At 41.7% G+C, this 220,594-nt stretch carries 181 protein-coding genes, 1 tRNA gene, 5 pseudogenes and 2 riboswitches; of the genes and pseudogenes, 153 read left to right on the forward strand and 34 right to left on the reverse strand.

Annotated features, from left to right (window positions below; translation table 11 throughout):
• The 6 genes from BM195_RS18325 to BM195_RS09590 all read left to right on the forward strand — a co-directional run.
• A partial coding sequence (locus tag BM195_RS18325) for a hypothetical protein (RefSeq protein ID WP_211772921.1) occupies positions 1 to 195 on the forward strand: 195 nt, incomplete at its 5' end.
• A gap of 77 nt (positions 196 to 272) precedes the next feature.
• Positions 273 to 1,943 carry a hypothetical protein gene (locus BM195_RS09570; protein WP_090237105.1) on the forward strand — a complete coding sequence of 557 codons (1,671 nt, stop codon included), beginning with the start codon at positions 273 to 275 and terminating at the stop codon, positions 1,941 to 1,943.
• 14 nt (positions 1,944 to 1,957) lie between these two features.
• Positions 1,958 to 2,536 carry a class D sortase gene (locus tag BM195_RS09575; protein ID WP_211772922.1) on the forward strand — a complete coding sequence of 193 codons (579 nt, stop codon included), beginning with the start codon at positions 1,958 to 1,960 and terminating at the stop codon, positions 2,534 to 2,536.
• A gap of 1,472 nt (positions 2,537 to 4,008) precedes the next feature.
• Complete coding sequence (locus BM195_RS09580) at positions 4,009 to 4,359, forward strand: MerR family transcriptional regulator (RefSeq protein ID WP_090237107.1); 351 nt, start codon at positions 4,009 to 4,011, stop codon at positions 4,357 to 4,359.
• 165 nt (positions 4,360 to 4,524) lie between these two features.
• On the forward strand, positions 4,525 to 4,650 hold the full coding sequence (gene sda, locus BM195_RS09585; protein WP_090237110.1) for a sporulation histidine kinase inhibitor Sda: 126 nt from the start codon (positions 4,525 to 4,527) through the stop codon (positions 4,648 to 4,650).
• A gap of 145 nt (positions 4,651 to 4,795) precedes the next feature.
• Positions 4,796 to 5,869: an N-acetylmuramoyl-L-alanine amidase family protein gene (locus BM195_RS09590; RefSeq protein ID WP_244535731.1), complete on the forward strand. Its 1,074-nt coding sequence runs from the start codon at positions 4,796 to 4,798 to the stop codon at positions 5,867 to 5,869.
• 566 nt (positions 5,870 to 6,435) lie between these two features.
• On the opposite strand, the gene BM195_RS09595 is transcribed toward BM195_RS09590, so the two are convergent.
• Together BM195_RS09595 and BM195_RS09600 are read right to left on the reverse strand one after the other, a co-directional pair.
• Positions 6,436 to 7,323, reverse strand: coding sequence for a fructose bisphosphate aldolase (locus BM195_RS09595; protein WP_090237115.1), 888 nt, complete (start codon positions 7,321 to 7,323; stop codon positions 6,436 to 6,438).
• 296 nt (positions 7,324 to 7,619) lie between these two features.
• Positions 7,620 to 8,210, reverse strand: a complete 591-nt coding sequence (locus tag BM195_RS09600) for a Uma2 family endonuclease (protein WP_090237119.1) — start codon at positions 8,208 to 8,210, stop codon at positions 7,620 to 7,622.
• A gap of 190 nt (positions 8,211 to 8,400) precedes the next feature.
• On the opposite strand from BM195_RS09600, the gene BM195_RS09605 reads away from it, so the two are divergent.
• From BM195_RS09605 to BM195_RS09640, 7 genes are all read left to right on the forward strand, one after another.
• Complete coding sequence (locus BM195_RS09605; RefSeq protein ID WP_090237121.1) at positions 8,401 to 9,132, forward strand: aspartate/glutamate racemase family protein; 732 nt, start codon at positions 8,401 to 8,403, stop codon at positions 9,130 to 9,132.
• A gap of 333 nt (positions 9,133 to 9,465) precedes the next feature.
• Positions 9,466 to 10,356, forward strand: coding sequence for a DMT family transporter (locus BM195_RS09610; protein WP_090237124.1), 891 nt, complete (start codon positions 9,466 to 9,468; stop codon positions 10,354 to 10,356).
• An 821-nt stretch (positions 10,357 to 11,177) separates the two neighbouring features.
• Positions 11,178 to 12,305, forward strand: coding sequence for a type 2 periplasmic-binding domain-containing protein (locus BM195_RS09620; RefSeq protein ID WP_090237130.1), 1,128 nt, complete (start codon positions 11,178 to 11,180; stop codon positions 12,303 to 12,305).
• Between the two features lie 44 nt (positions 12,306 to 12,349).
• A complete protein-coding gene (locus tag BM195_RS09625) occupies positions 12,350 to 13,828 on the forward strand; it encodes a tripartite tricarboxylate transporter permease (protein WP_090237132.1) in 1,479 nt (492 codons plus the stop codon).
• Positions 13,829 to 13,840: 12 nt separating this feature from the next.
• Entirely contained in the window at positions 13,841 to 14,293 is a 453-nt protein-coding gene (locus tag BM195_RS09630) for a tripartite tricarboxylate transporter TctB family protein (RefSeq protein ID WP_090237134.1), read from the forward strand.
• A gap of 13 nt (positions 14,294 to 14,306) precedes the next feature.
• Positions 14,307 to 15,695 carry an MmgE/PrpD family protein gene (locus tag BM195_RS09635; protein WP_170848216.1) on the forward strand — a complete coding sequence of 463 codons (1,389 nt, stop codon included), beginning with the start codon at positions 14,307 to 14,309 and terminating at the stop codon, positions 15,693 to 15,695.
• 6 nt (positions 15,696 to 15,701) lie between these two features.
• Positions 15,702 to 16,880, forward strand: coding sequence for a 2-methylaconitate cis-trans isomerase PrpF family protein (locus BM195_RS09640; RefSeq protein ID WP_090237141.1), 1,179 nt, complete (start codon positions 15,702 to 15,704; stop codon positions 16,878 to 16,880).
• 35 nt (positions 16,881 to 16,915) lie between these two features.
• Here BM195_RS09640 and BM195_RS09645 read toward each other — a convergent pair whose 3' ends face one another.
• A complete protein-coding gene (locus BM195_RS09645) occupies positions 16,916 to 17,776 on the reverse strand; it encodes a LysR family transcriptional regulator (protein ID WP_090237144.1) in 861 nt (286 codons plus the stop codon).
• Positions 17,777 to 18,050: 274 nt separating this feature from the next.
• Here BM195_RS09645 and tcuA point away from each other — a divergent pair, with 274 nt between their 5' ends.
• On the forward strand, positions 18,051 to 19,559 hold the full coding sequence (gene tcuA, locus BM195_RS09650) for an FAD-dependent tricarballylate dehydrogenase TcuA (RefSeq protein ID WP_090237147.1): 1,509 nt from the start codon (positions 18,051 to 18,053) through the stop codon (positions 19,557 to 19,559).
• Between the two features lie 699 nt (positions 19,560 to 20,258).
• Here tcuA and BM195_RS09655 read toward each other — a convergent pair.
• Together BM195_RS09655 and BM195_RS09660 are read right to left on the reverse strand one after the other, a co-directional pair.
• A complete protein-coding gene (locus tag BM195_RS09655) occupies positions 20,259 to 20,489 on the reverse strand; it encodes a hypothetical protein (RefSeq protein WP_090237150.1) in 231 nt (76 codons plus the stop codon).
• Positions 20,490 to 21,539: 1,050 nt separating this feature from the next.
• Positions 21,540 to 22,703, reverse strand: coding sequence for a M20 family metallopeptidase (locus BM195_RS09660; protein WP_090237154.1), 1,164 nt, complete (start codon positions 22,701 to 22,703; stop codon positions 21,540 to 21,542).
• Between the two features lie 272 nt (positions 22,704 to 22,975).
• Here BM195_RS09660 and BM195_RS09665 point away from each other — a divergent pair, with 272 nt between their 5' ends.
• The 13 genes from BM195_RS09665 to BM195_RS09725 all read left to right on the forward strand — a co-directional run bounded on the left by BM195_RS09665 (position 22,976) and on the right by BM195_RS09725 (position 39,775).
• Positions 22,976 to 24,367 (forward strand): M20/M25/M40 family metallo-hydrolase, encoded by a 1,392-nt coding sequence (locus BM195_RS09665; RefSeq protein WP_090237157.1) that lies wholly within the window; start codon positions 22,976 to 22,978, stop codon positions 24,365 to 24,367.
• Entirely contained in the window at positions 24,348 to 25,577 is a 1,230-nt protein-coding gene (locus tag BM195_RS09670; protein WP_090237159.1) for a M20 metallopeptidase family protein, read from the forward strand. Before BM195_RS09665 ends, BM195_RS09670 begins: the two co-directional genes overlap by 20 nt.
• A complete protein-coding gene (locus BM195_RS09675) occupies positions 25,577 to 27,136 on the forward strand; it encodes an ABC transporter substrate-binding protein (RefSeq protein ID WP_090237162.1) in 1,560 nt (519 codons plus the stop codon). The genes BM195_RS09670 and BM195_RS09675 overlap by 1 nt, the downstream gene beginning before the upstream one ends.
• Positions 27,137 to 27,182: 46 nt before the next feature.
• On the forward strand, positions 27,183 to 28,097 hold the full coding sequence (locus BM195_RS09680; RefSeq protein ID WP_090237165.1) for an ABC transporter permease: 915 nt from the start codon (positions 27,183 to 27,185) through the stop codon (positions 28,095 to 28,097).
• 35 nt (positions 28,098 to 28,132) lie between these two features.
• Complete coding sequence (locus BM195_RS09685; RefSeq protein ID WP_425283913.1) at positions 28,133 to 29,014, forward strand: ABC transporter permease; 882 nt, start codon at positions 28,133 to 28,135, stop codon at positions 29,012 to 29,014.
• 15 nt (positions 29,015 to 29,029) lie between these two features.
• A complete protein-coding gene (locus BM195_RS09690) occupies positions 29,030 to 29,992 on the forward strand; it encodes an ABC transporter ATP-binding protein (protein ID WP_090237169.1) in 963 nt (320 codons plus the stop codon).
• A gap of 12 nt (positions 29,993 to 30,004) precedes the next feature.
• The gene (locus BM195_RS09695; protein ID WP_090237171.1) at positions 30,005 to 31,051 is read left to right on the forward strand and encodes an ABC transporter ATP-binding protein; all 1,047 of its coding nucleotides are present in this window, start codon (positions 30,005 to 30,007) and stop codon (positions 31,049 to 31,051) included.
• 85 nt (positions 31,052 to 31,136) lie between these two features.
• Positions 31,137 to 32,399, forward strand: coding sequence for a M20/M25/M40 family metallo-hydrolase (locus BM195_RS09700; protein ID WP_090237174.1), 1,263 nt, complete (start codon positions 31,137 to 31,139; stop codon positions 32,397 to 32,399).
• Between the two features lie 408 nt (positions 32,400 to 32,807).
• Positions 32,808 to 34,124 carry a hypothetical protein gene (locus BM195_RS09705; protein ID WP_090237177.1) on the forward strand — a complete coding sequence of 439 codons (1,317 nt, stop codon included), beginning with the start codon at positions 32,808 to 32,810 and terminating at the stop codon, positions 34,122 to 34,124.
• A gap of 70 nt (positions 34,125 to 34,194) precedes the next feature.
• A complete protein-coding gene (locus BM195_RS09710) occupies positions 34,195 to 35,448 on the forward strand; it encodes a M20 family metallo-hydrolase (protein WP_090237180.1) in 1,254 nt (417 codons plus the stop codon).
• Between the two features lie 21 nt (positions 35,449 to 35,469).
• Positions 35,470 to 36,900 (forward strand): M20 family metallopeptidase, encoded by a 1,431-nt coding sequence (locus tag BM195_RS09715; RefSeq protein WP_090237182.1) that lies wholly within the window; start codon positions 35,470 to 35,472, stop codon positions 36,898 to 36,900.
• Positions 36,901 to 36,955: 55 nt separating this feature from the next.
• On the forward strand, positions 36,956 to 38,467 hold the full coding sequence (locus BM195_RS09720) for an AbgT family transporter (protein ID WP_170848217.1): 1,512 nt from the start codon (positions 36,956 to 36,958) through the stop codon (positions 38,465 to 38,467).
• A 21-nt stretch (positions 38,468 to 38,488) separates the two neighbouring features.
• Complete coding sequence (locus tag BM195_RS09725) at positions 38,489 to 39,775, forward strand: amidohydrolase (RefSeq protein WP_090237190.1); 1,287 nt, start codon at positions 38,489 to 38,491, stop codon at positions 39,773 to 39,775.
• 259 nt (positions 39,776 to 40,034) lie between these two features.
• Here BM195_RS09725 and BM195_RS09730 read toward each other — a convergent pair whose 3' ends face one another.
• Positions 40,035 to 42,536: a PIG-L family deacetylase gene (locus tag BM195_RS09730; protein WP_090237193.1), complete on the reverse strand. Its 2,502-nt coding sequence runs from the start codon at positions 42,534 to 42,536 to the stop codon at positions 40,035 to 40,037.
• Between the two features lie 327 nt (positions 42,537 to 42,863).
• On the opposite strand from BM195_RS09730, the gene BM195_RS09735 reads away from it, so the two are divergent.
• The 6 genes from BM195_RS09735 to BM195_RS09760 all read left to right on the forward strand — a co-directional run bounded on the left by BM195_RS09735 (position 42,864) and on the right by BM195_RS09760 (position 50,790).
• Complete coding sequence (locus BM195_RS09735) at positions 42,864 to 44,027, forward strand: ROK family transcriptional regulator (protein WP_090237197.1); 1,164 nt, start codon at positions 42,864 to 42,866, stop codon at positions 44,025 to 44,027.
• Positions 44,028 to 44,046: 19 nt separating this feature from the next.
• On the forward strand, positions 44,047 to 45,147 hold the full coding sequence (locus BM195_RS09740; RefSeq protein WP_090237200.1) for an extracellular solute-binding protein: 1,101 nt from the start codon (positions 44,047 to 44,049) through the stop codon (positions 45,145 to 45,147).
• Between the two features lie 37 nt (positions 45,148 to 45,184).
• Positions 45,185 to 46,288 (forward strand): ABC transporter ATP-binding protein, encoded by a 1,104-nt coding sequence (locus BM195_RS09745; RefSeq protein WP_090237203.1) that lies wholly within the window; start codon positions 45,185 to 45,187, stop codon positions 46,286 to 46,288.
• Positions 46,289 to 47,974 carry an ABC transporter permease gene (locus tag BM195_RS09750; RefSeq protein WP_090237206.1) on the forward strand — a complete coding sequence of 562 codons (1,686 nt, stop codon included), beginning with the start codon at positions 46,289 to 46,291 and terminating at the stop codon, positions 47,972 to 47,974.
• Positions 47,975 to 48,018: 44 nt separating this feature from the next.
• Positions 48,019 to 49,437 (forward strand): argininosuccinate lyase, encoded by a 1,419-nt coding sequence (gene argH, locus BM195_RS09755; protein ID WP_090237209.1) that lies wholly within the window; start codon positions 48,019 to 48,021, stop codon positions 49,435 to 49,437.
• 504 nt (positions 49,438 to 49,941) lie between these two features.
• Positions 49,942 to 50,790, forward strand: coding sequence for a glycerophosphodiester phosphodiesterase (locus BM195_RS09760; RefSeq protein WP_425283909.1), 849 nt, complete (start codon positions 49,942 to 49,944; stop codon positions 50,788 to 50,790).
• 185 nt (positions 50,791 to 50,975) lie between these two features.
• Here BM195_RS09760 and BM195_RS09765 read toward each other — a convergent pair.
• A pseudogene (locus BM195_RS09765) lies at positions 50,976 to 52,522 on the reverse strand (multicopper oxidase family protein).
• Between the two features lie 388 nt (positions 52,523 to 52,910).
• On the opposite strand from BM195_RS09765, the gene BM195_RS09770 reads away from it, so the two are divergent.
• The 3 genes from BM195_RS09770 (at position 52,911) to BM195_RS09780 (ending at position 56,936) form a co-directional block, all read left to right on the forward strand.
• A complete protein-coding gene (locus tag BM195_RS09770; protein ID WP_244535723.1) occupies positions 52,911 to 54,389 on the forward strand; it encodes a sodium:solute symporter family protein in 1,479 nt (492 codons plus the stop codon).
• A 30-nt stretch (positions 54,390 to 54,419) separates the two neighbouring features.
• On the forward strand, positions 54,420 to 55,661 hold the full coding sequence (locus BM195_RS09775; protein WP_342028029.1) for a Zn-dependent hydrolase: 1,242 nt from the start codon (positions 54,420 to 54,422) through the stop codon (positions 55,659 to 55,661).
• Between the two features lie 174 nt (positions 55,662 to 55,835).
• Positions 55,836 to 56,936, forward strand: coding sequence for a class II histone deacetylase (locus BM195_RS09780; protein WP_342028030.1), 1,101 nt, complete (start codon positions 55,836 to 55,838; stop codon positions 56,934 to 56,936).
• A 525-nt stretch (positions 56,937 to 57,461) separates the two neighbouring features.
• Here the strand turns inward: BM195_RS09780 and BM195_RS09785 are convergent.
• A complete protein-coding gene (locus BM195_RS09785; protein ID WP_170848218.1) occupies positions 57,462 to 59,030 on the reverse strand; it encodes a phosphodiester glycosidase family protein in 1,569 nt (522 codons plus the stop codon).
• A gap of 652 nt (positions 59,031 to 59,682) precedes the next feature.
• Here BM195_RS09785 and BM195_RS09790 point away from each other — a divergent pair.
• The 10 genes from BM195_RS09790 to BM195_RS09835 all read left to right on the forward strand — a co-directional run bounded on the left by BM195_RS09790 (position 59,683) and on the right by BM195_RS09835 (position 70,763).
• Positions 59,683 to 60,669: a tripartite tricarboxylate transporter substrate binding protein gene (locus tag BM195_RS09790; RefSeq protein ID WP_090237226.1), complete on the forward strand. Its 987-nt coding sequence runs from the start codon at positions 59,683 to 59,685 to the stop codon at positions 60,667 to 60,669.
• A gap of 15 nt (positions 60,670 to 60,684) precedes the next feature.
• Positions 60,685 to 61,164, forward strand: a complete 480-nt coding sequence (locus BM195_RS09795; RefSeq protein ID WP_090237229.1) for a tripartite tricarboxylate transporter TctB family protein — start codon at positions 60,685 to 60,687, stop codon at positions 61,162 to 61,164.
• Positions 61,165 to 61,179: 15 nt separating this feature from the next.
• Entirely contained in the window at positions 61,180 to 62,667 is a 1,488-nt protein-coding gene (locus BM195_RS09800) for a tripartite tricarboxylate transporter permease (RefSeq protein WP_090237231.1), read from the forward strand.
• 385 nt (positions 62,668 to 63,052) lie between these two features.
• A complete protein-coding gene (locus tag BM195_RS09805; RefSeq protein WP_090237234.1) occupies positions 63,053 to 63,982 on the forward strand; it encodes an LCP family glycopolymer transferase in 930 nt (309 codons plus the stop codon).
• A gap of 10 nt (positions 63,983 to 63,992) precedes the next feature.
• Positions 63,993 to 64,181: a hypothetical protein gene (locus BM195_RS09810; RefSeq protein ID WP_090237237.1), complete on the forward strand. Its 189-nt coding sequence runs from the start codon at positions 63,993 to 63,995 to the stop codon at positions 64,179 to 64,181.
• A 496-nt stretch (positions 64,182 to 64,677) separates the two neighbouring features.
• Positions 64,678 to 65,418, forward strand: coding sequence for an SDR family NAD(P)-dependent oxidoreductase (locus BM195_RS09815; protein ID WP_090237240.1), 741 nt, complete (start codon positions 64,678 to 64,680; stop codon positions 65,416 to 65,418).
• 285 nt (positions 65,419 to 65,703) lie between these two features.
• A complete protein-coding gene (locus tag BM195_RS09820; RefSeq protein ID WP_090237242.1) occupies positions 65,704 to 66,558 on the forward strand; it encodes an ROK family protein in 855 nt (284 codons plus the stop codon).
• A gap of 185 nt (positions 66,559 to 66,743) precedes the next feature.
• The gene (locus tag BM195_RS09825) at positions 66,744 to 67,766 is read left to right on the forward strand and encodes a BglG family transcription antiterminator (RefSeq protein WP_170848219.1); all 1,023 of its coding nucleotides are present in this window, start codon (positions 66,744 to 66,746) and stop codon (positions 67,764 to 67,766) included.
• On the forward strand, positions 67,699 to 68,667 hold the full coding sequence (locus BM195_RS09830; protein WP_090237248.1) for a BglG family transcription antiterminator: 969 nt from the start codon (positions 67,699 to 67,701) through the stop codon (positions 68,665 to 68,667). Before BM195_RS09825 ends, BM195_RS09830 begins: the two co-directional genes overlap by 68 nt.
• Positions 68,668 to 68,765: 98 nt before the next feature.
• On the forward strand, positions 68,766 to 70,763 hold the full coding sequence (locus tag BM195_RS09835) for a PTS fructose transporter subunit IIABC (RefSeq protein WP_090237576.1): 1,998 nt from the start codon (positions 68,766 to 68,768) through the stop codon (positions 70,761 to 70,763).
• Positions 70,764 to 71,028: 265 nt separating this feature from the next.
• On the opposite strand, the gene BM195_RS09840 is transcribed toward BM195_RS09835, so the two are convergent.
• On the reverse strand, positions 71,029 to 71,565 hold the full coding sequence (locus BM195_RS09840) for a GNAT family N-acetyltransferase (protein WP_090237250.1): 537 nt from the start codon (positions 71,563 to 71,565) through the stop codon (positions 71,029 to 71,031).
• 134 nt (positions 71,566 to 71,699) lie between these two features.
• Between BM195_RS09840 and manA the strand changes: the two genes are divergently transcribed.
• From manA to BM195_RS09875, 7 genes and pseudogenes are all read left to right on the forward strand, one after another.
• Positions 71,700 to 72,656, forward strand: a complete 957-nt coding sequence (gene manA / locus BM195_RS09845; RefSeq protein WP_090237253.1) for a mannose-6-phosphate isomerase, class I — start codon at positions 71,700 to 71,702, stop codon at positions 72,654 to 72,656.
• A gap of 217 nt (positions 72,657 to 72,873) precedes the next feature.
• On the forward strand, positions 72,874 to 73,182 hold the full coding sequence (locus tag BM195_RS09850) for a PTS sugar transporter subunit IIB (protein WP_090237256.1): 309 nt from the start codon (positions 72,874 to 72,876) through the stop codon (positions 73,180 to 73,182).
• A gap of 24 nt (positions 73,183 to 73,206) precedes the next feature.
• Entirely contained in the window at positions 73,207 to 74,502 is a 1,296-nt protein-coding gene (gene celB, locus BM195_RS09855; RefSeq protein WP_090237259.1) for a PTS cellobiose transporter subunit IIC, read from the forward strand.
• A 206-nt stretch (positions 74,503 to 74,708) separates the two neighbouring features.
• Entirely contained in the window at positions 74,709 to 75,020 is a 312-nt protein-coding gene (locus tag BM195_RS09860) for a PTS lactose/cellobiose transporter subunit IIA (protein ID WP_280141257.1), read from the forward strand.
• Between the two features lie 15 nt (positions 75,021 to 75,035).
• Positions 75,036 to 76,424, forward strand: coding sequence for a glycoside hydrolase family 1 protein (locus BM195_RS09865; RefSeq protein ID WP_090237261.1), 1,389 nt, complete (start codon positions 75,036 to 75,038; stop codon positions 76,422 to 76,424).
• A gap of 321 nt (positions 76,425 to 76,745) precedes the next feature.
• Positions 76,746 to 77,297: pseudogene (locus BM195_RS19155) on the forward strand (family 4 glycosyl hydrolase).
• An 11-nt stretch (positions 77,298 to 77,308) separates the two neighbouring features.
• Positions 77,309 to 79,249 (forward strand): BglG family transcription antiterminator, encoded by a 1,941-nt coding sequence (locus BM195_RS09875; RefSeq protein WP_342028031.1) that lies wholly within the window; start codon positions 77,309 to 77,311, stop codon positions 79,247 to 79,249.
• A gap of 195 nt (positions 79,250 to 79,444) precedes the next feature.
• On the opposite strand, the gene BM195_RS09880 is transcribed toward BM195_RS09875, so the two are convergent.
• A complete protein-coding gene (locus tag BM195_RS09880; RefSeq protein WP_090237265.1) occupies positions 79,445 to 80,233 on the reverse strand; it encodes an ABC transporter ATP-binding protein in 789 nt (262 codons plus the stop codon).
• 22 nt (positions 80,234 to 80,255) lie between these two features.
• Entirely contained in the window at positions 80,256 to 81,431 is a 1,176-nt protein-coding gene (locus BM195_RS09885; protein WP_090237268.1) for a pyridoxal phosphate-dependent aminotransferase, read from the reverse strand.
• 396 nt (positions 81,432 to 81,827) lie between these two features.
• On the opposite strand from BM195_RS09885, the gene BM195_RS09895 reads away from it, so the two are divergent.
• From BM195_RS09895 to BM195_RS18575, 3 genes are all read left to right on the forward strand, one after another.
• Entirely contained in the window at positions 81,828 to 82,160 is a 333-nt protein-coding gene (locus tag BM195_RS09895) for a HipA domain-containing protein (protein WP_090237274.1), read from the forward strand.
• Between the two features lie 368 nt (positions 82,161 to 82,528).
• Entirely contained in the window at positions 82,529 to 82,660 is a 132-nt protein-coding gene (locus tag BM195_RS18855; protein ID WP_280141258.1) for a hypothetical protein, read from the forward strand.
• Positions 82,660 to 82,896, forward strand: coding sequence for a hypothetical protein (locus BM195_RS18575; RefSeq protein ID WP_244535734.1), 237 nt, complete (start codon positions 82,660 to 82,662; stop codon positions 82,894 to 82,896). Before BM195_RS18855 ends, BM195_RS18575 begins: the two co-directional genes overlap by 1 nt.
• Positions 82,897 to 83,213: 317 nt before the next feature.
• Here the strand turns inward: BM195_RS18575 and BM195_RS09905 are convergent, their stop codons facing one another.
• Both BM195_RS09905 and BM195_RS09910 read right to left on the reverse strand, forming a co-directional pair.
• Complete coding sequence (locus tag BM195_RS09905) at positions 83,214 to 84,686, reverse strand: alanine/glycine:cation symporter family protein (protein ID WP_090237277.1); 1,473 nt, start codon at positions 84,684 to 84,686, stop codon at positions 83,214 to 83,216.
• A 36-nt stretch (positions 84,687 to 84,722) separates the two neighbouring features.
• The gene (locus BM195_RS09910) at positions 84,723 to 86,318 is read right to left on the reverse strand and encodes an amidohydrolase (protein ID WP_090237281.1); all 1,596 of its coding nucleotides are present in this window, start codon (positions 86,316 to 86,318) and stop codon (positions 84,723 to 84,725) included.
• A 415-nt stretch (positions 86,319 to 86,733) separates the two neighbouring features.
• On the opposite strand from BM195_RS09910, the gene BM195_RS09915 reads away from it, so the two are divergent.
• From BM195_RS09915 to BM195_RS09935, 6 genes are all read left to right on the forward strand, one after another.
• Positions 86,734 to 87,483: a DeoR/GlpR family DNA-binding transcription regulator gene (locus BM195_RS09915; RefSeq protein WP_090237284.1), complete on the forward strand. Its 750-nt coding sequence runs from the start codon at positions 86,734 to 86,736 to the stop codon at positions 87,481 to 87,483.
• Positions 87,480 to 88,415, forward strand: a complete 936-nt coding sequence (gene pfkB, locus BM195_RS09920; protein WP_090237287.1) for a 1-phosphofructokinase — start codon at positions 87,480 to 87,482, stop codon at positions 88,413 to 88,415. The genes BM195_RS09915 and pfkB overlap by 4 nt, the downstream gene beginning before the upstream one ends.
• On the forward strand, positions 88,405 to 90,291 hold the full coding sequence (locus BM195_RS09925; protein ID WP_090237290.1) for a PTS fructose transporter subunit IIABC: 1,887 nt from the start codon (positions 88,405 to 88,407) through the stop codon (positions 90,289 to 90,291). Before pfkB ends, BM195_RS09925 begins: the two co-directional genes overlap by 11 nt.
• Before the next feature lie 1,133 nt (positions 90,292 to 91,424).
• On the forward strand, positions 91,425 to 91,556 hold the full coding sequence (locus tag BM195_RS19010; protein WP_342028034.1) for a sortase family protein: 132 nt from the start codon (positions 91,425 to 91,427) through the stop codon (positions 91,554 to 91,556).
• Between the two features lies 1 nt (position 91,557).
• Positions 91,558 to 91,734 (forward strand): sortase domain-containing protein, encoded by a 177-nt coding sequence (locus BM195_RS19015; RefSeq protein WP_425283914.1) that lies wholly within the window; start codon positions 91,558 to 91,560, stop codon positions 91,732 to 91,734.
• Positions 91,735 to 91,916: 182 nt separating this feature from the next.
• The gene (locus tag BM195_RS09935) at positions 91,917 to 96,857 is read left to right on the forward strand and encodes a 5'-nucleotidase C-terminal domain-containing protein (RefSeq protein ID WP_090237292.1); all 4,941 of its coding nucleotides are present in this window, start codon (positions 91,917 to 91,919) and stop codon (positions 96,855 to 96,857) included.
• Positions 96,858 to 97,734: 877 nt separating this feature from the next.
• On the opposite strand, the pseudogene BM195_RS09940 reads toward BM195_RS09935, so the two are convergent.
• Positions 97,735 to 98,582, reverse strand: a pseudogene (locus BM195_RS09940) (MerR family transcriptional regulator).
• 76 nt (positions 98,583 to 98,658) lie between these two features.
• Here BM195_RS09940 and BM195_RS09945 point away from each other — a divergent pair.
• From BM195_RS09945 to BM195_RS09960, 4 genes are all read left to right on the forward strand, one after another.
• Positions 98,659 to 99,870, forward strand: a complete 1,212-nt coding sequence (locus BM195_RS09945) for an MFS transporter (protein ID WP_090237294.1) — start codon at positions 98,659 to 98,661, stop codon at positions 99,868 to 99,870.
• A gap of 497 nt (positions 99,871 to 100,367) precedes the next feature.
• Positions 100,368 to 101,000: a class I SAM-dependent methyltransferase gene (locus BM195_RS09950; RefSeq protein ID WP_090237297.1), complete on the forward strand. Its 633-nt coding sequence runs from the start codon at positions 100,368 to 100,370 to the stop codon at positions 100,998 to 101,000.
• A gap of 375 nt (positions 101,001 to 101,375) precedes the next feature.
• On the forward strand, positions 101,376 to 102,602 hold the full coding sequence (gene hmpA / locus BM195_RS09955; protein ID WP_090237299.1) for an NO-inducible flavohemoprotein: 1,227 nt from the start codon (positions 101,376 to 101,378) through the stop codon (positions 102,600 to 102,602).
• 129 nt (positions 102,603 to 102,731) lie between these two features.
• The gene (locus BM195_RS09960; protein ID WP_090237302.1) at positions 102,732 to 102,926 is read left to right on the forward strand and encodes a hypothetical protein; all 195 of its coding nucleotides are present in this window, start codon (positions 102,732 to 102,734) and stop codon (positions 102,924 to 102,926) included.
• Positions 102,927 to 103,122: 196 nt separating this feature from the next.
• Here BM195_RS09960 and htpX read toward each other — a convergent pair whose 3' ends face one another.
• Complete coding sequence (htpX, locus tag BM195_RS09965; protein WP_090237305.1) at positions 103,123 to 104,040, reverse strand: protease HtpX; 918 nt, start codon at positions 104,038 to 104,040, stop codon at positions 103,123 to 103,125.
• Positions 104,041 to 104,222: 182 nt separating this feature from the next.
• Between htpX and BM195_RS09970 the strand changes: the two genes are divergently transcribed.
• Complete coding sequence (locus BM195_RS09970) at positions 104,223 to 105,134, forward strand: DMT family transporter (RefSeq protein ID WP_090237308.1); 912 nt, start codon at positions 104,223 to 104,225, stop codon at positions 105,132 to 105,134.
• Between the two features lie 216 nt (positions 105,135 to 105,350).
• Positions 105,351 to 106,712, forward strand: a complete 1,362-nt coding sequence (locus tag BM195_RS09975) for an alkaline phosphatase (protein ID WP_244535725.1) — start codon at positions 105,351 to 105,353, stop codon at positions 106,710 to 106,712.
• Positions 106,713 to 106,772: 60 nt separating this feature from the next.
• On the opposite strand, the gene BM195_RS09980 is transcribed toward BM195_RS09975, so the two are convergent.
• Both BM195_RS09980 and BM195_RS09985 read right to left on the reverse strand, forming a co-directional pair.
• Complete coding sequence (locus BM195_RS09980; RefSeq protein ID WP_090237312.1) at positions 106,773 to 108,689, reverse strand: vWA domain-containing protein; 1,917 nt, start codon at positions 108,687 to 108,689, stop codon at positions 106,773 to 106,775.
• Positions 108,690 to 108,746: 57 nt separating this feature from the next.
• Positions 108,747 to 109,628 (reverse strand): ATP-binding protein, encoded by an 882-nt coding sequence (locus tag BM195_RS09985; RefSeq protein ID WP_090237315.1) that lies wholly within the window; start codon positions 109,626 to 109,628, stop codon positions 108,747 to 108,749.
• Positions 109,629 to 109,718: 90 nt separating this feature from the next.
• Between BM195_RS09985 and BM195_RS18330 the strand changes: the two genes are divergently transcribed.
• Complete coding sequence (locus BM195_RS18330; protein WP_170848220.1) at positions 109,719 to 109,871, forward strand: hypothetical protein; 153 nt, start codon at positions 109,719 to 109,721, stop codon at positions 109,869 to 109,871.
• Positions 109,872 to 109,928: 57 nt separating this feature from the next.
• Here BM195_RS18330 and nhaC read toward each other — a convergent pair whose 3' ends face one another.
• Together nhaC and BM195_RS09995 are read right to left on the reverse strand one after the other, a co-directional pair.
• Positions 109,929 to 111,383, reverse strand: coding sequence for a Na+/H+ antiporter NhaC (gene nhaC, locus BM195_RS09990; protein ID WP_280141260.1), 1,455 nt, complete (start codon positions 111,381 to 111,383; stop codon positions 109,929 to 109,931).
• A 214-nt stretch (positions 111,384 to 111,597) separates the two neighbouring features.
• The gene (locus BM195_RS09995; protein WP_090237321.1) at positions 111,598 to 112,947 is read right to left on the reverse strand and encodes an alanine/glycine:cation symporter family protein; all 1,350 of its coding nucleotides are present in this window, start codon (positions 112,945 to 112,947) and stop codon (positions 111,598 to 111,600) included.
• Positions 112,948 to 113,116: 169 nt separating this feature from the next.
• On the opposite strand from BM195_RS09995, the gene BM195_RS18335 reads away from it, so the two are divergent.
• The gene (locus BM195_RS18335) at positions 113,117 to 113,269 is read left to right on the forward strand and encodes a hypothetical protein (protein WP_170848221.1); all 153 of its coding nucleotides are present in this window, start codon (positions 113,117 to 113,119) and stop codon (positions 113,267 to 113,269) included.
• Positions 113,270 to 113,555: 286 nt separating this feature from the next.
• Here the strand turns inward: BM195_RS18335 and BM195_RS10000 are convergent, their stop codons facing one another.
• Positions 113,556 to 114,086, reverse strand: a complete 531-nt coding sequence (locus BM195_RS10000) for a GNAT family N-acetyltransferase (RefSeq protein WP_090237324.1) — start codon at positions 114,084 to 114,086, stop codon at positions 113,556 to 113,558.
• A gap of 214 nt (positions 114,087 to 114,300) precedes the next feature.
• Here BM195_RS10000 and BM195_RS10005 point away from each other — a divergent pair, with 214 nt between their 5' ends.
• From BM195_RS10005 to BM195_RS10020, 4 genes are all read left to right on the forward strand, one after another.
• Complete coding sequence (locus BM195_RS10005; protein WP_090237327.1) at positions 114,301 to 115,314, forward strand: proline dehydrogenase family protein; 1,014 nt, start codon at positions 114,301 to 114,303, stop codon at positions 115,312 to 115,314.
• A gap of 265 nt (positions 115,315 to 115,579) precedes the next feature.
• Positions 115,580 to 116,257, forward strand: a complete 678-nt coding sequence (locus BM195_RS10010) for an HAD family hydrolase (protein ID WP_170848222.1) — start codon at positions 115,580 to 115,582, stop codon at positions 116,255 to 116,257.
• A 55-nt stretch (positions 116,258 to 116,312) separates the two neighbouring features.
• A complete protein-coding gene (locus BM195_RS10015) occupies positions 116,313 to 117,374 on the forward strand; it encodes a dipeptide epimerase (protein ID WP_090237330.1) in 1,062 nt (353 codons plus the stop codon).
• Positions 117,375 to 117,468: 94 nt separating this feature from the next.
• Positions 117,469 to 118,122, forward strand: coding sequence for a ribonuclease H family protein (locus tag BM195_RS10020; RefSeq protein WP_090237334.1), 654 nt, complete (start codon positions 117,469 to 117,471; stop codon positions 118,120 to 118,122).
• A gap of 129 nt (positions 118,123 to 118,251) precedes the next feature.
• Here the strand turns inward: BM195_RS10020 and BM195_RS10025 are convergent, their stop codons facing one another.
• Together BM195_RS10025 and BM195_RS10030 are read right to left on the reverse strand one after the other, a co-directional pair.
• The gene (locus BM195_RS10025; protein WP_090237336.1) at positions 118,252 to 119,247 is read right to left on the reverse strand and encodes a FecCD family ABC transporter permease; all 996 of its coding nucleotides are present in this window, start codon (positions 119,245 to 119,247) and stop codon (positions 118,252 to 118,254) included.
• A complete protein-coding gene (locus tag BM195_RS10030) occupies positions 119,247 to 120,281 on the reverse strand; it encodes a FecCD family ABC transporter permease (RefSeq protein ID WP_090237339.1) in 1,035 nt (344 codons plus the stop codon). The genes BM195_RS10025 and BM195_RS10030 overlap by 1 nt, the downstream gene beginning before the upstream one ends.
• A gap of 183 nt (positions 120,282 to 120,464) precedes the next feature.
• On the opposite strand from BM195_RS10030, the gene BM195_RS10035 reads away from it, so the two are divergent.
• The 3 genes from BM195_RS10035 to BM195_RS10045 all read left to right on the forward strand — a co-directional run bounded on the left by BM195_RS10035 (position 120,465) and on the right by BM195_RS10045 (position 123,113).
• Positions 120,465 to 121,463, forward strand: coding sequence for an ABC transporter substrate-binding protein (locus tag BM195_RS10035; RefSeq protein ID WP_090237341.1), 999 nt, complete (start codon positions 120,465 to 120,467; stop codon positions 121,461 to 121,463).
• 239 nt (positions 121,464 to 121,702) lie between these two features.
• A riboswitch (PreQ1 riboswitch) is annotated at positions 121,703 to 121,749 on the forward strand.
• 76 nt (positions 121,750 to 121,825) lie between these two features.
• Positions 121,826 to 122,314, forward strand: coding sequence for a preQ(1) synthase (gene queF, locus BM195_RS10040; protein WP_090237344.1), 489 nt, complete (start codon positions 121,826 to 121,828; stop codon positions 122,312 to 122,314).
• 205 nt (positions 122,315 to 122,519) lie between these two features.
• Positions 122,520 to 123,113 (forward strand): queuosine precursor transporter, encoded by a 594-nt coding sequence (locus tag BM195_RS10045; protein WP_090237347.1) that lies wholly within the window; start codon positions 122,520 to 122,522, stop codon positions 123,111 to 123,113.
• 59 nt (positions 123,114 to 123,172) lie between these two features.
• Here the strand turns inward: BM195_RS10045 and BM195_RS10050 are convergent, their stop codons facing one another.
• Positions 123,173 to 124,279: a branched-chain amino acid aminotransferase gene (locus tag BM195_RS10050; protein WP_090237350.1), complete on the reverse strand. Its 1,107-nt coding sequence runs from the start codon at positions 124,277 to 124,279 to the stop codon at positions 123,173 to 123,175.
• 187 nt (positions 124,280 to 124,466) lie between these two features.
• Between BM195_RS10050 and BM195_RS10055 the strand changes: the two genes are divergently transcribed.
• From BM195_RS10055 to BM195_RS10120, 14 genes are all read left to right on the forward strand, one after another.
• Positions 124,467 to 125,435, forward strand: a complete 969-nt coding sequence (locus tag BM195_RS10055; RefSeq protein ID WP_090237352.1) for a bile acid:sodium symporter family protein — start codon at positions 124,467 to 124,469, stop codon at positions 125,433 to 125,435.
• 188 nt (positions 125,436 to 125,623) lie between these two features.
• Entirely contained in the window at positions 125,624 to 127,345 is a 1,722-nt protein-coding gene (gene ilvD, locus BM195_RS10060) for a dihydroxy-acid dehydratase (RefSeq protein ID WP_090237355.1), read from the forward strand.
• 840 nt (positions 127,346 to 128,185) lie between these two features.
• Positions 128,186 to 129,913 (forward strand): biosynthetic-type acetolactate synthase large subunit, encoded by a 1,728-nt coding sequence (gene ilvB, locus BM195_RS10065; RefSeq protein WP_090237359.1) that lies wholly within the window; start codon positions 128,186 to 128,188, stop codon positions 129,911 to 129,913.
• Positions 129,910 to 130,428 (forward strand): acetolactate synthase small subunit, encoded by a 519-nt coding sequence (gene ilvN / locus BM195_RS10070; RefSeq protein WP_090237362.1) that lies wholly within the window; start codon positions 129,910 to 129,912, stop codon positions 130,426 to 130,428. The genes ilvB and ilvN overlap by 4 nt, the downstream gene beginning before the upstream one ends.
• Before the next feature lie 65 nt (positions 130,429 to 130,493).
• Positions 130,494 to 131,540 carry a ketol-acid reductoisomerase gene (gene ilvC, locus BM195_RS10075; RefSeq protein ID WP_090237365.1) on the forward strand — a complete coding sequence of 349 codons (1,047 nt, stop codon included), beginning with the start codon at positions 130,494 to 130,496 and terminating at the stop codon, positions 131,538 to 131,540.
• The gene (locus BM195_RS10080) at positions 131,527 to 133,074 is read left to right on the forward strand and encodes a 2-isopropylmalate synthase (protein ID WP_090237368.1); all 1,548 of its coding nucleotides are present in this window, start codon (positions 131,527 to 131,529) and stop codon (positions 133,072 to 133,074) included. The genes ilvC and BM195_RS10080 overlap by 14 nt, the downstream gene beginning before the upstream one ends.
• Positions 133,075 to 133,168: 94 nt before the next feature.
• Positions 133,169 to 134,275 carry a 3-isopropylmalate dehydrogenase gene (gene leuB, locus BM195_RS10085; protein ID WP_090237371.1) on the forward strand — a complete coding sequence of 369 codons (1,107 nt, stop codon included), beginning with the start codon at positions 133,169 to 133,171 and terminating at the stop codon, positions 134,273 to 134,275.
• A 17-nt stretch (positions 134,276 to 134,292) separates the two neighbouring features.
• Positions 134,293 to 135,705, forward strand: coding sequence for a 3-isopropylmalate dehydratase large subunit (leuC, locus tag BM195_RS10090; RefSeq protein WP_090237374.1), 1,413 nt, complete (start codon positions 134,293 to 134,295; stop codon positions 135,703 to 135,705).
• Between the two features lie 51 nt (positions 135,706 to 135,756).
• Positions 135,757 to 136,335 carry a 3-isopropylmalate dehydratase small subunit gene (gene leuD / locus BM195_RS10095; RefSeq protein WP_090237376.1) on the forward strand — a complete coding sequence of 193 codons (579 nt, stop codon included), beginning with the start codon at positions 135,757 to 135,759 and terminating at the stop codon, positions 136,333 to 136,335.
• A 27-nt stretch (positions 136,336 to 136,362) separates the two neighbouring features.
• Positions 136,363 to 137,376, forward strand: coding sequence for a threonine ammonia-lyase (gene ilvA / locus BM195_RS10100; RefSeq protein ID WP_090237379.1), 1,014 nt, complete (start codon positions 136,363 to 136,365; stop codon positions 137,374 to 137,376).
• Positions 137,377 to 137,550: 174 nt separating this feature from the next.
• Positions 137,551 to 137,943: an aspartate 1-decarboxylase gene (gene panD / locus BM195_RS10105; protein WP_090237382.1), complete on the forward strand. Its 393-nt coding sequence runs from the start codon at positions 137,551 to 137,553 to the stop codon at positions 137,941 to 137,943.
• A 212-nt stretch (positions 137,944 to 138,155) separates the two neighbouring features.
• The gene (locus BM195_RS10110; protein ID WP_280141262.1) at positions 138,156 to 138,464 is read left to right on the forward strand and encodes a nucleotidyltransferase family protein; all 309 of its coding nucleotides are present in this window, start codon (positions 138,156 to 138,158) and stop codon (positions 138,462 to 138,464) included.
• A 347-nt stretch (positions 138,465 to 138,811) separates the two neighbouring features.
• Complete coding sequence (locus tag BM195_RS10115) at positions 138,812 to 139,813, forward strand: TAXI family TRAP transporter solute-binding subunit (RefSeq protein WP_090237385.1); 1,002 nt, start codon at positions 138,812 to 138,814, stop codon at positions 139,811 to 139,813.
• 127 nt (positions 139,814 to 139,940) lie between these two features.
• Complete coding sequence (locus BM195_RS10120) at positions 139,941 to 141,899, forward strand: TRAP transporter permease (protein ID WP_090237388.1); 1,959 nt, start codon at positions 139,941 to 139,943, stop codon at positions 141,897 to 141,899.
• A 380-nt stretch (positions 141,900 to 142,279) separates the two neighbouring features.
• Here the strand turns inward: BM195_RS10120 and BM195_RS10125 are convergent, their stop codons facing one another.
• On the reverse strand, positions 142,280 to 142,792 hold the full coding sequence (locus tag BM195_RS10125) for an SRPBCC domain-containing protein (protein ID WP_090237391.1): 513 nt from the start codon (positions 142,790 to 142,792) through the stop codon (positions 142,280 to 142,282).
• A gap of 12 nt (positions 142,793 to 142,804) precedes the next feature.
• Positions 142,805 to 143,161: an ArsR/SmtB family transcription factor gene (locus BM195_RS10130; protein WP_090237393.1), complete on the reverse strand. Its 357-nt coding sequence runs from the start codon at positions 143,159 to 143,161 to the stop codon at positions 142,805 to 142,807.
• A 372-nt stretch (positions 143,162 to 143,533) separates the two neighbouring features.
• Between BM195_RS10130 and BM195_RS10135 the strand changes: the two genes are divergently transcribed.
• On the forward strand, positions 143,534 to 144,034 hold the full coding sequence (locus tag BM195_RS10135; RefSeq protein WP_090237396.1) for a transposase: 501 nt from the start codon (positions 143,534 to 143,536) through the stop codon (positions 144,032 to 144,034).
• Positions 144,035 to 144,358: 324 nt separating this feature from the next.
• On the opposite strand, the gene BM195_RS10140 is transcribed toward BM195_RS10135, so the two are convergent.
• Positions 144,359 to 144,925 (reverse strand): nitroreductase family protein, encoded by a 567-nt coding sequence (locus BM195_RS10140; protein WP_090237400.1) that lies wholly within the window; start codon positions 144,923 to 144,925, stop codon positions 144,359 to 144,361.
• A gap of 160 nt (positions 144,926 to 145,085) precedes the next feature.
• Positions 145,086 to 145,158: transfer RNA gene (locus tag BM195_RS10145), tRNA-Ala, on the reverse strand.
• A gap of 629 nt (positions 145,159 to 145,787) precedes the next feature.
• Here BM195_RS10145 and BM195_RS10150 point away from each other — a divergent pair.
• From BM195_RS10150 to lhgO, 22 genes are all read left to right on the forward strand, one after another.
• Complete coding sequence (locus BM195_RS10150; RefSeq protein ID WP_090237401.1) at positions 145,788 to 147,215, forward strand: sodium:solute symporter family protein; 1,428 nt, start codon at positions 145,788 to 145,790, stop codon at positions 147,213 to 147,215.
• Positions 147,216 to 147,245: 30 nt separating this feature from the next.
• Entirely contained in the window at positions 147,246 to 148,895 is a 1,650-nt protein-coding gene (locus tag BM195_RS10155) for an amidohydrolase (protein WP_244535727.1), read from the forward strand.
• Positions 148,896 to 149,013: 118 nt separating this feature from the next.
• Positions 149,014 to 149,769: an alpha/beta hydrolase gene (locus BM195_RS10160; protein ID WP_090237403.1), complete on the forward strand. Its 756-nt coding sequence runs from the start codon at positions 149,014 to 149,016 to the stop codon at positions 149,767 to 149,769.
• Between the two features lie 230 nt (positions 149,770 to 149,999).
• The gene (locus tag BM195_RS10165) at positions 150,000 to 150,998 is read left to right on the forward strand and encodes a LacI family DNA-binding transcriptional regulator (protein WP_090237407.1); all 999 of its coding nucleotides are present in this window, start codon (positions 150,000 to 150,002) and stop codon (positions 150,996 to 150,998) included.
• Between the two features lie 43 nt (positions 150,999 to 151,041).
• Positions 151,042 to 151,638 (forward strand): KpsF/GutQ family sugar-phosphate isomerase, encoded by a 597-nt coding sequence (locus tag BM195_RS10170; protein WP_090237411.1) that lies wholly within the window; start codon positions 151,042 to 151,044, stop codon positions 151,636 to 151,638.
• A 14-nt stretch (positions 151,639 to 151,652) separates the two neighbouring features.
• Positions 151,653 to 152,585, forward strand: a complete 933-nt coding sequence (gene rbsK, locus BM195_RS10175; RefSeq protein ID WP_090237413.1) for a ribokinase — start codon at positions 151,653 to 151,655, stop codon at positions 152,583 to 152,585.
• A gap of 83 nt (positions 152,586 to 152,668) precedes the next feature.
• The gene (locus BM195_RS10180) at positions 152,669 to 153,937 is read left to right on the forward strand and encodes an ABC transporter substrate-binding protein (protein ID WP_090237415.1); all 1,269 of its coding nucleotides are present in this window, start codon (positions 152,669 to 152,671) and stop codon (positions 153,935 to 153,937) included.
• A 77-nt stretch (positions 153,938 to 154,014) separates the two neighbouring features.
• Positions 154,015 to 154,908, forward strand: a complete 894-nt coding sequence (locus BM195_RS10185) for a carbohydrate ABC transporter permease (RefSeq protein ID WP_170848223.1) — start codon at positions 154,015 to 154,017, stop codon at positions 154,906 to 154,908.
• A gap of 3 nt (positions 154,909 to 154,911) precedes the next feature.
• Positions 154,912 to 155,721 carry a carbohydrate ABC transporter permease gene (locus BM195_RS10190; protein WP_090237417.1) on the forward strand — a complete coding sequence of 270 codons (810 nt, stop codon included), beginning with the start codon at positions 154,912 to 154,914 and terminating at the stop codon, positions 155,719 to 155,721.
• Positions 155,722 to 155,751: 30 nt separating this feature from the next.
• The gene (locus BM195_RS10195; protein WP_090237419.1) at positions 155,752 to 156,849 is read left to right on the forward strand and encodes a glycoside hydrolase family 172 protein; all 1,098 of its coding nucleotides are present in this window, start codon (positions 155,752 to 155,754) and stop codon (positions 156,847 to 156,849) included.
• A 79-nt stretch (positions 156,850 to 156,928) separates the two neighbouring features.
• Positions 156,929 to 158,938 carry a glycoside hydrolase family 183 protein gene (locus BM195_RS10200; protein ID WP_090237422.1) on the forward strand — a complete coding sequence of 670 codons (2,010 nt, stop codon included), beginning with the start codon at positions 156,929 to 156,931 and terminating at the stop codon, positions 158,936 to 158,938.
• 22 nt (positions 158,939 to 158,960) lie between these two features.
• Complete coding sequence (locus BM195_RS10205; RefSeq protein WP_090237425.1) at positions 158,961 to 160,214, forward strand: ABC transporter substrate-binding protein; 1,254 nt, start codon at positions 158,961 to 158,963, stop codon at positions 160,212 to 160,214.
• A 402-nt stretch (positions 160,215 to 160,616) separates the two neighbouring features.
• Positions 160,617 to 161,822 carry an acyl-CoA dehydrogenase gene (locus BM195_RS10215; RefSeq protein WP_090237430.1) on the forward strand — a complete coding sequence of 402 codons (1,206 nt, stop codon included), beginning with the start codon at positions 160,617 to 160,619 and terminating at the stop codon, positions 161,820 to 161,822.
• A 27-nt stretch (positions 161,823 to 161,849) separates the two neighbouring features.
• Positions 161,850 to 162,623 (forward strand): SDR family oxidoreductase, encoded by a 774-nt coding sequence (locus BM195_RS10220; RefSeq protein ID WP_090237433.1) that lies wholly within the window; start codon positions 161,850 to 161,852, stop codon positions 162,621 to 162,623.
• Between the two features lie 177 nt (positions 162,624 to 162,800).
• On the forward strand, positions 162,801 to 163,373 hold the full coding sequence (locus BM195_RS10225) for a TetR/AcrR family transcriptional regulator (protein ID WP_090237436.1): 573 nt from the start codon (positions 162,801 to 162,803) through the stop codon (positions 163,371 to 163,373).
• Between the two features lie 73 nt (positions 163,374 to 163,446).
• A complete protein-coding gene (locus BM195_RS10230; RefSeq protein WP_280141259.1) occupies positions 163,447 to 163,872 on the forward strand; it encodes an acyl-CoA thioesterase in 426 nt (141 codons plus the stop codon).
• A 23-nt stretch (positions 163,873 to 163,895) separates the two neighbouring features.
• Entirely contained in the window at positions 163,896 to 164,963 is a 1,068-nt protein-coding gene (locus BM195_RS10235; protein ID WP_090237440.1) for a phosphotransferase family protein, read from the forward strand.
• Between the two features lie 5 nt (positions 164,964 to 164,968).
• A complete protein-coding gene (locus BM195_RS10240; protein ID WP_090237442.1) occupies positions 164,969 to 165,754 on the forward strand; it encodes a 2-phosphosulfolactate phosphatase in 786 nt (261 codons plus the stop codon).
• The gene (locus BM195_RS10245; protein ID WP_090237444.1) at positions 165,751 to 166,725 is read left to right on the forward strand and encodes a quinone oxidoreductase family protein; all 975 of its coding nucleotides are present in this window, start codon (positions 165,751 to 165,753) and stop codon (positions 166,723 to 166,725) included. Before BM195_RS10240 ends, BM195_RS10245 begins: the two co-directional genes overlap by 4 nt.
• Positions 166,726 to 166,990: 265 nt before the next feature.
• A complete protein-coding gene (locus tag BM195_RS10250; RefSeq protein WP_090237446.1) occupies positions 166,991 to 168,592 on the forward strand; it encodes a long-chain-fatty-acid--CoA ligase in 1,602 nt (533 codons plus the stop codon).
• 299 nt (positions 168,593 to 168,891) lie between these two features.
• On the forward strand, positions 168,892 to 169,680 hold the full coding sequence (locus BM195_RS10255; RefSeq protein WP_090237449.1) for an enoyl-CoA hydratase/isomerase family protein: 789 nt from the start codon (positions 168,892 to 168,894) through the stop codon (positions 169,678 to 169,680).
• 107 nt (positions 169,681 to 169,787) lie between these two features.
• Positions 169,788 to 170,969: an L-2-hydroxyglutarate oxidase gene (gene lhgO, locus BM195_RS10260; protein WP_090237452.1), complete on the forward strand. Its 1,182-nt coding sequence runs from the start codon at positions 169,788 to 169,790 to the stop codon at positions 170,967 to 170,969.
• Here the strand turns inward: lhgO and BM195_RS10265 are convergent.
• Positions 170,963 to 172,021 carry a DctP family TRAP transporter solute-binding subunit gene (locus BM195_RS10265; RefSeq protein WP_244535728.1) on the reverse strand — a complete coding sequence of 353 codons (1,059 nt, stop codon included), beginning with the start codon at positions 172,019 to 172,021 and terminating at the stop codon, positions 170,963 to 170,965. The genes lhgO and BM195_RS10265 overlap by 7 nt on opposite strands.
• A gap of 91 nt (positions 172,022 to 172,112) precedes the next feature.
• Here BM195_RS10265 and BM195_RS10270 point away from each other — a divergent pair, with 91 nt between their 5' ends.
• The 17 genes from BM195_RS10270 to BM195_RS10350 all read left to right on the forward strand — a co-directional run bounded on the left by BM195_RS10270 (position 172,113) and on the right by BM195_RS10350 (position 191,595).
• Positions 172,113 to 173,729: an ATP-binding protein gene (locus tag BM195_RS10270; RefSeq protein ID WP_090237455.1), complete on the forward strand. Its 1,617-nt coding sequence runs from the start codon at positions 172,113 to 172,115 to the stop codon at positions 173,727 to 173,729.
• Entirely contained in the window at positions 173,713 to 174,399 is a 687-nt protein-coding gene (locus BM195_RS10275) for a response regulator (RefSeq protein WP_090237458.1), read from the forward strand. The genes BM195_RS10270 and BM195_RS10275 overlap by 17 nt, the downstream gene beginning before the upstream one ends.
• A gap of 105 nt (positions 174,400 to 174,504) precedes the next feature.
• Complete coding sequence (locus BM195_RS10280; RefSeq protein ID WP_090237461.1) at positions 174,505 to 175,506, forward strand: TAXI family TRAP transporter solute-binding subunit; 1,002 nt, start codon at positions 174,505 to 174,507, stop codon at positions 175,504 to 175,506.
• Between the two features lie 3 nt (positions 175,507 to 175,509).
• Entirely contained in the window at positions 175,510 to 176,001 is a 492-nt protein-coding gene (locus BM195_RS10285) for a DUF1850 domain-containing protein (RefSeq protein ID WP_244535729.1), read from the forward strand.
• A gap of 4 nt (positions 176,002 to 176,005) precedes the next feature.
• Positions 176,006 to 178,159: a TRAP transporter permease gene (locus BM195_RS10290; protein ID WP_090237463.1), complete on the forward strand. Its 2,154-nt coding sequence runs from the start codon at positions 176,006 to 176,008 to the stop codon at positions 178,157 to 178,159.
• A gap of 44 nt (positions 178,160 to 178,203) precedes the next feature.
• The gene (locus BM195_RS10295; protein WP_090237467.1) at positions 178,204 to 178,995 is read left to right on the forward strand and encodes an SDR family oxidoreductase; all 792 of its coding nucleotides are present in this window, start codon (positions 178,204 to 178,206) and stop codon (positions 178,993 to 178,995) included.
• A 493-nt stretch (positions 178,996 to 179,488) separates the two neighbouring features.
• Positions 179,489 to 180,466, forward strand: a complete 978-nt coding sequence (locus BM195_RS10300) for a LacI family DNA-binding transcriptional regulator (protein ID WP_090237470.1) — start codon at positions 179,489 to 179,491, stop codon at positions 180,464 to 180,466.
• A 13-nt stretch (positions 180,467 to 180,479) separates the two neighbouring features.
• Positions 180,480 to 181,376, forward strand: coding sequence for a ribokinase (gene rbsK, locus BM195_RS10305; protein WP_090237471.1), 897 nt, complete (start codon positions 180,480 to 180,482; stop codon positions 181,374 to 181,376).
• On the forward strand, positions 181,373 to 181,768 hold the full coding sequence (gene rbsD, locus BM195_RS10310) for a D-ribose pyranase (RefSeq protein ID WP_090237474.1): 396 nt from the start codon (positions 181,373 to 181,375) through the stop codon (positions 181,766 to 181,768). Before rbsK (BM195_RS10305) ends, rbsD begins: the two co-directional genes overlap by 4 nt.
• A 20-nt stretch (positions 181,769 to 181,788) precedes the next feature.
• The gene (locus BM195_RS10315) at positions 181,789 to 183,288 is read left to right on the forward strand and encodes a sugar ABC transporter ATP-binding protein (RefSeq protein ID WP_090237477.1); all 1,500 of its coding nucleotides are present in this window, start codon (positions 181,789 to 181,791) and stop codon (positions 183,286 to 183,288) included.
• Position 183,289: 1 nt separating this feature from the next.
• Positions 183,290 to 184,231, forward strand: a complete 942-nt coding sequence (locus BM195_RS10320; RefSeq protein WP_090237480.1) for an ABC transporter permease subunit — start codon at positions 183,290 to 183,292, stop codon at positions 184,229 to 184,231.
• A 23-nt stretch (positions 184,232 to 184,254) separates the two neighbouring features.
• Positions 184,255 to 185,199, forward strand: coding sequence for a ribose ABC transporter substrate-binding protein RbsB (rbsB, locus tag BM195_RS10325; RefSeq protein WP_090237483.1), 945 nt, complete (start codon positions 184,255 to 184,257; stop codon positions 185,197 to 185,199).
• 215 nt (positions 185,200 to 185,414) lie between these two features.
• Positions 185,415 to 185,723, forward strand: coding sequence for a hypothetical protein (locus tag BM195_RS10330; protein ID WP_139223995.1), 309 nt, complete (start codon positions 185,415 to 185,417; stop codon positions 185,721 to 185,723).
• A 363-nt stretch (positions 185,724 to 186,086) separates the two neighbouring features.
• Entirely contained in the window at positions 186,087 to 186,254 is a 168-nt protein-coding gene (locus BM195_RS18340; protein ID WP_170848225.1) for a hypothetical protein, read from the forward strand.
• Positions 186,255 to 186,639: 385 nt separating this feature from the next.
• Complete coding sequence (gene pruA, locus BM195_RS10335) at positions 186,640 to 188,187, forward strand: L-glutamate gamma-semialdehyde dehydrogenase (RefSeq protein ID WP_090237489.1); 1,548 nt, start codon at positions 186,640 to 186,642, stop codon at positions 188,185 to 188,187.
• Positions 188,188 to 188,517: 330 nt separating this feature from the next.
• Positions 188,518 to 188,691, forward strand: a riboswitch (Lysine riboswitch).
• A gap of 261 nt (positions 188,692 to 188,952) precedes the next feature.
• Entirely contained in the window at positions 188,953 to 190,344 is a 1,392-nt protein-coding gene (locus BM195_RS10345) for a YfcC family protein (protein ID WP_090237495.1), read from the forward strand.
• Between the two features lie 51 nt (positions 190,345 to 190,395).
• On the forward strand, positions 190,396 to 191,595 hold the full coding sequence (locus BM195_RS10350) for a M20 metallopeptidase family protein (RefSeq protein ID WP_090237498.1): 1,200 nt from the start codon (positions 190,396 to 190,398) through the stop codon (positions 191,593 to 191,595).
• 183 nt (positions 191,596 to 191,778) lie between these two features.
• Here the strand turns inward: BM195_RS10350 and BM195_RS10355 are convergent, their stop codons facing one another.
• The 5 genes from BM195_RS10355 to BM195_RS10375 all read right to left on the reverse strand — a co-directional run bounded on the left by BM195_RS10355 (position 191,779) and on the right by BM195_RS10375 (position 197,498).
• Entirely contained in the window at positions 191,779 to 192,771 is a 993-nt protein-coding gene (locus BM195_RS10355) for an aliphatic sulfonate ABC transporter substrate-binding protein (RefSeq protein WP_425283911.1), read from the reverse strand.
• 19 nt (positions 192,772 to 192,790) lie between these two features.
• The gene (locus tag BM195_RS10360; RefSeq protein ID WP_090237501.1) at positions 192,791 to 193,552 is read right to left on the reverse strand and encodes an ABC transporter permease; all 762 of its coding nucleotides are present in this window, start codon (positions 193,550 to 193,552) and stop codon (positions 192,791 to 192,793) included.
• Positions 193,536 to 194,318: an ABC transporter ATP-binding protein gene (locus BM195_RS10365; RefSeq protein WP_090237503.1), complete on the reverse strand. Its 783-nt coding sequence runs from the start codon at positions 194,316 to 194,318 to the stop codon at positions 193,536 to 193,538. Before BM195_RS10365 ends, BM195_RS10360 begins: the two co-directional genes overlap by 17 nt.
• A gap of 298 nt (positions 194,319 to 194,616) precedes the next feature.
• Positions 194,617 to 195,666, reverse strand: coding sequence for a dipeptidase (locus BM195_RS10370; RefSeq protein ID WP_090237506.1), 1,050 nt, complete (start codon positions 195,664 to 195,666; stop codon positions 194,617 to 194,619).
• A gap of 551 nt (positions 195,667 to 196,217) precedes the next feature.
• Positions 196,218 to 197,498 carry a serine hydrolase gene (locus tag BM195_RS10375; RefSeq protein WP_090237509.1) on the reverse strand — a complete coding sequence of 427 codons (1,281 nt, stop codon included), beginning with the start codon at positions 197,496 to 197,498 and terminating at the stop codon, positions 196,218 to 196,220.
• Between the two features lie 170 nt (positions 197,499 to 197,668).
• On the opposite strand from BM195_RS10375, the gene yhfZ reads away from it, so the two are divergent.
• The 21 genes and pseudogenes from yhfZ (at position 197,669) to BM195_RS10480 (ending at position 217,581) form a co-directional block, all read left to right on the forward strand.
• Entirely contained in the window at positions 197,669 to 198,601 is a 933-nt protein-coding gene (gene yhfZ, locus BM195_RS10380; RefSeq protein ID WP_090237512.1) for a GntR family transcriptional regulator YhfZ, read from the forward strand.
• A gap of 21 nt (positions 198,602 to 198,622) precedes the next feature.
• Positions 198,623 to 199,360, forward strand: a complete 738-nt coding sequence (locus BM195_RS18860; RefSeq protein ID WP_090237514.1) for a DUF2620 domain-containing protein — start codon at positions 198,623 to 198,625, stop codon at positions 199,358 to 199,360.
• Positions 199,361 to 199,378: 18 nt separating this feature from the next.
• Positions 199,379 to 200,671 (forward strand): YhfT family protein, encoded by a 1,293-nt coding sequence (locus BM195_RS10390; protein WP_090237517.1) that lies wholly within the window; start codon positions 199,379 to 199,381, stop codon positions 200,669 to 200,671.
• A 19-nt stretch (positions 200,672 to 200,690) separates the two neighbouring features.
• Complete coding sequence (locus BM195_RS10395) at positions 200,691 to 201,602, forward strand: phosphotriesterase family protein (RefSeq protein ID WP_090237520.1); 912 nt, start codon at positions 200,691 to 200,693, stop codon at positions 201,600 to 201,602.
• A gap of 5 nt (positions 201,603 to 201,607) precedes the next feature.
• Entirely contained in the window at positions 201,608 to 202,738 is a 1,131-nt protein-coding gene (locus tag BM195_RS10400) for an aminotransferase class V-fold PLP-dependent enzyme (RefSeq protein WP_090237525.1), read from the forward strand.
• Positions 202,739 to 202,758: 20 nt separating this feature from the next.
• Positions 202,759 to 203,919 (forward strand): YhfX family PLP-dependent enzyme, encoded by a 1,161-nt coding sequence (locus BM195_RS10405; RefSeq protein WP_090237528.1) that lies wholly within the window; start codon positions 202,759 to 202,761, stop codon positions 203,917 to 203,919.
• 5 nt (positions 203,920 to 203,924) lie between these two features.
• Positions 203,925 to 205,115: a phosphopentomutase gene (locus BM195_RS10410; RefSeq protein ID WP_090237531.1), complete on the forward strand. Its 1,191-nt coding sequence runs from the start codon at positions 203,925 to 203,927 to the stop codon at positions 205,113 to 205,115.
• A gap of 323 nt (positions 205,116 to 205,438) precedes the next feature.
• A pseudogene (locus BM195_RS10415) lies at positions 205,439 to 205,621 on the forward strand (IS5/IS1182 family transposase); the annotation flags it as partial.
• Positions 205,622 to 206,026: 405 nt separating this feature from the next.
• Positions 206,027 to 206,743, forward strand: coding sequence for a GntR family transcriptional regulator (locus BM195_RS10420; RefSeq protein WP_244535730.1), 717 nt, complete (start codon positions 206,027 to 206,029; stop codon positions 206,741 to 206,743).
• Between the two features lie 135 nt (positions 206,744 to 206,878).
• Positions 206,879 to 208,039 (forward strand): SIS domain-containing protein, encoded by a 1,161-nt coding sequence (locus BM195_RS10425; RefSeq protein WP_090237534.1) that lies wholly within the window; start codon positions 206,879 to 206,881, stop codon positions 208,037 to 208,039.
• A gap of 43 nt (positions 208,040 to 208,082) precedes the next feature.
• Positions 208,083 to 208,562, forward strand: a complete 480-nt coding sequence (gene agaV / locus BM195_RS10430) for a PTS N-acetylgalactosamine transporter subunit IIB (RefSeq protein WP_090237536.1) — start codon at positions 208,083 to 208,085, stop codon at positions 208,560 to 208,562.
• Between the two features lie 31 nt (positions 208,563 to 208,593).
• The gene (agaW, locus tag BM195_RS10435) at positions 208,594 to 209,370 is read left to right on the forward strand and encodes a PTS N-acetylgalactosamine transporter subunit IIC (protein WP_090237539.1); all 777 of its coding nucleotides are present in this window, start codon (positions 208,594 to 208,596) and stop codon (positions 209,368 to 209,370) included.
• 1 nt (position 209,371) lies between these two features.
• Positions 209,372 to 210,170: pseudogene (locus tag BM195_RS10440) on the forward strand (PTS system mannose/fructose/sorbose family transporter subunit IID).
• A 70-nt stretch (positions 210,171 to 210,240) separates the two neighbouring features.
• The gene (locus BM195_RS10445) at positions 210,241 to 210,657 is read left to right on the forward strand and encodes a PTS sugar transporter subunit IIA (protein ID WP_090237542.1); all 417 of its coding nucleotides are present in this window, start codon (positions 210,241 to 210,243) and stop codon (positions 210,655 to 210,657) included.
• A gap of 147 nt (positions 210,658 to 210,804) precedes the next feature.
• Positions 210,805 to 211,743, forward strand: a complete 939-nt coding sequence (locus tag BM195_RS10450) for a hexose kinase (RefSeq protein ID WP_090237545.1) — start codon at positions 210,805 to 210,807, stop codon at positions 211,741 to 211,743.
• 17 nt (positions 211,744 to 211,760) lie between these two features.
• Positions 211,761 to 212,753: a tagatose 1,6-diphosphate aldolase gene (locus BM195_RS10455; RefSeq protein WP_170848226.1), complete on the forward strand. Its 993-nt coding sequence runs from the start codon at positions 211,761 to 211,763 to the stop codon at positions 212,751 to 212,753.
• Positions 212,754 to 213,360: 607 nt separating this feature from the next.
• Entirely contained in the window at positions 213,361 to 213,963 is a 603-nt protein-coding gene (locus BM195_RS10460) for an ECF transporter S component (protein WP_090237550.1), read from the forward strand.
• A gap of 12 nt (positions 213,964 to 213,975) precedes the next feature.
• The gene (locus BM195_RS10465; protein ID WP_090237552.1) at positions 213,976 to 214,743 is read left to right on the forward strand and encodes an energy-coupling factor transporter transmembrane component T family protein; all 768 of its coding nucleotides are present in this window, start codon (positions 213,976 to 213,978) and stop codon (positions 214,741 to 214,743) included.
• A complete protein-coding gene (locus BM195_RS10470; RefSeq protein WP_090237555.1) occupies positions 214,740 to 215,582 on the forward strand; it encodes an energy-coupling factor ABC transporter ATP-binding protein in 843 nt (280 codons plus the stop codon). The genes BM195_RS10465 and BM195_RS10470 overlap by 4 nt, the downstream gene beginning before the upstream one ends.
• Positions 215,579 to 216,388: an energy-coupling factor ABC transporter ATP-binding protein gene (locus BM195_RS10475; protein WP_090237558.1), complete on the forward strand. Its 810-nt coding sequence runs from the start codon at positions 215,579 to 215,581 to the stop codon at positions 216,386 to 216,388. The genes BM195_RS10470 and BM195_RS10475 overlap by 4 nt, the downstream gene beginning before the upstream one ends.
• A 200-nt stretch (positions 216,389 to 216,588) precedes the next feature.
• Entirely contained in the window at positions 216,589 to 217,581 is a 993-nt protein-coding gene (locus BM195_RS10480; RefSeq protein ID WP_090237561.1) for a sodium:calcium antiporter, read from the forward strand.
• Between the two features lie 259 nt (positions 217,582 to 217,840).
• Here BM195_RS10480 and BM195_RS10485 read toward each other — a convergent pair whose 3' ends face one another.
• Positions 217,841 to 218,287, reverse strand: a complete 447-nt coding sequence (locus BM195_RS10485) for a flavodoxin domain-containing protein (RefSeq protein ID WP_090237564.1) — start codon at positions 218,285 to 218,287, stop codon at positions 217,841 to 217,843.
• Positions 218,288 to 218,575: 288 nt separating this feature from the next.
• Between BM195_RS10485 and BM195_RS10490 the strand changes: the two genes are divergently transcribed.
• A complete protein-coding gene (locus tag BM195_RS10490) occupies positions 218,576 to 220,498 on the forward strand; it encodes a BglG family transcription antiterminator (protein WP_090237567.1) in 1,923 nt (640 codons plus the stop codon).
• Positions 220,499 to 220,594: the final 96 nt, after the last annotated feature.

Consider the following 220,594-nt stretch of genomic DNA (forward strand, 5'->3'; position numbering starts at 1 on the left):
ACCGATCCGCTTGATCCGAATGATCCGGGACAAGAAGGAACAGGCAGTGATGGAGACGGCCTGACAGATGACAAATCATCTAGTGGAGGATCGAAACTCCCTGACACTGCAACTATGATTTGGACTGCTGGTCTTGCTGGGGTTGGTTCAATCTTGGCCGGTATTGCAGCCCGCTTGTTTGGCCGCAGACAGTAGACCATAATGTATTTGGTAAGAAACGAATGCGATGCCATTTGTTTCTTACCAATCTTTTTCAAATGGAGGTTCCAATGATGTCATTTTCACGGCAACTTATCAACAATACACAAGCCTTTCAGGAAAAGGCAGACATATTATATGACTTCATTAAATCAAAAAATGATTTTAAAAAATTCATAAAAAAAACTGCCGTTCATCTATTTTGTTCTCTAGGATATCAGCATCGCCGTGCTATTGTCGTCCACGCCAGTAAAATTGGATTTGATGAAGCCTGGCGATCACTCATGAAAAAAATTGAAAAACAATCACATGAAGTGCCTTCCTACATAAAAATAGATATCGTTACAAATAAAAAACCAGTCAACATACTGTCCTTTATTAATTTAATGACAAAGACAAAGAAGAACTATCTCAGATTTGGCATCAGTTTTGATAAAGATTTCAACTATGCTTTTTTAGAGCAGGAAATCAATGGAAATGCCATGATTCAATTCGACAAAGATAAGAAACGAGGGTATTTAAAAGAAGAAAACATCCAAAATTATATAAAGAGGCATCGCCCAGATATGAAACAAATTGATTTTCGCAAGGTGACAAATGTTCAGTTATTCTCAACAAAAGGCTATTTTTATGATGGCGATCAATGTTATAAGTTAAAAGAAGGAACCTTGGATAATGGAAGAAGAGACACACCTCTTGAGGCAGAGGAGATTCGTTATATGGTGACCTCTGGACAGACGTATTTGAATGCTTTGAACCAATATAGCGGTAAATTTAATTACGGCTATTTCTCATGTTTTGACAAAGAAATTAAACTTTACGATATGCTTCGGCATGCCAGTACGGTTTATGCTTTAATCGAATCGTACGAATTTGCTCCGACTGATGAAACAAAGAAAGTTATCGAAAGGTCACTGTATTTTTTAGAAACTGACGGCATCTATTATGATGGCAATACACGAGCATACATGATTGATGGTGTTGATCCTGCAAAATATGAAATTAAACTTAGCGCTAATGCTGCAGCTATTTTAGCACTTACCAAATATACAGAAGTGTTCCATGATGACAAATATTTGCCTCTTGCTCAAGCACTTGCCAACGGAATAGTTTCACTGCAAAAAAACGATGGAAGTTTCGTACATGTCCTCCATTATCCTTCAATGGACCTTAAAGAAAATTTTCGGACCGTGCACTATGACGGTAAAACGGCATTTGCCCTGATGCGACTTTATAAACTGGATGGGGATATTGAATGGCTGACAACAGTGGAAAAAGCTTTTGAATATTTTATTGGTCATGACTATTGGAAGCATCACGATCATTGGCTAAGCTATTGCGCAAACGAACTAACATATTATCGGTCGCTTGAGAAGTATTTCAAGTTCGGACTGGAAAACACAAAAGGAAAACTATCATTTGTTTATAATCACGAAACAACATATCCTACATTTTTGGAATTGAAGCTTGCAACATATCACATGATTGCTCGAATCCGAGAAACTGGGCATACCCACTTATTGGAGTCGTTTAACGAAGATCAGCTGTTGGACGTTATCCATAGACGGGCGGAATATCAGCGTAATGGTTTTTTCTATCCTGAATTAGCCATATACTATAAAAACCCGGCAAGAATCGTGGGAAGCTTTTTCATCAGGCATCATTCATTTCGCAGCCGAATTGATGACGTAGAGCATAATCTATCAGGCTACATTGCCTACTATAACACTTTTTGTAGATCTTAAAGGGGGGCAGTCTTTTGAAGAAAATCGCAAACATCCTGATTATAACAGGCATTGTCCTCATCAGTTATTTTTGCTATCAATATCTTGCAATGGAAAAAGCGCAGAATCAGTCGTTGACAGAAGCCAAGGAACGCATAGAAAACTCAGAAAGATTAAAGGATGGTCAGTCTGAGAGCGGTCAGCTAACCTTTACGGCTGAACATATGGAAGCGTTTGGTACATTGGAAATACCAAAATTGGAAAAAACAATCGGCATTGTTGAAGGTGCGGATGAAGATGCTTTGGAAAAAGGCGTTGGTCATATGTCGCAGACCGTCTTTCCTGGACAGGGTGACCAAATCGTTTTATCCGGTCATAGGGATACTGTATTCCGTAACTTTGATAAATTGGGGATAGGCGATCAATTTATCGTCAACATGCCGTATGGTGATTATGCCTACGAAATACGTGAAACGGAAATCGTTCCGGAAGATGACACCTCTGTCGTCAGAAAAATGGGGGAAGAAGTCCTGGTCGTCTCAACCTGTTATCCGTTTCATTTTGTCGGAAATGCTCCTGAACGCTTTGTAGCTTATGCCTATCCTTCAAATTAAGATTCTTAGTGAACAAAATCATTATCATTAATTCATTGGAAATATGTATGATATAACAGCCATAACAGGATAAGTCTTAAAAAAAAGCGAATGTTGACATCACGTATTATCATTTATCGTCGTTTATGATCTCAATGATGTACTCACCTTATCTTCAACCATGAACCAAATACCATTTTTTATAGCAGATCGACTCTGAACTGTTGTACATGTTAAAGTATGATCACGACATCTATAGTATTCATGAAGGCATTATGTTTTGTGAGGCAGGGACATAACTAAAACGTTCCACGCTAAAGACGAACGATTACAGGGCAAGAAGTGCAGCATTTCACTTTTTCAGCGGTCACATCCTTATGCATAGTTGATAACGACTGCGAACGAATGAAAATTTGTCTTGGCGTAGCCTTCCTTCCATTCTGATTTTTGCTGGGTGTTTGCATGCGCTGCGGCAAGATACTGCGCTTTCCATGGGCACGGCCTCAGCCTCCTCAACAAGCAAAGATCGCTTGTCTGCGGGGTCTTCGGACACGCTGGTCCCGTAGGAGTCTTCGTATCTTGCCTTCACTTTTCTTAGTGTTCTGATTATGGAAAAAATTTGATTCATGAGAATAAATTTCTATGGCTATCCACTTTCAAAAGATAGAACATTATTATTAGCGAAGGCAGAATCGGCGACTCCTCATGACGAGTGAGAGCTGAAGATCCACTTGGTGAAGCGGTTTTCTTCACCAAGTTAGCTGAAGCCGAGCCCATGGAAAGCGACGTATTCTGCCGGAGCGCTTCCCCACACTCATCAAAATTCAGCACGAAAGAAAGCAAATCCTCGTCAAAGTTATTTCGCAGTTTATGGATAATCTCAGAAAAAATCCGAACGATTCCAATAATGATGGAGTCATTGTTCGGATTTATCTTTGGCTAAGATACTTTTGTCCCGGCCTCATCTTCTTCTGAACCATCAACCTATAATATCTTCAGTACTCAACCACTGTTTTTCCTAATTTGACAATTCAAGTGCAGCATTTCCTTAAAGTTAACTTTAAGGAAAAATAAAAGAAATTCCGCTCCTGGACACTAATATCCATCGTTCTGAAGATGATATAGGGTTCTTTATGCCTATATTCACTTGATTTAATAGTCATAACGCATCAGTGAAAAATTTGAGAATCATTATAATAGGCCTGATTATTTTACCAAATATTGCCTTGAAGTTAACTTGAAGCTGTATATTTGAGAATAATATTAGAATTTGTTGATAATTGCCAATTAATGAGGAGAAACCTCATTTAATGTGCTGAAAGAAATAAAAGGGTAGGAGGTGAATGGTAACGGGTTCCTTATAAATGGGTGCCCTTTCTTGATTTTATTACATGATTGTTTCTGAGTGTAATTTCTTCTATGAAACTGCCATCTTGTTTCGAAAATGGGAAGTATAGAACAAAAAATAGTAAAAATGAGGAGACAGAGAAAATATGTTGACTATTAAAGAGGTTGCAGAAAGAGCATCAATTTCACCTTCTACAATCCGTTATTATGATGATCAAGGCTTACTTCCTTTTGTTCAACGAGACAAAAATGGTTATCGTCTTTTTAAAGAAGAAGCGCTATTCTGGCTAGAGTTTATCGGGATTATGCGCTCAGTTGGAATGTCGGTGAAAACTTTGCAGCGTTTTACTCAATTACAAATGAAAGGAGATGAAACTTTAGATGAACGAATGCAGATTTTTAATGAACATCAAGAGAAATTGCGAACACAAAAAAATGAGATAGAAGTAGCTCTTGGGAAATTGGAAGTGATCATAAAAGTATTCAAATTCTTATAATGCCATTTGATTTACAATGCTTTTAAGTTCCAATTAAAACGTTTTTCCGGTTCATTTTAATATATCGTCAAAAACATCCTGTGGATATTTATTTTATTTGTAATATGTACAGATTTGGTTGAAAAGGTTGCAGACTCACTATAAGAAAGGATATTATTAAATAATATGGAAAACATTTCTGACGAGTTGCTCATTGAGATTTATCAGAAGGCTATAGAATTGAATCTTAATTATGAATTTGTCATTATTTTAAGACATGAACTGTCACGGAGGTCTCTAAAAATCCATTGACGATATAAGGTTAAAATGCGAATAGACTGCTAGTGTTTAACATCTACGCACAAAAAATGACACAAAAGCTGGGGGATTATCCAGTGGTAAAAGTGGGATATACAATATATTAAAATAGTAAAAGGAGGGGCTTGATTTGAAGAAAATGCGATATGGCATGATTGTTTTTTGGACTTTATTGTTATCATTTATGTTTATTCCTTCTGTGGAAGCTGATAGCGGCCAATTGTATGAGGTTGGCGCTGATGCTGTAAATGTTAGAATTGCACCGAATCATAATGCTGAAATTATTGGTCAGATAGGATCCGGCGATCAACTTGTTGTATTTCAAGAACAATATGGCTGGGTTCAGACTTATTATGATGGTGAGAAGGCATGGGTCGCATCACAATTTTTGTTAGACCACAAGGAAAAATCCGCAGCAAAAGATACCTCTTACAGCACCGTTACTATCACCGCTAATAACGTTCGGCTAAGAAACGGACCGGGTACAGATAATGATATTATCGGCCATACATTTGAGGGGAATACATATGAAGTGATTGAAACAGCTGGTCGATGGCATAAACTTTTGCTTGATAACGGTTCGGCTGCATGGGTTGCATCGTGGCTGACAGATCACCCCCAGCAACAGCAATCATCCAGTGGTGAAGAGACATCCGGTACGACAGTGGTCCCCCTTGACGGATACAATATTGTGCTGGATCCTGGCCATGGTGGAAGGGATCCAGGTGCTTCAGGAATCAGTCATGAACAAGAAAAAAACTTCACACTGACTGTGGCTAAGGTCGTTGCTCAAAAATTGCGAAATGCTGGTGCAACTGTCATATTGACCAGATCTGATGATACTTATGTTTCTCTTGAGGAACGTGTTAATATTAGTCAAGCTTACAGGACAGATGCTTTTATTAGTCTGCATTACAACGCCTTTCCGATAACGACGATCAATGGGACAAGTGCACACTATTATCAAATGGGCAAGGAATACAAACTGGCTCAAAACATTCAATCTGCACTGGACAAGCATACTGAATTAAACAGCCGGGGCGTTAAGCAGGATGCCTATCATGTACTGCGTGAAAACGAGGATGTATCTGTGCTTGTGGAGCTGGGTTATATTACAAGTCCATATGATTTACCTGTCATTCAAACTGAAAATCACCAATCAAATGTTGCGGATGCGATTGTTGAAGGTGTTCAGAATTACTTTCATAATTGATGACGGCTTTTCATATTAAATCACTAATACGATGATCTAATAGATAATTGCAAAAATAATCATGAGTATCATACGATTAAGAGGATGGGACACAATTAAAACTTTCCACGCTAAAGACGAACGATTACAGGGCAGGAAGTGCAGCATTTTACTTTTTCAACAGTCACATCCTTATTCATCGTTGATAACGACTGCGAACGAGTGAGAATTTGTCTTGGTGCAGCCTTCCTTCCATTCTGATGTTAGTTGCGTGCGATTATTCGCTCCGGCAGCATACTGCGTTTTCCATAGGCACGGCCTCAGCCTCCTCGGAAAGGGTGTATTTTTCCGCAGCGACAATCATGCACTCACCAACAAAAGCATGGAAAAAAGCAAATCTAAGACCAAGTGACTTCTCAGTTGATGGATCATGCGCAACAAATTTTCAAAAATACCTCAAAAGATAAATCCGAACTGTTCCAATCATAGTGGAATCATCGTTCGGATTTATCTTTGGCTAATATACTTTTGTCCCAGCCTCTTTTAGAAATGATAACTGTTTTTTTCGTTTACTTTGAACACTATGCTCACGTAATCGAAGCCTGGTAAATGGATTCTACCGCTTTTCCAAGTGCGTCATTGAATTCTTCATCTGTCTGGTTGACGTTCAAATCCTGGGTCAGCGCACGGGAGAAGCTGGCGATGAGGCCATTATTTTCCTTCAGCTTTTCATTCGCCTCGTCTCTGTCGTAACCGCCAGAAAGTGCGACGATACGCACCACTTTCGGATGCTCAATCAGTTCTTTGTACGTGTTGGCAGCAGTTGGAATCGTAAGCTTCAGCATCACATGCTCGTCTTGGCCTAACTTATCAAGATGGCTGCGAATTTCAGCTTTTAATAATTCCTCGCATTTTTCTTTTTCCGGACTGTTGATATCCACTTCTGGCTCAATGATTGGAACCAGGCCGGCATCGATGATTTTTTTACCAATTTCGAATTGCTGATCGACGACTGCTTTGATGTCTTCCTGGTTGGCTTCTTTGATGACAGAGCGCATTTTGGTTCCAAAGATATGGCGCTCATTCGCGCGTTTAAGTTTGTCATCGATGTCATCGATCGGTTTCATCAGCTGCACGCCGTTTGATTCTTCGGCAAGGCCTTTATCCACTTTCAAAAACGGAACAACACCTTTTTTCTCAGCCAAATAATCACCTGTGTACATCCCTTCAATTTCGCGATCCATCGTTTGTTCAAAAAGAATAGCACCCAAAATTTGACTGGAATCAAAAGCAGGGGAGGTGATAATCCGTGTCCGCATCTCGTGAACTAGGTCAAACATTTCTTCCGTGTTGTGATATTCATCTTCTGAAATGCCGTATAGTGCTAGTGCTTTTGGCGTACTGCCACCACTTTGATCCAGTGCTGCGATAAACCCATCGCTGTTTTTCATTTTTTCAAATTGACGCTGTTGCATGGTTTCGACTCCTTTATCTTGAAAAATTACTTTTCCGCTTGGGGTAAAGTATGTATTAGAGTAAAAAACAACCTCGTTTATATTATATCATTAAAGTAGGAAAGGTTACAGCTTCGAGTATTGATAATAAACATTTGTGATGGTTTCCCGTCCAGACAGGACGTTATTTGATTTGAACATTCAATAACCTGTTCCCTTTTCACCTGTTCCAATTATTGGTTTTAAAAGCATGGAACTTTTCTCACCTCAATTACGGAAAACTTTCTAATCAATCATTTTTGCTGGAAAACACATTTTTAATCCAAACGCGGAATGTTGCCCATCACATGTTTCATGCTAAAGGATATACAGGCAATGTTTGGGGATGTGATTGGTTCATGGTCCTGGAATATATTCGTAAGCTTGTATCGTTCTTTTGTCAAAATATATTGCTCAAGCGCCTCGAGGTTGGGATCAACAATCCAGTATTCGGGGATTTTGAAATGGGCGTATGTTGTCAGCTTGTCAATTTTATCCCGCTTCAAAGAGGAAGGTGAAATAATTTCAGCAACCAGATCCGGGGCTCCTTCTATTCCGCGATTTGTCAGGATGTCCATTCGTTTTTGGCTGACCAGTGCTATGTCAGGCTGGCGCACTTCTTGTACGGAAAGGATAACATCAATCGGAGCGTAAAAAATATAGTAGTCCGTTTTGCAGCTGCGGGCAATTTGTTCATAAATTTCCGAGCTTACCAGTTGATGGGTTGTCGATGGGGAAGGACTCATTAATTCCAGCTTCCCGCCTGCCAATTCGTAGCGGTTACCATCATCCTGTGAGGCATAGTCATCGTAAGTAAGGTTATATTCTTTGATGACGTTTTTATCCTTTTCTGATTTTTTATGGCTCATTCATCATGCTTCCTTTCTGTTTGAATTGTCTATAGTGTACCAATTGTATTGTACCGTGAACAATAAAAAGATGTAAACGAAAGATACACCATTTTGTTTGGAACTTACGGAAAAGACATCGTTATGGAAACTGGAATGATAATTTGTCTGGAGGTGATACTAAAGTTACGTTAACGAAAGGTGGTGTGTTATGCTTTATCAAGCAAACATGGGACAAGCCTATTATGGTCATACAATTGGAATTTTAATACTTGATACGTTTGTTCCAAGAATTCCTGGTGATCTAGGCAATGCTTCAACATATACATATCCTGTTCTTTATCGAACGTTAAACGATATCACGGCCAATAAGATCACGGCCAATGATCCAAGTGTGCTTCCGGAGCTGATCTCCAAAGGCAACGAACTCGTTCAAAATGGTGCAAAAACGATTACCGCAGATTGCGGTTTTTTGCTCTACTACCAGGAAGAATTGCGAAAATCGTTGAATATCCCTGTTTTTTTATCAAGTTTGCTTCAGCTGCCATTCATACTACTTATGCTGAATAGAGAGGAAAAGGTGGGGGTTATAACAGCTGATTCCAAGTTGTTTGATGTAAAGCTGCTGCAGGAAATGAGCCCTGTAGATACGCAACGTGTGGCTATTAGCGGTCTGGAAAACACACAATATTTTTATGATGCTTGTATTGCTGAGAGCGGCACGTTAGATAAAGAAAAAATCGAACAGGAAGTTATTTACATTACTTTGAATATGGTTAAGCAAGATCCAAGTATTAAAGCCGTTTTGCTTGAGTGCAGTTTTCTTCCGCCTTATGCCAAGGCGCTTCAGGATGCCGTTAAACTGCCTGTTTTTGACTATAAGACCATGATTGATTTCGTTCATTCATCATTTTGGAAGCAAACGTATAACGGTAACCTTTAAATATGTTGTGTTGGGTGTCTTGTAAAGAAAAACATTACTGACCATTATTCAATATGCGTCAACGAAGAATCATCTTACCTGTTCATCATACAGGCAGAGATTTCGGGCATCTGGGCAAGTTTAAAGTAACAAACTATATTTCAACTCAAATCTTCCATCGACTTTTTAGCATCTTCTGCGTAATGACTTGCAAGCATGATAGGGGGGAGAGACATACCGCTCCGTTAAAAGATCCCTCTGTCCCTGTTAAACAAATTCCTTTCCATTCTAATGGTTTTGTATTAGGATAGGCTAAGTGATTTGAGTTAAGTTTTAGCAACAGGAGGACCACTGATGTCTGATCGTAATAAAGGAATTATATTATTGCTGGTATCCGCATTGGGCTTTTCACTCATGGGAGCTTTTGTGAAGCTTTCAGGCGATTTGCCCACTACACAAAAAGCATTTTTTCGCAATATTATAGCTGCTATCATAACATTAGGTTTTGTTTTCCATCATAAAGAACGGTTATTCGGGAAAAAAGAGAATCAGAAATTGCTGCTGTCCCGTTCGGCGCTCGGGGCGGTTGGGATTGTGTTGAACTTTTATGCTATTGATCATCTTGTTTTATCCGATGCAGAAATGCTGAATAAACTCAGTCCGTTCATTCTCATTATTTTTTGTGCGATTTTCTTAAAAGAAAAGGCTCGACGGTTTCAGGTGATCGCTGTGATAGTTGCGTTTGCTGGTGCATTATTCATCATCCAGCCTGAATTTTCCGTAGACGTTTTCCCTTACATTGTCGGGGTGCTTGGTGCGGTGTTTGCGGCCGGTGCTTATACACTTCTCCGGGTATTGGGAAACAAGGAAAAACATTACACAGTCGTCTTTTATTTTTCGTCTTTCACAACAGTGTTACTGCTGCCATTCACAATACTTTTATATGAACCGATGAGCTTACAGCAATGGGTATACCTTATTCTGGCAGGGGCGTGTGCAACGATCGGTCAATTTGGCGTGACACTTGCTTATAAGTTTGCACCGGCAAGTGAAATATCGATTTTCTTTTATTCAACCGTTGTTTATTCGGCGTTGCTCAGCATCGTACTATTCGGCCAGATTCCGACGCTTATCAGTGTCATAGGCTATATCATTATATTTGGTTCATCATTCTACATGTTCTTGAAAAACAACCTGCTGGATAGTCAGGGGACAAAGCAGAAACGATATTTGAAATCCTCGTAATTAAAGTCGATGCCATGATAATGTTTATACTGATGTGGGTCTGTGAGTAATCCCCCGACTTGAGTCACATGCTCAGGCGGGGGTTTTTATAATCTAAAAAATAAAAATTATAGTTGTCTTTATTAGAAATGAAGGCTTTCACTGACTTGAAGAAGCCTTCGTTTTTCTAATATCCGAATCACAATGCGACGATGGCAATGCTTATTGACACCGGTGACAAATATATGCCGCTTTGATGAACATAATCGCCCCCTATAATCGAAATGAATCCGGAAAAAAAGTGGCATCTTAGTCATCATGCTTATGCCAGATAAAATCCATCAGAAGAATTGGGGAGAACTTACGAACTGTTTCATAAGTTAGTTTCAAAACCTATTCCGTATATATAAAATAAATTTAATTGATATCCCATCAATAGGATTGGCATTTTTGGTTGTGATGGTGATTGGCGTCATGATTCTGTCAATTCATGCTCCCGCATCTTTTTTTGCCTTTGAAAAGGGAATTTTTGATAAAAAGAACAATATACGATTGGAATCGCCTCTAGTATTTTGTCATGGTGATGGCAATTCTAGCAGCGCTTTACTACTGGTAGATTCCCATTGGACAACTATCATGATCCCCCTCAATGGACATAACTAATAAGTCAAAAGTCTTATGGTCACTAAATGGCATAAAAAATATTTATGTGGAATTATAGGAATAATCTATTTTTATTATTTGAAACGGTGTATTATAATCTAAATCATCAGCAAATTCAAACAAGATTTGTTTAATATTAAATGTTATTTGAAAGCGTATACAAATGGGAGGTATTTTATATGAAAAGTTTATTCAAAAAGTCTTTTTTGAAGGCAAGTTTAGCTCTGGCATTATTAGTTTCTATGACACTTGCTGGCTGCGCGGAGGGAGCTACAGGTGGTGGAGGATCATCAGATGGTTCATTTTATGAAGGTGAATCAATGGAATTACTCGTTCCGTTTGGCACTGGTGGAGGCACTGATAGTTTCGCACGATTTGTTGCACCGTTCTTAAATGAAAGTGTAGAGGGTAATCCTAGTATGCAAACGGTGAACGTACCAGGTGGAGGCAGTATTAATGGTGCAAATGAATTCGTTGAAGTAAGGGAACATAATGGGCTTAACGCATTAGTTACAAGTGCTTCCACTCACATGCCCTATTTTCTCGGAGATCCATCTGTTAAATATGAGTTTAAAGATATGAAACCGGTTATGGGTCTTCCAACTGGTGGTGTCGTATATGTTAATCCTGAAACAGGAATTGAAGGGGCGAAAGATATCCAAAGCCCTAAACAGGATCTGGTATATGCAGGGATTAGTGCAACAGGGCTAGATTTGGTTACGTTATTGGCATTTGAAGTGTTGGATATGGATGTTGAAACAATTCTGGGATATGACGGCCGGGGTCCTTCCCGTGTCGCTTTTGAATCTGGTGAGTCGAATATTGATTATCAAACATCTACTGCTTTTTTAACAAATGTACAACCACTAGTCGAAGAAGGTTCAGCTAATCCATTATTTGCTTTTGGTCATTTAGACGAAAATGGGGAGGTTGTTCGTGACCCTGCATTTCCGGATATGCCATCGTTAAAGGAATTTTATGTCGAAGCATATGGTGAAGAGCCATCTGGAGAGGCCTGGGAAGCATATAAAGCATTCTTAGGGTCCTCTTTTACCGTTCAAAAAGTAATTTGGCTGCATGATGATGTACCCGAAGAAGCCGTTTCTGCCTTATCAGCTGGTGCAGAGAAAGTAGCTGAAAGCGAAGCGTTCAAAGAAGAGGGAGAAGAAGTGTTAGGTGGCTATACACCATATGTAGGGGACCAGCTGGATAGAGTAGTCTCTAATATGCTTGACACAGACGAAGAAGTAATGAACTGGGTAAAAGATTTTCTTAACGAAGATTATGGTATAGACAGGTTTCAATAAAAAAGGAAGGTTAAGCTTCCTTTTTTAACTTAGGGGGTATTACATTGATAGAATCAGCATTTGAGGCATTATCGATTGTATTAGATCCTGGGAGAATACCATTTATGTTCCTTGGTATTTCTATAGGCCTTTTAATAGGTCTGTTGCCTGGGTTAAGTGGAACTGTAGGGATGGCAATTTTGCTCCCGTTTGTATATGGAATGGATCCGCATACTGGAATGGCAATGTTGATAGGTATGGCAGCGGTGCTGCACACAGGTGATACATTCCCGTCTATTTTACTTGGTGTACCAGGTTCCTCAGGATCACAGGCAACAATAATGGATGGATACCCGTTAGCTAAACAAGGTGGAGCTGGCAGAGCCCTAGGGGCAGCATTTTTCTGTTCCATGATTGGCGGTATTATTGGTGGAGTTGTTCTGTTTATATCAATACCGTTGGCAAAGCCGCTAGTATTGGCGTTCGGCTCTCCTGAACTATTTATGCTGGCCATTTTAGGTTTGAGTATGGTCGGTATCTTATCAGGAAACACACCTTTAAGAGGTTTATTAGTAGGAATGATCGGATTAATGCTAGGTGCAGTTGGGGGGGCTCCAGCTGTTGCAGAATACCGTTACACGTTTGAATGGGTATATCTGTTTAACGGACTTCCATTAGCTGTAGTGGCTCTCGGGCTTTTTGCTTTTCCAGAAATGATTGAGTTACTTGCAAAAAAACAAAGTATAGCAAAAACAGAAGAATTAAAAGGCAGTTGGATGCAAGGAATTAAAGATTCGATTAAAAATAAATGGCTCATTTTGCGAAGTGCAAGTATGGGTTCCCTGATGGGTTTTGTACCAGGTGTGGGAGGCAGTGTGGTTGACTGGATCACCTATGGTATTACCAAACAAATGACGAAAGATAGCGAAAGCTTCGGTAAAGGTGATATTAGGGGCGTCATTGGTCCTGAAAGTGCAAACAACGCAAAAGAAGGCGGTGCACTCATTCCGACCCTTTTGTTTAGTATTCCCGGCAGCGGTACAACAGCTATCTTACTTGGTGGACTTTCGTTATTAGGTTTACAGGCAGGTCCGAGATTGGTTAATGAAGATATCTCAATTACGTTATCGATTGTATGGACATTGGTTTTAGCAAATATATTTGGTGCGGCTGCTTGTATTTTGTTAAGTAAATATATTGCAAAATTAAGTTTAATTCCCGCCACAAAATTAGTGCCATTTTTGCTTGTTGTTCTAATGGTAGCTTCTTATCAAAGCTCAAGACAATTTGGCGATATCTTTTTATTTGCAGGTATTGGATTGCTGGGATTGATTATGAAAAGGCTCGATTGGCCGAGGGCACCTTTACTCATTGGTTTTGTATTATCGCAAGCTACCGAAAGATATTTATGGATCTCTATGGAAAGGTATGGCTTTTCATGGCTGCTCCAGCCGGGAGTAATTATACTGGGTGTAATTATCATAGCTCTTATAGCAGGGGGTTACTACCTAAAACGTACCAGTGAGAAATCTAATTTTGCATAGGGAGGAGTAAAAATGTCCAAAGAAGTGAAATCAATTCTATTTACAGCGTTTCTATTTATCTTATTTTGCCTAATGGCTTTGGAGGCAAATACATTTACGGATAAAGCAAAGTTTTTCCCATTCTTTGTGGCTATTGGCGCTGCTTTTATTGCGTTTGTATCAGTCATTCTGCAAACCTTTGAACATGTTAAAAAAACGAAGGAGGAAGAAGAAGAAGCTGTAGAAATGAAGAAAATGCTGAAATACATTTTTTGGTTTGTGGGTTATGGCGTTTTGATTTATGTATTAGGTTTTATGCCAGCAACAATTCTATTCTTGTTGGTGTTTTTATTGGTTGAATCAAAATTCCGTGTTATGACGACCATTTTATCAACAGCACTGGTTGTTGGTGTGCTTATATTATTTGCAAATGTAATGAATTTATATTGGCCTGCAGGTGTATTAGGTATAACACTATTTAGTTGAAGGGAGTGGGATGATGACGATTACGGAAACGTTAGCGGATTATTATGTTGATTTGGATTACGCATCGTTACCCGAAAATGTCATTCAGGAAGCTAAATTATGTTTGTTAGATTCATTAGGGTGTATGTTAGCTGGAGCTCAGACTGAAGAAATCAGGAATTTGTCAGTTGAAATGGGTCAATCAACAGACGATCACCTTGTGTCATTAATTGGTTTAAATCAAAAGAGTTCTCTATTATATGCTGCTATCATCAACGGATCCATGGCACACGCCCAGGAAATGGATGATGTTCATAAGGAAGCGAAGTCACATGCAGGTGCTGTTGTCGTCCCAACTGTATTGACTTATGGCGATTATTTGAGAAGTACCGGAAAGGATATTCTCACGTCAATAATAGTTGGTTATGATACGATGCTAAGAATCGGCAAAGGAATTAATGCGACAAAACATAGGATGAAGGGATGGCACGCAACAGGTACATGTGGCACATTTGGGGCAGCAGCAAGTATTGCGAAGCTCTCTGGTTTAACTAAACAACAAATGGTTGATGCCTTAGGTTTAGCTGGAACACAGTCATCTGCTTTGTGGGCATTTACTTCCAACGGGGCTAATTCAAAAATGTTTCATGCTGGTTCTGCTTCCGCAAGTGGTTTGTTAGCTACTCTGCTTGTCAATGGTGGGTTAACAGGGGCAAATCAAATAATAGAAGCGGAAGATGGAGGGTTTTATAGGAGCAGCTCCGAGGATTACTCATACGATACTGTTGTAAAAGACCTTGGAGAAGACTTACTGATTGATAATATTACTCGAAAACCGTTTTCATGCTGCAGAAGCATGCATCCATCCATTGATGCAGCTCTGAAATTACGTCAATCAATAGACCCAAATGACATAGAGTCGATTAAAGTGTACACATATGAAGTTGCTAAAGTGCAATGTGGTTTTACCAATACACCAAAGAATACATCGGATGCCAAGTTTAGCATTCCGTATGGTGTCGCAGTTGCACTAATTGATGGGCAGGCGTTAATGAGTCAGTTCACCCCAGAAAGAATCACAGACGAAGAAACGCTCTGCCTTGCACAAAAAGTGGAAATTATTGTTGATGAAGAATTTGAAAACGTTTATCCGCAAAACTGGGGATGCAGATTGGAGATCAAAACGTCAAATGAATCGTATTCTGAAGTGATCCAGGACGCAAAAGGGGATCCTGCAAATCCTTTAACTCAAGATGAAATAGAGAAAAAGTTTATCTATCTTTCCAAAGGTTTAATTGGAGAATCGAATACGTTAGAAATCATTCAGAAGATCAATCATTTAGAAAAACTGGATGATATTTCTAAACTAGTAGAACTTTGCCTATCTTGTCATACCAAACAAAATAATTTGGTGGGAGGTTAAAAGGAAATGGAAACCATAACGAAAGTTCCTTGTGTGTTAATGAGAGGTGGTACGAGTAAGGGGTTAGTAATCAATAAGAGGGATTTACCAGGACAGGGGGAATATAGAAATAAGGCAATCTTAAGAATATATGGAAGTCCGGATTCCAGACAAATAGATGGAATTGGTGGAGGAAATCCTTTAACGAGCAAAGTAGCACTAATCGAAGAATCGGATGACGAAAATATTGATATCATTTATACGTTTGGTCAGGTAAGTATCTCTGAGGAAAAAATCGATTATCAACCAACTTGTGGAAATATGTCAGCAGCAGTAGGGTTATATGCCGTAGAGGAAGGACTTTGTGAAGTGGTTAACCCACATACAAATGTCAGAATATTCAATACAAACACAAACAAGATAATAGAAGTAGAAGTTCCGTCAAGTAATGATGGCGTTGTTTATGAGGGTGATTATGCTATTGATGGCGTACCAGGAACTGCCCCCAGGATAAATGTTAATTTCCTGGATTCAGGTGGGTCTATTACAGGAAAATTACTGCCAACAGGAAATGTAAGGGATATTATTCAACTGGATTCAGGTGAGGCCTATAAAGTCAGTGTGGTGGACTCCGCCAATACATTGGTATTTGTTACAGCCGATCAACTTAATATAAAAGGTACAGAAATAGGAGATACCTTCAATCGGAAATCGTTGTTAGATAAATTGGAAGAAATAAGGGTAAAAGTTGGTGTGCAAATAGGGTTAATTGATGATGCAACTAAAACAAGTCCATCTACACATGCTTTGCCTAAGATTGCCGTAGTTTCTAAGCCAAATAATTATGTGAATAGTGCAGGGAACAACGTTGATTCAGAGGATATTGATATTACAGGCAGATATGTTGCGATGGGCGTTCTCCACCAGGCATTTGCAGTAAGCGGGGCTATTGCGATTGCAACAGCTAGTCAAATTCCAGGTACAGTCGTTACAGATGTCCTGTCAAGTAAAAAAGAAGGTCGTGTGAAAATAGGTCACCCATCCGGTATTATTGAAGTGGAAGCAAGTGTTGAGCAAATTAAAGGTAAGTATGTAGTAAGTCGGGCGGCAATAGGCAGAACAGCACGAAGAATTATGGAAGGAAGCAGCGTTATTTTATCAAAATTATATGGCGAAAATGAAACGTCAGTCATGACGAACAAATAATAAAGCTGGCAAATCCAGCTTTATTATTTGTTCCATTAAAGCTGATAATAGTCGTTTATAAATGTCACAAAGGCATTGATCACGTTTAAGTCCAGCAATTCCTTACGATATAAAAGCCAGGTTTCTCTTAAAATTTTTTTATTGTCTATCGTTAAGTCCATCGTATGCAGGTTATCTTCCTTTTTTAAGGATATACTGGGAAAAAGAGCGTAACCGAGGCCTTTTTTAACCAGTTCTTTACAAGTTTCGATTCGGTCAACTTCCATTGTGACGTTAGGTGGTACATTAAACCTGCTCTGCCACCATTCATCAAAGGTGTTTTTTAAATGGAAATCTGTTTGGTATCGGATTAAGTTTAAGTTTGGTAGATCATCCAGTCCTATTCTTTCTCTGGAGGCGACACATAGGGTTTCTCGTTTTAATACCAATTGTTCTCCAATCCAGTTATGGTCTCCTCTTATTATTGCGACATGTATTTCTTCGCTTTGCAATTTGTTTAAAATATTTGTACTCCAACCTGTTGTCAGACTTATTTCTACGTTCGGGTATTTAGATAGAAAGCCTTCCAATAATAAAGGCAGCTGGTATAGAGCAAAGTTACTAGAGATGCCGATACGCAGAATTCCTTGCACATTTTCTTTCATATTTTTCAAATTATCTTCCGTTTTGCGCAGTTCATTTATCATCTTTCTTGCGTAACTTACTAAATATTCACCTTCATTTGTAAAAATGACACCTTTATTCCCTCTGTGTATTATTTTTACATGAAACGTTTTTTCAATCTGATTAATTCTATAGGTTAACGCCGGTTGGGAGATGTATAATTTTTGGGCAGTTTTTGTAATGGTGCCTTTATCGTACAATGTTAGCAGTAGTTCCCAATCTTTTTCGTTCATGACAAAACTCCTTCTATATTTTGGAATTACACAGTTGTGATCCTTAGTGCTAACTTTAGGACAACGATTCAATATGGAGGATGATCATTGTTGTAGGGTGATGCATATTATACCAAATGTGCTATTTTTGAAGTATTCGCCATTAAAAATATTTATATAGAAGCATAAAATTTCAATATTTTACTTATGCTCCTTTCTATTTTAACCTATTGATAAATAATTTGAAAAGCTATAAAAGAAAAAGAGATACAAAATAATTACTCGAGGTGTTTATATGTCGCTTACAAGTGAGTTAAACTATGATGTTGTAGTAGTTGGAGCCGGGAATGCTGCACTTTGTGCCGCGATTGCTTCCCGCGAAAGCGGTGCCAATGTACTCGTGTTAGAAAAGGGTCCTAAACATAAACGTGGGGGAAACTCTTATTTTACAGATGGTGCTATTCGCTTTGCCTTTAAAGGCCTTAACGATTTGAGAGAAGTCATCCCTGACATTACTGATGAAGAGGCGAACAAAATTAACATGCCACCTTACACAGCAGAAAAATATCTCAACGACCTTATGGGGGCTACGGGCGGTAAATCAGACCCAGAACTAGCTGAACACCTTGTAACGCAATCATATGAAACAATTAAATGGATGCATAAACATAAAGTTGATTTTGATTTAATTTATGATAATCAATCCTTTGAAAAAGATGGTATTTACCATTTTTGGGGTGGATTGCCAGTTAAAACAAGAGGGAGAGGTGTCGGTTTAATTGAACAGTTGAATGATCGAGCGGAACAGCTAGGTATAGATGTTTGGTACGAATCACCAGCTTTTAAAATTAATAAGGGTAATAACCAGGTTTCTTCTATTGTGGTAAACAAATACGGCGAAGAAGTAACTGTCCATACGAAAAGTATTATTTTAGCATGTGGCAGTTTTGAAGCTAATAAAAAGCTTCGCACCGAAAATCTAGGAAAGCATTGGGCTGATATCATTGTGAGAGGTACAGAATATAACACTGGTGATGGTTTGTCAATGGCAATTGAGGCAGGAGCTCAGCCTTATGGTGAATGGAATGGTGGGCATGCAATTGGGACAGATGCCAATGCTCCTAGGGTAGGTGACTTTACAAAACCAGGTGATATTTATAAGAAGCACTCGTATCCGCTTGGTATTATGATCAATAAAGATGGTCACCGATTTGTAGATGAAGGGGCGGATTTCAGAAATTATACTTATGCTAAGTATGGTCGTGAAATACTGAAACAACCAGATCAAATTGCTTATCAAATATATGATACCCAAGTAAGGCCTATGCTTCGTGATGAATATGACAGGGAAGAGGCGACTTGCTACAAAGCTGATACAATAGAAGAGCTGGCAGAACAATTAGATGTGGATAAACAACAATTTGTTCAAACCGTTGAACAATATAATAATGCGGTTCAGAAGGGTCAGTATGAACCATCCGAAAAAGATGGAAAAGGTACAAAAGGTATCACGTTACCTAAATCTAATTGGGCGTTAAAGATTGAGAAAGGCCCTTTCTATGCTTTCCCTGTTACGTGTGGAATTACATTCTGTTTCGGGGGAGTAAAAGCCAATAAACACGGTGAGGTACTGGATAGTTATTATGAACCTATTAAAGGGCTATATGCATCAGGTGAAATGATTGGCGGCATCTTCTATCAAAACTACCCTGGTGGATCAGGTTTAATGTCTGGGGCAGTTTTTGGAAAAACCGCAGGTACATCGGCTGGAAAGTATGTAAAAGAACAATTCGTTTATGATTAAAATTAGGGCAGGGAGCCGTTGGTGGTTCTCAGCTTTGTTTAAGGTTTTAGAGTAATTGTTTCCTAGCCATTTAATGTTTATGCTAGTGTTTCATAAGCTTTTCACTCAGGAAACATTGGGAGCCAAGGCTATATGAATAATTTTGAGGGAGAAGCATAAAGTATTAGTACTGATCTGAGTCAAATATAAGTTTTTGTCACGATACAACATATTATGTAATTAGCCCGGTATTCACTTTAAACACAAAGCCTGCCCGACCGTTTCAAAGATGATACCTTGCATTACAGGTATTCTTGGCATATAATGAAACTGAAAAGCATAAAATACTAAAAAGAACCCTGACAGTTTACTTGTCAGAGTTCTTCTGAGCTACGCCGCAAGAAGTTGCGGTGGACCGACTGAGTAATTCCCAACCTGTTCCGTTTTACAGGGTGGGGATTATTTTTTTATCAGAACAATTGATACCAAGACAGCAAAGCCCAAAGCTGATTCTAAGCATAATGCTTTGATACAAAGGATCATTTGGGATATCACCTATTCTCTCGTTTTGACATTTCCTTGTCAAGTGACGAGCAGCAAAGGCGCTACCGCCCCATCCTGCTTATACAGCTCGATATTCTGTTAACAGAATTTTTAAATCTAGCTGAATTTTAAAAGTCAAGGGGGTTGATCGCTGGTCCTATGCATTCCTAATAAGGGCTATTCTTTCTTGGTCTTCATGAGGCGATACTTATGGAATCGCTGTTCAATGAGTCCTTTTTCTTTTAAGTTTTCCATATTACTTTCAAACAGGCTATACTCATCTTCCCTCGGTTCCAGTTCTTCGATTGAAACGGTCTGCGGGTACTTTTTCTCAAGGTCATATAGTATACATTGTTCAATCAAATTAAGATTGTACTTTTGGGCAACCTTATGTATGATGTCCTTCATGCTTAAACCCTCTCAATAAGGTATGATTAATATTTTTCATACTCATTTAATTTTAAAAGAATTTTTTTCCATTGGCAATTAATATATCATTTTCCCAGATAAGAACATCATGTTTCCGTTATATGATTATGCTATTGTCGTACTACAGCTTCCCAGAAGTCGGTATGGAAAACACTTGATTTTATGCTGGCAAATCAACATCCGATACGATAGTAACGACAAAAGGTGCATGCTAAAATATAACTTTTTAGAATAGCTGTTTAACTTTTAAAGAGAAGGGGGAAGGGAGAGGAGAACTGATTCAGTATACCCTAACATGGAGACTCCACTGGAACAAATCAGTGAGGCTATGAGGTGACAGTTGTTGAGGGCACAATCACAAAAAGAGGTGGCAACGATTCCATGCTCCTTGATAACGGCACTGAGTATTCATTCGAACGACTAGTTACGTGATCATGTAACTCTTTGGACAACCATTCAAATAGAAGATGGCATTGTTTTGATTATGGAGTCAGGGGAGGAAACAGGTAAACAATAAGCGCATAAATTTACCTTCAGAATCATTTAAAATGGGCTGTCAAAAATTCATTATTAGGTTATCTTTTGGTGTCAGCCCACTTGTATAGAGTAAATCATTACTTATTAGTTACTAATTCAACCGCCACCAACTACTAATAGTGTTTTGTGAGTAATGTTAATATAAATGATCTTTAATCCAGCAAGTATCCAATACTTACTCAAGTGAAAAGGAACCGGATTTTCGTTAATTACTTCTAAGTATAGTTTAATGCGCTCTTTCTAATTTTCCCTTGGAATTAAACCTGTAGGACTAAAAATATCATTTTTTCCATTGGCATCGGTTCCTTACTCTTCAATTAAAATATATTATAAAGTGAATTTTAAGATGTTCTCTCGACTGCTTTCTTTGTAAGGACCAGCTCTGTTAATCCTCGCGCAATAGTTGATAAATAGGAAGGCGGTGGAGTCGCAATGTTTTGATTTACCATAGTTTAGTTATTGGTTTTGTTATCGCTCTTTGGGACAATATACTTATTCTGTTACGATCCTTCGCTCCTTTTCAAGAGAATATTGTAAGCACATTTCTGCGACTAGTGAACAACGATCAACAAACATATCGAAGCGAATATTTTCATGTCTTGCGTGTGGACCATCCCCAGGGATGCCAAGTCCATCCAGTGTTGGCACACCAATCGAAGAGGTGAAATTTCCATCACTTCCACCACCGACACTTGTTGCTTGTAACTTAATTCCAACTCTCTGACTTGCTTTTTCTGCAATTGTATACAAAGATTGATTAGCATTGTTCCTTTCTAAAGGTGGTCGATTTAAATCCCCTTCTATTCGAAGTTCAATCCGCTTATCTTCGGGTGTTAAAGTTTCAATAACCGTTTTAATCCGATCACCCTCATCTGCTGTTTTGAAACGTAAATCAACATCAATTTCAGCGGTATCCGGTACGACGTTGGTAACACTGCCACCACGGATTGTACCGACGTTCACGGTTGTACCACATTCATAATCGGTTAAGCTTTCCAGTTTTTGTACGATTTTGGCCATTTCTAAGATCGCATTAACACCATCTTCATGATGATTACCGGCATGGGCACTAACGCCTTTTGCACTAACGTGAAAAATTCCCACGCCTTTACGTTCTGTTTTTAGGGCATTGGAGTTAGCTTCAGGTGGTTCCATAATAAAGACAGCATCACAGGATTTGGCTACATCCTCAATAATTGGCCTTGATGTCAGACTTCCGATTTCTTCATCAGATGTAAATAAAAATACCGGTGAAATAGGTAGTTCATTTTCTGTTTGCGTTAGTGAATATATAGCCCAAATGGAAGAGAGTAACCCGGCTTTCATATCAAAAACTCCTGGTCCATATATGCGATCTCCTTGTTCGATTACTTCTAGTTCCCCGATTTTCCAGACAGTATCAAAGTGACTTAAAAACAGAATTCGTGGTTTCGTAGAATCAATTATTTCATATTGGATATGAGGACGTCCATCTACATTGTGTTCTGTGAGTGTAAACATTTCCTGAAACTTCTCTTGGAATAGATCCTTCAAAACGTTTGCACATGTATGAGTTGCCCTTAAATCGTTACTTGGTGATTCCACTTGAGTAAGTTTTAGTAATTCAGCTTTAATTTGACTTTGATTATTTTCCAAAAAGGAATGATTTTTAATCATAGTAAGCACCTCATATTATATGTTGATATTTAAATATTCCCAGTAAACTATTACTCAACAACTATTTGAAAAATCCATTGTGGTAGGCACTTTATATTAATTTTACATGTTATATCCGTATTATGGAAGTGATAATAGTATGAAGTTTGGCTAATATCTAAATTGTAAAAAAATACTATTGACTTTAATATGGCGAGTCGTTATTATTAGATAAAATATTCTAAAAAAATTATTAATAGATCAATCAGAATACTAAAAGGGAGGATGTCCTAGTGCAAAATATAAAAGCTTACATCGAAGAGAATCGTGAATACTACATTAATTGGTTGAAAGAATTTTGTGAGATTCCAAGTGTTGCTGCTCAGAACAGAGGGATGACGGAAAGTGTAACTTATCTCAAGGAATTGTTTAATGAAGCATTTGACCAGTCTCCAGAAGTATTAGAAACAAAGGGTTATCCAGTCGTATTTTCTCATTTAAAAGGAACAGAAGATATGACATTAAGTTTTTATAACCACTATGATGTCCAGCCTGAAGACCCGGTAGAATTGTGGGACACTCCGCCTTTTGAACCCACTATAATTGGCGAGCAAATGTATGCTCGAGGTATTGCAGACAACAAAGGGAATTTAATTGCTAGACTTGCTGCAATACATGCCATTAAAAATGTTACAGGTGAACTTCCCATTAATATTAAATTCATATTCGAAGGTGAAGAGGAAATTGGCAGCGTAAGCTTACCTGAATTTTCAGATAGATATGCGGATAAAATTCAGGCTGATGGTTGTGTATGGGAGTTTGGCTATAGAGACGGGGACCATCGGTTACAACTATCGTTAGGTGTAAAAGGAATGCTCTATGTGGAGTTGTTCTCAAGAGGAGCCAATACCGATTTGCATTCCGCACAAGCTTCAATTGTCGAAAGCCCGGTTTGGCGACTCGTATGGGCTTTAAATTTATTAAAGGATGAAAACGAAAAAATCTTAATTCCCGGTTTTTATGATGATATTATCCCGCTTACAGAAGAAGATCAAGAAATGATTGAACACTACTGCCTAAATGAAGATTTCTTGCTTGATCATTTAGATATCTCAAATTTTGTAAACGGGCTTGAAGGTGAAAAATTAAAAGTTAAACACATATTTGAACCAACATGTAATATTTGCGGTATACAAAGTGGTTATACTGGTGAAGGTTCGAAAACAGTGCTTCCTTCAAAAGCTTTTGCAAAGGTAGATTTTCGGTTAGTACCAGGTCAAGATCCTGAAAAAATATTAAGGGATCTTCGTAATTATCTTGATGATCATGGGTTTACAGATATAGGTATTCGTAGTTTTACAAAAGAGGAAGCAGCAAGAACATCTCCTAATGAACAAATTACAATAGCTGCAATTAATACAATTCAGGCCAGTACAAACGAGATGCCCAATGTCATACCAAATACACCCGGGACAGGTCCAATGTTTGAACTATGTCAGAAACATGGAATACCAGCTGTTTCGTTTGGAGTAGGTCATTTCGCATCTAACAATCATGCGCCCAATGAAAATATATTTATTGAGGACTTTTTAGAAGGCATTAAAATGATGGCTTCATTTGTATTTCATTTTAAAGACGAAATGGAGAAACGAGAGGAAGAATCCTATGACAAAGCTAAAAGATAATGATGTTTTTCACAAATTGAAAGGGCTCGATCCGGTTCTACATGATACAGTATTGTCAATTTATGAAGAACTTGTTCAAATCAGAAGAGACTTTAGAAAACATCCGGAATTATCTTTTCAAGAATATCGTACCGCCTCTATCGTGGGTGATTATTTAAGAAGATGGGGGTATGACGTGGAGGAAGAAGTTGGAGATACTGGGGTAATTGGCTTACTTCAGGGAGAGGAGGAAGGTAAGGTATTTGGTTTAAGAGCTGATATGGATGCCCTTCCGATGAACGATGAAATTGAGCAAGATTATAAGAGTATAAATGAAGGGGCAGCACATACCTGTGGTCATGATATGCATATGGCAAATTTGCTTGGGGTTGCAAAAGTTTTCTCTATTTTGGGGTTGAAGAAAGGAACATTAAAGTTAATTTTTCAACCTGCAGAAGAAATTGGTGTTGGTGCAAAAAGAATGATTGATCAGGGAGCACTTGAAAATCCAAAGATGGATATGATGGCGGGTTTACATGTTCACCCGACAGTAGGAGTAGGTAAATTTTCCATATCCGCTTCAACGTATAGTGGTGCTGCTGCTGACTTTTTCCAGCTAGACGTACACGGTAAAGGGGGGCACGCGGCCTATCCACATTTGACAGTAGATCCAGTGACTATTACTTCTCAAATTTTAGTAGCCTTCCAACAAATCGTGAGCAGGAAGGTAAATCCAATAGACTCGGCGGTAATAAGTGTCGGCAATATTAATGGCGGGACAAAAAATAATATCATTCCAGAGAAGGTAACTGTTAAAGGAACGGTCAGGACTCTTGATCCGGAAGTAAGAGAATTAGTTTCGAGTCATATGAAAAAGATTGCGTCTTCGATTGCTGAATCATATGGAGGGAGCTGCGATTTGCAATATAATTATGGACCTCCATCTATTAAGATAGATGAGGATGCAAAACAGCTATTTATTGAATCTGCAATTGAGTTATTCGGAAAAGAAACGATTAAATATTCTCAACCTTCAATGGGCGGTGAAGATTTCTCCAGTTTTTCTCAAGAGGTTCCATCGTTTTTTTTCAGGTTAGGGACAAATTCCGGCAAATCAACGGCATACAGTAACCATAATCCAAAGTTTAATGTTGACGAACGTGCATTGTTATACGGTGTTACTATTTTGACACATTTGACAGATAAATTTTTAAATAAGGAGGCGTTTTAGTGAAGAAGAAAATCCTTTGGCCAATATTAGTGGTATTTGTGTTATTAATTGCAGGGTGTTCAAATGAAAGCGGGGGTGAGAGTGAGTCAGAGGGATCGGGGGATCCGGAAGAGAATAGTGATTCCAAAAGGTTAGTTATTGCTAACGGAACAGATATTGTCTCTTTTGATATTCATGATCACAATAATACTAGTACAGAAGCGGTTCACGTTAATATGTTTAACTATCTTGTTAGGAACGATGCTGAAGAAGGATTTGTTTCTGATCTTGCTGAGAACTGGGAAAACATAGACGAGAATACTTGGACATTCACCTTAGAGGAAGGAGTTACATTCCATAATGGCGAGGAGCTCACAGCTGAGGATGTTAAATATACACTTGAGCGTGTTGCAAATGATGATACATTACTGGAATATGGCTCTTATCAACAAATTGAAGAAGTAGAGATTCTAAATGATTATGAGTTTAACATTCATACTCATGAATCGGAGCCTGCACTGCTGAATAGACTGTCACGTCTTGGGTCAGGTATTCTGCCGAAGGATTATATAGAATCTGAAGGTTGGGATGTGTTTCTCGAAGAGCCAGTTGGTTCAGGACCTTATAAACTAAAGGAATGGAGAAAAGATGACCAACTAGTTCTAGAACCTTTTGAGGATTATTTTGGTGAAGAACCGAAGTGGGAAGAAGTCGTATTTAGAACTATTCCTGAAGATTCAACACGTGTTTCTGAAGTCTTAACCGGTGGGGCCGATATTGCAGTTAATATTCCACCAACAGATATAGAACGTATTGAACAAGAGGACGGAGTATCAATAGTAACTTCACCATCACAACGTGTTATGCTATTTGCACTTCGTACTCAAGGAGATTACCCAACCGCGGATCCAAAAGTTCGTGAGGCCATCGATTTAGCAATTGATAAAGAGGCAATTGTAGATTCACTTCTGGAGGGATATGGGACACCAACCAGAACACGCGTGACGCCAGGTAATGTGGGAGCGAATGAGGATTTGTATGATACGCAAGTCTATGACCCGGAAAAAGCCAAAGAGCTACTCGCTGAAGCTGGCTATGAGAATGGGGTGAATATAACGCTAAGCGCACCTAATGGTCGGTATTTAAAAGATAAAGAATCTGTTGAGTTAATGCAAGCAATGCTTGAAGAAGTCGGTATTACTGCTGAGTTAGAAATGTTGGAATGGAGTGCATTCTCTACAAGATACTCGGATAAAGATTTTGAAGATGTGTTTTTTATTGCATATGGAAACTCCATGTTTGATGCCTCGCTTGCTTTACAACGTTTAACAAAAGAACAAGCAGCTGGAGAGACCGACTACGATAATCCTGAAACAGAGCAACTATTGCAAGATGCTATGTCTAATATGGATCCCGAAGAACGTGTAGAGCAATATCAAAAAGCACAAGAGATCATAGCAGAAGATCGGCCACAAATTTATTTGTATCAAATTGACTCTATTTATGGCGTTAACGATAGAGTGGATTTCACACCGAAATTAAGTGAAATGCTATATGTAGATGAAATTACATTAAAATAGAAGGGGGTAATCCCCCCTTCTATTTTCTAAAGAGGAGGAATACTCTTTGAAATACTTTGCTCAAAGTTTACTAAAAACCATTCCTGTTCTATTCCTCATTACCCTAATTGTTTTTATCCTCGTACGTGTTACAGGTGACCCAGTTTCCTTAATGATATCAGAAACAGCAACTGACGAAGAGCGTAAGGCATTAAGAGAGTCGCTTGGTTATAATGATCCAATCTATATTCAATACTTTGATTATATGGGTGATTTAGTCAAGGGAGATTTCGGTGATTCACATAGATATGAAACAGATGCCCTGAATCTAGTCATTGAACGATTGCCTGCCACCATTGAATTAGCAATTGCCTCCATGGTCATAGCGATTATTATGTCTGTACCATTAGGTATATTATCAGCGATAAAACGTAATAGCTTTTTAGATTTGTTTGTTACAGGCGGGGCAGTTTTGGGAAAGGCAATGCCTAACTTTTGGTTAGGTATTATGCTGATTTTATTTTTAGCTGTCAATATAGAAGTATTTCCTGTGTCTGGGAGAGGGACTTTTTTGCATCTCGTACTGCCTTCGATTGCACTTGGAACAGGCATTGCTGCTGAAATGACAAGATTAATACGCTCCAGTATGCTCGAAATTCTGGGGCAGGATTTTATACGGACTGCAAGAAGTAAAGGACTGCGGGAAGCAATGGTCGTAAACCGGCATGCATTTCGTAACGCATTAATCCCTGTGGTTACGATAATGGCTCTTCAAACATCAACACTAATTGGTGGTACATTGATTACTGAGACTGTGTTTGCTTGGCCTGGTATTGGCCAGTTACTGATCCAGGCTGTCAACTTGCGTGATATGGCTGTTGTACAAGCTGCAGTTTTTATAATTGCAATATTTGTTATTTTAAGTAATCTAACCGCTGATCTAGTTTATAGACTTCTTGATCCAAGAATTAAGTATGACTAAGGAGGGTCGTTATTATGGAAAATCTAACGGAAAGTATGGATGCAGTTCCTGAACGTAAGGAAAGCCTGATTAAAAAAATGGTATACCAATTATTTAAAAGTAAAACAGGTACGATTGGTTTAGTGATTGTTATATTTGTATCATTAGTCGCTGTTTTTGCTCCTGCTCTCGCCATGCATGACCCGGCAGAAACAGATGCAGTCAATCGATTACTCCCTCCTTTTTGGCTGGATGGGGGAAGTACGGAATACCTTTTGGGCACGGATAACTTAGGTCGTGACGTATTGAGCAGAATTATATATGGATCACGCGTTTCCTTATTAGTTGGTATAAGTGCTGTGCTATTAGCGGGTTTGATTGGAATCATTTTTGGACTTATAGCAGGGTATTATGGTAAGACCTGGGATTTTATTATTATGAGAACAGTGGACTCTTTTTTAGCCATTCCGAATATATTATTTATGTTAATTATTTTAGCAGTGTTAGGGCCAAGTCTAGTGACATTAATCCTTGTCCTCGGTGGTACAACGTGGGTAGTCTATGCCAGAATGGTCCGCAGTGAGACCTTAAGTGTGAAGGAAAGAGATTATGTTCGTTCTGCCCGTGCAATAGGGGCCAAAAATTTTAGAATCATAGTCAAGTATGTTTTGCCAAATGTCATTTCTTCTTTTATTGTTATCGCAACATTAAATGTTGCGTCTACGATTATTTTGGAAGCTAGTTTAAGCTTTTTAGGTCTTGGGATACAACCGCCTGATGTATCATGGGGGCTTATGTTAAGTGATGGCAGAGAATATATAGCGACAAGCTGGTGGGTTGCAACCTTTCCGGGATTAGCCATAACACTGACAGTCCTTGGTGTTATATTCCTGGGTGATTGGCTGCGAGATGTACTTGATCCTAAAATTAAAGACTAAAAGTGAGGTGCGGACATGGGAGAGCAACTTTTAGATATACAGGATTTAAAAGTTCGATTCAAAACAGATGATGGGTATGTATCAACGGTTAATGGCGTCACGTTTCACATGGAAGAAGGAGAAACGTTAGCAATAGTGGGGGAGTCAGGCAGTGGAAAAAGTGTGACGTCTTTAGCTTTGATGGGAATACTGCCCCCTAATGGAGAAGTATATGATGGAAATATGACATTTGAAGATAAAAATTTGCGTGAGATTAGTAAAAAAGAATATAGAAAACTGCGTGGTAATGAAATGTCAATGATTTTCCAGGAACCAATGACCGCCTTAAACCCCGTTTTTACAATAGGATTTCAGTTGAGAGAATCATTGATGTTACATTTTAATTTGTCTAAGGATGAAGCGCAAAAAAAAGGAATTGAAATGCTTGACCTTGTAGGTATTCCTGATTCAGAGAAAACGATGAGCCGTTTTCCTCATCAACTTTCAGGAGGAATGCGTCAACGTGTGATGATTGCTATGGCGTTATCATGTAATCCGAAATTGCTAATAGCTGATGAACCAACCACAGCTTTAGATGTAACCATACAATCACAAATATTAAAGCTTATGAGAGACCTTAAAATAGATTCAAATACTAGTATACTCATCATTACACATGATTTGGGAGTAGTCGCTGAAGTGGCTGATCGGGTTGTTGTCATGTATGCTGGTGAAGTTGTAGAGGAAGCACCAGTGTATGAATTATTTGAAAACCCGAAACACCCATATACAAAGGGGTTAATGTCATCTATGCCCAAAGTTCACGAGGTGGTGGATGATTTATATTCAATAGAAGGTACTGTGCCTAATCCTTCAAAAATGCCTGCAGGGTGTAAATTCCACCCAAGATGTCCCCTGGCAGATGAAGAATGTACACTTGTTCATCCAGATTTGGAATACATTAATGAAAGTCATGCAAAAAGGTGTATTAAAGTTTAGGAGGGGAGATAGATGGCAGAAATAAATATAGAAAATAATAGAGTGGAAGAAGAAATTATTTTAGAGGTACAAAATTTAAAAAAGCATTTTGAAATTTCCAAGGGCTTTATTAATAAAGAAGTATCTACTGTACGAGCTGTTGACGGCGTTGATTTTGAAGTATTTAAAGGAGAAACATTAGGTATAGTTGGTGAAAGCGGCTGTGGCAAGTCGACCACAGGGCAACTGGTTTTAGGCTTATTAGAACCTACTGAAGGAAAAATATATTTTCAGGATAATGAAATCTCAGCATTAAATCAAAAGGAACTCAGAGCGGCAAGAAGGAATTTACAAGTAATATTTCAAGACCCATATTCCTCATTAAATCCAAGAATGACTGTAGAAGATATTATTGGGGAACCATTAGTTGTTCATAAATTGGCATCAGGAAAAGAGTTAAGGAAAAAAGTTCTAAGGCTCATGAATTTAGTCGGGTTGCAGGAACACCAAATGAAAAGATACCCGCACGAATTTAGTGGAGGACAGCGTCAGCGTATAGGAATTGCAAGAGCACTTGCACTTGAACCAAAAGTTATTGTTTGTGATGAAGCTGTTTCAGCATTGGATGTTTCTATACAGGCTCAGATATTAAATCTTTTAAAAAAGTTACAAAGACAGCTGGATTTAACTTATATTTTCATAGCTCATGGTTTACCTGCTGTCCGTCATATAAGTAATCGGATAGGTGTTATGTATTTAGGAAGAATGGTAGAGTTAGCTGATAGAAATGCTATATTTGAAAAGCCGCTCCATCCTTATACCTATGCATTATTAGATTCGGTACCTATACCAGACCCCAAGTTACGAAAAGAAAGCCAAGTAATAGAAGGGGAAATACCAAATCCAAGCAACCCGCCATCAGGCTGCCATTTTCACCCAAGATGTCCATTTGCAAATGATGTTTGTAAAAATGAAGTACCTGAGTATAGGGAAATATTTGATGGCCACTATGTTGCCTGTCACTATCCATTGACTGACCATGAAACTCAGGTTATCTCAACCGAAAAGGAGAAATCATAAAGTTTAATATTGCTATGATTACGCGTTAACAAGATTTCAGGAAAGCCCTTAATTCAGTTATTGTTGTTTCAGTAGGAGGCATTTCATGAGTCAACAAATAAAAGAAACCGTTTCACCAATTGTTAGAAGTACCTATGAAAAATTAATGGAAAACAAAACAATTCAAGAGACGTTAAAGTTTATTGAATCGGATCATCGTCGTACGGTGGAGGAGCAGATTGCCATTACAGAAATTCCAGCACCTCCATTCAAAGAGGAAGTACGTGCAAGGAACGTTAAAAAACGATTAGAAGATTTAAGTCTTTCGGATGTTCGTATGGACAAGGAAGGAAACGTATATGGTGTTAAACATGGAACAGGCTACGGACCGAAAATATTTATATCTGCTCATCTGGATACCGTATTTCCAGAAGGTACAGATGTAGGTGTAGCTAAAAAAGGCAGGATTTTATCTGCACCGGGAATTAGTGATGATACAAGAGGGTTAGCAGAATTACTTGCTGCTATTAGAGCAGTAAATCAAACGAATCTTCCTATAATTGGAGACGTTGTTTTTGGTGCAACGGTTGGAGAAGAAGGGGCTGGAGATTTACGAGGGGTAAAGGCGTTTTTTGATGAAAATAAGGATATTGATGGTTTTATTTCCATTGATGGACCGGACGTTAGCAGTATTATTTACTTAGGAACTGGAAGTTATCGTTATACCATTATATTTAAAGGAGATGGGGGACATAGTTTTGGTGCTTTTGGCATTCCGAGTGCAACACATGCATTAGGTAGGGCAATTGCTGCTATTTCAGACTTCAAGACAAAAGAAGATCCCAAAACGACATTTACAGTTGGAGAAGTTTGGGGTGGAACGTCCGTAAATGCGATTGCGGCAGAGGCTGGAATGACTGTTGATTTACGATCAAATGATCAAACGGAACTAAAGCAATTGGAAGAGGAGCTTTTGCGGGTTATTCATGAATCGGTTGAGGCAGAGAATGCAAGATGGGAGAGTAATAGATTAACAGTGGAAATCAATAGGTTTGGAAATCGTCCACCAGCAAGTCAACCATCAGAGGCACCTATTGTAGAAGCTGCATTTGGAGCAATTGAAAAAATTGTTGGCAAACCATCTTTAGTAGGTGCGGTTAGCACAGATGCCAACCACCCTATGAGTTTAGGGATTCCCTCAATAACAATTGGGTTAGGAGGTAAATCGGGGGGAACTCACACTCTTGATGAATGGTATGATCCTACAGAAGCTTATATTGGTATCCAAAAAAACTTTCTGACCATACTGGGATTAGTAGGTGTAGAGGGCGTTTGTGAACCATTGTTAGGCAGACGAGAGGATACATGATTGAACTTCATAAATAATTGGGGGGAAGCTCTAAAGGGGATTAGAAAGATAGTCTTAATTCAATAAGGTTGCCGTGTCATCTTAAAGGTGGTACGGCAACAATTATTTTTGTTCATTGTTTAAAGGTGGAGTTAAAAATTTGCAAAATAAACTTCTGTGTATACCCCCTTATTTATTTTTCAAAAATCATAGACAAAATTCTCAAAGTTTAGTATTATTCTATTTAAGCAAATTAAGGAAAAATAAAGGATAATTTCCTTAAATATTTGAAGATATTGGTTGTTACAAAACGAAAAAAATCGGGAGGGAGAAGTGAAAAATATCTTTGTTGATCATATATAGATAGCTGATTCTTAACGAATGACTAAATCCAGAAACGATTATTGAGTTTTTAAAAGGTGAATATGCATGCAAATTTTAATTGGAGTCATTGGACCAAAGGAATCGATTGAACGAATTTTAAAAGTTTCTGAAGAATTCAATGAGATAGAGCTCATCCCATTTGTTTATGAAAATTTGAGTGAAATAGAAGATATTATTAATCAAAACAAGTCTTTTATAGATCAGTGGCTGTTTTCAGGGATCATGAATTATACCTTTGCTATGGACAGAAAGTTAATTCAATCACATCAAGGATCATACCCCCCATTACATGGTTCAAGTTTTTTTGGGATATTAATGGAAGCCCAATTAAATGAAAAACAAATCTTTCAACGGATTAGTATTGATACGGTAACCGATATAGAAATATCTAAAATATTATCTTATTACCATTTGGATTCTTTAAACTACTATAGTGCGCCGTATAAAGGATACAACAAATTATCTGAAATAGCTGACTTCCATCGTTCGTTATTTCAGAAAAATCATACAGAGATAGCGATAACGTCAATTAAGTCTATCTATGAACAATTAAAAAAGGACGGCGTGTTGGTATACAGGCTAACCCCATCATATTTGGCCATTAAACTGACAATTGAATTATTAGTGAAAAGAGCACAAACAACTCGGTTTGAGAACTTGCAAATGGCTATTATAGGTTGCAGCGTGATTCACAATGTTGATGATAATAATGAATTTTACGCGCTATTCAAATGGAGACATCATGAATTAGATGTAAAGAAATCATTATTGAAATTGACGCAAAAAATGAATGGTTCATTTGTAAGTCTGGGGGACGGTTTTTATTTTATTTTTACGACTAAAGGGGAAATAGATGGATCTGAACATGAGTTATTCAAGTTTATGAGTGCGTATATAACGCAGGAAACATTCTCCCTAAGAATGGCAATCGGCTATGGAGAAACTGTTACCCAGGCGGAACAAAATGTCAGGTATGGCCTAAGCCAGATTCAACATGAAAAGGAGCCATCATTACTAATAATTGACAAAAATTATTCCGTTACTATGAAAACTCCTGATCAAAAAAATTCATTGTTGAGTTCAAAGTTAATCAAAGAAGATATCATTTCAAAATTTGGTAAAGATGCCCCGATTAATCATAAAGATGTTCTGCGAATAGCCACATATTCCTATAAATATAATAAAAATGAATTTACTTCTCAGGATGTATCAAGGTGGTTGCAAAGTACTGAACGCAATGCAAGAAGAATTTTAACTGAATTGGAAAGTGCCGGTATATTAATAAAGTGTGGAAGTGTAAGTTTGAAACAGCGGGGGAGACCAAAAATAGTATATCAATTTGCAGAAAATTTTTTATACTAGCAATAACTAAAATTTCCAATATGAAACGCAGCTTATATTACACTGAATCATACTTAAATGAGGTATTAAAATGACTGAATTGAGAGAATGGTTAGAGGATACGTTTTATGCGTTAAATTTAACCGATAAAGAAAATATTCATAAAGGTTTTTCACGTTTAGGCTATACGAAGGAGGAAGCTGCTGCACACAATCAATTTCTGAAAATTGCAGACGGACTGGGGCTCAATACTTACCGTGATGAAATTGGCAATCAGTGGGCTGTATGGGAGGTTGATAAAAGCAAAAAAACCATTGCGATGGGTTCACATCTTGATACAGTTTACAATGGCGGCGGTTATGATGGGGTTGCAGGTATATTATGTGCTTTAGCATCAATTAAAATGTTAATGGATAAAAAAGTCAAGCCGAATAGAAATGTAGCCATTATATGTTTTGCTTCAGAAGAATCTGCCCGGTTTGGGATTTCAACAATCGGCAGTAAAGGTATCACTGGCCAACTTGACAAGGATAAGATAGCTGATATTGGCGATAAAGACGAAATGACCATAAAACAAGCAATAGAAGAATTTGGTTTAAGTTGGAACGATATTGAGAATGCAGAACTGCCAACTGATAAAATTGAAAGCTTTTTGGAGTTACACATTGAACAAGGGAACATTTTACAAGAAAAACACGCCGATATTGGTATCGTAAACGGAGTAGCTCGTCCCATCAGGTTTGTTGTTAAGGTAAGGGGACAGGCAAATCATACAGGTACAACACCAATGAATAAACGGCGGGATGCACTCGTTGAAGCTGCACCGCTAATAAGTTTTATCAATAATGAGGCTCAAAAGGTTTATGAATCTTCTTCATTGGTTGCTACAGTAAGTACTTTAAAACTGACCCCGAACGCAATGAATATCATTCCTGGGGAAGTAGAATTAGGCATCGATATTCGAAGTGTTAAGGACCAGGTGAAACATGATTTTGCCGCAAAATTTAAGGCGTTTTGTTCAGAAACAGAGAAAGAAAACAATGTAACGATCGATATTCATACATTAGTCGATGATCAGTCGATAACGCTGGACAATAAGCTTCAAAATAAATTATTAAAAGCAGCTCAAAAAGAGGGGCTAAAAACGTTAAAAATGGATAGTGGAGCAGGACATGATGTGATGAACATGGCTCAGAAATGGCCATCAGGATTAATATTTATTCCGTGCAAAGATGGGATTAGTCATCATCCTGAAGAGTACACTTCACTCGATCATTTAGTGAAAGGGAGTCAAGTTTTGCAGAGGTTTCTGGAAGAAGAGTTAAATCATAATCCTATTAAATAAGGATGAAACGGAGGACTAACAATGAAAAAGTTTGTGGAAGATTACATCATTGAGCATAAAAAATGGTTTGAACAAGTTAGTGAATATATTTATCAACATCCTGAAACCAGATTTGAAGAGTATGAGTCCGCTGAGTACTTAGCCAAAGTATGTGAAGAGCAGGGTTTTATAGTTGAACGCAATGTTGCGGGAATTGAAACAGCATTTACAGCTACTTATGGTACGGGTGATCCGGTAATAGCCTTCCTGGGTGAATTTGATGCACTGTCAGGTTTGAGCCAAGAACCCAATGCAGTAAGTTATCAGCCTATGGAGCGGGATATTGGACATGGATGTGGCCACAATTTATTAGGGACCGGCGCTTTTGCAGCAGCATGCGCCACAAAAGCATACCTCGAAAAGCATCATATTCCTGGCACCGTTAAGTTTTTCGGTTGTCCGGGTGAGGAAGGTGGATCCGGAAAGACGTTTATGGTAAGAGAAGGAGCTTTTGAGGGTATAGATGCGGCTTTAACTTGGCATCCCTCTCCTTCCAATTCGATTATGAGTTTATCGAGTTTAGCGAATTATCAAGTATATTTCAAATTCAGAGGGGTCTCAGCACATGCTGCCAACACCCCCCATTTGGGAAGAAGCGCTTTAGATGCAGTGGAACTTATGAATATCGGTGTCAATTATTTGCGTGAACACATTATGCAAGAAGCGCGTCTGCACTATGCTGTAACGAACACTGGCGGGATATCACCGAATGTTGTTCAGGCAAATGCTGAAGTCCTTTATTTAATACGTGCACCGAAAGTTAATCAAGTCGATGATATTTTTAATCGGGTCAAGAAAATAGCTGAAGGTGCGGCATTAATGACAGAAACTGAGTTGACGATTGAATTTGACAAAGCATGTTCGAATTATATCCCGAATCGTAATTTGGAGCAGTTATTATATAAGAATTTTAAAGAAGCAGGTGTTGAAGAGCCTGCCCCTGAGGAAATTAAATACGCCAAGGAACTTTGGTCTACGTTTAGTAAATCCGAACAGGAAAATTATTTAGATCCCATGAAAGGCTTTGGTTATATGGGAGACGGAAGTGAATTTTCCGGCAAGTACTTGTCTGACTCTATTTCTGACTATTATCCTTCTAAGGATATCTTAGCCGGATCGACAGATGTTGCTGATGTTAGCTGGGTTGTACCGACTGCACAATTAACGTCATCTACGTCTGCACTCGGAACGGCACTTCATACGTGGCAAATGACTGCACAAGGGCTCAGTAATTATGCCAATAGAGGAATGTTCCGCTCAGCTGAAACAATGGCGTTGACAGCACTTCAGTTATTTACGAATGAGGAAAATCTTAAGGAAGTACAACATGAGTTTGCTGTATTTAGAGAAAAGAATGAATACACGAACCCTATCCCAAGTGATGTGACACCTTCAAAACTTAATGAACGATAAGCTATAAGTCCAGGTATATGAAGGAATCAAAAGTCTAGTAGAAATGGAGGATATTATGAAAAATAAAAAAGGCTTGTTTCAAAGATTCCTGGATCTGGTTGAAAAAGTAGGGAATAAACTGCCGGATCCATTTATCTTATTCATCGGATTAGCTATTCTAATGATACTTGTTTCGTATATTTTCAATCTGTTTAACGCTTCCGTCGTTCACCCCGGGACCGGGGAAGAACTGAATGTCAAAAATTTATTATCGAGTGAAGGCTTACAATTTATCCTGACATCAATGCTTGAGAATTTTACTGGGTTTGCGCCATTGGGATTGGTATTAGTCATGATGCTGGGTATAGGTCTTGCTGATAAAATAGGATTGCTAGATTATACGATTCGAAAGACGATATTAAATTCTCCTTCATATTTAATAACTTATACAGTCGTGTTTGTAGGTATGTTAGGCAATTTGGCTTCAGACGCCGCAGTTGTTCTTATACCTCCGCTTGCTGCATTGGTTTTCTACAAACTTGGCCGTCACCCCCTTGCAGGGTTGGTAGCAGGCTTCGCTGGTGCAGGAGCTGGTTTTACGGCGAACTTATTTATTGCTGGTACTGATGCTTTGCTGTCAGGTATATCGACCGAAGCGGCTGCCATCATTAATGATTCAATCGTAGTTACACCAATCGATAATTGGTATTTCAATATTATCTCTGTATTTGTGCTGACAATTGTTGGTGGTCTTATTACATCCAGGTTTATTGAACCACGGTTAGGAAAATATGAAGGCGATGCAGTTGAAGAAGAAGATACGGAAGAGCTGCCGAATGGGGCTAAAGGTTTTCGAAATGCTATTATTGCAGGAGGGTTATATATTGCAATAATCGTTTTGCTCATTCTGATACCAAATAGCCCATTAACAGGTGAAGATGGCAGCATTGTTCCATCACCATTTCTGGATGGGATCGTACCGATTATTTTAATCTTTTTTGTCATCGTAGGGGTAACGTTTGGTATAACTGTCGGAAAAATCAAATCAGGAAAAGATGTCAGTGACTATATGGCTGAATCTATGAAGGATATGGCTAGCTATATTGTTTTGGTGTTTGCAATTGCACAGTTTATCGCCTACTTTAATTGGTCTAATCTGGGGACATGGGTTGCTGTAAATGGTGCCGAATTTTTAAAGGACATTGAATTCACTGGTGTTGGGTTAATCCTGGGGTATATTATATTTACAGCTTTAATGAACTTTTTAATAACGTCGGGTTCAGCAAAATGGGCAATAGAAGCTCCGGTTTTTATACCTATGTTCATGCAGCTTGGGTATAATCCGGCCTTTACCCAAGTAGCTTACCGTATTGCTGATTCGTCCACGAACATTGTTACACCCTTGTTTCCCTATATGGTCATTATCTTGGCATTTATGAAACGGTATGATAAAAATGCCAGCATAGGAACTTACATTTCACTCATGCTGCCTTATAGTCTTGCATTTTTGGGTGTGTGGATTATATTACTTTTGATATTTTTCTATGCAGGTATTCCATTCGGTCCTGGGGTCACCCCATTTCTGTAATATATGATTGGAGGTAAAAACATGAGAACACAAAATTTATCTGAAAAGCTGATTCAATGGCGACGTGACTTTCACAGCTATCCTGAGACGGGTTTTCTAGAAATGCGAACAGCTTCGAAAGTTGCAGCCATATTAGGTCAGTTAGGTTTTAAGCTGCAGTTGGGTAAGGAAGTCATGTCCGAACATCATTGTATGGGAAAACCTAATGGAAACATGACAAAGAAGCACTATCATTGGGCGATAGAAAATGGCGCTAATAAGGAATATATTCAGAACTTTGCTGACGGTTATACCGGAATCGTTGGAACGTTGGATACGCAAAAGGAAGGTCCTACCATCGCATTCCGTTTTGACATGGATGCATTGGACATAAACGAATCAACAATAGAGGAGCATTATCCGGCCAGAGAAGGTTTCAATTCATCAATTTCTGATAAGATGCATGCATGCGGACATGATGCACATACTTCGATAGGGCTGGGCCTGGCATCTTTAGTTGCTTCTAATAAAGAAAAGTTAAGTGGTAAAATCAAATTGATCTTTCAGCCTGCTGAGGAAGGAACACGTGGGGCTAAGTCAATGGTAAAAGCGGATGTCGTCAGTGATGTGGATTATTTTATTGCTTCCCATATAGGCACCGGCGTTCCTCACAACCATTTTGTTGCAGCTAATAATGGGTTTTTAGCTACATCAAAAATGGATATTGAATTTAATGGCGTTGCCTCTCATGCTGGCGGCAACCCAGAAGAAGGAAAAAATGCACTATTAGCTGCGGCAAACGCTTCTTTGAATATATACGCCATTCCCAGGCATTCAGAAGGCGCGACAAGAATAAATGTAGGAGAGCTTCATGCGGGCTCCGGAAGAAATATTATTGCTGATAAGGCATACTTGAAAATTGAGAGCCGTGGTGAAGACTCTTCTATAAACGAGTATGTCAAAAAGCAAGTGGAATCAATCGTCTCGGGTGCTGCAGCGATGTACCAAGTAGACTATCATATTGAGACTGTAGGTGAAGCATTAAGTTGTGAGTGTTCAAATGACTTAGCAGCGGTGTTAAATGCGTGTGCACAGGATCATCCAACAATTGAGCAGACTTGTTTAGCAAGCGATGCAAGTGCTGGTTCAGAGGATGCAACCTACTTTATAGATGCAGTACAGAAAAAGGGTGGTTTGGCTACGTACTGTGTCTTTGGAACTGAATTAGCCGCGGGACATCACAATGAGCTATTCGATATTAACGAAGATACCTTGCTGCCATCTGTTGAAATTTTATATGCGTCTATTATGAGATTGAATGCATCATAGATTTTTAAAAGGATTACAAAAACAGCCCCCTAGCTGAGCAGGAGGGCTGTTTTTGTGCTTGGGATATGACTGACGTAATAACTACTATGATTTATGCGTGAATATAGAAGATTATATAAGGCTCTAACTATCGTATAAACGGTATATAGATTAACATAAAGAAATTGAGTCATAAAAAGGACAACTTCCTTTCTTAGAAAAGAAGTTGCCATTTAATACTCCGAACACTGTAAAGTTTTAAATTGTTTTGGATTTCAAATCAATTAACTATTCCATAACTCAACAGATTTGTGAAAATACGATAGCCTCCTGGGACCTGATTATCAATTTGACGATAGAATACGAGATTTGTATAAAGATATGTCCCTTCCCCATATCCTGCCATCAAAATTCCTCCGTTGAATGGATCCTCATTGGGGTCAGCCATGGAAACAAAGGTTTCGTAGCGATCATCCCAATTCATCGGAAAGTATAGTCCACGCTCCTGAACCCAGTCTTCCCAATCGTTTTCTGTGATATTATTTGGGTAATTAAACAGTCTATGCTCTGGTTTCAAAACAGTAACAGGGGCATTTTCATCTGTGACTCGCCATTCGATTGATGGCTGACCGATTTCAAGAGGATAGGGTGCAGTTGTATTCGTATCCCAGTTATCCCATGGTTTATGATACTGGACAACAACATGGCCGCCATTTTCCGCATATTCAAGCAAACGCGCATTGTGCTCGATTAAATCTTCTCTGGCCAATCTTGCCCTAATCCCTGTAACGATAGTGTCATACTGGCTCAGGTCTGCAGACGCAAGATCTTCTTCTGTTAGCTTGGTGACATCAAATCCAGCATTCTGAAAAGCGTCCGCAATTGTGTCAAAGCCGCTCTCCACATAGCCAATTTTTAGTTCATCTGGCTTCAGCAGTTCAAAAGCGGTCCCATTTACCTGTGCTGAATACTGATAGTACGCATCATTGATGTGATCATAGCTTATTTCCTGTATAGTTGAATCAAAACGCTCACCATTTGATTCTGCAACAGCAGTTATGGTGAAATCTCCTTCTTCGATATCATCCGGTGGTTGAATGGTAATGCTTGCCTTTTGTTCATCCCCTCGATCTTTTAGTGAAACGGGTACCTGCTCCTCACTGCTTTCCCAGCCTTCAGGAAGCTCGAGAGATACAGATGCTTGGCTACTTTCTTTTGCATAATTTTTGACGTTAACATCGATTGTTATTTCATCTTGAACTTCTGCAGTATTTACAATAACATCTTCTGGTGTTGTAGTCACACTTAGTTCAGGCAGCACGGTAATTGTGTCATCCAATTCTGAGACCATTGCGGTTTTTTCTCCATTTTTCTTAAAACTGACACTGGACTGAATCAAATGTTCGTCGTATGGATGGGGATAGTCTGCATCGGCAGGCACTGTTCCATTAAAAGTGATAGAAGTTGATTCACCTGCTTGTAATTTTTTAATCGTTTTATCTCCTGTAAAGTTCCAGTCGGCAGGTGCTTTTAAGCTGGTATTTATATGTTTAATTGCCTGGTTACCATCATTGGTTATTTCCATTTGTACGGAAATGTTTTCTCCTTTCGTCACAACTTGTGACGAAATATCCGTCTGTACTGAAAGGTTCGCTGCTGTAAAGCTTACTTGTTGCAGTTGTTCTTCTTTCAACTCCAGTTTTTGCTGAAGATTATTCTTCATCTCTTCATTTAGATTGCTTGTTTCTAGCTTATTCAAGATATTTCTTACATCTCTCAATGCTTTTTGGGAAGGTGATAAAATTGCATCACGGTCTGGATATAAATCTACAATGTGATTAAGATCTTTTTGCAGTTTTTGCAGCTGATTGCTGAGGCTATTATTGGCAACTTTGTCTGCCCAGTCGTAAAAATCATATGGAATGCCGGCAAATAGTTCATCGTTTTCGGAAGCTGTTGATTCTTTCCAAAGTTCCAGGTGAAATTGTCTGGGTTCCACCGGAATATCATTGCCCATTCCCTGGCTTTTATGCATATACCTTGATTCTTCGCCCAATTGTGGATAGGACATCCCATATATTGGATCATAGTCTCCAATTTCAATGGAAGTAGTAGCTGTATCCTTAGATGCTGCTGGAAGGTATAGTTTTTTGACCTGCCAAGTGGAAAGGCCTTCATCAAGCTGTTCCGGAAATACATTAGGATCAGCGGCATCTTTAAATGCCCTACCGCTCAAAAGCGTCATCGCTCGGTGATGTCCATGCTGACTGTCAACGTCCCTGAAAGAAGGCATGACCACGTCTGGCTGGTAAGTACGTATGAACCTAATTAATCTTCTATATGTTTCTTCTTCCCCCCATTTTTCCAGTGTTTCTTCTGGCGATTTAGAGAAACCAAAATCGTAAATCGTATCGGAGGTCGTTTTACTTAAATGATATGCCTTTACGCCAGTGATTTTCGCAGCTTCAATCATTTCATTGGTCCGAATTATTCCCAGGGCGTTCCCCAATTCCTTACCGATTTCGTTTTGCCCACCTTCACCCCGGTTGGCAATTAAACTGGACGTTTTAACACCCAGTCCTCTGGATAAATAAGCAAGCAAATCACTTCGCTCATCATCCGGGTGTGCCCCTGTATTCAGAAAGGTTACTGTCGTATTTAAAGGATTGACTGCATTCCACAGATCCTCGTCATGTTCTGAATCCTCTTGAGCGATCCCGCTAAGGGGGAACAGGGAAACCATGAGCAAGATAGTTAAAACGATCGAATAAAACTTTTTCATGCATGTAACCCCTTTCAAAATTTTAACTTGAATTCCTCTAGTTAGTAAAGATTACTAACTAACTCTACTCACCACCTTTCTTAGTAGAAAAATAATATCACCTCCATAAAATTATGTAAATAGTACGAAAAAACTATAATTTTTGGTGAGCATTTTTACTCTTATGAGAACATAGTCTCTAAGGTAAGAGAAAATTATATGAAATTTTCAAAATCATATTTACTTTGTAAGGGGTTTCACTTATACTTACCAATAAGTTGATTAGTAAGTAAACTTTACTAACCTAAAACTGATATATAATCATAATTCGAATTAAGGAGTTAGCCCATGCAAAAAGGAAATGCAGCTTATATTAAAACAGTCAACAAACGTCTAATTCTGAAATGTGTCGTAGAAGAAGCTGCTGTAACACGAGCTGCCATCGCAAAGAAACTGTCATTGAGTAAACCGACTGTATCTGCACTTGTAAATGATTTAATTGAAGACGAATGGCTTGTGGAAACAGGAAACATAGCCGCTTCAAAAGATGGTGGAAGAAAGCCGGTAAGTCTGACCTTTAATGCTAAGCGATCATATATTGCTGGTATTGATATTGGAGGTACAAATGTGGAGCTTGGGATTACGGATCTTAGCGGAAAAGTATGTGCCTTTCGTGAATTCCCCACACAGCAACATCTGGATCATAATTTATTTGAAGAAATTAAACGACATGTGGAATCGATGAAGGACCAGCTTCGCATTAAATATTCGGATATCCTTGGGATTGGTGCAGGAGTTCCGGGTGTTACTAATATAAATGAAGGAGTTGTTATTGAGGCACCTGCATTAAAATGGAAAGACTATCCAATACGGGAACTTCTGATCCAAACATTTCATCTGCCGGTGTTTGTAGATAATGATGTTAACATCAATGTCCTTGGAGAGCACTGGAAAGGTGTGGGGAAAAACAAACAAAACATTGTATATATAGCTATAGGTACCGGCGTTGGAAGTGGATTGATGGTTAATGGTCAGCTTTACCGCGGTTCAAATTATAGTGCAGGAGAAATTGGCTATCTCGTAACGGACAAAAATGAGGGAAATGAATATCACCCTGTCCATAAAGGTTATGGTTATCTGGAAAGTGTTGCAAGCGGTTCGTCCATTAGTATGCAAATGTCAGAGCGCCTGCATGAGAATATTACGGCCCAAAAAGCGTTTGAATTGTATATAGAAGGTCATGAAGAAGCTATTGAAATTATTGATCAAGCACTGGCAAATCTGGCTATTGGGATCACTAACTATGTATCATTATTTGATCCGGAATTAGTTATTTTAGGAGGTGGTGTCAGCGGATCGTTTTCCATAATTCACAAGAAAGTGATGGATGTCATGAAAAGGTACACTCCTCAGCAATGTGAAATTGTACGAACATCATTTGGTAAGGAAGGGGGCGTTATAGGGGCAGCTGCACTATTTTTTAATGAATATGAAGGGTTATTTAAGATTTGAATGAAAGGGGTTTATTTTAATGAAAAAACGTTGGCTATTATGTTTTGCTGTTATGTTGAGTTTGGTTCTTACAGGCTGTATGGCAGGTGGAGATGAAGAAGCTAGCAATGGGGCTGAAAATGAAGGGTCTGGTGATGGATCTAATGAAGACTTGGAAGACAAGGTTGTTGTCTATTCACCGCACGGCAAGGATATTTTAAGTGACTTTGAAAAACAATTTGAACAAGAATACGATGTTGATATGGAATTTTTGGACATGGGGTCTCAAGAGATACTTGACCGTGTCCGTTCTGAAAAAAATAATCCGCAGGCAGACGTCTGGTGGGGGGCGCCACAGGTAAACTTTGATCAGGCAAAAGAAGAAGGACTGCTGGCAGAATATAAGCCATCTTATGCAGATGCGCTTGATGAAATGTATCATGATGAAGACTGGATGTGGTCCGGAACGTCGATTACCCCGGAAGTGATTCTCTATAATTCAAAGGAAATATCTGAAGAGGAGGCCCCAAAGGATTGGGATGATCTACTGGATCCGAAGTGGGAGGATGAAATAGTCATTCGCTACCCACTCGCTTCAGGAACAATGAGAACGATTTATTCATCAATTATTTACAGAACTTATAAGGATACAGAAGATCCGCAAGAAGGTTATGATTGGCTGCAGAAACTAGATGAAAACACAAAAGAATACGCAGCAAATCCAGAGATTATGTACAACCAGGTAGCAAAAGGTGTCGGCTCGTTATCTGTCTGGAACATGCCAGACACGGTTATGCTTGCTGAGGAAAAGGGCTATCCGTTTGACTATGTTATCCCGGAAAGCGGTACTCCTGTACTGACTGAGGGGATTGCTATGATTAAAGATGCTCAGAACCCAAAAGCGGCTGAAGCATTTTATGAATTTGTTAATACGCCCGAAGCAGCGAAACTGTTAGCGGAAACTTATTATCGTATCCCAACAAGAGATGACGTAGAAGATTTACCGGATTGGATTACAGAAACTGATATTAATCCAATGGATATCGATTGGGCTTTGTTCCAGGAGAAATCAGAGGAATGGATGGAATATTGGGATAACCAGATCAAAAATACGGAGAAAGACAAAAGTAATGAGGAATAAATAACATGTAAGGTTTTGTGCAGAGGAGTTGTTTTTCGTGTCAACAGTGAACTTGTCAGATATTACAAAGCAATTTGGTAACGTGACAGCTGTCAAGGGATTAGATTTGGTGATCAATGAGGGAGAATTTTTCACTTTTTTGGGTCCGAGTGGGTGTGGAAAAACAACAACCCTCCGAATGATTGCCGGGTTTTATTTTCCAAGTATAGGAAAAGTTAAATTCAATAACCAAGATATGACGTCAGTTTCACCGGAAAAGAGAAATACAGGCATGGTTTTCCAAAACTATGCCTTATTCCCCCATATGACCGTGTTTGAAAATGTTGCATTTGGTTTAAAAGTGCGAAAACTGAAGAAAACTGACGTTAAACGAAGAGTAGAAGACGTACTGAAAAAGGTACGTCTTGAACCATTCATTGATCGGCAGGTCAGTCAGCTGAGTGGCGGCCAACAGCAACGGGTTGCCTTGGCTCGTGCACTTGTTATTGAACCGGATATTCTTCTTCTGGATGAACCGTTAAGTAACCTGGATGCCAGATTAAGAGATGAAATGCGTTCAGAAATCTTGCGGCTTCAGCGGGAGTATGATATTACAACAATCTATGTCACCCATGATCAAGTGGAAGCATTGACGATGAGTGACAGAATTGCTGTATTTAATCTTGGAGAGTGCCATCAAGTGGGAACACCTACAGAAATTTATAATCAGCCGGTCAATGATTTTGTGGCAGAATTTATTGGAGAAACCAATTTACTACCGATCGAAAGGCATAAAGAGGAAGGGATCACTTTTATTTATAACAGTAACGATTTGAATAAATCTATTTATGTCACCAATTCAGAACAGAATATTGCTTCATATGACGGCGCCGATCAATTATATATGTCAGTTCGCCCAGAAGCAGTACAAGTCGATGTAGAGCCTATGGAAGGAAATAATGTTCTTTCCGGAACAGTAGAGCTTGTACAGTTTACCGGAGAATCTGTGCATACCATTGTGAAAATCACCGAGAATGTAACACTCAAATCGACAGAACTTAACCGTGGACCAAGTACATACATGAAAAAGGGAGCAGAGGTTTATGTTTATCTTCCTGAAACACAGATCAGGATTATTCCGGCGGCAAAGGGTGAAGTATAAATGATAAATGCTAAAAAAAGAAAAACGATATTACTGCTTATCCCGGTTGTTGTCATCCTAGTGGGTTATGTACTCTATCCATCTATTTCAACGATAATTGAAAGTTTTAAACAGAATGGAGAATTTTCTCTTAGAAACTACACTGATTTCTTTGGTTCTAAAGCTGCGGCAAATTTTGAAGCACTTTGGCATTCCGTGTATATTTCCCTTTTATCCGTGCTTCTGAGTGCATTAATCGGTGTTCCGCTTGCCTATATTTTTAACAGATACGACTTTCCTGGAAGACAATTATTCTCCAATATTGCCATTATGCCAATTGTCCTTCCGTCGCTTGTAGGTGTGATGGCATTTATGTTTCTTTACGGAGAAGCGGGACTTGTTCCAAACGCCATAAAGGATCTATTTAACTTATCCGATGTCCCCTTCAAAATAGGCGGTATTTCGGGTATTTTAATTGTCCATGCCTATACGATGTATCCATATTTTTATATGACAACATCTTCTGCATTGAATAACATTGATCCATCATTAGAAGAAGCGGCTTATAATTTAGGATCGAGTAAATTTAAGGTGTTTTGGAAAGTGACTTTTCCGTTGCTTACACCTGGACTTGTCGCTGCATCATTGCTGGTGTTTATGGTATCAATGGCCTCATTCAGTGCACCATTCCTGCTTGCAGGTGGCTACAGGGTATTAAGTTTGCAAATCTATTTTTCAAAAGTTAATGGCGATTTAGAGATGGCGGCCACTCAGTCAGTTATTCTATCCCTTGTTTCTATCTCATTTCTGTTATTTATGCGCTGGTATCAAAGCAGAAAAGATTATCGTATGGCAAGTAAAGGGATAGGGACACATCGCAGTGAAGTGAACAACCCTATTTTGAAAAGTGTGATGGTTACACTTGGTATCTTAGCCATGATCATTTTATTGCTGCCTCATGCAACACTGCTTATTTTGTCGCTTGTACCGGAAGGAGCCTGGACATGGCAGACTTATCCGCAAGCATTCAGTTTGGAGAACTTTCGTTTGTTATTTGACGATCCGAATATTTGGGATCCGGTACGCAACAGTCTGATTATGACTTGTATTGCTTGTATTGGTGTGTTTATTTTTGGACTAATTACGTCATACACTCTTGTCAAACGGAGTTTTATAGGAAAAAATCTGTTGGATATATTGGTTATGATTCCGTGGGCATTGCCTGCGACAGTAGTCGGTATGAACATGATTCTTGCTTTCAACAAACCATCAGTGTTTTCATTCGGTGAAATACTTGTTGGAACGTTTTGGATTTTACCATTAGCATACTTTATTCGTTTTATACCTTTAGTCGTTCGTTCTTCAAATGCGGTACTTGAGCAGATGGATGATTCACTTGAGGAGGCAGCTCAAAATCTCGGAGCAAAATGGTTCTATACATTCCGTCGGATCGTTGTCCCAATCATTTTGCCTGGTGTACTTAGTGGAACATTGCTTGCTTTTGTTCAGGCGGTTGGAGAATTTCCGACCTCGGTTCTCTTGTACACGTTAGATAACCGGCCAATATCCATCGAAATTATGAATCAGCTTCGAATGTTCAATATGGGGCAAGCTGCTGCTTTTGGTATGATTCAAGTCGGCTTAATTGCGATAGTCATGCTTATATCGTATCGATTCTTTGGGGTGAAATCAGAAAACACATTATAGTACAGCCGTCTAGAGATTCAATTCAAAAAAAGTGAGGTGTTTCGATGCAGACACTAAGGGAAAAATTCAAACAAACCGACGGGAAGGAGTTCCCAGGAAAAACTTACATGGAAGAATTGCTAATGCCGGTTTTTTACGATCAACGAGAGTATTTATTTGGTGCCATGTTTTTAATTCATAAGGCTCACACGACTATGTTGGCCGAACAGGATATTCTTACAAAAGAAGAATCAAATAAGATATTGGATGCTGTTTCTCAAGTGGAGAAAATGGACAAGGAAAAGATAGAATACTCTTCTTCATATGAAGATCTCTTTTTTCTAGTTGAATCCCGTATCGGCGAATTGATTGGTGAAGAACTGGCAGGAAAGATGCATATCGCCAAGAGTCGTAATGATATGGGCGAAGCGATGTATCGGATTGTTCTGCGCGATTATCTTAAAGCAACAGTAGAAAATGCCGAAAAATTGGGTAAGGCAATTTTATATCAGGCAGAAAATTATATTACATCAGTTATGCCGGCCCACACCCATACACAGCCGGCTCAGCCGACTACGTTGGGGCATTACTTGACTGCTATTTATGACAATTTACAACGGGACATTACCCGAATGAAACAGGCATATCAAACCGTGAACAAATCACCGATGGGGGCTGCAGCCATTACGACTTCCGGATTTCCGATTGACAGGGAAAGGATGGTGGAACTTCTGGGGTTTGACGGTTTAATAGAGAATTCCTATGATGCCATCGCTGCAGGGGATTATTTGATGGAAGCCGCTCAGTCACTGATCAGTCTGATGACAAATATGGGGCGCTGGCTGCAAGAATTTCTGAGAATGACTTCCAAAGAAGTGGGACTGATTACAGTATCGGATGCATATGTGCAAATCAGCAGTATTATGCCGCAAAAAAGAAATCCAGTATCCATTGAACATTCGCGCGCCATCGCAAGCAGTGCCGCATCAGAGGGTATGGCGGTCATTCACATGATACACAACACACCATACGGGGATATCAACGATACAGAAGACGATCTTCAGCCACATTTATACAGTGGTTTCCGTAAAGCTCTCCGTGTATTGAAACTAATGCATGCTGTTATATTGACCATGGACTTTAATGAAGAACATGCCTATCAGCAGGCTAAGGAAAATATGATTACGATTACTGAACTTGCCGATGTCTTGTCACGCGATTACGGTATCTCCTTTCGTAAAGCACATCACAAAGCCAGTGTGATTGCTAAAAGGGCAGCTGAAGACAGGAAGGAATTATATGAGATCTCTTTGAAAACCATTAATGACTGGTTAAAAGATGTTTCGCTGTCCAAAAAAGATTGGAAAGAAATTACCGACCCATTTTATTTCGTACAAAGGAGAGATCGAATAGGCGGTCCAAATCCTGAAGTTGTAAGAGAGATGATTGAGAAAAGGAAACAGGCAGTAGGAAAATCCTATTAATTAGCATCTATCGTTATACTAGAGGGAATGCATTGCCATTCTCTTTTTTAATCAGAAAAAAATGACTGTTGTGTTAGATACTATGTTATATTACTGCAATAATGTCAATCTTATATTACACGAATCAATAGGTTTTTAGTCGTATGCCCCTTTACAAAAGGAACAATAATCTTGTCCCGTTGCACCACTTTTGTACCATTTTACGGTTGATTCTTCCAATCTTGTTGACGTTACAGTATATTTTTTGCTTAACTTAAATCAACATAATTCATGTTGAGGGAAAAGTATTTGAAGAAACCCCTTTAAACGTTTGATTGCTGTTATACAGCCATCCGTTTTGGCTGGGTTTCTTTTTCTGTTTATCTTGTGTTTGTGCAGCTGATAGATTTTTAGAATATGTCTGGTACTCTGGGCATTTCTAATAAACTCTTCAGAAATTTTGGCATGAAGGAGGCTGACGGATAAGTCTATCTGAAGGGGAAAAATAGCAGGAGGTTCAGTATCATGAAAAAAATGTTTCAACGGGTAACGATTTTATCGATAGCCGCTATGGGTTTTTTCTTTTTGTCACCTATGGAAATAGCATTTGCAGCACAAGATAACAACTATGAAAATACGATCCAATTGATTGCACACAGAGGTTCTTCCGGTCATGCCCCGGAAAATACGATTGCTGCTTATGATTTGGGGTTTGAGCAGAAGGCGGATTATATTGAAATCGACATTCAAATGACAAAAGACGGCGAACTGGTAAGTATCCATGATACAACTATTGACCGTACAACCGATGGTACCGGCAGTGTAGGGGATTACACTTTGGAAGAGTTAAGGAATCTTGATGCGGGCAGTTGGTTTGATCAATCGTTTGCCGGTGAAAAAATTCCGACCTTTGAGGAGATACTGGACCGTTACAGAGGGAAAATTGGCATTCTCATTGAACTGAAGAGTCCGGGGCTCTATCCTGGTGTTGAGCAGAAAGTTGCTAATACTTTAATAGAACGCAATATGGATAAGCCAAATAACCATAAAATCGTTGTTCAATCGTTCAATCATGATTCTGTCAAAAGATTTCATGACTTGTTGCCTTCAATGCCTGTTGGGGTGCTGGTAGGTTATGGGCAAGCCGATGAAGGTAAGATTACCGACGAACATCTGGAGGAATACGCGGAATATGCAGATTATGTCAATCCCAATAAAGAGCTTTTGGATCAGGATACGGTAGACCGCATTCATCAAAATGAATTAAAAACATGGCCATATACAGTGGTTGACCAGGAATGGGTCGATCAGTTAATGGAGTATGGTGTGGATGGGATTATCACGGATTATCCGGAGCTGATGGATTTCCGTTAAAGAGGCAAAGGATAGGTTTAACATCCCAGTGAAAGTCGTCTGCGAATATATTGAATATAACTGAGTAATGGAACAGGGATGTTATGTCAACCCTGTTCCATTTTCATGATTGGGGAAAAAGCGCCTTCAAACTAGGAAAGCAGCATTTGATTGCGGGAGACCAGACTGGATGCGATACGCTTATGCTATTCCCGTTTATCCGCTTCAACAACCTGCATTGGACGCATCATGTCATAATCTTCATGTTCGAGTATATGGCAATGCCATACATAGTCACCAGTGAATGGGCCGAATTTGGCGATAACACGTGTGATTTGCCCCGCTGGTGCTGCCAAGGTATCTTTCCAGCTTTTTTCGTTAGATTTAGGTGGTTCTGCCGGTCCTGTGAAAATAATGTTTCCATCTTTGTTATAACGGTCAAGGTCGAATGGCCTGGCGGTCCAGCACTTGAAATTGAATCAAATGAATATGGATGGGGTGGGCGAAATTAGTCACATTGATAAATGACCAGATTTCGGTCGAGCCCAGCTCAGGTGTTTCTGTTACGGGGGCCATCCACTCTTTGTTATCTAACAATAGCAATGGGCGGCCTAGGTTATCTGTTGAGCCGACGAGTTTCAGGTTTCGGATGCACTGAATGTTGTTTTCGTTGAGCGAAGGAATCCGCGCTAAAATTCGGGGAATTCTGCTCTTGTCCTCTGATGATAAAGGGAGATTCACTCTAAATTGCATGACGTCATCTGTGTCATCGTCAGGATCTGCATTTGGTCCAAGGTCATTTTTTAGTGTGATGGTTTGCCCTTCATGTCTGGAAAAATCAATGATCATATCGACGCGTTCGGCCGGTTCGACTGCTAAATTGTCCAGCTTGACCGTTTTCCGCATCAAGCCGCCGTCTGATCCGATTTGATAAAATGATTGACCGGAATTTAGATAGAGCTGATAGCCTCGTGTGTTGGCTGCATTCAGGATACGGAATCGGTATTTTTGCGGCTCCACTTGTAAATACGGCCATATTTTTCCGTTAACGACGTTTGTTTCGCCATTAAAGACTGGCCGAATGGACGGGTTGGGCCAGTTTTCCTGAAGATCATCCGGCTGCGGTGGATAGAATAGCTCTCCATTATGATGGAACGTTCTGTCCATGATGATAAGCGGGATTTCATAGTCACCTGAAGGAAGTTTTTTCATATGCTTTTCTCGTTCATCACGAATAATATACATGCCGGCAAGACCGGCATAGACGTTTTAATCTTGTGATGCCCATCGCATGGTCATGATACCATAATGTGGCACCACGCTGGTGGTTGGGATAATGATAGACCTCGGTTTTAAATCCCGGCCCTGTTTCCTTGAAGTTTCTCGTATACCATGCTTCAGGATACCCGTCACTTTCCGGTCTAGTCTCACTTCCGTGCAAATGTGTAACAGTGCGGACTTCCGGAAGTTCCGACAGATTATAAAAAGATTTGTCAATCGGCAGGAAATGTTTGTCCGGCAGTTTGTTCTCCCATTTGACACGAATCGACTCCCCGCGATTGACATCGATGACAGGGCCGGGAAATTGCCCGTTGTAGCCCCATAAGCGTGTTGGCCTTAAATCAGGGTGCATTTTTTGGTGGAATTCCGTCATTTGGACTTCATAATAATCCTCGTTGTTTTTTTTGCGCAGTGGTTTCAGTGTTTTCGGTATTGGCAAGGCATCTGCATATTTGCTCAATTTTTTGTTCATGATGTTCAATCCCTTCCATGTGCGTTTATTACAGTAGATGTTTGAATCGGAAAAAATTGCGAATGGTAAACAGCATAAATCCATTTGTGGAATTTTTAAAATATAGTTTAAGAATGGATTAATTGCTATTTTGTCTTAAGTTGAGTTGGTTAAAAAGCTAGATTATGTTATTTATCGGCGTATATTTTTTTGAAATAGTTCATAGATATGACATTGTACCATTCGTTGATTATGAAGGAAAAGCAGTCATAAAGCCTGGTCATACTTACAAACATGAACCCGGTCATTGTACAAGGCTTTGTTGTTGAATATGGCATATTAACAGGATCGCTAATTATGGATGGTCTGTGTAAAAAGGTCCGGTACATAAGGGGATAAAGTTTAAACGGTGACTGATGACCAATTTCACGATGAAAGGAGCATTCTATTGTTTACCGACCAGGAAAGGATCATACTGGGTATTATTGTTGTCGTATATTTTATTTTATTATTTGGATTTTCGCTGTACATTAACTATCGAAAAATTAATAGTTATGATGATTTCAATGTTGCTGGCAGATCAGTTTCACGTTTTCCTTTAATATTGACTTTTGTTGGGACAGCGGTAGGCGGTTCCATATTATTAGGGTTCATGGAAAATGCTTACCGATTTGGAATGGGCCAGCATTGGCTGAACATAAGCATTCTGGTAACTGGTGTCATCACAGCATTTTTCCTGATAAAACGAATCAGACTCATTGGCGAAAAATACAAGATGGTGACCATTGGTGATTTCACCGCCCTAAGGTATGGAGAAGGAGCTAGAATTCCGACTGTAATCAGTGTCCTGCTCGCTTATTGTGCCGTTACGGGTATGCAATTTGTGGCCATTGCAACTATATTGAACCTTACCATTGGCTTAAGCATGACGGTGGGTATTATCATAAGCTGGCTGCTGTTGACGGCGAAGACATATTTTGGCGGATTGAAGTCAGTCGTATGGCAGGACGCCATTCACGGTACGGTGCAGACAGCGGGAACTTTCCTTCTGTTTATCGTTATACTCTGGATTGGAGGGGATTGGGGTGAAATGAAGTCGTTTGCTGGTTCACTTGGAGAATTAGAACTGCTTAGTATCACACATATTTCCACAAGTGAAGTGCTTGTCTATTTTTTCACGATAGGTGGTTATCAGTTTGTCAGGCAGGATCTGTGGCAGCGGTTTTGGGCTGCACGGGATTATAAAACGGCCGTATCAGGGTATTGGATTGCTATTATGCTAGCTTTTTTAATCGGGGTTGCCATCATTGGTTCTGGTGTATTCCTAAGATATGGCATGCAGATGACCGGCATTGACCCAACACTTGTTTATTATGAAGCGATCGGGGCAGTATTTCATTTCCCTTTAGTCGTCATCATGGTAATTGCCCTTATGGCTACCGTTATTTCCTGTGCGGATTCTTTCTTTATGGCTGCTTCGACTTCCATTATCAATGACATCGTTAAACCAAGGATTAAACATGCTTCAGAGACACGAATTCTGCAATACAGTCGTTATTCAGTCATCACAGTGTCTGTTATTTCTGTTTTACTTGCCCTTTACATGCCGCAGCTTGTCGTTCTATGGGTTATCGGAACAGCAATGCTGGTTTCAGGATTATTAGCACCATGTATTTTCGGATTATTCTGGAAAAGTGCAACAAAAGCCGGCGGTATTACAGCCATGTGGCTTGGATTGGGTGTTGCGGTCATTTGGCAGTTAGCAGGTCATCCTTTTGATGTTCATCCGGTATTTGTTGGATTGCCATTATCAACTTTGGCGATAATTGTTGTTTCATTAGCCACTAAGAAGAAGCAGACGACTGATATTTGGTCTGAAGTAATATAGATTCATCGTGAACTTTGGAGGGATTTGCAGTTGAATGAAATAAAAATTGACTTTACGCGCTTGAGGGAAACGATTAAGAAGAGCTCGCAAATAGGGGCAATCCCTAAAAACGGCTTGTGCCGACTGGCTTTATCGCAAAAAGACAAGGCAATGCGGGAGATTTTCAAGGAATGGATGTCAGATGCTGGTCTTAAGGTGAGAGTCGATGATTTTGGAAACATGTATGGCAGAAGAGAGGGGCGAACGGATCTCCCTCCGCTTGTAGCAGGGTCTCATTTGGATACACAGCCTAACGGCGGAAGGTTTGATGGTGTGCTGGGCGTATTGGCCGCCTTAGAAGTCATACGCTGTTTGAATGATCATGAGGTTGAGACATATCGGCCTATTGAGATCATTAACTTTACGAATGAAGAAGGTGCAAGATTCGAACCGCCATTACTGGGTTCAGGCGGGTTAACAGGTGTTTTTGACAAAGAGTATGTTTATACCCGCCAGGATAAAGTTGGCAAGCAGTTTAAAGATGAACTGAAGCAAATAGGGTTCAACGGTGCCATGCATCATCGGTTGCAATTGGCTCATGCTTTTATTGAATTGCATATAGAACAGGGACCGGTTTTGGAAAAGGAAGGTGTGTCTATCGGCGTTGTTGAAGGAATTAAAGGTATGACATGGCTGGAGCTACATATATCGGGTGAGGGAGGACATGCAGGCCCCACACCAATGTTATGCAGGAAAGATGCTCTGATGGCAGCTTCCAGAATGCTCGTCTGTGCGGAAGAGAAAGCACTCAATTTTGATCATGGGTTAAACGTGACGGTTGGCAGAATGAACGTGAAACCCGGAGCTGTTAATTGCATCCCCGAAGCTGTCACTTTTTCATTGGATATTCGACATCTTGAAGATCGAATCCGTGAACAATTCATTGAGGAATTGACTGCTGATTTACAGCTAATGGCTTCTGAATTAGCGGTATCTATGGATATGAATGAACTATGGAAAGTCAAAACGTCTCATTTTCATGATCGCATTATCAGTCAAATTTCCAATAGTTCTGAACGAATGGGGTATTCATATAAGCGATTGTACAGTGGAGCGGGTCATGATGCTAAATATATGAACACATTCACGCCAACAGGCATGATTTTTCTGCCGAGTGTGAATGGCAAAAGTCATGTTGAATCCGAACTCACATTGGATAAGGACATAGAACATGGCACTAATGTGCTATTGGACAGCATGATACAGTTAGCTAATATGAAGGAAGCAATTTGACATAAAGGTATCGTCCCGAACCAGACTTAAGCTGCGGTTCATCGTTTGTTTAAAGTGGAGGCCAATCATGTGCACGTTCCTTTTCCTTGCGGTGAGCTGGTGCAAGGGTAGCCTGCTATCGTTTGTCAGCGGATTCAGCTAATCAGAAAAATTAATTGTTGGAGGTTGATGACCATGAAAACAGGTTTTATTTGGGATGAGAGTTATTTCTGGCACCAAACTGGAAATGGGGCACTGAATATTGATTCCGGTGGCTGGGTCCAGGAGGATATACATGCGGAAAATCCGGAAACAAAACGGCGAGTCAAGAATTTACTGGACAAATCCAAATTTATAAAGCAGCTGCAGGAGATTGAACCACGACCTGCGTCACATCAGGAAGTTGAAAGGAATCACGGGAAAGTATACATCGAGGAAATAAAGCGTTTGAGTGATATGGGAGGTGGCGATGCCGGTGAGCATGCGATCGTCGGGCCAGATTCCTATGAAATCGCCATGTTGTCAGCTGGCGGTGCCGTCACTGCTGTGGACGCTGTTATTCGAGGAGAGGTGATGAATGCTTATGCTCTGACAAGGCCTCCAGGTCATCATGCTGAGAAAAATGAGGGGATGGGTTTTTGCCTTTTTAACAATATTGTGATAGCAGCTAAGTATGCACGCGCTCAGTATTATTTGAACAGGATTGCCATTATTGATTGGGATGTACATCATGGCAATGGAACGGAGAGCGCTTTCTTGAATGACTCGGATGTGCTGTTTATATCTCTTCATCAGGAAAATATTTTCCCAAGAAATCGCGGCAGTATGACTGAAATTGGCAAATCTGAAGGAAAAGGATACAACGTTAACATTGAGCTGCCTGCTGGAACCGGTAATGAAGGATATATGCACGCTTTTGACAAAGTTGCGATACCGATTATTGACCAATTTGAGCCGGAATTGATATTGGTGTCGGCCGGTCAGGATCCGGGCCGGTTCGATCCGTTGGGACGTATGCTTGTGACTGCTGAAGGATTTTATAGGATGGCAGAAAAAGTAAAATCATTGGCGGATGAACATTGCAGCGGTCGTCTTGTTGCCTGTCATGAGGGCGGATACAGCACCGCTTATGTTCCGTTCTGCACGATCCGGATTCTAGAGGCATTCAGCGGAAAACAAAGTGGTGTAAATGACCCGTTTGATCAAGGCTTTCACGAAGGACCAATTTATCAGAATCAGCTGGACTATATCAATCATGCGAAGGAAATACAGTCTGCCTATTGGCGATTAAGCTAAGAGAGACAGGAGGGCTTGCCCATTCGCTCCGCTTCACTGTTCATTTTTTGATGTTTGAAATTTTTATCGAAAAGCCGATCAGACACTTTTTGTATTTGACGATGGATTAAAAGACTTCCGAAAGCAGTTTTTCAAATTATAACAGGGAATCAATTGAGCTTTCACGTATTCAATTTCTATTTTCCCTTAGCACATCATCGTTTATCAGAAATTATAGTCTCCCTCTATAATCGAAACGAATCTGAATAAAGGGGGCATCGCTTTTACAAAAATAAATATTTGAAATCCATACCCCTAAATAGACATTTGTTTCGATATTAGTTATATAGAGAGGGACTGGCAAATATGGTTGAATAATCCATCACAGAGGTGTGGCGGTATAGCTGTTAGCGAAAAAGAGAGCGATACGTTCGGGACGGCAAAAGGCAGTGGAGGCGATAAAACGAAAACAGGAGACTGCTAAATTGCTAAAAAGGAAACGTGCAGTGTAAACCACCAACACGTTTAACTGCACGTTTCAATGATTCATTCTACTATAAAGATGCCATCTGCAACTGCTCTTTGTGCTCCGCCAGATGGATTGTTAGTAACCTCCTGATTGATGGTCATCGTTGTTGAACCGCCGCCATCAAGGTTCATGCCTTCTGTTGCGCCAATGTCTTTTAACAGCTGAGCACTCTCATAGAAACTTAAGCCAATGCTTGTTCCTGGGTTTCTTCCATCTATTGTTACAAATAGAAGATTTCCATTGTCCTTGATACCTGCGAGAGTCCGAGGGTGCCGATACAAGCCAAAATTATAATAAAAATCGCTGCTCCAATGAAATCCTTCTTTGTCAGCTGTTATATCTATTTCGCCGTCTTTTAGCAGCTGTGGCGCTCCATTAATGATGTCTGTTGTATCTTTCAGAGGCTGCGTTTCGCCTTCTACAAGAATATTATTGGACATCGTTACTTCTTCGCCTATGTTGGAATTTGACTGAAGCCAGTCAGCCGCTTCTCCGGTTGCTAGTAGAATGCTGCCGTTTTCAGGGATTGTTGTTCCCTTGCTTTCACCGGCAGAGATTATATTATTCTCTTCATCCAGGACAATTTCATATCCATCGACAGAAGGTGTTGATTCACCAAATACTTCCGTATATTGAATGATCTCATCATTGTCTGTGCATGTGACATCGTGCATCGGAAGGTTAGACGGTTCATCATTTATTCCCCCGCAGCTGCGGATAAGCCCGGGGACACGATTAATACCGTCAATTTCACGCGTCTCATCATTGTCTGTTTCAAGTAAAAGAGCCGTTTTAGCTTTAGCGATCCTGGCCTGATCTTGATTTAAAATCAAACTAGTCCGTTCGCCGACGGATTCACTAAGCAGTGTGCCGTCAAGTACAGATAAACCTGCAGGCGACCCTGGCGTACCGTCCCCGCTGCCAACAACGAAGTATCCGCCATTGACAGCTGCTATAGAATCGGTTCCTTTTGCCATTGAGGACAACGTTTCATTTCCTTGAATCTGGTCGTGACCGATACGGGTTTGCAACTCTCCATCAAATTTATCCGGATTAATTTCCAGAACATTGATTACCCACGGTCCAGTGCTTTTAAGGGTTCCGTTATACTCTGAATAGGCAATACGTGATACCGGGAAACCATGATCTCGCAATTCCTGTGCGCGCTGCTCAGCTTCTTCCATGGCAGAAAACTCTCCTGACTGCAGAACATGACCAATAGTCTTTTCGCCAATGTCTGTATGTTTGAAACCCGGATTTCTAATCGTCTGTATGGACGATTTAAAGCCTTTTTCCCTTAAATCTTTTCTCATCTGTTGAGCGTCCGATTTGTTCTGATAAAAATCGATTTCTGCCGTATAAAATGCTTTGTGCGACTCTATCCCTTTAATGATTTTCGTATGGGTGACACCTGTAGATAGTTCAGTAACTTCCTTTGTTTCCGGCAGGTTTTCAATTCCGATAGACAGATTATTACTGCTGTTTGTGAAGTCTTGGTGGTATTGGGCATTTGCAGCTGTCGGCATAAAAGCTGATGTCAGTAAAAACAACGAGACAACAATAAACATCACGTTTTTACGTTGCAATATGAATCCCTCCATCTCATAATTTATAAAACGCTTATAAAACTTCTATTTCACCTCCTGGAGATCTATTAATTTTAATTCTAGTAACCTCTCAATTATAAATATATGGGTAAATGAGCGTGTTTTCAGCATTGTGAGTATCGTCATAACAAGTCAAATGACTGGCTGCGTGATAATGCAACACTTGGGGCAACCATTCAAATTGAAGATGGTATAGCGCCGATTATGGAGTCAGAAAAGTAATTAAGGAGACCTGTAAGTTAATCTTGTACCCATATGAATTTTTCATGGCAGGTGGGTTTTCTGTTTTAATCATATGCCAATTGCCGGGTTTTGAGAAACATTCCAATCACTATGGATTGTTCGTTGTGCACGTGAAAATCATCACCGGAAAAAAACCGCGAATTTCCTCTTGTTATTCGTAATACGAAGTGAATGCAAAAAGTCCTAAAAATAGTATAAATGTAACCAATTTTAATTATTTAATTAATTTTTGTTCAAAAAACATTGACATCATAATCATTTTTATGTATTTTAATATAAATCGCAATTAAACAAATTATCAAAAATTAGACAACCTGTTAAAATGTGTTTCCGTTTGCGTAAGCAGGTATTTCTTTGATCTAATTTATAAAATCTAGGAGGGGCTTTAATGAAAAGGATTATGCGTGTTTGGTTGATTTGCTTAATGACAGTGGTCGGCTTATCTGCATGCGGCATGGACAGTCAATCAGATGGCGACGCCCAGGCTAATAATTACCCAAATGAGTCGATTCAGATCGTAGTTCCATGGGATGCCGGGGGAGATACAGATGCTATCAATAGGCTGATAGCGGAGGAACTGGAAAAAATCCTTGATGCTGATATTGTCGTTAAAAATGTTGCTGGCGGAAGTGGAGTTGTTGGTGCGCAACAAGTGTTGAACGCTAATAATGATGGCTATACACTTCTTTCAATTCATGATTCGGTTGCAATGTCACAACTTACCGGGCAATCAGACTTCGGATATTTTGACTTTGAACCAATTTCGTTGATGACATCCACATACGATGCAGTTGCAACACATCCAGACAGTCCTTGGGATTCAATGGAAGAAGTCGTAAAAGCGGCTAAGGAAAATCCAGGAGAGATATCTTATGCAGCATCTATTGGCTCCACTTCACAATTGGAACCTGCTTTAATTGAGACTGCAGCCGATATAGATTTTAATATCGTTGGATATGATGGCACTGCCAAAAGAATGAAGGCTGTTGTCGGTAATGATGTTGATCTGGGTGGCGTTTCTGTTATAGCAGGAAAGGATTATCTGGAAAATGATCAGATGAAACTATTAGGTTATACGGGTGAGGAAAGAAGTGAAGTTCTACCAGAGCTTCCAACACTAAAAGAACAAGGCATTGATGCGGTTTCTGCAACAAATAGAGGTCTTGTCGCACCAAGAGATACACCAGATGAAATAATCCAAAAGTTAAGTGATGCACTGGAAGAAGTAGCAAACAGTGAGTCCTTTAAAACAAAAATGGCTGAAATGGGTACAAAAGTTAATTATAAAGGTACAGAAGAGTATGCAGCATTTTTAGAGAAAAACGAGGAAGATATGAAAAATTCTCTGGAAAAAAGCGGGTTGTTAGAGGAATAAGAGAGGAGATTTTGAGTGATAAAGGCAAAGCGTGATCTGTTAAATGCAGCAGCCATTTTAGTCTTTTGTGGTTTTGCTTATTACGGGTCTTCCTTAATAACGGAAAAGAATCTGGGTAAAACAGAAGCTGACCTTTTCCCTAACATTATAATTGGGACTGTTGCTTTTTTAGGTCTATGTTTGTTAGCAAGCAGCGTGTATAGAATGATTCGCGGGGAAGGTTCGAAGCTGAATATTAATCTTCAAAAGTTGTTTCATGAAAATAAAAAAGTGATTTTAACATTTGTGCTCTTTGGTTTGTACGTATTCATTCTGGGATATATTGGTTACTTCCTTTCTTCTGTTTTGTTTTTGATTTCGTTATACTTTGTGCTTGCAGATAATAGGCAAAAACTTTGGGTCGTCTTACTTGGAAGTATCATATTAACTGCAATTTTATACCTGATTTTTCAGTGGGCACTGTCGGTTTTCCTTCCAACAGGCGTCTTGTTCTGAAGGGGGTAACAATTTATGGAGAATATACTACTAAGTGTTGAAACCATTTTAAATATTCAGACAATAACAATCCTTTTAATGGGGGTCATAGCGGGTATCATAGCGGGAAGCATTCCGGGGTTTACCATTACAATGGGGGTCGCATTAACATTGCCTTTTAGTTTTAGTATGGATCCGGTTAATGGCATTGCCCTGATGATGGGGGTTCAAGTAGGTGGCAGTGCCGGTGGGCTTATTACAGCCTCTCTACTCGGTATCCCTGGTACCCCTTCAGCAATGGCGACTACTTTTGATGGGTTCCCGATGGTCAAAAACGGTGAGCCGGGAAAAGCATTGGCGATTGGGTTATGGTCGTCATTTTTTGGTTCTATTTTATCAGGAATCATATTAATTTTCATGGCGCCATTATTAGCCAAGTGGGCACTTGAATTTGGACCATGGGAAATGTTTGCATTGATGCTGTTTGGTGTAAGTGCAATTGCCAGTTTGAGTGAAGGTTCCTTGATAAAAGGGTTAATTGCTGGATTCCTGGGGATAATGTTTTCACTTGTCGGTTCTGATCCACTAATGGGAATACCAAGATTTACGTTTGGTTTTAGTGAGTTACTGGCCGGATTTAACTTTTTGCCTGTACTGATCGGGTTATTTGCTTTTTCTCAATTATTAGAGGATATCAAAAATCCGCCTAAGTCGTTCAAAATTGAAAATACCAAAAACATAACCTATCCAATAGCAAAGGTCATAAAGGATATGTGGAAATCGGCTGTAAATGTAATCAGATCAGGTTTAATCGGAACATTGGTAGGTATATTGCCAGCAGCCGGCGGGAGTATTGCCAATATTTTAAGTTACGATATCGCAAAAAAGTTCTCCAAGAACCCTTCTAAATTCGGTAAAGGAACGAAAGATGGTTTGATTGCAGCCGAATCAGCGAATAACTCATCCGTTGGCGGTGCACTGGTTCCAATGCTGGCGTTTGGTATTCCGGGCGATGCGGTAACTGCCATGATGCTGGGTGCTTTATTGATTCATGGTATTCAGCCTGGCCCATTACTGATGGAAAATCAGCCGGTTTTGGTTAATGGTGTATTCATTTCGTTCTTTTTAGCTGCATTTTTAATGCTAATCGTTCAAAGTTTAGGAATTAAAGTATTTCTGAAAATTAATCAGATCCCATTTCATTATCTGGTCCCCATTGTGCTGCTATTATGTGTACTTGGCAGTTTTGCTGTTAATAACCGTATATTTGATGTGTGGGTTCTCTTATTATTTGGGTTAATCGGATACTGGATGAAAGCTAATAAATTTCCTTTACCTCCGTTTATACTGGGGATCATCCTTGGGCCGATGATTGAATCGAACTTTCGGCAGGCCATTTCATTAGGAGCTGTCTCGACATTTTTTACAAGACCATTATCTGCAGTATTGATTATTCTTGCTGTTTTATCAATGATATATGGCGTATATAGCAATAATAAAAGTAATCAACAGGAAAACTATTAACGTTTATATTACAGGGAATCCCGCTTATTATAAAGTTGCGGTGGATGGATGACTAATCCCTAACTGAGTCTATTCTCTCAGGCGGGGATTATTTTTATTACTGCTATAAGTACAATATGTAATTTTATGCTTCTCCAAGTGATACAAAAAAGCACGCCTCTCTGCACTTATATTCTTGACGATGTAGCGGGCACCTTCTGCTTTTATGGAAACATTCGGATTCGACAGTCTGCACTATTGCTGATAACCACATAATATTATTTTCAAATCACACTTACAAAATCAGTGATATTATGAGATAATATGACAAAGTGTATCATTAGGTATAACGACTCATAATAGAACACAATAAATTATTAGAATGTTTTATTGGGGGAAAGAAATCGTGGAAGAAAAGAGAGTGAATCGCAAAAAATCTAAAAAACGCTGGCTGAAAATAACATTGGCTGTAATTGGTTTACTGATACTTGGAATTGGGCTTTATGGCTTGTCGATTTATGGCAATGCCAGAGATACAGTCAATGAAAAAATGCACGAACAAATTGATTCGATTGATCGTAATTTGACAAAGAAAAAAGTTGAAGCTTCTGAACAGCTGAACGTCCTCTTGCTTGGCGTGGACGAGCGTGAACATGACAGTGGGCGGTCGGACGCGTTGATGGTGTTGTCTCTGGAGCCCAAAAATGAGGAAATGCAGCTGATCAGCATTCCACGGGATACAAGGACAACCATAGTCGGTGAAGGGGTGGAGGATAAAATCAATCATGCTTATGCATTTGGCGGCAGTGATATGTCCGTTGCGACGGTCGAAAATTTTTTAGACATTGAACTGGATTATTACGTCCGTATGAACATGGAAGGGCTCCAGGAACTGGTTGATAGGCTTGGTACGATCACAGTGGATAACGAAATTGCCTGGAATGACGGGGAGTATGATTTTAATGTCGGTCCTATGGAGATGGATGGGGATCAGACAATGGCCTATGTCCGCATGCGCAAACAGGATCCAAATGGTGATTTCGGCCGAACGGAACGCCAGCGTAAAGTCATTCAAGGCATTATTGACCGTGGCGCTTCCGTTGGTTCTGTGACGAAAATCAATGATTACATCGACGTTCTCGGCAATAATATGGCAACAAATATGGATTTTGACGACATGAAGATGCTTTTCAATGGTTATCGTAATACGCGCAAAAACATTGACAGCTATCAAATACAAGGAAACGGAACAAATATTGACGGCACCTATTACCTCATGGTGCCTGACGAAGAAGTGCAGAAAGTGCATGGTATGATCAGTAAGAGTGCATCTTAGGTGTGTTGGATTGGGAGAAGGTATAGATCAGATTCATATAGATGCTGGTACACAATTAAAACTTTCCATGCTAAAGACGAACATTACAGGGCAGGAAGGGCAGCATTTTACTTTTTCAACAGTCGCATCCTTATTCATCATTGATAACGACTGCGAACGCGTGACAATTTGTCTTGGTATAGCCTCCCTTCCATTCTGATGTTAGTTGCGTGCGATCATTCGCTCCGGCAGCATACTGCGCTTTCCATGGGCACGGACTCAGCCTCCTCGGAAAGCAAAGACCTATTTCCTGCGGGTTTTCGGCTCGCGCTGTTCCCCGGAAAGGGCGTATTTTTCCGCAGCGACCATCATGCACTCACCAACAAAAGCATGGAAGCAAGCAAATCTAAGACCAAATGACTTCTCAGTTGATTTGATCATGCGCAACAAATTTTCAAACATATCTCAAAAGATACATCCGAACTGTTCCCATCATAGTGGAATCATCGTTCGGATGTATCTTTGGCTTATATCCTTTTGTCTCGGCCTCGTTTTTTGCACTAAAATAGGTTATATCTGAGAGGGAATCAGATCCTTCAGCCGAAATATAGGGTCAGCTACCTGTCTTCTTATAAGCACATATTTTGGATAGTATACAAACACTGCTATAATAGGATTGTAAAGATTATAACCTTTACAAAGGGAGGGGAAGAGAGATGGAACTTAAAGGTAAAGTCGCAGTTGTCACAGGCGGGGCATCCGGAATCGGGTTGGCCACTGTCAAGGCGTTCACTGCAAAAGGTGCTAAAGTTGTTATTGCGGATTTTGATGAAGATGGCGGGAAGGCCACTGAGAGAGAATTGAAAGATCATGGTGCTGACGTATTTTTTGCCAAAACCGATGTTGCTGTTGAGAACCAGGTGAAAAGTCTTGTTAAACAAACCGTGGATCATTATGGAAAAATTGATATAATGTTCAATAATGCTGGTGTTGGTGTACAAGGCCAAACCCATGAACTTTCTGATGAAGATTATCAAAAAGTAATTTCCATTAACCAAAACGGTGTCTTCTACGGTTCAAAATATGCTGTTCAGGAAATGCTGAAATCCGGCAGTGGTGTTATCGTGAACACATCTTCCATTTTAGGAACTGTGGGCGAACCAAGTGCCTTTGCCTATAATGCATCAAAAGGTGCAGTCAATTTGATGACAAAGTCGCTGGCTCTGCAATATGCGGAGAAGAATATCCGCGTCAATGCCGTTGCGCCAGGATACATCGAGTCAGGTCTGGTCAATAAAGAAAAGCTGGGCGAGTTCTATAATGGACTGGTTGCCAAGCATCCCATGGGGCGGATCGGTAATCCGGATGAAGTTGCCCATACTGTTGTATTTTTATGTGAGAATGATTTTATCACAGGTACTATTGTCCATGTTGATGGCGGGTATACAGCGCAGTGATGTTATTCAGTCATCCTTCCTATTGAGGAGGGATGGCTTTTTTGATAGGGAGAGAAGAGAACCTATCGTATTAAAGCTGTTGGGCCGGGTAAGATCTTTTCCAGTTTAACCCCATAATCATTCAGTATTATATCTTTAACAGATATACGATAAGGAAACGGCATTTAAAATAACAGCTTACTATTGTAAAATAAAGTATAAAACTGGTGGGCAAAGGGTCCCCAAAGGCAGAATCGGGATAGAGTGTCTATCAATTTGTCCCAATGGACGAGGGGGGGAACGTGTATGGTGTTTGGCGGAATTGAAGCGGGCGGCACGAAAATTGTCTGTGCAGTGGGCAATCGTTCCGGGGAGATAACATCTAAGAAGGTTATTCCAACCAGCGCGCCGGAAGAAACGCTCATGGAAGTGAAGGCATTTTTTTCACACTTCGATTTGGAAGCACTGGGTGTCGGAAGTTTTGGGCCGGTTGATTTGAATAAAGAAAGTGATACATATGGAACGATCCTGAATACACCTAAAACGGACTGGAAAAATTTTGATTTACTCGGGCGATTGAAGGGAGATTACCAGATTCCCGTTTACATCGATACGGACGTCAATGCAGCATGCCTGGGTGAATACCGGTATGGTGCCGGAAAATGTGTCAATAGCTGTTTATACATCACGGTAGGGACAGGTATTGGGGCAGGTTTGGTACAGGATGGCTATACGTTTCAGGGGAAAATTCACCCGGAGATGGGGCATGTTATGGTTCCAAGGCATTCGGATGATTCGTTTGCAGGCTGCTGTCCGTATCATGGCAACTGTCTGGAGGGAATGGCTTCTGGTCCGGCAATTGAGAAGCGTCACGGCAATAAGGGGTACCTTCTTAGTCATGATGCCGCCGTATGGGAAATCGAGGCGCACTATCTGGCACATGCCATTGTTAATTACACATTGATATTGTCTCCTGAACGCATTATTTTAGGCGGCGGGGTTATGAAGCAGGAAATATTATATTCCCTGGTTCGGGAAAAGGTTTCGAAGCTCCTGAACAGCTATGTGGATGTGGGCAACTTGAATGATTTTATCAGTGCTCCTGCCCTGGATGATGAACAGGGGGTAAAAGGCGCCATTACTCTGGCTGCTGACAGGTAACGAGGTTTTTATAATTGTATCCCAATCAAAAAATCATTCCGCGGGACAAGTATTTTACTCATGACTTTTGGAGTCGATTGCTGTTAAAAGGAAGAGTACTGGGCACTGTGTCCCACTGATTGTCTTCAGCTGCAATATCCGCTATGATATATGATGGATTGATAGAACTTTGGACGGTGTCTTGGATGAATAACAGGCAAAAAGAACTATTACGCATTTTACTGACTGGCTCATCTGATTTTTTCCATGTACAGGAACTGTCAAATGAATTGGGATGTTCAGAGAAAACAGTACGAAGCGATTTAAACAGAATTGAGACGTTTCTAAAAGAATATCCAGCTGTTGAACTGATCAGGAAACGTGGTACGGGTATACATCTTTCAATACATCATGCTGACAGGGTGAAGCTGTTTCATCATATCTATCAGACCGGAAAGATAGCAGCCGGGCATGAACGTGTGCTTGAAGTAGCATATCAGCTGCTGACAAGTGATAATCCCCTCACGTTGGCAAGTTTGGCTGAAAGCTATTTTACAAATCCGACATCAATGAAACATGAATTGAACAGGATTGCCCATTGGCTTGAAGGTTATCATCTGACATTAATGTCAAAGCAGCGTCTTGGCCATATTGTGAAAGGTCGCGAGCTGGACAAACGCAATGCACTGGCTAATCTGTCTGAATTAATACCGTCTGAGAACCGAGAGAAGGACCGTATCTTGCAACTATTTCCGCAAAATGAAACAGCAACGGTAAGAAAGCTGCTGCGTGGTTTGCAGGTGGATTATCCGATTGATCTGACTGAAGGGGAATTTGAAAGTCTGCTGATTCATGTATTGATTATGATTAAACGAACCCGTCAGCGTTCATCCATCGTGCTGGGCGAAATGGATGCTGGTGCAAATGTGAAGCTGGAAACCTATCATATGACAGCCTGGTTCCTAAAACGGCTGGGCGATGCACTTGGGGTGTCTTTCCCTGAAAATGAATATGTTTATTTTACATGGCATCTGGAAAGCTGCAGGAAAAAGAATGGTCTGACAAACTTAAAAGCTGATGATTTATTGGCTGATGTCGTCCGGCAAATGACGTTACAGCTGCAGCACATGACGATGATCAGATTTCGGGAGGACAAGGTGCTTGGCCGATGGTCTTGTTACGCATCTTGCGTCAGCCTTGCATCGCATCAGGTATGGTCTTACAATTAGAAATCCAATGCTTTCCGACATTAAAAAGAAATATCCTTATATGTTAAGCATGGTGATTCTGGCTGTCGAAAAAGTTAATGAAGCTTATGATCTGGACATCGCAGAAGATGAGGCTGCCTATCTGGTTCTACATTTTCAGGCCTCGATTGAGCGGATGCAACAAGAACGAACGCCGGTTAAACGTGCTGTTATTGTATGTGACCTGGGCGTTGGGATGTCCCATTTGCTTCAGGCGAAATTGGCACAATCTTATAAAAGCATCCATATTTTAGGTTGCATCAGTAAGGCAGCATTGAATGAATTTGTGGAGACTCATGAGATTGACTTAATTATTTCAACAACAGGCATCAACGATTGCGAGATTCCAAAAGTTGAGATTACACCTCTTCTGGAAACTGACGATAAAAAACGGCTGAACCAAGTTTTGCAGTTAATGGAACGTGAATTGGCAGATAGAGGCGAGATGTTTTCAACGATCAAGCAATTGCTGAATGAAGATACAATTTATTTCGATATCGATTTAAAGCATCGTTTTGAAGTTGTCGAAATGCTTGCCAGCAATCTTGTTGGTAAAGGATTCGCTGAGACATCATTTGTACACAGTGCGATGCTGCGGGAACAGACATCTGCTACCGCAATCGGCGGGGGAATAGCTATCCCGCATGCCCATCCGGATCTAGTTAAAAAGTCTGTTGTATCCATAGCTGTTTTGCATGAACCGCTGGAATGGGGGAGTGAGGTGGTCTGGGTGGTGTTTATGCTGTCCATTGCCAAAGCGGATCAGCACATGACAAAATCGCTCATGCAGACCATTGCCTCCATCAGTGAAAAGCCTGCTGCTGTCGAACATCTAAAAAAAGCCAACAGCGTCTCAGATATTCTGACAGTTTTTGATCAATAATTCATTTTTTTCCGGTGTTCCGGTAAAAATGAATTATTTTTATGGCTGAAAATGACTTTATAATGAAAGCAGATATTAATAAAGGGGGACAAATGGATATGAGGATATTAGCTGTAACCGCATGTCCGGTTGGCATTGCCCACACGTATATGGCTGCCGAAAATCTGCAGAAAGCGGCTGATGAGCTGGGTGTGGATATGAAAGTCGAGACACAAGGATCTATTGGTGCTGAAAATGAGCTCACTCAAAAAGATATTGAAGAAGCGGATGGGATTATCATTGCAAGTGATAAAGATATATCCAAAGACCGCTTTGTCGGGAAGAAGCTGCTTGTGGCAGGAGTTCAGGAAGGAATACGTAACCCTGAAGAACTGATCAAACGCGTGCAAACCGGCGATGTGCCGGTTCATGGATCTGAGTTGAAGTCGGCCGGGCAAGTGAAAAAAGAACGCAAAGAAAAAGAGAGTCCCATATACCGGCACCTGATGAATGGTGTTTCGTACATGATTCCTTTTATCGTAGTAGGCGGATTGCTGATTGCGATATCGTTAGCAATCGGAGGAGAGCAGACTCCCGGAGGCATTGTCATACCTGAAGATTCATTCTGGAAGCAAATTGAAAATATAGGTAATGCCTCATTCAGTTTTATGGTACCTATTTTAGCCGGATTTATTGCTGTCAGTATAGCTGACCGTCCGGGCCTGGTGCCGGGTATGATTGGTGGCTATATTGCGACCACTGGAAGTTTTTATGGAAGTGAAGCCGGTGCTGGATTTATCGGCGGTATTATTGCTGGTTTTCTTGCAGGCTATGTTGTGCTTGGTATTAAAAAGATTAAGGTACCTCAAGCGGTACAGCCGGTAATGCCGATTATATTTATCCCAATTATTGCATCGCTGGTTGTTGGTGCATTGTTTATATTTGTAATCGGTGCACCAGTTGCGGGCATTTTCGAATCATTAACGACTTGGCTTGAAGGTATGCAAGGCGCAAGCTCGATTGTCCTGGCGCTTATCCTTGGGGCAATGATTGCAGTCGATATGGGTGGTCCATTTAATAAAGTGGCCTTCCTGTTTGGGTCTGCCATGATCGCTGAAGGCAATTATGAAATTATGGGATCGATTGCGGTTGCGATCTGTATCCCGCCGCTTGGTATGGGACTTGCTACATTTTTGAACAAACGCAAGTATCAGCCGGCTGAAAAAGAAACAGGAAAAGCGTCCTTTACCATGGGATTATTCGGTATTACAGAAGGAGCGATTCCGTTTGCGGCCCAGGATCCGATTCGTGTTATTCCAAGTATTATGACTGGCTCCATGGTTGGTGCGGTTATTGCCATGATCACCAGTGTAGGAGATCGTGTCGCTCACGGTGGTCCAATTGTAGCCGTGTTGGGTGCGGTTGACAATGTCCTGATGTTTTTCATTGCAACGATCATTGGTACCATTGTAACGGCTCTAGTGGTCAACCTTTTGAAGAAAGATGTGACCTCTGCTGCAACGCCTGAGGGGATCGAAGTGGCAGCGAATGAATATGGTGTAGCAGCTGACTCATCAGAACAGACTGATAAGGGTACTCGGACTTATGACGATGTGCATAATGGAGCAGGTCAGGAAGATCCGGAAGATGATGTTGCGATTAATAAACTGACGGATATCCTTAATCGAGATCTGATGACCATGAATGTGTCTGGTTCAACACAGGAAGAAGTGGTTGATGAATTTATTGAAATGCTGGATGCTGATCATTGCATATCTTCGAAAGAAACGGTTAAACAGGCTATTTTCGATCGTGAAAAGGAGAGTTCAACCGGTCTAGGCATGAATATTGCGATCCCGCACGCAAAATCTGCCGCTGTCAAGAAGCCTGCTGTCGTCTTCGGTATCAGCCAGGATGGCATCGACTGGAAAAGTCTTGACGGAACAGATGCGAAATTGATCTTCATGATTGCAATACCTGAAGAAAGAGCAGGCGATGATCACCTGAAGGTCCTGCAAATGCTCTCCCGCAAGCTAATGGACGATTCTTTCAGGGAACAATTGCTGTATGTTGAAACGAAGAAAGAAGCTTACGAACTTCTCGATACGATTCAGTAGGCGGGGAAGAAGCTGGGACAAAAGAACGTTTATAAAACAATAGTCCGAACAAACAAGCCAAGTATACCTCGCTTCGGAAGTATACGCCGGTTTCCACGGACGGCTGGTGAGCCTCCGCGTGCATTCGCGCTGCGGAGGCCTACCCAGGCCTTTTTTTCCGCTGGAGTCTACGTATATTTCCACTGTTAAAACGGACTATTGATTGTCTTTTAAGCGCACTTAGTTTAGTTATGTCCCAGCCTTTTCTGTTGATTAAGGTTCGGTATTAATTTTTGTTAAGTTGATTGAGTATATGATTCCAGGCAAGCTCTTCTCCAGTTGTTTGTGTGACGGGCTTGAAACCAATAGCAAGGTATATATGGATCGCTGTCAGACTGCTTGGCTGCGTTTTTAAATAAGCTTGATCATGATACTGGCTCAGCAATTTGAGGGCTTTTGTAATCAGAGGTCTGCCGAGTTTTTGACCCTGAAATTCAGGTATGATTTCCACCCAATGCAGCCTGCCGATCATGTCGTTATTCCATTTGCCAAACCATGCGGATGCAGTGCCGGCATATCTCCCGTCCGTTGTTTTAAGGAAAATGATGCGTTTTTTTGCTTCACTTAGGTGGGCCGCGAATTCGGTGCTGAATCGCTCGAGAGCCTGGCTTATATCTTGGAATTCACCAGTTGCTGCTGCGATTTCTGCCCAATGTTTTCCTTCTTCTTCACGTTCCAGCAGGCAGAACTCAAATCCGTCTGGAATCGGATGGCTGGAAAGTTGTTTCAGGTCGTGCATCATGTATATTGATGTATGTTCCATAACATTACCTCACTTATTGTGGAATGGTGATGAATGGGGCTATTATATCACAAGTCTATAATAAAAGATTTTGCTATAATCAAAGTGACATAGTTGGTTCATTAATTTAAACATCGTTGTAATGGAGGGTGAGAATGTATAACGAACCGATTTTTTTGCAGCCTGCTTTCCAGGAAAAAATCTGGGGCGGGGATAAGTTAAAAATAGTTTATAATTATGATATTCCATCTGAGCGAACCGGGGAAGCTTGGGTGATTTCGGCACACCCGAATGGTCCAAGTGTTATTGAAAATGGGCCGTTAAAAGGAAAAACATTGGCGGATGCCTGGGAATCTCACGGAGAACTTTTCAATAAAACAGCAGATCATAAAGAAGCATATCCCCTGCTCGTTAAAATGTTGGATGCCAATGATGATCTGTCGGTCCAAGTGCATCCGGATGACCAGTTTGCCCAGAAAGTGGAAAGTGTGCCATATGGGAAAACCGAGTGCTGGTACGTATTGGATGCGGAACCGGAAGCTGAGATTGTTTTCGGTCACCATGCCGAGACAAAGGAACAGTTGACGCGGATGATGAACAATGGTGAATGGGACGAATTACTGCGGCGTGTAAGGGTTCAGTCTGGTGATTTTGTATATGTGCCAAGCGGAACCATTCATGCAATTGGCGGGGGGATCGTCATTCTGGAAACACAGCAGAGTTCGGATACGACCTATCGTGTTTATGACTATGACCGGACAGACGTAGACGGCAACAAGCGGGGGCTGCATCTTGATAAGGCTGCTGCAGTGACAAATGTTCCGCATCAGATGCCCGAATTGAATCAGGAAGAGAGCGTTTCGGGCGGTTTAACGATGACAAAACTCGTTGAAAATGATTACTTTAGAGTCAGTCAATGGACATTGAATGGCGATGCCGAACAGATGATGGAAGCTGATTTTTTGCAGATCAGTGCTATCAAAGGTAACGCTACATTAACCACGAACGGTAAATCATTTGAAATCGAAAAAGGGACAAACTTTATATTACCGCATGGGGTTGGAAAATACGCGTTATCAGGTAAGGCTGAGTTTGTTGTGTCATGGGCTTAGGCAATGAAAGCTTCTTTGTCATACATCTTCAGCGCGAGAGAAGGAACTTCAGCCGGAGAACAGAATATACATTTCAAAAAGCTGCTGGGGATCAAACTGGCGGCTTTTTTATAAAGTAACGATTTCCTGCATTTGACGGAAATTTGTTGCGTCCAAATGAAAGCGCTTTTATCTTATAATGAATATAACTTCAAGAATAACGAGGGGGAAATAGACGATGAAGCAAATTTTGCTGGCATGTTCATCAGGAATGTCTACTAGTCTATTAGTCAAGAAAATGGAGGAGGAAGCGGAAAAAAGGGGGGTTGATGTAAAGATATGGGCTGTTGCTCAGGATAAAGCTGCGAAAGAACTGGAAAATGCAGATGCTCTTCTGATTGGCCCGCAAATGCGATTTATGAAGAAGAAGTATGCCAAAACAGCTGAGGAATTGGGTACATCATTGGATGTCATCGATTCGGTCGCTTATGGTCGTGTGGATGGAAAAGCCGTTCTTAATCATGCCCTTAAGCTGATTGACGGATAATCAAGTTAAAGGGGGAACATAAAAATGAATACGTTTATGGACAAACTTGAGAGCGTTTTAATGCCAATTGCGGATAAATTGAATAACAATCGTTACTTAACCGCACTGCGTGATGGGTTTATGATAGCATTGCCATTAATTATTTTTGGTTCGATTTTTGTCGTACTTGCCAATCTCCCATTTTTGGACCAATTGATTGGTGAAGAAGCCTTTACTACTTACCAGGAAGCATTGGGTCCTGCATCAGCAGCAACGCTAAGTATTATGGGAGCTTTTGTTATCATCGGAATAGGTACAAAACTAACGCAGTCTTATGACATAGAAGGTATATACGGTGGTGTAGCTGCATTTGCGGCATTTTTGATTCTGACGCCACAAACATTGGAAGAAGTATCGGGTGTTATTCCAACTTCAGTGCTTGGGGCAGAAGGCATGTTTGTTGGTATTTTTACAGCATTTATTGCCGCAGAGCTTTATCGATTTTTTGTCCAGAAAAATTTGACCATCAAAATGCCGGCGGGTGTGCCTGAAGCAGTATCACGGTCTTTTAGTGCCCTGATTCCTATTACATTGACGTTAAGTGTATTTTTAATCGTCCGGATCATATTCAGTTATTCGCCATTTGATACAGTACAGAACTTTATTTATACGATTATACAAGAACCGCTAACAGCGCTTGGAAGTGGATTACCGGCTACGCTTGTAGCAGTACTTCTGATCCAGCTTTTTTGGTTTTTTGGACTGCATGGCCAAATTATTATCAATTCAGTGTTTGATCCGATCTGGTACGCCTTAAATGATGAGAATCTGCAGGCGTTTCAAGCGGGCGGCGAATTGCCAAATATTGTTACTAAGCAATTTATTGATACGTTTCTTGTCGGTATGGGTGGATCGGGCATGACGCTAGCTGTCGTCATTGGTATATTCCTGATCGGTCGAAGCAGGCAGCTGAAGGAATTGGGGAAGCTTGGCGGACCACCAGGTGTATTCAATGTCAACGAACCGATTATCTTCGGACTTCCGATTATCATGAATCCGCTGGCACTGATTCCATGGCTATTGGCACCGGTTGTTGTCACAATGATCACTTACTTTGCAATGGCATCGGGGATTGTGCCCAAACCGGCCGGGATTATTGTACCATGGACAACACCAGTTGGATTGAGTGGCTTTTTAGCTACCGGGAATGCCTGGCAAGGAGCAGTTTTACAGTTCTTTAATATGGCGGTCGTGTTCCTGATATGGTGGCCATTCCTGAAAATTCTTGATAAGAGTTACTATGAATCTGAGAAAAAAGGAGAACAAACGCAAGCAAGTTAAATATTATCGTGGCCTTTTTTCCTGCATTAACGGGCAGTTCGACGCCCTCTTCAGGATGTTAATCAAAGACCAGGAGATGAAGGCGGAAGATCAACTGCCCTTAAAGCCCAATTCTGTCCAACTAACCGTCGATGGGCGATAACAATCGCCACTCAGGCTATTATCTTAGTTACGGGAAATCTAACTTCTTTCAGAGGTGAATACATGTGACAACGCAAAATATAACAGAAATCGCATTTCAAATAATCCTATACGCAGGCAATGGGAAGTCCAATGCAATGGAAGCCATACAGGAAGCCAAAGACGGAAATTTTATAAAATCAGATAAACTATTGGAGGCCGCGAGTGAAGAGCTTAATAAGGCACATGATTTTCAAACCCAATTACTGCAAGGGGAAGCAAATGGCGAAGAGTCTCCTTTAAATTTGATGCTGGTTCATTCCCAGGATCACCTTATGACTTCCATGACGGTCCGGGATCTTGCAGCAGAGCTCGTTGAAATTTACCGAAATAAATAGAAAGGCGGCTATCATATGTCACGAACATATCCATTTCCGAAAGGTTTCTGGTGGGGAAGCGCCACATCAGCAACCCAAATTGAAGGTGCTGCATCAGAAGGCGGTAAAGGGGAGAACATTTGGGATCATTGGTATAGAATAGAATCAAATCGTTTTTTTGACAATGTCGGACCTGAAACGACGTCGGACTTTTATCATCGTTATCAAGAAGATATCAAACAAATGAAAGAAATCGGTCATAATACATTCCGTTTTTCAATTTCCTGGGCAAGACTGATGCCAGGCGGTCGAGGTGAAATCAATCCGGAAGCAGCCGTATTTTACAATAATGTGATTGACGAATTGTTAGCTCATGATATTGAACCATTCGTCAATCTCTTCCATTTTGATATGCCGCTGGAATTGCAGGAAGAAGGCGGATGGGAAAGCAGAGACGTTGTCGAAGCGTACACCAGGTATGCAGATGAATGTTTCCGGATATTCGGTGATCGTGTGTCGAAATGGTTCACATTCAATGAACCGATTGTTCCAGTGGAAGGCGGCTATTTATATGATTTTCACTATCCGAATATCGTTGATGCCAAGCGTGCTTTTCAGGTCGCATATAATACCATGATTGCTCACGCAAAAGCTGTAGAAGCTTTTCGGAAGCATAACATAATGGATGGACAGATTGGAATTATCCTTAATCTGACACCATCATATCCGAGAAGTCAGAACCCTGCTGATTTAAGGTCGTCCCAGATAGCAGATTTATTTTTCAATCGGAGTTTTCTGGATCCGGCTGTTTTGGGTGAATACCCGCAGGAACTGATTGATCTATTGCAGGAACATGGGCAGCTGCCTGAAACAGAAAAAGGTGATTCGGACTTATTGAAGGTCAATACGGCGGATATTTTGGGTGTCAATTACTACCAGCCGCGTCGTGTCAAAGCGAAAGAAAGCCTGCCGAATCCATACGGGCTGTTTATGCCGGACTGGTTTTTCGATATGTATGAAATGCCCGGACGGAAAATGAATCCGTATCGCGGCTGGGAAATCTATGAAAAAGGTATCTATGATATTATGATCAATTTAAAAGAGAACTACGGCAATATTCCATCATTCATTTCTGAAAATGGCATGGGTGTGCAGAATGAAGAACGGTTTATGGAGAATGGGGAAATTCAGGATGATTACCGGATTGAATTCATCCGAGAACATTTGAAGTGGCTTCATCAGGCCATTGGAGAAGGATGCAATGCGAAAGGTTATCATCTGTGGTCGTTTATGGATAACTGGTCATGGATGAATGCGTATAAAAATCGTTATGGCTTTTTCTCGGTTAATCTGGAAACAAAAGAACGAACGCCGAAAAAAAGTGCGCATTGGTTCAAGTTTGTATCAGAAAATAACGGGTTTTAATCAAAAGGTGGGGAGTTACATGAATGGCATTAAAATTGGAACGATCGAATTAGGTTCGAGTTATATGCCCGAACTGGTTGAAGGATTCATCAAACTGTCGGGTTAATGTTCAACATTGGTATGCGGATGGGTGTTGCAGAGATGCTTGATGTTAACACCGAACGGGTATAAATTGATTTTGCTGGTTTGAATCATATGGTGTATAGGTGAAATTATACCTGGATGGCGACAATATAATACAGGATGTACTGGATAAATTTGGTGTGTGGTGATGGGCTGACGATGAACAACATTGCTAATCTTGGCTGGGAAAAAGAATTCATGAAGGGATTAGGAGTCTTGTCATGCCCGTATCACGTTATTATAAGTAAAATGCTGGAAAAGGAACACGAGTTCAAGTTGTTCGGCAGCTTGAACAAGACCTGTTTGAACTTTATAAGAATCCGAATTTTTCCGGGAAGCCAAAGCAGCTGGAACAGCGGGGCGGTGCTTATTACAGCAATGACTCCCTGCAATTTGATTCATTCCATTTATAATGACAAGCACGATATACAGCCGGCGAACACCCGGAATAATGGTGCGATTGCAAGCATTCCGGATGACTAAGCGGTTGAAATCAATTGCGTCATTACGAAAGATGGGACAAGACCGAATGCTGCCAGAGGTTTTGTCGAGCAAATTAAGTCATTTGAGCGTGTTAGTGTAGAAACTGCTATTACGGGCGCTTATTATAAGGCGATGCTTGCAATGACCATTAATCCGCTGTTTCATCTAGATGAAATGCTGGAATTCCATCGTGACCATTTGCCCAAATTTTTGATACTGCCATCATATCTTAAGAAAGCACCGGTGGAGTTATTTACCGGCGTATAAGGAGAAGAAGCATGATGCTGAATGACAGGATGAAAAATATATTGCGTGAATTAATGGCTTTAGAAGCACCAATAACCGGGGATTACCTGGCCACTTTCAATCAGGTAACATCACGGACGACACGAAATGATATAAAAAATCTGAACATGGTTATTTCAGAATATGGTGCGCACATTCATACGAAAATGGGAAAAGGCTATCAATTGGAAATGACGAATGATAATACGTTCAGAAATTTTCTCGGATCTGTATTGAATGAAGAAATATCCGATAACCAACTCATACCAAGTCTGCCGGACGAACGTACCGCTTATTTGATCAAACGCTTTTTACTGAGTAATTGCTATTTAAAACTTGACGATTTGGCTGATGAGATTTATGTGAGCAAATCGACCATTCAAAACGATTTGAAAAATGTGAAGAATGTACTGGAGCATTATGATATTTATTTGGAGTCTAGGCCGAACCACGGTATCAAGGCAATTGGTGATGAGCTGAAGCTTCGGTTTTGCATGGCTGAATATGTGTTTGATCGAAGTGAAGAAATAGGCGACAGACTGCTGGATGAACTTTTTTCTTCTTTTAATAAAAAAGATATGGATGCGGTCGTAAACATCATTGTTGAGGAAATTGAGGCCAATAATATTACATTATCGGATATTGCGATTAACAATCTTCTTATTCATATCGTGATTGCCTATAAGCGAATTCGTGAAGGTCATCATGTTTCACTTTATGATGTGGACTTTGAAGAAATTATGGAGCAGAAAGAATTTCAGGTGGCCGAACGAATTGTAAAGAAGGTTGAGCTTACATTTGATGTGACGTTTCCGAAAGAAGAAATTGCCTATGTAGCGATTCATTTACTGGGAACAAAAATGATTTCAAAAACCGGCACGAGCGAGGAAAAAACAACTGGAAATCTGATTGATAAAGACTCGTATCATCTGGTATCAGCCATTCTTAAAAAAATAGAAGAAAAAATGAATTTGAAAATCAACGAGGATCAGGAATTGGTGGTTGCGCTTGCTTTACATCTGAAACCCGCCATCAATCGTTATAAATATGGCATGAATATCCGGAATCCCATGCTGGACGATATCAGGCGAAACTACCCATTGGCATATGAGGCGGGAATTCTAGCTGGACTTGCCATTGAAGAACATACTGGTTCGGAAATTGATGAAAATGAAATTGGTTATTTAGCTTTGCATATCGGTGCGGCGATGGAACGACAAAAACTAGAATCAGAATTGAAACGTTGTCTGATTGTTTGTGCATCCGGTCTTGGGAGTGCACGGCTGCTTTATTACAGGATTAAAGCCAAATTTGAAGGACACCTGGAAGTCGTCGGAACCACCGAATATTATAAATTGAACCAGTATGATTTCAATAAAATTGATCTTATTATCAGTTCCATCCCCATACCGGAAGATATTTCGGTACCGGTTCTTGAAGTGAGCCCCATCCTTGGAAAAAAAGATATTGAGCATATCACATCGTTTATAATGGAAAAGGAACAATCGATTTATGATTATTTTCATCCGGAATTGTTGCATTTGAGGAAGGAATTTAGCACCAAAGAGGCTGTACTGCGTTTTATGTGTGACCAATTGCAGAAACAGGCAATGGTTGATGAGGGATTTTTGGATGCCATCTTTGAACGGGAAAAAGTTGCTACGACGGCTTATGGGAATCTCGTGGCCGTTCCTCATCCCATTTCACCGTATTCGGATGAGACATTTTTGTCTGTTTGTACAGTGGAAAACCCTATTGCTTGGGGAGATCAGTCGGTTCAATTTGTTTGTGTTTTGAGTGTCAAACGAAACAGTACAGAAGATTTGCAGTCGATGTATGAACTGATCGGAAAAATCATTGACAGTCCGACCATTGTGCAGAAATTAATTAAAGCAGAAACATATGATGCGTTTGTTAAAGTGCTGCTGCAATGAGGGATAAAGCAACCTTATGTTTTTGCTGCTAAAAAATTTGGCATTCGTTATTTCATAAAAGTGAATGCCCAAATTTTTATATTACCATCGTGTACTAAACTGGATGCAAATGGCTGGTATAGGGTAGCATTACAGTTTATTCGTGAAGAACGAACTTGATATCGAAAGAAGGATTTGGGCGCCGATTGTCTTCATTCATGAACCGCGCAACGATATCCACGGGCGCTGACTATGCCACTCGACGTGTACCGGCATATCAAATAAACGGGTTAAGTTATCCGTTGTCAGAACGTTTTCCCTCAGTCCTTTAGCAAATACAGCGCCGTTTTGAAGCAGCAGAGCACAGGAGAATTCAGGCAGTATCTCCTCAATATGATGGGTTACAAAAATAATCGTCGGAGCGTTTTCTTGTTTAACCAGCTGTTGGATAGAGGCCAGTAAATCCTCCCTTGCAATGAAATCAAGGCCGCTTGTTGATTCATCCAGCAGCAGTAAATCGGGTGATGCCATCAAACCTCTGGCAATGAGCAGTTTTTGTTTTTCGCCCTGAGAGCATGTCTGGTAAGTTCGTCCGGCCAAATGACGGCATCGCATTTGCTCCATGATTTGGAATGCTTTGTCAAAGTCTTTTTCTTCTGGCTGCTCATACGCTAGCCCGATGGAAGCGTATTTTCCACTGACAACAATATCCTCAGCCCGTTCAGATTCGTTGATCCGTTCCTGGAAGGATGAACTCACCCAACCGATCGATTTCCGAAGCTCGCGAATATCAACTTTGCCAAACGTATGGTTTAAAATTCGTGCATGGCCGGTTGTCGGCCAGGAGTAGCCTGTTACGATGTTTAATAATGATGTTTTTCCGGATCCATTCAGCCCTAGAACGGCCCAGTGTTCACCTTTTTCGACACGCCAGTTTATATCAGATAGGATGTTTTCGTGTTGCCTTTTCCATGAAACATTCTGAAGATCAATAACGCTTGTCAACTCTATCTCCTCCATTATACAATTAAAAAATCCCCAGTCTGCCAATTCTCGCAGCAGCTTCTTCAAGACGTTCAGCTGAATCAAGCAGTCCTGCCCGCACATATCCTTCTCCGTTTTGGCCAAAACCAGTTCCGGGTGCGACCACAACATGAGCTTTTTCCAATAGTAGATTGGTAAATTCCTCGGATGTATAGCCCGCCGGAACTGGAAGCCATGCGAAAAAAGAACCATCAGGCGTGTCAGCGTTCCATCCAATATCATGCAGAGCCTGAATGAAGCGGTCGCGCCGTTCAGTATATGTATGAACAAGCTTCTGAACAGCTCTTTGGTCACCGTTCAGGGCTTCAGCTGCTGCGCTTTGGACAGCGCCAAACAAACTGACATAAAGATGATCCTGAATAAGGTTCAGATGTTGAATAACTGATGGATTTCCCACGGCGAACGCTACCCGCCATCCGGCCATATTATATGTCTTGGATAATGTATAAACCTCGACGCCGACATCCTTCGCGCCACTGGATTGAAGAAAACTTTGCGGTTTTTGGCCGTCAAAACCGAGCGCACCATAGGCAAAATCCTGGATGACACAGATATGATGTTGTTTGGCAAGCTTAACAGTTTCATCGTAAAAAGCTTTGGTAGCGGTTGCGGCTGTGGGATTGTTCGGGTAATTTAAAAACATCAATTTTGTCTGGTCAAGCGTATGTTCCGGAATCGTGCTGTAATCCGGCAAAAAGTGATTTTCCCTTTGCAGCGCCATAAAATTGGGCCGTGCATCTGCCATGGCAATCCCCGACAGATAATCAGGATAGCCGGGGTCAGGCAAAAGTGCTGTGTCATTTGGATTCAGCAGGCACTGGCTAAGTTCAATCAGTCCTGCTTTTGCCCCGAATAAAACAGCAACTTCTTGATACGGATCAATGGAGACATCATATTCGCACTGATAGAAATCGGACACAGCTTGTTTTAAATAGTCAAATCCCTGGAATGGCGAGTATTTGTGGTTGATTGGGTCCTCAGCGGCTGCCTGCAATTTCCGGACTATATGCCCAGGTGTCGGCAAATCGGGATTCCCCTGACCAAGATTGATGACGTCATGTCCTTGCTGTTTAACCTCCTGAGTCCTTGCAACAAGCTTTGCAAAAAACTGCTCAGGCAGCCGTTTGAGCAGATCTGACTGTTCAAATGTCCGCTTCATATGCACTCCCCCAACGAAAATGAATTGTTTTATATGATAGCTGTGATCGGAGGTTTTGTAAAGGGGATAAAATTAGGTTAATGGGCTGCTGTTGTTAATTTCAAAAAGAGGATCCCAGCTTTTTATGTCGAATATATGTAATGAGTTGTTTTTCTGGTGAAATGACATCATACGTCCATTTGTTTATAATTTAAGTTAAAGGAGAGCAAACCTTGATAGATGTTTCTAGTTGGGAAATCGATGTAAAAAGGCAGGCATCGGGTACACGGGCTAAATTTTGGATTATTGAGCCACTGATAAAACCCGCTTTTTGTTCAAAATTCCAAGACAAAATACGCGAGAGCACATTGCTGAATATATTGCGAGTGACTAGGTCAATTTTTGGGATTTAATACGATGAAAGCTCAAATAGCTTCTTATAATAATACGATTGGAACAATTGCTGTAAACTTTGTAGAACAACACGAAGATTTTAATGAGGGTGGCGATTTACTTTTTAGGTTATTTGGACACTTTGATCGCTATAAATTAAAACATTATAACTTTTATAGTATCATGAAGGTATTGTCTGAATATATTATAGAAAAGGAATTTGCTGCTATTCCCATATTTGATGCATTTATTGGAAATCAGGATAGACATTGTGATAATTGGGGTATAATTAGGAGTAATAATAGCTATAAACTTCCCCCATTTATGATAATGGATTGTCTATGGGATTTAATTTAAAAAATGAACGAATTCACAAGATGCTTACAGATGATCGAATGTTTAAAGCATATTGTGACAGAGAATGGTCGTTAATTGGTTTACTTGAAAAAGGAAAGCCTAAGTATTTGATTTATTGGCAGTGTAAATAAATATTTTCCCTCTGAAACAAGGAACAGGATTGAAAAAATAGACCAGATAAGTAAATCTTTAATTATCAAAGTTCTCAATAAAGTTCCAGACGAAATGATGGATACAGTGTATAGAGAATTTGTTTTGAAATTTCAACCAAAATGTTTGCGCCATTTTATCGCCAGGTTCCCGATAAGAGAAGGCCTGATTTTGAAAGTATTCTTCAAGATTTAGGATTGCCACGGGATTATACAGTAATGGATTTATTACGTGCGACTGGCGGGCGTTTAGCAACTGATTCATATGAGTTTGTGCATCCATTATATGTCAATAACAATTTGACTTCGATTTTTATATCGCAGGATGGCGTTACTATGAAGGTGAATTAATTGTCAATCAGTTAAATCCTGGTGATGAAGTTAAGTTTAATTTAGATTATGCAAATCCGAAAGATGATAATGCTGCAGTTGTGTTATCAGGGAATAATGGTTTTAAATTATGCTATATCCCAGTGTATTCAGCAGTTTTATGTTTGAAGCAATTGAAAACAATTGTTCATATTCCGCTAAAGTTGAAAAAATCAATCCGAATGCGGTTCCACAAAGAAAAGTTAACATTTCTGTAGAAGAAAGGTTAAATACTAGTTTTAATTTGAATCATGTCTTTAATAATAATGATAAATTGCAGTTAATTAAACAATAACTTCCTGATTAACTAACGCAGAGTGGATTTAATAATGGATAAAGTGAATTCCAATGCTGTTGCGAATCCCAATAATATCCCGTATCACCATAAAAGTGGTACGGGGTCTTTTATTTCGTTCCGTTTTAACTACCAAAAGTGGGACTTGAAATTTTAGCTGCTCTAGAGTCAGCCCCTATATTGTCCTGAAAATTAAAAAACAGGACAGAGCGTATGAATCTTTGACCAAGGCTATTTATCTTACAAACTCTCTTCTTTTTTTGATGGCGGCTCCTTATCCTCATAGAACAACTTCAAGTTCGGATCAATCTGTCCGATCCCCATGTAACGTGCCCTGTAGTCATGAAGAAGCGCAAAGAATTTTTTGCTTAAAATGAGGATCACGATAACGTTAACGAATGTAGGTATGGCTGATGCGATATCGGCAAAATACCAAACGATTTGCCCTGGAAGTCCGAGAATGACAGCATAAATAACCAGGGCAGTGCCTGGGATAGGGTAAAACAGGCTAAAGAGCGTCAAGAATCTTTGTTTTTGTTTTGCACTTTTGTTTCTGAATAAATGACGGAGAAGGACTTCGTAATAGACATACCAGCCGGTAAGGGTTGTTAAGCCAAACAAGAAAACGGAAATGGTGATAATCATCCGTCCAGTGTCACCGACGCCGACTTCAAAAGCTGATAATGTCAGTTCTGCCCCGGACATACCCGTAGACCATTGACCGGTTATAATAATAACAAATGCCGTGATAGAACTAACAATAATCGTGTCGATAAACACTTCAAAAGCACCCCATATTCCCTGTTTTAACGGATGATTAACCCTTGCAGTGGAGTGAACCATAGGTGAAGTTCCCCATCCTGCCTCATTACTATAGACGGATCTTGCCATCCCCATCTGAATCACCTGGGCAATTGCTGCCCCGGCAAAACCGCCCACTGCAGCTGTTCCTCCGAATGCACCCTGAACAATAGCAGCAAATACATCGCCGATCTGGGTAAAGTTGCTTAGAATAATATAAATACCTGCTAAAATATAAAACAGAACCATAAAAGGGACAAGTTTTGATGCTATTTTGCCGATGTGTTTAATGCCGCCATATATAACGTAATATGTCAGCAGCATGAGTGCTATGGAAACGGGAATCATTCCAATGTCGAAAGTTGTACTGACAGCTTCAGAAATCGTGTAGTTCTGCAGGGTAAAAAAGAACGTTATAAATATCCCAAACCCAAAAAGAACGGCAGGAATCATCCAATACTTAAACTTCTTTTCCTCCCCCAAGCCTTTTTCCATATAGTATGTTGGTCCACCATAAGGATCCCCGTTGCTATCTGTGTTTCGGTAATGGACAGAAAGGGTTACCTCAACAGTTTTGATGATCATGCCAAACAGCGCGCAAAGCCACATCCATAATACAGCTCCGGGACCGCCAACAGCAATTGCTGTAGAGACACCACCAATGTTGGCAACCCCAACTGAACCACCGATTGCTGTACTGACAGCCTGAAATGACGAAATAATGCCCTTTGAGCCATCATCGGTATCCTGTTTTTTAAATATGTTCGTAAACGCTACTTTTAGAATATGCGGCAGATGGATAACCTGAAATAGTCTGCTTTTTACCGTAAAGAATAATCCGGCAATTAAAATCGTAAGAATGAGGGGAAGTCCCCAAAGCAATGCAGCGATCGACTCCAGTATTCCTCCCATGTAAAAATAGCCCCCTTCTAAATTAATTTGAGACTGTCATATTTTTCGGTATTTCACTTCTCCGCCGATGATAGTCATTTTAATGTCGGTATCCAATAATTCATCCGGATCTTCCATCTTGAATGGGTCTTTGGAAAAAACGGTCATGTCACCCAGTTTCCCTCGTGAAATCGTTCCTTTTATTGTTTCTTCATTGGTTGGATAGGCACCAAATTCAGTAAACAGCCGGAACGCTTCTGTCATAGATAGTTTTTCAGGGTTATTCCAGCCGCTGTGTGTTTTCCCGGGTGTTTTTCTTGTTACGGCAGCATGAATACCGAGCAGCGGATCAATCGGTTCAACCGGAGAGTCCGAACCACCTGCACACGTAACACCGGATTCCATTAAGGTCTTCCATGCATACGAAAGTTCGGTGCGCTTTTCCCCCAGGCGTTCTTTTACCCAAGGGAAGTCGCTGGCAACAAACCGTGGCTGAACATCAGCAATTCGTCCCGGTACAGCGAGACGTTTAATCAGTTCCTCACGCAAGATCTGTACATGAATAATTCTGTCCCTGTATGAAGCAGCAGGGTATTTGTCCAGAATATCCAGGATGTTCTCAAGTGCCTGATCCCCGATTGCATGGACGGCAATAGGCATGGATAATTCCCTTGCATCCTGAACCATCCGATACAGTGTCTCCTGATCGAACATGGCTTCACCATGTGCTCCCGGTGCATCATGATAAGGAGCGGACAAAAGGGCCGTTCTTCTGCCCAGCGCACCGTCAGCAAATAGTTTGACAGCGCCAATCTGCAGCGTTTCATTGCCATATCCGGCATACATGCCATTAGCCTTTAGATCATTCAAATATTCATGATCGATTAATAGGTTGCACCTGAGTCCCAGTTCCTCCTGATTCAACAGTTCATCATAAAGCTGATACGTCTGATTGAATCCCCCTAAAAAGCGCGGGTCATTCGTATGAGCACTTGTCAGTCCTTTTGTCATCGCAAATTTAATTGTTTGGCGTAAGGCACGCTTGAGTTCATCATATGACTTTTCCGGTATGTGCCTGGTGATGAGTTCCGATGCCGATTCAAGCAGCAGCCCAGTCGGTTTCCTGTTTTCATCCAGTACAATTGATCCGCCTTCAGGAATGGACATCGATGGGTGATAATGGCTTACCTCCAATGCTTTGCTGTTTACCAGGCATGCATGATTGCATATGCGCGGTATAAATAATGGATGGTGGGGAGCGACGCTGTCCAGTTCATCAATCGTTGGAATCCCGCTGTCTGTAAAAAGATTTTCATCCCAGCCGCGTCCAAGCACCCATTCACCTCTTTTCAATGTTTTGGCATGTGTGCGGACTTTTTCCAACATTTCCTGTTTCGATGTCACACCTGTCACATCCAGGTCAAGAAAGTGATGTGCAATTGCCGAAAGATGAAGGTGGCTGTCGGTTAACCCGGGTGTAACGGCTTTTCCGTATAAATTGATGATCTCACTGTCCGGAGATTCCCAGTATAGCAGCATATGATCAGTTGTACCCATATCAATGAACCGGCCATTTTCAACAACAACCGACTCGGCGGATGGTTTCACCAGATCAAACGTATAAAACTTCCCATTTATGTAGATCTTTCTCATTTTGAAATCACTCCTTAGCAGCAGCTTGTCCTGTAATGTTGCTAATGCTATGACATTCTATTGTAGAATTAAATTTCTTTGTGGACACTCAAGGAATCCTGCAGCACATCAATAAAAAAAGACCAAACATATCGGCAGAGCACTGTTCATACCGCTATAACTGGTCTTAATCCAAGCTTTGCTCTATTTCATCAATAGAGTCAATCAGATTGAGGCAGTTATTATTTTTTGATTATTTAAAATATAACAGAAAGATTCAGCAGCGTCAATTGAATTTATTTAAATATACAGCTAATGCCGGCGTACAAATCATTACCAATGGATTTTTTTATGCATTTTACCTGTTTTGAAAGGGTCTTATGATTGTTTTTGAATGTTTTTGATGGTATTATAATGATGTAGGAGGGTTGATGTCATGTTAACAGAGGAGCGGCATCATGTGATTTTAGATTGGCTGAAACAGGATGGCATTGTCAAATCACAGCATCTGATGGAAGTCATCGGCTGTTCGGAATCGACCATCAGAAGAGATCTGGATCAGTTGGAAGAAGCCGGTGAACTAACTCGCATCCATGGCGGAGCAAAACGGTCTTACCATTTGGATGAAGAACTGACAGCTTCGGAAAAATCATTCAAAAACGTTCAATCCAAAGAATCAATTGGAAAATTGGCTGCACAACTTATTGAAACCAACGATGTCATATTCATCGATGCCGGCACAACAACCCTTGCCATGCTATCGTATTTAAAAGATAAACATATAACGGTTGTAACAAATGGTATTCAGCATGCTTCACTTCTTGCTGATCAGGGGATTGAGACGTTCCTGACGGGTGGAAAGATCAAACCTTCAACAAAAGCTATAATCGGATCGCAAAGTTTGAACGAACTTAAGAATTATCGCTTCGATAAAGCTTTTTTAGGCATGAATGGGGTTGATCTGGCATTTGGCTGTACGACACCGGATCCCGAGGAAGCAGCTTTAAAGCAAATGGGACACCAGCAGGCATCTGTTACCTTTCTTTTAGCAGATCAGACTAAATGGAATAAAGTGACGTTTGCAAAAGTATGTGAACTGGAGGATGCAGCCATTGTCACGGACTATTTACACCCTAATTTCGGACATTACAGGGAAACAACCAACATCATGGAGGCGGCAAAATGATTTATACAATTACCCTTAATCCTTCAATTGATTATGTCATTCATATCAATCAGCTGCATCTTGGGGAATTAAATAAAATGGAAAATGAGATGAAATTCCCGGGAGGTAAAGGGATTAATGTGTCCCGTCTGCTGCATGAATTGAAATATGATACAACCGCCCTTGGATTCCTGGGAGGTTTTACAGGCGATTTTATTGTCGGTGAATTGAATAACAAGGGTATTCGAGCCAAATTCACGCCAATTCACGGTGAAACACGAATCAACATTAAATTGAAGTCGGAAACAGAAACTGAAATTAACGGTCTGGGACCGGAAATTTTGCCGCACGAAGCAGATCATCTGTTGTGTCAGCTTGGAGACTTAACCAGACAGGACATGATTATTTTATCCGGCAGCACTCCGCCATCTTTAAACAATGACTATCTTCAACAATTGATTGAACAAATTGCCAGCTCTGGTGCGTCATTTGTGACTGATACAACAGGAAATGCCCTTAAATCTGTATTGCCCTATCGACCGCTGCTGGTCAAACCAAATATGGAAGAACTGGGTGGATTGTTTGGGGTCACCCTCAGCAGCCTAAATGAAGTCGTGTATTATGGAAAAAAACTACTGGATCTGGGTACTCAATATGCAATTGTTTCGATGGCTGGTGATGGCGCCCTGCTTTTTACTGAAGAAGGTATTTATCAGGGATCAACGCCTGCAGGTCATGTTAAAAACTCGGTCGGTGCCGGTGATTCTATGATTGCGGCTTTTGCTGGCAAATGGAAGGAAACGGGAGATGTGATGGAAGCATTTCGAATGGGTCTGGCATCAGGAAGTGCGACCGCCTTTTCAGATGATTTAGCTAAAGCTGAAGATATTTATCCGTTACTGAACAAGATTGATATCACCCGTATAGAAGGGAAGAAGAAACATGAAGATTAATGATTTATTGCGCAAAGATATCATGGTCATGGATATGCAAGCTCAAAATAAGTCTGCCTCCATTGATGAAATGGTTCAAACCCTTGAAGCAAACAGTGTGATCAATGATGCGGACACATTTAAGGAAGCGATTTTAAAACGAGAAGAACAGACATCCACCGGTTTGGGTGACGGGATTGCCATGCCGCATGCCAAAACAGATGCAGTCAATGAGCCCGCTGTTCTATTCGCTAAAAGTGAGAACGGACTGGATTTTGAGGCATTGGACGGTCAGCCAACATATCTGTTTTTCATGATTGCGGTGCCGGATGGGGCAAATGATACGCATTTGCAGGCACTGGCTGAATTATCCAGGATACTGATTGACCAGGTGTTTGTTACCCAGTTAAAACAGGCTTCCACACCAGAGGAAGTTCAAGCACTTTTTCAGCACACGGAGCAGGAGGAGAGCTCATCTGATAAGAAGGAGACGGATGAGGAAAAAGCGCCCGATGCAGAGAAGGCGTATGAAAAGCCATTTGTAGTTGCGGTCACTGCTTGTCCTACCGGGATTGCACATACGTATATGGCTGAAGATACGTTGAAAAAACAAGCTGCTGAAATGGATGTTGATATCCGTGTGGAAACAAACGGCTCGGATGGTGCTTCAAATGAACTAAGTAAAGAAGAAATTGACAGGGCGTCTAGTGTGATTGTTGCTGCTGATAAAAATGTAGCAATGGCCCGTTTTGATCAGAAACCAGTGCTTGAAAGACCTGTCAGTGATGGGATTAATAAAGCAGAGGAATTGATTACGAAAGCAGTTAACCAGGATGCACCGATTTATCATGCGGATGAAGCGACCGATGAAGATGGTGAAGCAGCGCAGTCCTCGTCTGTCTGGCGGAAAATATATAAAGATTTGATGAATGGTATTTCCCACATGCTGCCATTTGTTGTGGGAGGCGGCATTCTGATGGCCATTTCTTTCTTGCTGGAAGGCTTTCTGGGAAGTGACCACGAGCTGTTTACGTTCTTTAATACCATCGGAAGTAACGCTTTTAGCTTCCTGATCCCGATCCTTGCGGGATATATTGCCATGAGTATTGCCGATCGCCCCGGACTGATGCCTGGTCTTGTCGGCGGTTTTATGGCCGTTGAAAGTAATGCGGGTTTTCTCGGCGGATTAGTTGCCGGCTTTCTGGCCGGTTATCTCGTTCTGTTCGTGAAAAGATGGTTCCGTGGATTACCGCAATCATTGGATGGTTTAAAATCAATATTACTTTATCCGGTCTTTGGTCTTCTCCTGATTGGTTTTTTCATGTATTTTTTAATCGGCCCGATTTTTTCAGCCATTAATACCGGAATGATCAGTTTTCTGGAAAATCTCGGGACGGGCAATATAGTTATTCTTGGCGCTTTACTTGGCGGAATGATGGCCATTGATATGGGCGGTCCGTTTAACAAAGCCGCTTATACGTTTTCGATTGGAATCTTTACCGACACTGGAGATGGCAGTTTGATGGCAGCCGTTATGGTTGGTGGTATGATTCCGCCGATTGCCATTGCGCTGGCGACTACATTCTTTAAAAATAAATTTACGGGGGAGGAGCGTAAATCAGGCAGTACGAACTATGTGATGGGACTTTCATTCATTACGGAAGGGGCCATCCCATTTGCTGCAGCCGATCCGGTTCGTGTTATTGGATCGTCTGTGCTGGGAGCCGTAATTGGCGGCGGTCTGACACAGCTTTGGGCGAGCTCAATACCAGCTCCCCACGGCGGTATTTTCGTCATTCCATTAGCTGAAAACGCACTTCTCTTCCTGGTGGCCCTGGCAATTGGGTCCGTCATTGCATCAATTGTTCTTGGTATCTGGAAGAAGCCTGTACAATAACGGGTTGGGTGGACACAGATGCTTCGTGCCCACTTTTATGACTAACATCTAAAATATGATCCGTCTTGTGGTCGGTCGGAGGTATGTGAAGCTGTCCTTTGTGATGAACGTCATGATTCATCGCATTGGATAGCCCATTTATACAAGCAGTAAATCTCCACTGCCATCGACTGCTGTATAAGATAGCATGATTTATGCTGCAGCTTAAGCCCTCTTTACAACCATTAGCTTATTTTGAAGATAATGGTTATTTTCAGCATAGCCACCCATATTTGCTAGTGGCGATTTTCAGTCTCTGTCCCGATTTTTGGGGAGGGGGGCAGGCCAGCCACTATCCTCGTAATCGCTAGCAGGTTTTAAAACTGTTATATCCTGAATGGTCGAAGTAGATTTCTTTAGGTATTATATACTATCTATCACTAGACTTTTGTCTCAATAATAGTCTGATTTTTTTATGATTTGGTACTTTTCGCATCTAGCAGGCTTTTTCAAAATTATTTATATTAAATGTAACTGAAGTATAGGTTATCTTTTTGGAAAAGATAGGGCAAAGAAAAGATGATCTCGCCGTCAAGCGTGACGAATGATGCTGTCTGCTGACTTCTTACGTGACTACAGCCTTATGCGGATGTAAGAAAAGTGATAATGCCGAATAGAACTATCCTTGTCATTGCAGGATAGCGTTTTAAAAAATCTTCTAACTTTATAATATTTTTACAATCTATTGATAGGAGATTAAAATTCATCCGTTATGATAGACAATACAGGAGAGGAAAGCGAATTCTGTATTTCACATAAGTAGCTGAACATCTATTTTTAAAATAAGCTGGAGGTTGTCGTATGAAATGGGTAAGTTATACGTTCATGTTACTTTGGAGTGGTGTAAATCACGATGTTCAGCCATGAATATATTTCTCATAAACAAACCCAGAATCATTGCAATAGGCTCAACAAGCTATTTCCCAACAGACAGATGGCAACGGTGATGGTTTGAGCTCTGCATTTCCTGTTAACTTTATGGCTTCAGATGGCAACGCTTTCGCTATGCTGGAGATACCTAATTTGGACAAGATGCTGCCTGTGGTCGAAGGAACAAGTCCGAAATCCTTGGAGAAGGGAGTGGGTCATTTAGCATTTCAGCCTATCCGGGACGAAATGGTCAGATTTTTTTTTCTGGGCATCGGGATACCGTTTTTCGCCAATTTGATGGAATTGGGATTGGTGATGAATACAAAGTGACAACCCCTTACGGCACATATACATGAAATCAGACAAACGGAAATTGTTCCAGCTGACGATACATCTGTCATAAGAGAAATGGAGAAGGAAATGATCGTTGTTACTACGTGCGATCCATTTGAGTATATTGGCGATGCGCCGGAACGATTTGTGACATATGCCTATCTGGTTGACGATGGTGAATATCAATTATTCAGTTCGTGAAAGCTTTGTATGGATTGGCATTATTAGGCGGCAATGGCCAAATGCTGCATGTTGATCCTTGTCGTCACCAAAAGGATCTCCAGATTGATAATGATGGCTGTTTTGAACAATGTGGGAAAGCTGACTCTATTAGACTATGAGTAAATGTTTATGGTCAAATTTACAAAAAAGGGGACAGAAGGATGCGTGCAAGGATCAGGAAAAAATATTTCAGTATCATGATGGTTTTTGTACTGATGGTAAGTATGCTTACACCTGCAGCAGGCCCATTGGGTAACGATGCTTTGGCAGCGGACGGGACGTTGACTGTCGGGGAAGCGATTGAACAGGACAATGATGGCAGTGAACAGACCGTTAGAGGGCATGTTGTCGGGTATGTTCTTTCATCTGATAATGTGTCGCAAACTGATTTCAATGATGATTATAATGTTGCGCTGGCAGATGAAGCCGATGAAACCGATCCTGATCAAATGCTGTATGTTCAAGTGACCGACGATTTCCGGTCAGAGTTCGGTCTGAAGACAAACCCTGATAATCTGGGGGAGGAGATTGTTGTCACCGGGACGTTGAACGAATATCACAGCCATAATGGTCTGAAGGAACCGAATGATATGAGATTCGCTTCCGAGGAGCCGGAAGAACCGGATGACCCGCTTGAAATCCAAACAATCGCTGAAGTAAGAGATCAGGCCACAGGTGAAGCCAAAACGAAAGGCGTTGTAACGGCAAAATTAAACAATACAATTCAAATTCAGGATGATACCGCCGCAATTGCTGTGCGTCCGACGTCACTTGATGTGCAAATGGGAGACGAAATCACGGTGATAGGCAGTTTGGACGATTACCGGGGTTTACTCCAATTAAATAATGCAACGATTGGGGATAAGGCAGAAGGTTCAGTGATTCCGGATCCTTTATCGATTACTGGTGGTGAGCTGGAAAACCATCAATCAAAACTGGCGGTGATCGAAAATGTAACGCTCACGGATGTTCATGATGCTGGTGATTGGGCGAATTATACTGCTGAGGATGATGCCGGGAATACATTTGTTGTACGGGATGAGACAGGAGAACTGACACTGAAAACAGATGTCACATATGATGCCATTACCGGGGTTGTGACACAATTTGATTCCGACCAGCAGATTATCCCACGCAGTCAGTCGGATATCGTTGGTGACACATCTGCGGTCCAGCCGGTTACAGCAAGCCCGGAGCCTGGCGTCATTCCGACGGGGACCGATGTGACGCTGGAAACAGCTACAGATGGTGCTGACATTTTGTACACGACAGATGGCAGTGATCCTTCAGAAAATGGAGAACGATATGCGGGCGCTATTACGGTTGATGAGGATGTAACAATTAAAGCCATTGCCGAAAAAGAAGGATTGACAACAAACGAAACAGCTGAATTCAGCTATTCTGTCTATGATTCTGAAAACGGCGTTATGATACACGACATTCAAGGTAAAAGTCACGCATCACCTATGGATGGCAGCACTGTTCAAGACGTTGAAGGTATTGTCACATACGAATATGAAATCAGGGATTCGAACTACTTTCATATGCAGACACCGGAAGAGGATTACGATGGGAATGAAAAAACATCGGAAGGCATCGTTGTCTATACGGGAAATTCGAATGATGTTGAAGTCGGTGATCTTGTCAGTGTTACGGGAGAAGTCGACGAATATCATATTGACGGGTATGAGGATCGAGCTGAGACGGATTTGTCGGTTACAGAACTTGTTGCACTGGATGATCAGGGCGGAGTTGTTGACGTGATGGAAAATGATGTTAATTTACCGTCTGCTGTTGAGATCACTTCAAGCGATATTCCGGAAGAAATTGTTGGTGAAGACGGTTTTGACAGTTTTGAACCAGCTAATTATGCGATTGATTACTGGGAAAGCATTGAAGGCATGCGAGTGGAAGTGGCACCATCCCGGGCAGTCGCACCACAGGAGCATGGTGATCTGGTTGTTGCGACAGAAGAGTTTATGCCGGAAAATAGTACCGAAAATGGCGGAATCCGTTTAACTGATGAAGGACCAAATGCCCAGACGATCCAGTTTAAGCTGCATCCTAACGGGGATGCGAGGGATTTCGCTGTTAAGACAGGGGATAAATTTACTGAAACCGTTGATGGCGTTGTCAATTACGGTTACGGAAATTACAAGGTTTATGCCGATTTGGAGGATGCTGAATCAGTATTTGAAGAAGGGGATACAAAGCCGGAACAAACAAGCATTGTTAAAGATGAGGACAAGTTGACGGTTGCCACATATAATGTGGAAAACTTTTCGGCAAATGATCGTGAGACATCACCACAAAAAGCGGAAAGTATTGCCCGTGCCTTTGTAAGTGATATGAACATTCCGGATATAGTAGGGATTGTTGAAGTCCAGGATAACAATGGACAGGATGAAGGTCCTCAAGATGCGGATGCTTCTGAAAGTTATCAGCGGCTTATTGACGAAATTAAGAATCAGGGCGGACCAGATTATGACTACGCTAATATTGATCCCGCGTACAATCAGGATGGCGGGGCGCCGCATGGTAATATTCGCGTCGGTTTTCTTTACAATCCGGAACGTGTATCACTGATGGATGGTGACGCCGGCACATCAACAGAGGCGACTGACTATGTGGATGAACAATTGACATTGAATCCAGGACGCATTTCGCCTAATGCGGATGCACTCGAGGATACGCGAAAACCATTGGCGGCTCAGTTCAATTTTAATGGTGAAAGTGTTGTCGTAGTAGCGAATCACTTCAACTCCAAGAGCGGTGATGATGGTGCATTCGGCCAGAATCAGCCGCCTGAATTAAAAAGTGAACCGCAGCGTCGCGAACTGGCAAAAATCGTTCATGAATTTGTGACAGATATCAAGGCAGACAATCCGGATGAAAATGTCATGGTGCTGGGGGACATGAATGATTTTGAATTTTCCGAGCCACTGGATATTCTTGAAGGTGAAGAACTGACAAACAAAATCATGTCGGTTCCTGAGGATGAACGGTACACATATGTTTATCAGGGGAACTCACAGGTGCTTGATCATGTTCTCGTATCCGATCACCTGGCTGAAGCCACTGAAGTTGACATTCTGCATGTGAATTCAGATTTCACGGATATGCATGGACGTGCGAGTGATCACGACCCGATCATGACGCAAATTGATTTGCAGGATACTGAAGAGTCAGATACTCCATTTGACTTTTCCATCATGCATATGAACGATACCCACGCTCATGTCGAATCACTGCCGAAAATGATAACAGCCATTAAGGATTTCAGAAAAGAAAATCCGGATTCACTGCTTCTTCATGGCGGGGATGTCTTTTCCGGAACCCTGTACTTCAATGAGTTCAATGGACAAGCTGATTTGGAACTGCTGAACATGATGGAAATGGATGCCATGGTTTTCGGTAATCACGAATTTGATCTTGGCGGTACAGAAGGAGGTCATGAATCGTTATCAAAATTCGTTGAAAATGCTGCGTTTCCGTTCCTTGGCACGAACATTGACTTTTCACAAGATCCGCATATGAAAGAGCTTGAAACCAATCAACCGCTGGTTGATAGTCCGGAAAACGGGCAAATTTACAATAGCATTGTCAAGAATATAGAGGGTGAACAAGTAGGGATCTTCGGCTTAACGACCGAGGATACAGAAAATATTGCAAACCCTGAAGATGTAACCTTTGCAGATTACAAGGAAACGACTGAACAAACGGTGCAAGCCTTTGAAGATGCGGGGATCGATAAGATTGTCGCTCTCAATCACCTCGGTTTTGACAGTGCACCTGAAGTGGGCAACGATCTGCGCCTTGCCGAGGAAGTCGATGGCATTGATGTCATTGTAGGCGGTCATTCCCACTCTGAACTTGACGAACCGGAAATAGTCCCACAGGAGCAAGCGTCATCTCAAGTCGTGATGCAGGATGAGGAAGGGGATGCCAAGGCCCCGACCGTGATTGTACAGGCAGGACAATATGCCGAGCACCTTGGTACACTCGATGTGACGTTTGATGACAATGGTGTGGTTACCGCGTATGAAGGTGAACTGCTTGATGTGGGGGAGTATGCCGAAGATCCCGAAGCCGCAGAGGTGCTCAAACCTTATAAAGAAGCGATTTTTGACAAAATGACTGAAGAAATTGGCGCAGTAGCCAAGCAGGAATTGACAAACCCGCGACAGGATGAGCCGGGCGATGACAGTGTGAGAGCTAACGAAACCGAGCTGGGAAATTTGATTACTGATGCGATGCTTGCCAAAGCACAAGAAAAATATCCTGAAACGGTTATAGCCTTTCAAAATGGCGGCGGAATTCGTGCTCCGATTGATGAAGGGCCGATTACAACCGGAGAAGTCATGAGTGTCCTGCCATTTGGCAACAATCCGGTGATTGCAACATTAACCGGTCAGGAAATCAAAGATATCCTGGAACACAGTGTGCGTCAGGCACCTGCTGAAAATGGCGGGTTCCTCCATGTTTCCGGTATGCGTTTCTATTATGACAGTGAAAAAGAACCAGGAAGTCGTATCGTTCAGATGTATGTTCAAAATGACGGGGAATGGGTAGAGATGCAGCCCGATAAGGAATATCATGTGACAACGAATGGGTTTACCGGTCAGGGCGGTGACGGCTTTGAAACGTTTGCCCAGGCATATGACGAAGGACGCGTGAAAGATATTGGTGAAAGCGACTGGGGACAGTTGGTTGAATATATGGTCGAGGAAGAGTATCTGGATGGCATTGTAGACCCTGAACGAGAAGGACGGATTGTTGATCTGAAGGGTGAAGATTTTACAGGGCTCCCGAACAATCCGGAAGATCCTGGTGAAAACGAGGACCCGGGTGATGACAACGGCAATAACGGGAGTGGAGATGATTCCGGTTCCAATCAGGATGGAATGCTGCCTGGAGAAGATGATGACCCGAGCGGCCATGGCATGATACCAGGTGACCGTTCCGGAGATGGTGCAACATTACCGGATACAGCAACAAACATGTTTACGTTCTTGCTCATTGGTAGTATGTTGCTTGCAGCTGGTGGGATGATTCTCCTTTACAGACGTCGGCATTTCGGAAATACGTCTGATGAAACATAATAGACTTTAACTAGAAGTAAAGACAGAGAGGCTGGGACAAAAGGATATTAGCCAAAGATAAATCCGTACGATGATTCCACTATGATGGGAACAGTTCGGATTTATCTTTTGAGGGATGTTTGAACATTGGTTGCGCATGATCCATCAACGGAGAAGTAACTTGGTCTTAGATTTGCTTGCTTCTATGCTTTTGTTGGTGAATGCATGATTATCGTTGCGGAAAAATACGCCCTTTCCTTGGCACGACCTCAGCTAACTTTGCCAGGAAAACTACTTGGCAAAGTGGATCTTCGGCTCGCGCTGTTCCCCCAGGCGTGTTGCATTTTTCCGCGGTTTAGAATAGTGTTCTCATAAGGTGACAGCAAGTTCAATGAATATTGTTCTATAAGTTCTTTTCTTTCAACCATCAGCACCCCAACATGAGCGGAAGCAGCATACGGAGACTCCTATGGGAACAGCACGAGCCGAAGCCCCCGCAGGAAAGAGGTCTTTGCTTTCCAAGGAGGCTGAGGCCGTGCCCAGGGAAAGCGCAGTATGCTGCCGGAGTGAATGATCGCACGCAACTAACATCAGAATGGAAGGAAGGCTGCACCAAGACAAATTGTCACGCTTTCGCAGTCGTTAACAACGATGAATATGGATGTGACTGTTGAAAAAGTCAAATGCTGCACTTCCTGCCCTGTCATCGTTCGTCTTTAGCGTGGAACGTTTTAACTGTGTTCCAGCCTCGTTTGTAAGTATAGAAAATATAAACTGAGATGTTCAGATCCGAGCGTCCGGCGATTCGTGAGACTTCCCTCGGCTCCGTACGATAAGTCAATATCAATTTGCTTAACAACTCATTGCGTTTCCTTTATATCTTGCAGCTCAGTCCAGGTCATACGTTGCTGAACGGGTATTCTTTGCTTTTCTGAGGATAGACATGAATCATAATTTTAATGATGTATTGTTCCTCACTGTTTTGTACAACGTGTCATAAACAAATTATTCCAAAATATAATCTCCAAGGCTTACTTGTAATTGCGCCATTTCTGCAAAAAGTCGTTTATAAGTACTATGTGAAGTTTTCTCATCTCCTTTATGGTGTCCAATTAGAAAGTAACCTTCCTCCGTTTTAAAATAGGGATAACCTTTATTAGAGTTTGGCTGCAGCATGTACAAGTGGCTATAATTTGTGAATTCCCCTTTTTGTATTTGCTCTCGTTTCGTTAAATTGCCTATATGATAGTCTGTATCTAATTGTGATTCGTACAATTCATCGATAAAATCTACTAATACCTTAAAAAATTCACCATCTGAAATATTCTCGATATTTTTATTTAAATAAAAGGATTGTTTTGGTAACTTTTTAGTGTGATTTGATCGAAATCCAGATCGACTGCTTTATTCATTAATTCAATTTGTGCATGATCATTCGCTCCTTCATTTCAATCGCCATACGCTGTTACACAATCTTTTCTTTCTGATGATGCATGATCGATAAATATTTTTCAGGTGACTTATTTACTACATAATGGCGAATATTATGTAATGACATACCAAGATCCTTTAACAAATCAATCACCATAAAAAGCTCTAATTGATGAATCGAGTAATAGCGATAGCCTTTTTCATTCTTAAATTTAAAGGCCCGACTTGATCGTAGTAAAAAGGAGTCTGTTTATTTACTTTACATAGCTTTGCAAATTCGCCAGTTGTGAAATATTTTATATTCTTTTTCGCTATTTTGGATCGCTCCACGCTTGACTATATACCATAAGATAAATCAGTGTACACTGAAATGAAAGGAAAAAGGAGCAAAATGATGAAACAATCTATCTTTCGTAATCGAACATATATGTTACTGTTAGTTGCAGGTATTTTTGCGATTGTTGGCTTTAGTATGTTTTTGACAACGACTTCCTGGTATATCATTAACGTACTAAATTCACCTGGTGTCTTGGGAATTGCTTTAATTACTGCAACGGTTCCACGTTTAATATTGATCACTTTTGGTGGTGTTTTGGCAGATAAGTACAAAAAAACGACCATTATGTTTGGCACTAACTTGGTTCAGGCATTGGTTCTGTTTTGTATTTATTGGCTTGTGGCAAGTGACACCATGACATTAGCTTTATTATTTGTTACGGTAGGCGTATTTGGTATGCTGGATGCATTTTTGGGGCCTGCCAGCTCTTCTTTGATACCAAAAGTAGTGGAAAAATCGCAACTACAACAAGCAAACGCCTATTTTCAAGGTGTTGATCAAATATCTTTTATTATCGGCCCAATTCTTGCGGGAGTTATCATGGAAACAAGTGATATAGCGACAAGTTATTTGGCTGCAACCATGTTGGTTCTGCTATCTGCAGTGGTCGTTTTCCCACCTTTTATTAAGGAGGGCCCAGTTGAGCGTAATGGCGATCAGAGCACGCTGGAAGACTTACGTGAAGGTATTGCTTATATGAAATCTTCCCGTTTTTTATTAATCGGGATTCTTGTATTGATTACGTTAAACTTTTTTGTTTTTGGTGGACTGCAAATTGCAATGCCATTGTTAGTTGATCTTCTTGGTGGGACTCCTATTAATTTAAGTTTTATGGAGGTCAGCTTAGGAGTTGGCATGGTAATCGGTACCGTGGTTATGAGTTTTGTCAAAGTGAAGCGTAAAGGGTTCACATCGTTAATGGGGCTTGTCGCTTCATTAATTTCATTAATTATCTTTAGCCTTGCTGCAAATTTAACGATCCTGACAGCCATCTTATTCTTAATCGGATTTTCCATTGCATTTGTGTTTGTACCTTTTTTTACAGCGGCTCAGGAAAATACTGAGAATCGAATCATGGGACGTGTGATGAGTATTATTTTCTTGGCTATGAATGGCTTTGATCCGATTGCATATGGTGTTGTCAGTGCGCTGTCTTCAGCAGGAATGGATATCCAATTAATTTTGTTTGCCGCTGGAGTGATTGGTATGGCTATAGCTGTTGGCGTGTGGTTGAAAGGAAAGGCCTTTGTTAGAGCTTATGAATAAACATGTGAATACGGGTTATGAAAATGAAAAAAGCATTATGGATTGACGTTAATCACAATTCATAATGCTTTTTCAAGAATACTTAGTTCCTTTTATCATCAATTACACCCTAAATTAATACGAAAACCTGGGGGTTCCAAAAGTATTTCCTTTATCAGCAGTCTATTTTCCAGATGCTTGACGCTAATTATTTGGAACTATTTTTGATGATAGGACAGTATTAAGTTAACAGGGGAAGGGGTGGGTTCAACAAGACATTCGATAAAATGATCAACGTTTTTGGTTTGAAAATTCAACCATTTATTCAGGATATAATGTTAGTATGGAAATGTGTCGTTTTGACTTAACGTAGCAAATTGATTGAATCAGCGTATATTCATGGCAAATTATCTAGTAAGGGGATTACGGTGCTCCATATTCTTATTCAATCTTTATGCATCCCCAATGAACAAAAAAGCTTATTTCCAGTCTAAATCAGTCCTTTAGGAGGTGACTAAATGAAAAAAGAAAAGCTAATCAAAAAATATGATAAACAGGTAAAAATATATGAAAATCATCGTTCTAATCAAAAGCTTGCTGGATGGAGAAATAAATTGATAAAAAACGCATACGGAAAAGTCTTAGAAGTGGGCGTTGGAGCTGGTGCGAACTTTCCTTACTATAATAGGAATAATATTGAGATTACAGGCGTTGATTTTAGTTCCGAAATGATTAAGAGTGCCAAAAGAACAGCATCGCATTTTCAAGTGAAGGCGGAATTTATACAAGCAGATATTAATGAGCTGGTTTTAGAACACAACTCTTTTGATTGCATCGTATCAACCCTTTCGCTTTGCAGTTATCCCGATCCAATTGCAGCATTAAGTAAATTTAATAATTGGTGCCATCAGGATGGGATTATATTATTAATGGAACATGGTTTGAGCTCAAATATATTGCTTTCCTTTGCCCAAAATGTGATTGATCCACTGCATACTAAAATATCTGGATGTCATTGTAACAGAAACATCAATAAGATCATTGAAAAATCTAATCTTCAGGTAGAATATATTGAAAGTTATTGGTCGGATATCATCTATTTAATTTGGGCAAAACCCTCTAAGGAATCGTTCGATTATAATAAAGCTTAGGGTATTATAGACAAGCTTTTAAACGTGAAAAACAAAAGCGTATATAAGATTAAACTTAATTTTAAAACTACCTAAGTGCAGCAGAGGCCGGGATTAAACGCATTTAAATTGAATCAAACGCATGAAACCTGATTTAAAAATCTTGATTTCATGCGTATTTTATTTTCATGACTTGAATTGAAGATCCGTTATTTGTCACTTATGTCACAGCCTCCGGAGAGACGAAGCTACTAATCGCCCGTGATAACTTTCACACAACTGTCACAGCTAGGTGTGATTTGCATCACATTGTGACCAGCATCACACGATTAACATGATGTATATAGGGTTAACCCTCTGTGAACACAAAACATCAACTTATCTGGAGGGATCGAATTGAGTCTTGATACTGAAAAACTGACCATTGTGAAATCGAGTGCCCCTTTTTTGAAGGAGCACAGCACGGACATTGGTAAACATTTTTATGAACGTTTGTTTGCTAAAGCCCCTGAACTCCGCCACATATTTAACCAGACGAATCAAGAGAGAGGTTTACAGCAGGAAGCGTTGGTCTACTCTGTTTACGCGGCAGGAGAGAACATAGATCGTTTGGAAAATATTCATCAGCTTGTTGACCGAATTGCCGAAAAGCATGTATCTCTCGGTGTCCAGCCTGAGCAATACCCGATCGCCGGCGAGGCACTGATTCAGGCAATCAAGGATGTGCTCGGTGACCAGGCTGCCGATGAGATCATCGATGCATGGCGTGCGGCTTATGACTATATTGCCAATATTTTTATTGAATTGGAACAGAAAAAGTACGAGGAAATAGAACAGCGGAAAGGCGGCTGGCAAGGGTTTCGGAATTTTATTGTTGAAACAAAAATCCAAGAAACACCTGATATCGTTACATTTTGTCTGAAACCTGAAGACGCTCAGCCCATCGCTTCGTATAAGGCGGGGCAATATTTGACACTTAAAGCAGACATCGCAGGCGAGCCTTATACGCATATGCGTCAATACAGTCTGTGCGGACTGCCCGGCAAAGATAATTACAAAATAAGTGTTAAGCGGGAAAAAGGCAATGGCGATCAGCCTGATGGCATCGTTTCCAATTATTTGCATGATCAGGTAACAGAAGGGGATATCTTGTCATTCTCCGCTCCTGCAGGCGATTTTACCATTACGAGTGAAGATGAGCCGCTTGTATTGCTATCTGGCGGGATCGGATTGACTCCACTTGTTGGGATGCTGGATACGATTGCTGAAAAAACGCCCCATCGCCAGGTTACATTCATTCATGCAACGCAAAACAGCTTAACCCATGCCATGAAAGAACATGTTCAACAGATCGCCGCCGAGCATCCGAATATCATCTCGCTTGTCTGTTATGACCGACCGAGTGAAACGGATAGGATAAACCAAAATTATGATAAGGAAGGTTATGTTGATCTTCCATGGCTGCAGTCAATTCTGACATGCGGCAAAGAGGCGGAATTTTTCTGCTGTGGTCCGGCTCCATTCATGAAAGCTATTGACTGTTCTCTTAAGGATTGGGGTGTCCCGGGTGAAAGTAGACATTATGAAGTGTTCAATCCGATCAGTGTTTTAAACGAAGCATAAAACCGTGAATATAACCAAGCAGCTTCGCGAAACAGTAATCGGATTTTTGTAGCGAAATTGTTTACTGGCAATCATTAAAAACCCTCCACTTGCGCAAAATAACAGAAAAGCGCAATGGAGGTTTTTTAAATGAACAATCATAATGATATTACAGGAGCCGACAAAGCGGCAATAAGAGAACAAAGCAGGCGATCAGGGCTTTCTTATAATGAAGCAAAAGAATTCATTGCCAAGACAACAGGCGGTCGTGGTACGAATATTTATAGTGATACCGACGTGGAAGAAGTTAAACGGAGAAATCAGCAATCTGACAAAAATAAATAACAAATTGGAATTGATTGTGCGGGGGCGGATTCAAGACTTGCGTCAGTCGTTTTGTAAAGAGCAGCTAATCAATCTCAGAACTGCTGGTTATAGTCGTTCTTAAAAAACGCCACGGGCATCAAAGGCCTCGTGGCGAATTTTTCATATTAAACAAACGATTGCGTCCCCTTATTAAAATAATGATGTCATTAAATCGTTAACGCTGCTCTAAACGCGCAATTCGATCATCAATAGCGGGGTGGGACGAAAAGAGCGATACCATCCCACGTTTTCCATTAATTTTCATTGTTTGAATAGCTGAGTCGTCGGTTCGATTATTTATCTGGGCAACTCCTGTATGACGTTTTAGTGAACGCAGCGCATGTGACATTTTGTCGCGTCCAGCTAAGTCTGCTCCGCCATAATCCGCCCGGTATTCCCGATGCCGTGAATAGGCACTGACAACAAGGCTTCCAAGTATCGAGAAAAGTATCTGGAAAATAATAATCGCGGCAAAACGGACGACGGTCTGCAGTTCGGCACGTACCAGGCGTGATACAAGAATGGCTGCAATCCTTGATAAAAAGACAACAAATGTGTTGACGATACCTTGCAACAGTGTCATGGTAACCATATCACCATTTGCTACGTGGGCGATTTCATGGGCAATGACACCTTCAATTGCATCATCATCCATTTCATCTACTAACCCCTGTGATACGGCAACGAGTGATCGTTTTTTGGTTGGACCTGTCGCAAATGCATTTACCTCACGAGATTGATAGATGCCAACTTCCGGCATATACATCAGGCCTGCTGCACGGGACAAACGGTGGACCTTTTCCACAACAACGCGTTCATTTGCAGACAACGAACCATTCGGATCCAGTACTTTCACTTTCATCATCTTCTTGGCTACCCAGCGTGAGATCGCCAGTGAGAAAAAAGAGCCTATGAAGCCGACAAGTAAACTGAATATCATTAATGAGCCATAATTGATGCCTTCTAATCCGTCACTTCTATTTGTAAATGAACCGCTAATGCCTGTATATGTTACAATGAAAGACCAGACGATGACGATTGTTGTTAAAACTAGAATGTTAGTCAGTAAAAAAAGAAATAGCCGTTTAGCCATTTGTTTCCTCCTCAAAATCAAAAATATACAATACCAGTATAGCATGATTTCAAGGTAACAGGAAATATAGTATACGAGCTAGTATTTTTAAAGTATTTTCAAGCCTGCAGAGAAGAAAAATGAATCTTGTCCTGATACCATATTAAAATATAGTGCTTGTTAGAAACTAGGTGAATAGATTTATGGTTAAAATTTATAGTCTTTTGTTATTGGTCATGCTCATGTGGGGGCTCAATGTATCGGCGATCAAAGTACTGGTGGATGCGATCGATCCGATGCTATTAACGGCGTTTCGTGTGATGACAGCAGGGGTTGCGGTTTTAGTGATTTGCGCTTTGATGGGGATATTCAGGCTCCCTTATAAACATGAGTGGCTTGTCATTTTTTACATAGCCATTTTTAATGTCATTTTGCATCATTCGTTTGTTGCAGTTGGCCTGGAAGGGACGACAGGTATTAATGGATCGTTAATTTTAGGAATGAATCCGCTTATCACTGTTATGATGGCATTTGTCATTTTGCGACAACGCATGACGTGGCTGAGGGTCATTGGATTTATTTTAGGATTTGTTGGAGTGGTTGTCACGACATTGACTGGAACCGGTGAGCTGACAGGTGTTTCAATGGGTGATCTCATTGTATTCTTAGGGGTTGCTGTACAGGGGTTCAGTTTTGTATTGATCAGTAAACTGAAACCGACATTTGATCCAAGGCTGGCAACCGGTTATATGCTTATACTTGGGTCGGTATTTATCTTTTTGCTGAGCCAGACGTTTGGCTCGGGGATCAGTGAAATCACTCGCTTGATTGATTGGCAGCTCGGCTTTGTCTTTTTGTTCAGTGCTGTGCTGGCAACCGCGTTTGGTCATATGACTTATAATTACGCTATTAAAAAGGTAGGACCGGCTGAATCGGCTATTTTTATCAATTTGAATACCCTGTTTGCCGTCATCGGATCCTCAATATTTTTAAATGAAACCATTACGTTGAACCATGCCATTGGTTTTATCCTGATATTGTGCGGCGTGTTTATTGGAACTGGTGCTTTGGAACATATCATTTGGAAGCGAAAGGAGAAACGTCATACAGGATGACTGTATGTCTTTCGAGGACAACTGAATTTAAATATGCGACCAGTGCTCAAATATGTAGAGATGAACCTGTTTGCCAGTGAGAGTCTAATCAATACACATGAAAAAAGTCATGGTTCCATCGTCTGCTGAAATTTTACTGGATCTTTACTTGCTTTTAAATCTAGTAAAATAATATTCTGTTATGCTTGTACCAGAAAATCCAAAGGAGGGATTAGATTGTTCAGAAAGCTCGTATGGGGTGTTCTGTGTATTGGTATTGTATTTGCTGGTTTGGGTATAGCAGTGGCAGATGCTTCCAAGCATAACAAGGGAGATAAAGGAAATAGTGTTGGCATGGGAAGTGGCAGCAGTCATAAAAAGGTGGAAAACGTGATTTATATGATACCGGATGGGTTCAGTTCCAACTATGCTGCCAACTACCGGGCATACAAAGGGGAAGAGGCTATTTGGGATCAACATTTGAAGGGCATGTTTACGACTCACGCAGCTGGCTCTGACATAACCGACTCTGCAGCTGCCGGTACTGCAATGGCAACCGGATACAAAACGAACAATGGTGTTATTGGCCTTGACCCTAAAGGCAATGAACTGAAAACAATTCTTGAAGCCTCCGAAGAAGAAGGAAGAGCATCCGGGCTGGTTGCGACATCTACAATCACCCATGCAACACCGGCTTCATTTGCTGCACATGTGAATGATCGCAATAATGAAACTGAGATTGCCAGGCAACTTGTGGAGAGCGAAGTGGATGTTTTGCTGGGAGGCGGAAAAAATAACTTCCTGCCAAAATCTGAAAATGGTAATCAGGAAGAAGCTAATCTTATTGAACAGGCTAAAGAGCAAGGACTTAGATTTGTGGAGAATCGTGAGCAATTGATCGACGAAACAGATGTTAACGTTGAAGATGAGGAAGGATTGCTGGGATTGTTTGCTGATGAAGCCCTTTCACCTGAGCTGCATCGCGTCAATACTGAAGAACCAAGCCTGGCTGAGATGACCGAATCGGCTATTGATGTTTTAGAAGAGGATAAGGATGGTTTCTTCCTCGTTGTAGAGGGCAGTCAGATTGATTGGGCAGGACATGACAATGATGCTGCATGGGCTATGTCAGATGTGGCCGCTTTTGAAGCAGCTGTTGAGGAAGCCATTAATTTTGCAAATAAAGATGGAAAGACTTTGGTTGTTGTTGCGGGTGACCATGATACAGGCGGCATGACAACAGGAGCAAACGGATCAATGGAATTAAATGCGGACATCCTGCAAAATGTAACGACTACCGGTGAATACATGGCATCTGAGCTGAATGATGACCGATCGAATGTCAGAAATGTGGTTCAATCATATGCCAATATTGAATTAACGGAAGGGGAAGTTCAAACCATTCGGGAGTCAGATGATGCTGCATCAGCGATTAATACTATTGTAAGTGACAGGGCATCGGTCGGCTGGACAAGTACCAATCACACAGGTGCAGATATCCCGGTTTATGCATATGGTCCGCAAGCGAATCAATTTACCGGATTCCATAATAATACTGAACTTCCTAAAATCATAGCAGATACCATGAAACTGAAATAGGCCTGTACAAGCAAAGGATGCTGAAAGGGACAGGGGGAATGGATGTCAGCCCCTGTCCTTTTACATTGCTTTCAACAACAGTCTCTTCAGGAGCGGGGCAAAATGTTCAGGCAGTTGGCCGACAGATGGAATCATGATGCGTTCTCTGCCATAGATATTGTGCATCAGGTTGTCTTCCTGTTCACTGATCTCATCTTCCGCAAGAAACATGCCGATGACGTCGATACCTTTTTTGCGGGCTTCAGAAACGGCCAGGTTCGTATCAATGATACCATTTTCATGGTAATTAGATGCGGCTGGCTCCCCGTCAGAGAAAACGAGCAAAAATCTGTTCTTCTCGCTCCTTGCTACCAGTTCTTCCGTGGCGACACGGATACTGAAACCGTCCCGGTTGTCTTCCTGTGCTTCCAGCTGCATGATCTTTGCTCCATGATGTTGATACAGTGAATCGCTGAACGAATGAATGACATGGAAATAATTAGGTTTGTACTGGTCTTTTACTGCCGTTGCATCTTCCCAAAACCCGATGATGGAATGGGGAATGTTTAAGTTTTTTAGCACTTCATGAAATAGGACAATCCCTTTTTTGGTTTCTTCCATCTTGTTCAGCATTGAGGCGGAGCAATCCACAAGCAGCGTGAAGGCAGCGTCCATCTCATTGGATGCTTCATTTTTTTTATAAAAAATCCGAGGGTATTCCTCCGTCACAGCACTGATTAATTTTTTCGACAGACGGCCTGCAGTCAGATTGCGGCGAGGTGTTTGCCGCTTATGTTCCAGCATCTTGTCAATCGTTTTGGATAATCTTCGCTGTAACGGAGCAATTTCTTCAGTATATTGCAAGTATTGTGCCTTATCAGAATCGGTCGGTGTTTCGGCGTTTTTGATTACTTTAACAGCGTATTGATTTTCCCGGCCATAAGCGCCGCCTGCAGATTCCTTATTTTGACTGTCTTGCTGTTTGTTCATGGCTTCCATGTCGGAATAGTTGTTTTGCTCACTTTTCCCGGAGGCGCCCTGGATTGATACAAGAGCTTGATCGCCTTCTTCCGTTTCCCGTGTGCCTTCTCCCATCAGGCTTGATCTGGTTCCCTGTTCGAGCTCAAACTGCAGGAAATTCTGCTTTCTGCCAGCATTTTCATTTTCTCCATGCCATGTGGGAAAATTCTGTTCAAATGTGTCGCTATTTTCTTTGCTTACATCTTCTTCCAGGCTGTCGTTGGCCAGCGGGTCGGTACGAGTGATCTCATCAAATACACTTTGTTCTGTATAGTTGGCAAGATCGCTTATTGGAAATATGACATAATCATGGGTCATGTCTGAATAATGGTTTTCCAGCCGCAAGACGATTCGTTCTAAGATTTTTGTCACATCCACTGTGCTGTCTGCTTCAAAAAGCTCGAAAAGAACTGGTTTCAACCCATTCAGCTGATCTGTCTGCCGGTTATTTGCCGTGGAGAAGGAAGGGTCAGGTGAATCGGCTTGGATCAACAGATAAATCAGGCAGTATAACTCATCAAGGGAGAGGCTTCTCGTAACGTTTGCCTCCAGCTGCTGCGTAAAATATTGTCTGAGATAATCCCGTCGAATGGCGAATAAATTTGCTGTACCAGGCCGTTCCCTTTTAACGATTTCTTCCAGCCGGATATTTTCAAACAGTGTGAATAGCTGACCAGCGAATTTTGGGAGTGCCGATTTGGAGATGTGCTCCATAAATGCTTGCATCGTGTGGACGTTGGAATGATGGAGCGTTCCAATCGTTCTAAGCAAGATGTCGGTTTTGAATCCCGCATCCCTCGCTCTGGTGTTACCAATCCCCCAATTGGCGCTGGCTGTTATACGGTTGTTTTTTATATCAATGACTGATCCATAGGCATACTCGAATTTTAAATCAGAGATTCCCGATAAAACAGCGGCAAAGTCCTGTAGCTGCAGGAAAAGGCGGGTGTCGATATTGGTTTCTCGGAAACGAAACATGTTTATTCTCCTAATTGAATCTCATTTATTTTAAAAGGTCTTTATCATGGCATTGTTTCATCCGAATAACGTTTCTGCCATGGTGAGCACTAAATCTTTTTCGTTGCTTTCGTCCAGCTTATCAGCAATTGCACGGCGAATGGCCCGTTTTGGCGGGATCGTTTTGCTTAAGTCACAAGCATCAAGCAATGCACGGATGGATGCGGCATCTTCCGAGAGTTTTCCTTGTTGGACAGCTTGAATCAGATCATTCGACAGACGGACAAACAGATCAATTGTGTGTTCATGATCCAGCAAGCTGTTATCCTGAATCAGCTTTTTCAGCTGCTCACCTTCCAAATATGGGATGTCAATGACAATGAAGCGGTTTTTCAACGCTTCGTTCAGGGGAACTGTGCCAACATAGCCTTCATTGATGGCAGCCACCACACCAAACCCTTCTTTGGCGGTGATGATTTCTTCGGTGAATGGGTTTGTGATGGTCCGGCGATAATCGAGCACCCCGTTGATGAGCGGAAGGGTTTCCGGCTTGGCCATATTGATTTCATCGATGTAAAGGAAAGTTCCGTGTTTCATCGAATTGGTGACAGGACCTGGCACAAATTCGATCATCTGTTTGTCACCTTCATATGCAATTGTTTTAAACCCCATTAAGCTTTCCGCATCCAGATCAACCGAACAATTTACATTGAACATCGGCTGGTTAAACAAGTTAGAAAGTGTTTCGGCAAATCGTGTTTTTCCCGAGCCAGTCGGACCTTTCAGAAGAACATTTTTCCCCATGCTTAAGGCAGTGATTGCATCGGTCAGCAGGTCTTGGTCAGGCGGCACATATCCGCCATTCCGGATTAAATCATTGAATCCATTGCTGCTTATATGGCTGCGGCTATTATCGATTAATTGCCTGATCGTCTCAGGCAGCTGATTGTATTGTGTCATAGCTGTGCTCCTTTCATCAGCTATTGTAACCTTTGTGATGCAGGGAAGAAAGTTTTAGGCATGTGTGATATAGGATAAGTCGATTGCGCGATGGAACAACCTAATTCGCACGGCATTGTCACGATTTCGCGCGATGACCTTATTGAATCGCGCGGGCTTCATATCACACCGCGCGATTCCGCTTTTACGCAACACCTGACAGTAGCATATAAAGGGATTATCGAATCAATCACGACAAAATAAAAGCGCCCGCTCTTTATTCATCGAGACGCTTCTTATGCCAACCTGTTTTGTTTCTGCCTATGTTGTTTGGGTACTTTCCGAATCTTGTTCAGTATACCAAATAAATTTATTGGTATAGCCATAAATAATCACAAGGATAATCGCAGCAAAATTTAGCCACATATACGGCAAATATTGCAGTACGGGAACCCCGAACATAGCAGCCATGAATATACCATTGTCTGACCATGGTACCATCCCTGACGTTAACGTGCCGCCAACTTCGGTATTCCGGGAAAGAATTCGTCTGTCAACTTTTAATCGATCGTAGTTTTTTTCCATAATCTTTGGTGTTAAGATTAACGACACATACATGGCACACCCAAAGATGTTGGATAAAAATCCTGTCATCAGTGTTGAAACGGATAAACGCCCGGTATTTTTAATGAAATTTGTAAAGGATTCAACGAGGACCTGCAATGCGCCAATATAGTTTAATAAACCGCCGAATCCGAGTCCGAGAATAATGACCATGACTGATCCAACCATTCCGGTAATGCCGCCACGGTTCAACAGCTCATCCATAAATTCATTTCCGGATTGCAGACTAAACCCGTCATAAGCAGTATTCAAGGCTGATATGAAGTCCATATTCTGAAAAACAGCAGCCCAGACGGCTCCGAGCAAAGCCCCGAAAGCAATTGTCGGTACAGCTGGTTTTTTCATGGCCAATAATAAAATGACTGCGAGAGCAGGCATCAGCATTATCCAGTTGATATTAAATATACCGTCGATAGCCGTCATAATGGAATCTACCCTGCTTAAGTCCACATTATTTGCTGTATATGTAAAACCTGCAATCGTAAAGGCGGTTCCGCTGATGATTAAAGCCGGAACACTTACGTAAAGTAAAGATTTGATATGCTCAACAATATTAACTTTAGTGATCGAAGCCGTCAACACTGTGCTGTCAGATAACGGTGATAGTTTGTCTCCAAAATAAGCACCTGATAATACGGCACCCACCACCATTGGCAAAGGAATGCCAAGCCCTTCACCAACACCAACCATAGCGATACCTGCTGTGCCCGCTGTTCCCCAGGAAGTTCCTGTTGCCAAAGATGTAATGGCACAGAGTATGACTGTGGCTAATAAAAATATACTGGGATGAATAAACTCCAATCCGTAATAAATGATGCTAGGTACAATACCGCCTGCAATCCACGTGCCAATCAATGCACCAACAGCAATGAGAATCAGCACTGCTTCCAGACCATTGAATATCCCATTTTTAAGCGCTTCCTGCAAATCATTGTATTGGTATCCTAGCCTTAATCCCAAAATAATGACCAAAAATAAAGCGATAAATAAAGCTAATTGAATAGAAAGATCAAAAATGCCAGTAAACGAAAAAGCAATAGCCAGGAATAAAACGAGTAATATAATGACTTCTACAATGGTTGGTTTTCTTTCGCTGTTTTCCTGATTTTCACTCATTTTCATACTCCTCTCTAAAAAATCATCATTTTCAATGATAAAGCTTTACGAAGGTTGATTATAACGTATGATAAAAGTCATACCAACATGTGCTTGATTTTTTTGATTGTGAAGGTGCAGCATGCTTGATGAGGTTTGAATGACGTCTTTTGAGCAAGCTGGAAGGAGATAAGGGTTAACAGGCATGGTTTGATTGGATCTGCGTAAAAAGCGCCCCACTCCACTTATGAACGGGGCACTTTCTTTTATTCTAGGCCGTCTTTTTCTTTTCGGTGGCGCGTAATTCATTAAATCGCTTCGTTTCCTTGACAATAACACCTGACAGGAATAACAGACCGATTAAGTTCGGTATGGCCATTAAGCCATTGAAAATATCTCCTAGATTCCATACCGTTTCCAGTGACAGGGTTGCTCCAGGTATGATCGCCAGTACAAAGATAACCCGATACAGCATGGTTAAGTTGTCACCAACCAGGTATGTAAAACATTTTTCCCCGAAGTAGGCCCAGCCCAAAATAGTCGAAAAGATAAAGGATAATAGTGTCACAGCGACGATTACATCTCCATATCCGGGCAGCAGTGCTTCAAATGACTGAGCTGTGAGTGCAGCACCTTCCGTACCGGTTGCGTATAAATTCGCCATTGTAAGGGTAAGACCTGTAACCGTACAAACGATAATGGTATCGATAAATACTTGTGTCATGGAAATGAGTGCCTGACGAGCAGGTACGTCTGTGCGGGCAGCCGCAGCAGCAATGCCGCCTGTACCCAAACCTGCCTCGTTCGAAAACAGCCCGCGCGCAACCCCCATTTGGATAACGGTTCCGATTGCACCGCCAGCAACGGCCTGTCCAGTAAATGCATCCCTGAAAATTAATCCGAAAGCTTCCGGTACTGCATCGATATTCAGAAAAATAATGATAAAACCAGCAATCAGATAAAAAACGACCATGACAGGAACGATAATACTGGCCGTTCGTCCGATACTTTTGACACCGCCGATAATAACCAGTCCAACGAGAACAGCGAATACCAGACCAGTCACCCAGAGCGGAATATTAAACACATCATTGGCGACGTCTGACGCAGCATTCGCCTGGATCATATTGCCAATCCCGAAAATAGCTGCAAAAACAGCAAAAACAGCAAACAGCATGGCCAGCCATTTCTGTCCCAGGCCCTTTTCAATATAGTACATTGGCCCCCCGGACATTTCACCTTTGGCATTTTTTTGCCGGTATTTGACACCGAGAACCCCCTCGGAATACTTTGTCGCCATCCCGACAAGTGCTGTAATCCACATCCAAAATACTGCACCGGGCCCCCCGGCTACAACAGCCGTCGCCACTCCAACAACGTTACCGGTTCCAACCGTTGCTGCCAAGGCTGTCATCAGTGCCTGGAAGTGGGAAATATCCCCTGTAGATTCCTGATCATGTTTTTTAAAGGTGATTCTTAGCGCGTAAGGCAGCATTCGAAAGGAGAAAAACGCCAACCGTACTGTTAAGTATAAACCTGTTCCAACTAATAGGATGATTAGCGGTAAGCCCCAAATGAAACTGCTTATTTCACCACTTATGTTCGCAAGCCAATCTGCCATATGATTCCTCCTTTGTAAAGCCAGATATAGTATAAAAGGTATATGAATATTTTAAAAATGTCAATAAGTCCGACGAGTGATACCGTCGACTCACATCGGATTTTGTCATAATGTGAGGGAAAGCGGTTAAAATAAACATAAATCAGGCAAGAATAGGAGGGCGGAGCAAATGTCAGAAGAAAATAAGAATCAAAATAAAGATAAGAACACACAAAATAATAAAAACAGGTTTGTTAAGCAAAAACCTGATCCTGATGTAGAGTTGCCTGAAGATCGAGCGTTTCTTAATTTGGATAATAAGCGGAATAAACGGAACCGTTAGAGGGATTGTCGATTTTTGGAATTCGATTGCAGATGACGGGTGGGAGCTGCTGGTTCCATATGACCGGCAGCTTTTCATTTTCTGAAAGGGTGACCTTATGCGGGTGGGAAATTACTAAGGTGCAGGACACCGCTGATTTTCTGTTTTAGTAAAAAGGCGCACCACGATAAGAAAATCAGGTATGCATACTGTCAGGCATACGTCTATTCGACCCTATGTTTTTCCACGCTATGCTGCTTGTTTTGTATGCTAATGATGATCATCTCCCAAGGCTGTTATTTCGGAGTTACTGTTTCAGCATTTTCCAATAGTCCCAATAGTCCCGTTGAAAAAGACTCATCATAACACCATCATGATATTCTCCATTGATAAAGAAGTGTTCAATCATTTCTCCTTCAGCCTTGAAGCCGACTTTTTCATATATGTGACTGGCCTTTTCGTTCACTTTATCGACAACTAAATACAGCTTATGCAAATTAAGAACTGAAAAAGCATAATTCACCGCTAATTTAGTAGCTTTGCTGGCATAGCCATTTCCCTGATGATTAGGATCGATGATAATGGCAAATTCTGCATTACGGTGCCTTTGTTCAATCTCAAACAGGCCGATAAATCCCAAGCTTTCGTTGCCATTGGTTAAAATGAATTCACGATTTCGTGGATTGTCATGATTTTTGTCATAGTTTTCTTTCAGTTTTTCCATGGACATATAAGCTTCACTGAACCAGTAATTCATCACATCGGGATTATTGAACAGGTGGTGTAAAAATGATAAATCATCTTTTTCCAGCGTACGCAGTCGCAGATTAAGGGTCATGGGTGTACTCTCCTTCTGTCTTTTTAATTTAATTTTATCAGAATCCTCGGTGGTAATCATTCTTCATAGATTAATGCACACTATTCATTGCAAATGATAAAAACTGATGTTTTATTTTTCTGTATGTTTTGTAGTATAATAGAATTATACTAGCGTAATTTGATACTGCTTATAGAATACATGGTGTTTAAATGAAGTCGAAGGAGTTTTCAATATGACGAATTTAACAAGGGATTTTTTCATTGGTCTATCAAACAATCAATTTTTAAATAGTCAGGCGAAAAAATGGGGCTTTTTTCTGGGTGCAGACAAATTTGTTGCGGGTACAACTGTTCAAAGTGTTGTGAAAGCGGTTAAGGAATTAAACCAGTATGAGATCAGCTGTACTCTGGATAATCTGGGTGAGTTTGTTTCAGATAAATCAGAAGCCGGTCAGGCAAAGGATAAAATCATCACGCTGCTCGATATGATTGATCAGGAAAATGTCAATTGCCACATATCGGTTAAATTAACCCAGCTTGGACTGGATATCGATCAAAACTATTGTATTGAAAACATGAAAGACATTCTCGATACCGCCAAACAATATAATATTTTCGTTAATATAGATATGGAAGACTACTCGCATTATGAACAGACATTGGAAGTGCTCAACGTTCTCCGTAAGGACTATGACAATGTCGGGACAGTTATTCAGTCGTATCTATATCGCGCAGAAGACGATTTGGCAGACTTGAAAGATGTGCGGATCAGACTTGTCAAAGGTGCTTATAAAGAAAACGAAGAGGTTGCCTATACTGACAAACAGGATATTGACCGTAACTTTCTGAAACTTGCAAAACAAAGGCTGTTGGGCGATACGTTCACATCCATTGCAACCCATGATCATTATATTATTGATGAATTGAAAGCGTTTGTTCAAGAATATCATATTGATAACGATCAATTTGAATTTCAAATGCTTTATGGTTTCCGGAATGATATGCAGCATAAGCTGACAAATGAAGGCTATCATTTCTGCACGTATATTCCGTTTGGCGATGACTGGTTTGGTTATTTCATGCGGCGTCTTGCAGAGCGGCCGCAAAATATGAATCTGATTGTAAAAGATACGCTCTACACAGAGGATAATAAATTGAAAAAAGCTCCAATTGTTGCCGGTGCTGCGGTAGTTTCCGCGTTAGCATTATGGCGGGTTAAGACAAAGCGTAATAGGGAAAATGATTAATTAATGTACAGTGTCGTGAAGTGGGGCGCTGGAAGTGGGCGTATTGAAAATTCGTACGGCAGGTGTACGATTTCGTGCGATGCTTCCTTCAATTTGCACAACATAATGTGATTTTACGCCACGGTGTCCTTCAATTGCGCGATAACTTCTACATTCACGCAATCAATTGTTCAAATTGTGCAGTGGATCAATTGATTCGTTTAATCGTCAAATATAATTTACTGTCTATATAGACTATCTTACAATGAAGCGAAGAGGTGATAACATGGGCGTTGTGACCGTTGACTTTGATGGAACCCTTTATCAGGGCAATTCGTTTAACATGATGTTTCAGGTGGCGAATAAATCGTTTGGTCTGAAGCAATGGACTGTTGTCGGCACAGGCATTGTTAAAGCGGCAGCTGCTGGTCTCGCGAAAGGTAAGAATGCACTCAGGGTGCAATTTTTCAAGACATTTGCCAAATCTTTCAAAGGCATGACACATACAGAATTGAATGACTTTTTTTATAAATTGGTGGAAATGGGCAAGCAGGATGCCCATTATGACTTAATACATAAAATTCGTGAACATGAACGACAGGGTGATCACATTATGGTTTTGTCCGGTGCGCTTAGCCCGTTTTTGAAAGTGTTCACAAAAGAAATGGGATTGGATGTCCATATTATCAGTACCGAATTGCAAGTGGATGAAGATGGAATTTGTACAGGCACAGTCGGTTCTGTTATTAACGGCGATGAAAAGGTAAACAAGGTCCGTGAATGGATCGATCGCCAGAAGCAGCTTGGCAATCTGACTGAAGCTGAGGCGAACGAAACCTGGGCATATGCTGACAGCGAAAGTGATGTTCCATTGTTTCAATTTGTCAAACACCCGGTTGTTGTGAACCCGGATGAGACGATGAAGGAGATAGCAGTAAGGCGGGGATGGATGCTGTTTGGTTAGTGTTATGTCAGCATGTTGAGGTTTAGTTACTGACGTCGTCGGAGGGGGAAACGGTTTGAAAATTACTGAATTACAGACACAAAGATCTTCCATGCCATTGGAAAAAACATTTAAAACGGCTTTGAGAGAAGTAACGGAAATTGAAGTGATTGATGTTATGATTCGACTGGAAAATGGAGAGGCTGGTTTTGGCTCGGCTGCATCCACCTGGCAAATTACCGGTGAATCACTCGCAAGTATTCAGGCAGCTATTGAGGGACCTATTAAATCATTGATTCTCAATCAGGATATCGAGGAATTGGAAGATATTTTGACAAAGGTCGAGAGAAGCTGCGCAGGTAATACGAGTGCTAAGGCTGCGGTTGATATTGCCTTGCATGATGTCTATTGCCGATTGTTCCAATTGCCTCTGCATCAGTATCTCGGCGGTGGTTCAGATTTTCCTGAAACAGATATGACCATTAGCATTAACGCGCCGGATGTGATGCAAACAGATGCCAGACATCGTGTCAAGCAAGGATTTAATGTGCTGAAAATAAAAGTCGGTAACAACGAACAAACTGATATCAGCCGGATACAAAAGATTCGTGAGGCTGTTGGTTCAGATGTGCAGCTAAGGTTGGATGCCAATCAGGGATGGAAGCCTAAACAAGCAGTCAAAATCATCCGTTACCTGGAGGAAAATGCGGGGGTTGAATTAGTCGAACAGCCAGTACCGGCACATGACTTTGAAGGTCTAAAATACATCCGTGAACGTGTTGATACACCGATCATGGCAGATGAAAGTGTCTTTACCCCGTTTGATGCATTTCGTCTGATCAGCATGGGAGCGGTTGATCTGTTGAATATTAAGCTGATGAAAAGCGGTGGTATTCGGAGGGCAAGACAAATCGCTGACACGGCGCAAAGTGCTGGCATTGAATGCATGATTGGCAGTATGATGGAATCCAATTTTTCTATAACCGCTGCTGCCCATCTTGCCTATGCACACCGTAACATCACATATTATGACCTTGATGCAGCTTTATGGCTGAAAGAACAAGCTGCGGATAAAGCCATCACATGGCGTGGGCGTACAGCTGAACTGTCGAATAAACCAGGGCTTGGATTCAGCTGAATGCTGGCGTTTCAATAGCCTGCAATGATATTATGCTGACATAATGGGGACACTGATCAGAAGGAAGTCAAACATATTCAAAGGTGATACGATAATGAATGTCAGGATTGCGTTATCTTATACAACACCCAAAGGGACTGAAACCTCATTCAGCTCAGAGGAAATGTCAGCAGCCAAAGCGCTTTTGCTGGCTGAGGATCTGGAAAAAACAGGCCGTTTAAAATATATCACGTTCATTGATAAACATGAAACGAAATGGACGATGAAGGAACTAACGAAACAACTGGAACAAATTCAGACCGAGCCACATGATGTCATCGTCTATTTTGATGGCGGCTTTGACAGATCAACGAAAAAATCCGGATTGGGCTGTGTGATTTACTATGAGCAGAACAGCAAGTCCTGGCGCCTGCGTAAAAATGCACTGGCCGAGGAACTTGAAACGAACAATGAAGCTGAGTATGCAGCCCTTCATCTTGCTGTTCAGGAATTGGATTTATTGGGTGTGCACCATTTGGCGGTCACTTTGAAGGGTGATTCCCAGGTTGTGATCAATCAGTTAAGGGGTAACTGGCCGTGTTATGAAGCGGAATTGAATCAATGGGCCGATCGGATTGAAAATCATCTTAAAAAGCTAGGAATTGACCCGGCGTATGCACTTGTTCCCCGGAAAGATAATCGGGAAGCGGACTGGCTGGCATCCCAAGCTTTGAACAATATTGATATATCAAGCACAAGTGAAATGTGAGAGAAGATCCTTCTCGATTGATCCTTGTGCTTACTATTTCAATCCGATAAAATCATTCGCCTTATCATATAATAGATGCTCATCCCCTAGTCTATTGTATGGATGACAAATAAACGCATTAACCTATCTTTAAGACTTCATTAAAAGATAGATAAAATAACTTCCGCCTATTAGCGAGACAATTAAACCTACAGGTATTTCAGAAGGTGCGAGTATATTTCGGCCGATTGTATCAGCAGCAAGTAACAGTAGTGCCCCTAACAGAGCAGAAATAATGAGCATGTGCCGATGATTTGCCCCAACTAATTTCCGTGCCAGGTGAGGAATCACGAGACCGAGAAAAGCGATGGCTCCTCCTACAGCTACGCTTGCACCGGCAAGTGCTACCGCAATAAAAAGCAATAATAATCGTTCTTTCTCAACCTGTGTTCCGAGACCTTGGGCTATTTCATCACCAAGGTGTAAGGTGTCTAATGTCCCTGCTTTATAAAATGTAATCGGAAGAAGAATAAGCAGCCACGGTAATAAAGCTAATGTATAAGTCCAATCTGTTCCTGCGATATTACCGGAAAGCCAGACGGTTGCCTGGGTAAAATTATTGGGATCCATTTTCAATTGGTAGACAATAATTAAAGCTGAAAAAGCGGCATTAATACCAATACCTACTAATATCAACCGTATGGGAGATACGCCATTTTTCCAGGAGATCACATAGATTAATATAGCGGCTGTCATAGCTCCTGCAAGTGCAGCTAACGGAAGAATGAATACTTGGGAGGATGTGTTTTCTTGTGTGAAGTATATAAATAATACAACAGCAAACCCTGCCCCGCTATTAATCCCTAAAATACCAGGATCAGCTAGTTCATTATGAGTTACCCCTTGTAAAATACCTCCTGATATCGCCATACCTGCCCCAATTAAAAGCGCAATTATCATCCGAGGCAAGCGGAAGTCAAATAAGACAAGCTGATTCTGGTCACTGCCCTGTCCAATTATCGTTTTCCATACATCTAAGGGGGCAATACGCATTGTGCCCATGTTAAGTGAGATTAATAGAGTTATTATAATTGCAAAAAGGAGTCCAGTCAGCAGCAGTCCGGTTTTTCTTTTTTGTGATACCATTACAACTCTCTCCCTTCACGTCTGGCAAGATAGAGGAAAAAAGGCACGCCAACTAATGCCGTCATGGTACCTACTGGTGTTTCAAATGGAGGATTCACCATGCGGGAAGCTGTATCAGCCAGCACAAGCAATAGAGCACCTAAGACAGCAGCAGCAGGAATGATCCATTGATAATTAACACCTACAAGAAAACGTGTGATGTGTGGAATAACTAATCCGATAAATCCAATTGTTCCTGCTACAGCAACAGCGGCTCCTGTCAATAAGAGTACAACCATTATTGCTATGATTTTTAGGAGGACCGTTTGCTGCCCAAGTCCCTTTGCAACATCTTCGCCTAAGTTTAAAACGATAATGGATTTTGATAATAAAAGCGCGATGATCAAACCCATCATGACGATTGGTGCCAGTAATTGGACGTGTATCCATTGAACACTGGCCACGCCACCTGCGTACCAGAAGCTCATATCCTTTGCAATATTAAAATGAATAGCAATACCTGAAGAAAGTGCGCTTAACATAGATGTCACAGCCGTACCAGCTAATGCTAATTTAACAGGCGTGAGACCACTTTTAGAAATAGATCCTACACCAAAGACAATACCAGCACCTAATCCTGCACCAGCAAATGCCCATACCATCATGCCTAATGATGAAACGTGCGGTGTTATTGCCATTGCCACAGCTACCATAAAACTGGCACCAGCAGTCACTCCCATAATGGAGGGTGATGCCAAGGCGTTTCTGGTCATACCTTGCATAATCGCACCGGATACAGCAAGTGCTGCTCCAATCAGTGCAGCAGCTAATCCACGCGGAAGACGCAAATTGCGGATAATCTGATGCGCCGTTTCATTTGAATCATATTGTGTAAGACTATCCCAAATCGTTGGCAAATCGACTTCTGCTGCTCCATATAAAATGGAGAGCACTAATGAAAGAAGAAGTATGATGAAACCGCCAATAATCACGAAAGAAGCAATCAGTGGTCTTGATTGAGTGGGTGTTCGTTTTTTATTTTTAGCAAATGCCATTGTTGCATACTCCTTAACAAATTGAGAACTATTATCATTCTAGTATAAGAGAAAAAAATAAAGATTGGTAGTATGGTGAATAATATTTTTCGTTTGAAGAATAATTTTTGTAATTGAAAATGAAAATTGTTATCATTTAGAGAGGGAATCGTGCTACATAGTCTAAGGAGGAAATTATAAAAAATGAAGGCATATAGAAAAGGTCTGTTGATATGTTTAGCTGTTGCTTTTCTATTTCTGTTTACAGCGTGTGGCAATGATGAAGATACAGATACAGCAGAATCTTCTGATGATAGCGAAGCAGCAGAGGATCAAAATGCTGACGATACAGGTGCAGAAGATGGAGAAACAAGAACACTAACAGATGCGATGGGTCATGAGGTGACGATTCCAGCAAATCCTGAACGAGTGATTGCATCTTATCTCGAAGATTATTTAGTCGCATTAGGCATTACACCAGTTGCACAATGGTCTGTTCGCGATGGAGAGGATATTCAGGATTATTTACAGGATGAGTTAGAGAATATCCCAACGATCCCGAGTGAATTACCATATGAAGCAGTTGCCTCATTTGAACCGGACTTGTTATTAATGGATTCAGCAGGCATGGTAGAAGATAATAAATATGATCAATATAATAAAATTGCGCCTACTTTTGTTGTTGGAACGGAGCAGAATAATGACTGGCGCGAAGAATTACGAATTATTTCTGAGGTCTTTAATAATGAAGACAAAGTAGAGGAAGTATTAGCATCGTACGAGGCGAAAGCAGAAGATGCAAAAGAGCAAATTCAAGGGGCTATTGGTGACGAATCCGTTGCTGCGTTATGGCTAATTGCAGATACGTTTTACATTGTAAGTGAAAATCTATCCAGTGGGGACTTATTATATAATGATTTAGGTTTGACAGCTCCAAGTGTTGTATCTGAGATCTCGGAAACGACAAATTCGAATTGGACAGAAATCTCACTTGAAAAACTGGCAGAATTAAAAGCGGATCATATCATTTTGGTGAATAGTGATAATGGATCAAGTGTATTAGAAGATCCAATATGGGAAAATATCCCTGCCGTACAAAAAGGTAATATTTATGAATACGGTCAGGAGTCAAGCTGGCTATATACCGGACCAATCGCTAACAGTCAAATGATCGATGACGCCCTGGAAAAACTGGTTGAATAAGGAAGAAACGGCGTGAATCATAGGCAGATTGGATTTAAAATCACTTTGAAAAGCTGGGAATTGACCCGGCGGTATGCATTTGTTACCCGGAAAGATAATCGAGAAGCGGATAAGCTGGCTTTAACCATGATAAGTACATGCGAGATATGAGTTCTTTGATTTTATTTCATTGACTGCCTGCTGTGTTACGCTATATAATAGTGCAAGTGAAATGGATAATTGCATATCCGTTCTTGATGATCGGAGAGGTTCTTAGCTTAAACCCTCTATAAAAAACTAAGGACAGATGATTGAATTGTGAAACCATGTGCCTTAGGCCGTGGTTTTTTTATTGGCTAATTTTTGGCAGAGGAGGTTTGAATATGGAAGGTCGGCGAGATGAAGATTTGCAGGATTTATCGCAACTGGGCAGTCAGGGAACAGCTTATCAGTTTGATTACACACCGGATGTTCTCGAGACATTTGACAATAAGCATCCTGACAGGGATTATTTTGTCAAATTCAATTGCCCTGAATTTACAACTTTATGTCCGAAAACCGGTCAGCCGGACTTTGGTATCGTCTATATCAGCTATATACCGGAACGTAAAATGGTTGAGAGCAAATCGTTAAAATTATATTTGTTCAGTTTCAGAAACCATGGTGATTTTCATGAGGACAGCATGAACATTATTATGAATGATTTAATAGATTTGATGGATCCGCGTTATATTGAAGTGTGGGGAAAGTTTACACCACGCGGTGGTATTTCCATTGATCCTTACTGCAATTACGGTAAGCCTGATACACGGTTTGAGGAGATGGCAGCCCATCGTCTGATGAACCATGATCTGTATCCCGCATATAACTAGCAGTAATCCCCCGCCTGAATTATGAGGACAAATCTAATGAGGCGCAGGGAAACTGCCAGTAAATGTCCGATTGGTTCGTCTAACAATCAGCGGGTAAAATGCCCGCTGATTGAAGATTCACTGTATCCGGAAAAAGTTGATAATCGTTAATAGAGGGTGGCTTTGAATCCTTTCCTTAATGATGAAAGGGAGGGGAGAGGATTGAATGTTTGTTTATTTGAATGCACTATTTGTCGGATTGTTATTAATATCCAATATATTGGGTGTCAAGCTGTTCAGTCTCGGGGAAATTGTACTGCCGGCAGCGGTGATTGTGTATGTCGTGACGTACTTGATCACGGATGTGATCGGTGAAGTCTATGGCAGGGATGCCGCCCGGAAAACAGTTCAGGCAGGGTTTCTGACACAAGTGATTGCACTGTTATTTATTTTTATTGCGATAGAATTGCCTGCTGCACCTGATTTCGGTATGCAGCCAGAATTTGCAGCTATTTTGGGTGGAAGTTTCCGGGTAATGCTAGCGAGTCTAATTTCATATGTTGTGAGCCAAAATCTGGATGTGAGCATTTTTCATCGCCTGAAAGCAAGGCACGGGGAGTCAAAACTTTGGTTGCGTAACAATCTGTCAACGGTGACCAGTCAGCTCGTTGATACAACCGTGTTTATTGCCGTTGCCTTTTGGGGGACTGTCCCGTTCAGTGTGCTAGTGGGGATGATTGTTTCCCAATATTTAGTTAAACTTGGCATCGCACTGCTTGACACACCAATCGTGTATTTGTTCGTGAAATTTGCGAGATAAAGGAAATCGGTTTGTTCATGCTAAAACCCCCGGCACGATAGGTGCACCGGGGGTTATTTTTATCCGGACGCTTTCAGATTGGTTTGCTTTACGTCTTCAATTTTTTCAACCCAGCCGAATGGGTCCTGAATTTTGCCATATTGGATTCCTGTCAGGGTGTCGTAAAGTCGTTTGGCAATGGCACCGGTTTTACCGTCGTTGATTTCAAGGTGGTCGCCCGCTTGTACCAGCTCGCCGATTGGGGAAATGACGGCAGCTGTCCCGGCGCCGAATGCTTCTTCAAGTGAGCCGTTTTTATGGGCTTGGTATACTTCCTCCATGGAAATTTTTCGTTCTTCAATTGGCACATGCCATTGCTTCAGCAGCTGAATGACTGAATTCCTGGTAACCCCTTCCAGAATGCTTCCGTTCAGAGCAGGGGTGATAACGGTGCCGTTAATTTTGAAAAATACATTCATACTGCCGACTTCTTCGATATATTTCCGTTCAACGCCGTCAAGCCATAATACTTGAGCAATTCCCTCTTCGGCGACTTCCTGTGCTTTAAGGCTTGCCGCGTAGTTCCCGCCGGTTTTCGCCTCGCCGGTTCCGCCGGTTACGGTACGGACATATTCGTTTTCAACGGCGATTTTTATCGGATTGATACCTTCTTTGTAATAAGCACCGACCGGCGAAAGGATTATAATAAATTTATAATGGCGTGATGGTGCCACACCGAGATAAGGCTCGGTAGAAATGATAAATGGCCGAATATACAGTGATGTCCCCTCGGCTTTTGGGATCCAGTCTTTTTCCAGTGCGATGAGCTGTTTGACGGCCTTCAGTGCAAAAGTTTCATCAATTGACGGGATGCATAGTCGATTGTTGGAATGATTCATCCGCTGAAAGTTACGCTCGGGACGGAATAATTGCGCATCGCCATCAGGTGTCAGATATGCTTTCATTCCTTCAAACACGGATTGGCCATAATGGAAAACCATTGCTGACGGGTCGACAGTCAGCGGCTCGTAAGGCACAATGCGCGGAGCATGCCATCCTTTTTCGCCCGTGTAATCCATCAAAAACATGTGATCTGTAAATTTTCGTCCGAATTCCAGTTGATCTGCTTGTGGTTTATCCTTGCCTGAAGAACAGGGATCCATTCGAATTGAATGTTCTTCCTCCATGTCGCCATCCCCTTGTGTAAAAAGTTGTATACCATCATAAGATAATTTTTAAATAATAGCAAGCCCAAAATTTGATTTTTTACGCTTTATTAAAATATTTTAAAAATAATCTTCCAATACTTGAACAAGTGTGTTAAAATCTAAATTATCTGAATATTAAAATTCGATGAATGTGGGAGAGGATGGAGTGAAGACATTAGAGAAGATAAGCAGTTATGCGGGCAATACATTCGCGATCTGGGTAATCCTATTTGCTGTTCTAAGTTTAATTTTTCCCGGGGGTTTTGCGTGGATTGCCCCGCACGTATCACTGCTTTTGGGTATCATCATGTTTGGTATGGGACTGACATTGACCCTTGATGATTTTAAAGGCGTGTTCAAGTCGCCAGTTAGTGTTCTTGTCGCCGTTGCGGCACAGTATACGATCATGCCGCTTGTGGCGTTTGGCCTGGCGGTTATTTTTCAGCTTCCGCCGGAGATTGCCGCAGGTGTTATTTTGGTAGGCTGCTGTCCGGGTGGTACGGCATCAAATGTTATGACGTTTCTGGCAAAGGGAAATACAGCATTGTCTGTATCGGTAACAGCTGTCTCAACGATTCTTGCGCCGATTCTGACGCCAGCACTGACACTGCTTTTTGCTAGTCAATGGCTGCCAGTGTCCGCTGCTGATATGTTTATGTCGATTGTGCAAATTGTGCTGATTCCAATTATCTTGGGGATTGTCGTGCGCTTGTTGTTTAGCAGGCAAGTTGATAAAAGTGTTAAAGCATTGCCGCTCGTGTCTGTTGTCGGAATCGTCGCTGTAGCTTCTGCTGTTGTGGCGGTAAACAGGGAGGATATTCTGACAACCGGGCTGCTGATTTTCACGGTCGTTATTTTGCATAATGTACTGGGATTGGCCATTGGTTATGTAATTGGAAAGCTGTTCAAATTTGATTTTGCCGATCAAAAGGCAGTATCGGTTGAGGTCGGCATGCAGAATTCCGGGCTTGGATCGGCCCTGGCACTTGCACATTTTTCGCCCATAGCTGCTGTTCCAAGTGCTTTGTTCAGTGTCTGGCACAATATTTCCGGACCAGTTCTGGCAACATGGTGGGGCAAGAAGAGCAAGAAGAGTGATGATTTACAATCTGATGCGTACGATGAAACAGGCTGAGCGGAAAAAGTGGTTGAATTCTGTGAACAGGTTAGCTTAAACGGACAAATTCAGATACGGGCGAGCGCTGTGGTGATTTGCTGATAGAGTCGTCAAAATTGCTGATAAAACAGTTAGAATTAAAAAAAACGTTGAATTATTTAAAAATGAGTCATATAATGATTCGAAAATGAAAGGTGGACTGCTGGATGGAGAAAGATTTACGCATTAAAAGCCATGTCTTCAGCGATGATACGATGCGGGCACCGAACCGTGCGATGCTGCGGGCAGTCGGTGTATCTGATGATGATTTTCAAAAGCCGATGATCGGTATTGCCAGTACATGGAGTGAGGTAACTCCATGCAATATTCATATCGATGATTTGGCCGTCAATGCAAAGAAAGGGGCGCGAGAGGCAGGTGCCACGCCACTCATTTTCAATACGATCACGGTTTCTGACGGTATTTCCATGGGGACACAGGGAATGCGCTATTCGCTGCCAAGCCGTGATTTAATCGCCGATTCGATTGAGACGGTTGTCGGTGCGGAAAGTTTGGATGGATTTGTGGCGATCGGGGCCTGTGACAAAAACATTCCCGGCTGTATGATTGCGATAGCCAATGCCGATGTGCCAGCTGTCTTTGTCTATGGGGGGACGATTGCACCAGGTTCGCATAATGGTAAAAACATTGATCTTGTGTCTGTTTTTGAAGGAGTCGGCAAGCATAATAACGGAGATATTGATGACGCCGAATTAAAGAATATCGAGTGCAAAGCATGTCCTGGTGCTGGTGCATGCGGTGGCATGTATACTGCGAATACGATGGCATCAGCGGTTGAAGCGATGGGGATGAGCCTGCCGGGAAGCTCGTCGAATCCTGCTGAATCAGAGGAGAAAACCGCAGATTGTGCTGCTGCCGGAGAAGCAGTGTACAAGCTGCTGGAAAAAGGTATTTATCCGAAAGACATTATGACGAAAAAGGCGTTTGAAAATGCCATGACCGTTGTGATGGCACTTGGAGGGTCAACGAATGCCATCCTGCACTTGCTTGGAATGGCGCATGCGGTTGGAACGGATCTGACGATTGACGATTTTAACCGAATTCAGGAAAAGACCCCTCATTTGGCTGACTTGAAGCCAAGCGGGCAGTATGTGATGCAGGACTTGCACCGTGCAGGGGGTGTTCAGGCCGTGATGAAGCTGTTGTATGAGGCTGGTTACCTGCATGGGGATTGTTTGACGGTTACTGGCAAAACAGTTGCTGAAAATCTTGCAGAAGCACCATCTCTGTCAGAAGATCAGCAAGTGATCGCATCGTTGGATAATCCAAAGCGTGCAGATGGTCCGCTTATTGTTTTGAAAGGCAATTTAGCGCCAAGTGGGGCTGTTGCGAAAGTATCAGGTGTCAAGGTGAAACGGCATACGGGGCCTGTCCGTGTATTTAACACCGAGCAGGAGGCAACAGACGCAATCAGGCAAAATAAAATTCAGGAAGGAGATGTCCTGGTCATACGCTATGTCGGACCAAAAGGAGGTCCCGGCATGCCTGAAATGCTGTCTGTTTCCAGCCTGCTGGTCGGAAAGGGCATGGGTGAAAAAGTGGCCTTACTGACTGATGGCAGGTTTTCGGGTGGGACGCATGGTCTTGTTGTCGGACATATCGCACCGGAGGCACAGGGGGGCGGTCCGATAGCATTTTTAGAACAAGGTGATCATGTCACGATTGATTCAGACAAAAAAGAAATAACAGTTGATATTTCTGACGAGGAATTTGAGCGACGCAAACAGGCATGGACAGCACCACCGCTGTACAAAAAAGGTGTGCTTGGTAAATATGCACACAATGTTTCCTGTTCGTCGAAAGGTGCTGTGACAGATTTTCTGGATGCACACGATCAAGATATATCTCCTAATACTCCGGGTGAATAAGCCCGGGGTTATTTTATGGCTTTATAAAGTATATAAGACTTCAGCCCGCGTTATAAGACAACCCCCACTGATTGATTCTGCGCCCAAATTTGACTGTAACAAAAATGAAATATTTTGACTTTTTCTTTGGCGCGCAGTCATTGTAAGCGCATTCAATTATTTCGACTTATCAAAAGTATCAAAAAAATTTAAAAATGCTGTTGACCGTTCAACAAAAACGTTATATGATTATCGGCAATATTAATTTTTAACTTTTCGAAACGTTGATGAAAAAAGCAAATTAATGGACCAATAAATTTAATAAATCAATTCGATGACGGGAAAAAAGGAACATGCCGTGTGCATTCACAGAGATCCGGGGTTGCTGGAAGCCCGGAAGTGCATATTGTTCCGACATCTTCTCTGAGTGCCTTGCTGAACAGTTATCCTTATTAGGCTTGGCCAGGTGCAGGCTCATGTACCTGTTATCAAATCAGCTGGTGAAATTGTCCTGCCTTAACGGGTGTAAGACCCCTGCTTCAAGGTTTCAAACAAACCCATAAAGCTAAATGGGGAGCAGCTGTCCGTAAAAGGTACTAACATTTAGTGTGGAAAGGAAGTAAATCCCCCACTGGGATGAAGTTTCACTTTATCAGCTGGCAAGATAGTATTTGTGAAGATGCTATGAAACTGGGTGGTACCGTGGAAAGATGACTCTTTTCTCCCCAATAATTCTGCGAGAATGCAGTTTTGCGGGCAGAAAAGGGTCTTTTTTATTTTAGTGAGCCATAAAACGTTGGCTTCTCTTCACGGTGAGAAGGCTCAAGTTTTTTAACAAAAAATCAAAGGAGGCGAGCAGCAGTGAGTGTTGAAGCTGAGCAGGAATTGAGTCAAGTGGAAAAAAAGGTGACCGGTGCTGATTTACTGATTCAGACATTGTCAGCCGCCAATGTGGACACCGTCTTCGGCTATCCTGGCGGAGCGGTATTGCCGATTTACGATGCTTTGTACCGCAGTGATGCACCGTTTGAACATGTGCTGACACGACATGAACAGGGGGCGGTTCACGCAGCGGAAGGCTATGCACGCGTTACCGGCAATCCTGGGGTGGTTTTGTCAACATCAGGTCCGGGAGCCACGAATCTGGTGACCGGTATAACAGATGCGATGATGGATTCATTGCCACTGGTGGTGTTTACCGGTCAGGTCGCCAGCACTGTCATCGGGACGGATGCATTTCAAGAGTCGGATGTGATGGGGATTACAACACCTGTCACAAAATACAACTATCAGGTCCGGGATTTGGCGGAATTGCCACGGATTGTCAAAGAGGCTTTTCATATAGCATCGACAGGGCGCCCGGGACCGGTTGTTGTAGATATTCCAAAAGATATTTCATCAAGGGTTTCAAACGTCCCAATGGATGACAGTGCCGACTGCTACTTGCCTGGCTACCAGCCGAATCAAAAACCGAATCCGCTGCAGATCGTTAAATTGGCGGATGCATTAAGCCGCTCCAAAAAGCCGCTCATCCTTGCCGGTGCAGGTGTTTTATTTGCAGAAGCATCGGATGAACTAAAGGCTTTCTCGGAAAAACACCAGATTCCGGTTGTCAATACGCTTCTTGGACTGGGGAGTTTTCCCGGAACACATGCGTTATCACTCGGTATGGGGGGGATGCATGGCAGTTATGCAGCCAACATGGGGATTGTTGAATGTGATTTGCTTATCAATGTCGGGGCACGGTTTGATGACCGGCTGACCGGAAGTCTCAAGCATTTTGCCCCAAATGCTAATGTAGCTCATATTGACATTGATCCGGCAGAAATCGGGAAAAACGTTGAAACGGAAATACCGGTTGTGGCTGATGCAAAAGAAGCACTGCAAGCTTTGCTGAAAGCAGATATCGAGGAAAATGTTTATGACAAATGGCTGGAAAACCTGCACGAGTGGCAAAACGATTACCCTTTTTGGTATGACCGGTCGGAAAAATTCATTTCCCCACAATGGCTGATCAAACAGGTTTACCGTGAATCGGATGGCAAAGCGATTGTGACGACAGACGTCGGGCAGCACCAAATGTGGGCGGCACAACTTTACCCGTTTGATAAGCCGAATCGGTGGGTGACATCAGGTGGGCTCGGAACAATGGGATTTGGCTTCCCGGCAGCAGTTGGCGCACAACTGGCTGCATCGGATGAACTCGTTGTTGCTGTTGTTGGTGATGGAGGTTTTCAGATGACAGCACAGGAACTGTCAGTCGTTAAGGAAAGGGAGCTTTCGGTGAAGGTTGTTATCGTGAACAATCAATCACTCGGGATGGTCCGGCAATGGCAGGAAAGTTTTTACGAAAAAAGATATTCTGAATCCATTTTTCCGGAGAATCCTGATTTTGTAAAATTGGCCGAGTGCTATGGTATACGTGGCATGAAAGCTGAAAAAGAGGCAGAACTGCCCGATGTGCTTGCTGAAGCTTTTGCGTATGATGGTCCTGTTGTAATTGACTGCCGGGTTGTTCAGGCAGAATGCGTCTACCCGATGATCGCACCAGGAAAAGGAATCCATGAAATGATAGGAGTGACAAGATGAAACGTGTTATCACAGCCGATGTTCAGGACCAAAGCGGTGTCCTTAACCGGATTACCGGCATGCTTCATAAACGGCAGTTCAATATAGACAGCATATCAGTCGGCAAATCGGAGCGGGAAGGCATATCTAAAATGACATTCGTTGTAGAAGTGAGCGATGATCAAAAACTGGAGCAATTAACGAAACAGCTGAATAAACAGATTGATGTGCTGAAGGTAAAAGATATCACGGATCAATCGATTGTGGCACGGGAATTGGCTCTGATCAAAGTTGGCGGAAGCGGTCAATTACGTGCTGAAATCCAGGGAGTGATTGCCCCGTTTCGGGCATCCGTGATCGATATCAGCAAGGACAGTCTGACTGTTCAGGTGACAGGAAAACCGGATAAAGTCGAGGCGCTGATTGCATTGCTGAGACCATATGGAATCAAAGAGCTTGCCCGAACAGGTGTCACAGCTTTTCTGCGGGGGCAGCAGCCCAAAGAAATCACTGAAATCAATTCACAATTGGTGTGAAATACGTGTTCGAAAAAGGATAACTTTTTGAACCACTCTTCATAAAAATAAGGAGGACGATGAACATGTCAAAAGTACTCTACGAAAAGGATATTCAAAAAGAGGTATTACAGGCGAAAAAGATTGCGGTTGTCGGCTATGGCTCACAGGGTCATGCACACGCACTCAATCTAAGGGAAAGCGGCTATGACGTCGTAGTCGGCCTGAGACCGGGAAAGTCACAGCAAAAAGCAGAAGAAGATGGTTTTGATGTCGTCCCGGTTGCTGAAGCGGTAACGAAGGCGGATGTTGTGATGGTGCTGCTTCCGGACGAACATCAGACAGTGGTTTATGAGGAAAGCATCAAACCGCATCTTGAGCCGGGCAATGCGATTGCGTTTGCCCACGGATTCAACGTTCATTTTTCCCAAATCGTTCCCCCGCGTGATGTTGATGTGTTCCTGGTTGCACCAAAAGGACCTGGCCATCTGGTGCGGCGCACATTTGAAGACGGTGGCGGTGTTCCGTCACTATACGGGGTATTCCAGGACGTTACCGGTAACGCCAAGGAATTGGCACTTGCTTATGCACAGGGGATCGGTTCAGCCAGGGCTGGTGTTCTGGAAACGAGCTTCCAGGAAGAAACAGAAACTGATCTGTTCGGTGAGCAGGCGGTGTTGTGCGGCGGGCTGACCAGTTTGGTGAAAGCGGGATTCGAAACATTAACAGACGCAGGGTATCAGCCGGAAGTCGCTTACTTTGAATGTCTCCATGAAATGAAATTGATTGTTGACCTGATGTATGAAGGCGGACTCGAAAATGTACGCTATTCGATTTCCGATACCGCTCAATGGGGTGATTTCGTTTCCGGCAAGCGCGTCGTCAATGATGAAACGAAAGCTCGGATGAAAGAGATTTTGCGTGATGTTCAGTCGGGTGAGTTTGCTAAAGGATGGATCCTTGAAAACCAGGCAAACCGGCCACAATTCAATGCGATCAATGCCAAAGAAAATAATCATCCAATTGAACAGGTTGGAAGGGAACTGCGTGAGTTAATGCCTTTTGTCAAACAGCCATTGCAAGGAAAACAAAATGATGAACAAAAGGATGTGAAGGCACATGTCCCAAATTAAAATGTTTGATACGACGCTGAGAGACGGCGAGCAATCCCCTGGTGTCAATCTGAATAAAAAGGAAAAACTTGAGATTGCCAAACAGCTGGAACGGTTAGGTATGGACCGGATGGAGGCAGGATTCCCCGCTTCCTCCCAGGGTGATTTTGAAGCAGTCGAAGCAATTGCAAAAACGATTAAAAACACATCTGTCACTGGGCTGGCCAGAACCACGAAAGCAGATGTCGATACAGCCTGGAAAGCCCTTAAATATGCTGAAGAACCACGTCTGCATCTGTTTCTGGCAACATCGCCGATTCACATGACCTATAAATTGAAACAGACACCTGAGCAGGTGATAGATAACGCTGTCAGTATGGTTCGTTATGCACGGGAGAAGTTTCCACAAGTGGAATGGTCGGCTGAAGATGCCTCCAGATCAGACTTGAACTTTTTGGCTCAGATCATTGAAAAAGTTATTGATGCCGGCGCAACCGTCATTAATCTTCCTGATACCGTCGGCTACACGACACCGGCTGAATATGGTGAGATGTTCCGATTCATCAGAGAAACGGTTCCTAATATTGATCAGGTTGAGCTTTCGTGTCACTGTCATAATGATTTGGGAATGGCCGTTGCTAATTCAATTACCGCTGTTGAAAATGGGGCCACACAGGTGGAAGGAACAATCAATGGCATCGGAGAACGCGCCGGTAATGCATCACTTGAAGAAGTGGCTGTGGCATTGCACGTCCGCTCCGACCACTATCCGTACAGCACCAGCCTGAAAATGGATGAAACAAAACGTACGAGTGACCTGATTGCGAAGCTGACCGGTATGTATGTGCAAGCAAACAAAGCTGTCGTCGGTCGCAATGCTTTTCAGCATGAAGCAGGCATTCATCAGGACGGTGTCTTAAAAAATAAAGAAACCTATGAAATTATGACACCTGAAATGGTTGGTGTCACAGCCAACACTTTATTCCTCGGAAAACATTCTGGACGCCATGCCTTCAAGGATAGAGTCAGCGAACTTGGTGTCGATCTTTCAGATGATAAATTGAAAGAGGCATTTGTGAAGTTCAAACAGCTGACCGATCATAAAAAAGAAGTGACTGATGATGATCTTTATACAATCCTGATGGAAATTCAGACAGACACAGCTGCGGTCAATCAATATCAATTGGAAATGTTCCAGGTGCAATACGGAACGTCCAATATTCCGACAGCTACAGTCTCGCTGACAGCACCGGATGGTAAAACTGTTCAGACAGCTTGCACGGGGAACGGTAGTGTTGAAGCGTTGTATAAGACATTGGACACATTGGTTAAGGAAGAATTGCAATTGACCGATTACCAGCTCAATTCGGTGGGCCGCGGCAAGGATGCGCTTGCTGAATCCCACGTGCAGCTGATTGTCAATGGAATGACGATGAATGGAAGAGGCACTGCCCAGGATGTTCTGGAAGCTTCAGTCAATGCATTTCTGAATGCGGTCAATCGCTATATCATTCATCAGAATACGTCGAAAGATGAACCAGTCGTTAATAAATAAAATCGATTAATTAATGAAATATGTTGCTTCAAGTGATTAACTGCGGCAGAGAAAAACTTCACGAAAGAACCACTAAATAGAGGAGGGAAAATGAATGAATAAGCACATTATTCTGCTTCCGGGTGATGGTGTCGGGAAAGAGATTATGGCATCGGCGAAACATGTGCTGAACGCAACTGCAAGCGAATTTGGCCATAGCTTTACTCTGCAGCAGCAAGCAATCGGGGGTTCAGCCATTGATCAGTACGATACGCCATTGCCGGAAGCTACCATTAAAGCGTGTGGGGAGGCAGATGCCATTTTACTTGGTGCTGTAGGCGGTGAAAAGTGGGATTCACTTCCAGCAGCAAAACGACCTGAAAAAGGCTTGCTGGGTATCCGTAAAGCGCTAGGACTGTTTGCCAATTTGCGGCCAGTCAAAGGATTTCCCTCATTGCTGCATGCTTCCCCTCTGAAGGAGCATATAATCGATGGCAGTGATATCCTGATTATCCGTGAACTGACGGGCGGACTGTATTTTGGCACACCAAGTGAACGGCGTGATCATGGGAATGCTGTTGTTGACACACTGCATTACCATCGGGACGAAATCGAACGAATTGTTGATAAGGCATTTCAAAGTGCCCGTTTGCGGCATCATCATCTGACATCCGTTGACAAGGCGAATGTTTTGGAATCGAGCCGGCTTTGGCGTGAGGTCGTCGATGATAAAAGCAAAGAATATCCCGATGTTGCAGTGGAGCATTTATTGGTTGATGCTGCAGCAATGAAACTGATTACCCAGCCTGATCAATTTGATGTGATGGTTACAGAGAATATGTTTGGAGATATTTTAAGTGACGAGGCTTCGGTCTTAACCGGATCATTGGGGATGCTGCCTTCTGCAAGTGTGCGGTCAGATGGTGTTGGCTTGTATGAACCGGTACACGGGTCAGCTCCGGATATTGCCGGGAAAGGAGTTGCCAATCCATTGGGCATGATTCTTTCAGTGGCATTGATGTTCCGCCACTCGTTCCAAATGGAAACAGAGGCTGCAGCTATTGAACGGGCGGTTCATGAATGTTTGGCACAAGGGTATTATACAGCTGATCTTGATATGAAAGACGGCGAGTCGGTAAGCACCGGTCAAATGACAGAAGCTGTAGTGGAAAATCTGACGGTCAAAAGTGTCTCAGACAGTATTTGCAGTATGTATGTGTGAGAAGTGGAGGTGACGAAATGGGAAAACCTGAAACGATTATAGAGAAGATATGGAAGAAACATGTGGTGCATGAAGAAGCAGGTAAACCGGACTTAATGTATATCGATCTGCATCTGGTGCATGAGGTGACGTCCCCGCAGGCGTTTGAGGGGTTGCGTTTGAGTAATCGAAAGGTACGACGGCCAGATTTGACGTTTGCGACAATGGATCATAACGTTCCGACCAAAAACAGGGATGTCATCGATGATCAAATTTCCAAAAAACAAATGGGAACGTTGAAGAAAAACTGCAAGGACTTTGGTATTACATTGGCTGATATGTTTCATCCAGATCAAGGGATTGTGCACGTGATCGGTCCTCAGCTTGGACTGACACAGCCGGGTAAAACGATTGTATGCGGTGACAGTCATACGTCTACCCACGGAGCATTCGGCGCCTTGGCGTTTGGTATTGGCACCAGTGAGGTGGAGCATGTGCTGGCAACCCAGACGTTATGGCAACAACCGCCGAAAACGTTGAATGTCCATGTGGAGGGCGATCTCGGATCAGGGGTCACCGCGAAGGATTTAATCCTGGCGATCATCTCTAAATTTGGCGTGCGGTTTGGTACCGGATATGTGATGGAATATACGGGTGAAGCAATCCGGAATTTATCGATGGAAGGCCGTATGACTATCTGCAATATGTCGATTGAAGCCGGTGCCAGGGCAGGACTTATTAGCCCGGATGAGACAACGGTGGAATTTCTTCGGGATAAACCGAATGTGCTACAGGGAAATGCATTTGAAGAAAAAGCAGCGGAATGGCTTGCTCTGGCAACAGATGAAGGTGCTGAATACGATGAGACGGTTACAATCAAAGCAGAGGAAATCGAACCGCAAGTATCTTGGGGAACGAACCCTGGCATGTGTGTACCGGTCAGCGGAAGTACACCGGATGTGAGTCAATCTGATGATTCGGATAGCGTAGTACGCGCCCTGGATTATATGGGTCTTGATGAAAATCAGCCGATCACATCAATTGCGATTGATCATGTGTTTATCGGTTCCTGCACAAATTCCCGTATCACTGACTTGCGTAAAGCGGCTGCGATTGTTGAAGGGCATCGAGTAAATGAAGCTGTCAGAGCCATTGTGGTGCCGGGATCATTTGGGACAAAGCTTCAGGCTGAAAAGGAAGGTCTTGATATCATTTTTAAGCAAGCTGGCTTCGAATGGCGTGAAGCAGGATGCAGTATGTGTCTGGCGATGAATGATGATGTTGTTCCGCCGGGCGGTCGCTGTGCATCCACCTCCAACCGGAATTTTGAAGGGAGACAGGGAAATGGCGCCCGCACGCATTTGGTAAGTCCGGAAATGGCGGCAGCGGCAGCAATTGAAGGTCATTTTGTCGATGTCCGGAAGTTTGCAGCAGGTGTCTATTCTGCATAACAGGACTCATTGATTGAAATTTTATGAATGATAAGAAGGGAGGCGTCAGTCATGGAAGCGATTCGGAAACATGAAGGAGTGGCTGTTCCGTTAAATCGGGCAAATGTCGACACGGATCAGATTATTCCGAAACAGTTTTTGAAACGGATTGAACGGAGCGGTTTTGGCCAATTTCTTTTCTATAATTGGCGTTTTGATGATGACGGGAATCAGCGTGACGAATTTGTCCTGAATAAGCCGGCATATCAGAATAGCACAATTCTGCTGGCTGGAGAAAACTTCGGCTGCGGTTCATCGAGAGAACATGCGCCATGGTCGCTTCTGGACTATGGATTCCGCGTGATTATTGCCCCAAGTTTCGCAGATATTTTTTACAATAATGCCTTAAAAAATGGCATTATTCCCGTACAGATGGATGAGGAGCAGGTTCATCAGTGGATGAAACAGGCGGAAAAGCAGGAATTGGTGTTATCGGTCGATTTGGAAAAGCAGGTCATTCGCGGCAACGGCAGTGAAGTGCCTTTTGATATTCCAGCGTACCATAAGGAAAACTTGCTGCACGGACTGGATGATATTGCCCTCACATTGCAGCATGAAGATAAAATTACTGCGTTTGAGGGTGCCAGATAAGCTTAATGAGTGACGACAGTTATTATAATGAAGGAGAGTGGAAGAGTTGGGAATTGCTTAACAGGTGACTTAGTGGCTGCGGCAAGAGATCGTTTGGCAACAGTCACTCACCGTACACCCGTCATGAGGTCTGCAACAACCGATGCGTTAGTCGGAAAACATGTCTATTTTAAAATGGAAAACCAGCAGAAAACTGGGGCATTCAAATTCAGGGGTGCGAGTTTTAAACTGATGCAGCTGTCGGATGAACAATTGAAAAAAGGTGTCATTGCCGCTTCTGCCGGCAATCATGCACAAGGAGTGGCGAATGCGGCCGCAAAATTGAACGTCCGGGCGACCATTTTCATGCCAGAAAAAACACCGGCAGCCAAAGTGAACGCAACACGTGCTTATGGCGCAGAGGTAGTCCTGACTGGTGAGTCGTTCCAGGAAGCATATGATGCCTCGATGAAACGGCAAATGCAGACAGGGGCAGAATATATCCATCCGTTTGACGATTATGATGTGATGGCAGGCCAAGGCACGATTGCAACGGAAATGCTGCAGCAGGAAGACCGGATTGATACGATTGTGGTTCCTGTTGGGGGTGGCGGGCTGATCAGCGGGATTGCCACAGCTGCCAAGCATGTGAGCCGGCGCGTTAAGGTGATTGGCGTTCAGTCGGCGGGAGCATCTGCCATATATCAAAGCTATTATCAAAATCGGATCAAGCATCTTGATCGTGTATCAACCATTGCTGAGGGAATAGCCGTCAAACAGCCTGGGGAGCATACGTTACCGCTGATTAATAAATATGTAGATGATATGGTCACGGTAACTGATGAGGAAATTGCTTCAGCTATTATCTACATGCTTGAACGAAACAAAACATTGCTAGAAGGAGCAGGTGCTGCGGCATTAGCTGCATTGTTCGCCCATGGAAGCCGCATGAAATCGGATCACTGCGGTATCATTGTCAGTGGCGGCAACATGGATATCAGTACACTGCCGATGATCCAGCAACTTGCAAAAAAGCTGCATTACTCGGCATGTATCATCTAGAAAGATAGATTCGAATGGATTGGAAACCTGCACAGAACCAATGAGAGAAGTGCAGGTTTTCTTATGGCTGTTTTTGACAGATTTTCGCAATTACAGAAGGTCATCTTTATTGTATTTTCCATGAATATATTTCATACTAGTATTATAGTAGAAACTCGACAAGGAGGATTTTTCATGCAACGTTTAATGTGCAAGGGAAAGATACATAGGGCGAGGGTTACGGAAGCTGAGCTTGACTATATCGGCAGTGTAACGATTGATGAAAAACTGATGAAAGAAGCAAATATTAAACCATACGAAATGGTGCAGATTGCTAACTTAAAAAATGCGGCCAGATGGAAAACGTATGCTATTCCGGCACCGGAGGGCTCAAACCGGATTTGTCTGAACGGCCCGCCGGCAAATATTTTTTCACCGGGCGATCTTGTTATTATTTTAAGCATGGGACTCATCACTGATGATGAAATAGAAGATCTTCAGCCGCGTGTCGTCTTTGTTGATGAAAATATCGAGATTACCAGTGTAGAAGAACACGATTTACATTGGCCTGAAGGGGTTAAACAATAAATGAAGTGGATCCAACTGGTGATATGTCTGGTTGGATTCATTTTTGGCAGAAAGAAAAGTTTCTGCATAAGGGCTGCTAGGCTTGGTGTTTTAAAGCAACGAAATTCTAAACGCTTATTTGCCGGAGATAAAAGCACTCTACCATAAATTATCGGAGGAAAAATAAAATGTTCGGACTACTGAAACAAGATATGGAATGAATTGTTCAGGCAATCAAAAGCTTTCGAGAAATTGACAGTGCCATTATATACGGAAGCCGTGCTTTAGGCACTTATAAGAAAGGTTCTGACATAGATCTTGTCATTAAAGGTGTACAAGCAAACCGCGATACAGTGGCACGATTAAGCGAATCATTAAACGAAAAGTATCCGCTTCCTTATTTTTTTGACATTGTGCATTATGATTCCATAATGAATGAAAAATTGACAGAGCACATTGACCATAATGGCGTCAAAATCTATGAAAAAGAAGCAGCACTGCACAGAAATCCGCAAAAGTATTATACTGCTTCAGACGACTAACCTCTTGTTTGTCCCCAGTTTATCGCAATATTTTAATCCCTGTTTCAATTACAATCGAATTCTGAAGCTAAAAAGGGGGCATGAGAACAGAAAAAAATGTATGCTCCTTTTTTGCCGTTTCTTTCGATTGCAGTGATGAGCCACCTATTTGTTTGTTGGAGTTTACGACGAAAATGATATCGAAACAATTTGAAAGTTTGGTATTTATTGAAAATAACTGTTGATTATTAAGTGTAAAAGAGCATATAATAAACTCAATCGGCAACGTATATGAAGTGATTTTCTATAATATATGAAACTATTTTGAAAGCGTTGTCACCATGAATAGAAAGGAGAGGGGATACGGAATGCAAAAGAGGCATATGACAGGAATCATTTCGTCATTGTTTGCGTTGACTTTGTTACTCGCTGCATGTGGCGACGGCGGGTCTAATGTCGCAATCGGTCCACCTGCGAGTGAGACAAACTCTGCGTCCCAATTGATTCTTGATGCTTACGGTATCAGTGAGGATGATTACAGTCAGTATCAGGAGGGTTTTGGTGATGCGGCTGATGGCGTCCAGGATGGCAATATCGATGTATCGATCGGTATTTTGGGCATGCCGGCCGGAAGTATTGAAAGTTTGCATGCTTCCAGCGGTGATGTCAAACTGCTCGGGTTGTCGGATGATGCTGTTGCTCAAATTGAGGAAAACAGCGGTTACAACCAATTTACCATTCCGGCAGGCACGTATGATTTTCAGGATTCGGATGTGAATACGGTCGCGGCACGGGCTGTATTAATGGGCAGCATGAAAACGATTGATGAGGAGCTTGGCTATCAGCTGGCAAAAATCATGATTGAAAATGCCGATGAAAATACACATGCTCAGTCCGAACAAATGACCCTTGAAAATGCACTGGATGGATCTGAAGGTTTGCCGATCCATCCCGGAGCAAAACGCTATTATGAAGAACAGGGATTAACGGTCGACAATGAAGTTGCCGAAATATCAGCAGATGAGTCCAGCCGCAAAAGTGAGCTCGTGCTGGGAACGGGCAGTCAGGGGGGCACGTATTACCCACTCGGTGGTGAGATGGCAAATGTCTGGAATAATCATTTGGACGATGTGAATGTTACGAATACAGAAACAGGTGCATCTGTTGAGAATTTATCCAGTATTCGTGACGGCAGCATGGATCTTGGCATGACTGTCAATGTGCCGGCGCTTGATGCCATGAATGGTGAAGGCGATTTTGAAGACGCCCAGGTTGACAATGCTGCTTTTATTGGTCATATTTACCCGGAAATTGTTCAGATCATAACACGTGATGCAACAGGCATTGAAAGTATTGAGGATATAAAATAATGTAAGACAGCTTTACAACTCTGTGGTGCCAACCACCACGTATCCAGCAAGTAAACGGCAATGGAGATGATGGCAATAAAAGGACTTTCATCTCCTTCTTTGAAATTCTCAACAAGATGGTGATGATATGAGCAATCAACCAAATAATCAGACCAAGAATATTTTGGAGAAATATGATCGAGAAAGTCAATCCCGTATTCATCTCGGAAAGTGGATTTGGGTGGTAACGTTTTTGGGGGTCGGGTTAACCCTTTTCCACTTATATACCGGGTATTTTGGTACGCTGCCATCACAGCAACAGGGGGCTATTCATTTAGGGACAGCATTGGGCATTGTTTTCTTGCTATTCCCGGCGAAAAAGGGGTTGCAGAAAAAGCAAAAAAACGTTCCGTGGTATGATGTGATACTGGCGTTTATGGCGATGTATGTCACCTATCATAAAATTATCTTTTTTGAGTCCATTTTGCAGAGCAGGATTTCCGGCTACAGCCTCCTCGATATTGTAATTGCAATCATCGGTGTATTACTTGTTCTGGAAGCAACACGGAGAACAGTCGGCCTTCCAATTGTCATTGTGGCGAGTATCACCCTGTTATACGCGGTGTTTGGAAACTACATTCCGACCGACATTTTATCCCACCCTGGTTTTTCTGTTGATGCAGTGGCAACTGATTTATGGTTTCAGGAGAGTGGTGTATTCGGTACGCCCATTCAGATTTCCTCGAAATTTATTTATCTATTCCTGTTTTTTGGTGTATTGCTGATTCATACGAATATCGGTAAAATTTTTAACGACATGGCGTTCGCGCTTACCGGAAAGTATACAGGTGGAACAGCTAAGGCAGCGGTTGCGGCTAGCGGGATGCAGGGGATGGTATCGGGAAGTTCGGTTGGCAATACCGTTGCATCCGGTTCGTTTACGATTCCGATGATGAAAAAAGCAGGATTCAAACCGGAATTTTCCGCTGCTACGGAAGCCTCAGCCTCTACAGGCGGTCAAATAATGCCACCGTTAATGGGAGCGGCGGCATTCATTATGATGGAATATTTAGGTGTACCATATTCAACCATTATGATGGCTGCGGCGATACCGGCAGTATTGTATTTTACTGGTATCTTTATCGGGACACATTTTGAAGCCAAAAAACTCGGCATACTTGGACTGCCTAAATCGGAACTGCCGGTGTTCAGGACATTATTTTTAACATACGGTTATTTATTGCTTCCATTGTTTCTGATTATCGGAACTATTTTAATCGGATTTACGCCTCAACGTGCAGCATTGTTTGGTGTTGTGTCTGCTTTTTTGGTCAGTTTTATTCGCAAGGAAACCCGCATGTCTTTACGCCAGATTATTCATGTTCTGGAGCAGGGAGCAAGAGTGGCGCTTCCGGTTATTGCAGCGGTGGCCACAGCAGGAATCATTGCCGGGATCATCAGCATTACCGGTCTTGGCTCCAAATTTGCGGCAGGGATCATTGCTTTATCAGGTGGCTTTCTCGTGTTGGCACTGATTTTTACCATGATTGCCTGTATTATACTTGGCATGGGGCTGCCGACAACAGCTAATTATGTTGTGACAGCAACAGTAGCAGCTCCCGCACTGATCAATGAGTTCGGAATTGAACCGATTGCTGCCCATATGTTTGTTTTCTATTTTGGCATTGTTGCCGATATTACCCCGCCTGTCTGTCTGGCTGCATATGCCGGTGCAGGTATTGCCAAGGCTAACCCGTTCAAGTCAGGGATAACGGCTGTCAAATTGGCAATTGCTGCGTTTATCATACCATATATTATCGTCTATAATCCGATTCTTGTACTCGTGGACGTGACTGCGGTGAACATTGTGCTGGCGATCATTACGGCTGTTGTTGGAATGATGGGGGTCAGCAGTGCGATGATCGGCTATTTTATCAGGTCATCACGACTGTGGGAGCGTTTGGCGTTGTTTGCAGGTGGATTATGCCTGATACTCCCTGAATTTATAACGAACTTGATTGGAATAGGGCTTATGGCAACTGTGTGGTTCCTTCAAAAGCAAAGAAAAGATGATGACGTGGGTCGTTTACGGGCGGCGGAAGCATAAGATTTATGGAGATCAAACAAAGATTCACTGGATTAGGTCCGGCAATCACGTACAGGGGATTCGTCATGAAGATGGTTGCACATCACCATGTTAAAAGGGGTATTCGGATTATCGTGTGGAAAACATAAATTATATTCCGTTAAACGAATGGAGAGGTTAGTAAAATAGTTGTCTAAAATAGGTTAAATTACTCTAATAATATTTTATATAGTTTAAGGAATTTGATGGATTGGAAGGAGAGTATTCTTTATCCTTTGGAGGTAGATAACGTCTATACAAGATGTATTATAAAGCGATTAACTATTCTGGTTAACCGCTTTTTGTGATATTTTTTCATCATTTTCAAATTATATTAAATGACCAAAGTATTGTTTCCTATTTTACTTCAAGGTCTCAACTAGTGCATCTAAACTATCCCACGTTTGCGTAATGCCTTCCAGCAATCCCATGTCCAAAACAGCTTGAAGAGAATCTGCTGAATCGAATTCAGAACGGCTGACCAATTTTGTTTGACTACCCAAATCGATGAATTCCATCGTGACCTCTGGAGAAGGCATAGACTCATTGATATTGCCTTCCGCGTCCGAGAAATAGTCGTTATAGACCATCTTTTCTGGCTCAATAATTTCTTTATAAATGGTTTTGTTCCAAGATTCCATTCCATATTCTTCTTGATTCCTATCAACACATTTCATGCAGTAGTGCCATACGCCTCCCGGACGAAAGTCCATGTTGCAAACGGGTAGTTCCCAACCATCCGTACTCCACCAGCGCTTTAAGTGTTTTGGTTCCTTAAACAATTGAAATAATTGATCACGTGGCATATCATAAACTCGTTCTAAAACAATAAACCTTTCATTCTCTACTCTTGAAACCATTTTGTTATTTGGCATAATTTTTCCTCCTTATTTTTCATTCGTCTCTTTTCTTTTGTTTTGGAATTCTTGTACATAATCGTCCAAGCTGTCGAATCTCCTTTCCATATCCTTTTTAAAGGAAGTCGCCCAATATTCTAATGCCTGGAAGGGCTCAGGTCGCAGCTTGTAATATCGACGATTAGCTTCTGGCTTCACTTCTACAATTCCATTGTTACTTAGCACTTTTAAATGCTTTGATGCATGTGGCTGGCTCAGTCCCAGCCGATTAGCAATTTCTCCCACGGTTAGAGGACCATTGCTTAACAGTTCAACGATAGCCATCCGATTTGGTTCAACTAATGCACCCAGCATAGCAACATCCATACCAGAATTTTTACCTGACATGTCGCTCACCTCATTAAATAAATATCTATTTTTATCATCGCATCCCCTTTCTGATAGATGACATATTCATGTGATTCGAATATAACTTAATTGAAATATAACATATATAGAATATAACTGTAAAGTTATATTATGGACTAAATTCATTCTTAAGAAACTATACACTAATGTTGTTATAATCTATACTATAAACCAGTGTTGCAGATGAAATAGGAGTTAATGAAAAGACTGTACGAAATATCTTTAATGACTACGTTACAGAACTTGAAGCACAAACAGATTTCAGAACTCCCAAATGGCTTGGTATTGAAGAAGTCCATTTGCTGAAAAACTATCGTTGCGTCATCACAGATGTTGAAAATAAGTCCGTAATTGACATTTTACGAAAACGAAATAAAGATACGGTTATCAGTTACCTATCAAAATTTCAGGACATTGATAAAAATCGAACTTGTACCAATGGATATGTGGAATCCTTATAAAAGTGCAGTTAGTACAGTGATACCACATGCCAAAATCGTAATCGACAAGTTTCATGTGGTTAAATTAGCCAATGAAGCGTTAGAAAAAATACGAAAGGCTAACCGACAAAATGTGTCAGCCAAAGAACGTAGACAACTTATGAGGGATCGTTATGTGCTACTTACAAGACGAAAAGACCTTAACGACTTCGATGATCAAATAAAGTTGCAAATATGGACTGATAATTTCCCATTACTTGGTCAAGCCTACGAACTTAAAGAGCAATTCTTTGAGATATATGAAGCTAAATCGATTAATGAAGCCTATAAACTTTATCAAAGCTGGCTATCAAATGTACCTAAAGAATTATTGCCTTATTTTGCGGATCTGATAAAAGCAATGAATAATTAGGAAGAAGAAATATTCAATCGTTTAATTAAGACAATCGTGGCTACTCTTTGAAGCCCTCAGAGCAAAAATTTTATTTACACAAGGCTATCGTAAAGTAAAAAAGAAATTCCCAGAAGTTGAAGTTACTTTCGGAAAAATGTTACCTGATCACTTCCCAAATTGGGCACAAACTGGTTATGAATGGGTGTATGAGGAAATCTATGGGGTTGATTTTTCCACACTGATAAAGGTTATGGAAGAGGGTACCTTTTAACCCTCTTTCCACACTATTTTCCGATTACATGTTAAAAGAGCAGCTCACTTTATGTGACCTGCTCCTTATCATTATAAGAATGTCCCTTCAAAAATGGATTCCTTCAGTGGACGGCGGTCAGATGGCTGCTCACGTGGCTGAAGGTCTTCATCGAGCGCTTCTTTCTCACCTTTATATCCGACGGCAACGAGTGCCTGAATATCAAAGTCATCCGGGATGTTTAATATCTCCCGCGCCTGATCCCGATGAAAACCGCCCATCGGATGGGTCACCAGTCCTTGGCGCGCTGCCTCCAGTGAGAGATAGCCCCAGGCAGCCCCTGCATCAAAAGCATGGGTATTGTCTTGTTTATCTGAAATGATTAATGCTAAGACGGGTGCCTTTTCACACCATTTACGGTTTCCTTCTTTAATAAAAGAATAAAATTTTTCCCGATCTTCATTTGTACGGGCAATGATGAAACGCCATGGCTGGAGATTCATGGCAGACGGTGCCCAGCGTGCCGCTTCAAATATACGCACAAGTACATCTTCCGGAATATCCTTTTCCAAAAAGGAACGTGGTGACCATCGATGTAAGAAGACGGGATCGATATCATGATCGGTATGTCGAAATTGCTTTATTTCCGGTTTAATCATGTTCTTACCTCCAAATGAGAATTTTCAATGTGACTTATTATAGTGAAGGAGCGTTATAAAATCAAGCTATATACCTGATGAGAAGTCCTGTTGATACCTAATGGCTAAAGAGCCAAAAAAAGACCGGAATCGCTCCGGCCTGTTTTGGGAAATGATATGATGGAGCATATCGGGCTCGAACCGATGACCTTCGCGCTGCCAGCACGACGCTCTCCCGACTGAGCTAATGCCCCATTTGAATCCGATATTCATTATAGACATTTTTTGAGTAATTTTCAAGAGGGAATTTTAAATATATATGGGTATGGATCGACTCCTCTAACTGTACGTGTGAAGGGGTTTACAATATTAACGAGCGTGAGAGAATATCAAACGAAAACACCATCCAAGAATACAAATATCAGCAGGTGACGCAAATTAACCGATAGCGAAAACATATTAAGCAGCAAAAAGAATATCAGCTTTTGTGCGTATGGGATAAATATTACCCGGGAAATATTTTGTCAAAAGAAGTCAAAAGACCATTTTTAGAGCGAAGACTTTGTAAAAGTGATTACATTCATACAGGAAAGCGTAAAATTGACTAAATTCGTGTGTGTTGTAAAGCGTTTCACAGAACAAATCAATTAGAAAGCACATGAAGGCAGTATGGTTACGATACAAATAAAAATTGACGAGATTTGTTTTGTATAACGTTATTGTTGTGCTACGATATATTATATCTGTTTTTTATGGACTTTACAGGATTAGTAAAGGTTCACTAAAATCCTATTTTAATTGAGGTGAACACCCTTCTAATATTCTCACTAAATTTTCCACATAACGAATTACAATCCACTTTAATAAGGAGATTCAATTACATATGGCATGGTATTTATCTTATATTGTGATTTACTTTGTTTTAATGTTTGCAATGGGAACGTATTATTTCTTTAAGATTAAGACGTATGATGATTATTTGATTGGAAGCTGGAATACTGGATTCTGGCCAATCGTTGGCACGATTATTAGTACGTGGTGTGGTGCTGCAGTGTTTATCGGATGGGTCGGCATGGGGTTTACGGTCGGTCTTTCCGGGTTTTTTAAATTCGCACTGCCGGGAATTTTTTTCTCGCTGTTGCTAATTGTCGGGTTTGCCGGTCCACTCAGAAGACAACGCTTATATACGCTGGCAGATTTATTTGGCGAACGGTTTGGCGGTAAATCGGGTGTTTTGCCATCTATTCTTTCTGCGTTTATCTATTCAGTGCCGACACTTGCGTTGCAGATGGTTGGTATGTCAACAATTTTCACAATTACGCTGGGAATTGACACTAATGTCGGGATTACACTGTCATTTGTGCTGATACTTAGTTTCACGATTTTGGGCGGCTTGCCGGCTACAATTATTACCGATGCAATTCAATCGATAATTGTGATTATCGGTATTGTTGTGCTATTCGTTGCAAGTATCGTATATGCAGGAGGATTTGAAGAGATTTTTGCGAATACGTCTGTTGAATATATCAGTCCGCTCGGGCCTGAAGGGTTAAGTGAAATTTTGTTATATGCATTATCTGTGGCACCATTCTACATGGTGTGGCAGTCAACCTGGCAGCGGATTTTTGCATCTGAAAGTGAAGAAGTGGCAAAAAAAGCGGGGGTGACCGGATTTCTGATTGCCGGTGCGGTTTCGATTTTGCCATTTTCAATTGGTGTCATTGCCCGGCAGTATGTTCCATTGGATATAGATGCGGATTTATTGTTTTCGTACGTAACAGCGGAGTTATTGCCGCCTGCTGTTGGCGGAATTGTCTTTATCGGGCTGGTGGCTGCGCTGATGACTGGTGCGACATCGTTCATCCTGCAGGGAAGTTCCAATTTGACACGTGATTTGTACCAGCGTGTGATGAAACCCGGTGCCTCCAATAAACAGCTGATGGTGACCTCGCGATTGACGGTCGTACTCATTAGTTTATTAGGCCTGTTGGTTGCTTACTTTGTAACGGATATTGAAACCGCGTATCAATGGGCATTAAGGCTGTCGGCGACTGTTTTGTTATTCCCGTTTCTTGCTGTCATGTTTTGGAAGCGGGTGACCAAATCAGGTATGATCTGGAGTATGGTTCTGGCGGCGATTGCAACATTATGCTGGCCATTTCTTGATCTGAATATCGATCATACGATTTTTGGTTTCTCCGTATCAATCGTCAGCTTAGCTGTGATCAGTCTGCTGACACAGCATGAAAATACTGAACAAGTCAGAGCTGTCTATTGGCAGGATCTTGATTCAGCAAAAAAAACAGATTAAACTTAAGAACATTTAAAGGAGTCTTTTAAGGTGAGCAAACATGACTTGCTGATTAAAAATGCGAATATATTAACGATGGATGAGAATAACAGCCGGGCAGGATCTGTGGCAGTGTCGGACGGCTTGATAACAAAGGTATGGCCTGAATCTGAACCGCTGGATGCTGATATGAATCTGTCTTCCGATGCCTGGGTTCTGGATCTGGATGGAGCTACACTGATTCCCGGATTTATTGATACACACAATCATCTGCTCATGTACGCCATGTTCCGGCAGCAAGTTAATTGCAGTACAAAGAAAAATATCCCGGAAATCCTTACCGAAGTAAAAAAACAGGCTGCCTGCACTGATAATGCTGAGTGGGTGATGGGCTGGGGCTATGATAATACTATGCTGGATGAAAACAGGCACCCAACGCGTAAAGAGCTGGATTCGGTTGTACCTGACAAACCGGTATTTCTGCGGCATAGTTCATCCCATTTCGGCGTTGCCAACTCCAAAGCGCTGGAGATGGCAGGCATCGGTGAAGATATTGAAAACCCTGAAGGCGGACGTTTTGGACGAGACGAGGATAGAGGTCTTGATGGTGTATTGTACGAGCTTCCGGCACTAAATCTGGTACAGGAGCACATTCCCACCCCGACAACAGAAGCGATTGCTTCCTTTATCGGTGAGGCAGCCGAAGAATATTTAGCCCACGGTATTACGACAAATTCAGATGCCGGTGTTGGGCTGGATTATGGCATGAAGGAATACGAAGCGCATCTTTTATCTCTGCGTCAAGGGAAGAACCCGATCCGCATGCGGCTGCTTCTGCTTCACCATCTGTTAAATGAGCATGGGGAATTTCAGGATTTCACTGCAGAAGAGATGGACGCAGAAATTCAAAGACAGTCGGCAGGGCGTGCTGTGCTGGATAGTGCCAAATTGTTTCAGGATGGTTCAATCCAGGGCATTACGGCTGCACTCAGGGAGCCCTATTATAATGAACCAGGTACCGTCGGAGAACTCTTGCATGATCAGGCGGCATTTAATGCGGAGGTGCTGGATCTTCACAAACGAGGTTTTCGGGTTACGATTCACGGAAACGGAGATCGGGCCATTGAGTCGATTTTGGATGCATATGAACATGCGTTGAGCATTGAACCACGATCAGATCACCGGCACCGGATTGAGCATGTGCAGACAGCATTGCCGGAGGATCTTGACAGAATGCAGCAACTGGATGTGGCGGGATCATTTTTCATTAATCATGTTTATTACTGGGGTGACCGGCATAAACGTCTATTTCTGGGTCCGGATCGGGCGAGCCGTATCAATCCATTGGCCGACGCTTCAGCTCGGCATATGTTGTATACCTTACATTCCGATTGCCCGATTACACCGATTTCGCCGTTGTTTTCGATTTGGGCTGCCGTTAATCGCCGTACAAGAGAAGGCGACATACTGGGTGAAGAACAGTGCATCAGTGTGGAAAAAGCACTTCGGACGATGACAATTGACGGAGCAAGACTGAATTTCCAGGAAAATGAAACAGGCAGTATTGAAGCGGGAAAGCTTGCGGATTTTGCCGTGCTGGATGCTGATCCGACAACCATTTATCCGATAAACATTAAGGATATTCAGGTGCTGATAACGCTGATTGGCGGGGAAGTGGTTTTTCGGAAAGAAAGCAGATAAGCGGGTCAGGGATTTTGTATCCCTGCCTTTTTTTATTCTATTGATTGAAATTTTCAAAATAAATGATTCTGATGTGTGGTAGAATGATATTATAACAATGGCTATGGAGGGTTCATTTATGACAGATTCTTTTCCTGTTATGGAAAAAGCGGCGGAATTCTATTATTCCGGAAACAAAACTGGAGTGCTTGTGATTCACGGATTTACTGGAACGACACAGAGTATGTATTATCTTGGTGAGCAGTTGGCTAACGAGGGTTTTACCGTATTGGGTCCACGATTGAAAGGACATGGAACTGACCCCGAGAATATGGAACTAGCCACCTATCAGGATTGGATTGAAACAGTGGAAAATGGACTGGAAAAATTGCAGGCCATCTGTGATGATGTGTTTGTGGCAGGATTGTCCATGGGTGGAACACTGACGCTTTATCTAGCGGAAACACATCCCAGCATAAAAGGGATTATGCCCATTAATGCCGCCACGCATATGCCTGATTTGATTGAGAGCTATGAGTCCCTGAAAAACTCAGATATCCGATTTGTGGAAGGTATCGGGTCCGATATTAAACAGGAAGGGATCGAGGAACTGGCCTATAGCAAGACGCCGGTTAAATCGATGCGGGAAATTATGGTGTTGTCTGAGATTGTGCGCCATAATCTGGCAAGCGTGAAAGCACCTGCTATGATATTTTCTTCTGCTGTTGATCATGTCGTTCCCCCGGAGAATTCACGGGAAATCTATGAATCCATCTCCTCAGGCATCCGGGAATTTATCATGCTGGAAAACAGTTATCATGTCGCAACGCTGGACAATGATAAGGACCTGATTGCGAAGAAGTGTTCGGAATTTATCAGGAAATGGGAAGATTAGACTTCGATCATCGTTTATTTGCGTTCTAGTTTTAATAAGACAGAATATTGCATTTGATCTTTTATATTTTCAGAAAAAGTTAATTTTCTTTAATAAAGGTATTGTAACGAACTTAAGTTTATTATAATATATACGTATGGAAACGATTACAGATAATTAACCTCCTTAAGGTGCTTTCAATCTTTTTTTAAAAAATGTGTAAACGTTTACAGGTAAGGTGAGAGATTAAAATGAAGAATGTAACAATAAGAGATATTGCAAATGAGTTGGGTATTTCAATTGCAACGGTATCCAGAGTGTTGAATGATAGTGGATATGCCAGCAAAGAGGTAAAAGAACAAGTATTCAGTATGGCAGAGAAGCTTAGATACCAGCCAAACGCAGTTGCGAGGAGTCTGAAAAATCATCGTACAAACACAATAGGGATTATTATTCCTGATATTTCGAATCCATACTTTATGACGATCTCTAAAGGGATTGAAGATTCAGTACGGGAATATGGCTACCATCTAATTTTTATGAGTGGGAATGAGAATCCAGTAAAAGAAAAAAAGATGTTGCAAGTTCTTATAGAAAAAAGGGTAGATGCACTCGTATTAGCAACGTCTGGAAAAAATGAGGATGTGATTAGAAATATTAAGGAAAGTGGCGTTCCTATTGTTTTGATTGACAGAAAACTTCGTGAAGATTCCCTTGGTTTGGACTTAGTTGTAGAGGATAACATTAAAGGTGCTTATGATCTAACGAATTATCTCTTAGAGCGTGGCCACCATAGAATTGGGGTTATTAACGGGTCATTAGAAGTCAGCACGGGCTTTGAACGTTATGAAGGATTTCGAAAAGCTATACATGAAAAAGGTTTAGAAGCAAATCCTGAGTTGATATTTAATGGCAATTTTACAAAAGAAGATGGTATCAATGCTGTTGACTATTTTTTGAACCTTCAAAATAAACCAAGTGCTATTCTGTCTTTCAATAACACGATGGCCTTTGGTGCTATTATTCAATTAACAAAAAACGGATATTCAGTTCCGCATGATATGGTTGTTGCATCATTTGGTGAAGTGGAAGCTGCGCAGATCTTAAAGCCATCTAGCATAATCACAATTAAGCAATCTCCTTATGAAATGGGTCTCCGAGCAGGAGAAATTCTTTTGGAACACCTGTTAGATAATGCAAAAGAACTTGGTAAAACCATATTTGATCCGCATTTAAGTATAAGTGAGTAAACCTAGGTTTACTATATAAAATCATTTAAAAAGGAGGGAGAACATGGGAATATTAGATCGTATTAATAGAGTGATAGAAATAGAAGCCACATCTATTACGGAACTTTCCAAACAAATTGGTCCTGATTATGAATTGGCTGTCAATATGATAAATGACTGCAGTGGGAAAGTTGTGGTTACCGGAGTAGGTAAATCAGGGCATGCCGGAAAGAAAATAGCTGCTACTTTAGCAAGCACTGGAACACCAGCTTTTTTTGTACACAGCACTGAAGGAATCCACGGTGATTTAGGGATGATTCAAAAAGAAGACATCGTAATCATGATATCCAATAGTGGTGAAACTTCAGAGGTGATAAGTCTATTGCCTTCCTTAATTAAGATCGGCTCAAGAAATATTGCAATTACATCCAAGAAAAATTCAACGTTGGCTGATGCTTGCGACATTGCACTCACTTATCAATATGAAAGTGAAGCTGATCACCTTGGATTGGCGCCTACAACAAGCTCGACGATCGCATTGGTTATTGGAGATGTATTAGCGGCTAGTCTTTCCGAATTGAAAAACTTTAGTAAAGACGATTTTCATGTTTATCATCCAGGTGGTAGTTTGGGAGAACAATTATCCAGAAAATCACAATAAAGGAAGTAGATCGAGTGGGAATATTAGTTATTGGTAGTTTTATGATGGATTTAGTAGTCGTTACTCCACGTGCTCCGGAAAATGGAGAAACTATAATAGGGTCGAAATTTTCAAGATTTCCGGGCGGAAAGGGCGCTAATCAAGCTGTATCAGCATCAAGACTGGGCGGAAGTGTCACAATGGCTGGAAAGATAGGCAAGGATCAATTCGGTAATGAAGCCATAAGAACATTACAGGATGAACAAATTAATACGAAATATATCAAAAGAGATTCACAAAAAGCTACAGGTATCGGTGTGGTTACGATAGAAGAAAACGGACATAATCGGATCATTGTCGTACCTGGTGCTAATTTAGACTATGATACAGAAAATTTAAGGGAAATCGAAGCTCTCATCAAAAAAACTGACATTTTAGTCATACAGCTGGAAATGGATTTAAACATGATTGAGCAAGCTGTAATGCTAGCTTCCAAACATATGATACCAATTATTTTGAATCCGGCTCCTGCACAAAAATTAAGCGATCATATGTTGAATCATATAACGTATCTTACGCCAAATGAGACAGAAGCCGAAATACTGACCGGTATCAGCATAACGACTAGGGAAGACGCAAAGGATGCTGCTGAAATGCTTTTAGATAAAGGGGTAAAGAACGTTATTCTCACCCTTGCTGAAGAAGGTGCATTAATTGTGAATAAATATGGGAAACAGATGATTCCAGGATTCACTGTAGGGTCCGTTGATTCAGTTGCAGCTGGAGATGCCTTCAATGGTGCCTTAGCTGTCGGGATCACAGAAGGAAAACCTTTAAACGAAGTAGTGCGATATGCCAATGCTGTTGGTGCATTAACAGTGACAAAAGAAGGAGCTATTCCATCATTGCCGACGTCAGAGGATGTTATGAATTTTATACTGAAGCTGAAAGGCCACGATAGCAGGTAATGCAACGAGGGTTTTTTTCACAATTTATGAAAACGTTTACTTATTAACATTAGATTTTTACAAAAATGAGGAGAGGTTAGAAAATGAATATTCTGAAAATTATGATAGGTTCTGGCTTTGTAATGGTTTTACTGTTCATGTCTGGATGTTCCTCTGAATCTTCAGGTGAGTCCGAAGAGGTCGTAAATTTAACTTTTTGGGATTTTCATTCAGATAATGATCAAGAATTTTTCGAAGGCCTGGTTGATGAGTATAACGATATGCAGGATGATGTGAAAATTGAGTATTCAACGACAAATAACCTTACAGATTACTCTAATACAAAATTGCCTGTTGCCTTTGCAAATAATGAAGGCCCTGACATTTTTATGACTAGTCCAGGTGATTTCCAAAAGTATGCAGATGCTGGGGTTATGGCGGATTTAACACCATATTTTGAGGATGGGATCAAAGAGGATTTTCTTCCATCGGCATTAGAGGCTGTAACGGTCGATGATAAGATACTTGCGCTTCCATTTGAACTGGAGCTGCTTGGCCTGTATTACAATAAAACAATGCTGGATGAAGCAAATGTTGAGGTTCCAGAAACATGGGATGAGTTACTGGAAGCAGCTAAAAAACTTACAACGGATGAAGTTTCTGGTATTGCACTTCCTACTGATAAAGGTTCCTATCTTAACTTCGTCTGGTATCCTTTCTTATGGCAGAATGGCGGATCTGTGTTAAGCGAAGATGGTAAAGAATCTACTTTTAATACACCTGAAGTAGCAGAAGCGTTAGAGATGTGGGGTTCGTTTTTCCAGGAAGGTGCTGCCCCATCAAAATTACAAATAGACCCGACAGATATTGGAAACCTGGGCAGTGGATCGGCAGCCATGCAAATTGTTGGCACATGGGCTATTCCAATGCTTGAAAATGAATATGGTGATGGTGACGAATATGGTTTGACACCAATTCCTATTCCTGCAGGTGGAGAATCGGCAACTGCTGCTGGAGGCTGGAAACTTGCCGTTAATTCGAACAGTGAACATATTGAGGAAGCAGCTGAATTTGTTATGTGGGCACTGGCTGATGATAAGGAGCGCCCATTAGAATATGTTACGGAAACAAAGTTCGCATATTCGCCACGTGAATCTGTTGTAGAAGAGGGCGAAGAAATTTATGACAAAGGACTCCGCGAAGTATTCACCGAAGAAATCTATGATTCTGCAATTCCAGAGCCCGAGTTTGGTCCTGAAATTGTGGATGCAGTAGGTGAAGCATTACAAAATGTCATGTTTAGTGGCATGAGTGGTGAAGAAGCAGCAGAAATCGCGCATGAAAAAATCCAGGCTGTGCTTGACAGCAAATAATGAGGTTGCCGATAGTTAAATGTCCGTTTACTATCGGCTGCCATTTAAAACCTCGAAACCACTTGGAGGAATTGGTTATGAAGCTCATTAGCAGAAATAGAAAGAAATGGAATGAAACATTGACAGCATACGGGTTCTTACTTCCAAATTTAGTGGGATTAACTTTATTTATTTTTGTTCCAATGGTCTATGCATTCTATGTGAGTCTACATGAATGGAATGCGTTGAGTCCCAAAGTGTTTATTGGTCTGGAAAACTATAAAGAGCTCGCAGCTGATGGGCGCTGGTGGGCATCCGTTGGCAGAACATTTATTTTTACATTTATTTATGTACCCGCCCTATATTGTTTAGCATTATTTTTTGCAGTCATTTTAAACGGTTTAAAGCAAAAATATCAAAGTATTGCACGGACGATGTTTCTTTTTCCATTTGCCATTACATCTGTCATTTCAGCTGTTGTTTGGATGTTCTTGTATGACCCTAGGAATGGTTTTATCAATCAAGTGTTAAATGCTTTCGGACTGCCTAGTTTAGAATTTCTAGGTTCAACAGATCTGGCGCTGGTGTCCATTGTTGTTGTTTTTCTTTGGATAAACCTAGGGTACAATATGATCATTTTTATGGCGTCTATTAAAGAAATACCACAAGATTATTATGAAGCGGCCAGAATTGATGGTGCAACACCGTGGAAATCCTTTCGATTTATAACGTTTCCATTACTGAAGGGGACAAGCACATTTATCCTAATTGTAACGACAATCGCTTCATTCACCGTGTTTGATCAGATCATGGTTATGACAAATGGCGGTCCGGCAAGTTCTACTGAAGTTAGTGTAATTTATATTTACAAGCAAGGATTCGAATTTCTAAATATGGGATATGCCTCAGCCTTGGCTGTCGTTTTATTCCTGATCATTTTTGTTCTTTCTCTTGCACAGTTAAGGCTTTATACGGGGAAAAAGGAGGGCTGAACAATGAAATTGCGAAAAACGACTTTGACGATTTTTGCAATTATATGCGGACTATTCATGATTGCTCCCATCTACTTTATGATGATAGGTGCATTTCGGACCCCTGAAACAGTTTTTGATTTGAGTCTGTTAATAAAAGAATTTACGTTTGAAAACATGAAAGCTGTTTTTGATGAGACGAATATTTTGCGGGCAATTTGGAATTCACTATTTGTTTCAACGACTGTAACGGCCGTGGCCATGATTTTTCATGCCATGTCAGGCTATGCACTAGCTCGGTTGAGATTTCCTGCAAAGTCTTTTGTGTTTGCTTGGATTATCAGCACGTTAATGGTACCGTTCACAGTCATCATGATACCACTTTATATGGTTACACAAGGGCTGGGGATGGCAAATTCGTATTTGGGTCTGATTATACCAATGATATTCAATGCTTATGGGATATTTTTATTCCGACAGTTTTATTTGGAGTTTCCAACGGAACTTGAAGAAGCGGCATATGTAGAAGGCTTATCAATTGCCGGCACCTTTTTCCGGCTTGTTCTTCCTCTTTCAAAGCCTATTATTGTTCCATTAACGATCGGTTTTTTCACAGCTAACTGGAACAATTATTTATGGCCATTGATTATTAATCAGAGAGAAGAGTTAAATGTGGTTCAGATAGAGCTGGCAAATGTTGTTGGCGGTGGGTATGAAACACCTTGGAGTATCGTACTGGCTGCTGCTCTTATTTCGGCTCTTCCGACATTTGTACTTTTTTTCCTGGTTCAGAAGCAATTGGTTGAAGGTGTAAAGACAACAGGCATTAAATAGTTAATCAAATGATAAAAAGGAGACATTAAATTGACTTTTACAGGAACATCATTAAGAGATTTATATCGTTTGAAATCCGCCAAAAGAAAAAGGGCATCCAGCTATGACCCAACTGGAGGCAATCGTGATTTCCTAAGGTTTTATCCAAAGGAGAGAAAAGATATTTGTGAACTGCAAGGTTCCGGTTGTATTACGCATATTTGGATGACGATGGCACCTTTAGATGATTCTATCGAAGCGTATTTGCACAGGAAAGTTATTTTGAGAATGTATTGGGATGGTGAAAAACAGCCAAGTGTAGAAGCCCCAATAGGTGATTTTTTTGGGATGGGCCATGGTGTAACCAGAAACTTTTCATCCGCTCCTTTGCAGATGAGTCCGGAAGACGGTCGTTCTCTAAATTCTTTTTTTCCAATGCCTTTTGGAAACGGGGCAAGGATTGAGGTTGAAAGTGAAGCCGATAATCCGATCAAATTTTATTTTTATGTTGATTATGAGGCTTATAACAAGGATATTGACAGTCCGCTTAGATTCCACGCTATATGGAAACGTGAAATAACCAAGGGCATTAAAGATAACACCTCCAATGAATTTTATGAATTTGGCGGTAAAAATACAACAGCAGAAGATAACTATGTCATTTTGGATGCTGAAGGCAGAGGGCACTATGTAGGCTGCAATCTGAATATCCATAATTTACGGTTTACGCAAGAGTGGAACTGGTATGGTGAAGGTGACGACATGATTTTTATCGACGGTGAACCTTGGCCACCTTCACTGCACGGGACAGGAATGGAAGATTATTTTAACACGGCATGGTGTCCGCAACAGGAAGTATGTGCACCTTACCATGGTATTATTTTAGGCGGAGGCCCGAATTGGTCCGGTAAAATATCCACCTACCGTTATCATATTCAAGATCCAATCATGTTTGATAAGTCAATTAAAGTAACGATTGAACATGGTCATAACAATCACAGAAGCGATGACTATTCCAGTACAGCATATTGGTATCAGACAGAGCCGCATAATATGTTCCATCCGATTTTGCCTGTGAGTGACAGGCTGCCGTTACCGGATATTCTGCCATTTAATAATGAGAATCAAGAAAAATACTTTAATTATTAAGCTCGGTTGAGTGAACACTTTTTGACATCAATGATCTGCAGAAGATTTCTGAATTGAAATGTTTTAAGGAGTGATTGGGATGTCAATGAAAAAAATTTTATCGGCGGGTATGGTGACATCGGTTATGCTCACATGTCACTCAGCAGCTTCTTCAATAGAAGCTGAGGAGTCTCATATACCTGAAAACAGTACTTTTTTTTCAACTGCTTATATTGAAGAATCTGACTCATATAACACAGAAAGTCAGGGAGACCTATGGGCTTCTTGCTGGTCGGATGATGATAATCTATATGCTGCCAATGGGGATGGTGATGGATTTACAGTGAATCCGCCAAATGAGCCGAATATTCCGCCTGCTCATGAAAACCTCAATGATATTGCCGTAAGTAAAATACAGGGACAGCCAGGCAATTTAAATGGAGAAACGGTTGCGATGTCAGAGGAAATTGGCCAGGTTTGGAACGATCCGGCTCATTACAATAAAAAGCCAACAGGCATGGCGTGTGTTGATGGCGATATATATCTTGCTGTCCAAGATTTAAGCAGGGATTTTAATGATGTTCCTTCAGCCACCATTCTTAAATCCACAGATAAAGGGAAGACGTGGTCATGGGATGAATCTGCTCCTATGTTTGATGATTATACGTTCACGACCATTATGTTTCTGGACTACGGGAAAGACTATGGAAATGCTAAGGATAACTATGTATATGCATATGGACTGGACAATAATTGGCGAGATTCATTCAATGATAGAGTAGAAGATCCCACGAATCTTTATTTGGCAAGGGTTTCAAAATCGAGGATTATGGACCGCTCAACATGGGAGTTCTACAGCGGAGATGCAAATGGTGAACCTGAATGGTCCAATGATATAAATGATAAAAAAGCCGTATTGCAGGATGAAAGAAAAATTTATCAGGATACGTATTTTTCAGATTCTCCACAGGATATGACCGTTATATCCCAGGGGAATGTGGTTTATAATAAACCGTTAGAGCGGTACATTTATACGTCGTGGACAGAGTATACATTTGAATTCTATGAGGCACCGAGCCCATGGGGACCGTGGAAAAGATTTATGACGAAAGATTACGGTGCTTATCCCTGGACAGATACTAAAAATGGCGGATATGCCACGACGATACCTTCAAAATTTATCAGTGATGATGGCAAGGAAATGTTCGTTCAGTCCAATACGTTTATGGGAGAGGTCAATAACTATAATTTTTCATTAAGAAAACTAACGGTTGAACCATATAGCCCGTCAACTCCTGATAATGATAAAGACAATTACGCAAACCTTGCTGTGGTCGGTGAGGGGACAATACCGATTAACAAAGTTGCCCATTACGGAAATGTAGATTATGTCAATAATGGGGTACGTCAAGAGTCAGAAGACAGCTGGAATAATGAAGCCAAGTTACTTGATTGGTGGGGATATAAGTGGGAAAAAAATTATAATTTTAATCATGTGATCTATACAACCGGAGATATTTATCCCGATGGAGGCTGGTTCAAGGAAGATTTAAAAGTCCAAGTGAGGCAAAACTTTGAATGGGTTGATGTATCAAACCTCTCGTCTACACCAGAGTATCCATTTGACGAAACAGCAGGTACGAATAAAACTTATTCATTTGATTTTGATGATACGTGGGGGGATGCTGTTCGTATTATAGGTCTTCCGGGCGGAAACAGGAGTTTCACCTCGATCGGAGAGCTGGCGGTTTTCTATCGAAATGACGATCCTCCAAACAATAAACGGTTCACTCTGAAAAATACAGAAATGACTAAAACGAAATCGGAAGGGATTTCGGTAAAAACGACTGTAGACCGCACTGCCAATACTGATGACCATGAAGGGAAAGAAAGTATCATTTTGCAGCTTAGGAAGAACAACAAACCTGTTGATGTTATGGCAACCAGGAAAGATATACAGCAATCAGAAGAGATCATGGTGTCTTTTCAGCGGAAAGATGATTTGAAGAAATACAGCGTTAAGGCCGTCGTGGCAAATTCATTAGAAGATTTTCTGTCAGGTGAAGATGAAGCGGAGATTTTATCAAATGAAATGATCATTTCAGAGTAATGAGATCGGAGGATTGTAAAAGATGCGGCTAAAGGTGATTTTTGGTTGTTTCGTGTTTTTTCTTTTTTTGCTTGGGTGTTCATCATCTGAAACGGCTGAAAGTTCTCAGGACCCTGTTACATTGAAATTCTGGGATTTTCAGTTTGATATGCATCAGGAATTGTTTCAGGATATGGTGGATGAATATAACTCGATACAGGATGATGTGAAAATTGAATATTCGTCTCATGGCAATTCAACAGATTATTCCAATCAAAAACTCCCTGTAGCATTTGCAAACGAAGAAGGACCTGATATATTCCTGACGAGTGCGGGTGATTTTAACAAGTATGCAAATGCAGGTGTCTTGGCAGATTTATCACCTTATTTTACAGATTCGATTCAAAATGACTTTCTTCCGTCAACACTAGAGGCTGTGAAGTATGACGGTAATATTCTCGCTATGCCGCTTGAGATGGAACTTTTAGGGTTGTTCTATAATCAAGAATTGCTGGAAGAACAGAATATAGATCCACCGGGAACATGGGACGAATTATTGGATGCTGCACGACAGCTTACAACAGATGAGGTATCCGGGCTTGTTCTGCCGACAGATAAAGGACCCTATTTGAATTTTATATGGTACCCATTTTTATGGCAAAATGATGGAAATGTTTTAAACGATGATCATTCAGCGTCAACTTTTGATTCTCAGGCAGCTGCTGAGGCGCTGGATTACTGGGGTACGTTTTTTGAAGAAGGGTTAGCTCCGTCAAAGTTGCAGGAAGGGGCGGGTGATATTGATAACATCACAAATGGAACTGCTGCTATGCAAGTTACCGGTACTTGGGCCATTTCAGATCTGGAAAATAAGTTTCCGGATTTTAACGCAGGCTTGGTACCGATACCAATTCCGGAAGGCGGAAGTCATGCAACGGCTGGAGGTGGATGGAAACTCGCCGCTAATGCAAATGGGGATCATGTCGAGGAAGCAGCGGAATTTATTATGTGGGCGTTTGGTGAAGATTCCGCAAGACCACTGAAATGGGCTAAGATGAAATCTGCTTATCCGGCGAGGAGATCTGTATTGGAAGATGGCGAAGAATACTTTCAGAGTGGTCTCAGGGAAGTATTCACCAATCAAATTTACGATTCAGCAATTCCCGAACCGCGTTTCGATGCTCAGGTAGTAGATGCAGTTGGAGAAGCGTTGCAAAATGTTATGTTCAACGATGTCAGCGGGAAAGAAGCAGTAGAGGCTGCTCATGAAAAAATTGAAGGAGTTGTGTCAGAATAAATCGTGACGGATGATAGGGGTATCTTTTCCTAGATGGTAAAGCTACTCTCATTTTTTTCTCATAGAATTGCTGACTACATTAAATATTCCTGGTTCATGTAACACCAAATTTATTCATTAAAGAAGTTAAAATGAATGGCATTATCTGAGATTGTGCGCCATAACCTGGCAAACTTGAAAGCACCTGCCATGATTTTTCCCTCGTCTGTTGATCATGTCGTTCCACCGGAGAATTCAGGGAGCTCTATGAATCCCTTTTGTCTGGTGGTGCACCGTTATGATGATATCATCACCTACTCAAAATGTCATTTTTACGTTGAAAAATAGTATCTATCTGTTATAATAGTATTAAATATTCTGAACATACCAGCCAGTAGGTATTATTTGACCGGGGGGATGTAAGTGGATTTTTCTTATTCCAAGAAAACCAAGGCGTTACAGCGGAAATTAACGGTATTTATGGAAGAACATGTGTATCCAAATGAAAGAATTTATAAAGAGCAGCTGGACCAGCAGGAAAGCCGGTGGACCAATGTGCCGTCTATTATTGAAGAATTAAAACAAGAGGCTAAAGAAAATGGGTTGTGGAATTTGTTCCTGCCAGACAGTACATATGGAGCTGGCCTTACCAATCTGGAATATGCACCATTATGCGAAATCATGGGTCGTTCTATGATTGGCTCGGAAGTTTTCAACTGCAATGCGCCGGATACGGGTAATATGGAGCTTTTGGAGCGATATGGGTCGGAAAAGCAGAAAAAGCAATGGCTGGAACCGCTCTTGGCGGGGGAAATTAGATCGTGTTTTTCCATGACGGAACCTGATGTCGCTTCAAGTGACGCCACCAATATAGACGTCAGCATAACGCGGGATGGTAATGAATATGTCATCAACGGACGCAAATGGTGGTCATCAGGGGCAGGCGATCCACGCTGCAAGTTGGCCATCGTGATGGGGAAGAATGATCCTGATGCCCCTAAACATCAGCAGCAGTCGATGATCCTTGTCCCACTGGATACACCAGGCGTGAAGGTAGAGCGCATGCTGCCGGTATTTGGCTATGATCATGCACCACATGGCCATGCAGAAATAACGTACGATAATGTTCGCGTTCCGGCGGAGAATATGATTTGGGGAGAAGGAAAAGGTTTTGCCATAGCACAGGGAAGGCTTGGACCCGGGCGGATACATCATTGCATGCGGACAATTGGTGCTGCAGAGCGGGCGCTTGAAGCATTGTGTAAGCGCGTTCAAAGTCGGACAGCTTTTGGCAAAAATCTGGCCGATCAAGGTGTGATCCGGGAATGGATAGCTGATTCACGGATGGAGATTGAGCAGGCGCGGCTTCTAACCTTAAAAACAGCTTACATGATGGATACGGTTGGCAATAAGGAAGCAAAATCGGAAATTTCGATGATCAAGGTCATTGCACCGAATATGGCCTTAAAAGTGATAGACCGGACGATTCAAGCTTTTGGAGGTGCCGGTGTGAGTGATGATTTTATTCTAGCCGAACAGTGGGCCAACATCCGTACGTTAAGAATAGCAGACGGTCCGGATGAAGTTCACCGTAGGCAAGTGGCTAAATTGGAATTACGAAACGATTAAGCTATTGACTTGATTAGGAGGATTTACATGAGTGTGTTTGATTTATTTAAACTTGATGGTAAAACGGCGATTGTTTCAGGTGGTGCCCGGGGGCTTGGCGCACAAATTGCCACAGTCTTTGCCGAGGTAGGCGCCAATGTTGTTGTCTGTTCGCGGAAATTGGAAGCCTGTGAACAAATGAGTGAAAAATTGAAGGCGTACGGTGTGGAATCCGTTGCGTTTGAATGTGATGTCACCAAACGTGAGGATGTCCAAAACGTTATTGAAGGGACCATGGAACGTTTGGGTGGCATCGATATTTTAGTCAATAACAGCGGTGCGACATGGGGAGCGCATGTGCTGGATATGCCGTTCGAGGCTTGGCAGAAGGTGATGAATGTCAATATAACCGGCACTTTTTTGATGAGCCAGGAAGCGGGAAAACATATGGTTAAACAGAAGCAGGGAAAAATTATTAACATGGCATCCATTGCCGGGTTTGGCGGAACTGATCCAGGGTATATGGATACCATTGGCTATAATACGAGTAAGGGGGCGATCATCACGTTCACGAAAGATCTGGCAGTAAAATGGGGACAGCACAATATTAATGTGAATGCAATCGCGCCAGGCTTTTTCCCGACGAAAATGTCTCGCGGGCTGCTGGAGAACGGGCAGGAGAAAATTCTTGAAAATACACCGCTGAATCGGCTTGGTCGTGATGATGATATTAAAGGTGCAGCCTTGTTCCTAGCTTCAGGAGCGTCTGATTATGTGAGTGGGGATATTTTAACAGTGGACGGTGGTGCACATGCCTATTAATCTATGAAGGCTGATAGACGATTTTGTTATTCTCCCGTAAGCGAAGGTTCCGCTTTCTCTGTTATAATAAAGAAAGCCATGGTGCCGATAACTGCTATGTGCTGGATAAAGGTAAATGCGGCTTGGCACCGGCGATCAGTCAAAAAATGATCAATTTGAAACAAGAGGGGCATAAACATGAAAGATCTCATAACACAACAAGCAATTGTCTTATTTGGGAAAAAAGGGTTCAGTGAGACGTCTATACAGGATATTGTCGATGCATTGGACGTTACCAAAGGAACATTTTATTATTATTTCACCAGCAAGGAACAGCTTTTAAAGGAAATTCATCATGAATATATTACCGATCTGCTCGAACGCCAAAACGGTATTATCCAAAGTGATGCCCTGAATCAAAAGGAAAAGATAACCGGTATCATTCGCTTATTGATCACTGACATTGCCGATAAAGGTCCGAGTGCCCGTGTGTTTTTTCGGGAGATGCGGCATTTAACGAATGAAAATGCAGAAGTGATTAAACAGAAGAGGGAGGATTTCCGTTTAAATATTGAAAAGATATTGCGCACAGGGATTAAACAGGGGGAATTTCAGCAGGATCTCCGGACTGATATGACAGCATTTGGCATCCTTGGTGTCACCAATTGGAGCTACAACTGGTTTAATCCGCATGGGGAGGTTTCTCCTGAGGAATTGGCAAAATTATTTTCAGATATGATTTTGACTGGAATTGTACCGGACGAGAGGTAATCCGGATGATTTCCAGAGAAGCTATCTTGGATTTATAAATATCAGAATAGTTTAAATGTTGCATTTGTATAGTATGTACCGCTTGATTTGGTCACGTATAAAAGAGGTGAGATTCATGGAAATCAAACCACGCATCTCTGAAACCGATATGTTGGGACACATCAATAATGCGAGCTATTTTGTCTACATGGAGGAAGCACGCCTGACCTTTTTGAAAGAACTTGGCATGCATGTCAGTAACGGTGAATTTACTTTTGTACTTGTTTCAACAAAATGTAACTTTGTGCGCCAGGGGTATGTCGGCCAGGTTTTTGATGTTCAAACAGATGTCTCGCATATTGGGAGGACCAGTCTGACGCTGATCAGTGAAATCGCTGAGAAGGAATCAGGAAAAATCATTGCAAAAGGTGAGGCAACGATCGTTTATTTCGATACGGTTTATCAAAGGGCAGCCGAACTTCCGGATTCTTTCAGAGTAAAATTGAAAGCGAATACATGATTGAAATGAGGGGGGGGATGTCAATGACATTTGCATTCAATGACACGATTCAAGTCCGGAAAGGGGAAGAACTCAATAAAGAAAGTCTGCAGCGTTTCCTGAAAGAAAATATCGGCGGGGTGCCGGACGGATCATTGAAAATCAGGCAATTTGGCACCGGTCATTCGAATTTGACGTACTTACTAAACATTGGTGAATGGGAAGCGGTGCTGCGCAGACCCCCGATTGGACCGGTTGCACCAAAGGCACATGATATGGGGCGGGAATATGCGGTGCTGTCCGGTCTGCATCCGTATTATCCAACTGCGCCAAAACCATATATTTATTCTGATGATGAAGATGTTATCGGGAACCCGTTTTTTATCATGGAACGGCGGAAAGGGATCGTGATAGATTCCGAGTTTCCTGAACACATCAAGTATGATCCGTCTTTAGGAAGGAAAATTTCCGGGCTGATGGTTGATAAATTGGTCGAACTGCACCAAATTGATTATACGAAAACGAAATTGGCAAATATGTCGAAGCCGGATGGATTTATGAATCGTCAGGTGACCGGCTGGATTAACCGATATGAACGGGCCCGGACGGATGATATCGGTGGCGTGGACCAATTGATGAATTGGCTTGAGGGGCATATTCCTGTTTCCCTGGAACCGGCGATTATCCATTATGATTATAAGCTGAACAATGCCATGTTCTCCAAGGACTTCAGCGCTATGACAGGGCTGTTTGACTGGGAAATGACGACTGTCGGCGATCCGCTTGCAGATGTGGGTGCCGCTTTAAGCTACTGGATTCAGGCGGATGATCCAGATGAGCTGAAAAAGGGTCTTGGCAAACCGCCGGCAACGATTAAGGATGGTTTTTTCACGCGACGGGAATTTTTGGAGGATTATGCCCGCAAAAGCGGCCGGGATGTATCCAATATCAATTTTTATCTTACTTTTGCCTATTTTAAGCTGGCTGTCATCTGTCAGCAAATTTATTATCGGTATGCTAGAGGGCAAACTGATGATCCGAGATTTGCCCGCTTCAATCAATTTGTGGCCAATCTCATCCAGTATGCGCTTTATACGATCAAAGGTGTGTGAGTGCCATGAAGGTCCATTTACTCTGGAAAAAGGAAGAAATCGATGAAGCACAAATGTGGGATAATAAAATCGCTGTTGTGTTTGATGTGCTGCTGGCAACGTCGGCGATTACATCCTGTCTTGCATCGGGTGCAGAACAAGTTATCCCGGTGCTGAACGAAACGGAAGCATTACAAAAAGCCAAAGCATGGAACGACGGTGCGAGATCTAATGTGCTTTTGGCCGGGGAAGAGGATGGGCTGACCATTAGCGGATTTCTGGACCCTGTCCCGTCAGTGCTGAACAAGCAGGTTGCAGGCAGGACCGTTATTTTATCAACAACGAACGGTACTGTCGCTATCAGGAAAGCAGCATCGGCGAAGAAGGTTTATATGGCGTCACTTTTAAATGGAAAGGCAGTGGCTAAGCAGATTAAAGAAACATATGAAAATGAAACGATCGTGGTGGTCTGCTCCGGATCAAAAAATGAATTTTGCCTTGAAGACTTTTATGGTGCTGGTTATTTTATTGCCAGTCTAGCTCATCAATTCGGATATGGGAAGGTAGATTTAACGGACAGCGCATTATCAGCCATGATGTTTTATGACCACTTTCCGGATCAGGCCGACAGTGTATTAAAGCAGTCACGTGTCGGCAGAATGCTTTCGAACAATGGGTTTAGCCATGAGATCGCATATGTCAGCCAACAGGGTGTATTGGATGTCATCCCGCGGTTGAATGCTGCTGCCACCAGTGTAACAGAAGAACTTAGAAAACATATCACGATAGCCGAAAGGAGCGGTCACGAATGAAAGTGGTTCAATTTGAGTCATTTGGCGGGCCTGAAGTGCTGGAAGTCATTGACAAGAAAGTACCAGCACTCGACGGCAATGATGTACTGATTGATGTTAAAGCAATTGGTGTCAACTATGCAGATACTGCCAGACGGGAAGGGGAATATGTTATCCGGACGGAATTACCGTTTGTGCCGGGAACAGAAATTGCCGGTGTCGTGGCTGATACAGGTGCGCATGTCACAGGCGTGTCTAAAGGAACACGGGTCGCCGCACTGACCGGGTCAGGCGGTTATGCTGAGTATGCAAAGACTGAAGCCGACAGCTTGATCCGAATTCCTGACGGTGTTTCATATGAAAAAGCGGTAGGACTTCCGCTGCAGGGGCTCAGTGCCTATCATATTTTGAAAACGATGGGACGGCTGGCAGAGGGTGAAACAGTTCTTGTTCATGCCGCAGCAGGCGGCGTCGGTTCCCTGGCTGTACAGCTTGCGAGGCAGTTCGGCGCAGGAAAGGTGATTGCAACGGCCAGCACTGAGGAAAAATTGCAGCATGCCGAAAAACTGGGAGCGGAACATCTCATCAATTACTCCGAGGAAGGCTGGGAAAAGACTGTCCTGGAAATAACCGGCGGAAAGGGCGTTGACGTCGCACTTGAGATGGCTGGAGGTGATATTTTTCATAAAACATTGAAATGCCTGGCACCGTTTGGCCGGATGGTCATTTACGGCGTGGCAAGCGGGGAGCAGGCAACGTTTTATCCATCATCCTTAATGCGTTACAATCAGTCGGTTGTTGGATTTTTCCTCGGTCAACTGATGCAGCACCAGGAACTTATCATGCGAAGCTTACAAGAGCTGCTTGAATATACACAAAACGGTGAACTGGAGCTGACAATCAGCGGATCATATCCATTATCGAAAGCGACGGAAGTTCACCGTATGGTTCAGGAACGGAAAACAAAAGGAAAAATTGTTTTGATTCCGTGATGATGAATCCATGAAAGGAGAATGCAATGATGCATATCAAATGAGCACCATTTTTGACCGGCTTGTTTGCATGAAACGTAAACAGTTTCAAAAAACTTATATGTCAATTTCGTCATGTCGTGTACACCTCCCACCACGTCATCGTTGCCATTCAGGGGCAGTCTTCCAACAACAAGCAGCAGCAAACATTCTGCCGGGGGTGCAGGAGTGTACAATCAGTTTGTACATGTAAGTGCTACTTATAAATAAACGAGGAGGATGTTTGATGAATAAAGTGTGGCAAAAACATTATCCGGCCCATATCAAACATGAAATCGACATACCGGATGATTCGCTGCCGGAGATGCTGCAAAAAACGATTAATGATTTTGGAGGACATAAAGCTCTTTCTTTTTACGGATATGAGATCACATACACTGAACTGGGTCAACAGAGCGAGGCATTTGCCAACGCCCTCCAGCAGGATGGATTCACAAAAGGTGACCGCATAGCTCTCATGCTGCCAAATTGTCCGCAATATGTGATCAGTTATTACGGTGTGCTGCAGGCGGGCGGTATTGTGACACAGGTTAACCCGATGCTTGTCGGGAAAGAGCTAGCGTATATATTGAAAGATTCGGGAGCGGAAACGATCGTCATTTATAAGCCGCTCTTGCCTGTTTTAAATCAAGTTATAGAGGAGACATCGGTTAAACGAATCATAAAAGTCAATTTGGAAGGCCGTCAAACGGAAGATGGTATGGCAGTAAGCTTCCCTGATTTTCTCAATAAAGCTGAAGGGTCACCTGAACCGGTTGATATGACACCTTCTGAAGATGTGGCGGTCCTGCAATATACAGGCGGCACAACCGGCCGTTCAAAAGGTGCCATGCTGACCCATCGGAATTTATTGGCGAATGTCATCCAGTCTTATGAGTATTTCAAAGACACGATTGAATTCGGGAAAGAGCGTTTTTTGACTGTTATACCGCTTTTCCATGTGTTTGGCATGACGTCTTGTATGAATCTTTCCATTTATACGGGTTCGATGAGTATTATGCTGCCGAAATTTGAGCTGGATGACGTACTGCATACGATCAAAGAACTGCAACCCACCTCATTTCCAGGCGTGCCAACCATGTATGTAGCCATAACAAATCATCCAAGAGCAGATCAGTACGGAATTGATAGCATCCGTACTTGCAATAGCGGCAGTGCCCCTATGCCCGGGGAAGTCATGCGGACGTTTGAATCCAAAACCGGAGCCAAAATATTGGAAGGATACGGCCTGTCAGAGAGTTCGCCGACAACGCACTGCAATCCGTCTTTTGCAGAAAGAAAGCCTGGGAGCATCGGCATCGGTTTGCCATCGACCGATTATAAAATTGTCGATTTGGTTGACGGCTCGAACGAACTTCCGGCAGGGGAAGCCGGTGAGATTATTATCAAAGGCCCGCAAGTAATGAAAGGATATTGGAATATGCCGGACGAAACTGCTGAAACATTACGGGATGGCTGGCTTCATACGGGTGATATCGCCTATATGGATGAAGAGGGCTTCGCCTATATTATCGACCGGAAAAAAGACCTCATCATTGCAAGCGGGTACAACATTTATCCGCGTGATGTGGAAGAGATTATGTATGAACATCCAGCCATCCAGGAAGTGGTCGTTGTTGGTGTGCCTGATCGCTATCGCGGTGAAACCGTCAAAGCAGTTGCAGTCCTGAAAGATGGTGAGACGGTCACCGAGGAAGCACTGATTGATTATTGCCGCAAGAACATGGCGGTGTATAAAGTACCACGTATCATCGAGTTCAGGGATGAACTGCCGAAAACCAATGTCGGAAAAATTCTGAGGCGAAAAATTAGAGAAGAAAGCACTTGAGCTATGGAAGCGGTGGGGGAGGCAGAAACACCTTCCCTGCAGGAGCCTCCTGAATAGTCACTTCCTCATGAAAGGAGTTTATCGTCATGACGGCCATTTAAAAAAACAGCTGTAATCAGCGCTCGTTCCATGGGTCATCAAATTGCTCTAAGGAATGAGCTGGAAGGGATGTCTGGTTTAACCGCAGAAAAAATGAAAGGAAGGCAAAGGAAGCCAGATTCTGGGGCATCAACACGCGAGCGAATAGTACATGAGCTCTGGAAGGATCGAGTAATCCATTAACATGAGGAGGAACAGGAATGACACTACAAGGCAATGAGCATTTGCTCTCTGATAAGAAGGAAGGGGTCTTATATCTGACGCTGAACCGACCGGACACCTTGAATGCATTCAGTCCGGAAATGATCACAGGTTTGAAAGAAGCGATTCATCAAGCCGGAAGTGACGAAAGGATCCGTACCATCGTTATTTCCGGATCAGGGCGGGCATTCAGTGCCGGCGGAGATGTTAAAACAATGGGCAAACAACCGCCGTTAGATGTTTATGATCATATTGGGGAATTAAACGAACTGATTATTGCGATGAAAGATTTTGGAAAACCGATTATTGCCGCTGTTCATGGGTTTGCTGCCGGAGCCGGGTTTAACCTGGCGCTTGCCTGTGACATGATTCTCGCCGCAGAAGACAGCAATTTCGTGTTAAGTTTTGCCAAAGTGGGGCTTATTTCGGACGGTGGCGGACTATACTTCCTGCCGCGGCTCGTCGGCCAGTATCGTGCCAAGGAGCTATTATTAAGCGCAGAACCTATTTCAGCTGAAAAAGCGCATTCGCTGGGAATCGTCAATCATACGTATCCATTGGATGAGTTTCAGGATAAGGTGCACGCATTCGCTGTGAAAATAGCCTCAGGTCCATTAACGGCACTTGGATTCATGAAAAAAATCGCCGATCAGTCGGATGATTCAGATCTGGAAGCCATTCTGGAACAAGAACGGATTACGCAGGCAACGCTTGTTTCCACGGAAGACCATCAGGAAGGAGTCCAGGCATTTAAAGAAAAACGGGAACCGAATTTTAATAGAGGATGAAGGGCAAATCTGGAAATTCATCATTTCATCGGTTTTAACGGGCTGATCAAAAGTCGATTAACCTATGATAAACTTATAATAAGATCCTTTCGAAAGGAGTTCTACCTATGTACGACTGCATCATCATAGGCGGCGGAATTGTCGGACTGGCGACAGCTCTTGCATTAAAAAGACACAACCCTCAAGCATCACTTGCCGTTCTTGAAAAAGAGGATAAATGGGCAAGCCATCAGACGGGAAGAAATAGTGGCGTGCTGCATAGCGGCGTTTATTATAACCCTGGCAGTTTAAAAGCGAAATTGGCTGTGAAGGGACGTGCTTCGATGGTACGGTTTTGCAAAGAATATGGGATCGAGCACGAAGTATGCGGAAAAGTGATTGTGGCAACGGATGAAAAAGAATTGCCCGCTATGGAAGGTTTGTATCAGAAAGGGATTAAAAATGGATTAGAACTGTCCAAACTAAGCAAAGAAGAAGTATTTGAACGTGAACCACACGTCAATACGGTTGGCGGTCTTTTTATACCGGATACAGGGATTGTCAATTATAGGCAGGTTTCCGAACGGATCGTGCAATTGCTGGAATCACAAGGTGCAAATTTATTTTTGGGAACGAAAGCACTGCAAATCAATGAAACATCCGAGGAAGCTATCATTGATACAAATAAAGGCGATTTCAGAGCGAAACAACTTATTAATTGTGCGGGTCTTTACAGTGATGAGGTCGTTAAGAGATCAGGCGTGATGACTGATTTGCAAATTATACCTTTTAAAGGTGAATATTATGACTTGGTAGAAAGCAAAAAACATCTTGTCAAAAACTTGATTTATCCTGTACCTGACCCGAAATATCCTTTCCTTGGTGTGCATCTGACCCGGCAGATCAGTGGGGAAGTACACGCCGGACCTAATGCTGTTTTGAGTTTGAAAAAAGAGGGCTATCAAAAGTATGAGCTTTCCTGCAGAGAGGCTGCTGCGATTTTTTCCAATCCTGGTTTTTGGAGATTTGCCGTCCAAAATATACAGACAGGGCTCATGGAAATGGCTCGTTCAATCAACAAGGACTTGTTTGTCAAAAGTCTGCAGCGGCTGATCCCGGAAATCGTTGAAGATGATGTGATTCCCGGGGAGAGTGGTATTCGGGCACAAGCATTACTTAAGGATGGTCGGCTGGTGGATGATTTCTTTGTTATCAATGGAAAACGCTCCATTCACGTTTGTAATGCACCATCACCTGCAGCAACCGCATCGCTTGTAATTGGGGAAATGATAGCCGGTAACGTTCAATAAGCATATTTTTCTTTGATTCTATTGATTTCTTTCATTAATTCACTGCTGACAGTCTGTTTTGTTTTTTCGTATACGGGCTGGAGTGCCTGTTCCCATTGAAAGCGTTCTTCTGTTGTCAATGTATGAATATTCATTGGTTGATTGGATCTGAGCTCACGGGCGTGCTGGTCGTTAATTTCAATGGCATGCCTGCGTCCCCAGCTGGTGGCCTCATTCATCGCTTCGGTGATAGATTCCTGAATGTCGGGTGAAAGAGAATTCCAAAAATCCCTGTTGATCAAAACTCCGTAGCCAAGGTAACCGTGATTGCTGATGGTGAGATATTGCTGGTGCTCGTAAAATTTTTTCGTGTTGATGTTAGACAGGGTATTCTCCTGTCCGTCCACAAAATTCACTTCAAGATTTTGATAGGTTTTGCTGAAGGATATGGTGCTGGTACTTGCGTTTAATTGATTGAACTGTTCTTTAATCACGACTCCAGGCATTGTCCTGAAATGGAGCCTGTTGAAATCATCCGGTGTTCTGATGAGATATTCCTGGTTGGTGATTTGTTTGAATCCGTTATACCACAGGCTCAGCCCTTTTACTTTTGAACGATCCAACGCCTTAAGCAGTGTTTCACCTATCTTTCCTTCATAAGCTTCCTCTATTGCCTGGTAATTCGGAAATGCATACGGCAAGTCAAGTATTTGCCACTTGGGATAATGCTCACTGATTTTTGCTGTTGCCGGTGCAATCATTTCCACAGAACCGTTTTGAACAGCCTCCCATTCATTGGCGTCATTATATAAGGTGGCATTTGGGTATATATGTACCTTTACTTTTCCGTTCGTTTTATCTTCAACAAGTGCTGCAAACTTTGAAGTCGTTCTGTCTTTTGGTGTATCTTCTGCTGCAACATGGCTGAAACGGATCATGATTTGCTCATCAAGTCCTTCCTGTTCATCGTCATAATAAATATCGGACGTCATGGCTTCTATATCAAATCCGACCATTACAGCAGAGGTAATTCCTGCTACAATAAATGATAGAATTATGAAAAAGTTACGCAAATCATTCACCACCTGGATTATGGTTTATTTTGTGTCATTATTCTATCACACTATGTTGACTTTTGTTCATTCTGTATAGGAGACGGTTTGGATGGGATTAAAAAAACTGCCGATACGACTTAAAATTATGATTCTATCGTTCGGCATTGTTTTATTTTCTTTACTGATTGGCGGCATTACCGTCATCGGCAATATATATCATGGAGAAGAGGAGCAGCTGGGAGATCGCGGCCTGATGACGGGGAGAATTGTCGCAAATCTGCCTGAAGTTAAGGAAGGTTTGGCAAAGCCGAATGGGTGGGAAGTTGTGAATCCGGCTGTCGAGCAAATGCAAACGGTAAATCAGGTGGATTATATCGTTGTACTGAATATGAATCGGATCCGCTATTCACATCCGCTTGAACATCAGCTTGGCACCATATCATCCGGCAAAGATGAAGGTGCTGCTTTTGCTGAGCACAGCTATGTCTCGAAAGCAAAAGGTGAGCAGGGGACAGCAGTACGTTCGTTTGTTCCGGTTATGAATGAAGATCATGAACAAATTGGTGTGGTTATTGTAGGGAATATGCTGCCGTCCTTTCCGGCTATCTTGTCGTCTATTCGTTTAGAGATCATGGTCATCTCATTATTGATACTTGCTTTTGGTATTACAGGTGCCTATCTGCTGGCGAAACATGTCAAACAGCAAACATTCTTTATGGAACCGTATGAAATGGCCCGGGTGCTGGAAGAACGGACAACAGTTTTCCAGGCAATGCATGAAGGTGTGATTGCAGTGGACCGGGATGAAAAAATAGTTGTCTTTAATGATAAAGCAAAAGAAATTTTAGGCATTCATCAGGAAGTGAGTGGTAAACTTCTGAAAACGATTCTTTCAGGCAATGAAATCATTGATCATCTCAGAAAACAATCAAAAAAATTTAATGAAACGGTTCGCATTGACGATCGACTGATCATGCTTAACCGGATTCCGATTAAGGTTGAAAAAGAATTGGTTGGTTCTGTCGTCATATTCCAGGATAAAACTGATGTTACAACAATGGCCGAAGAACTAACAGGTGTTAAAGCGTTTGTGGATGCATTGCGGGTACAGAATCATGAATATATGAATAAATTGCATACGATAGCCGGATTAATTCAATTGGATCAAAATGAACAAGCATTAGAGTACGTGTTTCAGATTACGAATCAGCAGGAAAAACGTTCGAAATATATTTTGGAACGAATCCATAATTATCGTATTGCAGGGCTTCTGATCAGTAAAATTCGCAGGGGCGAGGAACTTGGAATTGAAGTGACACTTCATGAATCCAGTCAGTTGGAAGCCTTTCCGCCAATGGTGAATGCACATGATTTTGTCAGAATACTGGGGAATATGATTGAAAATTCATTCGATGCGCTGAAAGCATATGCTATTCAAGGCAAACATGTTGAAATTGTCATCATTCAGGACTCTGAGACATGTATATTGGAAGTGTCTGATAATGGAAAAGGCATAATCTTGAAAGATCAGCAGCATATTTTTCAAAAAGGCTATACAACCAAAGGAGAAGATGGATCCGGTCTGGGGCTCTATTTGATCAAACAGATAGTAACAAGAGCAGAAGGTATGGTAAATGTGCATTCATCATTACATAAAGGAACAACAATGGTCATAAAGCTGCCAATGGATATGGGAGGTCGAACAGCAAATGAAGTCATCAGATAACATTACTGTATTGTTAATTGAAGACGATCCAATGGTCCAGGAAGTTAACAGGCAGATGATAGAGAAGGTGGAAGGCTTTCAGGTAGCTGCTGCAGCCGGGAATGGCAAGGAAGGTGTAGAACTGGCTGAAAAGCAAAGGCCTGACCTTGTCATCTTGGATATTTTTATGCCTGAACTTGATGGCATGAAAACATTCAGCACATTCCGGCGTGAAGAATTGGATATTGATGTCATTGTCATTTCGGCTGCTGATGACAAAGAAACCATCCGTAAAGCCATCCAGAATGGTGCGATTGATTATATTATAAAACCATTCAAGTTTGACAGGTTAGCTCAGGCATTAAACAGATACAAAGTTTTCCTGCGGCAATTTTCCGGAATAAATAAAACGGAACAACAGGCAATTGATTCGTGGGTATCGCCAAATGCAGAAAATCAAACGGATGTGTTTCTTCCCAAAGGGTTAAATCAGCAAACGTTAACACAGGTTAAAAATTATTTGGCTGATCAAAACTTACCTGTTTCCGCCGATGAAGCTGCTTCTCATATCGGGATTGCTCGAGTCACTGCCAGACGGTATCTTGATTATATGGTAAAGGCCGAGCAAGCTGAAATTCACTTACGATATGGAGAAGTGGGACGTCCAATCAATCGCTACCAGTTAAAGTAATAGGCTAAAGGACCAAAAAGACCAAAATGTCCAATATGTTCTAAATGTTCCAAATCAATACTGAAAGCGTTAACATGATAGCAATACTTTACTGGGGGTATGATGATGAGGAAAAAACTCGTTTTTATCAGTTTATTCATGATCTGTGTATTTTTGGCAGCGTGCGATGACAGCGAATCTGCAGAAGGAACAGATGGATCCGGCAATGAAGATGGAAGCGGTGAATCGATCGTCTTAGGTACAGGTGGAACGTCCGGGACTTACTATCCGATAGGTGGTGCACTTAAGCCAATCTTTGAGGAAAGTGACAATGTCGGCAATGTAACGGTTGAATCAACTGGCGCGTCAGTTGCTAACATTCAGAACATGCAAGACGGATTAAACCAAATGACCATCATCATGAGTGATGTGGCTTTTGATGCGCTTGAAGGCACTGGCCAATTTGAGGACAATCAGGCGGATGTTCAGGCGATGGCAGGCATGTATCAAAATGTTGTGCAGGTTGTAGCAATGGCTGACAGTGGTATCGAAACGATTGCAGATTTGGAAGGGAAAAGAGTTGGTGTCGGAAAAGTTGGATCCGGCGTCGAACAGAGTGCACAAAAGGTGCTGGAGGCTCTTGACCTGACATATGATGACCTTTCAAAAGTAACACATACCGGCTATGCTGACAGTGTGCAGGAGATGAAAAACGGGACACTTGATGCGGCATTTTTCACTTCAGGTGTCCCGAACAGCAATATTACCGATTTAATGCAGCAAAATGATATTGTATTTGTTGAAATTAAAGATGATGTTGCAGGGACATTAATGGATAGTTATCCATTTTACAAAGCGTTTACCATTCCTGCTGGGGATGAAGCGATGTATAACCTTGATCAGGAAGTAAACACAGTCGGTATTCAAAATATGATCACTGTTTCTCCTGAATTAAGTGAAGATTTGGTTTACGATCTGACTAAACGTTATTATGCCTATCTTGGCAGTGATGAGGTATCGATCAGTGCATTGAATCAGCTGCCTCGTGAAGATATAGCTAAAGATTTGGTTGCACCATTACATCCAGGAGCAGAAAAATTTTATGAAGAAAACGGCATGCTGGAATAACTGATGTTAGGTAAACGCAAAGCATTAATTTTGACCGGGATTTCGAGTCTGATTGCTGTGTGTCTTATGTTTATCCCGGTTAAGGCTTTGACAATTATGCATAGCGATCAGCTATTATATGCGTTTTATTTAAAAGATCATGCTTTTTCTGTTCAATGGGAGCATTCGGTGGAAAAGGAAGCGTGGGTTGAGTATTTCCGTGTACATGATAACGTAATATATTTGGAGTCCACCAAATTCAAAACGTTCGGTGCGGGTGTTCCATCTGAATCGGAGCACCGTACCGTTTTAAAAGATGGCTGGGTTCATATGGCTATCGACCGGAAAATTGGCTACGAGCTTGTTATACGTTCCAATCAAATGAATGATTATCAATTGCAGTTTGGAAAAGATAGCTATGTTTTAAACCCAAGCGACACAGCATATAGAGTAACAGTAAAGGGGATGCCTTTAATAACTATTCTAGTCACACAATTAAAGCGTATTGTGAGGTGAGACAGTGGAAAACAAGGCAAAAGCAGAAGACTATGACCGCGAAAGTAATGTTCGGACAAACTACCCGAAAAGCATTGGTATTTTAATAACTGTTGCTGCAGCAGGCCTTGGTATATTTCATCTATATACATCATATGCAGGGGCGTTAGTGGATATCCAGCAGCGGAGTATTCATTTATATGTGCTCATGCTTTTAGGCTTTTTGCTATATCCTGTTTTTAAAAAAGGGAAAAAGAATGGTATTCCAATTTACGACTATATAATAGCGTGTCTGGCCGCGGGAATTGGTCTGTATATGTTGTTTACGGCCAATCGGATTATTGAATCGGGCGGTCAAATTAATCAGATGGATTTGTATGTCGGATTGATCGCTCTGGTCTTGATTCTGGAAATTACCCGGCGTGTTACAGGGTGGGGATTGACCCTGCTTGCACTCGGATTTATTATTTACGGTTTTTATGTTAAATTGTCCGTCTATCCGGAATTGACGGCACCGATTTTTTTCAATGTATCGGAAGGAATCATCTCTCATCTCGTTTTTATCACAGAAGGTATTTTAGGCACTGCGATTGGTGTATCAGCCAGCTATATTATTTTATTTATTCTATTCGGTGCCTTTTTAAGCAAGTCCGGTATGGGGCAGATGTTTAATGATTTAGCAATGGCTGTAGCCGGACATACAAAAGGCGGGCCTGCCAAAGTGGCTGTTTTGTCCAGCGGTTTTTTGGGATCGATTAATGGATCGGCCATTGCCAATGTGGTGACGACAGGGGCATTTACCATCCCATTAATGAAAAAAATCGGGTATCATAAAAACTTTGCAGGTGCAGTTGAATCAGCAGCCAGTGTTGGCGGACAGATTTTGCCTCCAATCATGGGGGCGGCGGCATTTATTATGGCGGAAAATCTGGGAATACCGTATACGACCGTTATACTGGCCGGAATTATACCTGCATTGCTGTTTTACATCGGTATTTTGCTGCAAGTGCATATCAGAGCATCCAAACTTGGTTTAAAAGGACTTAACCGGCGTGAGCTGCCGTCCGTTTCCGAAGTGTTGACGAAACGTGGCCACTTATTGATTCCAATGGTCATTCTGTTATATTTATTATTTTCGGGGAAAACACCATTTTACGCAGCATTCTGGTCGATTATTTCTACGGTGATTATCACAGGAACAGGAAGAATGCTCATCCTTGCTGCGGCTGTCTCCATGTTTTTAGTTTTTGAACCGCAAGTACGGGCAGTGTTAACTGCTGCCAGCATGCCAGGACTGCGTGACAATTGGCTGGAGCTTAGCTTGATTGTCATGATCCCTTTAATCATCAATATGATTCGTAAAAAAGCTGGCATTAAGGCAGAGGAAATCAATGTAAGGGAATTTGTAGGTGCCCTGGAAAATGGGGTAAGGACAACGGTTCCGGTTGCAATTGCGTGTGGAGCTGTAGGTATTATCGTTGGAATTGCTTCACTGACAGGTGTAGCATTGGAAATGGCAAGTACGATTGTGAGCCTGGGTGACGTGATCAATAGTTCGCTTGTTCAATTGTTAATTACATTAACTTTAACAATGATTGCGTCGATTATTTTAGGTATGGGACTGCCGAGCATACCGACGTATATTATTACCAGTACTATGGCAGCGCCAATATTGCTCCAGCTCCCATATTTCAGAGAACTGGCAGGAACAGGTGAAACCGCGGTATTTGTTGCGCATATGTTTGTATTCTACTTTGGCATTTTTGCAAACATCACACCGCCAGTAGCACTTGCAGCGTTCGCTGGGTCCGGCATCAGCGGAGGGGATCCGATGCGAACGGGGTTTCAGGCGATGAAACTGGCAATTGCCGGGTTTATTGTTCCGTTTATGTTCGTATTTTCTCATGAAATGTTAATGATTGATGCAACAATAGGGAATGTTGTATTAATCGCAGCAACCTCGTTAATGGGCGTCTTTTTATTGTCCGTTGCGGTTGAAGGGTACTTCAAGGTTCCGATCCGGTGGTATATCAGGATAGTAGCTATCGTCGGTGCGCTGCTTTTGATTTACCCTGGGATTTGGACCGATATGATAGGGTTGGTTGTTTTAATCATTATATTTGGTGCACGTTACTTGAGAAAAGATGTCGATCAAGAGCCAGCATCAATCGCAAAGTAATCGTGAGATTTGAAATTTGAACACTTGTACGAGGAGGTATAAGAATGAATCTGGGTCTTAAAAATAAATCTGTTCTCGTTTTGGCATCTAGCAAAGGACTGGGCAAAGCAACGGCACACCAATTTGCTTCAGAAGGTGCGCGTGTATTTCTGGCGAGTCGTGATGAAGATGCACTGGAAAGGACAGCAAAAGAGATACGTGAGAAAACTCAAAATCCATATGTAACGTATGGTATTTGTGATATTACAGCGTATGATTCCATCAAGCAGCTGGTTTCTGATGTTATCGACGAGAATGGAACAATCGACGTTTTAGTGAATAATGCGGGCGGACCTCCAGCTGGTTCGTTTGACGATGTTGATGATGACGCCTGGCAGCATGCATTTGAACTGAACTTGTTAAGTTTTATCCGTGCGATCCGGGTAGTACTGCCATACATGAGAAAGCAAGGGGGCGGACATATTGTTAATTTTGCTTCGTCATCCATCAAACAGCCGATTGACGGCTTGATTTTGTCTAATACGTTCAGGGCTGGCATTACCGGTCTTTCGAAAAGTCTGTCACAGGAACTGGCAGGGGACAATATTTTAATTAATACGATCGGCCCGGGAAGGATTGGCACCGACCGGGTCAGCCATCTTGACTCGGTCAAGGCTGAAAAGCTCGGAATGCCGGCAGAAGATGTGATGAAGGAAGCTGAAAAACAAATTCCGATTGGACGCTACGGTGAACCTGAAGAATTTGCGAAAATAGCGGTGTTTCTCTGTTCAGCAGCGAACACATATGTAACAGGCCAATCGCTTCTGGTTGATGGCGGGATGGTAAAAGCCTTGTAGCGAGTTATTCAAGGGGGGTGGGACAAAAGAACGTTTATAAAACAAAAATCCGAACAAACAAAGCACGGTATAACCCGCTGCGAAAATATACTTGGTACTCGCCGTGTTGAATGAGATTTCGGAGAAACTGCACTCCTCGCATACTCGGTGGATGTTTTGCTCGTCCGCTTTCCACGAGTGGCTGGTGAGCATCCGCGTGCATTCGCACTGCGGGGTCTCACATAGCCCTTTCCTCCCGTTGCAGTCTACGTATATTTCCTCCGCTAAACCCGGACTCTTGGTGGTCTTTTAAGCCCCTTACTTTCGTTATGTCCCAGTCTTTTTCTGTCTTTATTAAAAAAGGTTTCAAAATTAATTTATATAGATCTATTGACACGTACATGTAACCGCTTTATTATTATATGTAACGGGTTACACAAACCCCATAAATTTTGGCTGATATGTAACCCGTTACACATAAGAACATACTAAGTATCATGAAAGGATTCATCATATGGCGACAATCCGTGATGTAGCTAAGCTTGCGAAGGTTTCGACTGCAACAGTTTCCAGGGTTATTAACCGCAATGGTTATGTCAATGAAGGAACCAAAAAGCGGGTCAAGGATGCGATTGAACAATTGAATTACTTGCCGAATGATGTGGCACGAAGTCTATTTAAAGGGCGGTCGAAAATGATTGCGCTGTTTGTGCCGGATATTACGAACCCATTTTTCCCTGAAATGGCACGTGCTGTAGAGGATGTCACAAACAGGCATGATTATACGTTTGTACTGTGCAATACGGATAATGATATTGCGAAACAAATCGATTACTTGAATGCACTGCAGCAAAAGTCAGTCGATGGATTTATTATTGTTTCAAGCTCAATGACGGAAGAACATCTGCAGCACATTCAAGTACCGATTGTCGCTCTTGACCGGATCATAAGCCCGGATATTTCCTCTGTAACGGTAAACAACCGTGGGGGGAGCAGACAGGCGGTTCAATATTTGAAATCGATCGGCTGCACTAGGATTGCACATATAGCTGGTCCGGAACACGTAAACAATGCTGTATACCGCATGCAAGGTTATCTGGATGAAGTAAATAATGCAGACTGGTTCACAGAAGATTATATTATACCCGGAAAATATAATTTCGATGCTGCCCGGGATGCTGCTGTTAAGCTATTAAACACGCACTCGGAAGTTGATGGCATCTTTGTCGGAAATGATCTAATGGGGGCCGGGGTATTGAATGCGGCAGTTTCTGTTGGAAGGAAAGTGCCGGATGATCTGGCAGTAATCGGATTCGACGGGATTGCCATTGGTGAAACGATCACACCAACACTGACAACGATGGCTCAGCCTATTTATGACATTGGTGCGAAGGCTGCTGAAATGCTGATCAAACAAATCAACAGTCAGGAGCCGGCTGTTATGAATGAAGAATTTACTGTTCAATTAGTTGAACGACAATCAACGCTGTGAAAGGAGGAATTGGATGAGTACGCAACCGAATGTATGTATCGTAGGAAGTATTAATATGGACTTGACAGTAACGACCGACAAGATGCCGATGAAGGGTGAAACGGTTCTGGGCAATAAGTTTTTCACCAACCCAGGCGGGAAGGGAGCCAATCAAGCCGTAGCTGCTGCACGTATGGGCGCGAATGTGAATTTCATCGGAGCTGTCGGGGCTGATTCATTTGGCGAAACAGTTCTCGCAAATTTTACGAAGGAAGGTATTCAGACAGAAGGGATTGAAACGATTCCGGATGCATCAACTGGAACGGCAACAATCATTTTATCGGAAAATGATAATCGCATCATTGTTGCATCGGGTGCTAATCATCATGTGACACCGGAGCTGGCGAAGAAACATGCTGACCTGATTAAACATAGCGATATAGTGCTGCTGCAGCTTGAAGTACCGATGGAGACCATTGTATTCACAATAGATGTCGCTGAGGCGAATGGTGTACCGGTTATTCTGAATCCTGCTCCATTCGAGGCGCTCCCGAAAAAAGTTTTAAAAACCGTTGCTTACTTGACGCCAAATGAAATTGAACTTGCGTCAATGAAAAAAGATCCGTTGTTTGCGTCGATCAAGGAAAAGCTGATTGTTACCCGGGGTGATAAGGGTATATCGTTTGTTGCCAACGGTGGTGAACGGGATATCAGCGGGTATAACATTCAAGTGGCGGATACAACCGGAGCCGGGGACACATTCAACGGCGCATTGGCTGCCGAACTGGCGGGTGGAACAGGCTTGCATAAAGCAATTAGCATGGCGAACGCCGCTGCAGCCTTGTCGGTTTCAAAAATTGGCGCGCAAGGCGGGATGCCAGCCAAACGGGATGTTACCGAATTTTTACGGGAAAGGGAAATGTTCGAATGAAAAAAGCAGGGATGTTAAATCGGGATATTGCTTCAATACTGGCAAGAATGGGGCATACCGACACGATTATTATTGCGGACTGTGGACTGCCGCTTCCGGATGACACCGTTACGATTGATCTGTCGATAAAAATTGGTACACCGGATTTTCTGATGGTGCTTGAGGCGGTAGCCCAAGATATGGTGATTGAAGAAATGACGCTGGCAGAAGAAATCAAAACAGCGAATTTAGCATTGCATAACCGGCTTAAATCGGACTATGCGGACGTGCCAATTCGGTATATGACACATGAAGGACTAAAAGGTGAAATCAAACATACCAAAGCAGTTATACGTACAGGGGAATCAACCCCTTTTGCCAATACCATTTTAAAATCAGGCGTTATTTTCTAGCGGAAAGAGGAGGTGGCATCATGGCAAATACCCCTTTTGTAGAGATGAAGGGAATCAATAAGTCATTTTCCGGCAATCAGGTTCTAAAAAATGTAAACTTCTCGATCAATCAAGGTGAGGTGCATGCCTTAGTCGGTGAAAACGGTGCCGGGAAATCGACCCTGATCAAAATATTGACCGGGATCCATAAACGTGATCAAGGTGCTATCAAGCTGAATGGAGAGGAAGTTTATTTTTCCCATCCGAAAGAGGCAGAACAACAGGGGATCATGGTTATCCATCAGGAACTGAATATCATTCCGCATTTGACGGTCACCGAAAACATGTTTATAGGTAAAAATTTGACCTATGGCAAAACCGGTGTTCTGAATACAAAGACAATGCGGAAACAATGTGAAGCAAACTTGCAAAAACTAGGCGTATCGAACATTCATCCGGATGACATTGCCGGGGACTTATCAGTCGGCAAACAGCAGATGATTGAAATTGCCCGTGCGATATCTACGAATGCTGAATTGATTGTAATGGATGAACCGACTGCTGCATTGACAGACCGTGAAATTGAAAGTCTTTTTGACGTTGTCGAGTCGTTGCGGAAACAAGGTGTTGCGGTAATTTATATTTCACACCGGATGGAAGAAATTTTTAGAATCTGTGACCAGATTACCGTCTTGCGTGATGGTGAATATATCGGGACTGAAAATATTACCGATGTGGACTTTGAAGCTATTGTCAAAATGATGGTTGGACGTGAACTGGGCGAACGGTTTCCGGAGCGGGAACATACTGCCGGTGAAGTTATCTTTGAAGTAAAGGATTTGGCGCGAAAAGGATTATTCCAGGATATCAATTTTTCGGTTAAGGAAGGTGAAATTCTGGGTGTTGCCGGATTGATGGGGGCCGGACGTTCAGAAATGGTGGAGACGATTTTCGGTTATGCCCGGAAACAGAATGGACGGCTATATCTGAATGGTCAGGAATTAACGGTTAAACATCCCTCAGACGCGATTAAAGCGGGCATCGGTTTTATTACTGAAGACCGGAAATCGAAAGGGCTGCTCACTGATTTTTCCATAGGGGATAATATTTCACTGACAAATATGAAATCGATCTCCAAAAATGGTGTCATTTCTGCTAAAAAAGAGCATCGGCTAATTGCTGAATTAATGGATCGGCTAAAAGTTAAAGCGACCGGTGCTGCTCAAGAAGCGAAGGCATTAAGCGGGGGTAATCAGCAAAAAGTGGTAATTGCCAAATGGCTCGGCATCAAACCGAAACTGCTCATTTTGGACGAGCCGACAAGAGGTGTTGATGTCGGGGCAAAGAAAGAAATCTATTCGATTATGAATGAACTGACCAAAAACGGCGTGGCTATCATCATGGTTTCCTCGGAACTGCCTGAAATTCTAGGTGTCAGTGACCGGATCATGGTGATTCATGAAGGAAAAATAGCGACCATACTCAATCGTGATGAAGCAGATCAGGAGAAAATTATGACAGCAGCAGCGGGGGGTGAGTGAGATGAAATTACAACAAAAGTTCTTTCATGATTTTTCCAAATTGGGGCCGTTGATCGGACTCATTTTGATGGTTATTTTTCTTGGCTTTATGAGTGATGATTTTTTCACATTGGATAATATTTTTAATTTGCTGCGGCAAATATCCGTCAATGCGCTGATTGCATTTGGAATGACATTTGTCATTTTGACAGCGGGGATTGACTTATCTGTCGGATCCTTGCTGGCATTGGGAAGCGCGTTGACAGCAGGCCTGCTGTCAGGTGGCATGGATCCAATTTTAGCGGTATTACTCGGGCTTCTGATTGGGTTGGGACTAGGTGCTATTAACGGTTTGATCATTACAAAGGGAAAGGTGGCGCCATTTATTGCTACACTTGCCACGATGACGATTTATCGCGGGGCAACACTTGTTTATACAGATGGCCGGCCGATCACGGGTCTGTCCGACAGTTTCACCTTTGAAATGATTGGCCGGGGATATGTGTTTGGGATTCCTTTCCCAGTCATTTTGATGCTTGGTGTTTTTCTGATTCTTTATTTCGTCCTAAGAAAAACCGTGTTTGGACGTCAGGTCTATGCTATTGGCGGCAATGAGGAAGCGTCTATTTTATCAGGTATTAAGGCAGATCGGGTCAAAATAGGTGTTTACGCCCTGACCGGGATGTTGTCTGTGTTAGGCGGAGTTATTTTAACAAGCCGGCTGAATTCCGCACAGCCTACAGCCGGGGAAATGTTTGAGCTGGATGCCATTGCAGCGGTTGTTATTGGCGGCACAAGTCTTATGGGAGGACGCGGACGGATAACCGGAACATTAATCGGGGCTTTGATCATCGGGGTTATAGATAATGGCTTGAATCTGATGAATGTCTCGTCGTTCTACCAGCAAATCGTTAAAGGTGGCGTCATTCTGCTCGCTGTATTATTGGATAGAAAATCTAAATAAACTATGTTAAGGAGGAATTTTCAATGACTAAATGGCTAAAGCGAATGGGGATTTTGGCAGTTTTACTGTTGGTTGTCAGTGCTTGTTCAACAGAAAGTCCAGGTTCAGACGACGAAGACGATACTTCATCTGAAGGAGGTACCGATGATTCCGTAAAAGTCGGGCTTTCGGTATCCACTTTAAACAATCCGTTTTTCGTAACGCTTCGTGATGGTGCAGAAGCTGCAGCAGAAGAGGCCGGCTACGACATAGTGGTAACGGATGCCCAGGATGACGCTTCTTCACAATTAAGTGATATTGAAGACTTATTGCAGCAGGATATTGATGTTTTATTAGTTAATCCTGTCGACTCTGAAGCAATTGTCACGGCGATTGAATCGGCAAATGCACAGGATGTTCCGGTTATCACTGTTGACCGCAGTGCAGAAGGCGGAGAAGTCGTTACGCATATTGCTTCTGATAACGTGTCAGGCGGAGAAATGGCTGGTGAATTTATCGCAGAGCAGCTCGGCGAAAGCGGGAATATGATAGAGCTTCAAGGTGTTCCAGGTGCATCGGCAACAAATGAACGCGGTGAAGGTTTCCATAATGTTGTTGACGAAATGGACGGATTGGAAGTAACGGCCCAGCAATCAGCGAACTTTAACCGTTCTGAAGGTTTGAATGTGATGGAAAACATTATCCAAAGCACAGATGAGATTGATGCCGTATTTGCGCACAATGATGAAATGGCGCTTGGTGCAGTAGAGGCACTTGAATCAAATGGCATGCTTGATGATGTGCTGGTTGTTGGCTTTGACGCAACAGACGATGCAGTAGCAGCTGTGGAGGAAGGGAAGATGGATGCGACCATTGCCCAGCAGCCGGAATTGATCGGTGAAAATGCGATTGATGCTGTCGATTCAGTTGTCAGCGAAGAATCGGTTGATGAGTTTATACCAGTTGAATTGGAGCTTGTGACAGAATAATTGACTTCAGGTCACTTCACTCAGGTGAGGTGGCCTGTTTTATTTCTAGCTTTTCATTCTGAACCAGAAGCAAGAGCTGGTTTCGTTTTTGTTTCAAAAAAAAAAGATTAGGTAATCATTTATCCTTCTTCCAGAGTTCGTGATGTAAAATATGTATATAAATTAAAAGCTGGGGAATTCTATGTGTGTACAGATTTTTAAGTGTGGTGATGTGTATGAAACCTTCTTTGTTAGTATTCAGTCTTATATTCACAATATACCTGGTAATAGGTCTAATGCAAGCAGAGGCCAAACCAAATGAGGGTGAAACCAAGCAGCATAACTGGCAGGAATACAGTACCCACTATGAGACAGTTGATGCCGGATCACATGAATATACATACTGGAAGAACTTTATTGAACGAACGCGTACGTGTGATATTTCCCATAAATTGAAGTCAGTTGTGTACTATTGTGACCTACACGACCATACCGATTCCCAGATCTTTCTGGAGGAAACCATTCATAGTGAAAAGCATAAGTGACCATATTTTGTTTACCAAAACGTAATCGTTTTTGAGGAAAACGAGGATGGGACACAATTAAAACTTTCCACGCTAAAGACGAACGATTACAGACAGGGCAGGAAGTGCAGCATTTGACTTTTTCAACAGTCACATCCTTATTCATCGTTGATAACGACTGCGAAAGCGTGACAATGTGCCTTGGTGTCCTTCCTTCCATTCTGATGTTAGTTGCGCGCGATCATTCACTCCGGCAGCATACTGCGCTTTCCATGGGCATCTTGGAATGCAAAGACTTCTTTCCTGCGGGGTCTTTGGCTCGTGCTGTTCCCATAGGAGTCTCCGTATGCTGCCTCCGCTCATGTCATGTTGGAGTGCTGATTGTTGAAAGAAAAGCATGCACGGAACACATACACGGAACAATATCAATTGAACTTGCTGTCACCTGATGAGAACACGATTCTAAGCTGCGGAAAAATGCGACACGCCTGGGGGAACGGCGCAAGCCGAAGATCCACTTTGCCAAGTGGTTTTCTTGGCAAAGTTAGCTGAGGCCGTGCCCCTGGAAAGGGCGTATTTTCCGCAGCGACCATCATGTACTCACCAACAAAAGCATGGAAGAAATCAAATCTAAGACCAAGTGACTTCTCCGTTTATGGATCATTCTCAACAAATTTTCAAACATATCTCAAAAGATACCCGAACTGTTCCAATCATAGTGGAATCATATCACATCGTTCGGATTTATCTTTGGCTAATATACTTTTGTTCCAGCCTCTTTATTATATCTATTGGATTTGCTTATAGTGACACAGTTTTGCCGATACACAATTGAGTACCGCAACAATAGAATTCGCTTGTTTGCGTTTTCACTTGGTTTTATAGTAAACTAGTTGATGGATTTAATAAATTGCTATTATCATAAGGAGGTTATACTTTGGTATTGCCATATAAACACGAACCGTTTACTGACTTTAATGATAAGCAAAATCGTGCTGACTATGAAGCGGCTCTCAGAAAAGTGGAGAGTGAGTTGGGGAAAGATTATCCACTTGTAATCGGGGGCGAGAAAGTTTATACCGATGATAAACTTATTTCGGTAAATCCTGCCAATAAAGAACAGGTGATCGGAAAAGCTTCCATGGCGACGAAAGAGCATGTCGATCAGGCAATGGAAGCAGCAAAGGAAGCTTTTAAAGCGTGGAGAACATGGACTGCGGAGGAGCGTGCTGAAGTGTTATTCAAGGCAGCGGCTATTGCTCGTCGCCGCAAGCATGAGATTTCTGCATGGATGTCTTATGAAGCGAACAAGCCATGGGGACAATCTGATGCGGATACAGCTGAAGGGATTGACTTCCTTGAGTACTATGGACGGCAGATGATCCGTCTTGGACAAGGCCGTGAAATTAATGACCGTCCAGGGGAGAATAATACGTTCTTCTATCAGCCGCTTGGACCCGGCGTAACCATTCCGCCATGGAACTTTGCCTTTGCCATTGTCTGCGGAACAACAGTTGGTCCAGTTGTAGCCGGCAACCCGGTATTGATGAAGCCGTCTGAAAACACTCCGGTAATCGCCTATAAATTGATTGAAATTTTGGAAGAAGCAGGCCTGCCAAAAGGTGTTGTCAACTTCCTGCCGGGTGACCCTGCTGAAATCGGGGATTACCTTGTTGATCATAAAGACACACATTTTATTAACTTTACCGGTTCACGTGCAACAGGTACGCGCATCTATAAGCGTGCATCTGAAGTGCATAAAGGGCAGACACACCTGAAACGTGTTGTCGCTGAAATGGGCGGTAAAGATACGATTATTGTTGACCATGATGCGGACCTGGATCTTGCTGCCAAATCGATTGTTGATTCAGCGTTCGGCTTCCAAGGACAGAAGTGTTCTGCTTGCTCCCGCGCTATCGTTCATCAGGATGTCTATGACGAAGTGCTCGAAAAAGCTTTAGAAAAGGCCAAAGCCTATACAGTTGGAAATCCTGGTGAAGAAGATGTGCCAATGGGCGGTGTCGTGAACCAGAAGCAGTTTGATAAGATTAAAGATTATATTGAAGTAGGTAAACAAGAAGGTGAACTTGTTTACGGCGGGGAAACCGATGATTCCAAAGGCTATTTTGTGCATCCAACGATCTTTAAGGATATGGATCCGGAAGGCCGCATCATGCAGGAAGAAATCTTTGGTCCTGTCGTCGGATTTGCCAAAGCAAAAGACTTTGATGAACTCTTGGATATTGCTAACAACACAGATTATGCCCTGACTGGTGCCGTTATTTCCAATAATCGTGCACATTTGAACCGTGCTCGTTATGAGTTTGAAGTGGGTAACCTGTACTTCAACCGCGGGTGCACAGGATCGATTGTGGGTTATCAGCCATTCGGCGGATACAAAATGTCCGGAACCGACGCCAAAGCAGGCGGACCGGATTATTTGCTGAACTTCCTTGCGCCTAAGACAGTGACGGAAGCTTGGTAAAATTTAAAATCAATGAAACAATGAGCGGTGGTTACACAAAACTACCGCTCATTTTTGTATTCAAATGGTTGTTCAAGCGTTGGTACGTTAAAACTATGTCTAATGAGTTATATGCAAAGTTGACATGAAAAATTGATTAAATGGAAAATTTAGGAATATCATTTTGAGAATCCGTGATGAGGCGAAAATTGTCTGGCTGGATAGTGGGTTGGTTTCATTTTTTGGTTCAAAATAAGTTAGTTCCATTTTTTGGTGATCATCAGTACCTATTGCATCCTGTTCGAATCTATTGTATAGTTATTCAATATAATTGCATATTCAACCTCAGTTCGGTGAGGTAGAGGTGCAGGCAGTATGAGTAGCCGGCGTGAGAATGACAACGATGACCGCCGATGAAAGGACTGTTTGCCGAAGCGTGATAAGGGTCTGGCTTATCACTGCTGGTATATCACTGAAGAAGCGATATACTGTCATGCTCCGAGTGCATGGAGGACTACTGATCGATGGAGGATAACTTTAATTGGCAGCACAATGATGGGTTATTTTCCTGTCGTTGTTTTTTTATTTATAAAAGTGTTTCTGTCACTTTTTCGAAAAACCATTTTCGACAGCCAATCGGTCTCTTTTATCTGTCCATGCACTCCCTGATTGATAGGGGGTGTTTTTTGATATATGAAAGATTTAATCGCGAATATATTTCACTGAATTTGATGCTTGTCTGATGTCATATACGTTAGTCTACTAATCTAAAAAGGGGAATCAGCTATGAGTAAACTTAAAAACTTCAGTGCGCCACATCCGTTTGTCATTTTATTTGCAGTCATTATTTTGCTGGCGGTCAGCACGTATTTCATTCCGGCCGGAGAATATGAGCGAACAACTAATGAAGATGGACAAACAATCGTTGTTGATGGAAGCTATCATTCAGTGGAATCGAATCCTGCCGGGTTCATGGAAATCTTTCAGGCTGTCCATCAGGGAATGGTAGAAGGTGCAGCTATTATTTTCTTTATTTTTATTGTTGGTGGTGCTTTTGGTATTTTCCGGGCAACGAATACAATTGAGGCAGCACTTGGCAGTATTTCATCGAAAGTGATGGGCAAGGAGATCTACTTGATTCCGGTTGTCATGCTGTTTTTCGGGGTTGCTGGTGCCAGTTTTGGGATGTTTGAGGAAACGCTGCCGTTTATTTTAATTATGGTGCCAGTTGCTATGAAGCTTGGTTTTGATTCAATGGTTGGTACCGCAATGGTGCTCGTTGGAGTTTCAGCAGGCTTTACGGCTGCATTCACAAATCCATTTACAATTGGAGTTGCTCAGGGAATTGCTGATGTGCCATTATTTTCGGGAATAGTTCCGCGTATCGCTTTTTGGGCTGTGTTCATGGCGGTCAGTATTACTTATGTCATGCTCTATGCGCGAAAAATTAAAGCAGATCCATCCAAAAGTGTTGTTTATGAAGAGGATCAAAAACAGAACATTGATTCGGATGGCATGGATCAGCACAAGCTTTCCAAACAGCAGGGGGCAACACTGGGCATACTGATGCTGACGCTGGTTATACTCGCATATGGCGTTGTCCAGCACGGCTGGTTCATCACGGAGATTGCCGCATTGTTCATGATGATGGGACTGGCTATCGGTCTGATGAATAAAATGAAAATTAATGAGATGGCCGAAAAATTTGTGAAAGGCTGTGAAGAACTTGTTGTTGGTGCCCTAGTTGTCGGGTTTGCCTATGGTGCGCTTGTCATTTTGCAAAATTCCAGTACAATTGACACCATTTTATACGGTATTACCGAGGTTGTTTCCGGATTACCCGGACAACTTGCCGCAATCGGAATGTACGGGATGCAAAGCTTATTAAATTTTATCGTGACTTCCGGAAGTGGTCAGGCAGCACTCAGTATGCCGATCATGACGCCGCTTGCAGATCTACTTGACGTCAGTCGGCAAACGGCAGTCCTTGCCTATCAGATGGGTGATGGCATTTCAAATATTATCACACCGACAAGTGGTTTGTTGCTGGCAGGGCTTGCCATGGCGCGCATTTCCTGGGTGAAGTGGTTCAAATGGGCGTGGCCATTAATCCTCATTCAATATGCACTTGGTGCTATATTTATAACGGTTGCCCATCTGTTCATCTGGGTTTCCTGATATAATGGAAAGGTGAAACGACGAGCTTTACAGTACAGGAGGCATTCAAAAATGGTTGAAAATCTATTTACTAAATTAGAAGAAATATATCCAAAGATGGTAGACTTTCGCCGGGAGCTTCATATGCACCCGGAGCTGTCCCATCACGAAGAAAAAACACCTGAAAAAATCGCGGCGTTTTTGCGCGGTTTGGGTATTGAAGTCCGTACAGGTGTCGGTGGTAGAGGTGTTGTCGGCACACTGGAAGGCGGCAAACCAGGTAAAACAATTGCGCTCAGAGCGGATTTTGATGCTTTGCCGATTCAGGATGAAAAGGATGTGGATTATAAATCACAAGTGCAGGGCGTCATGCATGCGTGCGGTCACGACATTCACACGTCAGCACTGCTTGGTGTGGCAAAAGTTTTGAGTGAATTTCGTGATGAGATTCCTGGAACGATTGTGTTTGTCCATCAATTTGCTGAAGAGGCAACACCTGGTGGGGCAAAATACATGATTGAGGATGGGTGTCTCGATGGTGTCGATATAATTTATGGCGCACATGTCATGGCGGATGAGCCATTTGGAACGGTCGGTGTCCGGGGAGGCTATGCTTCGTCTGCACAGGACGATTTTGAAATTGAAGTGTTAGGTAAAGGCGGTCACGGATCTTCACCTCACACAACCGTTGATCCACTTGTAACGGCGAGTCAGCTGGTCGTTAATCTTCAGCAAATTGTCAGCCGACGTGTCAGCCCGCAGCATGCCGCAGCTGTTACGGTCGGCTCGTTCCAAAGTGGAGGCGCGAATAATGTAATTGCCGATAAAGCTGTCATTAAGGGAACCGTCCGTACGTATGATGCAGAAGTGCGGAACATGATTGAGGAAGCGTTGAAGCAAATTGCGAAATCAACATGTGAAGCGGCCGGAGCAGGCGTCAATATTCATTATGTCCGGGATTGCCCATCGATGTATAATGATCCGGAAGAAGCCAAGCGTATTGAAAAGATAGCTCAGTATGTCGTTGGTACGGAAAATGTCCGGGAAATGGCACCGATGATGGGCAGTGAAGATTACGCTTTTTATCAGGAAGAAATTCCAGGTGTTTATTTTATTGTCGGTGGTGAGAATCCGGACATCGGGGCCGTTTATCCACATCATCACCCAATGTTTAATGCTGATGAGAGATCGATACTGAATATCGGGAAAGTGTTTATCAGTTCGGCATTGAGTTACCTGTCTGACGAGGAAATTGTGCCGACGGGGAAATAACTTGGAATAGGCTGTTGTTGCGCCACACGGAAATTCGGGAGAGGCGTCCGACTCATTAATCGAAAACGATGTTTGAAAGCCCCCATAAAGTTAACGCGTAAAATCAAAATAAGCTGCAGGATACAATAGCGAATGGAAGCTGTATCTGCAGCTTATTTGATTACATCATAATTACGTTTAATATTACTGAATAAATGACGTATTCACAAACCCTTCAAAATTCGGTTTTTCTTTCAGGAATTGCAAGTCATAGGAAGAATTTCCAAATTCCTGGATGACGTCTGCATCAACTTCATAGGTGAAATCGGTACGTTCCCAGGCACTTTCCATCACGTTTTTTTCCAGCTGCTGATCAGTAATGTCAGCGATACCTTCAATCGTAATGTCGATTGCTACATCCGGATTTTCGTTAATATATTGAACAGCTTCTTTATGCGCATCAACTAATTTTTGTACCTGCTCACTATTGTTTTCAATCATGTCATCCGATGTAACCATGACAGCCGCCGGCAATGTCTCACCAAACGAAACGTCACTTGTCGGGATAACGACATTGGCATCAACTTCTGCTTCCATGACGGATGCCCATGGTTCAGGTGCAGTGGCGACATCGATATCACCGTTTTCAAACATTGATTGGTAGCGTGCAGGCTCACCTGTTACATGTGTCATAGAACCGCCGATACGCTCAGAGGTAATGCCTTTCTCTTTCATATAGGTCTCGAACTGAACGTCGTGCGTGCACCCGACACGTGGTGAGATGAATGTTTTTCCTTCGATATCTTCCCAGGATTCAATGCCGCTTCCATCGCGGGATACGATAACGGTACCTCCTGTTGAAGACGCACCAATAATCTGGACATCCACACCGGAGATGAAGTTGTTCATCGCCGGCCCTGGCCCGACGAGTCCCCCTTGGATTTCACCGGTAGCCAACGCTTTCATAAACGTGGAGCCATCCGGGAATGTTTGATATTCGACATTAACATTTTCCCCGAGGTGATCTTCATACATTTCTTTCTGTTTGGCCACCATAGCAGGTGCGTGATTCAGGTTGGGAAAATAGCCGATAGTGACTGTTTCACTTTCACTGCTGCCTGAAGCTTCACTGTTTCCTCCGCATGCTCCGAGAATCAGGAGTGCGCCTATCATAAAAAATACGAATCGTTTTTTCAACTTGAATTCCCCTTTCTTATTAAGCTGCTTCTTCCAATCCCCAGCGTTTGAGCACTTTATTTTCAATACGCTGAAATACAAGCTGGTCTACAACAGAACCAATTACCCCAATTATAATGATGATCCCAATGACGAGACTCATATTGTTAAAGTCGGATGCATAACTGAGCGTATAGCCAAGCCCCGGACCTGTACTCATCAATTCGGCTGCCATCAAAGCACGCCAGCTGAATGCCCATGCCAGCCGGACCCCTGTTACGGCATGTGGGATAGATGCCGGAACGACCACTTTGAAAAATAAATCCATTCCTTTTGATCCCATCGTACGGGCTGCTTTCAAATAAATTGGCGCAACATTCTTAATCCCGATGCGCATATTCATCGTCATAACGAAAGTTCCGCCGATAACAACGACAAAAATGATGGACGTTTCGGTAAAACCGAACCAGATGATAGCCAGTGGCACCCAAACAATACTTGGGACACTTTGCAAGGCTAAAATCATTGTCCCCAGCGTTTCATCAGCTATTTTTACTTTGGCAAGCAGAACGCCGAGAAGTGTTCCAATCACGAGTGAAATAGCAAGCCCGATGAAAAGGTGGCGGAAACTTGCCGCGATATCATAGACAAGCGTCATGTCCGCAAAACCGGCAAAAATTGTTTCCGCAACCGTAAACGGACCGGGAATCATTGACTCAGGCCATATGCCGAGCAGGAAAATTCCCTGCCAGATTAAAATAAGGACAGCGAAAAATATGATGCGTTTAAAGACTACCGGCATATTGCAACTCCTCTTTCATGACGTTTTCGATTTCGGTTTTTAAAATGGTCATAATGTCTTCTTCCATGACTGCCATATCTTTTTGCTGCCGCGGCCGTTCCAGGTCGACTTTGAAATCTGAGATGATTGTACCTGGCCGTGCACTCATGATGATGACACGATCCGATAGTTTAATCGCTTCCCGAATGCTGTGGGTGACAAATACGATGGTCTTTTTAGTGTCCAGCCAAATTTTCTCTACTTCTTCCTGGAGTACATGCCGTGTCTGTTCATCCAGTGCCCCGAATGGTTCATCCATCAGGAGCAGTTTGGAATCCATAGCGAGCGCTCTGGCTATGGAAACACGCTGTTGCATACCACCGGAAAGCTCGTGCGGATAATTTCCGGTAAATTGGCTGAGATGAACCATTTTCAGGTAATGGACAGCCTTCTTTTCCTGTTCTTGTTTGTTCACTCTTTTTCGCAATGGGAAGGTGACATTTTCTTTTACCGACATCCACGGGAATAAGGCAGGTTCCTGAAATACCATACTTTTATCCGGACCCGGTTCAGTGATCTCCTTGTTGTCTAGACTGATTGATCCTGAAGATGGCATGGATAATCCGGCCATCATAGACAATAATGTTGATTTGCCACAGCCAGATGGCCCCAGCAATGAAATGAATTCACCTTCACTGATTTGCAGATTGATATGTTTTAACGCTTGAAGCGGCTGTTCGTCCTTACGCTGGAATGATTTAGTGACCTTATTGATGTCCAGATACATGGCGTTCACTCCTGTTAACTTAAATCTGATTAATTTTATCGGGAATATATGTTTTAAGCATTTTACCATGAATTCATGCATTTTCCAATAGGGGGCTTATGTAAAAATGAGGGGATATTAAAAAAATAGGCTTTATTGGATTGAATGGGCATATGTCATTAGTCTATGAAAGGGGAATGACGTTGGTTAACCTTAAAAAAGGGGGATAAAGGAAGGGATGATTGTCAATGGCTTATTAAAAAAGCTGATATTCTTTTTAAAAGATATCAGCTCTGCATCGTGATACAAGTTTTTTAATTTATTTCCATGTATCCTGTAATACCCGCAGCCAGTTTCCGTGTGTTATTTTTTGCAGTTCATTATCATGAAAACCGTGTGCTTTCAGGAGATCGAGCAGTTTCGGCAGTCCTGTGACATCTTTGAGCGGGTCAGGAACGGTGGTGCCATCAAAATCCGAGCCCAACGCAACGTGATCAACGCCAAAATTTTCGGCTATGTAATCGATGTGCCGGACAATCTCATCCAATGATATGTCTGTTCCGAGACCGCCATCTTCCCGCAGCATGTTGACCGCATAGTTGATGCCAGCAACACCGTTCGATTCGGTGATGGCATCCAGCTGTTTATCAGTCAGATTGCGTGCGATCGGGCTGAGGGTATGAGCATTGGAATGAGTTGCCACAAGCGGGGCATCTGTGAGATTGGCTACATCCCAAAAGCCCTTTTCGTTAAGATGCGTGTTATCAATCATGATGCCCAGCTGATTACATTCCCGGACAAGCGATTTGCCGGATTCTGTCAGCCCTGCCCCGGTATCTGGTGAAGACGGATAGCGGAATGGCACTCCCTCTCCATAAGCATTCGGGCGGCTCCAAACGATTCCTAATGACCGCAGTCCGGCCTGATAGAGGATATGAAGCGCATCAAAATTAGTATCGATTGCTTCGGCTCCTTCAATATGAAAAATCCCCGCTAAGATGTCATTTTCCAGGCAAAAATTCAAATCTTTAGTCGTCCGGACGACTTTCAATTGGCCATTTGCTTCAGATTCAAGCTTAAATAATCTGGCTGCCATTGCGTTTGTGAACGCCAGAGCATTTCTCTGGCTGATAGGTGGTGGCAGCGGCACATCATAGCCCTCCTCTGTTAAATAGTCCTCCGGCTCAACTTCATAGTTCTCATTCGGTGTGTATACAGCAAAAAATCCGCCGCCAAATCCGCCTTGTTTAGCACGAGGCAAATCAATATACCCTGTTGAGCTTTCGCTGAAAAATGATGGCGGATCATCAGACATATGCTGTCTGAGCAATGTGTCGTTGTGTCCATCGAAAATTGGAAAGTTGGTCATGTTTGGTCGCTCCTTCTCTTTCTGTTTTGTTTTTATCTTATCATAATTGGTAATGTTTCAGCTTGAGAGTGTTATAAACCCAGAAATATACGTCCGGTTATAACAGCTTGAAGTACTGGCAAAATTTAATAATAAAGGACGAGGCTGGGACACAATGAAAACTTTCCACGCTAAAGACGAACGATTACAGGGCAGAGGAAGTGCAGCATTTTACTTTTTCAAGAGTCACATTTGTCTTGGTGCATCCTTCCTTCCATTCTGATGTTAGTTACGTGCGATCATTCGCTCCGGCAGCATGCTGCGCTTTTCGAGGAGGCTGAGGCCGTACCCCCGGAAAGGGCGTATTTTTCCGCAGCGACCATCATGCACTCACCAACAAAAGCATGGAAAAAAGCAAATCTAAGACCAAGTGACTTCTCAGTTGATGGATCATGCGCAACAAATTTTCAAACATACCTCAAAAGATAAATCCGAACTGTTCCCATCATAGTGGAATCATCGTTCGGAATTACCTTTGGCTAATATACTTTTGTCCCATCTTCGTCCTTTATTTATTTTTTAAATGACTCGTAAGCGGTATTAGCTATTGCTTTAGACAATGAACCTGTACTCGGATAGGAGCCACTTTCAAGAGGTCCGTTATTTTGTTTGTTGGTAAGGACAATAACTTGCAGGTTATACTTCGGATCAAACATTACTTGTGTACCGGTAAATCCTGTATGACCAAAGGCCTGCTGGGAGTGTTTATCGCCCATATACCAGGCTTTGTCCTTTTCCCAGCCGTAGCCTTGCCCAAATCGTTGTTGTGAGGTAAATGCTTCTATAACATCTTCATTATATAAATCTACTTTTCCGTAGCTGCCGTTATTCAGCATTGTCTGTCCAAGAACTGCCAGGTCACGTGCTGTTGAGAAAAGACCGGCATGACCTGCTACACCATTATGTGCATAATAACTATTTCCGTCATTAACTTCTCCCTGAAGTGTATAATTTCTCCATTGGGTAAATTTATCAGCATCTTCTTCCACATAGTAGCCAAAGTCAGGGTCATCGATCATTTTATACTCATAAGGATTTCCAAAGGACGTTGCAGCAATTTGTTTATTTGTATTTTCCGCTGCATTGAACATCGTATCTTTCATTTTTAATGGTTCGTAGACATTTTCCTTTAAATATTCATTCAAATTCTGGCCGGTAACTTCTTCAATAATGAAACCGAGCGTCATAAAGCTAAAATCACTGTATCGCCGATCAGTTCCAGTTTCATATTCTAGTGAGAGATGGTTAATATAATCCAATACTTCATCAGGGTTGTGTGCATACAAATATGTTGGTTCCCACGGCGTTAAACCCGATGTATGTGTCAATAACTCTGTAATGGTGACGTCTTCTTTACCATTTTTAGCGAATTCAGGGATATATTTAGAAACTTTATCAGTTACAGAAATTCTCCCTTCTGAAACAAGCTTCATAATACCTTGTGTTGTCCCCATCACTTTTGTGACAGAAGCAAGGTCAAAAATTGTTTTTTTCGTCATTTTTTGCGGACTTTTTAATAATGTGCCCATGTCGTATTTTTCTGCATAACCATATGCATTCTCTAATACAATTTTATTGTCCTTTGCAACAAGAATAACAGCGCCCGGCGTTACTTGGTGATGGATAGCCTCTTGTACAATATCATCAATTTCAGCTAATTTTTCTTTATCCATGCCGACACTTTGCGGTGATCCATGGCTCAGTTGGCCTTGTCCGGTTTCAGCATAGACAGGGCTGAGCGAGACGGATAACAATAGTACTAAAATCAGCGTTATGATAGATACTTTATTCATCAGTAAACCTCCATTTATTTCAAGAATATACAAACAATTCAATTAAAACCATACCATAAACTGAATGCGGTTACAATATTGAAATAATTTTGTCTGTTCTTGTTGAAAACCATCTTTGAAAGCGCTATAATTACAATATACAATATTTTGTACAATAAGAGGAGATAACATTGGGAGGAATTTGGGAAAGTTTATACTCAAAAAATGGTTTAGCAGCTAAAGAGATTGCGAAAATGTTAATTCCTATTGAAAAAGGAAATAGAATCCCTCGTATTGATGACTTTGCACAAAAATTAACTTTAGGGCGTGGTACGGTACAGGGTGGATTAAAAGTTTTAGAGAATCTGCAAGCTATTGAAATAGAATCAAGAGGACACTTAGGAACCTATCTAATGAATAAAGATGAATATGTATTAAAGGAAGTCGCTGGTGTGGGTTCTTATCTGGGGGCTATGCCACTTCCTTACTCTAAAATGTATGAGGGTTTGGCCACCGGTTTAATTGAAGTTTCGGATAGAAAACTTAATCGGATTAATTTGGCGTATATGAGGGGAGCGAAAAAAAGAATAGAAGCATTAAAAGCCCGCAGATGTGATTTTGTGGTCATGTCTCTGTTGGCCGCCGAAGAAGAAATGAAAGAAGACAATAATTTACAGGTAATCAAAAACTTCGGCCCGTTCACGTATGTCAGTTCTCATAAGATTTTCTTAGCAAACCAGGATGATGACCGAATTAAAGATGGCATGCGCGTCGGAATTGACTACACATCCATTGACCAGTCGAAAATAACCCTACTGGAAAGTAAGGGCATAGATGTCGAGCTCGTAACGGTAAACTATATGCAACTGTTTGAACAGCTGCTAACTGGCAGTATCGATGCAGCAGTCTGGAACTCAGATGAAGTCAAAGCCGCAGAAACATTGAAAAGAATCGATTTTCATTCTGAACAGGCTAATCTGATATCCGAAAAAGCTTCGACTTCCGTGATTTTAATGGAAAAGGGACGAACGGATATAGCAACGTATTTAACTGAATTGGATGAGAAAAGGGTTGTAGAGATTCAAAAAATGGTGCTCGATCATGAGAAGCTGCCGCATTATTAGTTAATCAAGGAGGAATAACTGGTGGAACTGCAGGAGCTTGAGAATAGACTTGATGTATTGCTGGAACAAGAGGTTATTGTCGATCATGTATATGCTGTAACCATTGCTGCATATAAAAAAGTCCTTAATCTATTAAATATTGAAAGATTAGAACAGGGAGAAATGTTATTCACACATCTTCCACTGGCTCTGACGAGGATAGAAAATGGTGAGAAAGTAGAGGGACCTGATACTGGGATGATGGAGGAGGTGGAAAATTCCGCTATTTACTCGAAGGCGAAGAAACTGCTGGATTTTGTTGAACATAATTGGGGAGAAGCGTTGCCTCAGGAAGAGAAGGATTTTTTAACATTGCATTTTGCGAATTTGCTTAACAATAATGAAAGGAGTGAAGTGAACATGAAAATTGTTATAGGTGGACAAGTGGAAAAAAAAGAGATTGATAGATTGGTTAAAGATTTTGATGACTCTATTGAAACCGTTATCAAATCGGATATGGATGGTGCAATGCTTATAAAGTCTGGCCAGGCTGATTATTATTTAGGTGCCTGTCACACTGGTGGAGGCGGGGCGTTGGCAATGACAATTGCGATTGCTGGAAGAGATGTTTGTGAAACTGTTTCTATGCCGGGCAGAAAGCCGAATGAACAGCAGATTATTCAAGCAGTGAAGGATGGGAAAAAAGCTTTTGGTTTTACAGGGGATCATGCGGAGACAGCTGTCCCTATGATATTGAAGGCACTACGCGATTACGGATAAACAAGGGGGAAATAATTTATGGATATGATTTTCGTCGTTCTTATTGGGGCAGTAGCAGCAGTATTAGCCAATCGGAATATTGCAGTATTCAATGACGGGCTAAGACCAATCGTCTCAGAGCATATTGAAGGTAAATTAAGCCGCAGGGAACTAGGACTAACAGCATTTGCGATGAGTTTTGGGCTTGTTATTGGATTTGGTATTCCGTTCACATTATCAGCAAGTATTATCTTAATACACAGTATACTTCTTGGGACGGATATCATTGGTATTCTAGCACCTAAAAACAGATGGGGAACTGCGGTTGCAGCTCTGATCGGCGGTGTTTATGGCTGGGGTCTACTTGCAGGATTAGAAGGTTTTGTGAAATTATTTGATTATTTACCTGTCAATTTCCTTGAGCCAATGGGCCAGGTAGGAGATCCGGTAGTTGTAACATTTATGGCATTTCCGGCATTGGCAGTTGCATTGCAGTTCAGTGTGAAGAAGGGGATTTTAACATTTGCTGCAGCTGCACTTATGAGGCAGCTTGCCGTATTTGTCAATGAAGGGGAATATATTTCAATAGGCGGCAATGCTGTAGCTATCAACCAGGAGGGTATGGCACTCATTGTCGGCATGATTTTTCTTTTCGCATACGCGATGAAACAAAAACCGGACGGTGACTCATCCATTGATTTGGCTTCTGTTTTCAGTGAGAAAGTAAAGGAAATCAAAAAAAACGTTGGTTTTTTTATGGTGATCGGCGCACTGATTGCTGGTGCAACCAATATGCTGTTGATGGCTGGTGATCCCATTTCATTGAACTTACTTGCAGATGGGAATCAGACTGATGCCGGGATTGCAGCAGCAGCAAGGGCTATTGGTTTCATTCCTTTGGTTGCCAGTACAGCCATTGCCACCGGTGTATATAGTCCGGTCGGATTCACATTGATATTCGTCATAGGGCTGTTCTCACCAAATGTATGGATTGCTGTCGTTTTAGGGGCTTTGATCATCTTTCTGGAAGTCACGCTGCTTAACTATATTGCGAGATTTCTTGATAAGTATCCGGGGGTCAGGGACTCTGGTGAGAATATCCGTAGTGCGATGACGAAGCTGCTTGAAGTAGCATTGCTTATTGGTGGTGCAAATGCATCTAACGCAATTGCTCCAGGTTTTGGCTTTTTCTTCATTGCAGGTTTTTACTTGCTTAATGAAGCAGCAGGACGCCCGATCGTACGAATGGCAGTAGGACCGGTTGGTGCTATTGCAGTTGGTGTTATTGCCAACATATTGGTTGCTTTCGGAATTATGTCTATACCGCAATAACGTATTAGGAGTGATTCGGATGATACAAACTGTTAATGGAAAAATAGAAAAAGAAAATGTCGGTATTTGTGCTGCACATGAACACTTATCGATTGATTTATCCAGCATTAAAAATGATCCTGATACAATACTGGATGATGTGCCAGGAATGGAGGAAGAGCTGAATCACTTCTATACTGCTGGTGGAAGGTCTCTAATTGAATTAACCAATGATGGTATGGGAAGAGATGTAAAACGACTCCAGCACTTAAGTGAAACATCAGGTGTTCATATTGTTACCTGTACCGGATTTTATAAAGATCCTTTTATTCCCGAATTTGCGCAAGGGTGGGATCGGGATCAGTTTGCTCATCATTTTATAAACGAAATAAGTGATGGTATTGAAGGAACTGGTATTTTCCCGGGTGTTATCGGCGAAGTTGGAACAAGTAAAAACGAAATGAAACCGATTGAAAAAGAGCTAATTTTAGGTTCCGGTAAAGCAGGCGCAGAGACTGGCTTAACAGTCTCTACCCACACAACACTTGGCACACTGGGAAGTAATCAAGTCGACATGCTTGTTGGACTCGGTCTGCCTGCTGACCAGATTGTGATTGGGCATCAGGATCTTAATCCAAATAAAGAAGAAGTCCTGGATGTACTTAAATCAGGCGTATATATTGGCTTCGATACAATTGGAAAAAATACTTACCGTCCGGATAAAGACCGATTATCTTTTTTGCTTGATTTTATCGAAGAAGGTTTTCATAAGCAAATACTGCTTTCTGCCGATCTGACAAGAAAGTCCCATTGGAAAAAACATGGCGGACCGGGATACGATTTAGTATTGAACGACTTTATACCGGCATTGCGTGAATACGGGGTTTCAGAGGATATCATAACAGATTTACTTGTAAACAATCCTGCAGGTGCTTATTCGATAAAGGAGTAATGACAATGGCTTACGATCCATCACAGTTAAAATATGCGGACTCAGTGCTTCCTTCATTAACAGTACAGGAGGCTGAACAGTTACAATTTAAATTAGTTGAAAAGATGAGCGATCAGTTTTCCGGTGATGAATTTTTATCCATGGGAGACCTTGGGGTTGCTCCGAAATATAAAAAGCCCGAGCAAACTGAGAAAGTGGAACGGACTTTGGCAAGTTTTTTCGGAACGGAATCTGCAGCTCTTGTACGCGGAGCAGGGACAGGTGCTATTCGTACTATATTAAGTACGTTGTTGGCTCCCGGTGACTCGATGTTTATCCATACCGCTCCAGTTTATACGACCACGAAAGATACCATCCGGTTGTTGGGGCTGGAAACAAAGGCAATCGATTGTAATGACCTTGCCGCTGTTGAGAAGGCTGTTTCGCAGGATGAAACATGCAAAGTATTTTATATTCAGCATGCACGGCAGCAGCCAACTGATACGTATGACTTGAAATCAGTGATTCATACGGTAAAACGTTCCCGTCCTGATTTACCTGTCGTGGTTGATGATAACTATTGCGTGATGAAAACACATGGAATTGGTGTTGAATACGGAGCGGATTATTCAACCTTTTCCGGATTTAAAGTACTAGGTCCTGAAGGTATTGGTGTTATTACAGGAAAAGAAAAGGAAATGAAATTACTGCAGCGTCGAAATTATTCTGGCGGAGGCCAGGTGCAAGGGTATGAAGCAATGGAATTATTACGCATGATGACATTTGCGCCGGTTTCACTGGCTACTCAAAATGAACAGGTTGAGGAAGTTTGCAGACAGCTTAATGAAGGTGCTATCAATCGAATTGAAAATGCGTATATGGCAAACGCGCAATCGAAAAATGTTATCGTTGAACTGCTGGATCCAAATGCTCCTGAGGTCATTAAACTGAGTAATGCGTACGGAGCAGCGACACATCCTGTTGGCGCAGAATCAAAGTATGAAATGATTCCTATGATTTATCATGTCTCAGGTAGTTTTATCGAGGCACAGCCCAGTTTAAAAGTATATGGACTTCGCATTAATCCAATGAAGTCAGGGGCTTCAACCGTATTGAAAATACTGGATAAAGCAATTAACGCCGCAGCAAAACAATAAAATATTAGGAGGATGCTGCCATGTTTTTGGATGTGACAAAACGCAGGAATCCACAGCTCATACAGACAGGTGTTTCACTTCACCAAATGGGTGACATTCCTCCCAATACGTATGTTATTGATGTTGATATCCTTAAAGAAAACGTAAAAAAGCTTGCAGCGGAAGCAGCTGATAATGATATGGAATTATACTTTATGATCAAGCAGCTGGGCAGGGTTCCCGAACTCGCGGATATCATTGTGGAAAATGGTATCAAAAAAGCAGTAGCAGTTGATTTTGATGAAGGAAAAGTACTGGCTGATCATGGAATAGCAATTGGGAATATCGGTCATCTGGTTCAGCCCGGAAAGCATCAGTGGAAAGAAGTGCTGAGCTGGGATCCGGATGTCGTTACGGTTTTTTCCTTTGAACGAGCGAAACAGGTGTCAAAAGCCGCTGAGAGTCTGGGGGTCAACCAGGATATTTTATTAAAGGTTGAAGGTCCGGAAGACAAAATTTATGAAGGTCAGGAAGGTGGAATGCTGTTAAACGATCTGCCTAAAGACGTTGATAAAATCGAAAGTTTAACAGGGGTTACCATTGCCGGCGTTACAACGTTTCCCAATCTGGAATTGAATAACAACAAAACAGGTATGGCTCCAACAAATAACTTCCATACGTTATTTCAGGCTAAAGACGTACTAATAGATAAAGGAATTACCATAAAGCAGGTAAATGGGCCAAGTGGAACAAGCTGTGACACGATCCCTTACCTTGCAGAAAATGGTGTGACACATGGTGAGCCGGGCCATGGTTTAACAGGAACAACCCCATTACATGCGTATCAAGATTCACCTGAAAAACCGGCGATTGTCTATGTGACGGAGGTTTCTCATCAGCATAACACGAATTTTCAAGTGATTGCCGGTGGTTATTATGGTCGTTCGAGAATGAAAGGCTGTCTGGTGGGCAATGATCAATCATCCATTCTAGAACAATTTACGAGCGCGTATCATAACAGTCCCGAAACGATCGATTATTATGGAACGATTGAAAACCCAGAGGATTTTACAGTAAGGATTGGGGATACAGCAGTTTTTGCATTTCGATCGCAAATTTTTGTTACGCGGGCACATGTTGCTCTTGTCGAAGGTATCCAATCAGGAAATCCGAGGATCAGGCATCTTGAAAGGAAATGGTGATAAATATGGCAAAAATGTTGCTTCTTGTTATCGACAGTTTCGGAATTGGTGCAATGGATGATTGTAGGGAGTTTGTTCCTTCAGATTGTAATGCAAACACGTATAAACATATCAGGGAAAGAAAAAAGGATGCTCTGAAAATCCCGTTCATGTATAAATCAGGCGTTGGAACATTAGTAGACGGTGAGCCTGCCCCTGAAAATGCGTACGGGTATTCAAAACTAGCCCATCAAGGTGCAGATACGTATTTGGGTCATCAGGAAATTGCGGGAAGCTGTCCCAAGAAGTCGACTAAAAGGCTGATGAAAGATATTCACTCTGAAATGAAGCACGCTCTTGAACATGCAGGATACCATTTGTCTTATCCTTTTGAAGATATGCCCGTTTTGCTCGTTAATAATGCTGCAGTTGTAGCTGACAATCTGGAATCTACTGTCGGGAACATTATCAATGTCACTGCAGATTTCAGTAAAATGCCTTTTCAAGATCTGAAGACACTAGGCAAAGTTGTACGGGACAATGTTGACACGAGTCGTGTTATTGCTTTTGGCGGGCCATATGCATCGATTAATCATATTCTGTCAAGTGTGACGACGAAACATGAACAGTATGGCGTCGACACACCAAAAGCTGGTGTTTATGGCGAGGGATACGAGGTATTTCACATGGGGTACGGGGTCGAAATCGACAAACAATTTCCGATGATTGCCGCCAAACATGGGCTGAAGGTTCATCGATTAGGAAAAACTGCTGATGTACTGCAAGGAAAAGGACCGTCAAACCCCATTGTTCGTACAACAGATTTATTGAATAAAATTTCCCGTGTTTACAAGCAGGAAAAAGAAGACGCTGCTTTTTTAATCAACATTCAGGAAACAGATTTGGCGGGTCATGCTGAAGATGTAGACTGGTATTGTGATTTGTTAAACGAAACTGATCAATGGCTGAACGAATTTATTCTACAGATGAATGAAGAAGACATTTTAATGGTGATGGCCGATCATGGAAATGATCCAACAATCGGCCACTCGAATCATACAAGGGAATATGTACCCATCATGATTTTTGGTGATAAGATAAAAAAGACTGATATTGGTTTGCGGGAAACGATGGCGGATGTAGGAGCCACTTTTTGTGACTTTTTCGGCCTGCCTGAAACAGCTGAAGGAGAAAGCTTTCTGAATAAAGTGATATAGCAAACATATAGATGTTGATAAAAAGAACTGGTTTAATTCAACCGGTTTCTCTTTATGTGGTTGAGCGAATTTCATAATTATTAGCCCTTATGTCGCAAGGGCTCGCAAACGTAAAAAAAGGAAGTACCTCCTCAAATCTTGTATAATGGTAGTCGACCAAAACGTCCCAAAAAGACTGGAGGGAACACTTTCTATAACCATCATACGACAAACAAGCTTATTTGGCATCCAAGAATTATATGAGATGGAACCTACCCAAAAATATGAGGCCATTATTTCTGCGATTGATCTGGATGCCATAAGCTTGGGATGACATCTATTAGCGACGTTCGGCAGTTGAGCGAGTCAATGCGTACTTAAAGGAATTTTTTCAACTCAACAATGTTTGTAATCGCACAGGAAAACGCGCCAAAGTTCATTTTGATATCGTTGCCTTGATGTATAATGCTTCAAAATTAGCTGTAGATCGTATCAACGAAGACTTAAATCAACAACAAACTGTTTAATCAGGATTTTAGTATTAAAGATCGTGTCCATTTGATAAGAAGGATGCGCTAAGCAGTTCGAATACACGAAGACTCCAGCGAGAAGTAAGAGATAGGCAAGACCCAACAGGACGTATGCCCGAGGAGACTTGCCACTCGCCCGCGGAAAGCGAAGTGTATTCGAACTGCAGCTGGATAATCAACAATCATTAAAATTAAAAAAAAATCTCTTTAACATATTCTGCAGGTCTTTGTATTTTTAAAAAGGGCAATTATGAAATTGATTCGGTTATGTAAAAAATAAAGATAAAATTTTTAAAGCAGACCTTTACAATTAATCATGTGTGACTTATAATCAACTTAACTGGTTATAACCACATGGTCATTTAAAAATAAGCAATCTTTAGGGAGGTGCAATGAAGCAATTTGGATAAGAATAGTAAGGTACCACTGTATTTGCAATTAATGGATGATTTAATCAAAAAAATGGATGCTGAAGAATTTAGTACTGACGAAAAACTGCCTTCCGAGAGAGAGTTATGCGAAATTTATGATCTCAGCCGTATAACGGTAAGGCAAACATTGCAGGAACTTGAGCGTGAAGGTTATATATATAAGTTGCATGGAAAGGGAACGTTCGTTTCACCGAAAAGCTACAATCAAAGTCTCATTAAATTATACAGCTTTACGGAAGAAATGAAAGCGATGGGGAAAACACCGACTACCCGGGTTCTCTCGTTTCGAGAAATAGCTTTAGATGAAAGATTGGCACATAAGATGGATTTGGCACCATTGGATGAAGTTTATCAAGTGGTACGTTTAAGGCTTGCTGATGATGAGCCGTTGATGTATGAAACATCATATATCCCTAAAAAGACATTTCCGCATTTAACCGAAATGGATTTAGTAGAGAGACCAATGTACGATGTTTTTCTCCAGGATTATCAAGTAGGTGTAACAAAAGCAGTTGAGCGATTCTCTGCAACCATTGTACGTAAAGAGGAAGCGGAACATTTGAAGATCACAGCAGATCATCCTGCAATGCTAATTAAACGTTTGGCTTATCACGATGGTGTATTAATCGAATATACGATTAGTGTGGCCCGTGGTGACAAATTCGATTACACCGTAGAATTAACTTAATTTATGTTAGAAGGAGAGGAGGAATGAAGGCTTCACCTATTGTGAAAGCGTTTAACAAGCGTTATTATAACTTGACTGGTTATGACGACATAACCACATTGGATATTTATTATATTGATAGATGGAGGATGAAACATGTTTAATATAGCCCCTGATGAATTACAAAAAAAAGAAGCTATTGATACGGCAGCAGAAATTTATCAACAACCAGCTGTATGGAGGGAACTCATTACTTCACTCTCTGAACAAGAGAGGGAAACAAAGCGATTTTTAAATTCCATTTCTAAAAAGCATCACCATATTCGTGTGTTGTTGACAGGAGCAGGCACATCTGCATTTATCGGTGACACACTGCTACCCGTATTGCGCAGGGAAAACACTGGAAATATTCAATTTGAAGCCGTTCCGACAACGGATATTGTGTCAAACCCGGCAGATTATTTACAAAAGGATGTTCCAACAATCATGGTGTCGTTTGCACGTTCCGGAAATAGCCCGGAAAGTGTTGCGGCTGTATCACTTGGTAAAAAACTGGTTAACCAGTTTTATCAAATCGTTATCACATGTAATAAGGCAGGACAATTGGCTGAGAACACGGTGAATGATCAGAGTGCTATTACGATTCTAATGCCGGATAAAGCACATGATAAAGGGTTCGCGATGACAAGCAGTTTCACGTGTATGCTCATAACAACTTACAAACTTTTTACTGCCAATGAAATGGACGAAACGATCATTTCAAATGCTGAAAAATTGCTTGAATCAATATCGGAAAAAATTGAAAATGTGCTGGATTATGACTTTGAACGTATTGTTTATTTAGGTTCGGGGCTGCTTGGTCAACTTTCTCACGAGGCTGCATTAAAGATGCTGGAATTATGTGCAGGAAAGGTTACTGCAGTACATGAATCATCTCTCGGGTTCCGTCACGGGCCTAAATCGATTCTAAATCATAAATCGATGGTTGTAGTGTTCATGTCACAGGATTCTTATACGCGAAAATACGACATGGATATCTTACGGGAACTCGCTGAAGATGATTCCGGTATGAAGGTAATAGCACTCACAGAAAGAGAAGATACAGAAGTTTCTGCGCTGTCTGATTGGACAGTTCCAGTTAATGCTGGAGATAAAAATCTCTCTAAAGATTTTTATTTAGCATTATTATATGTAATTTTTGCTCAGGCATTTGCATTGAACAAATCGTTACAGCTTGGCGTAACGCCTGACAATCCAAGTCCTGATGGTCGTGTGAACCGCGTTGTTCAGGGTGTGAAGATATACGATTATCAATAAAGCTGCCGGATTTTTTCAAAAGGAAAATGAGAGGATGAACAATATGTCTGGACCAAATTTATTACTGACAAGAATTGATAACCGCTTAATTCATGGGCAAGTTGGGGTTACATGGACAAACCATTTAGGAGCGAATTTAGTCGTTGTTGCAAATGATAAGGTATCAGAGGACGAGGTGCAGCAAAATTTGATGGATATGGTATTGCCTGATGTGGTTCAAACCCGTTATTTCACATTACAAAAAACAATTGACATCATTCATAAAGCTTCACCACGTCAAAAGATATTTTTAGTCGTTCGAGATGTACATGACGCCTTGGTGTTAAAAGAAGGCGGCGTGCCAATTGACCATATTAATGTTGGAAATATGCACTATGAAGAAGGGAAAGAACAGATTTCATCTACTGTATCCGTGGATGATCGGGATATTAAAGCATTTAAGCGTCTGGGCGAGCTTGGTGTTGAATTGGATTTACGCAGAGTGCCTGACGAGCGGGGACAGAATATATTGGATTTACTGTAACAAGACAGCAATTTAAGGGGAGGGGCTTTTTATGTTAATGGAAGCTATATTAATAGCTTTATGGGCAGGTATTATAGGTATTGACCTTTATGTAGGTTTAACGCATATTCATCGTCCAGTCGTTACAGGACTTGTTGTCGGACTTATTTTAGGGGACGTCACCACAGGATTGATTGTCGGGGGAACGCTGGAACTTATCTGGATGGGAATGGTTCCGCTTGCCGGTGCTCAGCCGCCAAATGTTGTAATTGGTGGGGTTATCGGTACTGCATTCGGTATTATCGCAGGCGAGGATCCACAAGCAGCAGTCGGTATTGCCATTCCATTTGCAGTAGCTGTACAAGGATTAATCACCCTGTTCTTCACAGCTTTTGCTCCCATGATGCATAAGGCAGACCAATTCGCGTTGGATGCCAATTATCGAGGGATTGAAGGTATTAACTATTTAGGGATCTCTATTCTATTTATATTTAATGCGCTCATTGCTTTTTTGCCAATTTTCTTTGGAGCAGAACAAGCTGCGGCCTATGTTGAAACAGTTCCACAGTGGATTATTGACGGGCTCTCAATTGCTGGAGGTATCATGCCGGCCATTGGCTTTGCAATGTTGCTGAAAATCATGATGAAAGTTGAATACGTCATGTTTTTTATTGTCGGATTTGTACTGGCAGCCTATTTGGAGATGCCAATTCTGGCAATTGCATTAATTGGTTTGGCTATCGCGTTGTATGATTTTTACCAGAATAAAAATAAACAAGGACCTGATAATCAGGCACCACGGGAGGAGGAGATAACTGATGGGATCTAATATGTATGAAAATCAAACCCCAGCCGCAGAGCTAAATTCGAAACAATTACGTCATCTTGTTTGGCGATCTTTGCTATTACAAGCTTCATTTAATTATGAACGCATGCAGGCGGCCGGCTGGCTTTATTCTGCCGGGATTGCGTCATGTTCATCAGAATAAAAAAGATTTAAGTAAATCTATGAAAGATCATATGGAATTTTTTAATACGCATCCATTCCTTGTTACATTCATTATGGGCGTTATTCTTGCCATGGAAGGTAAGAAAGAGGACAGAGAAGCTATTCGTGGTATTAAGGTTGCCACGATGGGTCCTTTAGGTGGTATTGGGGACGCGTTGTTTTACCTTACGTTACTTCCGATAACGGCTGGTATAGGTGCGTCGCTCGCAGTTGATGGAAACTTTCTGGGACCTGTTGTCTTTTTGATTATGTTTAACATTATTCACTTTGGTGCCCGGTTTGGTTTGATGACGTATGGTTATAAAGCAGGTGTGAAAGCGATCGCAAAATTAAAAGAAGGGACCCAGCATGTATCTCGCGCAGCATCGATTGTCGGTCTAACCGTTGTTGGAGGTTTGATTGCAACGTATGTATCCTTCCAAATTGATTATGTGTGGGAGTCCGGTGAATCTGAATTAAATATACAGACTGATGTGTTAGATCAAATTATGCCTGCTATGCTGCCACTGGCTTATACGCTTTTAGTTTACTGGCTGCTGAAAAAAGGACGATCACCATTAACACTTATAGGTGTTACCGTTGTTGTCGGGCTTATAGGATCCTACTTTAACATTATGTAAAAGACGGAGAGGTATTCTATACAGAGAAATCCTTATCTTTAATCATATCATCAAAAAAGGGGCTGCTATCATGATTGGGATTGTTTTGACAGGACATGGATCATTTCCAAAGGGAATATTGCAATCTGTCGAATTAATTACTGGGGAAGTGAAGCAGGCAGAAGTCATTCCATTTGAAGAAGATCAAGAGAAGCTTGAGAAGGAAATTGAACAAGCAATCGAAAAAGTGGATGCAGGTTCTGGTGTTGTTTGCTTTGCCGATTTAGCTGGCGGAACACCATTTAATGTTTGCTCGAGAATTGCTGCTGCTAAGGAGGATGTTCGGGTAGTTGGCGGCACGAATTCGCCAATGCTGTTAAGCGGTTTATTTCAGCGTGCTTTAGCTATCGATGAATTTGTAGAAATCATATTAAAAGAAGGAAAAAGCAATATAAAGGAATTTGAGATGAAGCAAAAGAAGATAGCTTCAGATGAGGGCGGAATCTAGCAGCAAGCCTTGGCCGTGACGATGAGATTGGAAGCATAGCCGATGAGAAACTAGCAGATTATGTTGTCATTGGTGATAACTTTTTGGTACAGGCAGCTGCGGTCGCTGGGGTAGTTCAATTCTGCAAAAAACCAAGTAGGTGAAGGTATGATTTTAACCGTTACACTAAATCCTTCTGTCGACATAAGTTATAAGCTTAACCATTTTTCACTTGACAGTGTAAATCGTGTTGCTGATGTTACGAAAACTGCCGGAGGGAAAGGACTGAACGTAGCAAGGGTTCTGAAACAGCTTGGAGAAGAAGTTGCATCCTCAGGTTTTTTAGGTGGCAGTTTAGGTGGCTTTATTCGGAGGGGCATCTCCAAGCTGGGTATACATGATTATTTTGTCCATATAGAAGGTGAAACACGTAATTGTATCGCTGTGATTCATGAGGGACAACAGACGGAAATGTTAGAATCTGGTCCACAAGTTGATAAAGATGAAGTCAGTCAGTTTTTAGATGAATTTTCTGAATATGTGCAAAAAGTTGATATTGTAACTATTTCCGGAAGTTTACCTAAAGGACTAGATAATGATTTTTATGTACAACTCGTTAAGCTTGCCAATGAGTACGAAACACCTTTATTACTGGATACAAAAGGTGAACTCCTTGAGCAAACACTTGCATTTGAACATAAACCTTTCCTGATCAAGCCGAACCGGGAAGAACTGGAAGATTTAATTGGAGAAAAAATAAACGATGAGGCACAAATGGTTGCTGCATTAACAACACAGCGGTTCACGAATGTCCCTTGGGTAGTTGTGACAGCAGGAGATTCAGGAGCTATTGTAAAACACAGTCAGGGCATTTATCGGGTGACGACACCTAAAGTAGATGCGGTAAATCCGGTTGGTTCAGGTGACGCTGTAATCGCGGGTTTTGCTTCAGGACTGTCGCACAAATTGGATGATGAACGATTGATCAAATATGGACTGGCCATGGGTGTTTTAAATGCAATGGAAGCGAAAACGGGTTCCATAAACCCGGCTAAGATAAGCTGGTGTATGGATCAGATTTTTGTAGAAAAAGTATTAATTAGCTGAAGCAGGGAGGACTAATATTGACGTTAACACCTGGCAAACAACGGGGACTGGAGTTAATTTCCGATGACGATCATGTTGTATTAGCTACGGCTATGGATCAGCGCGGATCGCTGGGAAAAATGATTAAGTCGTTTAACGATGATATTTCCTATGAGGAAGGCTTAACAAAATTTAAAGAAGGTGTCAGTGAAGTACTCGGGAATCAGTCATCGTCACTGTTACTTGATCCCGAGTACGGCTGGAGAGCAGCAGGTAAATTAAACCATGATACCGGCTTGATTATGGCTTATGAAAAAACCGGTTATGATACATCCGAAAAAGGCAGACTCCCGAATCTGGTGGATGATTACGCGGTACAGGATTTGGTGAACAAAGGTGCAAACGCGCTTAAACTGTTAGTATATTATGATCATAACGAGGAAGAAAAATATAATACAATAAAAAAAGCATTTATTAAGCGAGTAGGTGATGAATGTCAACAGAATGACCTGCTGTTTATATTGGAACCTGTGTCATACAGTTCGGAGGGCCTAGGGTCTAAAAGTGCGGCGTTTGCAAAGAAAAAGCCGGAAATTGTGAAGTACTTTATGGAGGAGTTTTCCAAAGAGGAATATGGAATTGACTTGCTGAAAGTAGAAGTTCCGGTTGCGATTTTTAATATTGAAGGCTATGATCAATATGACAATTATCAACCTGTTTTTACCAAAGAAGAAGCAGTAAACTATTATCGCATTTGTTCGAAAACAAGCCGCTTGCCGTTCATTTATTTAAGCGGTGGTGTGACAAATGACCAGTTTATTGAAACGCTGCATTTTGCCAAAGAGGCTGGTGCTAAGTTTAGTGGCAGCTTATGTGGAAGAGCTATCTGGAAAGAAGGGGTTCAGCCATTTGCAGAAGAAAGCAAGGAAGCATATTATGAATGGCTTGAAACGACCGGATCTGATAACTTAACAAAAGTGAAAGACGCTATTAAGGATACAGCGACACCATGGACAGCGTTTGTTGAGTAGCAGAACAGTGAAAACCAAGTTCGAATTTAAGCGAACTTGGTTTTTTTGTTCATCTCTGTTATGGCTGTTCGTCCGTTGGTAAATTGCTGAGATGAATGCCTTCTTCTGCTATATTTTTCTACAGGGGTTGCATTAATTTTTCTATTAAATTAACATGTGAAATAATGAGCATGTGCTGGAACATGATTCATGAAACAGCTAAGATCTATATAAAAGATAAATATTCCGTGAAACCCAGTATAATAGCTGGATTCCAGTGAAATGAAAGTCAAGAATCAGTTCACCAATACACAACATTTAGTATATAATCGAGAGTATAAAAATGCAGCTGACCATTATAAAGATTTTGGTTTAATCAACCGGAACTGGGGCTCTGTCCCGCGGGGATCGCATTTGAGGAACTGACTAATATTGTGGGTATATACGTTAAACCTGTTCGGAGCCTGTGGTGCCCTGCAGGACGAACATGAACTTGCGGGCTGGACCTTAAAGCTGTGATCTTGAAACCGATAACATGTGAATGCAGGGGAGAATAAAATCAAATTACAGCAGTAATGGAAGTAATTGCTTCCATTCATAAATAAATGTTCACAAAGGGGAGAGGAACATGCGTAAAAGAAGTGTATGGTCACTGAAGATATCAACGGCAGCCATTGTGCTGATTCCGGCAGCGATTGGTATTAACTATCTTGGTAAATTAATTGCCGGGTTATTGAAACTGCCGCTTTGGCTCGATTCTATCGGGACGGTGCTTGCGGGTATGCTGGCCGGACCAATTATTGGGGCTTTATCAGGTATTATGAATAATATTATTTATGGGATGACAGTGGATCCAATTTCGACCGTCTATGCCATCACAAGTGGTGTGATTGGTATGGGTGTTGGGATTATGGCTTATAAAGGATGGATTGCCAATATTAAAAAGGCGATTGTTATCGGGGTTGTCGTCGGTTTTGCAGCAGCCATCGTATCGACGCCTTTAAACATTATTTTTTGGGGAGGGCAGACTGGGAACGTATGGGGAGATGCTTTTTATGCGTATTTCATTTCCATGGATCTTCCTGTCTGGCTTGCATCGTTCGGTGACAGTATTGTTGTTGATGTTCCGGATAAAGTCGCAACGGTTATTATCAGCTACTTAATCTTTAAAGGGTTGCCGAATACACTGACGAATATTTATCGCAGTGATAACGAAATAGAGGAATTATAAGAGGTTGATGACATGAGCGCCATGACACTTTATGTTGAGAAAAATTCCATCATACACCATATGGATCCGCTGACAAAACTCATGTATGTATTTGTATCGATTGCGGCAACGTATATTGTTCCGGTACATGAATTTGTGTTTCTGACAGCAGCGTTCTCTTTGCTGTTGATTATAATCGGAAAAGTATTTATGAAAATATTGCCGATCATAGCAATCAGCATCATTTTAATTATTTCAATCATTATCGTACAGGGCATGTTTCATCCGGATAATAAGACCGTCCTATTTTCAATTGGAGCCATTACATTTTATCAGGAAGGTTTATCGTATGCCGTTTTGCTTACAGTCCGGGTAATCAATATGCTGAGTGCATTTGGCGTACTGATTTTGACAACCAAGCCAGATGAGCTGATTGAACGGCTGATTAAAAAAGGCATGTCACCTAAAATCGGTTATGTGTTTTTATCAGTTCTCCAGATCATTCCGCAAATACGAGCGACGATGGGGAAAATTGCCGATGCCCAGCGTTCAAGGGGGATGGAGACCGAGGGGAGTCTGATTGTCCGGATAAGGGCATTTTTTCCGCTAATTGGTCCTGTCGTGCTGAATTCGCTGAATGACACCCGTGAACGTGCGATTGCTCTTGAGATGCGGGGCTTTAATACGAAAGGGAAAAAAACGTTTTTAAATGAATCAAGAGAATATCCGTATCGGAAAATCATTCAATTTTTACTGATAGCCATATTAATGGCGACAATCGTTTGGAGGGTGCTGCTGTGAACATCATAGACGTGGAAGGCTTAAAGTATAAATATCCGGACACTGATAAGCTTGCTCTTAATGACGTTTCGTTCAAGGTAGAAAAGGGAGAATTTATCGGACTGATCGGTCGGAATACCGCAGGAAAATCATCGCTCTGTTTCGCGTTGTCAGGGCTTGTTCCTCACTTTTTTAAAGGGGCTTATGGCGGAAAAGTTCTGGTTGACGGGATGGAGATTAAACAACATGAGATAGGTGAAATAGCCGCAAAAGTTGGTCTTGTTTTTGAAAATCCATTTTCACAGATGACCGGCTCAAAATATTCCGTATATGAAGAAATTGCTTTCGGTTTGGAAAACATGGGAATCGAAAGGAAGGAAATGATTGCCCGAATCGATGAGAGCCTTGAACTGCTTGCTATTAAAGAAATGAAAGATCAAAATCCGTTCGATCTTTCAGGTGGTCAGATGCAACGGGTTGCGATTGCCAGTGTGATTGCGATGAGGCCGGATGTCCTGATTCTGGACGAACCCACTTCCCAATTGGATCCACAAGGTTCTGCGGAAGTTTTCAGAGTTGTGGAGAATCTGACAAAGGAAGGCATGACGATTATCATGGCTGAACACAAGATGGAAAAGATTTCGCAGTATGCAGACAGCGTGTTGCTATTGGATGATGGTGAATTAATTGATTATGACACACCAGAAAATGTATTTTCCAGAGATGATTTAATAAACCACGGAATTGCGGCACCCATGGTAACCAGCGTAGCAAAAGCAATGGGAATGAAGAAATCCGATACAGGCAAATATCCTGTAACACTTTCGGAGATCTCCCGTGAAATGGGTGATCAAAGATGACTGAGTTATTGATTAATTATCTGCATTTTTCCTATACAAAAGATATGGAAGTTTTAAAAGGAATCGATTTACACCTGAAGGATCAGACGACCGCGATCGTCGGCCAGAATGGCGCAGGAAAAACCACATTTGTCAAACTGCTGAAAGGATTGCTGCAGCCAACTGAAGGAGCGATTCAGTTCAATGGAAGTAACACAAAGGATTATACAGCAGCAAATTTGGCTGAGCATATTGGGATGGTATTTCAAAATCCAAATGATCAGATTTTTAAAAGCAAAGTGCTGAACGAAGTCATGTTTGGTCCCTTGAATATTGGACAGGAGGAAAACGAAGCACGTGATAAAGCGCTGGAGGCACTTAAAAAAGTTGGCCTCGAGGATCGGCTTGAAAAAAATCCATACGACTTAAGCTTATCGGAGCGAAAAATGATTTCGATTGCCGCTGTCCTGGCAATGGACACGGATGTCGTTATTTTCGATGAACCGACAATGGGGCAGGACTTTGCAGGGAAGGAAAGGATAAAAGAAATTATCTCCGAGCTTCGAAGTCTGGGGAAACTTGTCTTGTGTATTTTGCACGATATGGACTTTGCCGCAGAGGTTTTTGAACGCACGATTGTCTTTAATCAAGGCAATGTATTATTGGATGGGTCGACAAGAGATGTTTTTTCTGATGAAAACGTACTGGAGCAGGCATTTCTGGAGCAGCCACACGTTATGCAAATCGCCAAAAACATTGGACTGGATGGCATTTATACGACAGAGAGTGAACTGGTAGCGGCTTTGGAAAGGGCCTGGTTTGACTAGTCATGTATTTCGCCGGAAAAATTACAATATGGGCGATTGTGTAGAAATACCTTGATTCCAAGTTTATCGATTCGAGCTTTTCGCTGGCTGCTTCTATCTACGTGACAATTTCCTGACACTTATATGATCACCTATCTTTAAAACGCCTATGTTGGGGTAAATTATAGGTATGCATTCCCTCTGCATAAGGAGTTGTTACGTTGGTTTTTGTATTGTTTATATTAGCAGCTGCGATAACCGTATATACAGCAAGGAAATTATCGGAGTATGCGGATGTGATCAGTGAAAAGACAGCAATGGGCGGTATGATTGTCGGGACGATTTTATTGGCAGGTGCCACCTCACTGCCGGAAGTGACGACAAGTTTTTCTGCTGTGATAATCGACAATATTGATATAGCTGTTGGGAACATGCTAGGATCCAATCTTTTTAATGTCTTCATTCTTGCAGCGTTTGATTTGTATTATAGAAGAAACAGACTGCTTCACCTCGCGAGCAGCAATCATAAGTATACCGCATTTTTGGGATTGTTTCTGATGCTGCTTGTATCAACAGCGTTGATAATACGGGTTGATTATACCATTTTGGGTATAGGAGCTGGCGCATTGCTGGTTTTGGGTGTTTATACTGTTGGGATGGTGGTGATCAGCAGACTGCCGTCACCCTCTGTCAGTGAGGAGGAAACAAACGAAGCAGAGGGTGTATTTGTTGAAAAGAAATCCATTTCTGTAAAACATGCGGTGATTGGTTTTACGATTGCAGCTATTTTTATACTTGGAACGGGAACACTGCTGTCGATTACAGGTGACCGGATTGCTGCTGTTACCGGCATGGGATCCAGTTTTATCGGAAGCTTTCTGATTGCAGCAACGACCTCACTGCCTGAAGGGGTTTCTGTTTTTTCGGCATTGCGGCTAAAAAATGTCAATTTGGCAATCGGGGCGATTCTTGGAAGCAATATGTTAAATATGGTTATCTTGGCCTCTTCAGATGTTATTTATCAGAAAGGATCTATTTTAACAAATGCAAGTGGGTCACACCTCGTATCGGCCATTGGGGGCTCTCTGCTTGTTGCTGTTATCATTTGGTCATTCATGCGAAAACGTTCAGCTTCCCTATGGGTATACAGCATACCCTCCATCATTACGGTTGTTGGCTATTTTATCGTACAGTATATGATTTTTAACAGCTGATTACGACGATTCAGATTTTATTCAGGGTAGGTGCTCAAAAATTTGCCGGGGGTATGAGGTCATTTTGAATGACCTTGATATTGTCTACTGTGCGAATGGAAATTTCAAGTTCAAAGGGGAAATACTGAAGTTCACATAATTTTCCGTGATTGCTGTCAGGACAATTGATAGATAAATCAATTCGGATCTGTTACTCTAACAAAATCACACGAACCCGTTTTCATGATTGGATTCGTGTGATTTCAGCGCATGTCCTGTATTAGGTATTCTGATTTAAAACAGCTTCTGCAAACGACTTCCCATATGCAATATCCTTGTCATCAGGTTCAAGCTCAAATTTGAACTTTTCTTCATATACAGTTGCCTTCCGCTCTGCTGCTCTGGAAGCCAGCGTGTCAATCGCCGGCCCGTATATATCGTAATAGGCATCACATGATCCGAAAACACCGACAAGTTTGCCTGTCAGGTCAACGTCATCCATATCCTCATAAAAATCTTCTACTTCAAATGGAATATCATCATCCCAAGAATATGATCCGAACATGATTACATCAAAATCTTCAAGGCGCTTTACCTCAATCGGATCAAGATCAAATGATTTATGCGCCACATCATGCCCTTTTTCTCTCAGGTACTCGGTTATGCTTTCTGCCATAATTTCAGTACTGCCTGTTAGACTTGCGTATAACACTAAAACGTTAGCCACTCAATATCATCTCCTTAACATCCTGACCTGTATTCATTATACCGTTTAATGAGAATTGTTTTCAATTAAAAACGTTACATTTTTATGAAAGTTGGCGAATGACGGTATTATGCGATCAAACATACATTTCTTCCTGGGTCAGGAATGATGGTTGGTCAGAATATCGTTCAAAAAAGCATCAAATCGTTTGTGGAGTTGTGTGAAAATTTAAATCAAACAGGTCGCGAAAGTATTCAGGACATGCTATATTGATCGTATACTTAATTTTCGAAAAAGTGGGTGGTGTACATGAATTCACGTTTGCATGCCATTATAAAACTGCTCAGGAATGCATCAGGACCCGTGACAAGTGTACAGTTGTCGACCGAGATGCAAGTCAGCTCGAAAACGATAAGAAACGATATCAAAGAATTGAATGATCTGCTGCAGAATGATGATATCCAAATTGAATCAATCAGGGGAAAAGGGTATCTTTTAAACATGAATAAAAAGACATCTTTCAACCAATTCTTTCAGGAGAATATAAGAAAAGAAACCTTCCAGATACCTTCTGAGCCTGGTGAACGCGTTAATTATTTAATGGAAAGAATCTTAATCCAATCTGATTACCTCAAAATGGATGATTTGGCTGATGAACTGTATGTAAGCCGCTCCACATTACAAAGTGATTTGAAAATGGTCCGTGAAATTCTGAAAAAATATGATCTCGAAATTAATCATAAACCGAACTATGGGATTAACGTAAGTGGCAACGAAACATTGATCCGTTTTTGTATTTCTGAATATATTTTTAATCAAACATCGGCAGCCATCAATGCTGATGCACATTGGCTGAAAATTGTGTCTGAAAAAGATTTGGAAGTCATTCAGGACAATATCCTCACAAACCTGAGAAAGCATCAAATTTTTATTTCGGATGTGAGTCTCCAAAATTTAATAAAGCATCTGGCAATTGCATGTAAGCGAATTAGGGAAGAAAATATTGTCGAACTTGGGCATGATGAGCTTGATGAAATGAAACATATGAAGGAATTTATCGTAGCAGAAGAAATGATTCACGGTATTGAAAAAACGCTTGGAATTCGCTTTTCCGAAAATGAAGTAGCGTATCTTTCCATTCATTTGAAAGGGGCCAAACTGACAAATTCAATTCATGAGCGAAAAGCAATTACAGCATTTGTTGATGACCAAGCACGTTGCGTGGCTAAGGAAATGATGCATCGGATTGATGCGAAATATTTGTTGGGATTGGCCAATGATGAGGAACTGCTGAAAAACTTGTGTTTGCATTTAAAGCCTGCCATTAATCGGTATAAACACCAAATGAATATACGAAATCCAATGCTGGAAGAAATAAAGGTAAAATACCCGCTGTCGTTTGAGGCTGCATTAGTCGGTGCCAGTGTTCTGGATGAAAAATTAAATATTACGGTCGATGAAGATGAAATTGGTTATTTGGCGATTCATATTGAATTAGCCCAGGAAAGACTCAAAAACGTTGCTTCCAAGGTCAAGCGATGTATGATTGTTTGTGCTTCAGGATTAGGAAGTGCACAGTTATTATTATATAAGTTAAAGAAGCGATTTGGTGAGGAACTCGAAATAATCGGTACAACGGAATATTATAATTTAAATCAACAATCTTTGAAAGATCTTGATTTTATTGTAAGCACGATTCCCATTCAACAGGACCTGGAAGTTCCAGTGATATATGTAAGTACGATACTCGGGGATCGTGATGTAAGCCAAGTTGAACGGATTCTGACAAAAGAAAAGTCAAGCCTGGAAAATTATATGATAGAAAAGTATACCTATTTAAACCAGGCGTTTGATACACCTGAATCAGTCATTTGTTTTTTAGGGGAGAGCCTTATAAAAGATGGAAAAGCAGATAACGATTATATAGATGCTGTGCTGGAGAGAGAACGTTATGCTCCGACAAGCTTCGGAAACTTGGTTGCCATACCCCATCCGCTTGAACCAAAAACTGATTCAACTTTCTGGTCAATTGTTACATTAAAGAAACCGATTGAATGGGGAGAGAAGCTTGTCCAGCTAATTTTTTTGCTTAATGTTAATAAAGCGAGAAAAGATGATCTGAAACCCATGTTCGACTCGCTTGTCAAATTAATAGATAACAGGTTTACTGTATATCAACTTTTGAAATGTAAAACATATGAGCAATTTAAGAACATTATAAAAAACGTATGAAAAGAGGCTAACTATATAAAGTCAACAAGTTTTACTACAAAATTTTAATATTTCTTTGTTATAATTTTGTGCTTGACAAATAAGCTTGATGATTTA

This window comes from Lentibacillus halodurans, assembly GCF_900112045.1.
GTDB lineage: Bacteria > Bacillota > Bacilli > Bacillales > Amphibacillaceae > Lentibacillus > Lentibacillus halodurans.

Coding starts and splice junctions, on each gene's coding strand:
- BM195_RS09570 (WP_090237105.1), top strand. CDS start 273: ATGTCATTTTCACGGCAACTTATCAACAATACACAAGCCTTTCAGGAA.
- BM195_RS09580 (WP_090237107.1), top strand. CDS start 4,009: ATGTTGACTATTAAAGAGGTTGCAGAAAGAGCATCAATTTCACCTTCT.
- sda (WP_090237110.1), top strand. CDS start 4,525: ATGGAAAACATTTCTGACGAGTTGCTCATTGAGATTTATCAGAAGGCT.
- BM195_RS09590 (WP_244535731.1), top strand. CDS start 4,796: ATGCGATATGGCATGATTGTTTTTTGGACTTTATTGTTATCATTTATG.
- BM195_RS09595 (WP_090237115.1), bottom strand. CDS start 7,323: ATGCAACAGCGTCAATTTGAAAAAATGAAAAACAGCGATGGGTTTATC.
- BM195_RS09600 (WP_090237119.1), bottom strand. CDS start 8,210: ATGAGCCATAAAAAATCAGAAAAGGATAAAAACGTCATCAAAGAATAT.
- BM195_RS09605 (WP_090237121.1), top strand. CDS start 8,401: ATGCTTTATCAAGCAAACATGGGACAAGCCTATTATGGTCATACAATT.
- BM195_RS09610 (WP_090237124.1), top strand. CDS start 9,466: ATGTCTGATCGTAATAAAGGAATTATATTATTGCTGGTATCCGCATTG.
- BM195_RS09620 (WP_090237130.1), top strand. CDS start 11,178: ATGAAAAGTTTATTCAAAAAGTCTTTTTTGAAGGCAAGTTTAGCTCTG.
- BM195_RS09630 (WP_090237134.1), top strand. CDS start 13,841: ATGTCCAAAGAAGTGAAATCAATTCTATTTACAGCGTTTCTATTTATC.
- BM195_RS09635 (WP_170848216.1), top strand. CDS start 14,307: ATGACGATTACGGAAACGTTAGCGGATTATTATGTTGATTTGGATTAC.
- BM195_RS09640 (WP_090237141.1), top strand. CDS start 15,702: ATGGAAACCATAACGAAAGTTCCTTGTGTGTTAATGAGAGGTGGTACG.
- BM195_RS09645 (WP_090237144.1), bottom strand. CDS start 17,776: ATGAACGAAAAAGATTGGGAACTACTGCTAACATTGTACGATAAAGGC.
- tcuA (WP_090237147.1), top strand. CDS start 18,051: ATGTCGCTTACAAGTGAGTTAAACTATGATGTTGTAGTAGTTGGAGCC.
- BM195_RS09655 (WP_090237150.1), bottom strand. CDS start 20,489: ATGAAGGACATCATACATAAGGTTGCCCAAAAGTACAATCTTAATTTG.
- BM195_RS09660 (WP_090237154.1), bottom strand. CDS start 22,703: ATGATTAAAAATCATTCCTTTTTGGAAAATAATCAAAGTCAAATTAAA.
- BM195_RS09670 (WP_090237159.1), top strand. CDS start 24,348: ATGACAAAGCTAAAAGATAATGATGTTTTTCACAAATTGAAAGGGCTC.
- BM195_RS09685 (WP_425283913.1), top strand. CDS start 28,133: ATGGATGCAGTTCCTGAACGTAAGGAAAGCCTGATTAAAAAAATGGTA.
- BM195_RS09690 (WP_090237169.1), top strand. CDS start 29,030: ATGGGAGAGCAACTTTTAGATATACAGGATTTAAAAGTTCGATTCAAA.
- BM195_RS09695 (WP_090237171.1), top strand. CDS start 30,005: ATGGCAGAAATAAATATAGAAAATAATAGAGTGGAAGAAGAAATTATT.
- BM195_RS09700 (WP_090237174.1), top strand. CDS start 31,137: ATGAGTCAACAAATAAAAGAAACCGTTTCACCAATTGTTAGAAGTACC.
- BM195_RS09705 (WP_090237177.1), top strand. CDS start 32,808: ATGCAAATTTTAATTGGAGTCATTGGACCAAAGGAATCGATTGAACGA.
- BM195_RS09710 (WP_090237180.1), top strand. CDS start 34,195: ATGACTGAATTGAGAGAATGGTTAGAGGATACGTTTTATGCGTTAAAT.
- BM195_RS09715 (WP_090237182.1), top strand. CDS start 35,470: ATGAAAAAGTTTGTGGAAGATTACATCATTGAGCATAAAAAATGGTTT.
- BM195_RS09720 (WP_170848217.1), top strand. CDS start 36,956: ATGAAAAATAAAAAAGGCTTGTTTCAAAGATTCCTGGATCTGGTTGAA.
- BM195_RS09725 (WP_090237190.1), top strand. CDS start 38,489: ATGAGAACACAAAATTTATCTGAAAAGCTGATTCAATGGCGACGTGAC.
- BM195_RS09730 (WP_090237193.1), bottom strand. CDS start 42,536: ATGAAAAAGTTTTATTCGATCGTTTTAACTATCTTGCTCATGGTTTCC.
- BM195_RS09735 (WP_090237197.1), top strand. CDS start 42,864: ATGCAAAAAGGAAATGCAGCTTATATTAAAACAGTCAACAAACGTCTA.
- BM195_RS09740 (WP_090237200.1), top strand. CDS start 44,047: ATGAAAAAACGTTGGCTATTATGTTTTGCTGTTATGTTGAGTTTGGTT.
- BM195_RS09750 (WP_090237206.1), top strand. CDS start 46,289: ATGATAAATGCTAAAAAAAGAAAAACGATATTACTGCTTATCCCGGTT.
- argH (WP_090237209.1), top strand. CDS start 48,019: ATGCAGACACTAAGGGAAAAATTCAAACAAACCGACGGGAAGGAGTTC.
- BM195_RS09760 (WP_425283909.1), top strand. CDS start 49,942: ATGAAAAAAATGTTTCAACGGGTAACGATTTTATCGATAGCCGCTATG.
- BM195_RS09780 (WP_342028030.1), top strand. CDS start 55,836: ATGAAAACAGGTTTTATTTGGGATGAGAGTTATTTCTGGCACCAAACT.
- BM195_RS09790 (WP_090237226.1), top strand. CDS start 59,683: ATGAAAAGGATTATGCGTGTTTGGTTGATTTGCTTAATGACAGTGGTC.
- BM195_RS09800 (WP_090237231.1), top strand. CDS start 61,180: ATGGAGAATATACTACTAAGTGTTGAAACCATTTTAAATATTCAGACA.
- BM195_RS09815 (WP_090237240.1), top strand. CDS start 64,678: ATGGAACTTAAAGGTAAAGTCGCAGTTGTCACAGGCGGGGCATCCGGA.
- BM195_RS09820 (WP_090237242.1), top strand. CDS start 65,704: ATGGTGTTTGGCGGAATTGAAGCGGGCGGCACGAAAATTGTCTGTGCA.
- BM195_RS09825 (WP_170848219.1), top strand. CDS start 66,744: ATGAATAACAGGCAAAAAGAACTATTACGCATTTTACTGACTGGCTCA.
- BM195_RS09835 (WP_090237576.1), top strand. CDS start 68,766: ATGAGGATATTAGCTGTAACCGCATGTCCGGTTGGCATTGCCCACACG.
- BM195_RS09840 (WP_090237250.1), bottom strand. CDS start 71,565: ATGGAACATACATCAATATACATGATGCACGACCTGAAACAACTTTCC.
- manA (WP_090237253.1), top strand. CDS start 71,700: ATGTATAACGAACCGATTTTTTTGCAGCCTGCTTTCCAGGAAAAAATC.
- BM195_RS09850 (WP_090237256.1), top strand. CDS start 72,874: ATGAAGCAAATTTTGCTGGCATGTTCATCAGGAATGTCTACTAGTCTA.
- celB (WP_090237259.1), top strand. CDS start 73,207: ATGAATACGTTTATGGACAAACTTGAGAGCGTTTTAATGCCAATTGCG.
- BM195_RS09865 (WP_090237261.1), top strand. CDS start 75,036: ATGTCACGAACATATCCATTTCCGAAAGGTTTCTGGTGGGGAAGCGCC.
- BM195_RS09875 (WP_342028031.1), top strand. CDS start 77,309: ATGATGCTGAATGACAGGATGAAAAATATATTGCGTGAATTAATGGCT.
- BM195_RS09885 (WP_090237268.1), bottom strand. CDS start 81,431: ATGAAGCGGACATTTGAACAGTCAGATCTGCTCAAACGGCTGCCTGAG.
- BM195_RS09895 (WP_090237274.1), top strand. CDS start 81,828: ATGAAAGCTCAAATAGCTTCTTATAATAATACGATTGGAACAATTGCT.
- BM195_RS18855 (WP_280141258.1), top strand. CDS start 82,529: ATGGATTTATTACGTGCGACTGGCGGGCGTTTAGCAACTGATTCATAT.
- BM195_RS09905 (WP_090237277.1), bottom strand. CDS start 84,686: ATGGGAGGAATACTGGAGTCGATCGCTGCATTGCTTTGGGGACTTCCC.
- BM195_RS09910 (WP_090237281.1), bottom strand. CDS start 86,318: ATGAGAAAGATCTACATAAATGGGAAGTTTTATACGTTTGATCTGGTG.
- BM195_RS09915 (WP_090237284.1), top strand. CDS start 86,734: ATGTTAACAGAGGAGCGGCATCATGTGATTTTAGATTGGCTGAAACAG.
- pfkB (WP_090237287.1), top strand. CDS start 87,480: ATGATTTATACAATTACCCTTAATCCTTCAATTGATTATGTCATTCAT.
- BM195_RS09925 (WP_090237290.1), top strand. CDS start 88,405: ATGAAGATTAATGATTTATTGCGCAAAGATATCATGGTCATGGATATG.
- BM195_RS09935 (WP_090237292.1), top strand. CDS start 91,917: ATGCGTGCAAGGATCAGGAAAAAATATTTCAGTATCATGATGGTTTTT.
- BM195_RS09945 (WP_090237294.1), top strand. CDS start 98,659: ATGATGAAACAATCTATCTTTCGTAATCGAACATATATGTTACTGTTA.
- BM195_RS09950 (WP_090237297.1), top strand. CDS start 100,368: ATGAAAAAAGAAAAGCTAATCAAAAAATATGATAAACAGGTAAAAATA.
- BM195_RS09960 (WP_090237302.1), top strand. CDS start 102,732: ATGAACAATCATAATGATATTACAGGAGCCGACAAAGCGGCAATAAGA.
- htpX (WP_090237305.1), bottom strand. CDS start 104,040: ATGGCTAAACGGCTATTTCTTTTTTTACTGACTAACATTCTAGTTTTA.
- BM195_RS09970 (WP_090237308.1), top strand. CDS start 104,223: ATGGTTAAAATTTATAGTCTTTTGTTATTGGTCATGCTCATGTGGGGG.
- BM195_RS09980 (WP_090237312.1), bottom strand. CDS start 108,689: ATGTTTCGTTTCCGAGAAACCAATATCGACACCCGCCTTTTCCTGCAG.
- BM195_RS09985 (WP_090237315.1), bottom strand. CDS start 109,628: ATGACACAATACAATCAGCTGCCTGAGACGATCAGGCAATTAATCGAT.
- BM195_RS18330 (WP_170848220.1), top strand. CDS start 109,719: ATGGAACAACCTAATTCGCACGGCATTGTCACGATTTCGCGCGATGAC.
- BM195_RS09995 (WP_090237321.1), bottom strand. CDS start 112,947: ATGGCAGATTGGCTTGCGAACATAAGTGGTGAAATAAGCAGTTTCATT.
- BM195_RS18335 (WP_170848221.1), top strand. CDS start 113,117: ATGTCAGAAGAAAATAAGAATCAAAATAAAGATAAGAACACACAAAAT.
- BM195_RS10000 (WP_090237324.1), bottom strand. CDS start 114,086: ATGACCCTTAATCTGCGACTGCGTACGCTGGAAAAAGATGATTTATCA.
- BM195_RS10005 (WP_090237327.1), top strand. CDS start 114,301: ATGACGAATTTAACAAGGGATTTTTTCATTGGTCTATCAAACAATCAA.
- BM195_RS10010 (WP_170848222.1), top strand. CDS start 115,580: ATGGGCGTTGTGACCGTTGACTTTGATGGAACCCTTTATCAGGGCAAT.
- BM195_RS10020 (WP_090237334.1), top strand. CDS start 117,469: ATGAATGTCAGGATTGCGTTATCTTATACAACACCCAAAGGGACTGAA.
- BM195_RS10025 (WP_090237336.1), bottom strand. CDS start 119,247: ATGGTATCACAAAAAAGAAAAACCGGACTGCTGCTGACTGGACTCCTT.
- BM195_RS10030 (WP_090237339.1), bottom strand. CDS start 120,281: ATGGCATTTGCTAAAAATAAAAAACGAACACCCACTCAATCAAGACCA.
- BM195_RS10035 (WP_090237341.1), top strand. CDS start 120,465: ATGAAGGCATATAGAAAAGGTCTGTTGATATGTTTAGCTGTTGCTTTT.
- queF (WP_090237344.1), top strand. CDS start 121,826: ATGGAAGGTCGGCGAGATGAAGATTTGCAGGATTTATCGCAACTGGGC.
- BM195_RS10045 (WP_090237347.1), top strand. CDS start 122,520: ATGTTTGTTTATTTGAATGCACTATTTGTCGGATTGTTATTAATATCC.
- BM195_RS10050 (WP_090237350.1), bottom strand. CDS start 124,279: ATGGAGGAAGAACATTCAATTCGAATGGATCCCTGTTCTTCAGGCAAG.
- ilvD (WP_090237355.1), top strand. CDS start 125,624: ATGGAGAAAGATTTACGCATTAAAAGCCATGTCTTCAGCGATGATACG.
- ilvN (WP_090237362.1), top strand. CDS start 129,910: ATGAAACGTGTTATCACAGCCGATGTTCAGGACCAAAGCGGTGTCCTT.
- ilvC (WP_090237365.1), top strand. CDS start 130,494: ATGTCAAAAGTACTCTACGAAAAGGATATTCAAAAAGAGGTATTACAG.
- BM195_RS10080 (WP_090237368.1), top strand. CDS start 131,527: ATGTCCCAAATTAAAATGTTTGATACGACGCTGAGAGACGGCGAGCAA.
- leuB (WP_090237371.1), top strand. CDS start 133,169: ATGAATAAGCACATTATTCTGCTTCCGGGTGATGGTGTCGGGAAAGAG.
- leuC (WP_090237374.1), top strand. CDS start 134,293: ATGGGAAAACCTGAAACGATTATAGAGAAGATATGGAAGAAACATGTG.
- leuD (WP_090237376.1), top strand. CDS start 135,757: ATGGAAGCGATTCGGAAACATGAAGGAGTGGCTGTTCCGTTAAATCGG.
- ilvA (WP_090237379.1), top strand. CDS start 136,363: ATGAAGGAGAGTGGAAGAGTTGGGAATTGCTTAACAGGTGACTTAGTG.
- panD (WP_090237382.1), top strand. CDS start 137,551: ATGCAACGTTTAATGTGCAAGGGAAAGATACATAGGGCGAGGGTTACG.
- BM195_RS10115 (WP_090237385.1), top strand. CDS start 138,812: ATGCAAAAGAGGCATATGACAGGAATCATTTCGTCATTGTTTGCGTTG.
- BM195_RS10120 (WP_090237388.1), top strand. CDS start 139,941: ATGAGCAATCAACCAAATAATCAGACCAAGAATATTTTGGAGAAATAT.
- BM195_RS10125 (WP_090237391.1), bottom strand. CDS start 142,792: ATGCCAAATAACAAAATGGTTTCAAGAGTAGAGAATGAAAGGTTTATT.
- BM195_RS10130 (WP_090237393.1), bottom strand. CDS start 143,161: ATGTCAGGTAAAAATTCTGGTATGGATGTTGCTATGCTGGGTGCATTA.
- BM195_RS10140 (WP_090237400.1), bottom strand. CDS start 144,925: ATGATTAAACCGGAAATAAAGCAATTTCGACATACCGATCATGATATC.
- BM195_RS10150 (WP_090237401.1), top strand. CDS start 145,788: ATGGCATGGTATTTATCTTATATTGTGATTTACTTTGTTTTAATGTTT.
- BM195_RS10160 (WP_090237403.1), top strand. CDS start 149,014: ATGACAGATTCTTTTCCTGTTATGGAAAAAGCGGCGGAATTCTATTAT.
- BM195_RS10165 (WP_090237407.1), top strand. CDS start 150,000: ATGAAGAATGTAACAATAAGAGATATTGCAAATGAGTTGGGTATTTCA.
- BM195_RS10170 (WP_090237411.1), top strand. CDS start 151,042: ATGGGAATATTAGATCGTATTAATAGAGTGATAGAAATAGAAGCCACA.
- BM195_RS10180 (WP_090237415.1), top strand. CDS start 152,669: ATGAATATTCTGAAAATTATGATAGGTTCTGGCTTTGTAATGGTTTTA.
- BM195_RS10185 (WP_170848223.1), top strand. CDS start 154,015: ATGAAGCTCATTAGCAGAAATAGAAAGAAATGGAATGAAACATTGACA.
- BM195_RS10190 (WP_090237417.1), top strand. CDS start 154,912: ATGAAATTGCGAAAAACGACTTTGACGATTTTTGCAATTATATGCGGA.
- BM195_RS10200 (WP_090237422.1), top strand. CDS start 156,929: ATGTCAATGAAAAAAATTTTATCGGCGGGTATGGTGACATCGGTTATG.
- BM195_RS10205 (WP_090237425.1), top strand. CDS start 158,961: ATGCGGCTAAAGGTGATTTTTGGTTGTTTCGTGTTTTTTCTTTTTTTG.
- BM195_RS10220 (WP_090237433.1), top strand. CDS start 161,850: ATGAGTGTGTTTGATTTATTTAAACTTGATGGTAAAACGGCGATTGTT.
- BM195_RS10225 (WP_090237436.1), top strand. CDS start 162,801: ATGAAAGATCTCATAACACAACAAGCAATTGTCTTATTTGGGAAAAAA.
- BM195_RS10230 (WP_280141259.1), top strand. CDS start 163,447: ATGTACCGCTTGATTTGGTCACGTATAAAAGAGGTGAGATTCATGGAA.
- BM195_RS10235 (WP_090237440.1), top strand. CDS start 163,896: ATGACATTTGCATTCAATGACACGATTCAAGTCCGGAAAGGGGAAGAA.
- BM195_RS10240 (WP_090237442.1), top strand. CDS start 164,969: ATGAAGGTCCATTTACTCTGGAAAAAGGAAGAAATCGATGAAGCACAA.
- BM195_RS10245 (WP_090237444.1), top strand. CDS start 165,751: ATGAAAGTGGTTCAATTTGAGTCATTTGGCGGGCCTGAAGTGCTGGAA.
- BM195_RS10250 (WP_090237446.1), top strand. CDS start 166,991: ATGAATAAAGTGTGGCAAAAACATTATCCGGCCCATATCAAACATGAA.
- BM195_RS10255 (WP_090237449.1), top strand. CDS start 168,892: ATGACACTACAAGGCAATGAGCATTTGCTCTCTGATAAGAAGGAAGGG.
- lhgO (WP_090237452.1), top strand. CDS start 169,788: ATGTACGACTGCATCATCATAGGCGGCGGAATTGTCGGACTGGCGACA.
- BM195_RS10270 (WP_090237455.1), top strand. CDS start 172,113: ATGGGATTAAAAAAACTGCCGATACGACTTAAAATTATGATTCTATCG.
- BM195_RS10275 (WP_090237458.1), top strand. CDS start 173,713: ATGAAGTCATCAGATAACATTACTGTATTGTTAATTGAAGACGATCCA.
- BM195_RS10280 (WP_090237461.1), top strand. CDS start 174,505: ATGAGGAAAAAACTCGTTTTTATCAGTTTATTCATGATCTGTGTATTT.
- BM195_RS10285 (WP_244535729.1), top strand. CDS start 175,510: ATGTTAGGTAAACGCAAAGCATTAATTTTGACCGGGATTTCGAGTCTG.
- BM195_RS10295 (WP_090237467.1), top strand. CDS start 178,204: ATGAATCTGGGTCTTAAAAATAAATCTGTTCTCGTTTTGGCATCTAGC.
- BM195_RS10300 (WP_090237470.1), top strand. CDS start 179,489: ATGGCGACAATCCGTGATGTAGCTAAGCTTGCGAAGGTTTCGACTGCA.
- rbsK (WP_090237471.1), top strand. CDS start 180,480: ATGAGTACGCAACCGAATGTATGTATCGTAGGAAGTATTAATATGGAC.
- rbsD (WP_090237474.1), top strand. CDS start 181,373: ATGAAAAAAGCAGGGATGTTAAATCGGGATATTGCTTCAATACTGGCA.
- BM195_RS10315 (WP_090237477.1), top strand. CDS start 181,789: ATGGCAAATACCCCTTTTGTAGAGATGAAGGGAATCAATAAGTCATTT.
- BM195_RS10320 (WP_090237480.1), top strand. CDS start 183,290: ATGAAATTACAACAAAAGTTCTTTCATGATTTTTCCAAATTGGGGCCG.
- rbsB (WP_090237483.1), top strand. CDS start 184,255: ATGACTAAATGGCTAAAGCGAATGGGGATTTTGGCAGTTTTACTGTTG.
- BM195_RS10330 (WP_139223995.1), top strand. CDS start 185,415: ATGAAACCTTCTTTGTTAGTATTCAGTCTTATATTCACAATATACCTG.
- BM195_RS10345 (WP_090237495.1), top strand. CDS start 188,953: ATGAGTAAACTTAAAAACTTCAGTGCGCCACATCCGTTTGTCATTTTA.
- BM195_RS10350 (WP_090237498.1), top strand. CDS start 190,396: ATGGTTGAAAATCTATTTACTAAATTAGAAGAAATATATCCAAAGATG.
- BM195_RS10360 (WP_090237501.1), bottom strand. CDS start 193,552: ATGCCGGTAGTCTTTAAACGCATCATATTTTTCGCTGTCCTTATTTTA.
- BM195_RS10365 (WP_090237503.1), bottom strand. CDS start 194,318: ATGTATCTGGACATCAATAAGGTCACTAAATCATTCCAGCGTAAGGAC.
- BM195_RS10370 (WP_090237506.1), bottom strand. CDS start 195,666: ATGACCAACTTTCCAATTTTCGATGGACACAACGACACATTGCTCAGA.
- BM195_RS10375 (WP_090237509.1), bottom strand. CDS start 197,498: ATGAATAAAGTATCTATCATAACGCTGATTTTAGTACTATTGTTATCC.
- BM195_RS10390 (WP_090237517.1), top strand. CDS start 199,379: ATGGATATGATTTTCGTCGTTCTTATTGGGGCAGTAGCAGCAGTATTA.
- BM195_RS10395 (WP_090237520.1), top strand. CDS start 200,691: ATGATACAAACTGTTAATGGAAAAATAGAAAAAGAAAATGTCGGTATT.
- BM195_RS10400 (WP_090237525.1), top strand. CDS start 201,608: ATGGCTTACGATCCATCACAGTTAAAATATGCGGACTCAGTGCTTCCT.
- BM195_RS10405 (WP_090237528.1), top strand. CDS start 202,759: ATGTTTTTGGATGTGACAAAACGCAGGAATCCACAGCTCATACAGACA.
- BM195_RS10410 (WP_090237531.1), top strand. CDS start 203,925: ATGGCAAAAATGTTGCTTCTTGTTATCGACAGTTTCGGAATTGGTGCA.
- BM195_RS10425 (WP_090237534.1), top strand. CDS start 206,879: ATGTTTAATATAGCCCCTGATGAATTACAAAAAAAAGAAGCTATTGAT.
- agaV (WP_090237536.1), top strand. CDS start 208,083: ATGTCTGGACCAAATTTATTACTGACAAGAATTGATAACCGCTTAATT.
- agaW (WP_090237539.1), top strand. CDS start 208,594: ATGTTAATGGAAGCTATATTAATAGCTTTATGGGCAGGTATTATAGGT.
- BM195_RS10445 (WP_090237542.1), top strand. CDS start 210,241: ATGATTGGGATTGTTTTGACAGGACATGGATCATTTCCAAAGGGAATA.
- BM195_RS10450 (WP_090237545.1), top strand. CDS start 210,805: ATGATTTTAACCGTTACACTAAATCCTTCTGTCGACATAAGTTATAAG.
- BM195_RS10460 (WP_090237550.1), top strand. CDS start 213,361: ATGCGTAAAAGAAGTGTATGGTCACTGAAGATATCAACGGCAGCCATT.
- BM195_RS10465 (WP_090237552.1), top strand. CDS start 213,976: ATGAGCGCCATGACACTTTATGTTGAGAAAAATTCCATCATACACCAT.
- BM195_RS10475 (WP_090237558.1), top strand. CDS start 215,579: ATGACTGAGTTATTGATTAATTATCTGCATTTTTCCTATACAAAAGAT.
- BM195_RS10490 (WP_090237567.1), top strand. CDS start 218,576: ATGAATTCACGTTTGCATGCCATTATAAAACTGCTCAGGAATGCATCA.